We start from the raw sequence: 228,509 nt of genomic DNA, 5'->3' as shown, positions 1-228,509 counted from the left end.
TCCTGGCTGATCAGGCCGATCGGCGCATTGGTGGACACGCGCATCGCCATATAGGACAGGACGACGCGAATATGGTTGGAACCATAGCTGATCGGCACCTTCTCGCCATTCCAGCTGGTCGTGGGGCGGAATTTGACGCGGATGCGGGGAGAACCTGCCACCGGCCGCACGATGCGGATGAAGGCGACCGGCCGGTACATGCGGCCCTTGTGCCGGTGGCGCGGGCAGAAATCCAGAATCTCGATCGCATTGCCCTGCGCATCGCTCTGGCGCGTGACCAGGATGGGGGTGTTGCGGATATAATGTTGTTCGACCGCGACGCAATTTTCCAGCTCTATGGCCCAGAAGCCGCGCGATTGCGGATCGTCCCATGGCTTGTCGTCCAGCAGGGCGGAAAAGACCGGGTCGCCGTCCACACGCGGGACGCAGGCCCAGACCATGCGGCCCATGCGGTCGATCAACGCGGACGCCTGGCAATTGCCGACGGGCCAGAGGTCGAGCGTGCGCTCTGATCCGGCCAGGATGGATTCGCTTGCTGCTTGGATCGGTCTGCCCCCAATTTGTTGGTCACAAAAAAGGGCTCCGGAAATCTATCCGGCCGCCCCCTCCATCAGATAATGCCTGACGGCGGCAACCTGTTCCAAAGAGAATGACGCCAATGTCGGGCGCGGCGTGCCGACCAATATGCCGGCGCCGCCCAAATGCGCCGCTGCGGCAAAGCCTTCTTCATCGGTGACGTCGTCGCCGATGAAGACGGGGATGCCGCCGGCCATCGGCGCTTCTTGCATCAAAGCGGTTAGCGCGCTGCCCTTGTCCGCGCCGCCGGGGCGCAATTCGTAAAGCATCTTGCCATGTTGCAGCGCCAGCCCATGATCGCGCGCCAGCAGGTCGGCGAGCGCGCCCGCCGCTTCGCCCCAGATCGGCGCGCCACGGAAATGCAGGCCCACGCTGATGGATTTGCGTTCGACCAGCAGGCCCGGCTTGTCGGCGACGAAATCGTTGAAGGCGGCCTCCACCGCGTCGATCGCGGGCAGGCGGGGCGGGGCCTTCACGTCTTCACCGGGATGCGCGAATTCCAGCCCATGGGTGCCGGACATCAGGAAATCGCCAAAGCCCAGGTCACGCAACGTCGCAATCGACCGGCCGCTGACGATCGCCAGCCGCCCGTCCAGCCGGTCGCGCAGTCGCGTTAGCATGGACAGCAGTTCATCGTCGACATGGACGGCATCGGGCGTGTCGGCCAGCGGCACCAATGTCCCGTCGAAATCGAGGAACAGCGCCGCGCCGTCCAGCAGCGCAGTGGGAGGAGCGGGAAGGGCGATGGAGGTAAGAAGGGTATCGGTCACGCCTTTAAGAGTGGCGTGTCCGGACGAAACCGCAACCCCTCTTCTCGCAATCGCAGCAAATTCCTAATAGCGGCAGGTGCGGTCGCTGGCGCGGCTCTCGCTCCAGGGCGATGTCCATTGTACGCGATGCAGCGCCCGGAATGCCTGCATGATAGCGGCGATCAGTTGATCGATGCCATGGTTGGCATGTTCGCGGCCGTCATTCCACAGCCGGTCGTCATATTCGTCACGCATGATGCCGTCCTTTCCGAGGCGGGGGCGGACGTTGAACATCATGTCCGCGCTCTGGCTTTTGCCGGACCGGGTCCGGGTTCGCCAACAAAAGGCTGGACGCCCCAGATAAGCTCAGCTTATTGAATGGCCCCATGTCAACCCTACCGCCCCTGTCCGCCATTCGTGTGTTTGAAGCCGCAGCCCGGCTGGAAAATTTCACCGTCGCCGCGCAGGAACTGGGCATGACCCAGGCGGCGGTCAGCTATCAGGTGAAGCTATTGGAGGAGCGGCTGGGCATCAGCCTGTTCCAGCGCGTCGGGCGCAAGGTGATATTGACCGAAAAGGGACGGGAGATCGCGCCGATCCTGACCCGCGCCTTCGACCAGATGCGCGCCGGCTTTGCCGCCCTGACGCAGGATCATTCGGCGGTGCTGACGATCAGCTGCACCAACAGCTTTGCCCATCTGTGGCTGGCGCCCCGGATCGGCGCGTTTCAGATGCGCCATCCCCATCTGGCCGTGCGCATCCAGGCGAATGACACGATCGTCGATCTGGCCCGCGACGGCGTGGACCTCGCCATTCGCGGCGGCAAGGGGGAATGGCCGGGGCTGGAGGCGAAGCTGCTGACGCACAGCCGGCTTGTGCCCATGTGCAGCCCCGGCTGGCTCGCGCGCCATAGCCCCATCGCGGACGCCGGCGCCTTGCTCGCTTTGCCGCGTCTGTCGCCGGAGGACAGTTGGTGGCATGACTGGCTGACGGCTATGGGCGTGGAGGCGAGCGATAGGGGCGGGCCGCCCGCCATCGCGCTCGACAGCCAGGTGATGGAGGGGCGGGCGGCCATGGCCGGGCAGGGTATCGCCATCCTGACCCATCTGTTCTGGCGCGCGGAGGTGGAAGCGGGCCTGCTGGTCGAAGCCGTGCCATCCTATGTGCGCGACAAGGCAAGCTACTGGATCGTCTACCCGCCCCACGCCCGCAACACGCCCAAGGTGAAGGCCTTTCGCGACTGGATCAGCGCGGAATTCGCTGCCGAGATCGTCGCCGATCCGGATGGACGCTACTTGCCGCGTTGATGCGTCATGCGTATATTCATGCGCATATCTGATGCGGGAGTCGATTATGACCAAGCACGAACATATTGCCACGCGCAAGGCGACGAACCTGTCGCTGGACGTCGATCTTGTGGCCGATGCTAAGGCATTGGGCATCAACCTGTCGCGTGCCTGCGAAGAGGCGCTGCGCAAGGAAATCGCAGCGGAACGGGGGCGGCGCTGGCAAGAGGATAATAAGGAAGCGATCGCGGCCTGGAATGTTTGGGCCGAAAATAATGAGTTGCCGCTCGACAAATACCGGCAATTTTGATGGCGCGGTTCGGCGTATATCGTCTGCCGGATGACAGCTTGGTGCTCGACTGCCAAAGCGATTATGTCGATCATCTGGGAACCCGGCTGGTAGTCCCATTATTGCATCCAGGCACTATGCCCGCGGCTTTGCCCGCATTGCATCCTTGTTTTGACATAGATGGGGAGCGCCTGATGATGGCCACGCACTTGGCCGGCGCGGTACATTCTCGCCTGCTGAAAAATCCCGTGACCATGCTGCATCATCATCATGCCATCATGCGCGCAATCGACACCCTTCTGACCGGCTTCTGATCCTGCGCAATTCCCGTTTCCGTTCACCTTCCGTCCTGCTAAGCCGTCCGCAATGACCGACTATCGCGACCCGTTCGACGCCATCAAGGATCACCCGTTCGATGATGCGCTCCAGCAGCGCTATCTCGTCTATGCGCTATCGACCATCACGGCGCGATCGCTGCCGGATCTGCGCGATGGGCTGAAGCCGGTGCATCGGCGCCTGCTCTGGGCGATGCGCCTGCTCAAGATGGAGCCGGGCGGCGCGAACCCGGACATATTGGTCGCCAACCCCGCGCGAAACACCACCAGTTACAAGAAGTGCGCCCGCGTCGTCGGCGACGTCATCGGTAAATATCACCCGCATGGCGACGCGTCGGTCTATGACGCCATGGTGCGTCTGGCGCAGGACTTTTCGCTGCGTACGCCGCTGGTCGACGGGCAGGGCAATTTCGGCAATATCGACGGCGATAACGCAGCGGCGATGCGTTATACCGAAGCGCGCCTGACGCAGGCGGCCGCCGATCTCATGTCCGGGCTGGACGAAGGCACGGTCGATTTCCGCCCCACCTATAATGGCGAGGATGAGGAGCCGGAGGTTTTCCCCGGCCTCTTCCCCAATCTGCTCGCCAATGGCGCCACCGGCATCGCGGTCGGCATGGCGACCAGCATCCCGCCGCACAATGTCAGCGAACTGATCGATGCTGCCGGCCTGCTGATCGACAATCCCGATGCCGATCATGCCGCGCTGATGCAGATCGTGCGCGGGCCGGACTTTCCGACCGGCGGCGTGCTGGTCGATAATGCCGCGATCATATCCGAAGCCTATGCCACCGGGCGCGGCGCATTCCGCACCCGTGCGCGCTGGCACAAGGAAGAGGGCGGGCGCGGCACATGGATCGCGGTCGTCACCCATATTCCCTATCAGGTCCAGAAATCGAAGCTGATCGAGCAGATCGCCGCGCTTATCAATGATCGCAAGCTGCCGATCCTGGCTGATGTGCGCGACGAATCCGACACGGAAATCCGCATCGTCATCGAACCGCGCGCCCGCACCGTCGATCCGCAGATGTTGATGGACAGCCTGTTCCGGCTGACCGATCTGGAAAACCGCTTCCCGCTCAATCTCAACGTGCTCGACGCCAGCCGCACGCCGCGCGTGCTGGGCTTGAAGCCGCTGCTGATCGAATGGCTGAAGCATCAGATCGACGTGCTGGTCCGGCGGGCGCAGCACCGGCTGGAGAAGATCGCGGCGCGCCTCGACCTGCTCGAAGGCTATATCATCGCCTATCTCAACCTCGACCGGGTGATCGCCATCATCCGGACGGAGGATGAGCCCAAAGAGGTGATGATGGCCGAATTCAGCCTGAACGATCGTCAGGCCGAAGCCATATTGAACATGCGCCTCCGCTCCTTGCGCAAGCTGGAGGAGATGGAATTGCGGCGCGAACATGCCGATCTGGTCAAGGAAAAGGACGAGCTGGAAAAGCTGGTCGAAAGCCCGACCCGGCAGCGCACGCGCCTGAAGAAAGATCTGGCCGCGCTGCGCAAACGCTATGGTCCCGAAACCGATCTGGGCCGGCGCCGCACATTGGTGGAGGAAGCCGCCCCGGCGCGGGAAATCCCGCTGGAGGCGATGATCGAGCGCGAGCCGATCACCGTCATCCTGTCCGAACGCGGTTGGATCCGCGCGATGAGCGGCCATCGCGACCTCGCCGCCGCCGATACGCTCAAGTTCAAGGAAGGCGATGGGCCGCAATATGCCTTCCACGCCTACACCACCGACAAGCTGCTGATGGCGACCGCCACCGGGCGCATCTATACGCTGGCGTCGGACAAGCTGCCGGGCGGTCGTGGCTTTGGCGATCCGGTCCGATCGCTGGTCGATATGGATAATGAAGGGGCGATCGTCGCCTTCATGCCCGCGCGGGCGGGCACGGAGCTGCTGCTCGCCTCATCCGACGGGCGTGGCTTTATCGCGGCTGTGACGGACCTGATGGCCGAAACGCGCAAGGGCAAGCAGGTCGTGAACGTCCGCGCGGACGCGAAATTGAGCATCATCCGCCCGATCCCGGCCGAGGCGGACAGCGTCGCCGTGATCGGCGAGAACCGCAAACTGCTGGTCTTCGCCCTTACGGAAATGCCGAAGATGACGCGCGGGCAAGGGGTGCAGATGCAGCGCTATCGCGATGGCGGCCTGTCCGATGCGATCGCGTTCAAGCTGTCCGATGGTCTTAGCTGGACCATGGGCGGCGAGTCGGGTCGTACGCGTACGGAAAGCGACATGATGCCATGGAAGGTCGCCCGTGGCGCGGCCGGGCGCATGCCGCCGACGGGCTTCCCGCGCGACAATCGCTTCTGATTTCAGCTTTTTATCCTTTGGTCTGATTTCCTGCGGGTCTGCGTGTAGCGTTTCCCGAAAATTTACTCCTTCTGGATACAGCGGGGGCATGGAATCGACGTCAGTGCATAATTTGCCGGTCACGCAGACCAGCGGCACGCCCTTGGTGGGGGGTGATGACTCGCATCCTGACTGCGCCATCCATATTTCGGAATGGCTGGCTGCCCTGCCGCAGCTTGCAGCGATTTTTTCGTACGAAAACAGCGAAATACATTTCAAGCAGGGTAATGCCCGCTTCATCACCGTGTTTCGCTCCAGTCCAGAACGTGGCTATGTTCAGGAACGGGTCGCGAAGGAATGGCGGGAACGGGTCATTGGCTTCATTCAGTCGGGCCGCGATTCGGAAAGTTTCGAACTGCGCCGCGACGGCAAGCTCGGGCCGGAATATTTTATGTGTACGCTCGGCCGGCTGCCAGCCGCGCAAGGGCGTGCCGAACATTATCTCTTCACCGCGATCGACCGGACCAGCGAACGGACGATCGAAAAGAATTTGCGGCGTGAGCTGCTGTCCGACGGCCTGACCGCGCTGCCCAACCGCACCGGTTTTGGCGAGGAAATCGACGATCGGCTGGCCAATGGCTCCTGGTCCGATACATCGCAATTCGGCATCATCGCCATCGACCTCAGCCGTTTCAGCCGGGTGAATGAATCGCTGGGGCCTATGGCCGGCGACGAACTGCTGATCACGGTTGCCAAGCGGCTGAAATCCAGCCTCCGTCAAGGCGATGTGCTGGCCCGCATCGGCGGCAATGACTTTGCGATATTTGCGCGTCTTAACAATGGCTTGTCGGACGCTCTTCATATTGTTCAACGGATCAAGGAAGCACTCAGCTCGCCCATCCGCTTGAGCGACCTGCAAATCCGCGTCGATTGCGCGATCGGCTGTGCGCTGTCGCTCAATCTGGACGACGATCCGGATGATGTCGTGCGCAAGGCGCAGGCAGCGGTGAAGATCGCCAAGCGCACCGGCAAGGTCGAAATCTATCGCAACGGCGTGCTCAAGGAAGCGCAGCGTCGCTTCTCGATCGAAAGCCGTCTGCGCGATGCGCTGGCGCAGGGGGGGCTGACGCTCGCTTTCCAGCCGCTCATCCACCTCCAGACCGGCGAAATCACCGGGTTCGAGGCGCTGGCCCGCTGGAATGATGAAGAATTGGGCGACGTGTCCCCGGTGGAATTCATCGCCGTTGCGGAAGAAAGCGGCCTCATTACGCCGCTGGGCCGTTGGGCCGCCTATGAAGCGGCGCAGGCGCTGTCGCGCTGGGATGCCAAATTCGGTCAGGCCCTGCCGGTCGGCGTCAACGTCAACCTCTCACCCATCCAGATGGCGCGCGACGATGTCGCATCGATGTTCGAGGAGGCGCTGCGCTATGCCGGGATCGCGGGCAACCGCCTGACCGCCGAACTGACCGAAAGCGCGATCATCGCCGATCCGGACAAGGCGCGCAAATTGCTGGTGGCGCTCAAGGGGCTGCAGATGCCGATCGCGATGGATGATTTCGGCACCGGCTTCTCCAACCTCGCCAGCCTGCACAGCCTGCCGATCGATATCCTCAAGATCGACCGCAGCTTCGTGTCCACCATGTTGGAGGATCATGACAAGGCGGTGATCGTCCGCACGATCCTGTCGCTCGCCGAATCGCTGAACCTGAAGGTCACGGCCGAGGGGATCGAGACGCAGGCGCTGGCCCTGGCGCTTCAGCAAATGGGCTGCTGGCAGGGGCAGGGCTATCATTTCGCCCGGCCGATGGGCGAAAATGACGCGTTCGATTATTGGCGCGCCCGCTGGAATTTCGAGACGATCTGATCGGCGATCGCCGCGACGCGATCCGCATCGGGAAAATCCTCCGCCACCCATAGCGCCTGCACAGCCTGCAAGGCTTTGGCCACATCCGGCCCGGCCGGCAGGCCGCGCGCGATCAGCGCGCCGCCACCGATCGGCAAGGCCGGCGGCGTCCAGCCCGCCAGCGCGTCCAAGGCTGTCAAAGGCTGGTCGAAATCGAGCAGCAAGCGGTCGATCGCGCCCTCTACGCCCACCCGATAGGCCAGCGCGCGCGGCGTTTCCGTTGTCGCGGCGCTCGGTTCCAGCGCCACGACCAGCCGCTTGCGCGCCTTGTTCGACAATTTCAGCCGAGCGCCCACGCCATCGGCCAGCGCCGGGTCCGGTGGCAGCAAGGCCGCCAGACGGCGCAGGCCCGATCCGCCGATCCTACTTTCGGCCTCGCGCGCCATGAGCGCCTCGACCCGTGCCACGCCGTCCATATCCACTTCCGGCAAAACGGGGCGCAATATGCCGCCTTCGACCATCAACCGCAGCGCGTGGACGGGGGACGCGACGCCCAGTAATTTCAGCAATTCGTCCGCGATCCGCTCGCGCGACAAGGCCATCAGGCTGTTGGCGGCGGCAACGCACGCGTCGTACGCCTGACTGTCCAACTCGTTGTCGCCATAGCGCGCCAGGAAGCGGAAATAGCGCAGGATCCGCAAATGATCCTCGGCGATCCGCGCCGACGCCTCGCCGATGAAGCGCAGCCGCCGTGCCGCCAGATCAGCCAGCCCGCCGAAATAGTCGCTGATCTCACCGGTCAGCGGATCGGCATAAAGGGCGTTGATGGTGAAGTCGCGCCGCGCGGCATCCTCGCGCCAGTCGTCGGTATAGGCGATGGTCGCGCGCCGCCCGTCGGTGCTGACATCGCGGCGCAGCGTGGTGATCTCCACCGGGCCATCGGGCAGGATGGCAGTGATCGTGCCATGGTCGATGCCGGTCGGCACCGCCTTGATCCCGGCAGACTTCAGCCGATCGACCACATCATGCGGGTCGAGCGTCGTGGCGACATCCAGATCGTTGACCGGCAGGCCCAGCAGGCCGTCGCGCACTGCGCCGCCCACGAAGCGCGCCTTACCCTGTGCCACATCCAGCGCGGTCAGCAATCCGTCCAGGCCGGAACGGTGGCGCCAGTCGGCGTCAGACGGCAGGACGGTCATGGCCCAGCCTCCGCGACAAATTGGTCAGAATCGCCGCCGTGATGCCCCAGATACGCCGGCCCTCCCAGAAAATCTCGTAATAATGGCGCGTGACGCCCGCAAATTCCGCCTCCCGCCGCATCCGGTTGACCGGATCGAGCGCATAGGCCAGCGGCAGTTCGAACCAGTCCGCCACTTCGCTTTCCTGCGCGCGCAGCGGCAGATCGGGCGGAATGACACCCAATACCGGCACGATGTCGAAACCGGTAAAGGTGCTGTAGCGATCGGATATGCCCACCACCTGCACCTGATCGGGCGACAGGGCGATTTCTTCCTGCGCTTCCCGCAGCGCCCCGGCAATCTCGTCGGCATCGCCATCGTCCACGCGGCCGCCGGGAAAGGCGATCTGCCCTGCATGTTTGCGCAGCGTCGTCGCGCGCTCGGTCAGGATCAGTCCGGGTTCGGGCCGGTCGGTGATCGCCACCAGCACGGCGGCCGGCGCCAGCGCGATCTCACCCTGGATGCGCGGATCGCGCCTGTCGACCAGTGCGATGTCGGTCCGTTTGTGCCCGTCTTCCAAGGCTGCGCGCAGCCGCTGCGCCAGCGTCATGCGGCGCCGTCCAGCGGGAAGAAGGCGCCCTGGCTCCACAGGCCGACCCGTTCGCCCTCTTCGCTCAGCGCCAGGTTCATCAGTTCATAATAGACGCTGCGCCCGACCAGCGCCTCCAGCCCGCCGCGCACATGCAGATAGGGATGCGGCTCGTCCGGCGTTTCCCGCACGGTCAGTCCATGGTCCGGCCCGGCGGTGACGATATCCCCGCTGTTCAGGCGGAAGGCCAGGCTGCGCGTCCGCCCCTCGCCCTCGCTCTTCAGTTCGACCGCGACGAAGGGGGCGTCCTCCACTTCGATGTCCAACTTCTCGACCGGGGTGACCAGCACATGGCTGCCGTCCCGCTCGCGCCGCAGGATCGTGGAAAACAGCCGGACCATCGTTTCCCGCCCGATCGGCGACCCCTGATGATACCAGGTGCCGTCGCGCGCGATCCGCATCTCGCTGTCGCCGCAATGGTCGGGATTCCATTTCTCGACCGGAGGCAGGCGCTTTTCGGCGGCCAGCCGCGCAATATCGGCCAGCGAAAGGGTGGACAGGTCGGGCAGGGGTTCCATCGGCATGGGCCGGAGATAGGAGCCTGAGGCTCGCAGGCAAAGAGTTAATCAGGCTGCGACGGATATTCTGGGGCTGAGCATGCCCGTGCCGCCGACCGGACGGCCATCGACCGACAACGCCAGCAGCCGGCGTGGCTCGAACGGGCCGGGCGCGTCCCATCCGGCGGTGCCATCGGCGGCAAAGCCCCAGAAGCGGCCATAATATTCCGGATCGCCGATCATCATCAGCGGTTCGCAACCCATCGTCCGAGCAGCGGCGACCACCGCGTCCATCATCGCCCGGCCATGGCCGCCAAATTGATGCGCCGGCGCGACTGCGACCGGGCCGACCATGATCAGCGGCGTCTGCTGCCCATCCGCGTCCGTCAGCGCCACCGGCCAGCTTTGCAGCGACCCGATCAGCGCGCCGTCGGCATCCACCGTGGCGAAGGAGAGGGCGGGCAGCCAGGGCATGTCCTGACGGATGCGATAGGCGGTGCGGCCATGACGGTCCGGGCCGAACGCCGCGTCCAGCAGTTGCTCGATGGCTGCTTCGGGCTGACTGTTGAGGGGCACAATGTCTGACACGTCTTGCCGATCCGCCATCAATGGCGCATGGGGCAGCGCCGGAAGCGGGGCTTTAGCGCCCGCTTCGCAAAATGAAAGACTAAATAGGCCATGGCCCGCACCATCTTGTGGGGCGGACACGGCCTGGATGTGGCAAGGCTATGCAGACTGGATTTGACGATTTTCTGACGCTGGAGGTCAACGACCTGCATGTCGACGTGCTGACCGGCATTTATTCGGAGGAGACGCATCTCCCCCAGCCGCTGCGCATTTCCATTCGCGCGCGCCTGCGAATCGCCGATCATTATGAGCCGGAAACGCCGCTGACCGCGTCCAAAAACTATATGGACCTCAAGCATGCCGCATCGACCGCGCTGCCCGAAGGCGTGCATTTCACGCTGATCGAGGCGGTGGCCGATCATATCATCGACACCATCTTCCTTCAGGACGACAAGGTCAGCCACGTCGAAGTGAAGATCGTGAAGCTGGCGCTGAGCGAGCGGGGCGAGGAAATCGGCATCACCCTGGGGCGTGGGCGCAGGTAAGGCGGCGATCCCCGTTCGTTTCGAGCTAAATCGAGAAATCTGTCTCAACCAAAGCCCAACGATGTGAACATTCTGTTCCCCGGCGCAGGCCGGGGTCCAGTTCGGAGCGTAGGACTGGACCCCGGCCTGCGCCGGGGCACGATCCGAGAGGCAGTCGCAGCGCGCTTCGCCTTTACCCCTTCTTGATCAGCCCGATCTCGATCAACCGCTCGGTCAGATAATCATGCGCGCTGATCGGCGGATCGCGGCGCGGATTATCCTCGCTCACGCATTGCGGCAGGGCGTCGATCATGAAATCCGGGCGCAGGTGCAGGAAGAAGGGCATGGAATATCGCGAATGGCCGCGCCGTTCCGGCGGCGGGTTGACCACGCGGTGGCTGGTCGATGGCAGCAGATGGTTGGTCAGCCGCTGCAACATATCGCCGACATTGATCGCCAGCGCGCCGGGCGGCGGCACCACGGGCAGCCAGTTGCCGCCCCGATCCTTCAACTCCAGCCCGCCTTCTTCCGCGCCCAGCAACAGGGTGATGAGGTTGATATCCTCATGCGCGCCCGCGCGGATGCCCGGCGCCTGCGGCGACACCGGCGGATAGTGGAGCAGGCGCAGGATCGAATTGCCATTTTCGATCGGACCGTCGAACCAGCGTTCGGGCAGGCCCAGATAGAGCGCGATCGCCGACAGCAATTCCGCGCCCACCCGATCGAATTCGCGATAGAGTTTCGCGAAGACCGGCTCGAACTCCGGCATCTCGCTCGGCCATACATTGGGCGGCATCGTCTCGGCCAGCGGATCGCCTTCGGGCAGGTCGCGGCCGACATGCCAGAATTCCTTCAGGTCATTCTCGCTCGCGCCCTTGGCGATCTCGACGCCGAATGCGGTATAGCCGCGCTGACCGCCATTATATTTCGCATCATAGGCGCGCTTGGTTTCCACCGGCTGGTCGAAGAAGCGACGCGCCAGCGCCCAGCCATCATCGACCAGAGTCTGGTCCATGCCATGGTCCTTCACCATGGCAAAACCGAAGCGTTGGAAGGATTGGCCGAAGGCTGCGGCGAAATCCGCCTTGCTCATTTCCGCCATGGACAGGACAGGCACCTGATCCAGTACCGCTTGCGACACTTATTATCTCCAGTTTCGTTCAGATGGGGCCGTGTCTCATCCTATAGGCGCAGCCCGCGCATGACGCATCCTTGATCGCGCCGGGGCGCTGTTGCAAGGAGGCAGAATGAACTACTGGCTGATGAAATCGGAACCCGATGCCTTTTCCTATGACGATCTGGTCAAAAAGGGGAAGGCCGAATGGGATGGCGTGCGCAATCATGCGGCCCAGGGCCATATGAAGGCGATGCGCAAGGGCGATCTGGCTTTCTTCTATCACAGCAATATCGGGGTCGAGGCGGTCGGCATCATGACCATCGTGGAGGAAGCCGCGCCTGATAGCACGGACGATACGGGCAAGTGGATCGCGGTCCATGTCGCGCCGGTCGAACGGCTGGCCAGACCGGTGACGTTGAAGGTGATGAAGGCCGATTCGGCGCTCGCCGACATGGTCATGTTGCGGCAATCGCGCCTTTCGGTCGCGCCGCTGACGAAAGCCGAGTTCGATCATGTGGTAGCGCTATCAAAGGCTTAGTGCGCAAAATGGAATACGGTTGCACATGATGCAATCGGATCGTCATTTTTTGCGATTGTCGCTTTGACGCACTGCAACATAAGACGGTCTTCAACAGAACAAGAATATAAGAGGTGTTTGATCGGCATTCACAAGGAGTTTACCCATGCGAATGCTGTCCAAGTTCATTGTCGCCGGCGCCATCAGCGCCATTGCCGCCACCGCCGCTCAGGCTGAAGATGCCGCTGCCAAGCAGCGCTTCACCCACGAAGGCTACACCTATGTCTATCAGGTGAAGGACACCAAGACCGGCAAGGTGATTTCGGGTCGTCGTTTCCCCGACGCCGTCGCGTTCAACCTGGCCGTCAAGAATGGCAAGGTTTCGGGCGTGTCGGGCGGCCAGCAGGTTGCCTTCAAGGTTGAAGACGCGCGCGGCGCCGCTTCGGACGCTTCCGCCGACTGATCGGCAGGCTCTGCACAAAGTTAGGGACGGCATCCGACGGGATGCCGTCCCTTTTTTGTTGCCATTCAGCGGGGCCAGCCGCTGAAAGCCGGCGCGCGCTCCTGACACGCGCCGGCTTATGGCATCAACGGCAAGTACGCTTGCTGTCGATCGACTTGCCGAGCAGCGCGCCACCGGCCGCGCCCAGGATCGTACCGGTGGCGCGGTCGCCACGGGTATCGATCGCACGGCCGACCAGCGCACCGCCGACGCCGCCGACGATCAGGCCGGTCGTGCCGTTCGACTTGCGGCAATAGGTCCGGCCGTCGCGGCCGCGCCATTCCTTGTAGCGGTAATTTTTGCGGGCCTGGGCACCGTCGGTCGGGACGGCCATGGAAACCGGAATGGCCAGTGAAATGGCGGCCAGGGCGAGCAGGGCATTACGCATGATATTCTCCTCCGAACTGCGTGATTTGTCGCTTCAACCCATCTACATTGATCCAGGTTGCATGAACGTCAGGCAACAATTTAAGTGACTGTTTCCCAAGCAATAAAATTTGAGGCAAACGGATGCAAGGCGGCGACGAACAGGCAGGGCGGGCGTTGATCGAGGCGTTGGGCCTGATGCCACATCCCGAAGGCGGATGGTATCGGGAGACATGGCGCGCCACGGCCGCGCCGGGTGAGCGCGCTGCCGGCACCGCGATCCTGTTCCTGCTGGAGGCGCATCAGCGATCGCACTGGCATCGGGTCGATGCCGACGAACATTGGTTCTGGCACGCCGGCGCGCCGCTGATCCTGTCCGTCGCCGCGCCGGGCGAGGGCGCCCGCGACCTGCTGCTGGGGCCGGATGTTCTGGCCGGGCAGATGCCGCAAGGCTGGGTGCCCGCGCATCACTGGCAGGCATCGACGCCGCAGGGTGGCTGGACGCTGGTCAGTTGCACCGTGACGCCGGGCTTTGATTTTGCAGGCTTTTCGCTGGCGCCGCCGGGCTGGTCGCCGCCCGGCTGAAAACTTATCCACACTTATCCACAGCTTTCGATGGCCGCCTGTCAAAAATCTGACCGAATTCGCTTTGAACGACTCGGGTGCAGTGACACCATCGCTCTATCGGAACGGTGGAAACGGAGCGATCCAATTCCAGAAATCGCTGAGAAATCAGGGGTTTGAACCGTGAAGACAGTCCATCGGCAGGCAATATCCGCAAGGGTGGAGCCGGGCAGACGGACGGGATGCTTGAAGCCCTTGCCGGGTACGCGCGAAAGTGAACGTCGGGCAAGGAAAGCGAGCATTTGAGCCTCGATGGGCGGCTTTTGGCCAGAAGTCGGAGCAAAACCTGAGCGGCGCCTTCGTCCGAAGGATGACGCACAGGATCGGCGGGCCGATGATCGCATTTCTTCGTGAGACGCGGATCGCCTTGTCCATCTTCGAACATGCCGGTTTCGGCCGACGGTTCGAAAAATGTATGAGGAGCAGTCCGACGGAAGTGGGGACCGGCAGCGATGTCGGCCCCCATTTTGCGTTTGGCCCCATTTTGCATTTGCGCGCGCTACATCTGTAAAGGGATCTGGTGCAGATGCGATCGGCCGGACGGCGATCTGCTGGATTTGGATCTGCCCGAAATGGTGCCGGCTGAGGGGATCGAACCCCCGACCTTCGGTTTACAAAACCGCTGCACTACCGCTGTGCTAAGCCGGCCTACCGTTTCGGGTGCGACGCCCTTACTATCAGTTCACGCCAAAGGTCCAGCCCTCAGTGCGCGCTATTTGTGGCGTGAGTGCAGGTGGCGCCCATAAGGCCGGGCGTAACGCCGCCTGCCGCATCCAGGCGGCGGTCACGATCGCGTCCGCGCCATGATCGTCGGGCATCGCGCCGTCATAGGGCTGCGAGCCCAGCGCCAGCAACGCATCGTTCAGCGCCCGTTTGTCGCGCATCTTCGTCCGCCCCTTGGGCCGCCCGGCGGCGCGGGCGGCGATGCTGGTGTAGATTTCCACGACCAGCGATCCTGCGACCGGCAGTGGATCGAACGGCCACACCGGCACATGGGGCCGCACATGATGGAGCAGCCGCATGCCTGCGAAGCTGGCCTTGGCCACCTGCGCCGCGCCGATCGCGTCATAGACGGTGGACGGCTTGCCGCCGCCGCCCGCATTATACTGCGCCTCGCACGCGCGGTTGTGCATGTAATCGGCCTTCACGCCGTCCGCCTTGCCGAAATAGAAGTGGCGGCGATGGCTGACCTCCAACAGGCTCGCCGCACCGAGATCGACATCATCGCAGATCGCATCGACATAGGCCCAGAAGGCCGGCCCGTCCTGCGGGACCACATCGCCCGGCAGATAGGTTCCCCGCGCGACGAAGGGCGGCGCAAAGCTGAAGTCGAAGCCGAACAGGGTCGGCATTTCCCGCGCCGTCGCCATCAGCCAGTCCGCCACGCCCTGCCGCGACCAGACGCCGTTCGGCGCCGGGACCAGTTCCGGCACGGCGTCGCCGCCTTCGCACAGCGCCACGGCAATCCCCTTGTGCCGCGCCCCCTTCGCCCCGGACCAGTCGATCGCCGCGAACCGCGCGAAGCGGGGTGTCACTGGCCGCTACGCTCCGCCCGCAACCGGTCCCAATGGGCGATCCGCTCGGCAATCCGCGCCTCGAACCCGCGATCGGTGGGGGCGTAGAATGTCTGCGGCGTCATTTCCTCCGGCCAGTAATTGGCCCCGGAAAATCCCTCCGCCGCATCATGATCATATTGATAATTCTTGCCGTAGCCGACCTGCTTCATCAGCTTGGTCGGCGCGTTGACGATGTTCATCGGCGGCATCAGCGATCCGGTATCGCGCGCCGATTTGAACGACGCCTTCATCGCCACATAGCCCGCGTTGGATTTGGGCGCGGTCGCGCAATAGATGCAGGCCTGCACGATCGCCAGTTCTCCTTCCGGCGACCCCAGGAAATCATAGGCATCCTTCGCCGCCAGGCACTGCACGACTGCCTGCGGATCGGCGAGGCCGATATCCTCGGTCGCAAAGCGCACCAGCCGCCTCAGCACATAGAGCGGCTCTTCCCCCGCCGTCAGCATCCGCGCCAGATAATAGAGCGCCGCCTGAGGGTCCGACCCGCGCAGCGACTTATGCAGGGCGGAGATGAGGTTATAATGCCCCTCCCGATCCTTGTCATACACCGCGACCCGGCGGTGGAGCAGGGCGGACAGACCGGCCGAATCGAGCGGCTCTGGCAGGTCGATCGAATAGAGCGTCTCGACCTGATTGAGCAGAAAGCGCCCGTCGCCATCTGCGCTCGCCACCAGCGCCTCGCGCGCGGCGGCGTCTATCGGCACGGGCCGTCCGGTCAGCGCCTCGGCCCGGTCCAACAACTGTTCCAGCGCGGCGGCATCCAGTCGGCGCAGGATCAACACCTGCGCCCGCGACAGCAAGGCCGCGTTCAGCTCGAAGCTCGGATTTTCGGTGGTCGCCCCGACCAAAGTCACCGTGCCATCCTCGACGAAGGGCAGGAACCCGTCCTGCTGCGCCCGATTGAAGCGATGGATTTCGTCCACGAAAAGCAAGGTCTTTTCGCCGCGCCGGGCATGCTCCTTGGCGCTGGCGAACAGCTTCTTGAGATCCGCCACGCCCGAAAATACAGCGGATATCGGCGCGAACCGCATCCCGACCGCATCGGCCAACAGCCGCGCCGTCGTGGTCTTGCCGGTGCCGGGCGGCCCCCACAGGATGATGGAGGATAGCCGCCCCGCCGCCACCATGCGCCCGATCGCGCCGTCCGGCCCGGTCAGATGTTCCTGCCCCACCACATCGGCCAGGGTGCGCGGACGCAGCCGGTCGGCAAGGGGGGCGGCATCGGCCGGCGCATCGGCGCCGGGCATGTCATCGGGAGCGAAAAGGTCGGCCATTGCCACCGATATAGGCGATCGGACGAATTATGGAACCGGGCTGGATTTCGGCGCCAGGCCCTGTGCCCGCTGCCGAATGACGCGCAAATAGGTGTCGACCAATGCCTGGTTCACCTGATCCCAGCCATTATGCTCCGCCCGCGCCTGCGCGGCGGCGCCGGCGGCATGGCGCGCGTCCGCATCGATGCAATAGGCCTGCAACGCGTCGGCAAAGGCACTGATGGCGCCAGGACGGATCAACCGGCCGGTCACGCCTTCCGTCACCAAACTCTCGCTACCCGTCGCGCGCGCCGCCACCGTGGGCAGACCGCATGCCATCGCTTCCAGCGTCACATTGCCGAACGTCTCTGTCACCGACGGGTTGAACAACATATCCATGCCCGCCACCGCGCGGCCCAGATCCTGTCCCTTCTGGAAGCCGGTGAACACCGCGTTGGGCAGGCGGTTCTGGAACCATTCGCGCGCTGGGCCTTCGCCGACGACCAGCACCTTGTGCTGCACCTGCCGCGCGGTCAGCTGGTCGATCGTGTCGGAAAAGACGTCCAGCCCCTTTTCCATCACCAGCCGGCCGATAAAGCCGATCACCGGCGCGTCATCGCCTATGCCCAGCGACTGCCGCCATGCCATGTCGCGCCGGCCGGGGTTGAAGATTTCCCGGTCGATGCCGCGCGTCCAGATGCCGACATCATAATTCATCCGCTGATTGCGCAGCAGTTGTGCCATCGATTCGGACGGCGCGACGATCGCATCGCAGCGCCGATAGAAGCGGCGCAGGATGGATTCGATCAGCGGCTCCAGAAAGGCCAGCCCATAATAGCGTGGATAGGTTTCGAACCGCGTATGCACCGACGCGACCGTCGGCAGGTTGCGCGCCCGCGCCCAGCTGAGCGCGCGATGGCCCAGCGGATCGGGGCTGGACAGATGGACGATATTGGGCGCGAACGCCTTGAGGTCGCGGCGGACCTGCGCCGACATGCGATAAGGCACCCGATATTCCTTGCGCCCCGGCACCGGGAAGGAAGGGGTGCTGACCAGATCGCCGGCCGGATCGAAAGCGGGAGTGTCGGTGGTCGGCGAATAGACGCGCACCGACGCGCCCTGCTTCAGCAGATAGCCGACGAAGCGATTGAGCGCCTGGTTCGCACCATCGCGGACATAATTATAATTGCCGCTGAACAGGGCAACGCGCAGGCCGGTAGAATCCATCGGCGCGCCTTATATCAACCTGTAAAAAAACCCAAGGGAACCAGTTGGCTTTCCGGGAATTTTGCTCTTCGCTGACGACGAGTAACGGCCGGCGCAGCATGGACCCAAAAAAGGAGAGGATGCCCATGACCGAGACATTCCGTAAGGGAACGCGGGTCAAGTGGAATTGGGGGCAGGGCGTCGGCCGAGGGCGCATCGCGGAACGGTTCGACCGCCATGTGGAGCGGACGATCGAGGGTTCGCGCATCCGCCGCAACGGATCGACCCGCGACCCGGCCTTCCTGATCACCGCCGACAATGGGGGCGAAGTGCTGAAACTCCGCTCGGAACTGAGCGTCGGCTGATCCTTCGCGGAGGAGCGATCTGCTTAAAGGCCGCTCACCACAAACCGGCCATCGCCTGCCGCGTCCAACCATGGCAGGATAGGGCCATGACCACGCCCTTCATGACCATCGACGCGCTGCTGATCGGCAAGCCCATGCCTTTCCGTGGCCAGGATTATAGCGCGATCGCCAAGAAGCCGGTCGCAGGCCCGGTGCGCATCACATGGGAAGGGTTCGCCGACGACGCCGTCGCCGACCGCGTCCATCATGGCGGGCTGGACAAGGCGATCCATCTCTATCCGCAGGATCATTATGACTGGTGGCGGACACGCAAGCCCGACCAGAGCTTGCTCGACGCGCCCGGCGCCTTTGGCGAGAATATCGCCTCGCGCGGGCTTGTGGAAACCGACATCTGCCTGGGTGACCGCTTTTCGCTCGGCACCGCGATCGTGGAGGTCAGCCATGGCCGCCAGCCCTGCTGGAAGCTCGATCATCGCTTCGGCGCGCGCGACGTCATGGCGACCATCGTCAAGACGGCGCGCAGCGGCCTCTACCTCCGCGTCGTCCGCGAAGGGGAGGTGGAGGCCGGCACCAGCATGGACCTGCTGGACCGTCCCTTGCCCGACTGGCCTGTCGCCCGTGTCTTCCACCTGCTGATCGGCGGCGGACACAAGAGCGACCTGCAAGGCGTCCGAACCCTCGCCGACACCGCCGTGCTGGCCACCACCTGGCGCGAACGCGCCCGCAAGCTGGCGGGGTCGGGGACGGGCGGCTTTCGACCAGAAATTGCCGTTCTAGAGGCAGAAAGTCGTTCTGAATTTCGGTCATCCAGTAATCGCGGCAAGACAAGTTTAGTCGATTAGCGAGGGGCCTTGGGCAGAAGGAAAACCGCATGTTTGTATATCTCGTCGAACACGCCCGCGAAATAAACCCTGACGAGACCGATGTGAAGACAATTGGTATATATTCGAGTGAAGAGAAAGCCAAAGAAGCGATTGCGAGAATTTCCAAGCTTGTTGGATTTCGAGATCACATCGAAGGATTTACAGCAGACAAATATCAGATTGACGAGGATCATTGGGAGGAGGGGTTTCATACGGCATATACCCCGGCATAAAACCGACCGCAATGTAGGCTCCCTGTCCAGTGATTGTGGAAAACCGCTTTTGCGCCTGCAAGCGGACGGGCCACATTCCACCCCATTCGGCCATTCCTGTCCTACAGACCCTTGCCAGTGCTAGACTGCAGGCTGCTCGTTCGAACCGCTCACCCGCATAATAAAATTTCCAACTCGCGCATTAAAATGTCGAAGCAAGGGGAAATATGCGAAGTTAACCTCCGCAAATCCTATTCGGCCAACGGCGCCTCCACCCGGTCGCCATGGCTTTTGGGCGTCGATGTCACCAATATCTCCACCGGCGCGGCGCTCCGGTTCTGCGCCTGATGCGGCACACCCGGCGCGATCTCGATCCCCTGTCCGACGGTCAGCCGATGCGTCTGCCCAGCCGTTTCCATCGTCAATTCCCCCGCCAGCACATAGAAGAATTGCCGCGCCTTCTGATGATAATGTCGGACTTCGGCCGCGCCCGGCTGGATGCGTTCTTCTATCACCGACAGGTCGTCGCGCTTCACCAGATGCCAGCCGTCATTCACGCCGCCCCAGACATAATGTTCGGCCCCCTCCTTCTGGACGGGGGAGGGCAAGGGCGCGCTCGCGGCAGCGGCGATCAGGAGCAGGGCGTTCATGCCTGCTCCAACGAAGCGCTACCGCCGCCCCGCCATAGCGCTGGTATCGCCGCCGCCGCATCCCTATAGCTGGTTCATGGCATCGACCCCCAAAAGCAAAACACCCGCCCGCACCAAAGTCCGTCCCGCCGGTTTCCCGACCCGCGATCAGGTGGTGGAATTCATCACGACGTCGGACCAGCCCGCCGGCAAGCGCGAAATCGCCAAGGCGTTCGGCCTGAAAGGGCAGGAGAAGATCGCGCTCAAGGCGTTGTTGAAGGACATGGCGGACGAGGGGTTGATCGACCTTGGCCCGGCCCGCGCCTTCCACAAGATGGGCGGCGTGCCCAAGGTTACGGTGCTGCGCATCGTCGATGTGGACGACACGACCCTGATCGCCACACCCGAACGGTGGGAAGCCGAAGGCCAGCCCGCGCCCCGCCTGCGCGTCATCGAACGGGGCAAGCGCGGTGCGCTGACCATCGGCGACCGTATCCTTGCCCGCACGGAAGAGGCCGGTCGCGGCTGGGTCGCGCATCCGATGAAGAAACTTGCCAAGGCCAGCGAGGAATTGCTGGGCGTGGTGGAGGTAATGGCCGACGGCAAGTTGTGGCTGCGTCCGGTCGACAAGCGCATCCGCAAGGATACGTTGATCAGCGACGTCGGCACCGCCAAGCCCGGCGATCTGGTGCTGGCCGAACCCCATGGCCGCCCGCCGCGCATCTCGGCCCGCGTCACCGACATTCTGGGCGACCCCTTCGCCCCGCGCAGCTTCAGCCTGATCGCCATCCACAAACATGGCATTCCCCATGTTTTCCCGGATCGCGTGGAGGAGGAGGCGACCAAGGCGTCGGCCCTGCCGCTGCACGAGGAAAAGCGCGAGGATCTGCGCCATTTGCCGATCGTCGCGATCGACCCGTCCGACGCGCGCGACCATGACGATGCCGTCTGGGCGGCGCCTGACGAAGATGAAGGCAATACCGGCGGCTATAAGGCGATCGTCGCCATCGCCGATGTCAGCTACTATGTCCGGCCCGGCAGCGCGCTGGACAAGGAAGCCCGCAAGCGCGGTAACAGCGTCTATTTCCCCGATCAGGTCGTGCCGATGCTGCCGCACGAACTGTCGTCCGACATGTGTTCGCTGCGCGCCGGGCAGGACCGGGCGGCCATGGCCTGTCACCTCACCATCAATGCGCAGGGCAAGGTCACGGCCTGGCGCTTCACGCGCGCCGTGATCCGGGTTGCTGCGGTGCTGGCCTATGAAGATGCGCAGGCGGCGATCGACGGCACGAAGGATAATGATCTCCTCGAACCCGCGCTCAAGCCCCTCTGGGCTTGCTGGGCGCTGCTGCGCAAGGCGCGCGACGCGCGCGATCCTTTGGCGCTGGACCTGCCAGAACGGCGCGTGGTGCTGGACGAATTTGGCAAGATCGTCAGCGTCGCCGTGCGCGAACGGCTGGACGCGCATATGCTGATCGAGGATTATATGATCGCGGCCAATGTCGCGGCGGCCAAGGCGCTGGAGGCGAAGAAGGCGCCTGTCATGTATCGTGTCCATGAAACGCCGGGTCGCGAAAAGCTCGTTGCGCTCAAGGAATATCTGGCGACCTTCGACATCGATTTCGCGCTGGGGCAGGTGATCCGGCCTGCTACCTTCAACGCCCTGATCCGCAAGGTCGGGGAGTCGGAGGAGAAGGAGCAGATCATGACCCAGATCCTGCGCAGCCAGACCCAGGCCTATTACAGTCCGCAGAATATGGGGCATTTCGGCCTTGCGCTGGGCAGCTACGCCCATTTTACCTCGCCCATCCGCCGCTATGCCGACCTTCTGGTCCACCGCGCGCTTGTGGGCGCCTATGGCCTGGATCTTCCGGCGCCCAAGGACAAGGTGATCCCGGACCGCTCCTCCCTCAGCCAGGAGGATTATGAGAATATGGGCCGGGTCGGCGAAATGATTTCCGGCCATGAACGCCGCGCGATGGAGGCGGAGCGGGAGACGGTCGACCGCTATGTCGCCGCGTTCCTGTCCGCCCATGTCGGCGAAGTGGTGAAGGCACGCATCACCGGGGTTCAGAATTTCGGTTTCTTCGCCACGGTCGATGGGCTGGGTGGCGACGGGCTGGTCCCGGTGTCGACTATGGGCGCCGAGCATTTCTACTATGACGAAGCGGGCAAGGCGTTGCAGGGCGTGGACAGCGGCGATCGCTACACGGTCGGCCAGCGGCTGGAGTTGCGACTGGCGGAGGCGGACCCGATCAACGGATCGCTCCGTTTCGAACTACCCGACAATCCCGCGCCGCGCGGCGGCCCGATGAAGCGCGACCGCACCCGGCCGGGTGTCGTGCATCGCGGTCGCCCGAAGAATATCCGCCACATCGGCGCGAAACGGGGCAAGCATAAACGCTGACAAGATCCTCCCCTGTAAGGGGAGGTAGCGCGCGCGAAGCGCGTGACGGTGGGGTAGCTCGCTATTGAGAGGGTGATACCCCTCCGTCTGGTCTTCGACCAGCCAGCTCCCCTTGAAGGGGAGGATTGTCAGGGCGCGGGCGCTTTAACTCAACCGGTCGATCGCGTCGCTATCCAGCCCGCCCGGAATGATCATCAGCGGGCAGGGCAGCTTGCCGGCATCCGCGCCGGCAAAGTGCGTCACCAGCTTGCCCGGATTGCCGCTGGCCGCCGCGCCCAGCACCAGCGCGGCCACATCGTCCATTTCCTCCAGCGTGCCGCGCACCACGGCGACGGCATCGCCCTGACGCACGGTGATGCTGGGGCGGATGCCGGATTCGTCGGTCAGCGTGCCGGCCGCGCTCGTCACCAGCGCTTCGGCCCGTTGCAGCGCCTCATCCTCCATCGTCGCCTGCACGCCGCCCCACTGGACGAACTCCGCCGGCGGGATCAGTGCAAGAATGCGGACGGCGCCGCCCGTCTTGGCGGCGCGGCGCGCGGCGAAACGCAGCGCGGTTTCGGCTTCGGGCGATTCGTCCACGACGACCAGATATGTCCGCACTTCTTATCGTCCCCGCATGATATTTATGGCGCGATGTTTCCGTAAAACATCTCAACGAACCATAGCGGTAAAATGAAAGCCATAAAAGAGGGTCTGCCACGGCGTCACTTGACCAAAGCGGCGAATGGGTGAAAACACGGCGCCAACGACCAAAGCCGTAAAGCCAAGAAGAGGCCCGAAAGCATGAGCAAGACGATCCAGATGCCCGCTTTGTCCCCGACCATGGAGGAAGGGACGCTGGCCAAATGGCTGGTCAAGGAAGGCGACACCGTGTCGTCGGGCGACCTGCTCGCCGAAATCGAAACCGACAAGGCGACGATGGAATTCGAAGCCGTGGATGAAGGCGTGATCGCCAAGATCCTGGTGTCGGAAGGCAGCGAAGGCGTGAAGGTCGGCACCGTGATCGCCATCATCGCCGAAGAGGGCGAAGATGTCGCGACCGCCGCAGCCGGTGGTGGCAAGGCTGACGCTGCAGCGCCCAAGGCCGATCCGGCACCCGAAAAGGCCGAAAGCCCTGCGCCCAAGGCCGACCCCGTTCCTGCCAAGGCCGCCGCAGCGCCCAGCGTCGCATCGGGCGACCGCGTGAAGGCCAGCCCGCTCGCTCGCCGCCTCGCCGAAGCCAAGGGCATCGACCTTGCTAGCGTCAACGGCACCGGCACCAACGGCCGCATCGTGAAGGCGGACATCGAAGGCGCCAAGGCCGGCGCACCCGCCGCCGCGCCGACGGCCGCAGCGCCCGCCGCCGCCGCCGCCCCGGCCGCCGCAGCCCCCGCACCGGTAGCTGCCGCCGCGCAGGATTTCGGCATCCCGCACGAGGTCGTCAAGCTCAGCGGCATGCGCAAGACGATCGCGCGCCGCCTGACCGAATCCAAGCAGCAGGTGCCGCACATCTACCTGACCGTCGACATTCAGCTCGACAAGCTGCTGAAACTGCGCGGCGAGCTTAATGCCGGCCTGGAAAGCCGCAAGGTCAAGCTGTCGGTCAACGACCTGCTGATCAAGGCGCTGGGCGTCGCGCTGGAGCAGGTGCCCGAGTGCAACGTGCAGTTCGCCGGCGACCAGATGCTGCAATTCAAGCGCGCCGATATCAGCGTTGCCGTGTCGATCCCCGGTGGTCTGATCACCCCGATCGTCACGGACGCCGCCGGCAAGGGCGTCGCCTCCATCTCTACCGCGATGAAGGATCTGGCCAGCCGTGCCAAGGACGGCAAGCTGAAGCCGGAAGAATATCAGGGCGGGACCGCCTCGCTCTCCAACATGGGCATGTTCGGCATCAAGCAGTTCGAAGCTGTCATCAACCCGCCCCAGGCGATGATCATGGCGATCGGCGCGGGTGAGAAGCGTCCCTATATCGTCGATGACTCGGTCCAGATCGCGACCGTCATGTCGGCGACCGGCAGCTTCGATCACCGTGCCATCGACGGCGCCGATGGCGCCCGCCTGATGCAGGCGTTCAAGCAGTTGATCGAAAACCCGATCGGCCTGCTCGCCTGATGGCCTATGTCGACGAAACCCCGCCGGATATCAGTCCGGCGGTGCGGGTCATCGCCATGCCGACCGACACCAATCCCTATGGGGATATTTTTGGCGGCTGGTTGATGAGCGTCATGGACTCGGCGGCTGGCTCCGTCGCAGCCCGGCACAGCCATGGCCGCGCCGTGACCATCGCGGTGGAAGGGATGACCTTCCTCCGCCCGGTCGTGGTCGGCGATGAGCTGTCGGTCTTTGCGACGCTCAAGTCGGTCGGTCGCACGTCGATGAAAATCTATGTCGAGGCATGGCGCCGCGCGCGTCATGACGACCGTTCCTATCGCGTCACCCACGCGACCTTCAGCTTCGTGGCGATCGGAGAGGATCGCCAGCCCCGTTCCGTTCCGCCCCTGCCGACCGAAACCGGCGCGGCGAAGTAAGATTAGAGAGACTGATCATGGCTGATACTTATGATGTCATCGTTCTGGGCTCCGGCCCCGGCGGCTATGTGGCTGCCATCCGCGCCGCCCAACTGGGTCTGAAGACCGCGATCGTCGAGCGCGAAAATCTGGGCGGCATCTGCCTCAACTGGGGCTGCATCCCGACCAAGGCGCTGCTGCGTTCGGCGGAAATCTTCCACTATATGAGCCACGCCGGCGACTATGGCCTGAAGGCTGAGAAGATCAGCGCCGACATCGAAGCCGTCGTGAAGCGTTCGCGCGGCGTCGCCAAACAGCTTAATCAGGGCGTCACGCACCTGATGAAGAAGAACAAGATCGCCGTCCATATGGGCGACGGCAAGCTGACCGGCAAAGGCAAGCTGACCGTCACGAAGGACGGCAAGACCGAAGAGCTGACGGCCAAGAACATCATCGTCGCGACCGGCGCCCGCGCCCGCGACCTGCCCTTTGCGAAGGCGGACGGCAAGCGCGTGTGGACCTATCGCCACGCCATGACCCCGGCGGAAATGCCCAGCAAGCTGCTGGTCATCGGATCGGGCGCGATCGGCATCGAATTTGCCAGCTTCTACAATGACATGGGCGCAGACGTCACCGTCGTCGAAATGATGGACCGCGTCGTTCCCGTGGAAGACAAGGACGTGTCCGCGTTCCTCGAAAAGGCGCTCAAGAAGCAGGGCATGACCATCCTGACCGGCGCTGGCGTCGATAAGCTGGAAGTCGGCGCGAACGGCGTGAAGGCCGCGATCAAGGACAAGGACGGCAAGGTCGTTACCGGCGAATATAGCCATGTCATCGTCGCGATCGGCATCGTCCCCAACACCGAAAATATCGGTCTGGAAGAATTGGGCATCAAGACGGAACGGGGCCACATCGTCACCGATCCGACCTGCAAGACCAATGTGGACGGCATCTGGGCGATCGGCGACGTCACCGCGCCGCCATGGCTGGCGCACAAGGCAAGCCATGAAGGCGTGATCGTGGCCGAAGCGATTGCCGGCAAGCATCCCCACGCCATGGACGTCCGCAACATTCCGGGCTGCACCTATTGCCATCCGCAGATCGCCAGCGTCGGCCTGACCGAAGCCAAGGCGAAGGAAGCGGGCTATGAGGTGAAGGTCGGCATGTTCCCCTTCATCGGCAATGGCAAGGCGATCGCGCTGGGCGAGGCCGAAGGCTTCACTAAGACGGTGTTCGACGCCAAGACCGGCGAACTGCTGGGCGCGCACATGATCGGCGCGGAAGTCACGGAAATGATCCAGGGCTATACCATCGGCAAGACGCTGGAGACGACCGAGGCGGAACTGATGCACACCGTCTTCCCGCATCCGACCATTTCGGAATCGATGCATGAAAGCGTGCTCGCGGCCTATGGGCGTGCGATCCATATCTGATCGGTGGCCAGGAGCGATTTCAAGTCAGATGAAACATCTGACGGCTCGGAAATCGCGGCAAACGAGGATAATGAAAGGCGCGGGGGCTTTGGCTCTCGCGCTTTTTTGCGTTTTGGCGATCGCGCTCATGCAGCGCGCGGGTTGGCTCGACTGGCTGAATGTCGGACTGATGGAGCGGGCAGGGGCCGCGCGGGATAGCGCCGTGGGGCAGCATGTCACGCCGTGGATGCGCAGCGCCTCTGCCATCGGTGGAACGGCGGGTCGCCTGATATTGCTGGCCCTGTCGCTGGGCACTTTATTCTGGGTCGGACGGCGAAAAGGCGCCTGCTGGCTGGCGGCGATGATGGCCGGCGGGACGGCGCTGAACCTGATCCTCAAGCAGATTTTCGCCGCCCCACGCCCCGACCTGCTGCCGCATCTGGACAATGTTCACAGCTACAGCTTCCCCAGCGGCCATGCGGCGGGCAACATGATGTTCTTCGGCGCGCTGGCGATGCTGGTGGCGCACCGGAGTGGCTATGTCGCGGCCGCAGCGATGATCGCACTCATCGGCATCAGCCGTGTCTGGCTCGGCGTCCATTGGCCGAGCGACGTCACCGCCGGCTGGATCGAAGGGCTGGGCTGGCTGGCCTTTTGCCGCCTCTGGCTACCAGCGCGGCGAGGGTAGCAGGAGCGCGCGGCCGATGCTGTCATGTGGCGGCATGCCGTCGCTGGTGACGAAGCCGTGGATCCAGAAACTGTCGAACACCGTCGCCGCGGCGATTGCAGCCAGCAGGATCGCGGTAATGGCGAACAGTTTCTGCGCCCCGCGCATCGGCCCGGCGGGGGACGGCGCGATCAGCACCAACGGCAGGATCGGCAGGAAATAGCGCCCCTGCGTCCCCTGAATATAGTCCGCGCCCAGCGGCGTGCCGGTCAGATACATGGCCGTTTCGATCAACAGCGCGATACCCGCCGCCACCGCCAGCCACCATAGTCTCTGGCCCATGCCGAAACGCGCGCCGACCCCGTTGGCGACGCCGGCCCCCAGCATCAGCGCAGCCAGCGGATAGGCGACCAATGGCAGCAAGATCGCGTTCCAGCCGAACCGCCCGACGATCTGCAACGCATAGACCGGCGCCCGCTCGGTCACACTGCTGACAAGGATGCGGATATAGTTGATCGGATCATGCAGCACGATCTTGAGCTGCTCGCCGAGCGGCGCGGTCATCATCGTCTCGCCGGTCCGGCGCGACTGGATATGATAGAGCGCCTGGCTGCCGCCCGAATAATGCATCCATCCGACGAAGCCGAACGCGCCCAGCGCCATCGCGCCCAGGATCAGGCCCGGCCGCAGATCGCGGCGATGCTGTTGCCAGCGCAGCCCTGCGGCCATCAGCGGCAGGTAAACGCCCTTGCACAGCGCCAGCAACGGCCCGGTCACCAGCAGGGCAGCCGATCGCGCGGGCGTGGCGGTCATGAAGCCGGTGCGCAACGTCAGCGCCAGCCCCAGAAAGCCCAGCCCGTTGATCAGGGCATCGGGTGACAGCGATCCGGTCTGATAGGCAAAGGTCGGCAACAGCGCGGTCGCCAGCAGCGCATTGCGCCCGAAGGGCAGCAGGCGCAGTGCCGCGATCAGCAACAGCAGGCCGCTCAGCGCATTGACCAGCCGCCCGACATAGAAGGCGTTGATCCAGGGCAGGCCCATCGTCTTGCCCAGCATCAATCCCAATGCACCCGGCGCATAAAGGCTGGGCGCATAGCTGGCGACATTGGGGAAGTCGGCAAAGGCGGTCCCACTGCGCCCGGCGTCCGCCTGCGCACTGGCGGCGATCTGTGCGCGATCGAACCGGCGCAGGGTAGGGGGCACATCGGTCGGGAAATCGACGGCGTGAATGTCCAGCGCCGCGCGGGGCAGGTCGGTGCCGATCGCTTCGCCCTGCTGGCGGGTCAGCATATCGCCCTGCGCCAGCGCCAGCGCTTTCATATAATGCTGGTTTTCGTCCGGCGCCTGAAAGGGCGGAGTGATGACCGTAAAGAACAGGGTCGCGGCGCATAGCAGCGCCAGCAGCAATGTCTCGATCGGCGACCATGGTGCGGCGAAACTCATGTCCGCGCTGCCACCGCTCTGAAATTTGCTACGCTCGTTTCGCATTGCCTACCATATTCGTCGAAGGACGATGACGCCTGATGTCCCTATGGCAGGCTATGCGCGCGCAGGCTTAACATTTCGTCGGTATCGAAAATTTGCCGACGGAAATTTCAGGTGGAGGCTTTTATTCCTCCACCTCTTCCAACGCGACCGGTGGATGCAGGCGCAGCCGCGTAACCCGGCGACCATCGCTGGCGACGATCTCCAGCTTCCACCCGCTGGGACCATGATCGAGTATCTCGCCCGGCTCGGGCACGCGTCCGGCCAGTACGAAGGCCAGGCCGCCCAGCGTGTCGACATCTTCCTCGACTTCGCCCAGCTTTTCGTCGATTTCGTCCGCGACATCGTCCAACTCGGCGCGGGCGTCGGCGTCCCACAGGCCGCCATCGAGCGGCACCAGCATCGCTTCGGGCGCGTCGTCATGCTCATCTTCGACGTCGCCGACGATTTCCTCGACCAGATCTTCGAAGGTCAAAAGCCCTTCCGTGCCCGAATATTCGTCCAGCACGATGGCCAGATGCGTCCGCTTGGCGCGCATTTCCGCCAGCAGGTCGAGCGCGCCCATACTTTCAGGCACATAGAGCGGCTGACGGATCAGCGGTTCCAGCGTGTCGGGCACCGGCGATTTGCCGGCCAATATGGCGAAGGCATCGCGAATGTGGATCATGCCGACAATGGTATCGAGCGTCCCGCGATAGACCGGCACGCGGCTATGCCCGGCCTCGGCGAACAGGGCGGCGAGGTCGGCGAAACTCGCCTTCTCCTCGATCGCGATGATGTCCGCGCGGGGCACGGCGACGTCATCGACCGTATGTTCGGAAAAATGGAGCAGGTTGCGCACCATCTGCCGCTCGATCGCGGACAGGTCGCCCTTGGCCGGGGGGGCGCTATTCTCGTCCTGCTCGTCTTCATCATATTCGTCGAGCGCTTCTTCCAATTCCTTGCGGAGACTGGTTTCTTCGCCCTCGCCGAACAGGAGCGACTTGATGCCGCTCCATAAGCCGCCCTCGTTGCTACTGTCCCCTTCTTTCGAAGCGGTGCCGTCCTTCGGACTGCCGTCAGCCATAATGTCGCTCAATCCCCTGTCAGTGCGTGTCGAAACGGACAACGCGATATCAAACGCCCTCTCGATCCCCATAGGGATCGGCAAGGCCCATGCTCAGAAGCGCCGCAATCTCCAGCGCTTCCATCGCTTCGGCCTCATTGTCGTCCATATGGTCATATCCAAGCAAATGAAAAGTCCCGTGAACAATCAAATGCGTGGCATGATCGGCGACGGAAATGCCCTTTTCCGCCGCTTCGGCGACGCAAACACCCTCCGCCAGTACGATATCGCCCAACAATACTTCGCCATCGTCGGTATTGGCGGTGGCCTGAAGCAAATCATCCTGCACCATCGGAAAGGACAGGACGTTGGTCGGCTTGTCCTTGTCGCGATAGGCGCGGTTGAGGCTATGGACCTCCTCATCGGACGTCAGCTTGACTGCCACCTCATACAGCGTCTGGTCGGCCGCGAAGGCCGCGTAGGGGCTGTGCGCGATGGCGGTGGCCACGGCGCGCTGGGCAAGAAATTCCCAGTCGATACCGGGCCAGCCTTCTTCATGGAGGACGGCGACTTCAATCATGATATTTCTTTCCGTGGAATTCAGGCATCCGGCCCCTCATAGGCCTGCACGATCCGCCCGACGACCGGATGGCGCACGACGTCCGAGATGCCGAAGGGCACCATGGCGATGCCTTCGACCCCGTCCAGTCGCGCCACCGCATCGGCCAGACCCGATGTGCCAGGCTGTGGCAGATCGACCTGCTTGGGATCGCCGCAAATGACCATGCGGCTGCCTTCGCCGAAACGGGTGAGGAACATCTTCATCTGGGCGATGGTGGTGTTCTGGGCCTCGTCCAGCACGATGAAGGCATTGGCCAGCGTCCGCCCGCGCATGAAGGCCAGCGGCGCGATCTCGATCTCGCCGCTCGCGATTCGCCGTTCGACCTGTTCGGCCGGCAGCGTGTCGTGCAGCGCATCGTAGATCGGGCGGAGATAGGGATCGACCTTCTCCTTCATGTCGCCGGGCAGGAAGCCCAGCTTCTCGCCCGCTTCGACGGCCGGGCGCGACAGGATCAGCCGGTCGACGCTGCCGGTGATGAGTTGGCTCACGGCCTGCGCGACTGCCAGATAGGTCTTGCCGGTACCTGCCGGGCCAAGCGCGAAGATGATGTCGTTGCGGTTCAGCGCCTCCATATAGGTGACCTGGGTCGCGCTGCGCGGCACGATCGTCTTCTTGCGCGTGCGGATCATCACCTTGGGCGGTTCGGCGACATCGCTGCGGATAATGCCGTCCAGCGTCGGTTCGGATGACATGGCTATCACCGCCTCGACCGCGCCGGCGTCGATTTCCTGTCCTGCGACGATGCGGTTGTAGAGGCCGGTCATCACGTCGCGGGCGCGGGCGGCGGCATGGGCCTCACCCTCGATCTGCAACTTGTTGCCGCGCGCGGCGATATAGACGCCCAGCCGATTTTCGATCGCGACCAGATTTTGATCGTATTGGCCGAACAATGTGGTCAGCAGATGCGGTCGTTCGAAGACGACCTCCAGCCGTGCCCGTTCGGCAACATCTTCGCGATGGTGGTGGTTCGGTTTCTTGCCCATGGTCAGCCCCTTGTTCCGTCCGTCATGCTCGCCAGAGCGAGTATCCATCTTCCGCCGTTCGATCCTGGTGGACAGGGTCGGAGATGGGTTCCTGCAAGCGCGGGAACGACGGTGTTTTGGTTCAAGCGGCCTTCCTCCTGCTGATTTCGCCGGCCAGGCTGTTCGGGCCGGCGCTGATGATATCGACTTCAACCATGTCGCCGATGGTAAGATCCGGCGCAGTCACGACCACCGACTGGAGCCAGGGCGATTTGCCGATCAACTGACCGGGATAGCGGCCCTTGCGCTCCAGAAGAATGTCGGTCGTGCGCCCGACCGTGGCGGTGTTGAACTCTACCTGATGCCGATTGATGACGGCCTGAAGACGGGCGAGCCGATCGTCCATCACGGCCGCCGGGATCTGGTGATCCATATCGGCCGCCGGCGTGCCGGGGCGCGGGCTATATTTGAAGCTGTAGCATTGGGCGTAGCGAACCTGTTCGACGATCTTGAGCGTGTCCTCAAACTCCGCGTCCGTCTCGCCGGGGAAGCCGACGATGAAGTCGCCGGACAGGGCGATGTCCGGCCGCGCCGCCCGCACCCGATCGATGATGCGCAGATAGCTTTCGACGCTATGGCTGCGGTTCATGGCTTTCAATATGCGGTCGTTGCCCGACTGCACCGGCAGATGCAGGAAGGGCATCAGCTTGGGTTCGTCGCCATGGGCGGCGATCAAGCCGTCGCTCATGTCGTTGGGATGGCTGGTGGTATAACGGATGCGCTTCAGATCGTTGATCTTGGCCAGTTCGCGGGCCAGGCCGTCCATGCCCTGCATCCGGCCCTTGTCATCCTCGCCGGTCCAGGCGTTCACATTCTGGCCCAAGAGCGTGATTTCGCGCACCCCGCCATCGACCAGCGCCTTGGCCTCGTCGATGATCGCGCTCCAGCTGCGGCTGATTTCCGCGCCCCGCGTATAGGGCACCACGCAATAGGTGCAGAATTTGTCGCACCCTTCCATGATGGTCAGGAAAGCGGTGGGGCGCGCCTGCTTGGTGCGGACGGGCAGGGCGCCGAATTTCGAGGCCAGCGGCATGTCGGTGTCGACGGCTTCCTCGCCGCGGCCCACTTTGTCGATCAGGTCGGGCAGGCGATGATAGGCCTGCGGACCGACGACGATGTCGACAGTGCGGGCGCGGCGCTGGATCTCGCTGCCCTCGGCCTGCGCGACGCAGCCGGCGACGGCGATCATCGGGCGGCTGCCATCGTCGCGCACCATGCGTCCGATGTCGGAATAGACCTTGTCCACTGCCTTTTCGCGGATGTGGCAGGTGTTCAGGATGACCAGATCGGCGTCGGCGCCATCGGCCGCAGCGGTCATGCCGCGTGTGCCCAGCATCTCGGCCATGCGCTCGCCATCATAGACGTTCATCTGGCAGCCGAAGGATTTGACGTGGAAAGTCGCTGGAGTCTTTGGGGCGTCGGTACGATTCATCCTTGCCGCTATACAGGCGGAGGCGCGCAAGCGGAAGGGTGCTGATGCTTTGCCATGCTGGCAGCGATCCGTTCGCGCGCCATGGCGGCAATCACCTTGCGATCGGCGCAGTCCGCCGGGTCGAACGGCGCCAGAAAGCGCAGCGTAACGGTCATCGGTCCCTTGCGGCCCAAAATGCGTTTGGCGTTTGTCCCGGCGGCCTCATCCCCATACCAGGCGATGGCGGCGGTTTCGGGGCCATAATCGATATTCACCGGCTGGATCATCACCGCACGCGGCGGCGGTAGCAGTACAGCCAGAAGTGCCGGTTTGAACGGCAACAGCCGGCTGCCATCACTGGTCGTGCCTTCGGGGAAGAGCGCTACCGGCTGATGGCCCAGCAGCGCTGCGCGTAACGCATCCAGTTGCCCCGACAAAGCGCCACGCCGTTCGCGTGCGACGAACAATGTATGATTCTGCGCCGCCAGCCAGCCGATCACTGGCCAGCGCGCAACCCCGTCATGGGAAACGAAGGCGGTGCCGGTCGCGCCGCCCAAAGCCAATATGTCGATCCAGCTAACATGATTGGCGAGCAGGAACATGTCGCCGTCATGGGGCCGTCCCGCGATCCTGACGCGCGCGCCGACCGACCGGGCCGCGAGCGCCAGAAAGCGACGCGGCCAGGGAGAGGGGCGGCGCGCGATGCGCCATAGCAAATGGGGGAACAGGCAGATCAGCAGGCTGCCGGCCAGCGCCCCCAACCGCAACAGGCGACGGACGCTGGCCAAGGTCGGTCAGTTCTTGCGGTCGAGCGCGACGCCGTAGAGTTCCATGCGGTGATCGACCAGACGGAAGCCCAGCTTCTCGGCGATCAGTTTCTGCAACTGTTCCAGTTCCGGATCGACGAATTCGATGACGTTGCCCGTCTCGACATCGATCAGATGGTCATGGTGCGATTCCGGTGCCGCTTCGTAACGGGCGCGGCCGTCGCCAAAATCATGGCGATCCAGGATGCCGGCTTCTTCGAACAGGCGCACGGTGCGGTACACCGTCGCGATCGAGATGCCGGGGTCGATGGCGGCGGAACGCTTGTGCAGTTCCTCCACATCGGGATGATCAGTAGCGTCGCTCAGCACCTGCGCGATGACGCGGCGCTGTTCGGTGATGCGCAGCCCCTTTTCATGACACAGGGCTTCGACGTCGATTTTGCGGTTCATGCAGGCTCGCTTGATTGCTTTTGCGAAGGATGGGGCAGAGCCTAGCGGCTTTTCCCCAAACAGGAAAGGGGCGCGTCGGCGACGCGCCCCTTTGCACTAAATGGCTGCGCCCGAAGCGCCGATTACTTGGCGCGCGGCGTACGGCGGCGCTTGGTGCCCAGGCCGATCTTCTTCGCCAGAGTGCGGCGCTGTTCGGCATAATTGGGGGCGACCATCGGATAGTCGGCCGGCAGGCTCCACTTCGCGCGATAATCTTCCGGCGTCATCTGATAATGGGTCATCAGGTGGCGCTTGAGCATCTTGAGCTTCTTGCCGTCTTCCAGACAGATGATGTAATCCGGCTTGATCGACGAGCGTACCGAAACGGCGGGCTCCAGCTTCACTTCCGGTGCCGGCGCGGGCTGGCTGAGGCCGGCGAGCGCGGCATGCACATTCTGGATCAGCGAAGATACGTCGGAGACGGCAACGCTGTTGTTGGAGACGTGGGCAGCGACGATGTCCGACGTCAAAGTAATGAGCAGCTCGCTCTGGGCCGATTCGGTTTCCATTTTACCGTTTCCTACTAGGCTATATTGTTATGCGACCCGCCCGAGGAAATTGTTTCATGAGCGGTATATGCCCGCTAGACCTTGCCGGAGACTTTCGCAAGGGGATATTGTATCAAGCCATCATATCAATGCGAAAGCTGAGCGCATCGTGAAGTTGACCATCATTACCGCGATAGTAACCGGGGCGGCGATGTACATATTCGAAACCGGTTTTCTCGTATAGTTTTACAGCCTTATTGGTAGAACGCACTTCCAGGTTCATCGAAGTGATCCCCCGGCGGCGTGCCGTGCGCAAACTGTCGCGCAGCAGCGTTTCGCCTACGCCGCGTCCGCGCCATAGCGGATCGACGGCCAGCAGCAGCAATTCGCATTCGTCGAGCACGGATCGTACCAGCGCAAAACCCAATGGTGCGGCATCGATCCGTGCGATCGTCAGCCATGTGCCCGGCATGAGCATCACGCCCGACAATTGCGACAGCGTCCATGCCTCGCCATAGACCGGATCGAAGGCCTGGATCATGACGTCCATCGCGTCGCCCAGCGCGTTGCGATCGCCTTCGTCATAAGTGTCGAGTTGTACGGCCGGAATCATGACGCCGCGCGTTCCGCCATGGTCTTGGCATCCGCGCCGCGCCCGTAAATCGGGCTGGGCGGCAACGGCGTCAGTCCGGCGATCAATCCATAATCGGCCGCATCGGGATAAAGGCTGATCGCGCTGCCCTTGCCCCGCGCGGTTACCAGCGCTTCGGCGCCGGTGCCGTAGAAATTGGCATCGTCGAGCGTCGCCGCCAATTCTGCAATGGGCGTGGAGGCGATGGCGCTGGTCGGCTGCAAACCGTCGGCAGTAAAATATTGCCAGAACAACTCGCCATGGCCACCGGTGATGGTGACGGCGATCGGCCCGCCCGGATGGGTTTGTGCTGCCTTGGCCGCGATCAACGCCGGCGCGCCATAGCCATGCAGGGGTATCGACCAGGCGAGCGCCAGCGCGCGCGCCGCCGCGATGCCGATCCGCACACCGGTAAAGCTGCCCGGTCCCACATCCACCGCGATCGCATCTGCGCGGCCACCATCGGGCAACGCTGCGATGGCCGGCAGCAAGGCTTCGGCATGGCCGCGCCCGACGACTTCATGGAAACGACCGATCGGCGCTCCATTTTCCAGCAGCGCGACGGACAGGGCCTGGGTGGCGGTGTCGATCACCAGAAGGCGCAAACGAAACTCCCCTTACGCATCCACAGCATGTGGATTCGTCCTGCGGTTAGTCCATCCATCCGGATTTGCCAAATGTACGGCGACCCGACGCGCGCGATCAGACCGCGCGCACCTCTGTCACTTCGGGCACATAATGTTTGAGCAGTTGCTCGATGCCGTTCTTCAAAGTCGCGCTGGAAGAGGGGCAGCCGGAGCACGCACCCTGCATCTGCAGATAGACGGTGCCCTTGTCGAAGCCGCGATAGATGATGTCACCGCCGTCATTGGCCACGGCCGGGCGCACGCGCGTGTCGATCAGTTCGCGGATCTGCTCGACAATCTCGGCATCCTCCGGATCGTCGGAAAAACCGGCGTCGTCGGCCGGAACGCTGATGCCGGCGGCCGATCCCGGCGTGAACAGCGGCATGTTGGCCGAAAAATGTTCGAGCAACGTGGCAAGGATATCGGGCTTCACATCGGACCATTCGGCACCGGGCGCGATCGTCACCGATACGAAATGGCTGCCGAAGAACACGCCTGTAACGTCGCCCAGGCCAAACAGCGCATCCGCCAGCGGGGAGGCTTCCGCTTCTTCGGGCGTCGCGAAATCGCGCGTGCCGGCGCCCATGACCTCACGGCCGGGCAGGAATTTGATGGTCGCCGGATTGGGCGTCAGTTCGGTCTCGATCAGCATGGCCCCCATGTGGCGATGGTCGGGGCCAAGATCAAGCGTTTCGGAACTTCGCTGCCGGCCGGCGATTGAAGGGGAAACAGCCAAGGAGTTTGGACGATGACCGACGCAACCGAAATCAAGGACCGTTTCTGGGCGGAATTGTCGACCAGCCCCTTCCTGATGGTGGGGCTGAGCAACAGCGCGGAACATAGTCTGCCGATGACCGCGCAACTCGACCCCAAGGCCAATCATTGCTTCTGGTTCTATACGTCGCGCGACAATCGCCTGGCGCCAGGCGGCGGCGCCATGGCGCAATTTTCGGCGAAGGATCATAACCTTTTCGCCTGCATAGAAGGCACGTTGACGCCGGAAGCCGATCCGGCGGTGATCGATCGCTACTGGTCGAAGGAAGTGGAGGCCTGGTATCCGGGCGGCCGCAACGATCCCAATCTGCTGATGCTGCGCTTCGACCTTGGTACGGCGGAAATCTGGCGTTCCGATATGTCGCTGAAGGGCGTGTTCAAGATGCTGTTCGGCGGCGACGTGCGCGATGAGATGAAGGGCAAGCATGCCGAAGTGGCGCTCTGACGCCGAAAATTGATCGTAAGACATGGGCGGCCGTGGGTAAATCCGCGGCCGCTTGCTATTTGCCTGCAAATTCGCCATATGCGTCGCAGCGCAGCAGATGGGTCTTTCGGCCCCCTAGCGATTGGCAGCGTGATCGTCCGCAATCCCAAGTGACCACAAGGTCAGGCGAGGACCACGGACCGGCCAATGAGAGTCTGCGCCAAGCTTGAGGCTTCCCTTTTCACGCGGGTCGTTTCGTAACCCGCCTCGCGCCCTTCCTGCGTCCGCAGAGCAAGTTGGCGCATGGCCGACTTGTGAGTTTTCCAAATGCAATTCAACGAACTTGGTCTCGCAGAGCCCATCATGAAGGCGCTCGCCTCCAAAAATTACGTCACGCCGACCCCGATCCAGCAAAAGGCGATCCCCGTCCTGCTGGAAGGCCGCGATCTGTGCGGCATCGCCCAGACCGGCACCGGCAAGACGGCGGCCTTCGCGCTGCCCAGCCTCGACTATTTCGCCCGCAATGCGAAACCGACCCCGATCAAGGGCTGTCGCATGCTGGTGCTGGCCCCGACCCGCGAACTCGCCGCGCAGATCGCGCAGAGCTTCCGCGACTATGGCCGCTTCCTGAAACTGTCGGTCGAAACCGTGTTCGGCGGCGTGCCGATCGGCAAGCAGATCCGCGCCCTGTCGGCCGGTGTCGATATCGTCGTCGCCACGCCGGGCCGTCTGCTCGACCTGATCGACCAGCGCGCCTTCACCATCAAGGATACGGAAATCTTCGTCCTCGACGAAGCGGACCAGATGATGGACATGGGCTTCATCCATCCGCTCAAGCGCGTCGCCAAGATGTTGCCGCAGGACCGCCAGAACCTTTTCTTCTCGGCCACCATGCCCAAGGAAATCGAGGCGCTCGCCGCCCAGTTCCTGAACGATCCGGTCAAGGTCAGCGTCGCCCCGCAATCCACCACGGCCGAACGCGTGCGCCAGCAGGCCACCTTCGTCAATCAGGCGGAAAAGCAGGCGCTGCTCCACATCGTCCTCAAGAATGAGGATATCGACCGCGCGCTCATCTTCACCCGCACCAAGCATGGTGCCGATCGCGTCGTGCGCTTCCTGGAAGGCGCGGGCATCGACGCTTTCGCCATCCATGGCAACAAGAGCCAGGGCCAGCGCACCACCGCGCTCCAGGCCTTCCGTCAGGGCAAGGTGAAGCTGCTGGTCGCGACCGATATCGCTGCGCGCGGCATCGACGTGTCGGGTGTCAGCCACGTCATCAACTTCGAAATCCCCAACGTGCCCGAACAATATGTCCACCGCATCGGCCGCACCGCGCGCGCCGGGGCGGAGGGCGTCGCGATCAGCTTCGTGGCGGATGATGAACGGCCTTACCTGAAGGCGATCGAGCGCGCGACGCGCGTGAAGCTGGAAATCGAGCCGCTGCCTGAGAATTTCATGGAAGCGGTCCGCAACCTGCCCAAGCCGGCTGCGCCCAAGAAGGGACCGAGCCAGACGCCGCAGCAGCAAGCCCGTCGCGCCGACGGCCAGCGTCGTTATCAGGATGGTCAGAAGCAGCAGCGCGGCGCCCCCGACCGTGCGCATCGCACCGATGCCGAGGGCGGCGAGAAGAAGCCCTTCCGCGGCCGCTGCCGTGGTCGCGGCGGTGTCGGCACGCACAAGGGCGCGGTCCAGCGCACGGGCGCACCGCGCTGATATAAGCAATAGAAAAAAGGGGAGGGGCTGCAATGCGGCCTCTCCCCTTTTTGCGTGATGGTCGGAAAACTGACCCGCCAGCCATAACCCGTTCGCCCTGAGCGTGTCGCAGGGCCGCTCTTTCTTCCGGCATCGCAACAGGACCGGGCTTCGACAGGCTCAGCCCGAACGGGTGAGGCATGGCGCAGTCCCGCAAACCCGAATATGACCGCTTTGTCAGTGGTCATTCAGGAAAATGCCGTTAGGCTCTCTTGCCTATGCGCTTTTTCCCCCGCCGTTCGGCCGCTTCGCTCTCCGTCCTCGCCTTGCTTCTGTCGGGATCGCCTCTGGCGGCCCGGACCGGCGATGCACCCGCCACCGCAAAACAGATCGCACCCACCGGTCAGGCGCAGGTGCGGCCGTGGCTCTACGAAAATAGCGATGTGCCGATCGATCCGGCCTGGCGCTTCGGCACGCTGCCCAACGGGCTGCGTTATGCCGTCCGCCGCAACGGCGTGCCGCCGGGTCAGGTGTCGATGCGCCTGCGGGTCGATGCCGGTTCACTGATGGAGCAGCCCGATGAACTGGGGTACGCCCATTTCATCGAGCATCTTTCCATGCGCGGCTCGCGCCATGTGCCCGACGGCGAATCCAAGCGGATCTGGCAGCGGCTCGGCGTTACCTTCGGCAGCGACAGCAATGCCGCGACCACGCCGACCGGCACAACCTATGCGCTCGACCTGCCGCAGGCGACGCCGGCCAGCCTTGCCGAAAGCATGAAGATCATCGCCGGCATGATGACCGACCCCAACATCGTGGACAGCGCCGTCGATGCCGAGCGCGCCGTGGTCCTGGCGGAAAAGCGGGAGAGCGACGGCCCGCAAATGCGCATGTCCGACGCCAGCCGCCTGCATTTCTTCGCGGGCCAGGCGTTGGCCGACCATGCGCCGATCGGCACGGTGGCGACGCTGACGGCCGCGACCGCCGCGAAGGTGGAGGCCTTCCATCAGCGCTGGTACCGTCCGGAAAATACGGTGATCGCGATCGCGGGCGATATCGACCCGGCGCAGGCCGAACAGTTGATCAAGGATCATTTCGGCAGCTGGACCGTGCCCGGCAAGGGCGCGCCCTTGCCCGATTTCGGCACGCCCAACCCCAAGCTGCCGGCGACCCGCGTGGTCGTGGAACCGGGCGTGCCGCTCGGCCTGACGCTCGCCTGGCTGCGCCCCTGGACGGCGCATGCGGACACGATCCTTTATAATCAGGACAAGCTGACCGACATGCTGGCGCTGCAGATCATCAGCCGCCGGCTGGAGCAGGCCGCGCGCGGCGGGGGCAGCTTCCTGCAGGCAGGTGTGGACCAGCAGGATGTCAGCCGCTCCGTCGACGGCACCTTCATGACCATCATCCCGACCGGCGAAAATTGGGAGAAGGCACTGGCCGACGTCCGCGCCGTGGTGGAGGATGCGAAGGCCGCGCCGCCCAGCCAGGCCGAAATCGACCGCGAATATGCTCAGATGAATACGGCGCTTTCGATCCAGGTCGAAAATGCGGACACCGAACCGGGCGCCAAGCAGGCGAGCGATCTCGTCAGTGCCGTGGATATTCGCGAAACCACGGTCAGCCCGGACGCGGCCGTCGACATCTTCCGCGCGGGCAAGCCGGCCATGACGCCCGAGAAAATTCTCGATTCCACCCGCCGCCTGTTCTCGGCCGGCGTCTTCCGCGCGCTGCTGGTGACGGGCAAGATCCAGCCCGGCCTCGATGCTAAGCTGGCCGCCGCCGTCGCTGCGCCGGTGAAGGCGGCTACTAACGCGCGTCTGGCCGACAAGGCCGTCACGATGGACGACCTGCCCAAGCTTGGGCCGCCCGGTACCGTCGTATCGCGCACCCCGGTCGCGTTGCAGGGGATGGAAAGCATCACCTTCTCCAACGGCGTCAAGCTGACGCTTTTCGCCAATGATGCGGAAACCGAAAAGGTGCGTGTCAACGTCCGCTTCGGCCATGGCCAGCAGGCCTTCTCGCCCACGAAACCGGTGCCCAGCTGGGCCGCCGACTATGCGCTGGCGGCCAGCGGCATCGGTAAGCTGGGACAACGAGAACTGGACGACCTGACCAACGGTCGCCGCATGGGCATGGATTTCAACACGGACGACGATGCCTTCGAAATGCAGGTGGTGACGCGCCCGGCCGACTATAAGGATCAATTGCGTCTGTTCGCGACGAAACTGGCGGTTCCCGGCTGGGATCCTGCGCCGCTCGCGCGGGTGAAGACCGGCGCGGCCGTCGCCTATGACGCCATGTCGCGATCGCCGGACGCGGTGCTGGGCCGCGATCTCAACTGGCTGCTCCATGACAAGGATGTGCGTTTCCGCACGCCCTCGCGCGCCGAAATCGACGGGCTGACGCCCCAGGCCTTCCGCGCCACATGGGAGCCGATCCTGGCCTCCGGCCCGATCGAAGTGCAGATTTTCGGTCAGGTGAAGGCGGAGGAGGCGATCCAGGCGGTCGCGGCTACCTTCGGCGCGCTTCCCGCTCGCCCCGACGTTCCGGTTCCGGCTGCCAACAAGGCGATGCGCTTCCCCCCCCATGTCGAAAATCCGGTGGTCCTGCGACACAAGGGCGACAAGGAACAGGCGGCCGCCGTCATGGCCTGGCCGACCGCCGGCGGCTTCGACCTGCAAAAAGAAGGGCGCCAGCTCGAAATCCTGACGCAGATCTTTAACGATCGCCTCTTCGACAAGCTGCGATCGACGGAAGGGGCTGCCTATTCGCCCAGCGTCCAGAATAACTGGCCCTTCTCCTACGATAGCGGCGGCTATATCCTCGTCACCAGTCAGGTTCGGCCCGACCGCATCGCCTATTTCTACAGCGTGGTGAAGGATACGGCCGCCGACCTAGCCAAGACGCCGGTGAGCGACGATGAATTGCAGCGGGCGGTGGCGCCGATGCGCCAGCTGCTGATGCGGGCCAGCACCGGCAACGCCTTCTGGATGAACCAGATGGAGGGGGCGACCCATGACCCCCGCTATGTCGACGCGATGAAGAACATGTCGCAGGATATGTTGAGCGTGACGCCGGCCCAGTTGCAGGCGCTTGCCGCCAAATATCTGGTGCCGGGCAAAAGCTGGTCGGCCGTGGTCCTGCCGGAGGGCGCGGCGGCGCGCTGAGCATCAGGCGGCGCCGCGCCCGCGCATCAGGCGGGCTGCGGCGCTTCCATCAATTGTTCGTAGAGTCGGACATATTTCAGATGCAGGTCGCGAATGGTCGGATCGCTCGACCGGGCGGCAAGTTGGCGGTTCCTTTCCATCCGTGCCTTGAAATAGGCACGGTTGAAGGATGTCTCTATCTGCATGAAATACCTCCCGAAAACTTACCCGGATTAAATCCGCGCGGGGAAGGTAAGTTGCGACGGGACAGCAAGGGGTGCGGTGGATGGCCCCGGTGGCGCGACGGGAGGGCGCGCGGCATCATGCGCTGGGCGCAACCAACGTTGAGCTCTTCAACGCCGAGGCTTTGCTCGATAATTTCGGTTATTGAACGCCGCGCAGTGCCGCGACGATCATCTGTGCGGTTCGCCGGGCTGCCACTTCGGCGGACAGGCGAGGGCGCGATATGCTGCGATGACCAAGGCCGAAAAGACAGGCGAGCAGCATTTCCTCCGCCGCGTCCAGCGCCTCGCCCGACAGCCTGTCATTGGCTGCGCAGGCAAATGAGCGGATATAGACGCGAAAGCGCTGGCACATGGCGCCGATCGTATCGGCCACTTCGCCGTTGCGGAAACTTTCGGCCAATATGTCGAAGGACAGTGCTTCGTCCTTCTCGTCGATCGTCTGTATCAGCAATTGCTCGAAAGTCTGTTCGATGGTCAGTTCGCCGGAATCCAGCCTGACCTGAAGCGCGCCCATGTCTTTGCACCACTGGTCCGCATCATCGTGCACCAGTGCCTCGATGATATCTTCCTTGCTTTTGAACAGGCGATAGATTTGGCCGACCGACACCTGGGCTTCGCTGGCAAGCTCCGCCATAGATGTCTGGTGAAAGCCGTGGCTATCGAATAAGGTGCGCGCAGCCGCCAGAATACGAGCGTGACCGTTTTTTTCCTGCTGCACTGCAACCATAATTACCCTTTCGGCGTTTTTTGCCTCTTGAAATCGCATTGCCATGATCGTACCTGCCGGGCAAGCGGAATGAACGTTCATTCCTAATCTTCGATCCCTAAAAAAACGGATGTTAAGCGATGCAAAAGGGGACAATCATAGGATTGCTGGCGTGCGCGTCGGCTTTCGCACTCAGCGCCTGCGGCGAGCAGCAGCCTCCCGCGCCGCCGCCGCCTTCGGTCGGCGTGGTGACGCTCAAGACCGAGTCGGCGCCGCTGCTGAACGAGCTGCCGGGCCGCATCGTCGCGGTCGAAACGGCTGAGGTGCGGCCGCAGATCAGCGGCGTGATCCGCCGTCGTCTGTTCCAGGAAGGCGGCTTCGTTCGCGCCGGCCAACTCCTCTACGAAATCGACGACGCGCCTTATCGGGCCGCTCTGGCACAGGCGCAGGGTTCGCTCGCCAACGCGCAGGCAGCGATCCGCTCGACGGCATTGCAGGCGCAGCGCTACAAGGATCTGGTCGGCATCAATGCGGTGTCGAAGCAGGAATATGACAATGCAGATGCGTCCGCGCAGCAGGCGCGCGCCAATGTTGCAGCGCAGCGTGGCGCGCTTCAGGCGGCCCAGGTGAACCAGAATTTCACCCGCATCCGCGCGCCCATTTCGGGCCGGATCAGCCGCTCGCTCTTCACGCCGGGCGCGCTCGTTCAGGCGGGTCAGGCCGACGCGCTGACCACCATCCAGCGCACCGACACCGTCTATGTCGACGTTTCGCAATCGGCGGCCCAGATTATCGACCTCAAGCAGGCTATGAAGAAGGGCGGCATCAGCGAAGCACAGGGTGCCCGCATCCAGTTGATCCTGCCCAACGGCAGCGCCTACCCGATCGAGGGTCGGCTCCAATTTTCCGAAGTCACCGTCGACCCGACATCGGGCGCGGTGACGCTGCGCGCGACCTTCCCCAATCCGGACGGCCTGTTGCTGCCCGGCATGTATGCGCGCGCCAAGCTGATCGAAGGCGAACGGACCCAGGCGATCCTGGCACCGCAGCAGGGTATCAGCCGCGACGCGCGTGGCCGTGCGACCGCCATGGTCGTGGGTAAGGACAATAAGGTCGAAATGCGCCAGGTCACGGTCGATCGCGCCGTCGGCGACAAGTGGATCGTCACCGACGGTCTGAAGGCCGGCGACAAGCTGATCGTCGAAGGGCTGGTCAATCTGCGCCCCGGCACCGTGGTAAAGCCCGGCGCACCGCAGCAGGTCACCGCGCCTGAAGGCGGCGCGGCGGCGCAGGGCGCTGCCCCGGCCGACAAACAGGGTGGGGCGCACTAAGCCATGGCCCGCTATTTTATCGACAGACCCATCTTCGCATGGGTCATCGCCATCGTCATCATGTTGGCCGGCCTGCTCGCGCTCCGGTCGCTCCCCGTCGCGCAGTTCCCGGAAATTGCGCCGCCTGCGGTGACGATCCAGACCCTCTATCCCGGTGCCAACGCCCAGACGCTGGAAAGCACGACGACGCAGATCATCGAGCAGCAGCTCAAGGGCATCGACAATCTGCGCTATTTCTCGTCCACCAGCGACGGGTCTGGCAATCTCGCCATCACCCTGACCTTCGAGCAGGGCACGGATCCCGACATCGCGCAGGTTCAGGTCCAGAACAAGCTGTCGCAGGCCACGCCGCTGCTGCCGCAGGAAGTGCAGCAGCAGGGCTTGCGCGTCGGTAAATCGACGTCCAGCTTCCTGCTGATCATGGCCGTCTATTCCGATGATGGCATCCACGATCAGGAGGATGCGAGCGATTTCATCGCGTCCAACCTGCAAGATCCGCTCAGCCGTGTCACCGGCGTCGGCGATACCCAGCTGTTCGGTTCGCAATATGCGATGCGCATCTGGCTCGACCCCTATAAGATGGCCAATCTGGGTGTCAGCACCGGGGACGTCAAATCGGCGATCACGGCGCAGAACGCTCAGGTATCGGCCGGCCAGATCGGCGGTTCGCCCTCGATCAAGGGGCAGGCGCTCAACGCCACCGTCACGGCCCAGTCGCGCCTGCGCACGCCGGAAGAATTCCGCAATATCCGCGTGCGCAGCAACAGCGACGGTTCGGTCGTGCTGATGTCCGACGTCGCAAGGATCGAGCTGGGCGCCGAAATCTACGGTTTCGGTGTGAAGTTCAACGGTCATCCCGCTTCGGGCTTCGGCGTGAAGCTGGCACCGGGTGCCAATGCGCTCGACACGGTGGAGGCGGTGAAGAGCCGCGTCGATGAACTGTCGAAGAATTTCCCCAATTGGGTGAAATATGACTTCCCGGTCGACAACTCGACCTTCGTCAAGCTGTCGGTGGAACAGGTAATCCATACTCTGTTCGAAGCCGTGCTGCTGGTCTTCGTCGTCATGTTCCTGTTCCTTCAGAACTGGCGCGCGACGTTGATCCCGACCATCGCGGTTCCGGTCGTGCTGCTCGGATCGCTCGCGATCCTCAGCGTGGCGGGCTTCACCATCAACACGCTGACGCTGTTCGGCATGGTGCTGGCGATCGGCCTGCTGGTCGACGACGCGATCGTCGTGGTGGAAAATGTGGAACGCCTCATCCAGGATGAGGGGCTCAGTCCGCGCGAAGCGGCGCGCAAGTCGATGGACGAAATCAGCGGCGCGCTGATCGGTATCGGCCTCGTCCTGTCGGCGGTGTTCCTGCCCATGGCCTTCTTCGGTGGGTCCACGGGCGTCATCTTCCGCCAGTTCTCGATCACGATCGTTTCCTCGATGATCCTGTCGGTGCTGGTGGCGTTGATCCTGACGCCGGCCCTGTGCGCAACCATCCTGAAACCGGCGTCGCACGGTCATAGCTGGAACGGGCCGATCGGCTCGGTCTTCGGCCGCTTCTTCGACTGGTTCAACCGCACGTTCGACAAGGGCGTGGTGCGCTATGGCCGCGGTGTCGAAAAGGTCGAACGTCGCTGGGGCCGGACCATCCTGGTCTATGGCCTGATCGTGGTCGGCATGGCATTCGTCTTCCTGCGCCTGCCCAGCGGCTTCCTGCCTGATGAAGATCAGGGCATGATCATCAATCAGGTGTCCTTGCCCGCCGGTGCCACGCAGGAGGAAACCGAACGCACCCTGGCCAAGATGCGCGACCATTATCTCATCGATGAAAAGGCCAATGTGTCCGCCGTCTTCACCGTTGCCGGCTTCGGCTTCGTGGGTCAGGGACAGAATGTCGGTATCGTCTTCGCCCGCATGAAGGACTGGGAGCATCGCAAGGGCGCGGACAATCATGTCCCGGCCATCGCGCTGCGCGCCAACATGGCGTTCCAGAAGATCACGTCGGGCATGGCCTTCGCCTTCGTGCCGCCGGCGGTGCAGGAATTGGGCAATGCGTCCGGTTTCGACTTCCAGCTGCTCGATCAGGCCAATCTGGGCCATGAAAAGCTGCTGGAGGCACGCAACCAGCTGCTCGGCATGGCCATGGCAGACAAGCGCCTGGCACAGGTCCGCCCCAACGGCCTGGAAGATACACCCCAGCTCAAGCTGAACGTCGATCAGGCGGCGGCGGGCGCATTGGGCATCGCCCAGGCGGACGTCAACGACACGATCAGCACCAATTTGGGTGGTGCCTACATCAACGACTTCATCGACCGCGATCGCGTGAAGCGGGTTTATGTGCAGGCGGATGCGCCGTTCCGCATGACGCCCGATGCGGTCAGCGCCTATCATGTCCGTGGCAGCACGGGCACCATGGCGCCGCTGTCCGCCTTCTCCACGACCCAGTGGGTGCAGGGGCCGGCCCGTCTGGAGCGGTTCAACGGCGTTCCCGCGATGAACATTCAGGGTGCACCTGCCCCCGGCGTGTCGAGCGGTACCGCGATGAAGGCGATGGAAGAACATGCGGCCAAGCTGCCGGCCGGTATCGGCTTCAGCTGGAACGGCATTTCCTACGAAGAACAGACATCGGGCGGCCAGTCCTCCTACGTCTATGCGCTCTCGATGCTGATCGTCTTCCTCTGCCTGGCCGCGCTGTATGAAAGCTGGTCCGTGCCGATCGCGGTCATGCTGGTGGTGCCGTTGGGTGTGCTGGGTGCGGTGATCGCCGCGACGCTGGCAGGCCTCAACAACGACATCTACCTTCAGGTCGGCCTGATCACGACCATCGGTGTGTCGGCAAAGAACGCGATCCTGATCGTGGAATTTGCCGAGGAAAAGATGCGCGAAGGCCTGTCGCCGGCCAAGGCGGCACTGGAAGCGGGCAAGCTGCGTCTGCGGCCGATCCTGATGACCAGCTTCGCCTTCATCTTCGGCGTGCTGCCGCTGGCGGTATCGACCGGAGCGGGTGCAGGCGGTCAGAATGCGATCGGCTGGGCCGTTGTCGGCGGCATGTTGTCGGCGACGGTGCTGGCGATCTTCTTCGTCCCCGTCTTCTTCACCGTCGTAAAGCGGCTGTTCCGCGAACATAAGAACCATGAAGATGCGGCTGGCGAGACGGACACCCCGCACGCGCCGCAGGAGGCTTGAAGATGAAGCGCAACATGAAAGCGCTGGGCGCCGTCACCCTTTCGCTGGCGCTGGCCGCCTGCGACATGGCGCCCAAATATGTGCGGCCGGAACTCCCCGTTCCGGCCGGCACGCCCCAGGGTGACGCCTATGCCGCCAATGCCGGGGCAGGGGCGGCCATCGTCCCCGCCGATACGGCATGGCGCGATTTCTTCACCGACGCGCGGCTGGCACGCGTCATCGAAACCGCGCTCGCCAATAATCGCGACCTGCGCATCGCGCTCGCCAATGTCGAGCAGGCGCGGGCGCAATATAAGGTGCAGCGGGCAGACCTGCTCCCCACCGTGGCGGGTAGCGGTACGGCGACCTATTCGGAGCAGCCGCTCGTCCAGTTCGGTCAGAGCCAGCGGCTCAACACCGACGTCTATCAGGCGCAGCTGGGCATTTCCTCCTGGGAGATCGACCTGTTCGGCCGGGTGCGCAACCTGACCAAGGCCGCGCAGGAGCAATATTTCGCCAGTGTCGAAACCCGTAATGCGGCGCAGACGGCGCTGATCGCGGAAACGGCCAATGCCTGGCTCACCATGGCGGCGGATCAGGAACGGCTGCGGATTGCGATCGACACCGAAAAGGCGTTCGGCAAGACGCTGGAACTGAACAAGGCCCGCTTCGACAGGGGCATTGCTTCGGAACTGGAAGTGCGTCAGGCGCAGACCAGCTATGACGGCGCCCGGTCGGACATCGCGGCCGCGACGACGCTGGTGGCGCAGGACCAGAATGCGCTCAACCTGCTCGCCGGGACGACCGTGTCGGCGGCCGATCTGCCCAATTCGCTGGAGCAGAAGGACGCGACGCTGGACAATCTGCCGGCGAACATCTCGTCCGACGTGCTGCTGCGTCGGCCCGACATCGCGTCGGCCGAACATAATCTGCTCGGCGCCAACGCCAATATCGGCGCGGCACGGGCGGCCTTCTTCCCGACCATTTCGCTGACGGCGGCGCTCGGGACTGTCAGCCTCGGCCTGTCCGGCCTGTTCAAGTCGGGCAGCGATACCTGGTCGGTGGCCCCCGGCGCGACCCTGCCCATTTTCGACTTCGGCCGGAACAAGGGCAATCTGCGCTATGCCAGGGCGACCTATGACGCGATGCTCGCCACCTATGAAAAGAGCGTGCAGACCGGCTTCCGCGAAGTCGCCGACGCGCTCGCCCGTCGCGGCACGATGACGCAGCAGGTCGAAGCGCAGACGTCGCAGCGCGATAGTGCGCGGGTTGCCTACACCCTCTCGGAAGCCCGCTTCCGTGCCGGTGTGGACAGTTTCCTGACGACGCTCGATTCCCAGCGGTCGCTCTACGCCGCCGAACAGAGCCTGGTCGGTACGCGACTGACCCGTGCGACCAATATGGTCGAACTCTACCGGGCGATGGGTGGCGGCCTGAAATAAGCTGCTCACCGACTTTGAAAGCAAGCCGGGGGAAGCCCTGGCCTATAATCTCCGCTATCGGCCATAGGGCAGGTAGCGGAGATTTTCATATGGCCCTTGTCCAAACCCTCTTTCCCTCGCCGGTCGGCGCGCTGACCCTGGTCGCCAGCGATGCGGGACTGGTGGCGATCCTGTGGGAAGATGACGATCCCGCCCGCGTTCGCCTGACCGCGCGGGACGAGCGGCCGGATCACCCCATGCTGGCGCAGGCGGCGACGGAATTGACCGCCTATTTTGCCGGCGATTTGCAGATATTCACCGTGCCGCTCGATTTTCGCGGCACCGATTTTCAGAGGCAGGTCTGGGGGGCGCTCTGCACCATCCCCTTCGGCGAGACGCGCAGCTATGGCGCCATCGCCCGCGCGATCGGCCATCCCACCGCCAGCCGTGCCGTCGGCGCCGCCAATGGCCGCAACCCCATCTCGATCATCGCACCCTGCCACCGCGTCATCGGCACCAACGGCGCGCTCACCGGCTTTGCCGGCGGCGTGGAGGTGAAACGCTGGTTGCTCGATTTCGAGCAAAGCCGGATCGGTCTATTGTGAGGTTATGGTGCACCCAAGTGGATTCGAACCACTGGCCTTTGCCTTCGGAGGGCAACGCTCTATCCAGCTGAGCTATGGGTGCATGACGCTGGTCAGGAGGGGCGGGTAGCAAAGTCCTTGGCCCTGCGCCAGCGTCAAAATCACCTCAGCCCATCTTATTTCGCCGCCTTCTCCATCGGCTGGAACTTGCCGAGGCCACAACTGGCGCCCGGCTGCAATCCGGGACCATTGTTCCACAGCACGGTGATGATATCGACCGAGCAAAGCTGCGACAGGCTGGTCTTGTAAAGGAAGCGTTTCTCGAAGCCCAAGCTGGGGCAGCTGTTGGGAAGGCTGTTCCGATAGACCTTGTTGCCGTTCATGATGAAATCGATCGTGCGATCGTCGCGCACATTGGTCGACCGGATCGACTGGATGTGGACACAGTCGATGGCCGCGCCACTGGTCGGCACATAGGGATCGGGCTTGTCCTTGGCGAACGCGGGCAGGGCGATGCCGGCCAGCGCAGCGCACAGGGCAAATTTGGCAAAATGGACGGACATTGCTTCTCTCCTCATATCACGCCGAATCGACGGCGTGACGTGGCGCGATCCGTCATCTCTAACGCGTTTGTCATGAATGGCGTGAGAATGGCGGAGAGGCTTCAGGCCGCCTTGGCTGCGGAGACTTTCGGCGCGGGCGTCTTGGGCTTGAACCGGCACAGGTCGCTGACGATGCAGCGCCAGCATTCGGGCTTGCGCGCCTTGCACACATAGCGGCCATGCAGGATCAGCCAATGATGCGCGTCGCGGCGGAACGGGCCGGGCACCCGCTTCTCCAGCTTCTCCTCCACCGCCAGCACCGTCTTGCCCGGCGCCAGGCCGGTGCGGTTGCCCACGCGGAAGATATGCGTGTCGACCGCGAACGTCTCCTGCCCGAAGGCGGTGTTCACGACCACATTGGCGGTCTTGCGCCCGACGCCCGGCAGGGTGGTGAGCGTATCACGATCCTCCGGCACTTCGCCGCCGAAATCACGGACCAATATTGCCGACAGGCCGATCACATTCTTGGCCTTGGTATTAAACAGCCCGATCGTCTTGATGTGCTGCTTCAAACCCTCTTCGCCCAGATCGACCATCTGCTGCGGCGTGGTTACTTCGCGGAACAGCGCGCGGGTCGCCTTGTTCACCCCTACATCGGTCGCCTGCGCGGACAAAGTGACGGCAACCAGCAACTGATAGGGATTGCCATATTCCAGCTCCGTCACCGGCGCGGGATTGGCTTCGGCCAGACGGCTGAAGAAATCGAAGATCTGCGCCTTGTTCATGGGTTACAGGCCCAGCACGCCCTTCATATCGTACCGCCCAGCCGGTTGCCCGACCAGCCAGCGCGCCGCCTTCACCGCGCCGCGGGCGAAGATGGTGCGATTCTCGGCCCGATGGCCGATCTCGATCCGCTCGCCTTCGGTGGCGAAGATCACCTGATGGTCGCCCGCCACCGATCCGCCGCGCAGCGCAACGAAGCCGATATCGCCCGGCGTGCGCGCGCCGGTAATGCCGTCGCGGCCGCGATCGCTATGCTCGGCCAGCGGGATATGCCGACCGCGTGCCGCCGCTTCGCCCAGCATCAGTGCGGTGCCGGACGGCGCATCGACCTTGTGCCGGTGATGCATCTCGACAATCTCGATATCCCAATCGTCGCCCAGACCCGCCGCCGCCTTTTCCACCAGCGCCGCCAGCAGGTTGACGCCCAGCGACGTATTACCGGTCTGAAGCACCGGAATATGCACGGCCGCCTCATCGATCAGGGCATGATGCACCGGTTCCAGCCCGGTCGTGCCGATCACGATCGGCTTCTTCGCCGCGATACAGGCATCCAGATGCGCGGATAGAGCACCCGGCACGGAAAAGTCGATCAGCACCTCGCTCGCTTCCGCCAGCGCCAGCGTGTCGGCGGTCATGGCGATCCCCGGCGCGATCTCGCCCGCCGGATCGCGATCGGTGCCGCCTGCCAGCCCCAGGCCGCTATCGGCCGCGACCTGCGCGATCGCGCGTCCCATCCGGCCCGCTGCCCCGAAAATGCCGATCGTCGTCATGTCCCGCCTCATTCCCTATTCGTCAGGCCGTGGCCGATGCCAGAGCGGCGCGGCTTTGTCATCCCTGCGCCTTGGCGCGGCCGCGCTTGCGCTCTAATGCTCCTATCATGCGCAGCGACATCCACACTATCGTCATCCTAACCGGAGCGGGCATTTCCGCCGAATCCGGCCTCGCCACCTTTCGCGGGCCTGATGGTTTGTGGGAAGGGCACCGGGTGGAGGATGTCTGCACCCCGGAAGCGCTGGCGCGGGATGAGGCGCTGGTGCATCGCTTCTATGACGAGCGGCGCGCGAAATTGACGAAGGTGGCGCCCAATGCCGCGCATCAGGCGCTGGCCGCGCTCGACGCCGCCTGGCCCGGCGACCTGCTGATGGTGACGCAGAATGTGGACGACCTGCACGAACGGGCCGGAGCGAAGCGGCTGATCCACATGCACGGCGAACTCAAATCCGCCCTTTGCGCGGCCTGTGGCAAGGCAGTGCCGTGGGATGACGCGCTGCCGCCCGGCAGCATCTGCGATGGCTGCGGCAAGCCGCGCCTGCGCCCCGACATCGTCTTCTTCGGCGAAATGCCCTATGAAATGGACCGGATCGACGACGCCGTGCGCGACGCGGATCTGTTCGTGTCGATCGGCACGTCGGGCGCGGTCTATCCTGCCGCCGGCTTCGTCCAGACCGCGCGCCATGTCGGCGCCCGCACGCTGGAACTCAATCTCGATCCGTCGGCCGGCAGCATCTATTTCGATGAAACGCGGCTCGGCCCGGCCAGCGAACTGGTGCCCGATCTGGTGCGCGCGTTGCTGGCCTGATCCCGAAAGCCTCTCGCATTACCCGGCGCTTATAGTATAGCGCGGCCTTTCAACATCTCTGCGGAGCGACCAGTGATTACTGTCCAGCGGGTGGCCAAGGCCGCCGGCAAGCATCTGACCAAGACGGCGCTCACATTGCGCAAGGCTCTGGGCGCGCGCGCGACGCGCAGCTGCCCGGCCTGCGGCGGCGCAGTGGTCGGCTTCTTCCGCTATGGCGACAATGGCGAATGGGGTTGCCCGCAATGCGGCGCCTCGCCGCGCGAGCGGTTGATGAACTGGCTGATCCAGCAGGGCACGTTGACCGTGCCGACCGCCGGCGCGATCCTGCACATGGCCCCCAATGAAGGGAGCCTCGTCAGGCGCTTTTCCGCCGCTGCCGATTATGTCCCGGCGGACCTCGATCCCGCGCGCTACACCGTGCCGCACATGCACCGCGTCGACCTGATGGAATTGGCCGACAGCGACCGCTACGACCTTTTCTACGCCAGCCATGTGATGGAACATGTGCCCGACGACATGGCCGTGCTGCGCAACATCCATCGCGCGCTCAAGCCGGGCGGCGAAGCCTGGCTGATCGTGCCATTATGGGACAAGCCGACCGAAGACGGCAGCTTCGACATTCCTCCGCGTGAGCGGGAGCGCCGCTTTGGCCAGTGGGACCATGTGCGCCAATATGGCCCCGATTTCGCCGATCGCATCCGCGCCGCCGGGTTCGATCTGGAGGAAATAGACGCCGCGTCGATCGACGTCGCGACCCGCCATTTCCATGGGCTGGACGATCGGCTGTTCCGCGCGCGCAAGCCGGGCGGAGAGTCCGCACGGTGAGCCGCCTCGCGCGGCTGGAAGGTTCGGCCCGCTTCCTTGCACTGGTGAAGCTCGCCAATGTGGGGCTGGTGCTGATCTGGGGCTTCGCCGTCACCTTCGTGTTCGTGCGGGTGCTGCCGATCGGGGAGTTTCAAGCCTTCCTGCTGCTGGTCGCGTTCGGCAATTTCACGATTTCGGCGGAATTTGGCCTGACCAGCATCATTTATGCCCGATTGCGGCGGCATTGGCTGGGTGGGGAGGACGCGGCCCAGGATGGCGGTTTCCGGCTGGAAGAAATGGGCGTCCTGTTCCTGTTTCTCGGCCTGCTGGTCGTTGGAGCCACGGCGATCCTGATGATCGCGCTGGCGGGCGGCTGGCTTTCGACCGGCATGCCCTTGCTCTTCCTGCTCTTCTTCCTCTCCGCCTGCCTCAATCTGCCGGCCTTGCTGGCCAAGCGTGCGCTGGCGGCGGTGGACGGCAATTTTCTGTGGGAAGGACTGGATTGCGCTCGTCGCGTCGTGACGATCGGCCTGCTGCTTGCCATGCTGGCCGGCCTGGACCCGCGCCTGTCGGTTGCGCTGCAACTGATCGTCAGCATCGCCGTGATCGGCTATGCCATCGGTCATGTCCATCGCCGTCTTGGCATGACGAGGCGCCGCTGGCTGGCCTTTCGCGTCGGCGGCGGTCATGTCCGCGCCCATTATCTGCGCGATATCGGTGCCTCTGCGGCCTTCACCGTCTCCGATATCATCGCCTATAACGCGCCCTATTTCACGATCGCGCTCGCGACCAGCGATGCCAGGCCGATGCTGATATTCGACTTCTTCTTCAAAATGTCGCGTGCCCTGTCGATGCTGGTCCGCGCCACGGTGGAGGCCGCCCTGCCGCGCATCACCCGCGCCTTCCATGCCGGCGACACGGCCCGCCTGCGTCAGTTGCTCGGCCGTGCATTGGTGGCGGCTCTGCTGTTCGCCGTGGCGCTGTCCGCGCTCCTACTGCTGGCGGGCGACCGGTTGTTCGCCATATTGTTCGACGGCCGCGCCGTGATCGACCGGGCGGATATCCTGCTCATCATTCTCGCGCTAGCGGCGCTGACCCTGCTCAGCGTATCCGTCTATGTCCAGGCGGCGCTGGGGCGCTTCGGCGAATTGCTGGCCCGTTCGCTACCGTTCCTCGCCGGATCGCTGGCCAGCGCGCCGCTCGCTCTGCTGCTCTGGCCGGACCGGTTCGACCTCGCCTTCCTTGCGCTCTACGCCTTGACGCTGGCGGGTGTGGCCATGCTCCATCTTCTCTCCCTGCGCCGGTTGGTGCGGGCATGAAGGTCGCCATGGTCGATCCCTCGCTCTTCACCGGGCGCTATGACGACAGCCTGTGCGCGGCGCTGGCGGGGGAGGGCGCGGACGTCACCCTGCTCGGCCGCCCTATGCGCGACACCGACGCGATCGTGCCGCAGGACTACAGCTATCGCTCGCATTATTTCCGCCGCAGCGAAGCCTTGCGCACGCGATTGGGGGAAGGGCGCGCCTTCCGTCTCGCCAAGGCCGCGGAATATGGCCTGGCCTGCGCGCTGGGCGACATCGCACCGCTCACAAGGGCCGATATCGTCCATGTCCAATGGCTTCCGCTGGCGCCCGCCGACCGATTGCTGCTGAGCCGGCTGAAGGGGCGCACGGCGCTGGTCCACACGGTCCATAATGCGGACGCCTATCATGCCGACGCTGGCCTTCAGGGGCGCGGCTATCGTGCATTGCTCGATCTGTTCGATGCGCTGATCGTCCATGGCGACACCACCCGCGCGGCCTTGATGGGGCAGGGCGTCGATCCCGCCCGCATCCATGTGACCCCGCACCCGCCGATGCGCCTCGCCCCGGCCACGCCCGCCGACCTCGCCGCCATACCGGCACCAACGGTCCCGCGCCTGCTCTTCTTCGGCACGATCCGCCCCTATAAGGGCGTCGATCTGCTCATCGAGGCCTGCCTCCAGCTCTGGCGCGCCGGCCACGCTTTCGAACTCGTTCTGGCCGGCAAGCCCTTCATGGACGTCGCGCCATTGACTGATGCCGTTGCAAAGGCCGGTTTCGCCGACCGGCTTGTCACCGATTTCGGCTTCCTGACCGAGGCCCGGCTCGACGCGCATATGGCCCACGCTGACATGATCGTCTTCCCCTATCGCCACATCGATTCGAGCGGCGCTTTCCTGTCCGCGCTGCATCATGGCAAGGCGATGGTCACATCCGATGCCGGCATGTTCGGCCAGTTGCCGGACGGCGTCGTGGCCAAGGCGCGGGCGGGAAATGAACCCGCGCTGGCCCAAGCCCTCTTGCCGCTGATCGAAAGCGCGGCCATCAGGCACAGCCACGGGGCGCAGGCACGCGCCTATGGACAGGCAATGGGAAGTTGGAAGGATATGGCGGTGGCGACCATCGGCATTTATGAAACCGCACTGGCCGCGCGCGCATGAACCGCTATCTGCGCGAACTGGCCGACCGCAAGCTGGCCATGCGCCTGGCGCTGGCCGGGCGGGTTCATCAATATCCCGAAATTCAGGCGCTCAAGCGCTTCCTGTCGGCCTTCTCGGTCGACTGCCTGTTCGACGTCGGCGCCAATCGCGGCCAATATGCGACCATGCTGCGCAAGGATGCGGGCTATAAGGGGCTGATCCTCTCCTTCGAGCCGAACCCGGACGTGTTCGTCGAATTACAGAAAGCGGCCGCGTCCGATCGCAAATGGCTTGTATTCAACATGGCCCTGTCCGATTTCGACGGCAACGCCAGCTTCAACATCATGGCCGCCGACCAGTTCAGCTCGCTGAAAAAACCTTCGGGTGAACAGGACGCCATCTTCGCCGATCGCAACAAGGTGACGAAGACGGTGGAGATGCAGTGCCGCCGCCTCGACACGCTGCTTCCCGAACTGGTGGCGCAGCATGGCTTTGCGCGCCCTTTCCTCAAGATGGATACGCAGGGGCACGACCTGTCGGTGTGCGAAGGCGCGGGTGCGGTCCTGGCCGATATGCTCGGCATCCAGACGGAACTGGGCGTTCGCCCCATCTACGAAGGCGGCACCGGTTATCGCGCGATGATCGACTGGCTGGGCGATCGGGGCTTTGTCCCCTCCGCCTTCTTCGCCAATAACAAGGGGCATTTCCCCCTGCTGGTCGAAATGGACGGCATCTTCGTCAACCGGACGGTGGTCGGGGCTTGACCATGGGCGACACAGCCGGGTTCGTCAGCGCGCGCCGCCTGTTCCTGGCGGGAGCGATCGGCCTGGCCCTATGGCTTGGCGCGACCTTCCTTTGGCATGTCACCTATCGGCAGGGCGTCAGCTTGGCCGTCATCCTGCTGCTCGATCAGGATTTTCCTGCGCTGCTGGGATCGCTGTTGCTGCTCGCGCTCGCCGCGCCCTGGGCGGAAGGGAAGGGGTTTGCGCTCCCCCGGCCGACCGCGCGCATCGTGGTGCCGCTCATCGTCCTGCTGGGCATGGCGGCATGGGCCGGCCATTATGCGCTGTTTCAGGATTATGCGATCAGCCGGGACGAGGAAGTCGCCCGCTTCGCCGCCGCCTATATGCGCGAAGGCCTGTTTGCCCGCCCGATTCCGATGGAATGGGAACCCTATCGCCGCGCGATCATGCCGGAATTTTTCTCGCCCTTCGGCGCGGCGGATTATTGGACGGCGGCCTATCTGCCGGTGAACAGCGCGATCCAGGCGCTCTTCTGGCAATTGGGCGATCCCAATCTGGCCGGCCCTGCGCTGTTGATGGCGGGCCTGTTCGCGCTGTGGCGGGTGGCCCTGCATCTGATGCCCGATCGCCCGGATGCGGTGTGGGTGACGGTATTGCTCGGCGCGTCGTCCAGCCAGTTGTGGGTCACGGCCATGACGCCCTATGCCATGACCGGCCATTTCGCGCTCAACATGGTGTGGCTGGCGCTCGTCCTGCGCGGCGGGTTGGTCGGTCATTTGAGCGCCGGGGTGGTGGCGCTCATCGCCGCCGGCCTGCACCAATGGCATTTCCCGCCGATCTTCATCGCGCCCTTCATCCTGTGGATGCTGCTGGCGCGGCGTTGGACGGTCGCAGCCTTCCATGTGCTGACATTGGTGGCGATCGTCATCATCTGGGCGAAGGTTTGGCCGACATTTTTGATGCATGCGCTCGGCGCCCCGATCGACATCCGTCCCTCGGCCGGGGTCGCGGACAAGGTCGGCAGCCTGTTCGAACGTCTGGGCGATCGCTGGCAGCCGCTGGTCAACATCACCCGCTATGTCGCCTGGAACAATATATTGATGGTGCCGCTCGCCATGCTCGGCATCGCCGCCATGCGCTGGCGCGCGATGATCCGGGGGCAGGAAATCGCGCTGCCGCTGGCGATGGGCTGTATTGCCGGATGCCTGCTGGCACTGGCGCAGGGCTATGGCTGGGGCTTCCGCTACGCCCATGGTTTTATCGGCCCCTTCTGCCTGCTCGCCGGCCTTGGCTGGGCGCGTTTTCGGCCGCAGGGGGCGATGCGCCCGCTGCTGATCGGCATGGCCATCACCATTTTGGCGAGTGGCTATCTGGTCTGGCGCACCCATGCTTTCGTCGCGCCCTATGCCGCCAGCCATCGCCTGATCGATTCGAGCGAGGCGGACGTCGTGCTGGTCGATCCGCGCGGCGGGCTTTACGTGACCGACCTGGTGCGGGGCCGCAACGGCGTGCCGGGCAAGCCGATGGTCATGAACCTTGGCATGCTCTCGCTCGATCAGGTGGACGACCTCTGCAAATCCTATGTGGTGGAACTGTTCGACCGCGCCGAATTTCGTCCGCTTGGCGTGCCGCTTGCGCGCTGGAACCTTGGCCGGATGGATGCACTGCGCGCCCATATGAAGGAAGAGGGGTGCGATCGCCCGGTTCAGCCGCCGTTGCCCGAAAGCTTCGAGGATGCGTTCAACGCCGCCGACAACGCCATGTAATCGGCGGCCGCCATCCGTTCGGGGAAGCCCATAGGCTCCCAACTCCGTCATCGCGCTCTAATTTACCGCCAGCGCCTTGGCCACTTCGTCGCGATAGAGCAGCATCACCGACCCGTCCTCGCCATGAACGGCGCGGATCGGCAGGCTCAGTTGCAGGACGGACAGAAATTCCCGGCTGCCACCGATCGGGAAGCGCCCGCCGATGCGCAGGGCCGACACGCGGGAATCGCCGATCAGGATGGGCGCGGCGCGATAGCGGTTGAACTCGCCTGCGGCCTGCTCGACCGTCTCACCATCCAGTTCGACCATCTGCGCCCGCCATGCGGTGCGCTGATCCACCAGCTTGGGACCAAGGCGGGTAAGCGAAACGGTGCGCGGCTGGATCACCGCGCCGCCACCTGCCGCCACGGCATGGGGTTTGCCCTTGCTGCAATAGACGATGACCTTGCCCTTGGTCACGGTCAGTTCGACGATCGATGGCCGCATCCGCACGTTGAACGCCGTGTCCGACGAACGAATCACGGCGGATCGCGCTTCGACATCGAAGGGGCGCGCTTCATCGGCGCTGACGTCGAAGGAGGCTTCGCCCTTGAACAGGCGCACCTTGCGGCCATGCGCGGTGAAACGCACTTCGGCTTCGCTGTCGCTGTTGAGGTGCAGGACCGTTCCGTCGTCCAGCTTCACGTCGCGCAATTCGCCGATGGCGGTCTGGTAACGATCCACCCCGTTGAACGTGCGGATGGTGACGATCGCGGCGATGATGAAGAACAGGATCGCGATGGCGGCCGCGATCATGATGTTGCGCGACAGGCGGCGCTGCTGTTCTTCGCTGACGATCTCCGCCATGGGCGGCAAAGTGATATCGGCAGCGGCACTTTTCAGCCGCTCGGCAGCGTCCCACGCGGCCTCGGCGCGGGCGAAGGCGATGGCATGGCGCGGGTCGCTTTCGACCCAGTCGCAAATCTCCGCTTCGTCCTGCGGACTGGGATCGCTGTTAAGCCGGGCTAGCAGGCGCGCGGCTTGCGCCTCGATCGAGTCCCTGTCTGCGCTGTTCGAACCTGGTCCCGACGCCTGCACGCTCGAAGTCCGTTTCCTCACGTTCTGCCCAGGCCCGCATAACTATCGCGATGGCTTTGGCCAGATGTTTTTCAACAGTAGAAACGGATAGAGACATTTCCTCCGCTATTTCCAGCATCGATTTTTCATGGATGCGCCGCAAAATGAATACGCGGCGACATTGGGTCGGCAACGACTCGACGATGGCTTCCACCTGTCGCAGTGCCTCGCGGGCATGAAGCTGGGCCTCGATATTATTTTCGCCGCCCAGCAATTCCAGATCGGCGATGGTTTCGAAACTGACCACCTTGTTGCGGCGGGCGGTGTCGATGACGAGGTTGCGGGCGATGGTGAACAGATAGGCGCGGCCTGTCGTCACATTCTCCCAATTTTCCGTGGCATAGGCGCGGGCCAATACTTCCGCGACCATATCCTCCAACTCATGGGTCGACGGCAATATTCTGCGGAGGCGGCCACGAAGGGCGGCTTCCTGTGGCAGGATAACCGTCTTGAACCAGTCCAGTTTAGCGCGAACCCTATGCACGTTGACCCCCTTATTTTGTCAGCCGCGCCTCTCCAGCATTTCATTTTCTGTCTTCTTGATGACATATTTCAATCATGGATGCAGGGGCCTGTCCAGCCACGGAACAGTCATTTTCCGGCAAAAGACCAAAATGGTTCCCGCGATCGTAAATTAATTGTGGATATGTTGCGGCAAGCGCACACTTGTGTCGCGGCAATCCTTTGCCTTGCGCCCGCCCCGTCAGTCGGGCGGCGGCGGCAGTTCGGCGGGCGCGCTGTCGGGCTGGTCGTAATCCGGGCCGACCGGGCTGATTTCGTCCGGCTGGGTCATCGGTGTCTCGTCCGGCGTGCTGGGCACGGGCAGTTCGTCGGGCGATTGCGGCTCGATCCGGTCGGGCGGGGGAAGGCCGTCGGGATTATGATCCGGGCGGGTGGCCATGTCTGTCTCTCCTGTGTAACGCAATGGACCTACGTTCGGGCAGCAGGGCGGTTCCGCAAGGCTTTCCACTATAGCTTGCCTCTTACCGCGCTTTTCTCTATGCCGCGCCGACCGGCGACCGATGCGGGCGTGGCGAAACTGGTAGACGCGCCAGATTTAGGTTCTGGTATCGTATGATGTGGGGGTTCGAGTCCCTTCGCCCGCACCAGACGCCGCCTGCGGCGACGCCACCGAAATTCAGCTGAAGAAAGCGTTTGAGAGAAGAGATGCAGACTGTCGAGACGTTGAACGAGGGCCTGAAGCGCGCCTACACCGTAACCATCACGTCGAAGGACATCGACGCCCGTGTCGATAAGGAAGTGCTGGCAATCGCACCGCAAGTGCGCATGCCCGGCTTCCGCGCCGGCAAGGTGCCTGCCAACCTTGTAAAGAAGATGCATGGTGAATCGCTTCAGCGCGACGCCCTGAACAACAGCATCCAGGAAAGCATCCAGAAGCTGATCGCCGACCAGAAGCTGCGTCCCGCGATGCAGCCGTCGGTCGAACTGGACGAAGGCTTCGAATTCGGCAAGGACGCCGAAATCAAGGTCGCTCTGGAAGTGCTGCCCGAAATCGCGGCGCCCAGCGTCGATGGTCTGAAGCTGGAACGCCTGACCGTCGAAGTTGCCGACGCACAGGTCGATGAGGCCGCCGGCCGCATCGCCAGCCAGCAGGGCGCACTCGAAGAACATGCCGCCAGCCACAAGGCGAAGGACGGCGACACGCTGAAGATCGATTTCGTCGGCAAGGTCGACGGTGAAGCGTTCGAAGGCGGTTCGGCCGAAGGCGTGAACCTCAAGATCGGCGCCGGCCAGTTCATCCCCGGCTTCGAAGAGCAGCTGACCGGCGTCAAGAAGGGCGAAGAAAAGACGATCACCGTCACCTTCCCCGAAGATTATGGCGCCGAACATCTCGCCGGCAAGGAAGCGACGTTCGACATCACCGTCCAGTCGATCCTGAACGCCGACAAGCCCAAGGTCGACGAAGAGTTCGCCAAGTCGCTGGGTCTGGAAGGTCTGGACAAGCTCAAGGAGCTTCTGAAGGGCCAGATCGAGCAGGAACATAATGGCCTGACCCGCACCTATATGAAGCGCAAGCTGCTCGATCAGCTCGCCGCTTCGCACGACTTCGACGTGCCGCCCAGCATGGTGGAAGCCGAATTCGCCCAGATCTGGCAGCAGCTTCAGCATGAAGCGACCCATGAGGAAGATCCGGCCGCCGCGATCGCCGAAATGGAAGCGGAGAAGGACGATTATCGCGCCCTCGCCGTGCGTCGCGTTCGTCTCGGCCTGCTCCTGTCGGAAATCGGCCAGGCCAATGGCGTCGTCGTCAACGACCAGGAAATGAACCGCCTGATCATGCAGGCGGCGCAGCAGTACGGCCCGCAGGACCGCGAGCGCTTCGTCCAGTATGTCCGCCAGGATCCGATGGCCGCCGCCCAGCTGCGCGCCCCGCTTTATGAGGACAAGGTCGTCGACTTCCTGTTCGAAAAGGCGGAAGTCACCGACCGCGCCGTGACCAAGGAAGAGCTGGAAGCCGCGATCGAAGCCGAAGATGGCGACCTGAAGCCCCACGTCCATGGTCCCGACTGCGGTCATGACCATCATGACGAAAAGCCCAAGGCCAAGAAGGCTGCGCCCAAGAAGAAGGCCGAAGCCGAGGACGCACCTGCCGAAGCCGCTGCTGAAGAAGCACCGGTGAAGAAGGCCGCGCCCAAGAAGGCCGCCGCCAAGAAGGACGAAGCGGTCGCCGAGGAAGACGCCGCCGCCGAAGAGAAGCCCAAGAAGAAGGCTGCTCCCAAGAAGGCTGCCGCCAAGGCCGAATAAGCCCGCCTTTGCGATCATGAAGAGCGCCCGGCTTCCCCGCGAAGCCCGGGCGCTTTTCATTTCGCCCACGCTTTCCTTTCCGGGAATGGCATGGCAGACGAAATCTTAATCATGATGCGCCATGTCGAACCCAGCTAGATGGGGACATGGGAAGGCGATGAAGGAATATCCCGCGGTGAACAGTCAACCGGCCGTTGCGGCCCCGCGCGTCGCGGTGATCCTGCCCTGCTACAACGAAGCCGGCGCGATCGTGCAGACGGTGGAGGATTTTCGCCGCGCGCTGCCCGCCGCCGACATCTACGTGTTCGACAATAACAGCACGGACGGCAGCCGCGAACTGGCCGCCGGGGCAGGGGCCATCGTCCGGCGCGTGGGCCAGCAGGGCAAGGGCCATGTCGTGCGCCGCATGTTCGCCGACGTCGACGCCGACATCTACATCATGGCCGATGGCGACGCGACCTATGAGGCCGCCGCCGCCCCCCGCATGGTCGCCGCCATGCTGGAGGATAATCTGGACATGGTCGTGGGCGCCCGCAAGTCGGAGGTAGAGGAAGCCTATCGTCGCGGCCACCGCTTCGGCAATTGGGCGCTGACCAGCCTGCTCAAGCAATTGTTCGGCCGCAGCTTCACCGATATCCTCTCGGGCTATCGCGTCTTTTCCCGCCGCTTCGTCAAAAGCTTCCCGGTCCTGTCGGCCGGCTTCGAGATCGAGACGGAAATCAGCGTTCATGCGCTGGAACTCGCCATGCCCGTGTCGGAAGTGATGACCGCCTATGGCGCCCGCCCCGAAGGATCGGTCAGCAAGCTCAGCACCTATCGCGACGGATTTCGCATCCTGCGCACGATCATCACCCTGTACCGCATCGAACGGCCGATCCTGTTCTTCGGCATCATTGCGGGGCTGCTGGCGGCGCTGGCCCTCGGCCTTGCCGCGCCGCTGATCGTCACCTATCTCCACACCGGCCTGGTCCCGCGCTTCCCCACCGCGATCCTGGTCACCGGCGTGATGATCCTGGCGACGTTGTCGGCCATGTGCGGGCTTATCCTCGACACGGTCGTGCGCGGCCGTCGCGAAGTCCGCCGCCTTGCCTATCTCGCCTTCCGCGCGCCATCCGACTACGGCCGCCGCGACTGATCCTCACTCATGCCCTGAAGGTGGTGACGCCTTCCCCCTTGAACCATCCGCCTTTTGTGCCGATGTAGGGACTGGGCAAAAGCACCAGACTGAAAGAGCACAATGACCGATATCATGACCGATCCCATGGCCGCCCTGGTCCCCATCGTCATCGAACAGTCGAACCGCGGCGAACGCAGCTTCGACATTTTCTCGCGGCTGCTGCGTGAACGCATCATTTTCGTCACCGGCCAGGTCGAAGATCATATGGCGTCGCTGATCGTCGCCCAGCTCCTGTTCCTCGAATCGGAAAATCCGAAGAAGGACATCTGGATGTACATCAACTCGCCCGGCGGCGTGGTGACGGCTGGCATGGCGATCCACGACACGATGAAATATATCCGCCCGCAGGTCGGCACCGTCTGCATCGGTCAGGCCGCCTCGATGGGTAGCTTCCTGCTGGCCGCCGGTGAGCCGGGCAAGCGCATCGCGCTGTCCAACGCCCGCATCATGGTGCATCAGCCGTCCGGCGGCGCGCAGGGCATGGCGTCGGATATCGAGATCCAGGCCAAGGAAATCCTGCGTATTCGTCGCCGTCTGAACGACCTGTACGTCCAGTACACCGGCCAGACGCTGGAAGCGGTCGAAAAGGCGATGGATCGCGACACCTTCCTCGAAGCGGACGAAGCCAAGGCGTTCGGTCTGGTCGACGAAGTGTTTGATCGCCGCCCGGTGGCAGTCGATCCTAACGACGCTTAAAGACAATCTTTACCGCGACGCGTCACTTTCACCCCTTGTGGAACGGGCGCGCCGCGGTCTAGAATGGCCTTTGGACCAGAAAATCCCTCACCGAACGCGGTTCTGGTGACTGTAAACCGGGGGGGAAGAGAGAATGGCGAATGACTAAGCTTACCGGTTCGGATTCGAAAAGCACACTATACTGCTCCTTCTGCGGGAAGTCGCAGCATGAGGTGCGCAAGCTGATCGCAGGACCGACCGTGTTCATCTGCGACGAATGCGTGGAACTGTGCAACGACATCATCCGCGAGGAGACCAAGGGCGGTCTTGTCGGCAAGAAGGATGGCGGCGTGCCCACCCCGCAGGAAATCTGCGATGTGCTCGACGATTATGTGATCGGCCAGAACCGCGCCAAGCGTGTGCTGTCCGTCGCCGTCCACAATCATTACAAGCGCCTGAACCACGGCTCCAAGCCGGGCGAGGTGGAACTGGCCAAGTCGAACATCCTGCTCGTCGGCCCGACCGGCTGCGGCAAGACGCTGCTGGCGCAGACGCTGGCCAAAACGTTCGACGTGCCCTTCACCATGGCGGATGCGACCACGCTGACCGAAGCCGGCTATGTCGGTGAGGACGTGGAAAACATCATCCTCAAGCTGCTCCAGGCGTCCGACTATAATGTCGAAAAGGCGCAGCGCGGCATCGTCTATATCGACGAGATCGACAAGATCAGCCGCAAGGCCGAAAATCCCTCCATCACCCGCGACGTGTCGGGCGAAGGCGTGCAGCAGGCGCTGCTCAAGCTGATGGAAGGCACGACTGCTTCGGTTCCGCCGCAGGGTGGCCGCAAGCATCCGCAGCAGGAGTTTTTGCAGGTCGACACGACCAACATCCTGTTCATCTGCGGCGGCGCCTTTGCGGGCCTGGAAAAGATCATCGGCGACCGTCTGGAAGCCAAGTCGATCGGCTTTGGCGCCCATGTCGCCGCGCCGGAGGAGCGCCGGACCGGCGAACTGCTGCGTCAGAGCGAGCCGGAAGATTTGCTCAAATTCGGCCTGATCCCCGAATTTGTCGGCCGTCTGCCCGTCATCGCCACGCTGGAAGATCTGGACGTGACCGCTCTGGTCAAGATCCTGGTCGAGCCGAAGAATGCGCTGGTGAAGCAATATGGCAAGCTGTTCGACATGGAGAATGTCGAGCTCAGCTTCACCGACGATGCGCTGACCGCGATCGCGAAGAAGGCGATCGAGCGCAAGACCGGTGCGCGCGGGCTGCGGTCCATTCTTGAAGCGATCCTGCTGGACACGATGTTCGACCTGCCATCCATGCAGGGCGTCTGCGAAGTGGTGGTCGACAAGGATGTCGTCGCCGGGACCAAGGAACCGATTCGGGTTTTCAGCGAAAAGGAAAAGCGGGCCGAAGACGCGGCCTGATTTAACCCCTTTTTACCCGTATGAAATATGGGCCGGCGAGCGATCGCCGGCCCTTTTTCATTTTGGTTGCGTGCGCTGCACAAAAATTCCTGCCGCGTTGCAAAATTGCACCAGTGTCAAACTAGTCGGTTTGGCTGAGAAAATGTCATTAAACTTCAATAAATTACCATCAAAGGCGGGGCCTGCCAAAGCCTGAACGGGTGTGGCGGGGGAGGAATGTGACAGTCCTGCGGGTGCATTGTAACATAAATGCAATCGACGCATCACAGGGCCGTCGCCAGCAGCCGCCAAGAGCGGCGCCGGCTTGAAAGAGCAGACAGTTTAGGGGCGTGGCTCGCGCCACTCTTGAAAAGGGACAAGGGTCAAATGAAGAAATTTCTGATGGGCAGCGCCGCGATTATCGCGGTCGCCAGCCCCGCAATCGCATTCGCGCAGTCGACCGGTTCGGATGATTTCGATACCATCGTCGTAACCGGCGCAACCGTCAGCCAGGGCGTTGGCGGCGTGAAGATCCCCGACTCGCCCAAGGCGAAGGTCGTGCTGGGTCAGGAAATCATCCAGGCGCAGCGCCCCGGTCAGACGATCAACGAAATCATCAACCTGGTGCCGGGCGTCAGCTTCACCAACAACGATCCCTGGGGTTCGTCGGGCGGCAGCTTCACCATCCGTGGCTTCAGCTCGGACCGCATTTCGCAGACCTTCGACGGCATCCCGCTCAATGACTCGGGCAACTATGCGGTTTACACCAACCAGCAGGTTGACGCCGAACTGATCGAAAACGTCAACGTTAACCTGGGTTCGACCGACGTCGACAGCCCGACCGCTGCTGCGGTTGGCGGCACCGTCAACATCAAGACGCTGGAGCCGAGCGACGAGTATGGCGTTCTGGCCAGCGCCAGCTACGGCAACATCGCGGCCAGCGGCGCAGGCGATCGCCCCTATTTCCGCATGTTCGGCGTGGTCAACACCGGCGACCTGACCGGTCATGGCACCAAGGCTTGGTTCTCGGCATCGCGCCTGAAGAACGACGCTGCCTTCGCCAACTATGGCAAGGTGTACAAGCAGCAGTATAACGCCAAGATCTGGCAGGATCTGGGCGACAATGGCGACTTCATCTCGCTCGCCGCGCACTACAACCAGAACCGCAATAATTTTGGTGGTTCGCCGCTGCGCGCCAACGCCTTCACGGGCGACAAGGCTGGCCGCTTCTATAACATCGCTGGCGGCGCTCCTTGCACACGCATCACCCCGACCAGCGGCGTGGCTGACGTGGAACTGGCGTCGAACTATTGCGGCACCGATTTCGAACGTCGTTACAATCCGTCGAACACGGGCAATATCCGCCTTAATTCGAAGTACACGCTGACTGAGCGTCTGACTTTCTCGATCGACGGCGCTTATCAGTGGGTCAAGGCGAACGGCGGCGGCACCACCGTGGCGCGTGAGCAGTTCTTCACCACGGGCGGCTCGTTCACGGGCAACTATGGTGGCACCTTCTATTTCGGCCGCGACCTTAACGGCGACGGCGACACGCTCGATCGCGTCCTGGTTGCTCAACCCAGCCAGACCAACACCCGTCGTTGGGTCGGTATCGCTAACCTCGCCTATGAAATCAGCGATGCACACCGCGTCCGCTTGTCGTACAGCTACGACCGTGCGCGTCACCGTCAGACCGGATATGCTGGATTCCTTGACCGGAATGGCGAACCGTTCGACGTGTTCCCGATCAATGATCCGATCACCGATGCTGCTGGCAATGCTCTGCAAAAGCGTGATCGCAAGTCGATCGCCGAACTGAACCAGATTGCTGGTGAATATCGCGGTCAATTCTTCGAAGATCGTTTGTCCGTGCTGATCGGAGGCCGCTTGCCCTTCTTCAAGCGCGAACTGGATCAGAATTGCTTCACAACCAGCTCAGGCGGCTTTGTGGATTGCGTGCCGGAAAGCCAGCAGGCGGCATATATCGCGACCCGCGCCTACACCTTCAACCCGGTAACGGGTCGTGCGACGGGTTCGGCCGCACCGCAAGAGCGTAAGCTGAAGTACGACAAGTTCTTGCCGAACGTCGGTGCGACCTTCAAAATCACGCCGGAAATCAGCATTGCGGGCAGCTATGCGAAGAACCTCTCGGTGCCTAGCACCGACGCGCTCTACAATGCTTTCTACTTCCCGGCTGGCAGCGACGAAGCTTACCGCGTCCCTGAAACCTCGGACAGCTTCGACGCCAGCATCCGCTACACTTCGTCGAAGGTTCAGGCTGCGATCACCGGCTGGTACTCCAAGTACAAGAACCGCCTGGTCACTGCCTACGATATCGACGGCAACGGCACCGACACCAATCTGGGTCCGGTGAAGAAGTACGGCATCGACAGCAGCATCTCGTACAGCCCGATCAAGGAAGTGACGGCTTACCTGTTCGGCTCCTACATCAAGTCGGAAATCCAGAACGACGCGGTGACGGGCAGCTGCGCACTCGACAGCGACATCCAGCTGGCGGGCCTTTGCTACACCCAGAATGGCGTCAACTATCTGCGCACCGCCGGCAAGCGTGAACGTAGCGCTCCGAAGTATCTCTTCGGTGGTCGTCTGCAGGGTAATCTGGGTGACTTCACCTTGGGCGTTCAGGCCAAGAAGACCAGCTCGCGCTTCATGAACGACATCAACGGTGAAGTTCAGACCGCAACGACCAGCACGGGCTTGACGAAGATCATTGCACCTGGTGCGAAGTTCGGTGCCTACACCGTCGTCGATCTGGACCTGCGCTACTCGCTCGCCAGCCTCGGCATGGAAAAGGGCGCGATCCAGCTGAACGTCAGCAACCTGTTCGACAAATTCTACGTCGGCTCGTTCAGCGGCGGTCTGGACACGCTGGCCAGCTCGTCGTCGGCCTTCGTGAACTTCGGTTCGCCGCGCGCGATCAGCGCCTCGCTGATCATCGGCTTCTAAAAGTCGATCGATACCCAAAAACAGAAAAGGGCGGGGAGCAATCCCCGCCCTTTTTCCATGTCTGCCACCCGCTGTCCTATTCGCGCGACGCTGCCTATGATGGGCAGCGCCGCTTTCCGATAGGATCAGGCCGGCGTAACATCATGTCGAAATCTGCGGGAAATGTGCGAAGTTAAGCGGCGCCTCAGCGCAGGCAGCTATCCAGCCCGTCCCGCTGCACCACCCCGATCCGCGCTGCGATCGTATTGCCATAACGACGGGTAAAGCCGCTCGGCGCGACCGCCGCTCGCTTCTTGGGCAGCGGCAGGACGGCGGCGATCCGCCCGGCTTCGGCCCGGTTCATCTTGCCCGCGCCATGATGGAAATAGCGGATCGACCCGGCCTCCACGCCATAGGTGCCGATCCCCGTCTCCGCGACGTTCAGATAGACTTCCATGATCCGCTTCTTGCCCCAGATCGCCTCGATCAGGACCGTGAACCAGGCTTCCAGCCCCTTGCGCACGAAGCCGCCGCCCTGCCACAGGAAGACATTCTTCGCCGTCTGCTGACTGATGGTCGATCCGCCGCGAATGCGTCCGCCGCTGGCATTATGGATCGCGGCCTTGGCGATGGCATCCACGTCGAAGCCATGATGGGTGCAGAACTTCCCATCCTCGCCGGCGATCGCCGCGCGGGCCATGTCCGGATCGATATCGTCCAGGCTGGTCCAGTCCTTGGTAATGCCATTGGGATCGAACAGCATCGTCAGAGTCACCGGCGGCGGCACGAAGCGATAGATCGCCACCATGAACAGCGACAGGGCGATGAAACCAAGCAGGATCTTGACCGGGATCATGATCCAGCGGAAGCGGCGGCGGGGCGATGCGGAGGATGCTTTCATGCCCCCGTTGGTAGCGCGCCCGCCTTATCCGTTTCAAGCCGCCGCGAGCGTACCCCGCCGCTGATCGCGATTGATCAGCAGCACCAGTCCCGCCCCGATCAGGCAAAGGATCCCCGCGCCGATGAAAGCGGGCATATAGCTCGCCCAGACCGTCCGCGCCAAACCGCCGCCCAGCGCTGCGCTGGCCGCGCCCAGCTGATGCCCGGCGAAAATCCAGCCGAAGACGATATTCGTTCGCTCCGGTCCGAAACGCTGTGCCGTCAGCTTCACCGTCGGCGGTACCGTCGCGATCCAGTCGAGGCCATAGAAAACCGCGAAGAGCGACAGGCTGTAGAGCGAAAAGTCGCTGAACGGCAGATAGAGGAGGGAAAGGCCGCGCAGGCCATAATAGACGAACAACAGCCAGCGATTGTCGAACCGGTCGCTCAGCCAGCCCGATCCCAACGTGCCGAAAAAGTCGAAAAATCCCATCATCGCCAGCATCGACGCTGCGCCCACCGCCGCCAGCCCATAATCACCGCACATCGCGATGAAATGGGTCTGGATCAGGCCATTGGTGCTGGCGCCACAGACGAAGAAGGAAAAGAAAAGGATCCAGAAAGTCGACACCCGCGCCGCATCACGCAACACATGGATCGGCATGAGCAGCAGTGCGCCCAGACTGGCGGGCTGCGGCGGCACGGCCTGCACATCGCTTTCGCCATAGGGCGCCAAGCCCATGTCCGAAGGCCGGTCCCGCATCAGCAGGACCACGGCCACGCCCGCGACCACGATCGCCCCGCACACCAGAAGCAATGCCGCGCGCCAGCCATGCGCCGCCGTCAACCCCGCCAGCAGCGGCAGGAACGCCAGTTGCCCAGTCGCCGTGCTGGCCGACAGCAAGCCCATCACCAGCCCGCGCCGCTGCCCGAACCAGCGGGTCGCCACCGTCGCCCCCAGCACCATCGCCGTCATGCCGGTGCCAAGGCCGATCACCACGCCCCACAGCAGCACCAGTTGCCATAGCTGCGTCATGCCGAGCGACAACAGCAGGCCACCGATCACGATCGACAGCGAAATCAGCATCATCCGCCGCACCCCGAACCGGTTCATGAAGGCCGCCGCAAATGGCCCCATGCCGCCGAACAGCAGGAAACGGATGGCCAGCGCTCCGCTGATATCCGCGGCGCTCCAGCCGAATTCCTTCTGCAAGGGGATGATGAACACGCCCGGCGCTCCGACCGCGCCCGCGACCACCAACATGGTGAGGAAGGTCGCGCCGACCACGGCCCAGCCATAATGGATATTCCTTGCGGACAGGCGGCGTGCAATGGCGGTCGAGAACATCAACGTCCCCCTTCGGGCGATAATCGGACTGGCGTTAAATGATGAACATCATATATAAGGTCAAGAGGCCATTTGAGGAGCGCCGGATATGAAGGTCAGCCGCGATCAGGCTGCGCGCAATCGGGAGAAGGTGGTCGATGCCGCATCCCGCCTGTTCCGCGCACGCGGCGTGGATGGCGTCGGCATTGGGGAGGTCATGCGCGAATGCGGCCTCACCCATGGCGGATTCTACAACCAGTTCGGGTCGAAGGATGCGCTGGTCGCGGAAGCCTGCGCTGCTTCGCTCGCCAACAGCGCCACGCGCTGGCGAACCGTAGCGGCGGAAGCGAGGGAGGGTGACGCGCCCGCCGCCATCGCCGCCAATTATCTCAGCACCCGCAACCGCGACGCGCCCGAAACCGGCTGCGCCCTGATCGCGCTGGGGCCGGACGCCGCCCGGCGCGGTGGTGACCTGGCCGGCGCCTTCCGGCAGGGTTTCGAGGAACTCACCACCATATTGCAGCAGAGCGGACCGGAGTTGGATCGTCAGGACGCGCTGGCCCGTATGGCGCAAATGGTCGGCGCGATGGTGTTGGCGCGCGGTGTCGCCGATCCGGCCCTTTCCGACGAAATATTGGCGGCCGTCCGCCATAGGCTGGACGTGCCGGCATGAGCGATTGGCGCCCGATGCGTGTGGCGGACATTCCATCCGTCGCCGCCATTTCCGATGCGGTCCATGGCGACTATACCGAACAGGCGGCGGTCTATGCCAACCGCCTGCAACTTCATCCGCGCGGTTGCTGGCTGCTGGAGCGGGATGGCAAGGCGATAGGCTATCTGATCAGCCATCCCTGGGAAGGCACGCAACCGCCGGCATTGAACCAACTGATAGAAAAGCTGCCGGAGCCGGCCGATCATTATTATCTGCATGATCTCGCCCTGCTGCCCGATGCACGCGGTACCGGTGCGGCGCAGAGGGCGATAGGGATCGTGCAGGATCGGGCTGGAAAGGCCGGCGCACGGCGGATCGCGCTCACGGCCGTCAATGGCGCGGACGCCTTCTGGGGCCGCAACGGCTTCACTGCCATGGCCGCAGGCGGCACCTATGGTGGGGACAGTCTGGCGATGGAAAGGTTTCTCTGATCGGCGCTTCGATTAGAGCCAGCTATGCCCATCCGGTCCTGCGCAACCATGGGGCGGCATCTGGCCGACAAAGCGTGTCTGCATCTTATGGCAGCCCCAGTTACGCAGCGGCGCAGGCATATAGCCATTGAGCGCAATGCCGACTTCATCATAGGGGCTGTCGCCCAGCGCGACATAGGCGTACCAGCGACCGCCGAACATCATGGCGATACCGACCGAAAGAACGATGATAAGCCTCAGAATTTTCTGCATTTCTGTTCCAGGTTGAAAGGGAAGGGCAGATGCCACTGCCTCCGCGATCGCCATGGATCAAGCCCGTTAACCGCTTCCGGTCCACCGACCGCCGACAACAAAAAAGCCCCGGATCGCTCCGGGGCTTCTTCTGTCATTCTGTCCGACCGATCAGGCCAGCGCGAAGCGGGCCATCTTGCCCAGCTTGTCGCCGGCAATGCGCATCATCGCCTTTTGCAGCTTCTCGAAAGCGCGAACCTCGATCTGGCGTACGCGCTCGCGCGACACGCCATAGACCTGGCTCAGCTCTTCCAGCGTCTTGGGCTCTTCCGCCAGGCGACGTTCGGCCAGGATATGCTTTTCCCGATCATTGAGATCGGTCATCGCTTCGACCAGCATCTGGTGACGCTGCGTCTTTTCCTGTTCCTCGGCAACGCGCTCGTCCTGCAACGGGTCGGTGTCTTGCAACCAATCCTGCCACTGGCCTTCGCCATCTTCGCGCATCGGCACGTTGAGCGACGTATCGCCACCCATCGCCATGCGGCGGTTCATGGACACGACGTCATCTTCCGACACGCCCAGATCGGTCGCGATCTTGGTCACGTCTTCAGGGCGCAGGTCGCCATCCTCGAACGCTTCGATATTGTTCTTCATCCGGCGAAGGTTGAAGAACAGCTTCTTCTGCGATGCGGTGGTGCCCATTTTGACCAGCGACCAGCTGCGCAGGATGAATTCCTGGATCGAGGCGCGGATCCACCACATGGCGTAGGTCGCCAGGCGGAAGCCGCGTTCGGCCTCGAACTTCTTCACGCCCTGCATCAGGCCGATATTGCCTTCGGAAATCAGCTCGCTGACCGGCAGGCCATAGCCGCGATAGCCCATCGCGATCTTCGCCACCAGGCGCAGGTGCGACGTGACCAGCTGCGCAGCCGCATCCGGATCCTGATGCTCCTCATAACGCTTGGCGAGCATATATTCCTGCTCGGGCGTCAACAGGGGGAACTTCCGGATCTCGGAGAGATATCGGTTGAGGCTGGCTTCACCGCCCAGCGCCGGAACTGCGGGGACATTGCTCTTGGCCATGTCGTTACCTTTCCCTTTCATGCACGGCGGGACCCAGAAGAGGCGTCCTGCACCGTCGCAAACTTGTCAGAACCTATACGTGGAGCTGGCTTAACAGTTCCTGCATATCGCTAGGCAGTACACTTTGAAACAAAAGCCGTTCGCTCGTTACCGGATGTATGAACCCCAGGCTTTTGGCGTGCAATGCCTGCCTTTTGAAACCCAGCGTTTCCAGTATTGATTTGAAACCTTTTCTTTCTCTACCGTAAACCGGATCACCGATCAAGGGGTGCCCGATATGGTGCATATGCACGCGAACCTGGTGCGTACGGCCGGTTTCCAGCCGACATTCGACCATCGCCGCGCCCTGCAAACGCTCGACCATGCGATAATGGGTCACGGCATGTTTGCCCCGACCTTCCCGATGAACCGCCATCTTCTTTCGATCAGCGTCGGATCGGCCCACCCAGGCATCCACCGTGCCGGAAGCGGGAACCGGCACGCCATAGACGATCGCGGCATAGAGCCGGTCGATACTATGATCCTTGAACTGCCGGGCCAGTCCCTCATGCGCCTTGTCGGATTTGGCGACGACCAGCAGGCCGGACGTATCCTTGTCGATGCGATGGACGATGCCCGGCCTGGCGACCCCGCCGATGCCGGAGAGTTGCCCTTCGCAATGATGCAGCAGCGCATTGACCAGCGTCCCGTCCAGATTGCCGGCCGCCGGATGCACGACCAGCCCCGCCGGCTTGTCCACCACGATCAGGTCGGCATCTTCATGCACGATGGTCAGCGGAATATCCTGCGCCACCGTATCCAGCGGGACAGGGGCGGGCAGCGTGACGGTATAGGTCTGGCCAAGGGCGACTTTCATCGAAGCGTTGATCCTGGAGACTTGCGCGCAGAACACTTGCCCCTCGGCGATCAGGCCCTTGATCCGCTCGCGCGACAGGTCGGGCAACAGGTCCGCCAGTGCACGATCAAGCCGCAGCCCGTTCTGCGCCTCGCTGATAATTGCGTCTAAGATGGAAACCCCCGGAACCATTGGTTACGGATGTAGGAATGATTGTAGGAATTTCAAGATCGCTGTTGGAACAAATCGTGGCCCTGGCCGCAGCGGACCGGCACGAGGTGTGCGGCCTGCTGCTCGGCGGCACCGATCGGATAGAGGCGATCATCCCGGCCGCCAACGTCGCTGCCGATCCGGCCCGTCATTTCGAACTGGACCCGGCGGCCCTGATCGCTGCGCATCGCGCGGCCCGTTTGGGTGGTCCTGCGATCATCGGCCATTATCATTCCCATCCATCGGGCGTTGCCGCCCCTTCCGTAACCGACGCGGCCTGCGCAACGGCGGATGGAAGTTTATGGCTCATCGTCGGGGGTAGGGAGACCACTTTATGGCGTGCCGGGCCGGGTACGGCGGTTAACGTCCATTTTACCCAAATCCGTCTCGACAGTCGGTGACCGAAAGGCGGCAGGCCGGGCTTGCATCGCCGCGCCGTGCAGCGCATTAGCCGCATAAGCGCTTCCCTTCCTTCTAATCCGGCGACCCTGATCCGCATGACCCATCCGACCGACAGTATCGAATTTGCCAGCCTGCTTTGCTCGCGTCTGTGCCATGATTTGCTCAGCCCGGTCGGTGCGCTCAATAATGGGCTGGAGCTGATGGCGGACGAAACCGATCCGGAAATGCGCCAGCGTTGCCTGGACCTGCTGGCCGACAGCGCCAAGACGTCGGCGAACAAACTCAAATTCTTCCGTCTTGCGTTCGGCTCTGCCGGCGGTTTCGGCGATGCCGTTCCGCCGCATGAGGCGAAGGTCGCGATCGAGGGCATGTTCGCCACCGCCGGCCGGGTGAAGGTCGGCTGGCTGGTCGAAGAACAGATGCTCGACAAGCTGGCGGCCAAGATCCTGCTCAATCTGGCATTGATCGCCGGCGACGCATTGGTGCGGGGCGGACAGTTGGATATCGGCGCCGAAAAGCGGCCGGGCCTGACCGAAATCGTCGTGCGCGGCGAAGGGCCCAAGGTCGTGCTCGACCCGGACCTGCGTGGCGCACTGGCCGGCACCCTGCCGATCGAGGGTTTGGCATCTCGCACCGCTGCCGCCTGGATGATCCGTCAGATGGTGATCGAAAGCGGCGGCGAGATCGCCTTGTCGCCCCCCGGTGAGCCTGTGCTGCTCTTCGGCGCCTCGATCCCCGATCGCCGTCCGTAAAAGCCCGGAACGACTGTCCAACTCGCTGTCTCGTGCGCGCGGGTTTTAAACAGTCACGCCTTGCATCTCCGCGACCAGCAACGCCATCAATTCCGCGACGGGCAGTGCGCGTGCCAGTGGCGCGCCCTGTCCTGCCCATTGCGCGCCATAACCGCCTTCGCCAGTAGCCTTGGCCGCTTGATGTAGCGCCTTCCCGGCATCATAGGCGATCGGATAATCGGGGGAGGGAAGGCCCATCTGCATGCTCCATTCGGTAAAGCGATTGGCAAGACAGCGGGCCGGACGCCCGGATATGGCCCGCGTCAGCATGGTGCGATGCGCCGCCGGACTGAACAACGCAGCGCGATAAGACTCTTCGGCGCTGCTTTCCGGGCAACCGATGAAGGCCGTGCCCAATTGCGCCGCCACCGCGCCCAGATCGAGCGCGGCCCTGATGCCTCGTCCATCCATGATCCCGCCCGCCGCGATAACAGGCAGGCCGGCCTGCGCCACCAGCAAGCGAGTCAGCGGCAAGACCCCCAACTGCGCATCCGGCGCATCGGGATCGAACATGCCGCGATGGCCGCCAGCTTCTATCCCTTGCGCCACCACGGCGTCGATCCCGGCAGCCTTGGCCGCCAGCGCCTCGTCCAAATTCGTCGCGCTCGCGAGCAGCAGGCACCCCGCCGACTTCAGTGCAGCGATCCGATCCGCATCGGGCAGGCCGAAATGAAAACTGACAACCGCCGGCCGTGCCGCGACCAGCATCTGTAGCATCGCATCATCTTCGGCAAAGCTGCGATAGATTTCCCGCAGCGCTGTGGGTTGCGTCGCGCCGTAACGGGCAAAGACGGGCGCCAGCGCTTCCAGCCAACGCCTCTCGGTTTCAGGCTGCGGTCGGGCAGGGGCATGGACGAACAGATTGACGTTGAACGGCCGACCGGTCAGCGATCGCACGGCGTCGATCATCCCGCGCGCGCCATCCGCATCCACAGCGCCGACCCCGATCGACCCCAATCCCCCCGCCTCGCTCACGGCCGCTGCCATGGCGGGCGTCGATACGCCGGCCATCGGCGCCTGAATGATGGGGTGGGTGAGGCCAAGGCGATCGAGTGTCATGCTCCTTATGTGGGCGCGCCTGGCCCAAAGGAAAAGGCCCAGCCGCATCGCTGCGACCGGGCCTTCCCGAAAGTCAGGGCTGAAAGGATCAGCTGCTGTAATACATGTCGAATTCGACCGGCGAAGGCGCCATTTCCCAACGGTACACTTCGGGCCACTTCAGTTCGATATAGGATTCGATCTGGTCCTTGGTGAACACGTCGCCCTTCAGCAGGAAGTCGTGATCGGCTTCCAGGCTGTTGAGCGCTTCACGCAGCGACGCGCAAACGGTCGGCACCTGGCTCAGTTCTTCGGGCGGCAGATCGTACAGGTTCTTGTCCATCGCGGCACCCGGATGGATCTTGTTCTCGATCCCGTCGAGGCCCGCCATCAGCAGCGCCGAATAGCAGAGATAGGGGTTGGCCATCGCGTCGGGGAAACGGAACTCGACGCGCTTCGCCTTGGCACCCGCGCCATAGGGGATGCGGCACGATGCTGAACGGTTGCGGGCCGAATAGGCCAGCAGAACAGGGGCTTCAAAGCCCGGCACCAGACGCTTGTAGCTGTTGGTGGTCGGGTTGGTGAAGGCGTTCAGGGCCTTGGCATGCTTGATGACGCCACCGATGAAGTAGAGGCACATGTCCGACAGGCCGGCATAGCCTTCACCGGCGAACAGCGGCTTGCCACCGTCCCAGATCGAGATATGCGTGTGCATGCCCGAACCATTGTCTTGCGCGATCGGCTTGGGCATGAAGGTTGCCGACTTGCCATAGGCCTGGGCAACGTTCCACACGACATATTTATAGACCTGCATGCGGTCCGCGGTCTGAACCAGCGTGCCGAAGGTCAAGCCCAGTTCGTGCTGCGCAGCGGCGACTTCATGGTGATGCTTGTCGCAGGGGAGGCCCATTTCCAGCATGGTGCTGACCATTTCGGCGCGGATGTCGGTCGCGGGATCGACCGGCGCGACGGGGAAGTAACCACCCTTGGCGCGCGGACGGTGGCCCAGGTTGCCGCCTTCATATTCCTTGCCGGTGTTGGTCGGCAGTTCGATGTCGTCGATCTTGTAATAGCTCTGCGAATAGTCGTTTTCGAAACGCACATCGTCGAACATGAAGAATTCGGCTTCCGGGCCGACATAGACGGTGTCGCCGAAACCGGCCGACTTCACGAACGCTTCGGCGCGCTTGGCGGTCGAGCGCGGATCGCGGGTGTAGAGTTCGCCGGTGTCGGGTTCCACGATGTCGCAGATCAGGATCAGCATCGGGGTGGCGCTGAACGGGTCGACATAGACGGCGTCCAGATCGGGCTTCAGGATCATGTCCGATTCGTTGATCGTCTTCCAGCCCTCGATCGAGGAGCCGTCGAACATCAGACCCTGGGTCAGTTCATCCTCGCCCAGCACCGAAGCGACCATGGTCAGGTGCTGCCACTTGCCCTTGGGATCGGTGAAGCGGACATCGACCCATTCGATCTCCTTTTCTTCGATCATCTTCAGGATGTCTTTAGGCGTGTTAGCCATGTGAACTTGCCCTTCTTTTAAAATACCCCCCCGAAGGGGTAGGTTGATATGCGTTCGCCAACGCTCCTGGAGGTGTCCCCCCTTCAAGCCGGCGAAAACCCGTTGAAATCAGATGGCGTCGCTGTCCCGCTCGCCGGTGCGGATGCGCACGGCGCCTTCGATCGCCGAGATGAAGATCTTGCCGTCGCCGATCCGGCCGGTCTGCGCGGCCGAGCTGATCGCTTCGACCACCCGTTCGGCCAGCGCGTCGTCGACGACGACTTCCAGCTTCACCTTGGGCAGGAAATCGACGACATATTCGGCGCCGCGATAGAGTTCGGTATGGCCCTTCTGCCGGCCGAAACCCTTGGCTTCGGTTACCGTGATGCCGGACACGCCCACTTCGTGCAGGGCTTCCTTCACCTCGTCCAGCTTGAACGGCTTGATGATCGCTTCGATCTTTTTCATCACTCGTTATCCCAACCCATGACGCACGTTCCGGGTGCGGGCGCGACCCGCATCCATCTCTTCTTCAAGGAACGATCGTCATGCCCCCCAAAGGCAGGCGCCGTTCCCATTACCAATCAATTACCGTGCCAAATGGCGAATCGCTAGGAATGCTTTCGGCGATGCAGCAATCTTTGTCCATATTGCCCGTATTCTGGGCAATATCATGACGTCATGCCTGTTTTTTGGGCAGCAATCCGATGATCAAAGTGCATAAGGCGGGCAGTCGAAACCGGCCGGGCTTTTGGTGAAGATTTCACAGCCGGTTTCGGTGATGCCGATACTATGTTCGAACTGAGCGGACAGGGTACGATCGCGGGTCACGGCGGTCCAGCCATCGTCCAGCATCTTCACACCGGGCTTGCCGATGTTGATCATGGGTTCGATGGTGAAGAACATGCCGGGGCGCAATTCGGGACCGGTGCCGGGACGGCCGATATGCACGACCTCCGGACTGTCATGGAAGACCTGGCCCAGGCCATGGCCGCAAAAGTCGCGCACCACGCCATAACGATGCTTTTCGGCATGGCGCTGGATGACATAGCCGATATCGCCCAGATGATTGCCGGGCTTGGCCTGCTCGATCCCCAGCATCAGGCACTCATAAGTGACTTCGACCAACCGCCGCGCCTTGATCGGCGCATCGCCGACGATGAACATGCGACTGGTGTCGCCATGCCAGCCATCGACCAGCGGCGTGACGTCGATATTCAGGATATCGCCATCCTTGAGCTTATAGTCCCCCGGTATGCCATGGCAGATGACATTGTTGAGCGAGATGCAGCAGCTATGGGTGTAGCCGCGATAGCCCAACGTCGCCGGCACCCCGCCGCCATCCAGCGACATACGGCGGACGATGTCGTCCAGTTCGCCTGTGGTCACGCCCACCACGACATGCGGCACCAGCGCGTCCAATATCTCGGCGGCCAGCCGCCCGGCCTTGCGCATGCCGGCAAAGCCGGATTCGTCATAGAGCTTGATCGCGGTGGAGCGGGTGGTCGGCGTATCGGCCGTCATCGTCATATATTCGGTCATGGCCCATTTATAGGCGCACCGACCGGATAATGCGAGAGGGCGGCTAGGCAGGATCGGCGGGGCAGGCTATGGGCTGGCCATGGCCGATCCCACCCGCATCTGGACCGCTGCGCTGATTGTCATCGGCGACGAAATTCTCTCTGGCCGAACCCAGGACAAGAATGTGAGCCAGATTGCGGTCTGGCTTGGCGTTCAGGGCATCCGCATGCGCGAAGTGCGCGTGGTGCCCGACGACCAGGACGCGATAATCGAGGCGGTGAACACGCTGCGGGCGCGCAACGACTATCTCTTCACGACTGGCGGCATCGGCCCCACGCATGATGATATCACGGTCGATGCGATCGCGGCGGCGCTGGGCGTGGGCGTGGACATCCACGAAGGCGCGCGCGCGATCCTGTCGCGCTATTATGAAACGCGCGGTGGCCTGACCGAAGCGCGCCTGCGCATGGCGCGCGTGCCGGCCGGCGCCGACCTTATCGAAAACCGCATGTCGGGCGCGCCGGGAATCCGCCACGGCAATATCTTCATCATGGCCGGCGTGCCTTCCATCACCGCCGGCATGCTCGATAGCCTGACCGGCAAGCTGGAAGGCGGCCTGCCGCTTCAGTCGGCGACGATCGGTTGCTGGGTGGCGGAAAGCGAGATTGCCGATCTGCTGGCCGCCACTGAGCGCGCGCATGTGGGGTGCCAGATCGGCAGCTATCCTTTCTTCCGCGAAGGTCGCACGGGGGCCAACTTCGTGATTCGCTCGACCGATGCCGCGACGCTGGACGCCTGCACCGCCGACCTCAGCGCCGCGCTGGAGCGTGGCGGCTGGGCCGTAACGGCTGGCGGTATCTGATCGAGCCTTTTATTTGGTCGCGCTCGCCAGATAGGCGATGAGGTTGGCCCGATCGGCGGCATTGGGCAGGCCGGCAAAGGCCATGCGATTGCCCGGCACGAATCCGCTCGGCTTGGTCAGGAACGCGTCCAGGCTTTTGGCGTCCCATCGGATCTTCGCTTTCTGCATCGCCGGGGAATAGGCGAACCCAGCCGTTGTCCCGGATGTTCGGCCGAATAGGCCAGCGAGCGAAGGCCCGATCTTCTTCGGTCCCGGCTTTACATCATGGCACAGGGCGCACCGCGCGAACACGCTCTTTCCCTTGGCCGCGTCACCGGTCTGCGCCATTGCGGGCATGGCAGTGCCGCAAAGGGCCGTCAGGATGAAAATTCTGGAAACGGATGCAACGGAAACCATCAAGCCTACCCCTAATCTCTTATCGCGCGGCGAGGGCTTCATCCGTCTGCCGCGATGCCGCTTTATGGCGGCGTGTCTGAATGGAGGTTTAAGCGGCTGGAGATCAACCGCATATTCCAACCGCCGGTCACAAAAAGAACGGTCCAGTTTCAATGGTGCGACGATCGGAAAGGGTGGTGGACACACTTGGGCTCGAACCAAGGACCCGCTGATTAAGAGTCAGCTGCTCTACCAACTGAGCTATGTGTCCATGCTGGGGCAACTATGCGCTCCGGCGTGGCGGGCTGTTAGCAGTCGCTTGCGATTCTGCAAACAGTAAATTGCTTTGTGACAGAATTTTTTCACGTCGCACTGATTTAGCGCCAGTTTCCCGTACCCGCACGGCGCTTTCCTGCACGGTCGATCGCCATGATGATGCCCACGCACAACATCACGGTCAGCATGGACGATCCGCCATAGGACATGAAGGGCAGGGGGATGCCGACCACCGGCGCCAGACCCATGACCATCATCAGGTTGATGGCGACATAGAAGAAGACTGTTGTGGTCAGGCCTGCCGCCGCCATGCGTGCAAACTTATCCTGCGTCCGCATGGATACCCGGATGCCCCAGCGGAACAGCAGCATGAAGGCCAGGATCAGCAATGTGCCGCCCAGCAGACCCCATTCCTCCGCCATGGTCGCGAAGACGAAGTCGGTATGGCCTTCGGGCAGATAGTCCAGATGGCTTTGCGAGCCTTTCAGAAAACCCTTGCCCCAGATACCGCCCGAACCGATCGCGATCTTCGACTGGCTGATATGATAGCCGGCACCCAGCGGATCGCTCTCGGGATCGAGGAAGATCAGCACGCGGTTCTTCTGATAGTCGTGCAGGAAGCTGAAGGCGATCGGCACCAACGCCGCGCCCGCCAGCCCCGTGCCGACGAACAGGCGCATCGGCAGGCCGGCCAGGAACATGACGGTCACGCCGCCTGCCGCAATCATGGTGGCGGTGCCGAGGTCGGGCTGTACCAGCACCAGCATGAACGGCACGCCGATCAGCACCAGCGCCGGCCAGATCGCATTCCAGCGCCGTATCTCACCCACGGGCAGCATCGCATAGAAGCGCGCGACCGTCAGCACGATGATAGGCTTCATGAACTCGGACGGCTGCAATTGCATGAAGCCAAGGTTGATCCAGCGCTGGCTGCCGCCCGCAACGCCGCCGATCAATTCCACCAAAAACAGCGCGACCAGCACCGCGCCATAAGCGGGAAAGGCGAAGCGGGCGAAGATTTCGACGGGAATGCGGCTGAGCGCCAGTGCCATGCCGGAAAATATGCAGAAGCGCACCGCCTGATTGACGGCCCATGGGAAGATGCTGCCGCTCGCCGCGCTGTAGAGGACGACCGTGCCGAAACCGGCGATCACCAGCAGCAGCGCCAATATACGCCACGGAAATTCGGTGAGGGGCTTTGGAACGATGCTCATGGCGCGACCGGGCTGTTGGCGGCCGGTGGAACATCATCCTCCTCCGCCGGGGAGGGGGGAGCCGAGGATGGCGCTGCTGGCGCAGATGCGTTGCCGCTGGCGGCATTCATCCCATTGTCCGCGGGCGGCGGTACTTCGCCCTTCTCGATCGCCTTGGCTATGCGGAAAGACGCCATCTGTCGCGCCTGCCGCTCGGTCGGCGTGCCGCCCCAGCCTTTCTCCAGCGTTTCCAGCTTCTCCATCGCCTTGGCCGGATCGAACAGATAGGACAGCGTATCGCTGGCGATCATCGGCGCGTCCTCATTGCGGATCATATGGCCGCCATGCTCGATGATGCAGGCGATGGCATAGCGCGGATTGTCGAACGGCGCGAAACCCTGAAACAGGGCATGATCGCGCAGCTTGAACGCCAACGAGCTGTTGCCACGCACGCCGCCGGCGCGCTCCGCCATGGTGATGCGGCGGACCTGTGCGGTGCCGGTCTTGCCGGCGATCATCACGCCTGGAATGGAACTGCGCGCCGCGCCGCCGGTGCCGCCGCCATTGACCACCGCATTCATGGCATCGCGGATGACGACCAGATGCTCCTCGCTCGCCCCGACCGACGCCGGATCGGGCCGGGGGGCACCGAAGATGAAATTCGGCATCAGCTGCCTGCCGGTCGCCAGCCGCGCCGCCATCACGGCCATCTGTAGCGGGTTGATGAGCATATAGCCCTGACCGATGGTGGCATTCACCGTGTCGTAGACTTGCCATTTCTGGTTATATTTCCGTTCCTTCCATGCCGGATCTGGCACGGTGCCATAACTTTGGCTGGGGAAGGGCAGGTCGAATTTCTGGCCCATGCCGACGCGTCGCGCCATGCTGGCGATCCGGTCCATGCCGATACGCTGGGCCATCTGATAGAAATAGATGTCGCAGCTTTGGGCGATCGCACCGCGCATGTTGAGCGGTCCATGGCCACGCCGTTTGTGGCAATGGAACAGCGTGTTGCCGACGCGAATGGCGCCGGGGCAATTGATCGTTTCCTGCGGGCCGATCCCCGCCTCCAGCAGCGCCAGCGCCACCATGGGCTTCACCGTCGAACCGGGCGGATACAGCCCTTGCAACGTCTTGTTGCGCAGGGGGACATGATCGTCCTTCGACAGCATCTCATATTCCAGATGGCTGATACCATCGGAGAAGCTGTTCGGATCGAAGCTGGGCATGGACGCCAGCGCCAGTACGTCGCCATTGTGGCAGTCGATCACCACCACCGACCCGCTCTGGGTGGCCAGACGCCGTCCGGCAAATTCCTGCAGGCCCGCATCGATCGTCAATTTGATCGTGCGCCCCGGCGTGTCGGTGCGGGTCGTCAATTCCTGGACGATCTTGCCGCGCGCCGTCACCTCGACCCGCTTGGCGCCGGGCTTGCCGGTCAGATGGCGATCGAACGCCTTTTCCAGCCCGTCCTTGCCGACCTTGAAGCCCGGCGTGATCAGCAGCGGATCGCGCCGCGCTTTATAATCTTCCGCCGTCGCCGGGCCGACATAGCCCAGCAAATGGCCGACCGTCGCACCGGCCGGATAATGACGCGAGAAGCCCTGGCTCGGTGCGACGCCCGGCAAGTCGGGCAGGCGCACGCTGATCGCGGCATATTGATCGTAGGTCAGCTTGTCGGCGACCTGCACCGGGCGGAAACCGGCGGATTTTTCCAGATCCTCGCGAATGCGATCGACATCGTCCGGCTCCAGCTTGAGCAACTGGGCCAGATGGGTAATCGTCGCCTCCGCATCCACGATGCGCTGCGGGATCAGGTCGACTCGGAAATCTGTGCGATTATTCGCCAGCGGTCGCCCGTTACGGTCGATGATCCAACCCCGGCGCGGCGGTATCAGCGTCAGGTTGACGCGATTGCTCTCCGACAGCAGGCTGTATTTCTCATTCTGGACGACGCTGATCCAGGCCATGCGCCCGACCAGCACGGCGCCGATCGCCCCCTGCAATCCCCCCACCACCATCGCGCGGCGCGAGAAGGTGAAGGATTGGGTGGCTTCGGTGACGATCTTGCGCTTGGGGAACGGGAATTTCATGCCATCACGCGCCAGCGGTCGATCCACGCACATTGGCGGACGATGAAAGGAAACAGCAATATCGTCCAGACCATTTGCGGCGCGACCAGGAAAAGCGTGACATTACCTCCACCTGTGATCCGTGCGAAAAACAAACCACCGGAGATGCAGAAGATAATGGCGAGCGTCGCAATTAGCCAGTCCTGACGATAGCCGCGCCAAACCATCCGCTGTTCGATCGCATCGATGCCGATCAGCGCCACCGTCCACAGGAACATGGCCGACCCGACCGGTTGACCGCTCATGACATCGTCGAACAGGCCGAGCGGCAGGCCGATCCAGGCGCGCCACAGGTCCGGCCGCAACAACCGCCAGGCCAGCAGCAGCAGGAGGCCGAAGGGCGGCATGATCGGTGATTGGGCGATGACGGGCAATGCCGTGAGGAAGGAGCCCAGCATCACGGTGATGACCGGGGTGCCCGCCAGCCGGAAGCGGGAAGGATGCCGCCCCAGCCGTGGTACATGGTACAGATGCGGATCGATCATGGCTGGGCGACGTTGCCGGCCGCAGGTTCATCCGCCACGCCGGGTGCCGCCGGACCAGTGCGGGTCACCGCATCTTCGAAGGCGCGCTCGACCACCACCGCATCGACGCGGGCGGGGTTCGCCAGCGGCACCGCATAAGCGATTTCGCCCTGCGCGCGAACAACGACTGCGACAGGTATATTGGGTTGATAGACGCCGCCGATGCCGGACGTCACCAGCAGGTCGCCGGGCTTGAACGGGTTGCGGCCGGCCGTCAGCGCGCGGACCTCCACCGATCCGTCGCCAAGGCCGGTCGAAATGGCAGGAATGCTGTCATTGGCGCGGCGAACCGGCACGATATTGCTCGTGTCCGTAATCAACAGCACTTCGGAACTGTTGGGCGTGGTGATGTGGATGCGGCCGATCAACCCTTCGGGCGCGCGCACCGGCATGCCGGGTCGAACGCCCTGCCACCGCCCGGCGTTGAGCCGCGCGAAGCGACGCGCGCTGGTCGCGGACGAAGCGATCAGGCGTGCGGTCAGCACCTCGCTGGCATCGGAATCGACCAACCTGAGCAACTTCTTCAGCCGCACATTTTCCTGCGCGACGGCCTTCGCCTCGATGATGCGGTTGCGGTCCGCCTCGACCTGCCGGCGCAGCGCGACATTCTGCGACCCGGCGCGCCAATAGGCGGCCAGCACTTCGTCCACCGACCCGACGCCGCTCACCATACCCTTCAGGGTGTTGGACACGGGACGACTGACTTCGGACGTGGCAATGCGAATGGCGGCGAAGCCGGTGGGGTCGAAAATCGCGACCACCACCAACAGCAAACCAATGGTCGCACCGACCACCGCCACGACATAGCTGGCGAACAGGCTATATTGCGCCTTCCGGTTGATACCGGGGCGTCGGCTGGCTGGCCGCGCCATCTAATCGTCCTTTTCGATCAGGCGGTTTGCAGCACGCCCCGGAAGATCGGGTCTTCCATAGCGCGGCCGGTGCCAATGGCCACGCAGGTCAGCGGGTCTTCCGCGATGGTGACGGGCAGGCCCGTTTCGTCGCGCAGCTCATCATCCAGCCCCTTGAGCAGCGCGCCGCCGCCGGTCAGAACGATGCCCTGATCGACGATATCGGCGGCCAGTTCAGGCGCGGTGTTTTCCAGTGCGATCCGGACACCTTCGACGATGGTGCTGATCGGCTCGGCCAGCGCATCGGCGATCTGGCCCTGATTGATGCTGATTTCCTTGGGAACGCCGTTCACCAGGTCGCGACCCTTGATGTGGATCGTTTCGCCCACGCCGTCTTCGGGCGGCTGGGCGACGCCGAACTGCTTCTTGATCCGTTCGGCCGTGGCTTCGCCGATCAGCAGATTGTGATGGCGACGCACGAAGGACACGATCGCTTCGTCCATCTTGTCGCCGCCGACGCGGACCGACGTGGTGTAAGCGAGGCCACGCAGCGAGAGCACCGCGACTTCGGTCGTGCCGCCGCCGATGTCGACGACCATAGAACCGATCGGCTCGGTCACGGGCATGTCGGCGCCGATCGCGGCGGCCATCGGTTCTTCGATCAGGAACACCTGGCTGGCGCCGGCATTGCTGGCGGCGTCGCGGATGGCGCGGCGTTCGACGCTGGTCGAACCCGATGGCACGCAGATCACGATCTCAGGCGCGCGCCAGGGGCTGTGCTTGCCGCCATGCACCTTGGTGATGAAATGCTTGATCATCTGTTCGGCGACATCGATGTCGGCGATCACGCCGTCGCGCAGCGGGCGAATGGCTTCGATGGAATCCGGGGTCTTGCCCATCATCAGCTTGGCATCGACGCCCACGGCCTTCACCCGCTTCACGCCGTTCAGCGTCTCGACCGCCACCACCGACGGTTCGTTCAGCACGATGCCGCGACCGCGCACATACACCACCGTATTGGCGGTGCCGAGGTCGATGGCCATATCCTGCGAGGAGAATTTGAAGAGACGCGAGAAGATCGACATGCCTTATCCTGTATCGCCCGCCGTCCCCGCGACGCGACAAGGGGACCGGTCGGAAAGCTGTTTCTGCTCCTGCCGTTAACCTCAGCTTCCTTGCGCTTTGCAGTGCAAAAAATTTCAGGTCGCGGCTCGCGGAAAGCGCTCGCTTGGGCTAGTCCCTAATCAATGTCAATACGCCGTCTACCCGAACATCTGGTCAATCGTATCGCTGCCGGTGAAGTGGTCGAAAGACCCGCCAGCGCGCTGAAAGAGATCGTCGAAAACGCTTTGGACGCTGGCGCGACTCGCATCGCGATCCGCCTGTCCCATGGCGGGCTGGACCGGATCGAGGTCAGCGATGACGGCTGCGGCATGGATTCGGCCGACATGGCGCTGGCGTTGGAGCGTCATGCCACGTCGAAACTGCCCGACGATGCCATTGAAAATGTGGCGACTTTGGGTTTCCGGGGGGAGGCGCTCCCCTCCATCGCCAGCGTTGCGCGCCTGTCGATCGACAGCCGGCCGCGTGGCGCCGATGGCTGGAACCGCACCGTGGACAATGGGCAACTGGTATCCGAGGGACCGGCGGCACTTCCGCCCGGCACCCGCGTCACGGTCGAGCAACTGTTCGGCAAGGTGCCGGCGCGGCGCAAATTCCTGCGCACGGCCAAGGCCGAATATGCCGCCTGCATCGACATCGTCCGCCGTCTCGCAATGGCACATCCCTCGGTCGCTTTTTCGGTCGAGCATGATGGCCGCCGCGTGCTGGGCGTGCAGGGGGGCGAAGCGCGGGAGGAGCGGGTGGCCGCGCTGACCGACCGGGCGCTGGCCGACAATCATGTCATCGTCAGCCTAGAGCGGGAAGGGGTGCAACTGTCCGGCGTCGCCTCGCTGCCCACATACAATCGGGGCGTGGGCGATCATCAATATCTGTTCGTCAATGGCCGCCCGGTGCGCGACCGGTTGCTGATCGGCGCGTTGCGAGGCGCCTATGCCGATATGCTGGCGCGCGATCGCCATCCGGTAGTCGCCCTGTTCCTGGATGTCCCGCCGCTGGAAGTGGACGTCAACGTCCATCCCGCCAAGACCGAAGTGCGCTTTCGCGACCCGGCGCTGATCCGTGGCATGATCGTGTCCGGCCTGCGCCGTGCGCTGGATGCCGAAGGCTTCCGGGCTGTCCAGAATGCCGACCCCGCAGCCTTGTCCGCCTGGAAGCCGGAGCCGATTTCGCCGACGCCGATCGGGTCGATGCCGATCTTCGAGGCGGCGGGCGCTGTGCCGCCTCCCAGCTATAATCAGTTCACCCCATCCGCCGCCTTCGCCGATCGCCGAAGCTCGTTCATCACGCCTCCGCCGCAGGCCCGCGCCGAACCCGCCGCTGCGCCTGCCCCGGAAGGTCGCAGTTTCCCGCTCGGCGTCGCGCGCGGACAGGTGGCGCGCACCTATATCGTCGCGGAAGCCGAGGATGGCCTCGTCATCGTCGACCAGCATGCCGCGCATGAAAGGCTGACGCTGGAGCGGATGCGCCGCGCGATGGAGGGGCAGGGTGTAGCGTCCCAGGCTTTGCTGCTGCCCGAAGTGGTCGAACTGGAGGAAACCGCCTGCGACCGGCTGGAGGCGCGGATCGCCGAACTCAAGGAATTCGGCCTCGACCTCGAACGGTTCGGTCCTTCGGCCATGCTGGTTCGGTCCGTCCCAGCGATGTTGGGCCAGGCTGATGTGCAAGGCATGGTCACGGATCTGGCCGACGATCTGGCGGCCTATGACAGCGCCTTGTCATTGAAGGAACGGCTGGATCTGGTCGCCGCGACCATGGCCTGCCACGGCTCGGTCCGCGCTGGCCGGGTGCTGAGCGTCGCGGAAATGAACGCGCTGCTGCGGGAGATGGAAGTCACACCCCGGTCCGGCCAGTGCAATCATGGCCGCCCGACCTGGGTGAAGCTGGGCCATGGCGATATCGAGAAGCTGTTCGGGCGAAAATAGCTCGGTTCAGGCTGGCCGGGTCCGCCACATGGCGATCGGGATCATGGTCAGGACCGGTTTGTCGTCCTGATTGAAAATCGTCACCTTGTTGCGGACGATCCCCATTTCCGGGCGGCTTTGCGACGCTTTCTTGTCGATCACCTCGCTCCGCCCGCGCAGCGTGTCGCCGGGGCGGACGGGACGGAGCCAGCGTAGTTCGTCCACGCCCATCGCGCCTAGGCTGGCCGCCTGACGGCCCGGATGCGCCTGCATTTCGGCGACGAACATCTTCATGAACAAAGCCGCCGTATGCCAGCCACTAGCGGAGATCGTGCCGAAATGGGTGGTCGCGGCGGCTTCATCCGACAAGTGGAAGGGTTGCGGATCGAATTCGGCAGCGAAGGCGACCGTTTCATCGCGCGAGACGGTGAGCGGCCCGAAATCGAAACCATCGCCGATCGCGAGATCCTCGAAATAGACAATGTCTTCCATGCTCATCCGTCTCCGCTTACAACGGATGAGTTTCTAGGCCTGCTTTCCGTTTACGTCAATGTCAGGCGATGCTGATCGACGGTTGGCCACGCGGTACCGTCAGACTGGCGCGGGTACTGATCGCACCGCCCGGCTCCGACACCTGATCCATTACGCGGAAGCGCGTCGTCCACGCGTCCGGCGTAACCTCGCACACCAGATAGCCGCGCTGGTCGTTGATGAATTTCAGCTCCGGGCTGTTCTTCATCATGATCTCGCTGCCCGGGCGCACATCCGATCCGTCGCCGCCCGAGGAGATGGAGGTCGACACGAATTCTACCGCGACAGGCTTGCCATCGCTTTCCAGCAGGCCGGCGAAATTCTGATGCTCGTCGCCTGTCAGCACGACGACATTGTCGAGCCCACGCATCTTGCCCAGCAAACGGTTACGCTGCGCCGCATAGGCGGCCCAGGTGTCGATATTGTAGATTTTCTGCGTTTCGTCGGCATAGCGGCGCCGGTCGAGTGACATCATCATCACCTGCTGCGCGACGCAGTTCCACTTGGCCTGCCCGCGCGTCAGATTGCGGACCAGCCAGCTTTCCTCTTCCGGCGACACGACCTGCGCCTTGGGATCGTCGATATCCTTGCAATAAGGCTTGAACCCGTCGCCGCATGGCTGGTCCGTGCGGAAGGAGCGGGTGTCGAGAAAGTCGATCGAGAGCAGGTCGCCATAGCGCGCCTCCCGATACATGTCGGTGATGATGCCATTGCGCGGGATCATCGCCACGCGCACGGGCATATATTCATACCAGGCCTGCAAACCGGCCTGACGACGCAGGCGGAAGATTTCCGGCGGCGCCTCGCCCTTGCCGTCGAAATCGCCTACCCAATTATTCTGGACTTCATGATCGTCGAAGGTCGGGAACCATGTGTGGCGCGCGCGCGCCGCCTGCAAATCATAGTCGCTCAGATATTGGGCATAGCGTAGTCGATAGTCGGCGACGTCGATACAATCCTGTCCGATATGCTGGCGCACCTGCGGCGCGGGCAGGCCATCCTTGTCATAATTCGGCCCACGTTTCTTATATTCGTAGATGAAGTCGCCATAATGATAGACGAAGGCCAGATCATCCTCGCGCGCCAGATGGCGATAGGCGGTGAACAGCCCATCCTCATAATTCTGGCACCCCGCGACGCCGAATTTCAGCGCCTTGGGGCTGGCCGATGCCAACGGCAAGGTTCGCGCCCGGCCGCGCGACGACTGGTCGCCGCCCAGCGCGAACCGATACCAATAGGGGCGATCGGGTTCCAGGCCCGCGACCTCGACATGGACGCTATGGCCCAGTTCGGGCCGAGCGATCGCTTCGCCCGATGCGACGATGGTCTTGAACCGGTCGTCGCTGGCCACTTCCCATTTTACCGGCAGCGGCACGGTGGGCATCCCGCCATACGGCTCGAAGGGCTTGGGCGCCAGTTTGGTCCAGATGACGAAACCGTCCGGTGCCGGGTCACCCGACGTCACGCCCAAAGAAAAGGGGTAGCCGGCGAACCAGCTTTGCGCCTTCACGATGGCGGGCACACCTGCCAGCGGGGTGACGGTGGCAGCAGACAATATCTGGCGACGGGTCAGCATGGGGGCAATCCTCAGCGGGCGAGAAGGCCGGACAGGGCAGCGGCATCGCCATCCGACGCGCGCGGCGTTACTCCGATCAGGCGGGCGAGCAGCGGATAGACATCGACGTTGGCAAAGCCGTTGGCCGGCGTCTTCGCACCCTTGGCAAAAGCCGGGCCGTTGGCGATGAACAGCGCCTGCATTTCGGGCGCGCGATCGTCCCAGCCATGATTGCCGCCGGTCACGTCGCCCTTGGGCTTGCTCGGCTGGATTTCCCAACCGGTGTCGGCCAGGCAGAAATAGGGCGGGATGCGGCGGTGCGTACCATAATGGAAGCGCGCCGGTATCTCGCCTTTGCGCCAACATTGCATATGTGGCGTCGCCTTGAGCAGCGCAGCCTCCAGCGCCTTTTCATGACCCGCTGTGGCGGCCAGGCTGGCATAGGGGCCGCTTTCGACGATGCGGTAGTCGGCCGGGTTGGCGACCGTGTCGAGCGGAATGATCCGATCCGCCGAACGTGCCGCCATGCCATGGTCCGCCAGTATGATCAGATTGGCTGGCTGGCCCATCGCCCTCAATCCCGCGACCAGTTCGCCGATATGCGCGTCCACCTCCGCAATGGCCTGCGTCGTTTCCGGCGCATCCGGCCCCTTCACATGGCCCGCCGTATCGACCGTGTCGAAATAAAGCGTGACGAAGCGCGGGCGGATGGCGTCCGGGCGGCGCAGCACGTCCAGCACCATGTTGACGCGCTGGGTGCCGCCGATCTGCTGATTGAACTGCGCCCAGTCCTGCGGCCGCGCGCCCCCATGGATCGCACGAGGCCATTCCTTGTCCTGCGTGCCGCCCCATGGCACGTTGGATCCGGGCCAGAACATGGTCGCGGTGCGCACGCCGGCCTTTTCCGCCGTCACCCAGATCGGTTCGACATCGTTCCACCAGAAGGGATCGTCGCTCGCCATGGTGAATTTCTCGTCCGGGCGCGCGGCATCTTCCATGTTGTTGGCGACGATGCCGTTGCGGTCGGGCCGATCACCCGTGACGATCGCCCAATGATTGGGGAAGGTCTTGGTGGGGAAGGACGGCCGCATCGGCGCCTCGACCCCGCTGCTCGCCAGCGCCGCCAGATTGGGCGTGACCCCGCGTTGCAGATAGTCCGCGCGGAACCCGTCGATGGATACCAATATGGTAACAGGTACGCGCTGCTCCGCCTGCGCGGCGGGGGCCGGGCGCTCCGTCGAGGCGACGGTGGTGCAACCGCTCAGGGCGGCAAGGGCGAGCAGGGCAGGGGCGAGGGTGCGGGATAACATGGCGACTCTTCGGATTTTGTTCGGATCAAAATCGCTTAGCAGCCATGCCATGACGGTAAAGTGACGTTTTGGTAGGCTTTTATGTCAGCACGTTGCGCAGTACCATCCAGGCCTGCCGTTTCGCCGCGCGCGACAGGCTGGCATAGGCGCCGCTGGAGGATGGCAGGTCGATCAACTTCAGCGCAAGCCGATCCCCCAATTGCCGCCTGCCATGCAGGCTGGCCGTCTTCCCGTTGAAGCCGATACCCCGCAACGCCGGGAGCCGTTCCACGAACAGTCCAAGATCGCGCAATTCCGCGCCCTTGATGCTGCTGTCCAGGCTGCCGGGCCGCTCCGCGCTCTCGATCACGTCCCACAGGCCGACGCCGATCGCGCGCAGGCGTTTCAGCCGCATCGCATAGGGCTGGCCGCGCAGATCCTCTTCCAGCACATCGCCCAGCAAGTCCCAGAAGGCATTGCCGCGATGGGCATAATATTCGCCCTGCTTGATCGACGCGTCACCGGGCAGGCTGCCCAGGATCAACAATCGCGTATCGGCGTCGACGCTGGGCGGAAAGGCGGCCTTGCGCTGCGCAGGCATTTGACCAAGGCGCAGCGCCATGGGCGATCAGACGTTGAAGCGGAACAGCATGATGTCGCCGTCCTGCGTCACATATTCCTTGCCTTCAGACCGCCATTTGCCGGCTTCCTTCGCGCCGGCTTCGCCGTTGAACTGGACATAATCCGCATAGGCCATGGTTTCGGCGCGGATGAAGCCCTTTTCGAAATCGGTGTGGATCGCGCCGGCGGCCTGCGGCGCCTTGCTGCCCTTGGCGACGGTCCAGGCGCGGGCTTCCTTCGGCCCGACGGTGAAGAAGGTGATGAGGCCGAGCAGTTCATAACCGGCACGGATGATGCGGGCGAGGCCAGCTTCGGTCAGGCCCAGCGCTTCGAGATATTCGGCGCGTTCCTCGATCGGCATCGTGACCAGTTCGGCTTCGATCGCGGCGGACACGATCACCGCCTTGGCATTTTCCGCCGCAGCCTTTTCGAACACGCGGGCCGAATGGGCGTTGCCGCTCGATGCGCTGTCTTCTTCGACATTGCAGACATAGAGGACAGGCTTCGCGGTCAGCAACTGCGCTTGCGCGAAGAGGCGTTCTTCCTCGACGTCGCGCGGCACGGTCAGGCGCGCGGGCTTGCCGTCGCGCAGCAGGTCTAGCGCCTGGCCCAGCACGGCGGCGGCCGCCTTGGCTTCCTTATCGCCCTGCGCCGCCTTCTTGGCGAGGTTGGGAACGCGCTTTTCCAGGCTTTCCAGATCCGCGAGCATCAGCTCGGTTTCGACCGTCTCGGCGTCGGCGATGGGATCGACCTTGCCTTCGACATGGGTGATGTCGCCATCTTCGAAACAGCGCAGGACGTGGACGATCGCATCCGTTTCGCGGATGTTCGCCAGGAACTGGTTGCCCAGCCCTTCACCCTTGGACGCGCCGCGCACCAGCCCGGCAATATCGACGAAGCTCAACTGCGTTTCGATGATCTTCGCGCTGCCGCCGATCTTTGCGATGGTATCCAGCCGGTCGTCGGGCACGGCGACCCGGCCCTCATTAGGCTCGATCGTGCAAAAGGGATAGTTGGCCGCCTGCGCCGCCTGCGTTTCGGTCAGCGCATTGAACAGGGTGGACTTGCCCACATTGGGGAGGCCGACGATACCGCAACGAAAACCCATTTGACTGCCTTACAAGATCGGAAAGAAGGATTGGCGCGCCGATAGCGCTTTGTGCGTAGAAAGGCCAGCCTTTGGGGAACAGTCAAAGGCGGGTGGGACAAAAGGCGCAATTGATAAGCGCGGTGCCGATACGACATGGGGATGATGTCAGGAGACGATATGGAACAGAGTAGCGAAACCCACTGGATCGACCAAAATGGTCGCGCGTGGAAGAAACGTCCGGCGCATGAAACGGGCGTGATGGGCCGGTGCCCACGCTGTGGCGAGGGGCATATCTTCACCGGTTTCCTGACGGTGCGCGATCATTGCGAGGTCTGCGGCCTCGACTATAGTTTCGCCGATCCCGCCGATGGCCCCGCCGTGTTCGTGCAGCTTTTCGCCTGCGTGCCCGGCGTTGTCTTCATCATCATGTTGGAAATATTGGCGCGGCCTCCGCTCTGGGTACATCTGGCCGTGGGTATTCCGGTGCTGATCCTGACGGCGATCCTGCCGCTGCGCCCGATCAAGGGCTGGCTGATCGCGGCCCAGTTCACCACCCGCGCGCAGGAGGCCGGCACCGCTGCGCTCTGGGCGAAGCTGCATGGCCACGAACCGCGTCCCTAATTGCTGCGGTTTACCTTGATTTCGAACAATTTCGGCCAATTCTTGCCGGTAATGAAGACGCGGTCCTTGTCCGCATCATAGGCGATGCCGTTGGCGACCGCTTCGCTGTCGGTCACGCCGGCGGCCTTGCGCAGGGGCGCGACGTCGATCCAGTCGATCACGGCGCCGGTCGCGGGGTCTATCCGTGCGATGCGGGTATCGTACCAGATATTCGCCCAGATTTCGCCGCGAACATATTCCAGTTCGTTCAGCCGATCGACGGCGCGCCCGTTCCAGGTCACGGTGATGCGGCGCTGCTCGGCCAGGCTGTCGGGATCGAGGAAGCGCAACTGGGCGGTGCCGTCGCTCATGATGAGGCTGCGGCCATCCTGCGTCAGCCCCCAGCCTTCCCCTTCATAACGAAAATCCGAAACGGGCGTGAAGTCTTTCAGATTCCAGACGAACCCTCTGCGATGCCGCCAGGTCAGGCTGACCAGCCGACCCTTCCAATTGACGATGCCTTCGCCGAAATAGGGCGGCTCTATGATGCGGCTTTGCAGGACTTTCCCGGTCTTGAGCGCAACCTTGCGCACCTCCGACTGCCCCTCCAAACCCGTACTCTCATAGAGGTCGCCATCCAGATAGAAGAGCCCCTCGGTAAAGGCCTGGGCATCATGGGGATAGGTTTTGACCAGCGTCCAGCGCGTGTCGGCGGCGGCCGGCGCACTCAGGGTGAAAGCGCAGAGCAGCGCCAGCAGGGCGCGCTTCATTCGGCAGCCTGACTTTCGATCGCGGTCGCGAGCCATGCAGGCAGGGCGGCGGGGTCGATCGATTCCACACGATGCAGTTCGATCGACAGGCCAAGGTCGGGCAGGGCAGCGCGCTGGCGCTTTTCGTCGGCCTGCGCCAGCGGCACGGCGATCAGCCGCCGGTTCACCTTGTTGCGATAATGCATACGGGCGGTATTCTCCTGACCCACATAGCATCCCTTGTCATAATCGACGCCCTGCAATTCTTCCGCATTGGTTTCCAGCCAGAGCGTCTGGTCCTGCCCCAGTTCGCCCGCCCCCTCGAATATGCCGAGTGACAGGCGATGGGCACGGAATGCAGCGGAAGCGTCTCCGGCATCGGCTGGCGCAAGCCAACGATGGCCAAGCGCGGGAAGGCGCGGGTCGAATGGCCGGTCGGCCGCATCGGTCGCCCAATGCACAGCCAGATCGTCAACACGGGCGATCACCACCTTGCGGCGCAGGCGATAGAGGGTCAGGCGCTTGGCGAGTATATCGGCCTGCGCCGCTTCGCAGTCGATCAGCACGTCATCGCCATCCGCCCACAGGAAGAAATCGAACAAGGCCTTGCCCTGCGGCGTCAGCAGCGCGGTCCAGCGGGGTTCGCCCTCCGCCAGTTTCAGCACATCGCGGGTCAATAGTCCCTGGAGGAAGGGCTTGGCCTCTTCCCCGGAAATTCTCAGGATTGCGCGGTCGGTCAGGGTGGTGCCAGTCATGGCCCCTAAGTAGGACCGCCGCGCGCCTAAGCCAAGCCTTATGCCGTCGCCATTCTGTTGCGCCGTGCGGTGGCGATACCGTCGCTGGCAAAGAGGATCAGGCCGACCCAGATCAGGCCGAAACTGGCCATCTGGCCACCGCTCAGCTTTTCGCCGAACAGCAGAACGCCGCTCAGAAACTGAAGCGTGGGGGCAAGATATTGCATCAGGCCCAGCGTCGACATTGGCAGGCGCTGCGCGGCGATGGCGAACAACACCAGCGGTACGGTGGTTACGGCGCCAGAGATGATCAGCAGCGCCGTGGTCGGCACATCCTGACCAAAGCCGGTGCCGCCATGGCTGAGTTCCCAGAGCAGATAGGCGATGGCGAGCGGGGTCAGCAGCGTGGTTTCGACGCCCAGACCGGTCATCGGTGCGACCGGCGTCAGCTTGCGCAGCAGGGCGTAGAAAGCGAAGCTGAACGCCAGCGACAGGCTGATCCACAAGGTCGTCAACGCCGAAGCGGCCAGGATGGCGACTCCGATCGAGGCAACGGCGATCGCCAGCATCTGCGGCCGGCGCAGCTTTTCCTTGAGGACCAGCACGCCCAGCACGACATTGACCAACGGGTTGAGGAAATAGCCCAGGCTCGCTGCGACGATATGGCCTTCATTGACGGCCCAGACATAGGTCACCCAGTTGATGCCGATCATGATCGCCGAACCCGCCAGCGGCAGGACCAGCTTTCGGTCGCGCAGCGCGGCGACAAAGGTCGGCAACCCCTTGCGCACCGCGAGGATGCCCAGGATCAGCAGCAGCGACCAAAGGATGCGCTGCGTCACGATCTCCACCGGATCGACATGGTGCAACAGGCGGAAGAAGAGCGGCAGCAGACCCCATAGGCCATAGCAACCCAGTGCCGCCAGCAACCCCTTGCGCGCTTCGGGATGTTCCTGTGTCAGAAGATGCCTCCGCCCAGGAAGAGCCGCAACGCGCCAAAGGCCGCAACGATCAGGCAGAAATTCTGGCCGCCCTTCTTCGACGACATCAGGCCGATGAAGGCGCCGAACAGGGCCAGTGGGATCAGGATCCAGTTGAGCGCCCCCAAGAACGGAAACACCGCCGGGATCATGAGGACAAGGGTGACAAGGCCGATAAAGCCTGACAGCATATTGAGCATGGGCCGACCATGGCCGTTCATCTGTCCCAGAGCAAGACAGTGGGACAAGGCCAGTCGATCCTGGCTGGCCACCTGCGCAAAAAAATCGGCAGATTCACCAATAGTCCTAACGCAATATTAACCTTTGCTCTTCAGGACTTGTTTACGAAGGAGTGAAGGATGGCGCGTTTCCGGTCTGTTGGCATGATATCCCTGGTTCTGGCGCTCGCCGCCTGTGGCAAGGGGGACAAGGATGCCAATCTTGCGTCGCTCGACGCGCAACTGACCGACAATGCGACCGATCCGGCGCTGAAAGGCGCATTGGCCGATCCGATCGTGGTCGATCCGCAACTGGTGGGCCAGTCCAACCGCAATGCGGTGCGGACGGCCGACAAGCCTGCCAATGGGGCGGTGCCGGTCCTGAGTGGTGAGGCTGGCGCGGCGCAGGCGCAGGCGGTCAAGCTGGCGGGCGGCAAGCTGCTGAGCGCGCCGGCCGCGACGCAGGGCGAAGCATTGGCCTCTACCGTGACGTTGGGCGCGGTCGCGCGGGAGGGCGCGGGCAAGGGCAATTGCGCCAAGAAACTGAATTACGGCACGCAATGGGCGCAACGCATGCCCGAACCCTTCACCCTTTACCCCGGCGCGCAACTGACCGAGGCGGCTGGCGCGCAGGCGGACGGCTGCACATTGCGGGCAGCGAGTTTCGTGACCGCCGTGCCGCGACAGGGCGTGATGGATTATTATTACACGCTGGCGCGCCGTGCCGGCTATGATGGCGAGCACAAGATTTTGGGCGGCGACCATGTGCTGGGCGGTACGCGCGGCGCCGATGGCAGCGCCTATTTCATCCTGTTCACAGACGCACCGGGCGGCAAGACCAGCGTGGACATCATCGCGGACAACGGGCGGTAAGGCGGTTTTGCGACAGCGAGTTGGACAGGTGTTTCGGATTGCACGGCTTTAACATGCTGTAATGGCTTTGATTTTTTCGGGTCTCTGATAACGCCGCCATGCATTTTACCTATTTGCCTTTGTTGTCAAAGGCTTATTGTAAAATCCTTCAGTGCCGAAAGAACAAAGTGACCGACGCGACATGGTTGACGCGTGTGTTGCCGGAGCGCTGATTTACCAGCTGGTTGAGGTAGCCCACCTCCAGCGTCGATGCGCCCGGCAGGCCGATTTTCGCGCCGGCGAAGCTGCGTAGCTGGTCGAAGCCGCTGCGCGCGCCCCAATCCGTGTCGTTGAGGGCCGCGAACCCTTCCGCATAGACCAAAGCGTTCACGGCATCGCTGCCCGGCTTGAGCGGCTTTTCGTACCGCAGCATTTCGCGCAGGCGCCATCCCATATCGTCGCCGTTCGAGCGCCAACGCTGCTCCAGACGGGTGCGAGACGAGAGTTCGCCGCCCCAAGGCTTGCCCAGCGTCCAGCTCAATTGCTGGAAACTGCGCTCCTCATTGATATCCTTGCCGCCCTCGATCGGCACGACGACATGGGCATAGCCCTGATAGACGGTCATGGTGGGCGAGAGTTTCCAGCCCAGCGCGCCGCGAAACAGCGACTGGTCGACGCGCGACATGCCATCGCCGATCCGCGGCTGGATTTCCGCGAAATAGACCAGTTCGTCCTTGATTGATCCCATCGCGGTCAGGTTGAGCCAGAATTGCTCGTCTTCGCTGGTCGCCGCGCCGGCGGGGCTCGAAAGGAGGGCGAGGCAGGCGGAAAAGCAGGCAGCAAGGCGGCGCATGATGGTCCTTGGGACAGGAGAAAGTGCCTGTCCCCATAATGCGCGCGCATTGCTATCCCGTTTCCCGGCTGTGAGTTTGTGTCCAGCGCAAGCCTGCTTTGCGGATCAGGTAATGACGCTGGGCTTGTCCATGCCGGTGTAGCCGGCGATATCGGCGACATCCTGCGCAGCGGCGATCAGCGGCGCAAGGGCGTCGCCCGTCTCCAGCCCCAGATCGCCATCCGGTCCGACATAGCGTTCGATATAGACACGCAGCGTCGCGCCCTCCGTGCCCGTGCCGGAAAGGCGGAACACGACGCGCGATCCATCCTCGAACAAGATGCGCACGCCCTGATTGCGGCTGACCGACTGATCGGTCGGGTCGGTATAGGCGAAATCGTCGGCGCTCTTCACCGTACCGCCGCTATTGCCGGTGCCGGGCAGGGTAGCGAGCGCTCCGCGCAGCGCCGCCATCAGCGCGTCAGCCTTGTCCTTAGCGATCGCTTCATAATCGTGGCGGGCATAGTAGTTGCGGCCATAGGTGGCCCAATGATCGGCCATGATCGCAGCAACGCTCTGCTGCCGCACGGCCAGAATGTTGAGCCAGAGCAGAACGGCCCAGATGCCATCCTTTTCGCGCACATGGTCGGACCCGGTGCCCGCGCTTTCCTCACCGCAGATGGTCGCCATGCCGGCGTCCAGAAGGTTGCCGAAGAATTTCCAGCCGGTCGGCGTTTCATAGAGCGGCGCGCCCAGCTTTTCCGCGACCCGGTCGGCTGCGCCGCTGGTCGGCATGGAGCGCGCGATGCCCTTGAGCCCAGCCTTATAGCCCGGCGCCAGATGGGCGTTGGCGGCCAGCACGGCGAGCGAATCCGACGGCGTCACATAGCTGTGCCGGCCTATGATGAGGTTGCGGTCGCCGTCGCCGTCCGACGCTGCGCCGAAATCTGGCGCGTCGGCGGCCATCATCCGGTCGTATAATTGCTTGGCGTGGACCAGATTGGGGTCGGGATGGTGATGGCCGAAATCGGGCAGCGGGGTACCGTTCATCACCGTACCGGCGGGTGCGCCCAGGCGACGCTCGAAAATCTCCGCCGCATAGGGGCCGGTGACCGCGCTCATGCTGTCGAAGGCGAGGGTGAAGCCGCCGGCGATCTGCGCGCGGATGGCGGCAAAATCGAACAGACTTTCCATCAGGTCGGCATAAGCGGTGACGGGATCGACCACTTCGACGGTCATGGCGCCCAACTGGCTGGTGCCGATCAGGTCGATATCGACATCGGCGGCTTCCAGGATTTTGTAGCTGTCGATGACCAGCGATCGCGCGGCGATGGCGTCCGTCACCTTTTCCGGTGCCGGACCGCCATTGCCGATATTATATTTGATGCCGAAATCCTCGTCCGGGCCGCCGGGATTGTGGCTGGCCGACAGGACGAGGCCGCCAAAGGCGCCGGCAGAGCGGATGAGGTGCGAGGCGGCGGGGGTGGACAGGATGCCGCCCTGACCCACGATAACGCGACCAAAGCCGTTGGCGGCAGCCATCTTGATGACGATCTGGATGACTTCGCGGTTGAGGTAGCGTCCGTCGCCGCCCACCACCAGCGTCTGGCCGGCAAAGTCCTCAAGACTGTCGAACACCGACTGGACGAAATTTTCCGCATAATGGGGCTGCTGGAAGATGCGGACCTTCTTGCGCAGGCCGGACGTGCCAGGCTTCTGGTCATTGAACGGCGTCGTCGAAACAGTCTGAATCACCCAAAATCCCCTGAACTGCATTTCAGGCGCCTTATGGCCCGGTAATGTTGCACTGCGCAATCCAGTTGCGACATCCTGGCAGGGTGATGTCAGTCTGTATCGAGCGACATGCATAGCAGGGTGTTCCCCGGCGAAGGCCGGGGCCCAGTTTCAGCGTCTCATCTGGACCCCGGCCTTCGCCGGGGAACGCCGTGATTGGTCCGTTGAGCCATTGTCATGGCGGTTGGGTAAAGATGTTCTGGCCGTTCAATCCGCCAGGCGACGGGCGATCTCGTTCATGAAGCGGACGTCGTCATTCCTGGTCAGCCATTCGGCTTCGGCACTGGTCGCGCCCAGCATGTCGGCCAGCGCGTCCATTTCGCTCTTGGCGTAATTGCCCAGCACATAGCCATGGACCTTGTCCTTATGTCCCGGATGGCCGATGCCGATCCGCACCCGGCGAAAATCATTGCCGATATGCGCGTCGGTGGACCGCAGCCCGTTGTGCCCGGCATTGCCGCCGCCGCGCTTCACCTTCACCTTCATGGGCACGAGGTCGAGTTCGTCGTGGAAGACGGTGACGTCCTGCGGCGTCAGCTTGTAGAAGCGCATCGCTTCGCCGATCGAACGGCCGCTTTCGTTCATGAAGGTGGCGGGTTTGAGCAGGATGATTTTCTCGGTGCCGATCCGACCTTCCTGAACCCAGCCCTGGAACTGCTTCTTGGGGGGGGAGAAGCGATGCATGTCCGCGATCAGGTCCGCGACCATGAAGCCGACATTGTGCCGGTGCATCGCATATTGCTGTCCCGGATTGCCCAGGCCCGCCCAGATCTGCATCGAAATCCTCCAGAAAAGCAAAACCCCGCCCGAGCCTGGCTCGAACGGGATTTCGCAAATAGCTTAAAGCTGGAAAAGGCTTATTCGCCTTCCGCTTCGGCCTCAGCTTCGCCTTCGGCGCTCTTGAGAGCCGAAGGAGCAACGACGGTCGCGATGCTGAAATCGGTGTCGGCATGCAGGGCCGTGGTGCCCTTGGGCAGGGTCACCGCGCTGATGTGCAGCGAATCGCCGACTTCCAGGCCGGTCAGGTCGACCACCACTTCGTCGGGAATGTTGGCGGCATCGACGACCAGTTCGATGTCATGCGCCACGACGTTGAGCACGCCGCCCTTCTTCAGGCCCGGCGATGCGTCTTCATTTTCGAAGCGCACCGGCACATGGACGTGAACGGTGGCATGTTCCGAAACGCGCAGGAAATCGGCGTGCAGCGGACGGTCGGTGACGGGGTGGAAGGCCACGTCCTTGGCGAGCGTGCGGACGGTCTTGCCGCCGACTTCGACCATGATGACCGAATTGAAGAAGTGGCCGGTGCCGAGCTGCTTGTTGAGGAGCTTTTCCTCGACATGGATCGACAGGGGTTCTTCGTTCATTCCATAGATGACGGCGGGTACGCGGCCCTCACGGCGGAGGGCGCGGGAGGCTCCCTTGCCTGCCCGATCGCGTGCCTCGGCCGACAGCGTAAGCTGCTCGCTCATTGCGTGTCTCCAAAAGCAAAATTGATGTACTTTCCCGCCACGCCTCCAGGGATGACCATCGCGGGAAGGCGGCCCTTTAGCAGGAAATGGCGGAAAGGCAAGGGGTGGGGGCTGACGAGTGGTGCGTCAGTTCGTATCATGAAGACGGGCGCACGCCGCAGCGGCTTGGTCTTTTGTGAATCCTACCACTACACAGTCTTTGACGCAGCGGTTATAGGGCGAGTCATACATATGCTTTGCCATCAGGATCGCCAAACCAACGACGATGATGGTGGCCGATACAATGTAGAAGTTCTTCATACAGTACCCACCCGATCTTAGAGGCTTCATCTGGACTGTCGCCTGCGCGCGTGGAGTAAGATCACTGCACCCGCGTGATCGTGTACCCCTGCGCCTTCAGCAATTCGATCAGATTTTCGCGCCCGGTCAAATGCCCCGCACCCACCGCGATGAAGGGGCGGCCCTTCATCGGCTCGATCGCCTTCACCCAATCGCGATTGCGGGCGACCAGTATCGCTTCCTCGACCATCGGGTCGGGCTGCTCGCCGACCTTGTCTTCCTTGGCGATCGCCTCCATGTCGCCCTTCGACCAGGCGGTCAGGATGCGGTCGTACAGCGCCTTCATACCCTTGGCCTCATGCACGGTTTGCACCAGCAAAGCCGATTGCGCGCTTTCGGGCAGCGTGTCGAACGCCGCAAACTGGCGCTCCACCGTCTCAAGCCCGCCGATCGGCTTTTTGGCTTTCTTGTACGTCTCGATCAGCACCGGCTCGACGCCGTCGCTCTGGCTGACGCCCAGGCCCTGCTGGCTGGCGGCGGACAGCAGCATCGCGGCAGCCCAGCTTTCATAGCCGGACAGCAACTGGCTGTTCGTACCGCCATCGGCCATCGCCTTGCTCAGCGCCGCCTTCTCGCCATCGGGCACCCGCTTTTCCAGCGGCGGCAAGCCGGGGCTGCGGCCCATTTTCTCGAACAGGCCCAGCGTCTTCTGCTCGTCCTGCAAATCGGCCGCTTCCAATATCAGCCGGTCGGACGCGCCCATCGCCTCCTTGATCGCCGGTGTATCCCACGCGACGCCCTTGGGCAGGACATGGATGGTGCCGAACAGCCAGCCGTTCAGCTCGCCGCGCTGCACCTGCCACAGGGCAGGGCCGCCCTCGACCTTAGCCACCGGCTTGCTGTCCTGACCGCAAGCCGCGACCAATGTTAGAGCAAATAGCGCCAGCAGGCGGGTCGCGATGCGCATCATGGCTTGACCTTCTTTATCCGCTTGGCCTGGACGCCCAGCGCCTTGAGCTGTTCCTGCACGCTGCCCTTGCCGGCCAGATGGCCCGCGCCGACCGCCACGAAGACGGTACCCGGCTGCTCCAGCCGCGCCTTGATCCACATGGCCCAATTGGCGTTGCGCCCGGTCAGCAGCACCTGTGCCAGTTCCGGCGTGGCCTCCAGCGACTCGTTCATCGATGCGGCCAGCTTGTCGGGCTGCCCCGCCTGCCAATAGCGCAGCAGGTCGCCAAATTCCTTTTCCATGTCCGGCAGGCCGTCGACCGTTGCATTCAGGAACTGCAATTGCTGCTCCATCGGCAGGCTGGCGAAGAAGCCGACCTGCTGCTCCACCGTCTCCAGCGCATCCACCTTCTTGCCCGCGCCGGTGGCGGCGCTGCGCAATATCTTCTCCGCGCCCAGGTCATTCTTGTAGCCCAGCTTCTCCAGCGGCGCGACCGACAGGGCCATGCCGCTCATCCACGGGTTGAACATATCGAATGCCTGCCAGGGCAGGCCGTTCGCGTCCATCGCCGCCTGATATTTCGTCCGCGCGTCCGGCGTCAGTCGATCCGACAGCTTCACCCCGTCCTTCGCCATCGCCAGCCCAGCCATGGTCGCAGCGATCGCATTGGGATCGTCCGGCTCGATAATCTCCAGCACCAGCGTATCGGCCCGGTCGAAAGCGCGCTTCACGTCGCCATGGAACCAGTCGATATCGGGCTTCATCACATGGACGGTGCCGAACAGATAGATGGTCGTGTCATCATCCTTCACCTGCCACAGGGCAGGGGTCGCGGTTTCAGCCGTGCGGGCCTGCGCGACGCCGCCGATCATCAGCAGCGCGGCACTGAACGCACGGAACAGGGTGGGGAGCATCTTCATGCGTCCTTCAATGGGGAGCATGCGGCGTCAGGGCAAGCCGCTTAACCCTGTTTCCCGCCGCTTTTCCTTGACCATGGCCATGCCATGCGCCAAGGCGCGCGACATTCTAGATAGCAATTTTTGAGGACTATCCGTGGCCGAAGGCAAAGTGCTTTCCTTCCAGGACTTGATCCTGACCCTGCATGCCTATTGGGGGAAGCAGGGATGCGTCATCCTTCAGCCGCTCGACATGGAAGTCGGCGCGGGCACCTTCCACCCCGCGACCACGCTGCGCGCGCTGGGGCCGAACGCGTGGAACGCCGCCTATGTGCAGCCCAGCCGCCGCCCGACCGATGGCCGCTATGGCGAAAATCCCAACCGGCTTCAGCATTATTACCAATATCAGGTGATCATGAAGCCGTCCCCGGCGAACCTTCAGGAACTCTATCTGGGTTCGCTGGTGGAAATCGGCATCGATCCGCTGGTCCACGACATCCGCTTCGTCGAGGATGACTGGGAAAGCCCGACGCTGGGCGCTTGGGGCCTGGGCTGGGAAGTGTGGTGCGACGGCATGGAAGTCACCCAGTTCACCTATTTCCAGCAGATGGGCGGCTATGACTGCAAGCCGGTCGCGGGTGAACTGACCTACGGGCTTGAGCGGCTGGCCATGTATATTCAGGGCGTCGACAGCGTCTATGACCTCAAGTTCAACGATGCGGGCGTCACCTATGGCGACGTGTTCCTTGAAAATGAGAAGCAGATGTCGAAATGGAATTTCGAGGTTGCCGACACGGAGAAGCTGTTCCGCTGGTTTAAGGATTGCCGCGCGGAATATGACCAGTGCATCGAAAATGGCGTGCCGCTCGCCGCGTTCGAACAGGCGATCAAGGCCAGCCACACCTTCAACCTGCTTCAGGCGCGCGGCGTGATCTCCGTCCAGGAACGTGCCAGCTATATGGGGCAGGTGCGTGACATGGCGAAGGGTAGCTGCGAAAAGTGGATGGAAGTGAACGGGTGGGCCGCGTGATGACCAAGTTTAGATCCGTCATCCCAGCGAAGGCTGGGATCTCAGGCGATGTGGCGCTCCGTTCGATTGCGGCCCCAGCCTTCGCTGGGGCTTCGGAGGAAATCGCATGACCGATTTCCTCCTCGAAATCCGCTGCGAAGAGATTCCGGCGCGCATGCAGTTGAAGGCTTCCGACGATCTTGCCCGCCTCTTCACTGAGGAACTGGCGAAGGCCGGCTTGAAGCCCGCGTCGATCGACAGTTTCGTGACGCCGCGCCGCCTTGCCCTGATCGCGCGCGACTTGCCGCTGGAAACGGCGGCCGTCAGCGAAGAGTTCAAAGGCCCGCGCACCAGCGCCCCGGCACAGGCGCTGGACGGCTTCCTGCGCAAGACCGGCCTTCGCCAAGACCAGTTGGAAGATCGCGACGGCGTCTATTTCGCCGTCGTGAACAAGCCCGGCCGCGCGACCAAGGACGTTCTGGCCGAAGCTGTCCCCGCCGTCATCCGCGCCTTCCCCTGGCCCAAGTCGATGCGCTGGGGCGCGGCCAGCCAGACGACTGAAAGCCTGCGCTGGGTCCGGCCGCTCAAAGGCATCGTCGCGATCCTGGGCGAAGATCTGGTCGATATCGCGGTGGAGGATGTGCGGTCTGGCTATGCCACGCTTGGCCATCGCTTCCATCATGCCGGTGAAATCACCATCGGCGGCGCGGACGATTATGTCGAAAAGCTGCGCGCCTGCCATGTGATCGTCAGCCATCAGGAACGGCAGGCGATCATCTCGACGAAGGCCGACGAAGCCGCCGCCGCGCATGGCTATAGCGTGATCGAGGACAAGGGCCTGATCGCGGAAAATGCGGGGCTGACCGAATGGCCGGTGCCGCTGCTGGGCGATTTCGACCCGGCCTTCCTTGAGGTGCCGCCTGAAGTCATTCAGCTAACCCTTCGGATCAACCAGAAATATTTCGTGCTGCGCGATGCTTCGGGCAAGTTGGCCCCGGCCTTCATCTGCACCGCCAATATCGAGGCGAAGGATGGCGGCGTGGCGATTATCGCCGGCAACCGCAAGGTGCTGGCCGCCCGCTTGAGCGACGCCCGCTTCTTCTGGGAGCAGGACCGCAAGACGAAGCTGGCGGATCATGCGCAGAAGCTGGAACGCATCACCTTTCACGAAAAGCTGGGCACCGTCGCCGACAAGGTGGAGCGGGTCGCCAAGCTGGCCCGCTGGCTGGTGGAAGAGGGGATCGTCGGTGCCAGTGCTCCTGCGAAAGCAGGAGCCCAGGGCGACGAAGCGCAATCTGGCCATGGGCTCCTGCCTTCGCAGGAGCACAAGGAAGAGTTGGCCGACCTCGCCGAACGGGCCGCCCGCCTGGCCAAGGCGGACCTCGTCACCGAAATGGTCGGCGAATTCCCCGAATTGCAGGGCGTGATGGGCGGCTATTATGCCCGCGCCGAAGGCCTGCCCGATGCGGTGGCCGACGCGATCCGCGACCATTACAAGCCGGTCGGGCAGGGTGATGATGTGCCGACTGCGCCGGTGACGGTGGCGGTGAGTTTGGCGGATAAGCTAGATACGCTGCTGTGGTTTTTCATGCGAGAAATGCAGCCTTCCGGCTCTCGTGATCCCTTTGCGTTGCGCCGAGCGGCGCTCGCTGTGATAGCCCTACTTACCAAGAGCAACCTGCGCCTAAATCTGCGGATGCTGACAACCAGAATCATTGCTGCAATGGGGGTGATTGAAAATAATCAGCGATCAAGTGATCGAGCCGCACGCGATGAAGTGATCTTAAAAGGAAGCCATATTCCTAAGCACATCCACGAAGATGGGGATGTTATGGCTGCATTTCGCAGTAGCCAAGCTGCTGTTGATGAATACATCGCGTTAGAATTTCCAACTGGATCGGCTTCCCTCAAGGACCGATTCTCCGGATTTGAAGTCCAATTCCTCGACTTCTTCGCCGACCGCCTCAAGGTTCAGCAGAAGGAAGCGGGCGTTCGGCACGACCTGATCGACGCGGTGTTTGCGCTGGGCGGCGAGGATGATCTCGTCCGTCTGCTCGCCCGTGTGAAGGCGCTTCAGTCCTTCGTCGCGACCGACGACGGCACCAATCTGCTCGCTGGGTACAAGCGCGCCGCCAATATCCTCAAGAAGGAAGGCGTCGAGACGGCCGAAGCGATTTCGCTGTCCTACACGCCCGAACAGGCCGAAGCTGACCTGCTCGCCGCGCTCGACGTGGCGGAGCCGCAAGCGGCGCAGGCTGTTGCGGCCGAGGATTTCGAGGGTGCCATGGCCGCGCTTGCCACGCTTCGCGCGCCGATCGACGCCTTCTTTGAAAGCGTCACGGTCAACGACGCCGATCCGGCGAAGCGCACGACTCGCCTCGCGCTGCTGGCGCGGGTGCGTGCTGCGGTGCACAACGTGGCGGACTTTTCGAAAATTACGGGATAAGGAAATTAAATTCCGAAATGAATGGGAAATATGCGAAGTTAAGCGCGTTATCTCCTATTCTATTCTATCTTAAATCGCTATTTGCGACATTATTATTGCATCGCACAACACGGCAATCAGTGCAGGGAGAGCCGGATCTATGGTTACGACGGAAGAGGCCATCATGAACAGCACCGCGACCCGCTATGTCTATCGTTTCGGCGGCGGCGTGGACGATGGCGGTCAGGGCGACCGCAATCTGCTGGGCGGCAAGGGCGCCAATCTGGACGGCATGGCGGCGATCGGCCTGCCGGTGCCGCCGGGCTTCACCATCACGACGGACATGTGCACCCGCTATTATGTGGACGGTGGCAAATATCCCGAAAGCCTGAACGCCGAAGTCGCCAATGGCATCGCGCATATCGAGGGCATCACCGGCAAGCGTTTCGGCGATGCCGCCGATCCGCTGCTGGTATCGGTCCGTTCGGGTGCGCGCGCGTCGATGCCCGGCATGATGGACACCGTCCTCAACCTCGGCCTCAACGACGAAACCGTGATCGGCCTGGCCAACACGTCGGGTGACGAGCGTTTCGCCTGGGACAGCTATCGCCGTTTCATCCAGATGTATTCGGACGTCGTGCTGGAACTGGACCATGGCGCGTTCGAGGAAGCGCTCGAAATCGCCAAGGAAGATAATGGCTATACGCTCGATACCGAGCTGACCGCCGACGATTGGAAAACGCTGGTCGCCGAATATAAGGCGCTCGTCCAGAAGCTGTGGAACAAGCCTTTCCCGCAGGATGTGCATGACCAGCTGTGGGGCGCGATTTCCGCCGTGTTCGGCTCCTGGCAGTCGGAGCGCGCGAAGGTCTATCGCCGTCTCAACAACATCCCCGGCGAATGGGGCACCGCCGTCAACGTGCAGGCGATGGTGTTCGGCAATATGGGCGAAACCTCCGCCACCGGCGTCGCCTTCACGCGCGATCCGTCGACCGGCGAGAACGCCTATTATGGCGAATATCTGATCAACGCGCAGGGTGAGGATGTCGTCGCCGGCATCCGTACCCCGCAATATCTGACGCTGGCCGCGCGCGAGCGGGCAGGGGCCAAGCCGCTGTCGATGGAAGAGGCGATGCCGGAAACTTATGCCGAACTGGCAGGGGTCTTCGAAATCCTCGAAACCCATTATCGCGACATGCAGGACATCGAATTCACGGTGCAGCAGGGCAAGCTGTGGATGCTGCAAACCCGTTCGGGCAAGCGCACCGCCAAGGCCGCGCTGAAGATGGCCGTGGACATGGCGCATGAGGGCCTGATCACGGAAGAAGAAGCCGTCGCCCGCGTCGATCCCGCCGCGCTCGACCAGCTGCTTCACCCGACCCTCGATCCCAGCGCGCCGCGCGATGTGCTGACCAAGGGCCTGCCGGCCTCGCCGGGCGCCGCATCGGGCCTGATCGTGTTCGACGCCGACACTGCCGAGCGCCGCGCCGAACTGGGCGACGCCGTCATCCTCGTCCGTGTCGAAACCTCGCCGGAAGATATTCACGGCATGCACGCGGCCAAGGGCATCCTGACCGCGCGTGGCGGCATGACCAGCCACGCCGCCGTCGTGGCGCGTGGCATGGGTCGTCCCTGCGTCTCGGGCGCTGGCGGCATTTCGATCGACGGCAAGACCAAGATCCTGCGCGTGGGCGGTCGTGAATTGAAGGAAGGGGACATCCTGACCATCGACGGGTCGACTGGCGAAGTGATGGCTGGCGAAGTGCCGACCGTGCAGCCCGAACTGGCCGGTGATTTCGGCACGCTGATGGTGTGGGCGGATAAGGTTCGTCGCCTCAAGGTGCGCGCCAACGCGGAAACGCCGCAGGATTGCAAGGTCGCGCGCGAATTCGGCGCGGAAGGCGTGGGCCTGTGCCGTACCGAACATATGTTCTTCGACGCGGCGCGCATCACCGCCGTCCGCGAAATGATCCTGGCCGACAGCGAGAAGGGCCGCCGCGTGGCGCTCGACAAGCTGCTGCCCGAACAGCGGGACGATTTCGCGCAGATCTTCATGGTGATGGCGGGCCTGCCGGTCACCATCCGCCTGCTCGATCCGCCGCTGCACGAATTCCTGCCGCATGGCGAAGCGGAGTTCGAGGAAGTGGCCAAGGGCGCTGGCGTCAGCGTCGACACGCTCAAGCGTCGCGCCGCCGAGCTGCATGAATTCAACCCGATGCTGGGTCATCGCGGTTGCCGCCTGGGCGTGACCTATCCCGAAATCTACGAGATGCAGGCCCGCGCCATCTTCGAAGCGGCGCTGATCGTGAAGGCGCGGGGCGGCGAAGCGCCGATCCCGGAAATCATGATCCCGCTGGTCGCCACGCGCAAGGAGCTGGAGCTGATGAAGGCGATCGTCGATCGCGTCGCAGCCGAAGTGTTCGAAGAACAGGGCAACAGCGTCGACTATCTGGTCGGCACCATGATCGAACTGCCGCGGGCGGCGTTGAAGGCGGGTGAGATCGCCGAAGTGGGCGAATTCTTCTCCTTCGGTACCAATGATCTGACGCAGACGACGATCGGTATCAGCCGCGACGATGCCGGCCGGTTCCTGACGCAATATGTGGACAAGGGCATCTTCGCCCGCGATCCCTTCGTCAGCATCGATGTCGAGGGCGTGGGCGAACTGATCGAACTGGCGGCGGAACGGGGTCGCAAGACCCGTCCTGGCATCAAGCTCGGCATCTGCGGCGAGCATGGTGGCGATCCGGCCTCGATCGCTTTCTGTGAGCAGACCGGCCTCGATTATGTCTCGGCATCGCCCTACCGCGTGCCGATCGCCCGATTGGCGGCGGCGCAGGCCGCTCTCGCGAAGAAGTGATATGAAAAGGGCGGGGCATCAAACCCCGCCCTTTTTCTTTGTGGCTATGCGCGTTTAGCCGAACAGGCCGCGTTTGCGGCCATGCGCGAGATCATCGGCCTGCTTGCGCCAATTCTCATGGGTGATGGTGCCAGGCTTCAGGCCCAGACGCGCCTCCAGCGTCGCTTCCTGCTCGGCATTGAGCGCGGCGATCTGGCCATAGCGATGATAACCGGCCTCGTTCAGGGCAACCTCCTGCGCCTGGCTGACCCCGCTGATCCGGCTCAGATCGTCGCGGCCATGCACCGCGCCCGCAACCGCCGTGGCGGTGCCAGCGCCGATCGGCCCGGTCGACTGCCGCTCCAACTCCGCGATGCGGGCATTGGAAGCCTCGATCCGCGCGTCGCGATCCTTGATCGCCTGGCGATGGGCAATCTGCTCGTCACGCCACAGTCGACGATATTTACCGCGACCGCTCATCATCAGGCCCAGCAGCCAGCCGATCACCAGTGCAATCAGCAGCAGCGCCGCCTCGTTCAGATTAAAGCTCATCATCGAATCCTCCTGACCGCATCAACGAAAAACGGCGGTTAAAAGTTGCCGGGCCATAAAAGTGCAAGAAAGGGAAAAAAGGGGCTTGCCCAATCTGCTAAGCGCTTCTATCTGCGCCTCTCCAACGCACCCGTAGCTCAGCTGGATAGAGCATCAGACTACGAATCTGAGGGTCGGACGTTCGAATCGTTCCGGGTGCACCATTGGAAACATCGTGATAGGTTTTGGCTTCAAGCCTTTGCCTTTGCATAGAAAAGTGCACCCGTAGCTCAGCTGGATAGAGCATCAGACTACGAATCTGAGGGTCGGACGTTCGAATCGTTCCGGGTGCACCATTCTCCCTACGGTGAGGAAAAGTCAGGCGGCGAAAGCCGCCTTTTTCTTTGCCCTCACGCCATGGCCAGCGCGACCATGGCGTCGATATCGACATGCGTTTCGAGCAGCGCGGAAACCTCATCCAGCGCATCCTCGACCGACTGGTCATAGTCCGCACCGGTCGATTGACCGCCCAGCCGCTGCAACAATGCATCGCGCAGGGCGGTACTGCCCAGCAGGCCATGGACATAGCTGCCCATCACGCGCCCGTCGCGACTGATCGCGCCATCCGGCCGTGCGCCATCAAGCAGCGCGAAGGGCCGCTCGCAGTCGGGACCGACAGTGGCGCCCATATGCATTTCATAGCCGCCAAAATCGGCATCCAGCGCGCGGCCCCGCACCTGCTCCAGCGTCTTGCCGGCCGACAGGCGTGTGTCCACGTCGAGCAGGCCCAGGCCCGCGATCGATCCCGCCGGCCCCTCCAGCCCATCGGGGTCGGCGATGGTCCGCCCCAGCATCTGGTATCCGCCACACAGGCCCAGCACGGCCCCACCGCGCCGATGATGGGCGCGAATGTCGATGTCCCATCCTTGCGCCACCAGCGCGCGCATATCGGCGATGGTCGCCTTCGATCCCGGCAGGATCACGAGCGCCGCGTCGCCGGGAATGGCCTGACCGGGGCCGATCATGCGCAGGTCGATGCCCGGCTCCAGCTTGAGCGGATCGAGATCGTCGAAATTGGAAATGCGCGGCAGCACCGGGCAGGCGACGACCAGTGGTGCGGCAGAGGAGAATATCCGCCGCTCCAGCACAACCGCATCCTCGCTGGGCAGGCGGGCAACGGCGTTCAGCCATGGTACCACGCCAAAGCCGCGCCAGCCCGACAGCGCCTCGATCTGGCGATAGCCATCCTCGAACAGGGCAGGGTCGCCACGGAATTTGTTGATCAGAAAACCTTGGATCATGGCCGCATCGTCCGGGTCGATCACCGCGCGGGTGCCGACCACCGCTGCGATCACGCCGCCACGGTCGATATCGCCCACCAGAATGACGGGAACGTTGGCAGCGCGGGCGAAGCCCATATTGGCGATGTCGCCGCCGCGCAGGTTGATTTCGGCCGGCGACCCGGCACCTTCGACAACGACGATGTCGCACTGGCCCCGCAACCGGTCGTAGCTTTCCAATACGGCGCCCAGCAACTGTCCCCGCGCGCTGCGGAAATTGCCGGAGCCCAGCGCCCCGCGCACCTGGCCATGGACGATCAATTGCGATGTGCGATCGGCCTGCGGCTTCAGCAGCACCGGGTTCATGTCCGTATGCGGCGCCACGCCGCAGGCGATGGCCTGCAAGGCCTGCGCCCGGCCGATCTCGCCCCCGTCGCTGGTGACGGCGGCATTGTTAGACATATTTTGCGGCTTGAACGGACGTACCCGATAGCCCCGGCGCAGCAGCGCGCGGCATAGCCCCGCCACCAGCACCGATTTGCCGACGTCCGATCCGGTTCCCTGCAACATGATAGCGCCCATGCAACGCTCCTGAAGGCGGAGCGACGCGAAGGCAAGGGAATCAGGCGACGATGGACGCCATGCCGCACCGGCGCTGATGCACACGTACCTCTGCCGATCCCACGCGGACGCCCAATGTCGCGGTGACGCTGTTGATGATGCCGTCCAGCAGGGGCGCCGTGGTGCCCACCAGGGCGCCCACGAGAGGGCTGAGTGGGCTGTTGCTGACGGTCAGGCCCAGTAACGACACCTGAAGCTGCGTCTGCCCCGCCAGGCTGGCGGCTATCCCCTGGGTCAGATCCTGCGTGCCGACGGTCTTGGCCTGTTGCGCGCCTATCTCTGCTGGGGAAAAATGGACATTGTGGGTTTGCGTGCCGCCCAGGGCGATATTGGCATAGCCGGTGACGCGGGTGCCCAATGCCTGCGCCAGCACGGTGGCGCGCGGGCTGGCCGGCACGGAGAAATTGGTCAGCGCGTTCATATCGATATCGCCCAGGGCGGCCACTCCCACCGATGGCGTAACCGCGAGCGTGACGCCGCCCGTTTCTCCGCATTGGATATCGGACAGACGCGCTTCTGCGGCGGCCAGTTCGATATAGAGCGGGATACGCACCGATGCGATGCCCGACAGGGCGGTGGCAACGGTGCTTTCCAGATAGAGGCGCGTCTGCGCCGTGCGCAACACCACGTCGCGCTTGGCGGTGATGCTCATCAATGGGGATCTGGCCTGCCCTTCGCCCGTCACCAGCATCAGCCTGGTGCTGGTCAGGCCCGGTACGGCGATGCGCAGGTCCATCGGGATCGTAGTGCCGGACGGCGGGCTGAGGAGCATGCGCAACATGGAGAAGGCGTCGAGCACCACGCTGGGCTGGCCACTGGCATTGGCGGCGCCGCGCATGGGGCCAAGATCGATAATGTCGCTCAGCCGCACGGACCGGCACGGTATGCGGCCCGCCAGCGCCAGCAGCGTGTGGGTGGCAGCACTGTTGCCTGCGCTGTCCGCCATCGCACCCAGCAGATCTGCCAGAGGAATGTCCCGATCGAACAGCGCGCCATAGGCTTCGCCATTTCGCCCGGTTCGCGCGCGTAGCGCATCGGCAAAACCCAACAGGTCCAGGTCGGCGCTGACCAGCCCATTATAATCCATCACCGACAGATTGAGCTCGGTTCCGGTCAGGTTGGACAGCAGCATGTTGGGCAAGCCGTCGCTCAGCGAGGCGAGGCCTGTGCCAAGCGAGAAGGCTGCGGCATCGCTCCGGGCCGCGGTCGCCCGCGCGCTCAGGTCTATGCCATCGCGTCCAACCAGCAACCGGCCGAAGAAAAGCGGTGTGCGTCTGCGCAGTTCGACCCGCATCGCGCCGCCGGTCGGATCGTTGGCGCGGAACCGCTGCTCCACCGGTACGGTTGGGTCGGCGGCATAGCTGCCGGTGTCGAGCGTAGCCAGAGCGATGCCGTTGACGCCGCTCTGGTCGATCAGCTGTTCAGCGGCGGAGCGCCCGCCATCGGCGGCGGCTAGCGCCGCTGCATCCGCCACGCCCTGCAATTGGCGACGGGCGAGATAGACGGACCCAAGATCGACCGCGACGGTCGCAGCTCCCGCCAGCATGAACAGCGATCCGGCCAGGATCAGCGTAACGCCCCCGCGCCGGTCCCGCGTGAGCGCGCGATGGAAGGGCACGCGGATCATTGGCTGTTGATCCGCACGACCGCGCTACGCTCCAGCGTGGCGCCGGGCAAGGGAAGCGGCATGGCGGCGAAGAGCGGGGCATTGGCCAGATTGTAACGCAGCGTCACCCGGTAATAGCCGCTATTTTCCCCCGTGCTGACGCCGATCGTCTGGGCAGCGGGCGCGGGGAAGGCGGCGCGGGCGGCAATGATGCTCTGGTCGACCAGGGTGCGGCGCTCATTGGTGGTCAGCCCGGCCACTGAGGCACGGGCGGCGTCATTGGCCGCCTGTTGCAGGCTATGGGCCGTTATGAACCAGCTGCCATAGCCCAATATGCCCATTAGCAGCAGGATCAGAACCGGCAGGACGAAAGCTGCCTCGATCAGGCTGCTGCCGGCCTGATGGCGGATAAGCCGGATAAGCAGCCGGCATGGTCGGGCAAGGATGCTATCGCAGGTCATGAAAGCCATGTTAGCGCGCATGGTTCAAGATCCTGTTTGCCGACCATCCGTCGCGATTGACGGATTTTACACAGGCTTTGGCATGGATATCGGGACGGAAACGGGCGATTTCGCGCAAATCTTGTGCTGGGCGGATGCGCTCTGTCCGATATGGACGTTGTTGGCGGCAAATCAGGGCATGCTATACGAGGTGACGACGATCACCGCACCCTCCGTTCCGTAAATGCCATGCAGGCGCGCGATGGCGGCATCTACGGGCGCGAGGGCCCCTTCATTGGTCAGCAACTGGGTGGCAAAGCGCATGTCGCCTTCGCCCCGCAACACCCGCTCCAGCCGTTCGCGGAACAGCGGGCGGGCGGGCAGTTCGACCAGATCGGCGATCGGCACATCGGCCAGGCGATCGGCAGCAAGGCCTACCATCGCGCAGAAGCTGTCGTTCACCACCTCGATGAAGCCGCGCATCGACACACGGACATAGCCTACGCCGCCATGTACGCCCATGGCTTTGAGTATCGCCGATTTGACGTCGGCCAACGGATGGCGCTGCATGTCGGCAGTAATGTCCCGCAGCAACAGAGCGACGCCACCGGCAAAGGGGAAGGTCTGCACATGCAGCCACACATCATCGCGAAAGGGGGAGGGGATATCGGCCGCGCTGGCTTCTCCGGAGGACAGGCTGTGGCGGATATGCGCTTCCGTCAGCGATCCGGCCAGTTCGGGAAAGGCGTTCCATAAGGACTGCCCGTCCAGATCGCGGTCCCAACGCTTGGCCATGGCCAGCGCCACGCCATTTACATAAGTGATGGCGAGGTCCGGCCCGCACAGGACCAGCCCCTGATGCATGCGCGCCGCCAGTTCGAAGGTACGATCGGGGGCCGGCGCTTCGTCATCCCCCACCGCCATCGTCCGAAACCGGTCCAGCCCCATGAAGACATGGGTTTCGCGGCCATGATGCGTCACCATCACCGGCTCACGCGATCCGACTTCCCGCCAATGGGCGAAGTTGCGCACCAGTTCGGCGGCGGGCACGCTGCGCCTGCGACGATCATCCAGCATGTCACTTTCCCTCCATGAACCCAACGGAGGGAGGATAGTGCAGATCGGGCGGATCGGATCGCGCAGTTCGATCCGTTATGGAAGAAGCCGGCGATTACAGCGGATGATTACAGGCCGCGCTGATAGTCCAGCGCATCGATGATCTTGCCCCCGGCCATGAAGACCGCGCCCGAACAGGCGAGCGCCAGCAGGTGGCCGCCGGTGCCCGGATATTGTTGCATATAGACATGCCCACGCTCGGCCGCGCCCAGCGCCAGCGCATAGATGACCAGAAACGCCTCGAACTTGGTCTTGATGGTGAAGAGGCTCTTGATCCGTTCCATATCATCCCGTCCGGCTTGCCCTGCCGTCAGGGAGACAAGTCGCCCGACAGCTGCAAATGGTCAACAAGAGTTAACCATGATTGTTCGATCCGGGCAATCAGCCGCGTGTCGCCCAAATCCTGGGGTTCGATGGATAATGGCCAATATTGGGACACGATCTGCGCAATATCATCCAGGCGCGCTTCGTCCACCAGGAAGCGGGGATCGATGTCGGCGGGGTCGGCCACCACGCGCAATCGCAGGCAGGCGGGGCCGCCGCCATTGGCCATGGATTGGCGCACGTCGACAGGCACCAGCCGGCGGATCGAGCCATTGCCGGCGATCATCTGTTCCAGCCATTGCCAAACCGCCGGCGTCTCCTGCGCTTCGGTCGGCAGGATCAGCGCCATGCCGTCGCCGTCGGGCAGGGTGACGAGTTGCGCGTTGAACAGATAGGATTTGATCGCATCGCTCAGGCTGACCGCGCTGGCCGGTACCTCGACGATCTCGACACAGGGCAGGGCGGCGCGCAGGTCGGCGTAGAAGGTCGCCTTGTCGGCAAAGGCCTGCTCATGGGCGAAGAGTACATGCTCGTTGGCCACGGCCACGACATCATTGTGGAAGGCCCCTGCGGCGATCGCTGCTTCCGATTGCTCGACGAACAAAGTGCGGGCGGGGTCCAGACCATGGTTGCGGGCGATCGCCTTGCTCGCTTCGACATGCTGCCGCGCGGGGAAGGCACCGCCCGCACGGCCATAGACGAAGACTTCCACGCCAGCCTCGCCATGGCTCTGCGCCAGTCGCATATGGTTGGCCGCGCCCTCGTCGCCGAAGGGCGCCGGGACCGGATCATGCACGGCGAAGGCCCGGCTGTCGGAAAAGGCGATGCGCAATTGTGCCAGCGTCTGGGGCCATTCATGGCTGCGATGCGGCATGGTGACGAGGTTGGCGACGGTCAGGTGCGTGCGCCCATCCGCCGTGTCGCTAGCTGGCGAGATGGTCGCGGCGTTGGCCGCCCACATGGAGGAGGCGGACATGGCCGCCGCCCGGATATGCGGTTCCGCATTGCCGACATCCGTGCCCAGCTTCGTCAGCCAGGCGACGTCGGGCCGCCATTGCGGCAGGAAGATGCCCTGCGTCAGGCCGAGGCGGATATTGCCGCGCATCTTCTCCAGCCCCTGAAGCGCCGCCGCGCGCGGGTGCGACACGCCGCCGGCGTTGCGCGCGGAGGCAAGGTTGCCAAGGCTCAGGCCCGCATAGTTATGGCTGGGACCGATGATCCCGTCGAAATTGATTTCCCGGACGCTCATGCCCGGCCCGCCATGGTGAAGGACGCGCCGAGATCGAGGCCAAGTCGTGCTGCGCTGGCCGCGTCGAGCGATATGTCGCCCTTGTCGTCCTGCTGCACGAAACCCCATGTACAACGATAATCGGCCAGTCGGCCGGTCGCGATCAGCATCTTGTCCCCGCCCTTGTCATGGGTGGCGGACAAAGTGACGTCGCGCGCGCCGGCGATCGTCCGCAACTGGTCGATCTGCCCCACCATGGTCGGACCGCCATCGAAAATGTCGACATAGCCCGCATTGTCGAAGCCCTCCGTCTCCAGCATCCGCATCGCCGCGCGGCCGTTGGGGTGGGGCAGGCCGATGACGGCGCGGGCGCTGTCGGTCAGCATGGCGGTGTAGATCGGCGTCTTGGGCATCAGGTCGGCGATGAACTGATTGCCGTTCACCGCATTGAATTCGTCCGCTTCCTGGAAATTCATGCCGAAAAAGCGCCCGGCCAGACCGTCCCAGAAGGGCGATCCGCCCGCCTCGTCGATCACGCCGCGCAATTCGGCCAGCACCTTGTCGCCGAAGCGGCTGCGATGCGCGCGGATGTAGAGATAGCGGCTGCGCGCCAGCAGCAGGCCCAGCCCCTCGGCCCGCTCGCGCGGATGCAGGAACAGGCCGCCGACCTCCGCCGATCCTTCCAGATCGGTGGTGAGCGAGAGCATCTGCGCGCGGAAGGTGCGGCCCAATTCCCGGCTATGCTGGGTCAGCACGCCGAGACGATAGCTGTAGAAGGGCCAGCTTTGCCCGACGGTGGAGAATATCTGGCAGGTACCGCGCACCTGCCCCGTCTCGACATTTTCCAGCACCATGACGATCAGTTCGTCCTCAATGCCATCGCCTTCGCGCGCCAATGCCTTTTCGGTACGCTCCAGCTTGTTGGCCAGCGACGTGCGGTCGGGCGGCAGGTTGGTGAAGCCACCGCCGGTCAGCTTGGCCATTTCATAAAGCGTTTGCAGATCGTCCGCGCGCGCGATGCGCATGATGAAGCTCAAGCGGTCATCCCCTCTGTCTGATTATGTCCTGGTATGAATTGCCCCTGTGCGATCCGCCATAGGGCCAGCGCCGACAATTGCGCCCGTTCGGGCAGGCTGTCGGTCAGCAGAAATTCGGCATCGCTATGGATACTGCCGCCGCGCACGCCCATCGTGTCGACCACAGGCACACCGCACGCCGCGATGTTATTACCGTCGCACACGCCGCCCGTATCGCGCCAGCCGATGCTGAGGCCCAGATCCGCGCCGCATTGACGGACCAGTCCGAACAATGCCTGCGCCTTGCCGTCCATCGGCTTGGGCGGGCGGCCGAAGCTGCCATGCAAATGCAGGCTGACGTCATGGTCGCGGGCGACATCGGCCATGGCCCGGTCGATCAGCGCGCGGGCGGCGATTTCGTCCGCCGGCGTCCGGGGCCGGAAATTGACCCGCAGCACCGCGTGGTCGGGCACGACATTGTTCGGGCCGCCGCCGTCGATCTTCGCCGGGTTGCAGGAAAAACCGCTGCTTTTGCTACCCGCCTTCAAGCGCAGCGCCAGATCGGCGGCGGCGAGCAGGGCATTGCGCCCATCATCGGGATTGCGGCCGGCATGGGCGCTGAGGCCCGTAACGATGATCGAGAAATTGCCGCTCCCTGCGCGCGCGCCGGCCAGCGTCCCGTCGGGCAGGGCCGACGGTTCATAGGTGAAGGCCGCCAGCTTACCCGCCGCCGCCGTCCGCAGCAGCGCGGCAGAAGACGCGCTGCCCACTTCCTCGTCGCTATTGATGATGACGTCATAGCCCAGCGTCGGCACCGCCTCCGATCCCTCGATCGCGGTCAGCGCCGCCAGCATGACGGCGATGCCACCCTTCATATCGGCGACACCGGGACCATTGAGGATGCCCGGCTCCAGCCAGCGCTGGTCCTGAAACGGATGATCGACGGGAAAGACCGTGTCCATATGCCCGGTCAGCAGCAGCCGGATCGGCGCATTTGGGCGAACCGACAGGTGAAGGTGCCGGCCGTGGGCGATCGGTTGAACGCGTCCGTCAGGCGCAACATTATCGACCGGCGCCGGGTCGATCAGGCGCAGGTCGCCGGGCAGTATTGAAAAGGCGTCGGCCAGCACATCCGCCATCCGGGCAAGCCCATCCAGATTGCGCGATCCGCTGTTGATCGCGGCCCAGGCCTGCGTCTGCGCCAGCATCGGCGCGGCCGCCGCGCGATCGAGCAATAGCCGTTCCTGCGATGAAAAATCCCTCATCCGCCCTGATCTATCAGAGCGTTGGGCCGGCCTCCACCCCCGCAACAAAATTGCGTGGTTCAGAAATCATAGGTCAGGGTCAAGCGGCTCAGCGTGTCGAGGTCGCGCGATGTCAGCAACGTCTCGGATTCATATTGGATATTGTAGGAAAAGGCCGCCGACAGCCGCGTACTCACCTTGGTTTCGACCGATGATAAGGCGTTGAGCGTATAGACGTCGCTCTCCGCATAGCCCGACGCGGTCTGCTTGAACGTCACCGTCGGCGTTGCCCGCCACGCCAGCGCCATCGATCCGCGGACGCCCAATTTGGTTTCCCGATCGCCGATCATATATTTGGCATGACGCACCGAAGGACCGATATCGGCCGACAGATCGACCGGCTTGCTGACGATCAGCTTGTACCCGACACCGACCGAAGCGGTGTAACGTTCGTCATAGCCGATCGACGTATCGCGCTCGAACTGGGCCAGCCCATAGGCGAAGCCGCGCGGATCGAACTCGTAGCGCGGCTCATAGCCGGCGAAATAGCGTTCGCGCGATGTCACGCCGTTGGCGCGGCGATAGTCTGCAGCGGCAGTCAGCTTGTGCGACCATTGCAGGCCGGCGCGGGTGGCCGTGGCCGATGCGCTGATACCCAATTCGCTCGTGGAGCCGGTGGAACGGAAGCCGCCAGCCTCGATCCGGCCGGTCCATAGCTCGTTGAAGCGTGCCTCGCGAATCACCGTGTCATGCGTGGCCTTGGTCCGTTCTTTCCAGCTATTGACCATGCGCTGGATTTCGTCGGCCGATGCCGGATTGGTCTGCTTGGCGATCTTCGACACGGTGGCGATGTCGGTTTCGTTGCCGTTGGCGATCGCCGCTTCCATCATCTCGCGCACGGCGGGTGGCAGCAGGGCCGATTCGGCTGCCTGCGCGGCGGCAGGCAGGGCAGCGATCAGCAACGACAAGGGGATCAGACGGGCATGCATAGGCCCGTCATAGACAAGCGACAGCAGATTTTAAGCCCCCAAAACGCTCATCCGGTCAGATAAGCGCCCGGAACTCCTGCAATATGTCGCGATACAGCTTGCGCTTAAACGGCACGATCAGCTCCGGCAGCGTATCGGGCGCAGTCCAGCGCCATTCCCGAAATTCAGGATGCTTGGTCTGGATATCGATGTCACTGTCCTTGCCGATAAAGCGGGCCAGGAACCAAAATTGGCGTTGGCCGCGATATTTGCCGCCCCACAGCTTGCCGACCAGCTCAGGCGGCAGATCGTAGAAATGCTCGTCCTTGGCCGTGGCGATGATCTCGACCAGTTCGCTGCGGATGCCGGTTTCCTCTTCCAACTCGCGCAAAGCGGCGGCTTTCGCTTCCTCGCCTTCGTCGATGCCGCCCTGCGGCATTTGCCACGCCTCGACCACATTATCGAGCCGCTGCCCCACGAACACCTTGCCATCCGTGTTGACGAGCATGATTCCGACGCACGGCCGGTATCCCAATTCCTGATCGTTCGGCATCGAAGCCATGATTTCCCCAAACAAATATTGTGACGGCGTCTTTCCATCCCCTGAAAGGCCGCCATCGCCGAACATCGGCGTCTTCGCCAGAATAAGCGGGGTGAGGCCCCGCGTCCATCGGCCGAATCATCATCCTGCCGATTTGCGACCGATCGATGCCACCATAACGAAGGCAATATGCCCCAATGGTCGCTTGGAACCGCACGCCATGGCGCGCATTGGCTTGGGCATGTCCAAACCCGTCCTGCTCTGGCTCCGCCAGGATCTTCGCCTGTCCGATCAGGCTGCACTGGCAGCCGCCGCCGCTGAAGGGCCGGTCATACCCGTCTATATATTGGACGATGAAAGCCCACGCCAATGGGCGATGGGCGGCGCGGCGCGATGGTGGCTGCACCATAGTCTGAGCCGGCTGGACGAAAGCCTGCGGGACAAGGGGTCGCGCCTGATCCTGCGGCGCGGCAAGAGCGTGGATGTGCTAGCGGCGCTGGCGAAGGAAGTGGGCGCATCGCGGATCCATGCGCTGCATCATTATGAGCCATGGTGGCGCAATGCCGAAAAGGCGGTCGCCAAGCTGCTGGACCTGTGCCTGCATGACGGCGGCCTGTTGCTTCCGCCCGGCGCAGTGCGGACGGGGGCGGGGGGCATGTATCGCATCTACACGCCCTTTGCCCGCGCGGTGATGGAGCATATGCCGCCACCGCCGCCCCATCCCGCGCCGGCCCATATAGAAGCGCCGACGCAATGGCCCAAGAGCGAGTCGCTGGAGAGTTGGGCGTTGCTGCCGACCAAGCCGGATTGGGCGACCGGTTTTGCGAAGGACTGGACGCCGGGGGAAACGGGCGCGCGCGCCAATGTCGCGAATTTTCTCGATGAAGCGGGCGACTATCCGACCGCCAGAAACCTGCCTTCGGTTGAGGGCACGTCGCGTCTGTCCGCGCATCTTCACTTCGGCGAAGTGTCGCCTGCCTATGTCTGGCACCGTGTCGAAAGTTCAGGGCATGATGCAGCAATCTTTCTTAAAGAGCTGATCTGGCGGGATTATGCCCATCTCCAGATTTGTGAATTGCCCACCTATGGATCGGCCAATGCCCGGACCGATTTCGATCGGCTGAACTGGCGCGACCTGCGGGAAGCGGGGGCGGACTTCACGGCCTGGAAGACGGGACGGACGGGCTATCCGATCGTAGATGCGGGTATGCGGCAGCTTTGGACGACGGGATGGATGCATAACCGTGTGCGCATGATTGCCGCCAGCTTCCTGATCAAGCATCTGCTGATCGACTGGCGCCATGGCGCGCGCTGGTTCTGGGATACGCTGGTCGATGCCGATTATGCCAATAACAGCGTCAATTGGCAGTGGGTGGCGGGCAGCGGCGTGGACGCCAATCTCTTCACCCGCATCATGGCGCCGCTGACCCAGTCGGACAAGTTTGACGCAGCCGACTATATTCGCGAATGGGTGCCCGAATTGAGCGACCTGTCCGATGCGGTGATCCATGATCCCGACGCCCATGGCGCGCGCCCGCCCAGCTATCCCGCCAAGATCATCGGCCATCGCGAAGGGCGTGAGCGTGCGCTGGAGGCCTATCGCCGTAGCAAGGGGTGATTGCAGCGGCGCCCGGCTTGCGGCAGGATTGGCGTCATGAATGCAACCGACCCCCGGCGCGGCAGGCGCGCGCTGTCCGTGCGACGTCCGCCGCGATCGGGCAGGCCAAAAAAATTGTCGCGTCTGATGGCGCCTCTCTTTCACCGGTTGCTCGATCGAATCGATTTGGGATTGGAAGAAGGCGCTCTGGAAGCCTCTTTGCCCGACGGTACGCGCCGCCTGTTGGGCGGCCGGGCGCCAGGACCGCAATGCGAGGTCGACCTGCAAAGCTGGCGCGCCCTGGTGCGGCTGGCCATCGGTGGATCGGCTGGCTGGTATCGCGCCTGGGCCGCAGGGGAGTGGGACAGCCCCGACCCCGTCCCGCTCTTCGCCCTGTTCATGCGCAATGCCGTGACCTTGGGGCGGGCGGCCCGTCCGCGCGGACCGGGGCGCTGGATCGGGCGGCTGGCGCACTGGGCACGACGCAACAGCCGTGTCGGATCGCGGCACAATATCGCCTATCATTATGATCTGGGGAATGATTTCTACAGCCTGTGGCTTGACAAAAATATGCACTATTCTAGCGCCTTGTTTATCGATCCTGATGACCATGATGAAGAGTTCGAGCAGGCCCAGCGACGCAAGGTTGACGCGATCCTAGACCGGATCGACCTGCACGATGGCGCATCATTGCTGGAAATCGGCTGCGGCTGGGGTGGGCTGGCGGAGCAGGCGATGGAGCATAGCGGCATCGCCTATAGTGGGCTGACCCTTTCCACCGAGCAGGCCGACTATGCCCGCGACCGATTGGGATCGGGCGCGCAGATATGGCTGACCGACTATCGGGACGCGCAGGGCCAATATGATGCCATCGCCAGCGTGGAAATGGTGGAGGCGGTAGGAGAGCGCTACTGGCCCGACTATGTCGCCGCCGTCGATCGCCTGCTGAAACCCGGCGGCAAGGCAGCGATCCAATATATATTGATCGACGACGCGATTTTCGAATCCTATGCGCGCGGCGCGGACTTCATCCAGACCTATATCTTTCCCGGCGGCATGCTGATGTCAGAAAGCCGCTTTCGCGCACTGGCGGAGAAGGCCGGGCTGGAATGGCGCGACGTTCATCGCTTCGGCCTCGACTATGCCGAAACACTGCGTCGCTGGCGGGTGCAATTCGACCGGGCGATCGACGATGGCCAGCTACCCGCCAGTTTCGACCAGCATTTCGTGGCTTTGTGGCGCTATTATCTGATGTATTGCGAAGGCGGCTTTCGCGGTGGCGGGATCGACGTGGCACAAGTGACGCTGGTCAAGCCCGCCTGATCGATCAGCCCTCGACGCGTATGCGATGCCCGGTCGGCGCGTCAGACGTCACCAGGTCGAGGATCGCCTGCCCGACCACTTCCGGCCCCTTCAGGCTCGCGGGATCTTCGCCGGGGAAGGCACGGGCGCGCATCGCGGTGCGGGTCGCGCCGGGATCGACGATATGGGTGCGGATAGCGGAGATATTTTTCACCTCCTCGCCATAGGCGCCGACCAGAGTTTCCAGCGCCGCCTTCGACGCGCCATAGGCACCCCAATAGGCGCGCGGCGTTGCGACGGAGGAGGTCAGCGCCACCACTCGAGCATCGCCGCTGGCCCGCAACATGGTGTCGAACGCGGCGATCAACGCCTGCGGTGCGGCGATGTTCAAGGTGAGCAGGCGGGCAAATTCCTTGGCATCGATCGCCGGCACCGCCGCCAAAGACCCAAGGGTCGCGGCATTCAGCACCAATATATCGAGCGCGCGCCAGCGGCCACCTATGGCCTGCGCCAAACGCCCGATACTCTCGCCATCGGCCAGGTCGAGCGGCGCGATCGTCGCGCTGCCGCCGGCCTGATGGATGCGATCCTCCACTTCCTCCAGCCCGCCGCTGGTCCGGGCGGTCAGCACGACATGCGCACCGGCAGCGGCCAGCACCTCCGCCGTGGCGGCGCCGATCCCCCGGCTCGCGCCAGTGACGAGAGCCAGTTTGCCGGAAAGCGGAAGGTTGGAAGTAGACATGGAAATCCGTTCGTCCTGAGGAGGGCCTGAGTTTGGCGAAGACCCGTATCGAGGGATCCTTCGATACGCCACTTCGACTTCGCTCAGTGGCTACTCAGGACGAACGGGGATTTATGCTTGTCAGACGACGCGTTCGGCCAGCAGTTCCAACTGGTTGGTCACCACCGCATCATCCTGATCGGTCAGTTTGGTGGGATAGTCGCCGGTGAAACAGGCATCGCAATATTGCGGGCGGATGTCCGCGCGCTTGGCTTCGCCCAGCGCTTTGTACAGGCCGTCGATCGAGATGAAGGACAGGCTGTCGGCGTGGATGAAATCCTGCATGCCGCCCACGTCCAGCTTGTGCGCCAGCAGCTTCGTCCGCTCCGGCGTATCGACGCCATAGAAGCAGCTATGCTTGGTCGGCGGCGACGCGATGCGCATATGCACTTCGGCCGCGCCCGCTTCGCGCATCATCTGCACGATCTTGAGCGACGTCGTACCGCGCACGATCGAATCGTCGATCAGCACGATCTTCTTGCCTTGGATCAGCGCGCGATTGGCGTTGTGCTTCAGCTTCACGCCCAGATGGCGGACCTTGTCGCCCGGCTGGATGAAGGTGCGGCCGATATAGTGCGAGCGGATGATGCCCAGTTCGAACGGAATGCCCGACTGCTGGGCATAGCCGATCGCCGCCGGCACGCCGCTATCCGGCACCGGAATGACATAATCGGCCTCGACCGGATTTTCGATCGCCAACTGCGCGCCGATCGCCTTGCGGACCGAATAGACGCTGGAATTGTCGATGATCGAATCGGGCCGGCTGAAATAGACATGCTCGAAAATGCAGGGACGGGCATGCGTCTCACCGAACGGACGGTGCGAGCGGATATTGCCGTCATTGGTGACGATCACCAATTCGCCCGGATCGATGGTGCGGACATAATCGGCACCGACCACGTCCAGCGCCACGGTTTCCGACGCGAAAATCGTCGAATCGCCCAGCTTGCCCATCACCAGCGGACGGATGCCCAGCGGGTCGCGGCAGGCGATCATGCCTTCGGGCGTCATCACGATCAGCGAATAGGCGCCCTCGACCTGCTTCAATGCGTCGATGAACTTGTCGAGCAACGTGCGATAGCTGGAGGTCGCCACCAGATGGATGATGACTTCGGTATCGGACGTCGACTGGAAGATGGAGCCGCGGCGAATCAGTTCGCGGCGCACCTTCATCGCGTTGGAGATATTGCCATTATGGGCAATGGCGAACCCACCGCTGTTCAATTCCGCATAGAGCGGCTGAACGTTGCGCAGCGACGTTTCACCGGTGGTCGAATAGCGCACATGGCCGCAGGCGGTATCGCCCGGCAGGCCACGAATCACTTCGTCCCGGTCGAAATTGCCCGCCACATGGCCCATCGCCCGGTGGGTATGGAAATCATGCCCGTCCCAGCTGGTGATGCCTGCGGCTTCCTGCCCGCGATGTTGCAGAGCGTGAAGGCCGAGCGCGACCATGGCAGACGCCGTTTCCGCACCGGAAACGCCGAAAATGCCACATTCCTCGCGCAACTTGTCGTCGTCGAAGGGGTTTGTCGTAAACATGGGTGTGAGCGGTTCCATAGCCGTTCCTGACAACCCCAAGATGCGACCGGGGTTGTCTCTTGTGCGCGCATATAGTCACTCTCGCGCCGTTTGTCGCCCTCCTGTAACAAAAAAGCGTGGCAGGCTGTGGCAACGCTGCGTTTCGGCGGTCGGTCTATCGGCAAAATGCCCTACTGGCGCTGTTCCGCTTGCCCGGCTACAGACTCGATCCTGATGCATCGTTTCGCCAATCCTGCCCGCTTTTTGAAGATTGCACGTCCGCTGACGGGATGGCTCTTCTGGTCCGGTCTGCTGCTGCTGCTCGTCGGCGCTGCTTGCGGCCTGTTCGTGACACCGGCTGATTATCTTCAGGGGCAGACGGTCCGGATACTCTATATACATGTACCTGCCGCCTGGCTGGGGATGGGCGGCTGGACCGGCATCGCCATCGCGGCGCTGATGCAACTGGTCTGGCGTCATCCGCTGGCGGCCGTCGCTGGCCGCGCGATCGCCGCGCCGGGTGCGCTGTTCACCGCCATCTGCCTGATGACCGGCTCCATCTGGGGCCGTCCGACATGGGGTACTTGGTGGGAATGGGACGGGCGGATGACGTCGATGCTGGTCCTTTTCTTCCTTTATCTCGGCTATATCGCGCTCGCCAATGCCAGCGCGCGGCAGGGGCAGCAGGGCGGGGTCAGCAACGTTACGGCGATCTTCGGGCTGGTCGGCGCGGTCAACATTCCGATCATCAACCGATCGGTCGTGTGGTGGAACAGCCTTCACCAGGGGCCATCGATCACGCTGCGCGGGTCCAGCATCGATGGGTCGCTGCTCTGGCCGCTGGGCTTGACATTATTGGGTTTCAGCCTGCTCTTCGGCGCCATCGTGCTGATGCGTATGCGGGCGATACTGGCAGAAAATAAGGTCGAGGCGCGCATGCAGCGCCTGGCAAGAGGGTAGGATGATGAACCAATGGGCTTTCGTGATTGCCGCCTATGCGGTGACGCTAGCCGGCACCGCGCTCGTCAGTCTGGTAAGCTGGCGTTCCATGCGCAGTGCGGAGCGCCGCGCCGATCAACTGTCGAATCGCGGGTGAAGGCGCGATCATGAAGGCCAAGCATCAACGGCTGATCCTCGCGCTGGCGGCGCTGGTGGCGCTGGTCGGCGCCGGCTTGCTCGCGGCCTCCGCCTTGAAGGATGAGGCTGCCTATTTCTATGCGCCGGCTGACGTAAAGACCAAGGGTGCCGAACCCGGCAAGGCGATCCGCCTGGGCGGCATGGTGGTCAAGGGCAGCCTGAAGCGCGCGGCCGACGGCATCACCATCCATTTCGACGTCACCGACGGCAAGGCGACCGTGCCCGCCACCTTCAGCGGCATCGCGCCCGACCTGTTCAAGGAAGGCAGCGGCGTCGTGGCGGAGGGGGCATTCGATGCGAAGGGCACCTTCATCGCCACCAACCTGCTCGCCAAGCATGACGAACGCTACATGCCCCGCGAATTGGAAGGCATGACCTATAATGAGACGACGCATGAGATGAAGGCGGACAAGTGACGATGGGTTTTCCTCCTCACCGTCATCCCGGCAAAGGCTGGGATATCAATGCCTTCCTGATGGCATGCCCGGAGAAGAAGGATGTCAGCCTTCGCTGGCGTGACGAAGATGTAGATGGGGTGCGCGCATGATCGCCGAAATCGGCCTCGCCGCGCTCTGGTTCGCCGCTGCTCTCGCGCTGTTACAATTGGTTCTGGCCTTTGCTGGCCTGAAGGGCGGCAAGCCCGAACTGCTCGGCGCCGTACGGCCCGCCGCGGTGACGCAGGGCATCCTGACCGCCATCGCCTTCGCCGCGCTGATCACCCTGTTCATGCGGTCGGATATGTCCGTGCTGCTGGTCGCCACCAACAGCCATTCGATGAAGCCCTGGCTTTATAAATTCGCCGGCACCTGGGGCAATCATGAAGGCTCGATGCTGCTGTGGGTCACGGTCATGGGTGTGGCGGGCGCCGCCGTCGCCCTGTTCGAGCGCGCCCTGAAACGTGACGCGCATATGGCGACGCTGGGCGGGCAGGCCGCTATTTCGCTCGGTTTCTACGCCTTCCTCCTTTTCTCCTCCAACCCCTTCGCGCGCATCGCACAGCCGCCAGCGGACGGGCAGGGGCTGAACCCGCTGTTGCAGGATCCCGGTTTGGCCTTCCATCCGCCGACCCTTTATCTGGGCTATGTCGGCCTGTCGGTCGCCTTCTCCTTCGCCATCGGTGCTTTGCTGACGCGGCAGGTGGACGCCGCCTTCGCCCGCGCGATGCGGCCATGGGTGCTTGCGGCGTGGGTATTGCTGACGCTGGGCATCACGGCGGGCAGCTATTGGGCCTATTATGAGCTGGGCTGGGGTGGCTGGTGGTTTTGGGATCCGGTCGAAAACGCCTCGCTCATGCCCTGGCTGGCGGCGACGGCTCTGCTTCATAGCGTTACCGTGCTGGCGACGCGCGACGCACTGCGGGCCTGGACGATCATGCTGGCAGTGGTGGCTTTCTCCATGTCGATGGTCGGCACCTTCCTGGTCCGGTCGGGCATCTTGACCAGCGTTCATGCCTTCGCCGTCGATCCGCAGCGCGGCAGCTTCATCCTGGCGCTGCTCGCTCTCTATATCGGCGGCGCGCTGGCGCTGTTCGGCTGGCGGATCGGGTCGGTGCGCGAAGGCGCGCCGTTTGAACTGGTCAGCCGCGAAACCATGCTGGTTGTCAACAATCTGCTGCTCACGGTCATATTGGGCCTCGTGCTGATCGGCACCCTCTATCCGCTGATGACGGAGGCGTTCGGTCACAAGGTTTCGGTGGGGGCACCCTATTTCGACCGGATCGCCGGGCCGATCGCGCTGGCGCTGATGGTCGCCATGGCGGCAGGGCCGCTGACCCGCTGGCGAAAGGACAAGGCGGGCGTTGTTGGAAAACGTTTGCTGGTGCCGCTCGCCATAGCGTTTGTGGTGTCCATCTCGCTGTCTCTTTTCGCCTGGGGTCGCATCGGCATCCTGCCCTTCCTGGGTTTGGTTATCGCAGTTGCGGTCGGCGTCGCGAGCCTCGCTCCGCTGTGGAAGCGCAAGCTGTTGCGCACCCCACTCTTCACCTATGGCATGGTCGTCGCGCATCTGGGCTGCGCCGTCAGCTTGGCCGGCATGGCCTGCGACTCCGCCTTTACGGTCGAAAAACTTGTGGCGGCACGACCGGGCGACATGATCCAGACCGCCGGTTGGTCGATCCGTTTCCGTCAGATCACGCCGATCGCCGGCGACAACTGGACCGCGCTTCAGGCGGATATGGATGCCGGTCGGGGCGGCAGTTCGGTCGTCATCCGGCCGCAGTCGCGCTTCTTCGCCTCACCGCCGACCACGACCAGCGAAGCGGCATTGCTGACTCGATGGGACGGGCAGCTTTATGTCGTGCTGGGTGAGGAAGTGGAGGGCGGCCGCTGGCAGTTGCGCATCTGGTGGAAGCCCTTCGTCACGCTGATCTGGCTGGGCGGCATCATGATTGCACTCGGCGGCGCGCTGGCGCTGGTCGGACGGGAGCGGCGTGGCTGGGTGATGAAATGGCGGCCCCACAACCACAATATGACGACAGAGGGCGTCGAGGCATGAGGAAGCTGCTGATCTGGCTGCCGCTCGTCCTGTTCCTCGCCTTTGTCGGGCTTTTCGCCACTGGCCTGTTCAAGCCGGACGACCGCGTGATCCATTCCCGGCTGGTGGGGCAACCGCTGCCGGCCTTCACCCTGCCGGCGGCGGCCAGCGATCGGCCTGCGCTCGCCAGCGCCCAGTTTGTCACGGGCAAGCCACGCCTGCTCAACATCTTCGCCAGCTGGTGTGTGCCCTGTGCCGCCGAAGCGCCGCAACTGATGGCACTCAAGCAGGCCGGTGTGGAGATAGACGCGATCGCCATTCGCGACGCCCGGCCGGACGTCGATGGCTTCCTCCAGCGCTATGGCAATCCATACGCCCGGATCGGCCTGGATGCCCGCAGCGCGGTGCAGATGGCGCTCGGTTCGTCGGGCGTGCCGGAAACCTTCGTGATCGATGGCAAGGGGCGGATCGCTTACCAGCATATCGGGGATATTCGCGCGGACGATGTGCCGATGATCCTAGACCGGTTGAAGGACGCGCAATGAAGCTGATCCTTGCTCTTTTGTGCGCGCTGCTCGCGGTGCCAGCCGCAGCGCAGACCGCGCTGCCGCCTGCGCCCTGGGCCGACCGACAGATTCCCGACGCTGCGCAGGAGCGCAAGGCGAAGGCGCTGATGGAAACCATCCGCTGCCTCACCTGCCAAAGCCAGTCGATCGCCGATTCGGGCGCCAGCATGGCCGGCGACATGCGATCGCAGATCCGCGAGCGCATCATGGCCGGCGAGCAGCCCGAGTCGATCCGTAGCTGGCTGATCGCCCGCTATGGCGACTGGGTCAGTTATGAACCCACCGCCGCGCCGATCCTGTGGCCGTTATGGGCTGCGCCGGTCCTGCTGCTCGGACTGGGACTGCTGCTCTTGCGCGGGCGGATCAAGCGGAGGACGCGCGCATGACCGGCTGGTTTCTTGCCTTTGGTCTGGCGGCCATCGCCTTCCTTGCGCTGCTGTTGATCGGCCGCATTCCGCGATCGACTCGCGAAATCAGTGCGGCTGCGCTGCTGCTGGGCCTTGCCGGTTACGCCTGGCAGGGCAATCCGGGACTGGCGGGCGCACCGCGTCTCGCCAAGGACGCGGCCGGCGAGAAGTTCGACGAAAGTCTGGCGGAGCGGCGGCGCGGTCTGGCCGAGCGATTCGGTCCTGCGGCGCAGTGGATGATGCTGTCCGACGGGCTGGCGCGGCAGGGCAAGACCAAGGAAGCGGCCAATGTCTTGCTGTCGGGCCTGCGCGCCGCGCCAGACGATGCCAATCTGTGGCTGGGTTTGGGCAATGCGCTGATCGCCCACGCCGATGGCGTCGTATCCCCTGGCGCCGATTTCGCCTATCGCCGCGCATTGGCGCTTGATCCCGAAGGCCCGGCGCCGCGTTATTTCTACGGACTTGCCCTGGTTCGCAACGGCCAGTTGCAGGCGGCACGCGACCTGTGGAAGCCATTGGCGGACAGCGCGCCGGCGGGCAGCCAGGTGAAGGCGGAACTCGACGCCAGCATCGCGCGTATCGACGCCATGCTTGCAGCGGGCGCGCCGCCGTCCCAATGATGCAGTGCAGCGTCCGCATTGCGTGCTCCACAGAGCCGTGATAGGGCGCGGCGGTTTACAGGGGTCGTGCGGGCTATTCCGCCATGCGCCCCCTATTGGGTGTCGATACGAGCATGATCCTTCATGGCTGACCTCCTTCCCAACACCGCTCCGGCTTCCGACGAGGAAGAGGGCGGTCATGGACATGCGCGGCAGAAAGCGACGGTAAAACTGGTAGTCGGGGCGATCGGCATCGTCTTCGGCGATATCGGTACCAGTCCGCTTTATGCCTTTCGCGAAACCTTCCACGGCCATCATCACCTGACGCTGGACGCCGACCATATATTGGGCGTCATCAGCCTGATGTTCTGGTCGATGATGCTGGTGGTGACGCTGAAATATGTCAGCATCATCATGCGCGCCGATAACAAGGGCGAGGGCGGCAGCCTGGCGCTGCTGGCGCTGATCAACGGGCAGACGAAGACGCAGCGCTGGTCGCGCGGCATCGTATTGCTGGGCGTATTTGCGACGGCGCTTTTCTATGGCGACTCGATGATCACCCCGGCCGTGTCGGTGCTGTCGGCGGTCGAGGGCCTGACCGTCTATAATCCAGCACTGGCACCGGCGATTTTGCCGGTGGCGATCGTCATCCTGCTCGGCCTGTTCTGGATACAGGGGCTGGGCACCAACCGGGTCGCGGCCTTCTTTGGCCCGATCATGCTGACCTATTTCATCACGATTGCGGCGCTGGGCGTGATTTCGATCATGAAGACGCCGGGTATCCTCTATGCCTTCAATCCCTATTGGGCAGTGATGTTCTTCGTCACCGATCCGCTGCCGGCTTTCCTGGCGCTGGGGTCTGTGGTGCTGGCCGTAACCGGGGCCGAGGCGCTCTATGCCGATATGGGGCATTTCGGTCGCAATCCGATCCGCGTGTCCTGGCTCGCCTTCGTGCTGCCGGCGCTGATGCTCAACTATATGGGGCAGGGCGCGCTGCTGTTCCGCGAAGGCGCGGCCGCGCTGCACAGCCCCTTCTACAATCTCGCCCCGCAATGGGGCCAGTTGCCGCTGATCGTGCTGGCGACGCTGGCCGCGATCATCGCGAGCCAGGCGGTGATATCCGGTGCCTTCTCCGTCACGCAGCAGGCGATCCAGCTGGGTTTCATGCCCCGCTTGCGGATCGAACATACCAGCGCGTCGACCGCGGGTCAGATCTACATTCCCCTGATCAACTGGGGTTTGATGGTCATGGTCATCCTGCTGGTGCTGGTGTTCCAGACATCGTCCAACCTGACCGCTGCCTATGGCATTGCCGTTACCGGGGCGATGTTCATCGACAATGTGCTGCTGACGGTGGTGCTGTACCGCCTGTGGCATTGGAAATGGTATTATGCCGCGCCGGTGCTCGGCATTTTCTATCTGGTCGACGGCGCCTATCTGGCGGCGAACCTGACCAAGGTGCCGGACGGCGGCTGGTTCCCGCTGCTGATCGGCTTCATCGTCTTCACGCTGCTGACGACCTGGTCGCGCGGTCGCCGGCTGGTGCAGGACCGGTTGCGCGAAGCGGCCATGCCGATCCCGGTCTTCGTGGCCTCCGCCGCCAACAGCGCAGTACGCGTGCCCGGCACGGCCGTGTTCATGACCTCCACGCCCGATGGCGTTCCCCATGCGCTGCTGCATAATTTGAAGCATAACAAGGTACTGCACGAACGGGTGATCCTGCTGACGGTGAAGATCAGGGACGTGCCGGTGGTCGAGGATGACGGCCGCTGCAAGCTGGAGGATCTGGGCCGGGGCTTTTTCCGCATGGTCCTGCAATATGGCTTCATGCAGGAGCCGGACGTGCCGGCCGCGCTCAAGAACGTCACCGGGTGCGGTCAGGCGTTCAAGATGATGGACACCAGCTTTTTCCTGGCGCGCCAGACGTTGCTCCCCTCGGCCAAGCCGGGCATGCCGTTGTGGCGGGAGAAAATCTTCGCCTGGATGCTGCGCAACGCGGAAAGCGCGATGGAGTTTTTCCGCCTGCCGACCAACCGGGTCGTGGAATTGGGCAGTCAGGTCGAAATCTGATTTTCATATCTGGAAGTTCACACCGTCCTGAGTGGAACGATAATGAGCGATCGTTTCCAGATAGGACAGCAAAATAGGGCGCGACCGGATGGCCGCGCCCTTTCCAATTTCCGATCGAAGCCGGATCAGGCGGCGTCGCGGTCCTTGTTGATGTCGACCAGCTGACCGCCATTGACGGCGATCTTCTTGGGCTTCATCGCTTCGGGCACTTCGCGCACGAGTTCGATAGTCAGAAGGCCATCGGCCAGGTCGGCCTTTTCGACTCGCACGAAATCGGCGAGTTCGAAGCGGCGCTCGAAGCTGCGGTTCGCGATGCCGACATGAAGGAATTTGGAGCGATCCGCAGAGGAGGCGTCATCCTTTCGCCCGATCACCTGGAGCAGGTTCTGCTGAGCGGTAATGTCGATCTCGTCGGGGCGGAAGCCGGCGATGGCCAGCGTCACGCGATACCGGTCTTCCGACAGTCGCTCGATATTGAAGGGCGGATAATTGTCGCCTTGCGCCAACCGGGCATTATTTTCGATCAGGTCGAACAGACGATCGAAACCCACGGTGGAGCGGCGATAGGGGGTGAGGTCGAAACCACGCATAATCATAATCTCCCAAAGGGCAGATGAACGTGCCGGACCCAATCATTGGCATCCGACGATAGGATGTCCGGCCCCATGTGGCGGCTGGACAGACATGGATATGGTCTTGGCGTTCCGGCTTTCAAGAGCAGGGCGATGTTGGAAAATGCCGTCTTAACTTCGTACATTTCCCGCAGGTGTCGACATTAAGTTGCGCGCGCCCGTTCCTATCGAAAAGGTCGCGCATTTTTACATGGCGGCGTCGGATCGAACAGAAAGATGCAAGAAAAGAGCGGGATAGGACAGGGTAAATAAAAAGCACCCGGATCATGCTTTCATGATCCGGGTGCTTAATGGACGATTGCTCGTCTCCCCCTTGGCCTGCCTCAACCGCTTCTTAGCCCCCTAAGCTCGAAGCGGGATGCAGTATCCCTGAACCACGGCCTTTTACCTGTGCTTCCGAAGCCTTGCTATGACTGGCGCAGCCCGCTGTCACGGGCAAAATCAGGCTGGTGTGATTTTCGGTTCGTCCCTGTGGCGGCAATGCAACAATCGGGCAATGCTTGCCGTTATGTCGGCTGATCCCTAGACCCTCATCCATATCACTATCGAAGGGCCGTTCGCGCCACATGATTCTATCCCGTTACGAACGCATGATCGCCAAACGCTACCTGCTGCCGGGCAAGGGCGAAGGCTTCATCTTCCTCGTCGCCGGCATCAGCCTGGTCGCGGTCATGCTGGGTGTCGCCGCGCTCATCATCGTCATGAGCGTCATGAACGGCTTTCGCGCCGAGCTGTTCGACAAGATCGTCGGCCTCAATGGCCATGCCGTGGTGCAGGGCTATGGCGGGCGGCTGCCGGATTGGCAGTCGGTGTTGAAGGAAACGAAGGCGACGCCGGGCGTCACCAAGGCGACACCTATGATCGACCAGCCCTTGGGTGCCATCTACCAAGGGCGGTTTGAGTTCGCGTTGGTGCGTGGCATGTCTGTCGATGATATCCGTTCCAGTTCGACACTGAGCAAGAATGTGAAGGTCGGCACCCTGAACGCTTTGAAGCCGGACAGCGGCAATGTGGCGATCGGATCGAGATTGGCGGAAAATCTGGGCCTTCAGGTCGGGGATACGATCACCATCTTCAATCCATCGGGCCGGACGACGCCTTTTGGCACGGTGCCACGCCAGATCGGCTATCGGGTTGCTGCGATCGTCGAGATTGGCGTCTACGACTATGACAAAGCCTTGGTCGTGATGCCTATCCAGGATGCGCAGACTTTGCTGCTGATGGGTGATGCCGTCGGCATGATCGAGGTCGAGACGGTCGATGCGGACCGAGTGGGCCAGATATTGGAACCGCTGGCCGGTAAGGTCGCCGGGCGGGCCGTCATCACCGACTGGCGTCAGATGAATTCGTCGCTGTTCGAGGCATTGGCCGTGGAACGGGTCGCTATGTTCGTCGTCCTGTCGATCATCGTACTAGTCGCGGTATTCAACATCCTGTCGTCGTTGATCATGCTGGTGCGCGCCAAGACGCGGGACATCGCCATCCTTCGGACCATGGGCGCGAGCCGTGCGGGATTGGTGCGTATCTTCATGACGGTGGGCGTAACTATTGGTACGCTGGGCACGGCGGCCGGCATATTGCTGGGCTTCACCTTCCTCTTCTTCCGCCAGAGCGTCGTGAATTTCGTCCAACTTGTGACCGGTCAGAATTTATGGGATCCCTCGATCCGCTTTTTGACAGACCTGCCGTCCAAGGCTGACCCGGTGGAGATTACGATCATCTGCATCATGGCATTGGTGTTCAGTTTCCTTGCCACGCTATATCCGGCTTTCAAGGCCGCCAATACCGATCCCGTGCAGGTGCTGCGTTATGAATGATATCCTTAAAGTAACCGGCCTAGCCCGCAGTTTCACCCAAGGCGGTGTGACGATAGAGGTGCTGCGCAGCATCGACCTGAACGTCGGGCCGGGTGAGATCGTGGCGCTGCTGGGGCCATCGGGGTCCGGCAAATCGACGTTGCTACAGGCGGTCGGCCTGCTGGAAGGCGGGTTCGACGGGTCGATCCGCATCGCTGGCGAAGAAGCGGCCAAGCTGGACAATGACGGGCGGACGCGGTTGCGCCGCGACGCGCTCGGCTTCGTCTATCAATTCCACCATCTGCTGCCCGATTTCAACGCGACAGAGAATGTCATCCTGCCGCAGGTGATCCGCGACAAGGATATGGAAAGCGCCAAGGCGCGGGCGGAGTCGCTGCTGACGTCGCTGGGGCTGGGCCATCGACTGGACCATCGGCCAAGCCAATTGTCGGGCGGCGAGCAGCAGCGCGTCGCCGTGGCGCGGGCGCTCGCCAACCGCCCCGCGCTGGTGCTGGCGGACGAGCCGACCGGCAATCTGGACGAGCGAACGGCCGATGTCGTGCTGGCCGAGTTCCTGCGGTTGGTGCGCGAAGAGGGATCGGCCGCTCTGGTGGCGACCCATAATGAGCGGCTGGCACAGAAGATGGACCGGGTGGTCCGGCTGCATGCCGGGGTGCTGGAAGGCGCCTAGGGCATTTTGAAGCCAGCTGGCACGGCGGATAGTGAGGATGATCCGATCGGATCATATTCTATGCCGCCGCCGTCGCACCATCTCTGACATTGGCGACCAGCACGCGGTCGCGACCTTCCGCCTTTGCGCGCAGCAAGGCAGCGTCGGCGGTCTGAAGCAGGCGGTCGGCACGGCCATGGTCCGGGAAGGTCGCAAGGCCGAAGCTGGCGGTAATCGCCCCCAGTTCCCGCCCGCGATGTTCGACCCGCAGATCCCGAATGCGATGCTGAATCTGAATGGTGCGGCCGAGCGCCTGGTCGAGTCTGAAACCGGGCATCAAAATCACGAATTCCTCGCCCCCCAAGCGGAAGGCATGGCCATTTTCCCGCAAGGCATCCGCCAACACCTTGCCGACCGCGCGCAATACGGCGTCGCCGGCATCATGGCCGAAACTGTCGTTGAACCGCTTGAAATGGTCGATGTCGATCATCAGGCAGGTGAGCGGTGAAAGATTGCGTTCGGCTTCGTTGACCAGCGTTTGCAGCATGATGTCGAATTGACGGCGATTGGGCAGTCCGGTCAGGACATCGGCCATCGCCATGTCGCGCAGCACATCGCGCAGGCGCAGATTGGCGAGGGCAAGGCCGATATTTTCGGCCAGCATCTCCAGATATTTGCCGGTACGCTCCAGATGGCTGGCATTGGCGCGCACCGGCTCTTCATAATAAAGCATGCCGATGCTTTCGCCCTGCGCCGCGAGCGGGATGCAGATCGTGCTGATCGCACCGGTGGCATCCAGATGGTCGCAGGGAATATCCACCATCTCGCCGATCGGCCGATGCGTCTGGCCACGGCGCAACGCCCAGCAGGCGGAGGGAGCAAATTCCTTGCGCGAGTAAGCGGGGGCGAGCCAGTCGCAGGCCTGTGTCATGGCGTTGCGGCGGGCGTCGTGAATATAGAGGCGGCCGGGGAAATCCGGCGCGATTTCGGGGGCGAAGCGGCGGACCACCTCCACCAGATCATGCACGCTGTCGCAGCCCTGCAAACGCTGGGTCAGGCGGGACAACAGGTCGCGCATGGTGCGGTCGGTGTCGCGTTCCTGCTCCAGACGCTGCCGTTCCAGGCCGTTTTCGCGGAAGATGCGGATGGCCTGCGCCATGTCCCCAATCTCGTCCACATGGGCGCTGTCGGGCGGGATCGCATCCCAATCCTGCGCGGCCAGACGGGTGACGACGTCGCTCAGGCTGACGACCGGACGCAGGATGCGTTGTTTCAGGACGAAATAGAGGACGCACAGGAAGAGCAGGGCGGTGATGCCCAGCATGACTTCCGACATGGTGCGCCATTGACGGGCGGTGTCGGTTGCGCGCGACACGGCATGGTCGGTACGCTGATCCAGCATATATTGGAATTTGCCGACCTGCGCGGCGACGCGGTCCAGTTCACGGCCATATTCGTCGCCGAACAAGATGGTGCGGCCGGTCTTGTCGTCGCCCGCCTGAGCGGCGCGGATCGCGGCGTCCTGCTCGTCCGTCAGCGCGTCGGACCAATGCAGCGCCTGACCTAATGCAGCAAGTTCGCTTTCATTGGCGCCGGCATCGCGCAGATGGGCGACGCGCTGCTTGACCGACTTCAGCGCGCCCTTCTCACGACGATAGGCGATCAGATGGCTGAGATCGCCACTGATGATGAAGCCGCGCGCCTGTTCGGTCAGGCGATAGACATCCTCCTCCAACGTGGCGGTGGCCTGGTCGAAGGTGGCGCGTTGGGCGACGGCGGCGCGTTCGCGTTCTTCGGCGCCCGATGCCATCAACATGGTGGCGCCAGACGCCAAAGTCAGGGCGACGGTGGCTCCATAGGCCCAGTTGGTGATGGTAGACAGACGCATGATGCGAGCGACGGTAGCAGGGACAGGTTGGCAATCCGTTAAGGATGTTGGCCGTCGGGCAGGTCGGCCGACCGCTTTACCCACAGATTTCGTGGTGAGGGGGGTGGGCCGAATCGCGCGGCATCCCTAGATTGGGGGCATGCCCCATGCTCCTTTCGTTCCGCTGCGCGTTTTTTCCTCCTTCACCATGCTGGAAGGGGCGATCGACCCCAAGAAGATCGCCAAGCAAGCGAAAGCTTTGGGCTTTCCGGCGGCGGCGATCACGGACCGGAACGGGCTTTATGGCTCGATGGCCTTTTCCGACGGGTGCAAGGATGAGGGCGTGCAGCCGATCATCGGCGCGATGCTGGGGATATTACGGCCGGGCCGCCCGGCCAATGCGCCGCCGGTGCATGACTGGATCGCGCTTTATGCGCAGGATGCGGGCGGATACGACAATATCTGCGCGCTGGTGTCGATGGCGCATCTGGACCGGCCGGTCGAAGACGTGCCGCATGTGACGATCAAGGCGCTGGAGGGGCGGACCGACGGCGTCATCGCGTTGACGGCGGGCGGCGAAGGCGCGCTGGCGCGGTTGTTCGCCGAAGATCAGCCGGACGCGGCGGTCGCTTATGTCGAGCGGCTTGAAGCGCTGTTCCCGGATCGGCTCTATATCGAGATTTGCCGCCGGCTGGACCCCACCGAGGGCAGAGCCGAGCCACAACTGCTCGAAATGGCCTATGATCGCGATCTGCCATTGGTCGCGACCAATCCGACCTGCTTTGCCGAGCCGCATTTCCATGAGGCGCATGACGTGATGCTGTGTATCGCGGACAGCGCCTATGTCGAGACGCCCGACCGCCGCACAAGCTCGCCCGACGCCTGGATGAAACCGGTGGGCGAGATGAAGCGCCTGTTCGAGGATCTGCCCGAGGCGCTGGCCAACACGCTGGTCGTCGCGCAACGCTGCGCCATTGCCGCGCCCAAGCGCAAGCCGATCCTGCCCAGCCTTGCGGGCGATATCGAGGGCGAAAGCATCATGCTGCGCGATCAGGCGACGGCGGGGCTGGAGGCGCGACTGGCCAAGGCCGGGATCATCGGGGATGAGGCGCGCAAGCCCTATTTCGATCGGCTGAAATTCGAGACGGACATCATCATCCAGATGGGTTTTCCCGGTTACTTCCTGATCGTGGCCGACTTCATCAAGTGGGCGAAGGACCATGATATTCCGGTGGGTCCGGGTCGTGGATCGGGCGCGGGGTCGCTGGTCGCCTGGGCGCTGACCATCACCGATCTTGATCCGTTGCAGCTTGGCTTGCTGTTCGAACGCTTCCTGAACCCGGAACGCGTGTCGATGCCCGACTTCGACATCGATTTCTGCGAAACGCGGCGCGGCGAGGTGATCCGTTACGTTCAGCAGAAATATGGTGCGGACCATGTGGCGCAGATCATTACCTTCGGTAAGCTGAAGGCGCGCGCCGTGTTGAAGGACACGGGCCGCGTGTTGCAGATGAGCTATGGGCAGGTCGATCGGCTTGCCAAGCTGGTGCCCAATCATCCGACCGATCCGTGGACGCTGGAACGATCGCTGAACGGCGTCAGCGAGTTTCGCGCGGAATATGACAATGACAATCAGGTCAAGCGCCTGATCGATTATGCGATGAAGCTGGAGGGCTTCCCGCGCCACAGTTCCACCCATGCGGCGGGCGTGGTGATCGGCGATCGGCCGTTGCAGCAATTGGTGCCGCTTTATCGCGACCCGCGATCGGACATGCCGGTGACGCAGTTCGACATGAAATATGTCGAGGGCGCCGGGCTGGTGAAATTCGACTTTCTGGGTCTGAAGACCCTGTCGGTGTTGCAGAAGGCGGTGCAATTGCTGGCGGCGCGGGGCGTGCATGTCGACCTCGACACGCTCGCCTGGGATGACGAGGCGGTGTACGAGCTGCTCCAGCGCGGCGACACGGTCGGCGTGTTCCAGCTGGAATCTGAAGGCATGCGCAAGACGCTGGCGGCCGTGCGTCCGACCAATTTCGGCGACATCATCGCGCTGGTGTCGCTCTACCGCCCTGGCCCGATGGACAATATTCCGATGTTCGGTCGCCGCAAGAATGGCGCGGAAGAGATTGAATATCCGCACATTCTTCTGAAGCCGATCCTGGAAGAGACGTATGGCATCTTCGTTTATCAGGAACAGGTGATGCAGGCCGCGCAGATCCTGGCGGGCTATAGCCTGGGTGACGCCGACCTTCTGCGCCGCGCCATGGGCAAGAAGGTGAAGGCGGAGATGGACGCGCAGCGGTCCCGCTTCGTGGACGGTTGTGCGCGCAGCGACATCAAGCCGGCTAAAGCGAACGAGTTGTTCGATTTGATCGACAAGTTTGCGGGCTATGGTTTCAACAAATCGCACGCGGCGGCCTATGCCTTGCTCGCTTATCAGACGGCGTGGTTGAAGGCGCATTATCCGGCGGAATTCTATGCCGGATCGATGGCATTCGATATCCATCTGACCGAAAAACTGACGGTGTTCGTCGACGATATGCGGCGCATGGGACTGACCTGCCTGGCGCCGGATCTGAACCGCAGCGAGGCGGACTTTACCGTCGAGGCGGTGCCTTGTGAAGGCGAGGATAAGAGGCTGGGCTTTGCCGTGCGCTATGCGCTGGGCGGGCTGAAGGGCGTGGGCGAAAAGGCGATGGAGCAGCTGGTCGCCGAACGTGCGGCGACCGGGCCATTCAAGTCGCTCGATGATTTCGCCGACCGGATCGAGCCGCGTCTGCTGAACCGGCGGCAGTTGGAAAGCCTGGCGGCGGCGGGGGCTTTCGATGGCATCCATGAAGACCGTGCTGGCGTGCATGCGGCGGCGGAAACCATCTTGTCGGTCGCATCGAGCAATGCGCAGGCGCGCGAAAGCGGACAGGGCGGTCTATTCGGCGACGTCGAGACACCCCATGCCGATGTGCGCATTCCGCCGCATCAGGCTTGGACCGTGGCGGATCGCATGGCGCAGGAGAAGGAGGCGTTCGGCTTCTATTTCTCCGCCCATCCGGTGGACCGGTACAAGCATCTGGCCGATGCGCGGGGCGCCAAAAGCTATGGCCTGATCTGCCAGTCGCCCATGCCCGCGCCCAATGCCGAAGGGCGGTCGATGACGATCATGGCCGCAATGGTCGAGGATGTACGCTGGCGCGAGACGAAGCGGGGCGCGCGCTATGCAAACGCCACCTTCTCTGACCAGAGCGGGCAGTTTCAGGCGAGTTGCTTCGATGAAGAGGCGTGCAAGGCAATCGAGGAATTGTCGAAGGACGGCGATTGCGCGCTGTTGATCGTGGAACTGGACCGGTTGCCGGGCGAAGAGACACCGCGCGTCACCGTGCGGGGCGCCGAGCCATTCCGCGCGATCGCGAGCGCATCGCGAATGGAGCTGACGGTCGATATCGACACGGTACAGGCGGTCGAGGCGCTGGCGGCCTTGCTGGCCGGGGCCGGAGGCGGGCGCAGCGAAGTATTTTTGCGGGCGCCCGTAGGCGACGGACAGGCTGCGAAGCTGTTTCTGGGCGATCATTACAGCCTGGGCGCGGATCAGGTGGATGCGATCGCGACGATCAGGGGGCTGACGGTCCACAGGTTCGAGCGCATGGATGTGAAGGCGGATGGCTACCGCACCAAGATGCGGCGGATGGCCATGCGGTTGGCGGGGTAGGGACAGAGGCAGGTTTCGACCAGATGCGGCCGTGTTCCCCCTCCCGTTTGCGGGAGGGGGCTGGGGGGGTGGGCTGGATATCGCGATTGCCCACCCCGCTGCGACTAACGCACTGCGCGCGCAAGTCTCGCTGCCCCTCCCGCAAGCGGGAGGGGAATGGGAAAGCCTAAAACAAGCGCATCTGGGCGCCTTCGGGTGGGCGGAAGAGGTCGGTGCGCAGGATCAGGCGTTCGGCGCCGAGGCCAGCGCGCTTGCGAGCCTTGAGGAAGCGAGTGCGGATGAGGTCGGCCCAGACGCCTTGACCACGCATGCGGGTGCCGAAATTCGGATCATTGTCCCGCCCGCCGCGCAGCTCGCGGATGATGGCCATCACCTTGCCCGCGCGATCGGGATAATGGGCCTCCAGCCAGGCGCGGAAGAGCGGGGCGACTTCGTTCGGCAGCCGGACGGGGATATAGGTGACTTCGCGCGCGCCTGCCTGTGCGACGCGGGCGACCAGCGCTTCGATCTCATGGTCGGTGATGGCGGGGATGATGGGCGAAATGCTGGCGGTGACGGGGATGCCCGCTTCGGCCAGTTGGCGGATCGCATCGACCCGGCGCAGCGGATGCGGCGCGCGGGGCTCCAACGTGCGAGCGATGGCCGGGTCCAGGCTGGTGACGGATAGCACGACCGCGACCAGCCCGTCGCGCGCCAGATCGGCAAGCAGGTCTATGTCGCGCAATATCCGGTCGGACTTGGTGGTGATGTAGGTCGGGTGACGGGTTTCGACCATGATCTCCAATATGGAGCGGGTGATGCCCCAATCCTTTTCGATCGGCTGATAAGGGTCGGTGTTGGTGCCCATGGCGATCGAGGCCACGACATAGTTTTTCTTCGACAATTCGGCGCGCAGCAGTTTGGCGGCGTCGGGCTTGGCGAATAATTTGGTTTCGAAATCCAGGCCGGGCGACAGGTCGTGATAGGCGTGCGACGGTCGGGCGAAGCAATATATGCAGCCATGTTCGCAGCCGCGATAGGCGTTGATCGACTGGCTGAAGCCAATATCGGGGGACTGGTTGCGGGTCAGGATCGTGCGGGGATGTTCGACCGTGACCTGCGTTCGGGTGCGGGTGAGCGGACCGTCAATGTCGCCGATCGCGTCCAGCCAATCGCCGTCCGCCTCCCGCTGCGGCAAGTTGAAGCGGCGGCTGTCGCCTTTCAGTGTTGCGCCCCTGCCTTTCTCGATCGCCATAGCCGATTGGAACATATCGAGAACAATATGTCAATTGAGACTGCGAGTGAGACAGGTGAAACGATGTCCAGTTATTAATTTGTTAGCTAACTAATTCAATGATGGCATTAAAATCGACCTTATGAAATATCCTTCGATACGCCATTTCGACTTCGCTCAACGGCTACTCAGGACGAACGGGACAATGCTATTATAGCCTTATCGCTCGGTCAGGCGGGGCATGAGTTCCACGAAATTGCAGGGGCGGAAACGGCTGTCCAACTGGGTGATCAGGATGCCGTCCCACGCGTCCTTCACGGCGCCAGTCGATCCGGGCAGCGCGAAGATGTAGGTGCCGCGCGCGACACAAGCGGTGGCGCGGGACTGGATGGTGGAGGTGCCGATGCTCTGGAAACTCAGCCAGCGGAACAGTTCGCCGAAACCGGGGATTTCCTTGTCCTGCACCTGGGCCAAGGCTTCGGGCGTGACGTCGCGGCCGGTGACGCCAGTGCCGCCGGTGGTGAGAATGACGTCGATGTCCGGATCGTCGATCCAGTCGTGGAGGCGCGCGACGATGGCGGATTTGTCGTCGCGCTCGATATAGCGGGCGGCCAGAATGTGCCCCGCGCTTTCCAGCCGTTCGACCAGCGTGTCGCCGGAGCGATCCTCGGCCAGGCCGCGCGTATCCGACACGGTCAGCACGGCGATGCGAACCGGAATGAAAGTCCGGCTCTCGTCGATCGGCATCAGTCCGAGCCGCCGCCCATGGAACTGCGACCGTCGGCTTTGCTGAGGCGTACCAGCTTCACCCCCTTGGCATTGGGGAAGGTCGGCCACATGCCCTGCGCCATGCCGGTCAGGCAATCGGCGCTGCCCTTCGCCTGGATCTGATACATCCAGTAGTTGCGCATGACGATGTTCACATAAGCGCGGGTTTCATAATAAGGCAGCGATTCCATGAAGAGCAGCGGATCGCCCTTGTCATGGACCTGCGTGTTCCAGCGATCGACCGGCAGCGGGCCGGCGTTGTACGCGGCCATCACCTTAGGCAGCAGGCCGCCGGTCGCGCTCATGTCGCGCAGCGATTCCAGATAGCGCTGGCCATATTCCATGTTGGTCGACGGCACGAACAATTGCGCCGCGTTGGTGAGGCCGACATCGCCCGCCGTGCCGGGACGCACCTGCATCAGGCCGCGCGCACCCGCGCTGCTGACGACGTCGGAGCGGAAGCCGGATTCCTGTAACGTATGGGCGTAGATGAGCGAGGGATCGACGCGCCAGCCACCATCGGGGCGCCAGTCGGGCGCGGGGAAGCGGGCGAAGCTGTCGGGCTGTTTGCCGGCGGGACCATTATGGGCGAGCCAGAGCTGGGTGGCGGGCAGGTTCAGCGCGCTGGCGAGGCGGAGCAGGGCATCATATTGATCGCTGCCGCCGATCTTCGCCTGATATCGGATGAGTTCGTCAGCCCGGCCATTGTCGCCGATCGCGGACAGGGCGATGGCGGCGCGGGCATTGGGGCTGCTCTTGAGCTTCTGCCATTCCAGAGCGCCGAAGCGGCTGCCGACCGGCGCGCCGCCCAAGGGCAGGCCAAGCGATTCGCGGGCGAGCAAGCCGTAGAAGGTTTCGTCGGAGCGGGCGGCCTGCTTCAGATAAGTGGCGACCTTTTCCGCTTCGCCGCAGACCATATAGGCGCGCGAGGCCCAATAGGCGCCGGCCGATCGCATGTCGGCGTCACCCGCCAAAGCGGCGACATTGGCAAAGGCGGGGGCGGCGGCGCGGCAATCATTCTGGCGCCATGCTGCAAGGCCCGTGGTCCAGTGCGCCTGTACGGTCCAATCGCCGCCGGTGCGGGTTTCCAGCGCGCGCGCGGCCATGCGGCGGGCGTTGGTATCGTCATTTTCGATATAATAGGCCCAGGCGACGCGCTGGCGCACTTCGGTCAGGCCTTCATTGGTCAGGCCCGCTTCGCCGGTACCCAGCAGCCCTTCGGCACCGATCGGATCGTCATTCTTGACATAGGTCTGGATCTGGCCGGCGAGCGCCTGCGCGGCGACGTCAGCCTTTACGGCGGCGACATATTGACGGCGAGGGGCAGCGCCTAGCCATACCATCTTCTGGATCTGCGGCAGGGTGGGCAGGATGGTCGCGCCGCGCCGTTGCGCCAGACGGGAAAGCTGATCGGCCTTGGGCAGCCAGGCGGCCTTGTTGATGAGGTCGAGCAGGTCGAACAGTTCGACCTTGGGCGAACCCTTGGCCAGATAGAGTTCGGACAGGGCCAGCGGACGAACGGCGTCCTGGCTGTCCAGCGTGGCGATCATCGCCGTCGCATCGGTCCAGTGCTGAGACTGGATCGCGGTGAAGATGGCACGATAACGGGCCTTGTCGCCGTCGCTCAATTGGAGGGGGGAGGCGTCGGCGGAAAGGGTCGTCGGCAGGACCGGGGTGGTTTCGGCCTTGACAGGCAGCGTGGCGGCAAGGCCCATCGCGATAAGGGCAAGGCGGGATATTTGGGTCGCGGCGCGAATCACGGACGGGCTTCCTCGATCAGGCTTTGTAATATGCGCCAACATTCCGCCTTGGCCGCGAGCTGGGTCAGCAGCAGCCGGGGGTGGAATGTGGCAATGGCGGGCACAATGCCGCCATCATGGTTAAAGTCGTGTAAACCGCCGACCGCCGCGCCGTTACCGGTCGGGAGCAACGCACGGATCGTCCGATCGCCCAGCAACAACAGGCGCCGGGGCTGGGCCAACGCGACATGGGTGCGCATCCGCTCGGCGGCGGCGGCGAGATCCGATGCCTCCACCATGCCGCCGGGGGGGCGAGCGGTAAAAAGAGAGGCGAGGTGGATGACACCACGGTCGAGGCCGATGGCGCGCAACATCGCGTCGAACAGCAGGCCGGCGCGATCGGCCAGCAGGCGGCCTTCGGAAAGGTCGGCGGGATCGGGCAGGTCGGTGACGACCATCAGCGCGGCCTGCGCTTTGCCGACCGGCGCGATCTGTGTGCCGGACCAGCGCCGTTCGGGCTGCGCGGGATCCGTGGCAAGCCAATCAAGGAACGATTCGAGCGTTCGGGGCTTATCCACCACAGAGGCTGAAAAAACGGCTTCATTCGCGGCCGCAGGGCGCGCCGGCGCCGGACGCAACCAATTGACGGGCGCTTCCGTTACGGCACCGTCCACACCGGCCAGTTGCCACCATGCCAGATAGGCATCGGCGCAAACTGCCGCATCATCCTGCAATAAACCCCGCATCACAATCAGCTAGGGCCAGAGGTTGACGATCGGGTCAAGGTGCTTCATCGCCTTGGGTGGTAAACTGTTGGACTAATGCGGCGATCGGAAAAGACGGGGTGCAGCCCGCCGACGTCGACATGGAGGGATGAATGAGCGAACGGGAATCGATGCCCTATGACATCGTCATCGTCGGTGGAGGGCCGGCGGGACTGTCAGCGGCGATCAGGCTGAAGCAACTGGCGGACAAGGCCGGTCAGGAACTGGCCGTGTGCGTGCTGGAAAAGGGGTCGGAAATCGGCGCCCATATCCTGTCCGGCGCGGTGATCGATCCCAGGGCGCTCGACGAATTGCTGCCGGAATGGCGGGAGCAGGGCTGTTCGTTGGCGGACGTGCCGGTGACGGACAACCAGCATTGGTTCCTGACCAAGACCGGCAAGATCGCGATGCCGCACATCATGACGCCGGGATGGATGCACAATAAGGGCACCTATACCGGATCGCTGGGCAACCTTTGCCGCTGGCTCGCGGAACAGGCCGAGGGGCTGGGCGTCGAAATTTTCCCCGGCTTCGCGGCGGCGGAAATCCTCTATAATGAGGATGGCAGCGTTAAGGGTGTGGCCACCGGCGACATGGGCATCGACCGGGAAGGCAATCGCAAGGGCGATTATCAGCCGGGCCTGGAACTGCATGCCAAATATACCTTCTTCGCCGAAGGCGCGCGCGGCCACCTGACCAAGATATTGAAGCGCCAGTTCGCGCTGGACGCGGACAGCGAGCCGCAGGTCTATGGCCTGGGCATGAAGGAATTGTGGGATATCGACCCCGCCAAGCATCAGCCGGGGCTGGTGATCCATTCGCAGGGCTGGCCGCTGACGGACGCCTATGGCGGCGGGTTCCTCTATCATCAGGCCAATGGGCAGGTGGCGTTGGGCTTCGTCGTCGGGCTGGGATACCGCAACCCGCACCTCTATCCGTTCGAAGAGTTCCAGCGCTGGAAGCAGCATCCTGAAATTCGCAAGTTTCTGGAGGGCGGGCGCCGCGTTTCCTACGGCGCGCGGGCGATCAACGAGGGCGGCTGGCAGTCCATTCCCAAGCTGGTCTTCCCCGGCGGCGCACTGATCGGTTGTTCGGCGGGCTTCGTCAACGTGCCGCGGATCAAGGGCACGCATACGGCGATGAAGTCGGGCATGCTGGCGGCCGAGGCGGCGTTCGAGGCGATCCAGAATGAGCGCGCTCGCGACGTGCTGGACGATTATGAACTGCGCCTGCGCTCCAGCTGGATCGCGACCGAATTGCAGCTGGTGAAGAATGCCGAGCCGCTGCTCAGCAAGTTCGGCGGCACGATCGGCACGGTGCTGGCGGGCATCGACATGTGGATGCGTACGCTCAAGATCGGCCTGCCCTTCACGATGAAGCACAAGCCGGACAATGAGAAGATCTGGCCCAAGGACTCCTGCGCGAAGATCGACTATCCCAAGCCCGATGGGGTGGTGAGTTTCGATCGTCTGTCGTCCGTCTTCCTGTCGAACACCAATCATGAGGAAGACCAGCCGGTCCATTTGCAGCTGAAGGATCCCACGATCCCGATCAGCTACAATCTGCCCCTTTATGACGAACCGGCGCAACGCTACTGCCCCGCCGGCGTCTATGAAGTGGTCGGTCAGGAAGAGGGGCTTGCCCGTTTCCAGATCAACGCGCAGAATTGCGTCCATTGCAAGACGTGCGACATCAAGGATCCGACCCAGAATATCAATTGGGTCGTCCCGGAAGGTGGCGGAGGGCCGAACTATCCCAATATGTAAGCGCCTGATCCTTTTGTCCCTATTGGCGACCCCGGCCGTTGCCGGGGCGTCGGTCGAACCTGACGGTGCGCTCCATTCTTATGTGCGGGCGCGCATGGCGGATGGCGATGGCGCGCTGACGCTGGCGGTGGCCAGCTATCGCGAGGCGCTGAAGCAGGATCCGGCGCGGATCGAGATTGCGCGCCGGTCTTATGCCCAGGCGATGGAGAGCGGCGATCGGTTGCTGGCGCGGCAGTCGGCAGCGCTGCTGGATGCGGCGGGCGCTTTGCCGCGCGACGGCACACTGTTGCGGATCGGCGATGCGCTGACGGTCAAGGATTGGGCCGGCGCCCGGACGATGACCGACCGAATGGTGGAGGAAGGCAATTTCGCCTTTCTGGCGCCGATCATCCGCAGCTGGATTTCGCTGGGCGAAGGCCAATATGCGCCGCCGGTGATCGACGGCAAGGACCGGTTCGCAGCGCTGGGGCTGCGCTATGCCGACGAACATATCGCGTTTCAGGCGCTGGCTCGGCGCGATCTGGCGGTGGCGATGCCGGCGGCCCGCAAGGCGTTGGCGATACGTAGCGGCGATGGAGCCACGTTACGGCTGGCCCTGGCCGGGCAGTTGGCGGCGCGCGGTGCCCGGACGGAGGCGCTGATGCTGCTGCCGGTCGGCGGCGCCAATTTCGCGCGGGCGCGCGCGGATATCGAAAAGGGTAAGTTGCCCAAGGCGTTGCGTAGCGCGGCGACGCCGGCGCAGGGTTTTGCCCGGCTGTTGTCGCGACTGGCGGTCGATGTGTCATCCGATGCGAGCGCATCGCCCCTTGGCCTGAGGCTGGCTCGGATCGCGACCTTTGCCGATCCCGATGGCGCCGACGTCCATTTGGTCGCCGCGCGGCTGTTGACCGCGCAGGATCACGCGGCGGGCGGCGCAGCCGAAGCGGGCAAGGTGCCGGCGAGCGACTGGTATGGCGCGTTGGCGCAGGCGGAACTGATCGACGCTTTGGCGGCGGCCGGCGACATGGACGGCGCTTTGGCACTGGCACGGGCGCAGGCGGCGGAACCGGGCGCTGAGCCGGAGCGGCAGGTACGGCTGGGCCGGTTGCTGTCTCAGAAGCAGGATTTCGATGGCGCGGCGGCGGCCTTCCATGCGGCGCAGGCCGGCTTCGCCCCGGACCAGATGCCCTGGACATTGCTGCTGTTCGAGGGCAGCGCGCTGGAACAGGGCAAGAGATGGGATGAGGCGCGCGCCGTGCTGGAGCGGGCGGCGGCGATGGCGCCGAACGAGCCGGTGATCCTCAATTACCTCGGCTACGCGCAGATCGAGCGTCGGCAGAATGTTGAGGCGGCGCTGGCATTGCTGAAGAAGGCGAGCGCGCTGAAGCCGCAGGATGCCTCCATCACCGATTCGCTGGGTTGGGCGCAGTTCGTGACCGGCAATGTGCGTGAAGCCGTGCCGGTGCTGGAGCGGGCGGCGGCGGCGGCCCCTACCGACAGCACGATCAACGAGCATCTTGGCGATGCGCTGTGGGTGGCGGGGCGCCGCTATGAAGCGCGCTATGCCTGGGCCGCCGCGTCCGTTTTTGCCGAGGGCGATGTCGCGGAACGGCTGGCGGCGAAGCGCAAAGAGGGGATGAAGCCCGAATATGCCGCACCCTGATACGGCACCCGACGCGAATGCGTCGATCAAACCCGCTACCGAGATCGCTTATGCCAAGGTCAATGTCGCGCTGCATGTGCGGGCGCGGCGCGACGATGGCTATCATGCACTGGAAAGCCTGTTCGTCTTTGCCGATCATGGCGACGATCTGAGCGGGATCGCGACGGATGATGGGGCGATCGACCTGACGATCGACGGTCCGTTCGGCAGGGCGCTGGATGCGGGCGCGGACAATCTGGTGGTGCGGGCGGCTCGGGCGTTGCAGAGCTTTCTGGGCGAGCAGCGTGGAGCGGCGATCCGGTTGACGAAGAATTTGCCGGTGGCGTCCGGCATTGGCGGTGGATCGGCGGATGCTGCCGCGACCTTGCGGCTGCTGGTACGATTGTGGGAGGTGCGGATCGATGCGGCGGAACTGGCCGGACTGGCGCTGGACCTTGGGTCAGATGTGCCCGCCTGCGTCGCGAGCGTGACGCAGATGGTGAAAGGGCGCGGCGAGCATCTGACGCGCCATGCGGTCGTGGGGCTGGAAGGGCTGCCGATGCTGTTGGTCAATCCGGGTGTCGGGGTATCGACCGCGCAGGTCTTTGCCGGTTGGGATCGGGTCGATCGCGGGACGCTCGACGCCGACAGTCTGGACGCGCTGTGCGCGGATGGCCGCAACGATCTGGAGGCGCCTGCGCTGGCCGTGGCGCCGGTGATTGGCGATGTGCTGGCCATGCTGGCGGCGCAAAAGGATGTGCTGCTGGCGCGCATGTCTGGATCGGGCGCGACCTGCTTCGCATTGTTTCGCAACGATATGGCAATGGCGATGGCCGCGCGGGCAGTGGCAGACGCGCATGGAGATTGGTGGACGATGGAAACGCGGATCAAATGTGCATGACGCAAGCCTATGAGCAGATTGACGGCGGCGGCCTGGACCTGCTGATCGTCGCGGACCATGCGTCCGCCCATGTGCCGGCGGATATCGACCTGGGGATCGACCCGGCGTTGCTGCATGAGCATATTGCGGTCGATATCGGCGTGGCGGCGGTCAGCCGGTCGCTGGCCAAACAACTCGGTGCGACGGCGATATTGGGTGGCGTGTCGCGGCTGGTGATCGACCTCAATCGCGAAGAGGATGCGCCCGGCCTGTTGCCGGTGATGAGCGACGGCCATGCGATCCCCGGCAATCGCCACGCCGACCTGAACGACCGGATGATGCGCTTTCATCACCCCTATCATCATCGGGTGGCGCAATTGCTGGACGCGATGACCTCTCCCTTCATCCTGTCGGTGCATAGTTTTACGCCCAAATTGGCGAGCGACCCGGATCAACAGCGGCCATGGGATATCGGCGTGCTGTATAATCAGGATGATCGCGCGGCGCGCATCGCGATCCCATTGCTGGAAGCGGCGGGGCTGAAGGTCGGCGATCAGCTGCCCTATGCCGGGACATTGCTCAACGCGACGATGAACCGCCATGCGGAGGCCAATGGCATCCCCTATCTGGGCGTGGAGATGCGGCAGGATCTGGTCGGTGATGCAGAGGGTCAGGCGCGTTTTGCGGCGATATTGGGACCGGTGGCGCTGGCTTGCAGGAGTGCATTGGCATGAGGCGGATCGGCTGCGCGCTGGTGGTGCTGGCGGCTTTGGCTGGCTGTGGCGAGCAGGCGCCGTCATCGCCGCCCGATCAAGCTGGCGTGGCAGCAGAGGCCGGGCCGGTGGATGATGGCAAAGCGGATTGCGCGCTGGGCGGATCGCAGGAGTGGGCGCATGACTGTGTGGTCGAACGGGGTGGCAAGATGCTGACGCTGCGCCATCCCGACGGCGGGTTTCGGCGCTTTCATGTGCTGGACGACGGGCGCGGGCTGGAGGCGGCGGATGGCGCGGAGGCGGCGAAGCTGACGATATTGGACGACAAGCGGATCGAGGTCGTGGCCGGGGGTGACCGCTATCGACTGCCGGCGCAGATCGGTGCGGCTGACGGAAAGTGAAGGGCGGGCCGATCCTGACGGCGGCGCAGATGCGCGCGGCGGAACAGGCGGCCTTCGATACCGGCGTCGATGATTATGGATTGATGGAGACGGCCGGCGCGGCGGCGGCAGAGATTATCTGGCGCGCGGGGCATCGACGCGATGCGCTGATATTGTGCGGGCCGGGCAATAATGGCGGCGACGGTTTTGTGATCGGGCGGCTGCTGCGCGACCGGGGCGTGGCGGTGCGGATCGCGGCGTTGGGGGATAGCCGTACCGCTTCTAGCCGGCGCGCGCGGGCCGCGTGGGATGGGCCAGTCGAGGATGTTATGACCGCCGCGCCGGCGGGGCAATTGATCGATGCGCTGTTCGGCACCGGGCTGACGCGCGGACTGGATGAAGCGATGGCGGCACGGCTGTGCCAGCTGAGCGAAGCGGCGACGATCAGCCATGCGATCGACCTGCCGAGCGGGGTGGATAGCGATAGCGGCGCCTTGCTTTCGGTTGTGCCGCGCTTTGATATCTGCGTCGCCCTGGGCGCGTACAAGCCCGCCCATCTGTTGCAGCCGGCGGCGGCGCATATGGGGCGACTGGTGCTGGCGGACATCGGGATCGCTGTGCCGACCGAAGTGCATCATTTGGGCGCACCTGCATTGTGCGCGCCGGGAGCGAATGCCCATAAATATACGCGCGGATTGGTAGCCGTGGTGGCCGGTGAGATGGTGGGCGCCGCCTGCCTGTCGGCCGAAGCGGCCGCGCGATCGGGTGCAGGCTATGTACGATTGATCGCCGACGTGGCGGTTCCGGTACTGAGCCATGCGATCGTGCGGAGCGCCTCGCTGGATTTGGATCGCGCCAAGGCGGTGCTGGTTGGGCCTGGATTGGGGCGTGATGATGCAGCCTGGGACAGACTTGCCGTTGTGACCAAGGCAGGCGGGCCGTTCGTCGCCGATGCTGACGCCCTTTGGCTGTTTGCAGAAAAGGGTTTTGGCGATCTGTCGCGACCGGCCATCATGACGCCGCATGAGGGCGAGTTTAACCGGCTTTTCGGGGATCTGCCGGGCAGCAAGATCGATCGGGCGCTGGCGGCGGCGCGGTCGTGCGGATCGGTGGTGGTCTATAAGGGCGCGGATAGCGTGGTCGCTGCGCCCGATGGCAGGGCGGCGGTGGCGAGCGGTGCGTCGCCCTGGCTTTCGACGGCGGGCACCGGCGATGTGCTGGCGGGACTGGCGGCCGGACGGCTGGCGGTGACCGGCGATCCGTTCCGCGCGGCCTGCGAGGCGGTATGGCTGCATGGCGATGCAGCGCGGCGGGCTGGGCCGGCTTTCGTCGCGGATGATTTGCTTGCCACGCTGCCAGCGGCTATCGCCGCGCGATTGTGATAGATTATGATCCAGATAGCATCATCCGCATCGCCGCCAAGGGCGACGGCATCACGGCCGACGGCCGCCATTTCCCGCGGACCGCGCCGGGCGACCGGATAGCGTCGGACGGCAGCATCGTCTTCGGCGTGCATCATGTCGAGCCGCCCTGCCGCCATTTCCCGGCCTGTGGCGGGTGCCAGGTCCAGCAGCTGGATGAGGAAAGCTACGCCGATTTCGTGACGGGGCGGGTCGTGGGGGCGCTGGCGGGGCAGGGTTTGACGCCGAATACCGTGCTGCCGCCCCATATCTCCCCACCTATGACGCGGCGGCGCGCGTCGTTGCGCGCGGCGCGGGCCGGCAATCGCGTCACCATCGGCTTTGCCGAAGAGGGCAGCCACAAGCTGATCGACCTGGATATGTGTTCGGTGTTGGACCCGGCGCTGTTTGCGCTGCTGATACCGCTGCGCGGGCTGCTGGGGACGATCCTGCCGGACAAGCGCGCGGCGCATGTGCGCATGTCGCTCACCGACCAGGGCGTCGACCTGCTGCTGGAGGGGGTGAAGGTGCAGGGGCTTAGCGCGGACGAAGGGCTGGGCGATTTTGCGCGGCGTCATGCGTTGGCGCGCCTGACCATCGACGAGGGGGACGGGCCGCAAACGCGCTGGGAGCCGGAGGCGGTGACAGTCAGTTTCGGTGGCGTCTCGGTCGGCTTTCCCCCCTTCTCCTTCCTGCAAGCCACGCCCGATGGCGAGGCGGCGCTGGTCGGCGCGGTGCGCGATGCACTGCCGGAAACGGGCGCGATCGCAGACCTGTTCGCCGGGCTTGGTACATTCGCACTGGCGCTGGGCGAGGGCCGCCCGGTTTATGCAGGGGAAGGCGCCCGCGATGCGATATTGGCGCTCAAGCAGGCCGGTGCGCGAGTGCAGCGGCGAATGGTGGCGGATCATCGCGACCTGTTCCGCCGGCCGCTAACGCCACAGGAATTGAACCGCTTTGCCGCCGTGATACTCGATCCGCCGCGTGCGGGTGCGAAGGAGCAGGTGCTGCAACTGGCGGCGTCCACCGTGCCGACGATCGCCTATGTGTCGTGCAATCCAGCAAGCTTCGCGCGCGATGCGGTGCATCTGACGACGGCGGGCTATCGATTGGAAAGCGTCAAGCCCGTGGGGCAATTCCGCTGGACCACCCATGTCGAACTGGTGGGTATTTTTCGCAGATAAGAAAAATCCCTCGCCGCTTGGGGGGAAGCGGCGAGGGATGGCTATCCTCTCCTGAAGAAAGCTGTCGCCAGCTTAGCCCAGTTTGATGACGTTCGCGCGACGGCGGGCCGGCACGACTTCGGTGTAGAGGCTTGCCATCGGCTCATCCTCCACCTCGATCGTGGCTTCCGACGTGAAGCCGTTGAAGCCGGTGCGCATCGCCGCGCCATAAGCGCCGAGCATGCCGATTTCGATATAGTCGCCGACCTTCACGTCCGACGGGAGCATGAAGGGACCAACCATATGGTCCATGTCGTCGCAGGTCGGGCCGTAGAAGGAGAAACCGGTCAGTTCCTCTTCGCTTTCGTCTTCGCGCAGCAGAGCCACAGGAAAACGCCAGCCGATATGCGCAGCATCGAACAACGCGCCATAGGCACCGTCGGTGATGTACAGTTCGCTGCCACGGCGGCGTTCGACGCGCACGATGATCGAGCTATATTCAGCCGAGAGCGCACGGCCGGGTTCGCACCACAGTTCCGACGAATAGCTGACCGGCAGGCTTTCGAAGCCACGGTGGATCGCCTCAAAGTAATTTTCGAGCGCGACCGGTTCCATGCCCGGATAGATGGACGGGAAGCCGCCGCCGACATCGATGATATCGACCGTAACGGCTGCGTCCACGATCGCGGCGCGTACGCGCTCGATCGCATCGCTGTAGGCCTGCGGGCTCATCGCCTGGCTGCCGACATGGAAGCAGATGCCGAGCGCATCGGCGGCCTGACGGGTAGCCATCAGCAGTTCGCGGGTTTCGCCCAGTTCGGCGCCGAATTTGGACGCGAGGCTGAGTTCCGAATGTTCGGACGAAACGCGCAGACGAACGCACAATTCCAGATCGGTCGCATCGCCGGTGGCGCGCATGATCTTTTCCAACTCGTCGATCGTGTCGAGCGAGAAGGTGCGCACGCCATAGTCATGGTAGGCCTGTGCAATCGCTTCCTCGGCCTTGACCGGGTGCATGAAGCACAGCTTGACGCCTTCCTCACCAGCCAGCGTCTCGGCGACCAAGCGCACTTCGGCGATCGAGGCCACGTCGAAATGCGTGATGCCCGATGCGAACAGCGTGCGGATCAGATCGGGAGACGGGTTCGCCTTGACCGCATAGAGCGAGCGACCCGGAAACTTCTCCGTAAAGAAGCGGGCGGCCCGAGCGGCGGCTTCGGGGCGAATCAGCGTTACCGGTGCTGCCGGTTTGAGGGCGGTTGCTACCCCCAGCGCGCTAGGATGCTTGTGCAATTCAAGGGACCTCCAGTGTAGTTCAGGGCGAAAAGCTGCCTTGCGGTGGAAGTCCCATGGGGCAGCGGACGGTCCGTATATGCGGCAGTGTCCCCCCTGTAAAGCGCGCATCTCAAATTTGTTGCGCGCCCTGCCATGAACCGTGCCGAAGCTTGGGCGAGGTGTTGAAAAGAAAGGAAATTTCCGTCGGGCGGAAGATGCTTTCCGCCCGATTAACGCACGCCATCAGGCGTCCGACCGATCAAAATCAGGATAGCCGAGTCTTAAAATCGTCATATGAAAAGGACCGGATTTCCGTGAGTTGATCGGATTCGGAATTCCAGAGCCAGATGGACGGTAAAGGCACGCCGTTGAAGGTGTTGGTCTTCACCATCGAATAATGGGCCTGATCGAGAAAGGCGATGCGCGCGCCGGGCTCCGCGCCGCCCGGGACGCGATAATCGCCGATGATATCACCGGCGAGGCAGGATGGGCCACCGAGCCGGGTCACGGCGCCTTCCTCCGGCTCATGCAGCATGGCGGGGCGATAGGGGGCCTCGATCACGTCGGGCATGTGGCAGGTGGCGCTGATATCGGTGATGGCGACCGGCATGCCATTGTCGATGACGTCGAGAATTTCGCCGATCAATATGCCGGCGTCCAGCGCCATCGCCTCGCCCGGCTCGATATAGAGGGTGAGGCCGGTCTGCGCCTTGATCCGCTGGAGGAAGGCGACGAGGTCGTCGACCTGATAATCGGCGCGAGTGACATGGTGGCCGCCGCCGAAATTGAGCCATTTCAGGCCCCCGACATGGGGCATGACATAAGGTTCGATCGCTGCCCAGGTGCGCTCGAGCGGGCCAAGATCCTGTTCGCACAGATTGTGGACATGCAGGCCGTCCACGCCGACCAGATGCTCCGCACGTAACTGGTCGATCGGGAAGCCGAGGCGGCTATGCGGTTGCGACGGGTCATATTTGGGCACTTCCCCCTCCGGATTGAGGGGGTTGAGGCGCAGGCCGATGTCGAAGACGCGACCGTCGGCGCGGGCGGCGTCGATCACGGGCTTGAGGCGCGCGATCTGGCCGGGGCTGTTGAAGATGACATGGTCGGAAATCTTGAGGATTTCGGCCAGGTCCGCAGGCTTGTAGGCGGCGCAATAGGTGGCGACTTCGCCCTTATACTCCTCGCGGCCGAGGCGCGCTTCATAGATGCCCGATGCGCAGACGCCGTCGAGATATTCGCCCAGCACCCCGCCGAGCGACCACATGGAAAAGGCCTTGAGCGCGCCCAGCACCTTGATGCCCGCGCGGTCGCCTATGTCGCGCAGGACGGCGAGGTTGCGGCGCACCGCGGCCTCATCCACCACGAAGGCGGGGGATGGGACGCGGTACAGGTCGAAATGGGCAAAGGCGGCGGGATCGCCGGCGCGGGTTTCCATGGGTCGTTCCACTCCAGATGCTCCACCGTCGCCCCGGACCTGATCCGGGGTCCCGCTGCCTTAGCAACGGTGGAGAAGAAGCGGGACCCCGGCTCAAGGCCGGGGTGACGTTCATTCGTGCGGCAAGGCCGAATTAGAAAGCCAGCGGCGCGTCCAGTTCCTTCACCTGCCAGGGCAGGCCGTGCTTGTTCAGCATGTCCATGAAGGGATCGGGGTCGAACTGTTCGATGTTGAACACGCCGTCACCCTTCCACGCGCCGGTCAGCATCATGGCCGCGCCGATCATCGCCGGGACGCCGGTGGTGTAGCTGACCGCCTGATTGCCGGTTTCGGCATAGGCGTCTTCATGGTCGCAGACCTGATAGATATAGACGGTCTTGTCCTGACCATCCTTCTGACCCGTGGCGATATCGCCGATATTGGTCTTGCCCTTGGTGGTCGAACCCAGGCTCGACGGTTCGGGCAGCACGGCCTTCAGGAACTGCAGCGGGATGATTTCCTGCCCGTTATAGATAACCGGGTCGATGCGGGTCATGCCGACATTCTGGAGAACCTCCAGATGCTTCAGGTACGCGTCGCCGAAGGTCATCCAGAAGCGGATGCGCTGGATTTCGGGATAGTGGGTGGCGAGGCTTTCCAGCTCCTCATGATACATGAGGTACATGTTCTTTTCGCCGACCTGATCGAAGTCGAACACCTGCTTGTGGCTGAGGGCCGGGCCTTCGACCCATGCGCCGTTCGCCCAGTGACGCGAGGGCGCGGTCACTTCGCGGATGTTGATTTCCGGGTTGAAGTTGGTGGCGAAATGCTGGCCATGGTCGCCGCCATTGCAATCCAGAATGTCGAGCGTGTCGATCCGGTCGAGCAGATGCTTCTTGATATAGGAGGCGAAGACGCTGGTGACGCCGGGGTCGAAGCCCGAACCCAGCAGCGCCATGATGCCCGCTTCCTTGAAGCGGTCCTGATAGGCCCATTGCCAGCTATATTCGAACTTGGCGGTGTCGCGCGGTTCGTAATTGGCGGTGTCGAGATAGTCGGTCTTGGTCGCGAGGCACGCGTCCATGATCGCCAGATCCTGATAGGGAAGGGCGAGGTTCACGACCAGCTTAGGCTGCACCTTTTCGATCAGCGCGATCGTCTCTTCGACATTGTCGGCATCGACCTGTGCCACGTCGATGGTGACGCCGGTGCGTGCCTTGACCGATTCGGCCACTTTTTCGCAGCTGATGAGGCGGCGGCTGGCGAGCGTAATATGGCTGAAAATATCAGCGTTCATGGCCATCTTGTGGACTGCGACGGAACCGACGCCGCCTGCGCCGATGACAAGAACCTTGCTCACTAATATTGCTCCATGGCTATGGTCGCGCCGGTCGCGCGAAAGCGCCCATATAGGAGGCTCGAATGACAGCGCAAAGTCAGAGTTGGTTTGGTTTCAAAAAGCCGCTGCTGGCGGGGTTGGCCTTGGCGGCGATGCTGGGCGCTGGGCCGAGCGCTTTCGCCGCCGATGCGACGCCCAGGGCGCAGGCCACGAAGGGCGAGGTGAAGCTGACCTTCGCGCCGCCACTGGACCAGCCGATGCGCTACGAAGTATCGACGCTGCGCAGCCGGGGTGGGCAGGAACAGCAAGGGATCGTGGAGCAGGTGATGCGCTTTCGCCGGGATGGCGAGGGCTATGTGCTGCGCATCGAACTGATGAAGGGGACACTGCCGGGGCTGACCGAGTTCAGCCTGTCGGTCGGCGATCCCAAGATGCCGCCATCGCTGCGCCCGTTCATGGAACCGATGGAATATGATGTCGGTGCCGATGGCGAAGTGCTGCGGATGCGGGACTGGGATGCGCTGAAGGGCAAGATCGGCGCGGGCATGAAGGATATGGTTGCGCTGATCGAACCGGACGAGGCGAAACGCGCGCCGGCCGCTGCGATGATCGAGAAGATGGCGGCGGGGTTCCAGCAACTGTCACCCGAGCAGGCGGCGCAGCTGTTCCTGAAACCCTGGGCGACCTTTCTGGGGCTGGGGCGCAATCCGCGTGAGCCGGGCGAATGGTATGAGGCGGACATCGAACTGGACACCGGCATCTTTCCGATGCCGCTGCCCGCGACCAGCCGCATGCGCCTGACGCGCCCGGCGGCGGCGTTCCATTGGGAACAGCATACCCAGATGGACCCGAAAGCCGCGGGCGAGGCGATCACATCCTATCTGGAGACGATGATCCGCGCGAGTGGCGACAAGGCGCCCGAGGGCAAGATCGCGGAAATGCGCAAGGCGCTGGGCGACATCAGGATCAACGATGTGCTGGAGGCGGATATCGATCCGGCGACCGGCATGGTGATCGAGGGGAGCTATATAAGGTCGATCGAGGCCGGCGGGCAAAAGGGTGGCAATGGCGCGCGGGTGAAGCGGTTGGATTGAGGGAGGAAGGGGGCGACGATGAATTTGCCGTCATGCCGGGGTCGCTCCATGACCCCGCCTCTTCTTTCAAGCCTGATGTTAAAAAGCATCGGGCGCAGCGTGTTCGTTTTTTAGAAATTCAGCTGCTTTGAACGCATAACGCTCCCTAAAAGCGCGCTCCGTCCACCTTCTGGATTGTCAGGGCGTCGATATCGACCGAGGGCACGCAGCGCAGGTTTATGGCGCGCATGTCGCCTTGGGGGGATTTGCCGAGTGCAAAGGCTTCCGTGCCGCAGCTCCTGCAGAATTGATGCGTAATGGCGTGCTTGTAGAAGAGATAGTCGGTGAGGTGATCCGCTCCGCTTTCCAGCGTGAACTGGTCCGTCGGCACGAAGGCCAGGACGAAGCCCTTGCGGCTGCAATGAGAGCAGTTGCAGCTCATGGCCTCGGTCGGGGCATCGGCCGCGACGCTGAACGTCACCGCGCCACAGTGACAGCTTCCTTCATAGGCCATATCCGTTCTCCCTTTGATCCCATCATGCGTCAGCTGACCAGTTTCTTCAAGCCCGCCACCGTATCGGCCTCCGCTGCTGGCTTGTCCTTGCGAATGCGGGCGATGCGGGGAAAGCGCATGGCGAGGCCGGATTTATGGCGCTTGCTGTCGTGGATGCTGTCGAAGGCGACTTCCAGCACCAGCGTCTTTTCCACTTCGCGTACCGGCCCGAAGCGGGCGACCGTATTCTGGCGGACGAAGCGGTCCAGCCATTTCAGTTCCTCGTCGGTGAAACCGCTATAGGCCTTGCCCACCGGCAGCAATTCGCCATCCTCCGTCCAGCAGCCGAACGTATAATCCGAATAGAAGGAGGAGCGTTTGCCATGACCGCGCTGGGCATACATCATCACGCAGTCGGCGGTCAGCGGATCGCGTTTCCATTTATACCAGAGTGCCGCCTTGCGCCCGGCGACATAGGGGCTGTCGCGGCGCTTGAGCATGACGCCCTCGATCGCGGCATCGCGCGCGCCGGCGCGGATGTCGGCGAGAGCCTCGAAATCGGGGGCGTCGATGACCGACGAAATGTCGAAGCGATCGGATGACAGCTGCGGCATATAGGCTTCCAGCCGGGCGCGGCGCTGTTCCCATGGCATAGCGCGCAGGTCTTCGTCGCCTTCGATCAACAGATCATAGAGGCGGACAAAGGCGGGATAGTCGGCCATCATCTTTGCGGTGACGGATTTGCGGCCGAGGCGTTGTTGCAGGGCGTTGAAGCTGGCCGCCTCTCCCCCCTGCATGTCGCCACGCACGAGCAGTTCGCCGTCCAGGACGGCATGGCCGGCGAAGGCCTCCGCAATTTCGGGGAAACTGCCGCTGATATCGTCGCCTGCGCGGCTGTAGAGGCGGGTTTCGGTGCCGGTGCCGACGATCTGGATACGGATGCCGTCCCATTTCCATTCGGCGGCATAGTCTTGGAGATCGACGCTGTCGGCCTCCAGCGGGTGGGCCAGCATGAAGGGGCGGAAATAGGGCGTGCCTTCGGGATCCGGGCGGGCGGTGCGACCTTCCGCCCAGTCGAACAGGGCCGCGTAGGGCGGCGACAAAGCGTGCCAGACCTGTTCGACATCATCAACGTCGAGGTCAAAAGCCTGCGCGAAACCAGTCTTGGCCAAGCGGGCGGATATGCCGACGCGCAAGCCCCCGGTCGCGAGTTTCAGCAGCGCGAAACGGCCGGAGGAGTCCAGATGATCCATCATCTGCGCCAGCATATCCGGCGCGGCGGCGCGGCTGACGCCATGAAGGCGGTCTATGACAGCAGACAGGCTGAGCGAGCCATCGTCCAGTTCGGCCGGCTGATCCTCCCGTTTGGGCCAGAGCAGGGCGACGGTTTCGGCGAGATCGCCGACATAGTCGCGGGACATTTCATAAAGTATCGGATCGGTGCGGGCGCGGATCATGTCGCCGATGGCGGAGGATTTCACCGCCTTCAGGTCCAGATTGCCGGTCAGCGCCGCCAGTGCCCAGCCCCGGTCGGGATCGGGCGCGGCGCGCATATAGGCGGCGATCAGACCCAGCTTGGCATTGCGGGACCGGGTGTAGACGAGGGCGTCGAGCAGTTGGGAAAAGGCGCGCATGCCCTAGTTCCGTTCGCTTCGAACGGCGGTCGTCAACTTATCCATCACCCTTCATCCTCATCTTCGCGGCCGACCAGCGCCAGTGCGCGGGCACGGATCTGATGGGTCATGCACCAATGGAGCAGCGCTTCTTCCCGGCCGTGGGTGATCCAGGTTTCGGTCGGTGCGACTTCGCGGATGGTGTCGGTCAGTTCGTCCCAGTCGGCATGATCGGATATGACCAGCGGCAGTTCTACATTCTTCTGCCGCGCGCGCTGTCGTACCCGCATCCAGCCGGACGCCATGGCGGTGATGGGGTCCGGCAGACGGCGGCTCCAGCGATCGTTGAGGGCGGAGGGGGGGGAGACGATGATGTGTCCGCGCATATCCTTGGCCGCAACGCCGGTTGCAGGGCGCAGTTCGCCCATGTCGATGCCGAAATCCTCATAAAGCGCGCACATGCGTTCCATCGCGCCGTGAATATAGATGGGGTCACGATGACCCCGCGCGCGCAGTTCGCAGATGACCCGCTGCGCCTTCCCCAGCGCATAGGCCCCGACCAGCACGCAGCGATCCGGATTGGCGTGGAGCGCGACCAGCAGCCGGTCCATTTCGCTGCCCGTATCTGGATGGCGGAAGACAGGCAGGCCGAACGTCGCTTCTGTCACGAAAATGTCGCAGGGCACCGGCTCGAAGGCTTTGCAGGTCGGGTCCGGGCGACGCTTGTAATCGCCAGTGACGACGACTCGCTCGCCGGCATGGTCCAGCACGATCTGCGCAGAGCCCAGCACATGGCCGGCGGGGACATAACGGATGGTCACGCCGCCCATGCGAACCTCCTCCCCATAATCGACCGCCGTGCCGCTGGCCGTGCCATAGCGCAGCGCCATGATCGCCAGCGTCTCGCGCGTGGCCCAGACATGGCCGTGGCCGCCGCGGGCATGATCGGCATGGCCGTGCGTCACCAGAGCCCGTTCCTGTGGCAGGGACGGGTCGATCCATGCATCGGCTGGGCGGACATAGATGCCGGTCGGGTGCGGTTCGATCCAATGGGCCATAGGTGCAGAAGATGGGATGAGGCGTCCGGGTTCCGCAAGGGGCGTCATCGTCGCGTCATCACTTGGTCATGCAGGCGACACGCCATTGCCCTATCGGCGGCCGAACGACACGGCAAAGTAGGATTGCAGCCATGACCGCAGCCGCCCATGATAAAATCACCAACGCGGTGCATCGCCATCGCCACCTGTCGAAGCAGGGCCTGTTGGAACGCGCCTTTACCTTCGCCTTTCGCGGCCTTGTCTATGCGCAGATATGGGAAGATCCGGCCGTCGATATGGAAGCGCTGGCGATTACGCCCGACAGCCATGTGGTGACGATCGCGTCGGGCGGCTGCAACGTCCTGTCCTATCTGACCGCCGATCCGGCGAAGATCACGGCGGTCGACCTCAATACCGCGCATATCGCACTCAACAAGCTGAAGCTGGCGGCGGCGCGGACGCTGCCCGATCATGCCGCCTTCCACCGTTTCTTCGCGCAGGCCGACAACAAGGCGAATGTAGCCGCCTATAAGAGCGTGGTCGCCCCGCATCTGGACGAAGCGACGCGGCGCTATTGGGAAGGGCGCGACCTGATCGGTCGCCGTCGCATCGGCGGTTTTGCGCGCGGCATCTACAAGCATGGACTGCTGGGTCGCTTCATCGGTGCGGCCCATCTGCTGGCGCGGGTGCATGGCATCAATCCCAAGCGGATGCTGGACGCGCGCAGCCGCGAGGAACAGGTCGAGATTTTCGAGCGCGAACTGGCGCCGATCTTCGACAAGGGGTTCGTGCGGTGGCTGACCAGCCAGCCGGCCTCGCTCTTTGGCCTGGGCATCCCGCCCGCGCAGTTCGAGGCGCTGGCGGGCGATGATCGGATGGACAATGTGCTGAAGGCGCGGCTGAAGAAGCTGGCCTGCGACTTCGACATGAAGGACAATTATTTCGCGGTACAGGCATTCGGCCGTGGCTATGCAGGGGGCGAGGGGCCGCTGCCGCCCTATTTGCAGGCGACGAACCATGATGCTGTGCGCGCGCGGGCCGAGCGGGTCGACGTGCGGCACATCAATTTCACCGACTTCCTCGCCAGCCAGCCGGATGCGTCGTGCGACCGCTACATCCTGCTCGACGCGCAGGATTGGATGGACGACGATCAGTTGAACGCGCTGTGGGCGCAGATCACGCGGACCGCGAAGCCGGGTGCGCGCGTGCTGTTCCGTACCGCCGGCGAACCCAGCATATTGCCGGGCCGGGTGGTCGATGATGTGCTGAACCGCTGGGAGTATCGAGCGGAAGCGTCGCTCGATTACACCGCGCGCGACCGGTCGGCCATTTATGGCGGCGTCCATCTCTATGTGCTGAAAGGCGCGTGATGAGCGGCCATAGCCAGTTGATGGACGGGGTCTATCGTTACCAGCGGCACTTTTACGACCTGACGCGCAAATATTATCTGCTGGGCCGCGACGGTCTGATCGCCGATCTGGACGTACCGGCCGGCGGCGCGGTGCTGGAGATTGGCTGTGGCACCGGGCGCAACCTGATCGCCGTGGGCAAGGCTTGGCCGCAGGCACGGCTCTGTGGCGTCGATATCAGCGAAGCGATGCTGGACACGGCGCGGGCGTCGGTGGCCAAAACAGGCATGGGCGACCGGGTGATGCTGGCGCAAGGCGATGCCTGCGGTTTCGATGCGCAGGCGCTCTTTGGCCGCGCGACGTTCGAGCGGGTGTTCATCAGCTATGCGCTGTCGATGATCCCGGAATGGGAAATGGCTCTGGCGCAGGCGGCGCGGTGCGTGGCGCCGGGCGGCAAACTGGAAATCGTCGACTTCGGGCAGCAGGAGGCTTTGCCTGCGCTGTGGAAGCGGGCGCTGTTCGGGTGGCTGGGCAAGTTTCACGTATCGCCGCGCCGGGAATTGGCGCCCGCGATCGAACGGCTGGCACAGGATATGGGTGGGTTCCCGCATAGCCGGACGCTCTATCGCGGCTATGCCGTGCGGGGTGGGTTGATCCGGGTTTGAGGTCTATCAGTTTGAAGAGGGCGACGGGAATGCGTCTGTCGCTATCATGGTTCCAGCTTATCGCTTCGCCAGGGAATCCGGCCAGAACCCACATCCGTTCGTCCTGAGCTTGTCGAAGGACGCGCTCCGCGGATAGAATGTGGCATGGCATTCCATGCTTATCTTCTTCGGTGCGGCGACGGGTCTTTTTACGCGGGCCATACAGAGGATTTGGAAACGCGCGTCGCTCAACATCAGCAAGGTTTGATCCCCGGATATATTATTGCGCGCAGGCCGGTGGTTCTGGTCTGGACAGAATCTCTCGGGACGCGGGATGAGGCACTGGCTGCTGAACGCAGGATCAAGGGATGGAGCCGCGCCAAGAAACAAGCCTTGATCGATGGCGATTGGGGGCGATTGAAATTGCTCGCTCGCAATCGGCAGGATTAATAAGGCTAGGTTAGAGCGCACCCTTCGACAGGCTCAGGACGAACGGAAGTTGGGCAGGGAAAGTCCAGCTCTCCCGCCAACTTACGCCGCCTGACGCGCCGTTTTTTCCAGTTCCAGACGATCCCAGATTTCCGCCAGCGCCGACACCAGGTCGCGCATCATCTCTTCGGTGTGTGCGGGGCCGGGGGTGAAGCGCAGGCGCTCCGTGCCGCGGGGGACCGTGGGGTAGTTGATCGGCTGCACATAGGCGCCATATTCAGCCAGCAAAATGTCGCTGATCCGCTTGGCCTTCACCGGGTCGCCCACCATGAGCGGCACGATATGCGTGACCGAGTCCATCACCGGCAGGCTGGCGTCGCGCATCAACTGCTTGAGCTTGGCGGCGGAGGCTTGCTGACCTTCACGCTCTTCGCTCGACGCCTTGAGGTGACGCACGCTCGCCAGAACGCCGGCGACCAGCACCGGAGACAGCGAGGTGGTGAAGATGAAGCCCGGCGCATAGCTGCGGATCACGTCGATGATCATCTGGTCGGCCGCGATATAGCCGCCCATGACACCGAACGCCTTGCCCAGCGTGCCTTCGATGATGGTCAGGCGGTCGGCGACATCGTCGCGTTCCGAAATGCCGCCGCCGCGCGCACCGTACATGCCCACGGCATGGACTTCGTCGAGATAGGTGAGGGCGTTATATTCGTCGGCGAGATCGCAGATCGCAGCGATGGGCGCGACGTCGCCGTCCATCGAATAGACGCTTTCGAAGGCGATCAGCTTGGGCGCTTCGGGGTCTTCGGCCGCCAGCAATTCACGCAGATGATCGACGTCATTGTGACGGAAGACGCGCTTTTCGCAGCCCGAATTGCGGATGCCCGCAATCATCGAGGCATGGTTCAGTTCGTCCGAGAAGATGATGCAGCCGGGCAGCAGCTTGGCGAGCGTGGAGAGAGTCGCTTCGTTCGAGACATAGCCCGAGGTGAAGAGCAGGGCGCCTTCCTTGCCATGCAGATCGGCCAGTTCGCCTTCCAGATCGATATGATAATGGGTGTTGCCGCCGATATTGCGGGTGCCGCCGGAGCCGGCGCCGACATCGTGCAGCGCTTCCTCCATGGCGGCGACGACCTTGGGATGCTGACCCATGGCGAGATAGTCGTTGGAACACCAGACGGTGATGGGCTTGGGCCCGTTATGGCCGTGGAAGCAGCGGGCGTTGGGATAGGCCCCGCGATTGCGCAGGATGTCGATGAACACGCGATAGCGACCTTCTTCATGGAGCCGGTCGATCGCCTGCGAAAAGATGTGCTTGTAGTTCACTACGCTTCTTCCCGTTTCATTCGCGCGCGTCATTTTTATCGCTGCGCCATCCTCTGCCGATGCCGCATTTAACCGCGCATTCCCGTCATTACCAGCGATAACCGCTCGCAACTTTAGGGGGAAATACCTATCAGACTGATCGAACCCTTTGGCCATTGGACAAAAGGCCCATGGCTTTTCAAAGCGCGTCGATGCGATCGAGACCATAGCTGGCGAGCGTCGGGCGTAAGGCTTCCTGCTTTTCATCGACACGGGTGAAGACCGCTATGCCGGGCGCTGGCGCGTCGGGCCAGGGCTGGCCTTGGGTCAGATATTGGATGCGCCGGGCGATGCCTTCGCCGCCATGGACGAAGCCCATGGGGTGGGGTGCGGCGGCGGCCAGTTCCTGTTCGACCAAAGGGAAATGGGTGCAGGCCAGCACGACCATGTCCATCCGGTCGCCGCCCGGCTGGTCGATGAGGCCATGGAGCGCATCGCGGGCGACCTGCGGGTCGAGCGGTTCGCCACGCAGCTTCGCTTCGGCCAGTTGCACCAGCGCAGCCGAGCCATGGCGCAGCACGGTACAGTCCGCGCCATGTTCGGCCGCGAGGCGATCGACATAGGGCTGGCGCACGGTGGCGTCGGTGCCGAGCACGCCGAAGACCCGGCTTTTGGAGAGCAGGGCGGCGGGTTTGATCGCCGGAACGGTGCCGACGACGGGTATATCGAGCGCGGCGCGGACATGCTGGAGCGCGATGGTGGACGCCGTGTTGCAGGCGATGACGGCGAGGCGCGGGCGATAGCGTTCCACCAGCCGGCCGAGAAGCGCGGGCACGCGCGCGGCGATTTCCGCCTCGCTCTTCGTACCATAGGGGAAGCCAGCACTGTCGGCGGCATAGACGATCCGGGCAGTGGGCAACGCCGCGCGGGCAGGGGCCAGGATGGATAGCCCCCCTACGCCGGAATCGAAGAAGAGGATGGGAGCGTCTGGTGCGACCGTCATGGCTGGCTGTGTCGCTTCATGGACGCGGAGTGTCAACGCCCTGCGCTTGCAAATGACCCGCCCGACTGCCACTTCGCCGATCCATATCAGGGAGATGATGATGGCCGAACGCAGCATGAAGCAGAAGATGATCGCGGGGGAACCCTATCATGCCAATGATGCGGAGATCATCGCGGACCAGCTAGCGGCTGCGGAATGGATGCAGCGGTTCAACGCGACCCTGCCACCCGAGCGGGAGGCGCTACTGCGCGAGCGGCTGGGCAAGCTGGGCGCGGGATCGACCATCAGGCCGCCTTTCCATTGCGATTATGGCTTCAATATCTTTCTGGGCGATGGCGTGTTCCTGAACTTCAACTGCGTCATCCTGGACGTGGTGGAAGTCACGATCGGCAATGGCACGCAGATCGGCACAGGCGTACAGATATTGACCGCCGACCATCCGCGCGATCCCGCGGCGCGCGCCACCGGGATCGAATGGGGCCGGCCGATCCGCATCGGGCGCAATGTGTGGATCGGAGGCGGGGCGATCATCCTGCCGGGCGTGTCCATTGGCGACGATGCGCTCATCGGTGCCGGTAGCGTCGTGACGCGCGAAGTGCCTGCGGGTGCAACGGTGGTCGGCAATCCGGCGCGGGTGCGTTAAGCGCATCCTAACCCCATTGCTCCGCGCGTCTGTCACGCTATGGTCGCGTGCAACATTTACTGGCGAATTGCATGACACCTCCCTGGCTTCTTCCCGCTTTAGTGCTCGTGCTGGGCTATCTGCTCGGCTCCATCCCCTTTGGCCTGATCCTGACCCGTGTCACCGGTGCCGGCGACCTGCGGCAGATCGGGTCGGGCAATATCGGCGCGACCAATGTGCTGCGCACCGGGCGCAAGGGGCTGGCGGCAGCGACCTTGCTGCTGGACCTGCTCAAGGGCGCGGCGGCGGTGCTGATCGGCGCCTGGCTGGTCGATGGTGGCGGACCCATGGCAGGCGCCATGGCTTTTATCGGCCATTGCTATCCCGTGTGGCTGCGCTTTGCCGGGGGCAAGGGCGTGGCGACGATGATGGGCGTGGTGACGGCGATGTTCTGGCCGGCTGGCTGCATCTTCGCCGCGGTTTGGCTGGCGGCACTGTTCGGGACCAAATGGTCGTCGGTCGGCGGCATGGCGGCGGCGATCAGTGCGCCGATCGCCATGTGGGCGTTCGGGCGGATCGACCTGGTGCCGGTCGCCCTCGCGCTTGCGCTGATCGTGCTGTGGCGCCACCGCGCCAATATCGGCCGGCTGATGAAGGGTGAGGAGCCCAAGATCGGCACTTCCAAAGGCGCCGCCACCGAATGAGTGAGCGGGAGCGGTTCGACCGGCTGCGGCTCATCCGCTCCCCCCGGATCGGTCCGGTCAGCTATCGACAATTGCTCGCCCGCTTCGGTACGGCAACCGAAGCGCTGCGCGCCATTCCCGATCTGGCGGCGCGCGGCGGCGGGCGGGCAACCGTGGCCGATGCCGGCACGGTGGAAAAGGAAATCGCGCAAAGCCGCGCGCTGGGCGCCCGCTATCTGCTGATGGGCGACGCCGATTATCCCGCGCTGCTGGAGGCGTTCGACGGGGCACCGCCGGCGCTGATCCTGCGCGGCGATGCGGCGCTGGCCGCCGGGCAGTGCATCGCCATCGTCGGCGCGCGCAATGCGTCGGCCGCCGCCTGCCGCTTCGCCCGCAGCCTGGCGCAGGATCTGGGGCAGCGCGGTGCGATCACCGTGTCCGGGCTGGCGCGCGGCATCGATACGGAGGCGCATCGCGGGTCGATCGACAGCGGGACGATCGCGGTGATCGCATGCGGCATCGACATCGCCTTCCCGCCGGAAAATGCCGCGCTTCAGGAACAGATCGCCGGACAGGGACTGGTCGTGACCGAGCATCCACCCGGTACCCAGCCATTGGCCCGCCATTTCCCGGCGCGCAATCGCATCATCGCGGGACTAGCGCTGGGTACGGTGGTGGTGGAGGCGGCGCCGAAATCCGGTTCGCTCATCACCGCACGACTGGCGGCCGAGGCCGGGCGAGAGGTGATGGCCGTGCCGGGATCCCCGCTCGATCCGCGCGCGCAGGGATGCAACCAGTTGATCCGCGACGGCGCGATCCTGATCCAGAATGCCGCCGACATATTGGAAGCGGTGGGCAGCATCGACCCGCGCATGGTGCGGCAGGAGAGTTTCGACTTTATCGGGCAACCGGTGTCGAGCGATGTAGCCGAACAGGAGCGAGCGACGGTGATCGGCCTGCTGGGATCCGCGCCGGTGCCGATCGACGAAGTCATCCGCCTGTCCGGCCTGTCGCCGGCCGTGGTGCAGACGGTGCTGCTGGAACTGGAATTGGCGGGGCGGACCGACCGTCATTCAGGAGGAAAGATATCCCTGTCATGAGCGATGCTGTACAACGTCTGGATATTGGCGCGACATTGTCGGCCGCCATGGTGGCGATAACCGACAATATCGGTCGCTATGGCGCCATGGCGCTGGTGATGGCGGCACTGGGCGGCGCAGTGGACACCTATGCGCCGCGGGCCGGCAACATGATCGGCAATGTCGCGCTGTTCTTCCTGTCGGTGCTGGCGGTTTTCCACACGTTGCAGGCTCGGTTGCCTGGCGTCGCGATCAGGCCGCGTTTCGGTGCGGCTTTCGGTTTCAGCCTGCTTACCAACCTGGCCGTCATCTTCGGGTTGCTCCTGCTGATCGTGCCGGGGCTGATGCTGCTGGCTCGCTGGGCGGTCGGCCTGCCGGCCCTGCTGCGCGAGGATCTGAGCGTATCGGAGGCGATGGGGCGCAGCAGCCAGCTGACGCAGGGCAACCGCTGGCGGATATTGGGGCTGGGTCTACTGATCTGGACACCGTTCCTGATCGTCATGATCCTGGTCGGTGGGCTGATATCCGTCATGATTGGCGACCAAAGTCTGGATTCGCTGCCGTTCAACATGCTCGTCAACCTGATGGCGGCCGGCGCGACGATCCTGAGCGGCATATGCTGGACTCTGGCCTATCTGACGCTGTCGGGTGACGCGGACGAGAGCGCGCTGGCCGATATCTTTGCCTGAGGCGGGAATAGCGTCCGGTAATGACTGGGTTGACGCGCCCCGCCACCACCCTACAGACTCGCGCGTGTACGTGAGAGATTTCCAAGCCGGGGCCTGAATGCAACTTGTCATCGTCGAATCGCCCGCCAAGGCGAAGACCATCGAGAAATATCTGGGCGGCGATTTCCACGTCCTCGCCAGCTACGGTCATATTCGCGACCTGCCCGCCAAGGACGGGTCGGTGGACCCGGACGACGGTTTTGCCATGTCGTGGGAAAATTATGGCGACAAGGGCAAGCAGCTGAAAGCCATTGCCGACGCGTCCAAGAAGGCGACGCGATTGATCCTGGCGACTGACCCTGATCGCGAAGGGGAAGCGATCAGCTGGCATGTGCAGGAAGTGCTGCGCGCCAAGAAGGCGCTGCCGTCGGTCGTGGAGCGGGTGACGTTCAACGCCATTACCAAGGCCGCAGTGCTGGACGCGATGGCCAAGCCCCGCGCGCTGGACGAAGATCTGATCGACGCGTACCGCGCGCGCCGCGCGCTCGACTATCTGGTGGGCTTCACCCTGTCGCCGGTGCTGTGGCGCAAACTGCCTGGCGCGAAGTCGGCCGGTCGTGTGCAATCGGTCGCTTTGCGGCTGGTGGTGGAGCGCGAGCGTGAGATCGAGAGCTTTACCCCGCAGGAATATTGGTCGGTCGCGGCCGAGATGGAGCAGGGCGGGCAGGGCTTCACCGCGCGCCTCGTCCGCTGGAAGGGCGAGAAGATCGAGCGCCTGACCATCGGCAAGGAAGGCGACGCCATGGCGGCCAAGGCCGATGTGGAAGCCGGGCGCTTTACCGTCGACAAGGTCGAGACGAAGCCGGTCAGCCGCAATCCTCCTGCGCCGTTCACGACGTCGACCTTGCAGCAGGAAGCTGCGCGCAAGCTGGGTTTCTCCGCCAGCCACACGATGCGGATCGCGCAGCAGCTGTATGAAGACGGCGCGATCACTTACATGCGTACCGACGGCGTGCAGATGGACGGCAGCGCCATTTCCGCCGCGCGCAAGGCTATCGCGGAACGCTATGACGGCGGTTACCTGCCCGAAAAGCCGCGCCAGTATCAGACCAAGGCGAAGAATGCGCAGGAAGCGCATGAGGCCATCCGTCCGACCGAGTTCAACCGCGACAAGGTGGGCAGCGGCGATCATGCGCGGCTGTACGACCTGATCTTCAAGCGGGCGCTGGCGAGCCAGATGGCGTCCGCGCGGCTGGAACGCACGACGATCGATCTGGTCGAACAGACCGGCCAGCATGCGCTGCGCGCCACCGGACAGGTGGTGATCTTCCCCGGCTTCCTCGCCCTGTACGAGGAAGGTCGCGACGACAGCGATGACGACGACAGCAAGCTGCTGCCGCGCATGAGCGAGGGAGATGCGCCGGCCAAGAAGAAGGTCACGGCCGATCAGCATTTCACCCAGCCACCGCCGCGCTATTCCGAAGCGTCGCTAGTCAAGCGCCTGGAAGAATTGGGGATCGGGCGTCCGTCCACCTATGCGTCGACGCTTCAGGTGCTGAAAGACCGCGACTATGTGCGGATCGAGAAGAACCGCTTCTTCGCCGAGGAAAGCGGACGGCTGGTGACGGCGTTTCTGGAACGCTTCTTCGAACGCTATGTGTCCTATGATTTCACGGCGGGGCTGGAAGACGAGCTGGACGATATTTCCGGCGGCCGTGCCCAGTGGCAGGCCGTGCTGGAAGCCTTCTGGCGCGATTTCAAGCCTAAGACGGCCGAGATCATGGAGCAGAAGCCGTCCGACATCACGGCGGAGCTGGACAAGTTTCTGGAGCCGATGCTGTTTCCGCCCAAGGCAGACGGCAGCAATCCGCGTGCCTGCCCGCTGTGCGCGGATGGGCAATTGTCGCTGCGTGGCGGTCGGTTCGGTGCGTTCATTGCCTGCTCCAACTATCCGGAGTGCAAATATACCCGCAAATTCGGTCAGCCGGGCGGCAGCGAAGGTGCGGATAGCGGACCGGAGGTGCTGGGCCAGCATCCCGAAACGGGGCAGGATATCGTCAGGAAGTCCGGCCGCTTCGGCCCCTATATCGAAATGGGAGAGGGCAAGGAGGCCAAGCGTGGCTCCATTCCCAAGGATCTGCCCGATGGCGAGATGACGCTGGACTGGGCGGTCAAGCTGTTGAGCCTGCCGCGTGAGGTCGGCCTGCATCCGGAGACGGGCAAGCCGATCGTGGCCAATATCGGGCGCTTTGGCCCCTATCTGCTGCATGACGGCAAATATGGGCGTCTGGCGAATACGGCCGAGATTTTCGAGGTCGGCATGAACAGCGCCGTCGTCAAGCTGGCCGAAGCGGCGAACCGGGGCGGCCGGTCGAGCGGCGGGCGCGAGCCGCTGAAGATACTGGGCGCGCATCCGCGTACCGAGGCCGAGATCAAGCTGATGGAAGGCCGTTATGGCGCCTACGTCACCGATGGCACGACCAATGCGACGCTGCCCAAGACGGTGGACAAGGACCAGCTGACGCTGGAGGAAGCGGCGCAGTTGATCGACGCGCGCGCCGCAGCGGCACCGGCGAAGAAGGGCAAGAAGGCCCCAGCCAAAAAGAAGGCCGCGCCCAAAAAGGATGCGGCTGAGAAGAAGCCCGCGGCCAAGAAGCCTGCTGCCAAGAAGGCACCGGCTAAGAAGAAAGCTGCGCCGGCCGAAACGGCCGAATAAGCAATCCGCTCAGGCGGCGCGGCGCACCTGGTTGCGACCGCCCGTCTTGGCGGCATACATTGCGAGGTCGGCCAGATGCAGGCTGGCCTCGATCGGCTGGGCCGGATCGGACGCGCTCAGACCGATGCTGGCGGTGACGCGGACCGTGCCGCCCGTGGGCGCGCGGACCCGCAGCGACTGGATCGATATGCGCACGAGCTCGGCCCGTCGCTCTGCCTGATCCTCGTTACAGTCGATCAGGCAGGCGGCAAATTCCTCGCCGCCCAGCCGTCCGCACAGGTCGGTCGGGCGCAGAGCATCGGCGATGGCACGGGCCACGTCATGCAGCACTGCATCGCCGGTCTGATGGCCATGATCGTCGTTGAAGCGTTTGAAATGATCGATGTCGATCAGCAGATACCAATTGTCAGGTTGCCGATGGACCTGCCCCGCCCGGTTCAAGAAGGCGTTGCGGCTCAGCAGGCCGGTCAGCCCGTCAATGTCGGCCAGCCGCGCCAGCTCGGCCACGCGCAATTCCAGTTCCTGACGCAACCGGCGATTTTCTTCACCCTGGCGGACGAGCAGCACGCAGACCGGGGTCGATATGCTGCCCGAGCAGAAAATGCCGACGCCGAAATAGCGTAACGGGATGAACATGCCGGGGATGGCCGACACGATGGCCATGATGATGATCGTCCCGAAAACGGAGACGCCGACGGCAAAGACGATTTTCTGCTTCGGACCCATGCAACGGGGCCGTAACGAGATAAGGTAAAGGATGGATTTACCTTATCTCGCCTGTCGTCATTCGACCCAGTCCAATCCGATATCGCGATAGATGCCGCGATCATCCTCCCAATCTTCCTTCACCTTGACGTGGAGGTAGAGGTGAACCTTCACGCCCAGCAGATTGGCCAGTTCGGCGCGGGCCTTCGACCCGATTTCCTTCAGCCGTTGCCCGCCCTTGCCCAGCACGATCGCGCGCTGGGTCGGGCGGCCGACCAGTATCTGCTGGTGGATTTCGACCGAACCGTCGTCGCGCTCCTTATACTGCTCGGTATCGACGGCGGCGGCATAGGGGAGTTCGGCGTGCAACTGATGATAGAGTTGTTCGCGGGTAATTTCGGCCGCCAGCATGCGGTCGGTGGCGTCCGACACCTGATCCTCGGGGAAGTGCCACGGACCTTCCGGCATGGCGTTCGCAAAGGCGGTCTTGAGTTCGGGCAGGCCGTCGCCGGTCCCGGCGGACACGAAATAGATTTCGTCGAAGCCCAATTGATCGTTCAGCTTTTGCGTGTGGACCAGCAGCCGTTCCTTGGTGGCGATATCCACCTTGTTGATGATCAGCCATTTGCGTTCGGTGCGATGCTTGAGCGCTTCGATGATCGGCTCCAGCTTGGGGCCAAGGCCCGCCTTGCCGTCGATGACCATCGCGATCAGGTCCGCGCCCTGCGCGCCGCCCCAGGCGGCCTGCACCATGGCGCGGTCCAGCCGGCGCTTGGGCGCGAAGACGCCGGGCGTATCGACCAGCACCAACTGGGCATCGCCCTCGATCGCGACGCCCATCACGCGGGTGCGGGTGGTCTGCGCCTTGGGACTGGTGATCGCCACCTTCTGCCCAACAAGCGCATTCACCAGCGTGGACTTGCCCGCATTGGGCGCGCCGACGATGGCAATGACGCCGCAGCGCTGGGATGACTGCACTTCAGAACTTTCCAAATTAAACTCCGTTCGCCTATCGCGAGCTCGTCATCCCGACGACAGCCGGGATCCCGGGTCAAGCCCGGGATGACGATGATGTTGTAGGCCTTTTATGCTTTGAGAGGAAGCTGGACCTAACCCGCCAGTTTTTCCAGCAGGGCCTTGGCCGCTGCCGTTTCCGCTTCCTGCTTGGATCCACCCGTCGCCACCGCTTCGCCCGCGCCCTTGATCGAGACGGTCACGGTGAAGCGCAGGGCATGGTGCGGCCCGGATCGGTCGGTCAGCACATATTCGGGCGGCTTGCGCTTGTTGGCGGCGGCCCATTCCTGAAGATAGGATTTGGGGTGGCGCGGCGCGCTGGTCTGGGTATCGACCCGGTCGCCCCACAAGCGGCGAACCAAAGCGCGCGCTTCCTCCAGCCCGCCTTCCAGATAAAGCGCGCCGATCAGCGCCTCCATCACGTCACCCAGCACATTGTCGCTGTCGGCGGCACCATCGTCGCGCGCCTGCTTGCCCAGCACCAGATGGATGGGGACGCCGGCGGTGCGCGCGACTTCGGCGCAGGTTTCGCCCGACACCAGCGCGTTGAAACGGCGCGACAGCTTGCCTTCGGGTTCGTCGGTGAACCGGTCGAACAGCCATTCGCCGATCAGCAAGCCCAGGATCCGGTCGCCCAGAAATTCCAGCCGCTCATAATTGACCGCCTTGGCGCTGCCATGGGTCAACGCCTGTTCGAATCGCGTAGGGTTGGTCGGTGCGCGGCCGATCAGGGCCTTCAGCCAGGATGCAGTGTCAGGCTTGCTCAAAAGCCTTCCCCGATCCGGCTCCACCGCGCGGCGGTGAACCAGGTCCAGGGCAGCAGCCAGTTGGCGCTACCGTCGGTCGAGAAAACGGAAATTACCGCCTTGCCCACCAGATTTTCTTCGGGGACGAGGCCGATGCCGCCGCCTTCGACCGCCGGGAAGCGGCTGTCGGCGCTGCGATCGCGATTGTCGCCCATCATGAAGAGGTGGCCTTGGGGCACCAGCACGGTGTCGCGATCGTCAGCCGCGCCGTCGGGCAGCAGGTCGAGGACATTGTAGCTTTTCCCGCCGGGCAGCGTCTCGCGGAACTGCGGATAGCGGCATTGTTTGCCGCTATCGGGGGCCGCTTCCTCGAAATCGGGGCGATAGCAGGGGGAGGGCGCGCCTTCTTTCGTCGCGGCATCGACCATGTTTGGCGTGACCGGGATGACGAGGTCGGCGACCTTCTGCTTGGGGATGGCCTGTCCGTTCAGATAGACGGTCCCGCCGCGCACCGCGATCATGTCACCGGGCAGGCCGATCACGCGCTTGATATAGTCGTTCTTCTGCGTCGGTGGCGCCTTGAACACCACCACGTCGCCACGCTCCGGCGTGGACGCCAGGATGCGGCCGGGGATCAGCGGAATGCTGAACGGCAGCGAATAGCGCGAATAGCCATAGGGCCATTTGGCCACCAGCAGATAGTCGCCGATCAGCAGGCGCGGCTGCATGGATTCCGACGGAATGTTGAACGGCGAAATGATGAAGCTGCGCAGGATGAAGACGAACAGCCCGAGCTTGGCGAGAAACCAGAGAAAGTCCCGCGTTTCCGATTTGGCAGTCATGGAATGTCGTCTGGTCCCTTACATGAGCCGATAAAGCGGCCGAGGCGGCTTGTGGAGCCTGTTACAGGACGCGTCAAGCGGTCCTTGCCGATGCAAAGCGCGCCGCTTTGGGCTAAGCATAGCGGGAATCGACCGGTGCAGCGTCGATATCGACCAACGTCATAGAGGAAATTGCATGACCAGCCCTGCACAGCCGAGTTCTTTGGCCGCCATCGCGGCGCTGCCCAAAGCCGACCTCAAATCCATTTTCACCACCGATGCCGATCGCCTGTCCAAGCTGGTGCTGAGCCAGGGACCGATCCGGTTCGACTGGTCGAAGACCCATCTGACCGACGATCTGCTGGCCGGTTTCCTTGGCTTGGCGCAGGAGCAGGATTTTGCCGGATGGCGCGACGCGCTGTTCGCCGGGCAGGCTGTCAACAACAGCGAAGGCCGCGCCGCCGAACATCCCGCCGAACGCGGCGAGGGCAATGCCGACAGCGTCGCCCATGCCAAGATGCTGCATCAGCGGATGCGCGGCCTGGTCGACGCGATCGAGGCGGGCGCGCTGGGCGAAGTCCGCCATATCCTGCATATCGGCATCGGCGGATCCGCGCTTGGCCCCAAGCTGATCGTCGATGCGCTGGACGGCGATGGCGTGCGCTATGACGTGGCGATCGTGTCCAATGTGGATGGCACCGCGCTGGAGCGGGCGCTGGAAGGGTTCGATCCGCACACGACCCTGATCGCGATCGCATCCAAAACCTTCACCACCAGTGAGACGATGCTGAACGCGGCGAGCGCGATCAACTGGATGGTCGAGGCCGGCGTGGACGACCCCTATGGCAAGGTGATCGCACTGACTGCCGCGCCGGAAAAGGCGATGGAATGGGGCGTGGACGAAACACGCATCCTGCCCTTTGCCGAAAGCGTGGGCGGGCGTTATTCGCTCTGGTCGTCCATCGGCTTCCCGGCTGCGATGGCGCTGGGCTGGGACGCGTTCGAAAGCCTGCTGGAAGGTGCGGCGGCGATGGATCGCCATTTCCGCCTGTCTCCGCTGGCCCAGAATGCGCCGCTGATCGCCGCCTTCGTCGATCAATATTATGCACGGGTGGAAGGCTATCAGACCCGCGCGCTGTTCGCTTATGATGAGCGGCTGGCGCTGCTGCCCTCCTATCTCCAGCAGTTGGAGATGGAGAGCAACGGCAAGAGCGTGACCCGCGACAATCAGCCGGTCGTGGGACCGACCGCGCCGATCACTTGGGGCGGGGTGGGCACCGACGCGCAGCATGCGGTGTTCCAACTGCTGCATCAGGGTACGGTGATTTCTCCGGTCGAGTTTATTGCCTCGATCGAACCGGGCCATGTGCTGGACCCGGCGCATCACCGCGCGCTGCTGGTCAACTGCTTCGCGCAGGGCGCGGCGTTGCTGCGCGGCAAGGAGAATGCGGACGATCCGGCGCGCGCCTATCCCGGCAACCGGCCATCGACCACCATCCTGCTGGACGATGTGACCCCCGAAGCGCTGGGCGCGCTGATCGCTTTCTATGAGCATCGCACCTTCGCCAATGCCGTGTTGATGGGGATCAATCCCTTCGACCAGTTTGGCGTGGAACTGGGCAAGGAAATCGCCAAGTCGATCGAGGCCAACGGACCGACCGGCTTCGACCCGTCGACCATGGCGCTGATCGAGTTGGCGCTGAACGGCGAGTAACCAACACGGCCGTTCGTTTCGAGCGAAGTCGGGAAACGCCAGTGCAGCGCTTCCGTTTCTCGACACGCTCGAAACGAACGGGGGTAGTGAAAGCAATGGGAAGAAGATTCCCATTTGTAACTAGCGCCTACACCCGCCATATCCCGCCTCGATAAGCGGAGGCCAAGCATGAGCGGATATGATTTCGACCTTTTCGTCATCGGTGCAGGATCGGGTGGCGTGCGCGCTTCCCGCGTCGCGGCGGCGCATGGCGCGAAGGTTGCGGTGGCCGAGGAATTTCGGGTTGGCGGCACCTGCGTCATTCGCGGCTGCGTGCCCAAGAAGCTGCTCATCTACGGCGCGCATTTCGCCGAGGATCTGAAGGACGCCCGCCGGTTCGGCTGGGACGTGCCCGAATGCGGGTTCGAATGGACCACCTTGCGCGACAATGTGCTGGCCGATGTCGATCGGCTGGAGGGGCTGTATGGCAATACGCTGAGCAGCCATAAGGTCGAAGTGATCCGCGAGCGCGCGACCATCACCGGACCGCATGGCATCAAGCTGGCCAGCGGGCGCGAGGTGACGGCCAAGGTGATCCTGGTGGCGACCGGCGCCTGGCCGATCGTCCCCGATCTGGACGGCGCCGAACATGGCATCACCAGTAACGAAGTGTTCCATCTGGACGAATGCCCCCAGCGGATCGTGATCGTGGGCGGCGGCTATATCGCCAATGAATTTGCCGGCATCTTCCACCAGTTCGGCAGCCATGTCACGATGATCAATCGCGGCAGCGACCTGCTGCGCGGCTATGACGAGCAGATCCGCGACCGGCTGCTCCAGATCAGCATGACGAAGGGAATCAATTTCCGCTTCAACGCGAAGATGGAGCGGATCGAGAAGAAGGAAGACGGGACGCTGTGCGTTCATATCGAAGGCGGCGATCCGGTGACGGCCGATGTCGTGCTGTTCGCTACGGGCCGCAAGCCGCATGTCGATGGGCTGGGGCTGGAGACGGCCGGGGTCGAGTTGACCGAGAAGGGCGCGATCAAGGTCGACGATTATAGCCAAACGAGCTGCGAGAGCATCTATGCCGTGGGCGACGTCACCGACCGGCTGCAACTGACGCCGGTGGCGATCCGGGAAGGTCACGCCTTTGCCGATACCGTGTTCGGCGACAATAAGCGCAAGGTGGACTATAGCTGCGTGCCGTCGGCCGTGTTCAGCCATCCGCCGCTGGCCGGCGTGGGCCTGACCGAGGCGCAGGCTAAGAACCAATATGGCACGGTGAAGGTCTATACATCCGATTTCCGGCCGATGAAGAATGTGCTGGCCGGGCGTCAGGAACGGGCGCTTTACAAGATGATCGTGGATGCGACGACCAACAAGGTTGTCGGGCTGCACATGATCGGGCCGGACGCGCCGGAGATTTTGCAGGCCGCCGCGATCGCGGTGAAGGCAGGCCTGACCAAACAGGATTTCGACGACACCGTCGCGCTGCACCCCAGCATGGCGGAAGAGTTGGTGCTTCTCAAATAGCATCCGTTCGCTTCGAGCTTGTCGAGAAGCGGGAAGCACTGCGCTGGTGGTTCTCGACAAGCTCGAACTGAACGGATGTGAGGGGTTAGGCGGTGGCCACAAATGTCACCACCAGCGCGTCGCGCCAGGCTGGCGCGTCTGGATCGACGGGATGAATTTCCGTGACGCCGTGCAGGATGCGGTGATCGTCGATCAGCATCGTGTCGGCCGGATCCGTTAGTGTGAATTCCCCCAGCGCCGTGCCGTCGGGCGCACCGATGCGAGTAACGCCCTCGCGGACATTGCGGCGCTCCACCAGCATGACCAGCACATGGTCCACGCCGTCGCGGTGCATGCCTTCGGGCGTCGGGCGCCCCTGTTCGTCCGGCTTCGCTTCGATCCGGAACTGGTGCATTTCGACATGCCAATTGCCCTTGGCGGCCGGGTCGAAACTGTCGGCACAGAAGGCGAAGATGGCCCGGAGAACGGGACTGTCGATCGTGTCGTCCGCGACCGGATCGAACCAGCGCTGTACGTCGCCGTTCAGCGGATTATAGTCGCGGCTCTGATAATGGGGCTGATGCGGCTTGCGCGTGAAGCGCCCCTGTTCCAGCGCGAAGGCGGCATGGCGGCGGCGGCGGTAGCGTCCACCATCGGCCATGTAGAGATCCGGACCAAGAGCGTTCCAGCTTTGCGCGAAGGCCGCCCAGTCCGGTTCGGCAATGTCCAGCCTGTCGAACATCGTCGCGCCGGACAGGCGGGCATAGCCCTCGCTCAGCAGGGCGTCTTCGATATGGGAAAGGCTGTCCGTGTCGCTCATCATATACCTCTAATGGAGGCATGAGACGAGCGACAGGGCCAGTTACCACAAGGCGGATCGTCACTGCTCCATTCGTGCTGAGTAGGGGCTGAGCTTGTCGAAGACCCATATCGAAACACTGATCTTTCGATACGCCATTTCGATTTCGCTCAGTGCCTGTCCTGAGCGCCTGCCTTGGCAGGCAGTCGAAGGAGCTACTCAGGACGAACGGCAATAGCGTGGTTCAGGCGATCGTCGGCACCATGCCGCCTTCGACCCGGACGGCCGCGCCGTTGGTGGCCGCAGCGAGCGGGCTGGCGAGATAGGCGACCATCGCGCCGACCTCATCCGCCTCGATCAGGCGCTTGATGAGCGAGAGCGGGCGCAGCTTCGTGAAGAATTCCGCTTCGCGCTCGGCTTCCGGCGCGTCCTTGTTTTCCACCACGGAGCGAATGAAATCGACGATCCCTTCCGACCGGGTCGGGCCGGGCAGGACGGAATTGACCGTGACGCCGGTGCCGCGCGTATGTTCGGCAAGGCCGCGCGAGATGGACAGTTGCGCCGACTTGGTCATGCCATAATGGATCATCTCGGCCGGGGGCAGCAGGCCGCTTTCGCTGGCGATGAAGAGGATGCGACCCCAATTGTTTTCCAGCATCCTGGGGAAATAATGGCGGGAAAGGCGGGCGCCGCTCACCACATTGACTTCGAACAGACGATGCCAGTCTTCGTCGGTGATATCGGCGAAATCCTTGGCTTCGTAAATGCCCAGATTGTTGACGAGGATGTCGGTCGCGGGGGCGGCGGCAATCAACGCGGCTGCGCCTTCGGCCGTGGCGGGATCGGCCAAGACCGCGTTGACGGGCAGGCCGATATCGGCGGCGGCGGCGTCCAGCTTGGCTTGGGTTCGCCCGGTGATGGTGACGGCAACGCCTTCCTGCGCGAGGCGCCTGGCGATGGCGAGGCCGATGCCGGCGGTCGATCCGGTGACGATGGCGGTTTTGCCGGTGAGTTTCAGGTCCATGAGCTTTTCCCTTTCGAATGAGACAGCGAGTTGGACAGGTAGATAGATATTTGCCTATTGATGATTAGAGGGAATGACATCACTTCAGAAGTGAATTGAAATCATGGATAATCGGTTCGGCGACGTCGAAACTTTCCTGATGGTGGCGGGTGAGGGCAGCTTTGCCGCTGCAGCCAAGGCATTACGCCTGACCCCGTCGGCGGTCAGCCGGTCGATCGCGCGCCTGGAGCAACGACTGGGCGTGGCACTAGTGCGGCGGACCACCCGGTCGCTGGCGCTGACGCGGGAAGGCCAGGTCTATCGCGACCGGATGACCGCGATATTCGGCGATATCCATGACGCCGAAAGCAGCCTGCATATGGAGGGCGAAGGGCCGCGCGGGCTGCTGCGGATCAACGCTTCGCCCTCGTTCGGCATGGAGTGTCTGATCCCGATCCTGCCGCGGTTCGGCGAACGTCATCCGGCGGTAGACGTGGACCTGACGCTGACGGACGATATCATCGACCTGGTCGAGGAGCGGGCGGACATCGCCATCCGCATCGGGCCGCTGCGCGACACCAGCCTGCGCGCCAAGAAGCTGGGGCACAGCCGCATGCTACTGGTCGCAAGTCCCGATTATCTGGCGCGACGGGGGACGCCGGCGACCCCCGACGATCTGGAGGCGCATGATTGCCTGCGCTTCAGTTTCCGCCGGTCGGTGGACAGTTGGCCGTTCCGGGTGAAGGGGAAATTGGTGCAGCGGCCGGCGCAGGGGCGCTTCTTCGGGAATTCGGGCGAGGTGGTGCGGCACATGGCGGTCGCGGGCGCGGGGATTGCGCGACATGGCCGTTTCCACGTCGCGCGCGACCTGCGCGAGGGGCGGCTGGTCGAGGTGCTGGCCGATTATAATGCTGGCGACGGCGAGGATATCCACGCCCTCTACGCCGCGGAGGATCGCGCCGCGGCGCGGGTGCGGGTTTTTCTGGATTTCCTGGATGAGGCGATGGTCATCGATGGATAGACATTTCTCCTTGTCCTGCCTCTGCGCATCATACAGTCTTCCAATAGACTGATGGAGTGATGCAGATGATCGGCCTTTTGCTTTTCTTACAGTTTCCCAGCGATATTGTCGTGACGGGACAACGTTTGAGGGAAGTCCAGGCTGAATGCGCAAAAGGTGGCTGCACACCGTTGCGCGATGCGCAGGCCACGATCGCGCTGGCAGAGGTCGATTTCCGCGATGGGGCGTATCTGGCTGCCAAGAAGCTGTTGGCGGCGGCGGCGGCGAGAAACAAGCGGCATGCCGCCGAAGCGCCCCGCGCCGTTGCGGCCATTTATGAAGCCTATGCTACCGTCGCCCTGCACGATGGCGACAGGAATAACTATCAACGTGCGGTGCGTAATCAGGTGCAGACGCTACGCAATTATTTGCCCGCTGACGATGTGGCGAACATTAGCGCATCGACGGCTTTGGGCGATATGTGGATGAAGATCGACAATTATCGGCAGGCTGAGATTACCTTTCGTGGTGTGGAGACATCCTCATTGACGGCTGGGCAGGACCGTACCGCCATGCTGGCTGGGATGAAACGGATATGGCTGCTCAATGCCATGGGGCGTAATCAGGAGGTCGCGGCCAAACTGGCTGAACTGGAAAGACGGCCATTGGCGCAGCAACCCGGTTTCAGGACCGCTTTACAAGTGCTTCGCCTACGAATTGCGGCCCGCAAGGCGGATGGAAAGGAAATCGACAAGATGTTGGCCGCGATCGGCCCACAAGGCCCGGAACCTGTCCTGATCCTCTCTCCGACCTATGAGAAGAGTGTGACAGAAGCGGTGAACGCAATCGCGGGCAAGTTCGATCTGACGACTGCGGTACAGAGAACGGGATCCGATTTCGATCCCACCGCATGGGCGGACATCGGCTTTTGGATCCGGCCTGACGGGCAAACGGACGATGTCGAGATTTTGCGAGGTTCCACAAACGCGCAATGGGCAGCGCCGGCGCTGGCGCAGGTTGCGGCGCGTCGATACTCCTCGGTAGTCGATGAATCCGGGGCAGGCCAAGGGCGATATCGTGTCGAACGTTTTACGCGCCGGAGTGCCTATTCGCAGGGTAATGGAAGCCTGATTCGCCGCCGTTATGCCATCGGCGGCTATGAAGTGCTGGACCTGACCGGCCCGCCTGCCGCTCTGCCGAAAGACGAGGCCGCGCCGGATGCTTCTCACCCGATCCAGTAAGGCACGATCTGGCGATTGTCCGGGTCGACATGGATGGGGCGGTCGGCCGGCGGGAAGGCGCGCTGGTCACAGCTTTGGCGGGGGCACAGGCGGCAAGTGATGCCGATCGGGGTCGCTGCGCCTTCCTCCGCCAGATGCAGGCCATCGGCATAGACGAAGTTGGCGGCATGGGCGACTTCGCAGCCCAGCACCACGGCATAGCGGCGCGGGGTGCGCTTGTAGCTGCCCGAGGGTTTCACCAACCCCTTGGCCATGGACACATAGCGCACGCCGTCGGGCGTTTCGCCGAGCTGGACGTTGATGCGGTCGGGGACGGCCACTGCCTCATGAACGTTCCAGAGCGGGCAGGCGCCGCCGAAGCGGGCGAATTGCAGGCGGGTGGCGCTGTGGCGCTTGGTGATGTTACCGGCCATGTCGACGCGACAGAAAAAGAAGGGGATGCCCCGCAGGCCGGGCCGTTGCAGCGTGGAGAGGCGATGGCAGGCCTGTTCGAAGCTGACGCCGAAAGTCCGGGCGATCCGATCGATATCGTGGCGCATCGTCCGCGCCGCTTCGCGAAAGGCGGCATAGGGCAGCAGCAGCGCGCCCGCCGCATAATTGCCAAGGCCGATCGCCAGCAATCGGTCGGCGCCGGGAACCGGCAGGGCGGCTTTCTTCACCACGTCGGCGATCACCGCCTGCCCCTCCAGCATCATCAATTGATGGGCGAGCATGAACTTGCGGCTTTCGGTCGGCAGCGCCGCGTTGATGAACAGCTTGCGTTCCGCCGGGCGATAGGCCCGCAGCGCGCTGTCGGGGGTATCGGCGATCAACGTCTCGATGCCATGGCGACGGGCCAGCGCCTCCACCAGCATGCCTTCGTCCAGCACCTGCCCCTGGGTGAAGCTTTCCGCCATCTCCTCGGCCAGGCAGTCGAGCGCGTGGACATAGTTGCCGGCCTCATGGAACCAGTCGCGGGCGGCTTCCCATGGAAGGCGGGCCTGCACCTCATGATCGTTGGCGATCGCCTCCTCGATCATGTTGATGCGTTCGTTGGCACGCATATGCGCATTGTAGAGATCGACATAGCGCGCCGCGAATTCGGGGAATTGCAGGTGCAGTTTCTCGATCCGCTCCGGCTCCATCTGGTTCCCCGGCAGTTCGGGATGGCCCAGCGCATAGGTGAAGGCGCCTAGGAGCTGCTCCTCCTCCCGGCTATCGAAACTGGCCCAGTCGGTGGGGAAGGCGCTGGCGAGCGCGGCCTTGACCTTGGCAGTCAGGGGACGATCGTCATTTTCCATCTGCGAAAGATAGGATACGGATATGCCCAGTGCCTGCGCCATCGTCGCCTGGTCCATCCGATGGTCCAGACGAAGCTGGCGCAGGCGAGGACCTGCGAAGATGCGGTTGCCGCGTGCCATATAGTCTTCCCTGCCTGCGCGTTCGATTACTGGACCCCGGCCTTCGCCGGAGTCCGGAACGGCGCTGAACTCCGTTCCTAATTTGCGAAGTCGCGATTTGCAAATTAGCAAATTTACATTTGCGAACTGGGCTTGGGGCTGGGTAGGGGAAGGGCAAGGCGGCCGCTGCCGCACATGGGAGAGATGTAGGAATGTCGAAGCTCGCCATCATCGAACAGCTGGAAGCCAAGCGGGAGGCTGCGCGCCTTGGCGGCGGACAGCGGCGGATCGACGCCCAGCACGGAAAGGGCAAGCTGACCGCGCGGGAGCGGTTGGACGTGCTGCTGGACGAGGACAGCTTCGAAGAGCTGGACATGTATGTCGAGCATAATTGCGTCGATTTCGACATGAATGCGCAGCATATTCCGGGCGACGGGGTCGTCACCGGATCGGGCACGATCAACGGCCGGCTGGTGTTCGTGTTCAGCCAGGATTTCACCGTCTATGGCGGCGCGGTGTCGGAACGGCACGCGATGAAGATCTGCAAGATCATGGATATGGCGCTGAAGGTCGGCGCGCCGGTCATCGGCCTGAATGACAGCGGCGGCGCGCGCATTCAGGAAGGCGTCGCGTCGCTGGCGGGCTATGCCGAGATTTTCCAGCGCAATGTGCTGGCCAGCGGCGTGGTGCCGCAGATCAGCGTCATCATGGGGCCATGCGCGGGCGGGGCGGTCTATTCACCCGCCATGACCGACTTCATCTTCATGGTGAAGGACAGCAGCTTCATGTTCGTGACCGGGCCGGATGTGGTCAAGACGGTGACGAACGAAGTCGTCACGCAGGAGGAACTGGGCGGCGCGGTGACGCATACGACCAAGTCCGGCGTGGCGGACGTGGCGTTCGAAAATGATATCGAGGCTTTGCTGGCGACCCGCGATTTCGTGGACTTCCTGCCCGCGTCCAACAAAGAGCCGGTGCCCGAACGGCCGAGCGCGGACCCGTGGGACCGGATCGAACCGAGCCTGGACACGCTGATCCCGGCCAATGCCAACCAGCCCTATGATATGCACGAACTGATCCGCAAGGTGGTGGACGAGGGCGATTTCTTCGAAGTGCAGCCCGCCCATGCCGGGAATATCCTGTGCGGCTTCGGCCGGGTCGAGGGCAAGACGGTGGGCATCATCGCCAACCAGCCGATGGTGCTGGCAGGGGTGCTGGACATTAATTCGTCCAAGAAGGCGGGGCGGTTCGTGCGCTTCTGCGACGCGTTCGAGATACCGATCGTGACCTTCGTGGACGTGCCGGGCTTCCTGCCGGGGACGGCGCAGGAACATAGCGGCATCATCAAGCATGGCGCGAAACTGCTGTTCGCCTATGCCGAAGCGACCGTGCCCAAAATCACCGTCATCACGCGCAAGGCCTATGGCGGCGCCTATGACGTCATGAGTTCAAAGCATCTGCGCGGCGATTTGAACTATGCCTGGCCGACCGCGGAAATCGCGGTAATGGGCGCGAAGGGCGCGGTGGAGATCATTTTCCGGGGCAAGACGGCGGACGAGATCGCCGAGAAGACCAAGGAATATGAGGACCGCTTCGCCAACCCGTTCGTCGCGGCGAGCAAGGGCTTCATCGACGAGGTGATCCAGCCGCATTCGACGCGGAAGCGGATTGCGCTGGGCCTGCGCAAGCTCAAGAACAAAGCGCTGGAGAACCCGTGGAAGAAGCATGACAATATTCCGCTTTGAGCAATGACGTCATCCCCGTGAAGACGGGGATCCATCTCCAGACCTCACCCTTGGAGATGGCTTGGGAGATGGATTCCCGCCTGCGCGGGAATGACGAGGATAGGATGAAGTGATGAAACTCGGCCGTCTCAACCATATCGGGATCGCGACGCCTTCGCTGGAGGCGAGCCTTGCCTATTATCGCGACGTGATGGGCGCGGCGATCGTGCATGAACCGTTCGACCTGCCCGCGCAGGGGGTGAAGGTGTGTTTCGTCGATACGCCGGGTGAAAATGGCACCCATGGCACGCAGATCGAGCTGATCGAGCCGCTGGGCGAAAACTCGCCCATCCATGGCTTCATCGCCAAGAACCCGGCCGGTGGACAGCACCATATGTGCTACGAAGTGCCGGACATTCATGCAGCCAAGGCCTGGTTCGAGAAGTTGGGCAAGAGGGTGCTGGGCGAACCGCGTATCGGTGCGCATGGCACGCCAATCTTTTTCGTGCACCCCAGGGATATGAACGGGGTGCTGACCGAGATCATGGAAACGCTGAAAGAGGCGCACTGAATTTCGTCACCCCGGACTTGATCCGGGGCCCGCTGTTTTCGTCCCGCTCGCAGAAGAAGCGGGATGCCGGATCAAGTCTGGCATGACGAATGGGTAGGATGATAGTTATGACCGACAAGCCGACATTGGACCAGTGGGCCGCCGCTGCCGCCAAGGAAGTGAAGGGCAAGGATCTGAACTGGGATACCCCCGAAGGTATTCAGGTGAAGCCGCTCTATACGGCCGAGGATGTGACCGTCGATCCGGGCCTGCCGGGCTTCGCGCCGTTCACGCGGGGCGTGCGCGCCTCCATGTATGCGGGGCGGCCATGGACCGTGCGGCAATATGCGGGCTTTTCGACGGCGGAGGAATCCAACGCATTCTATCGCCGCAATCTGGCGGCCGGGCAGAAAGGGCTGTCCGTCGCGTTCGACCTGGCCACCCATCGCGGTTATGACAGCGACCATCCCCGCGTGACGGGCGACGTGGGCAAGGCGGGCGTGGCGATCGACACGATCGAGGATATGAAGATCCTGTTCGACGGCATTCCGCTCGACAAGATGTCGGTCAGCATGACCATGAACGGCGCGATCATCCCGGTGCTGGCCTTCTTCATCGTCGCGGGCGAGGAACAGGGGGTCGATCGCAAGCTGCTCGACGGGACGGTCCAGAACGACATTCTCAAGGAGTTCATGGTCCGCAACACCTATATCTACCCGCCCGAACCCTCCATGCGGATCATCAGCGACATTTTCGGCTATACGTCGCGGGAAATGCCCAAGTTCAACAGCATCTCCATTTCCGGCTATCATATGCAGGAAGCGGGCGCGACGCAGGTGCAGGAACTGGCCTTCACCATCGCCGACGGCATCGAATATGCGCGCTATGGCATGGCAAGCGGGCTGGACATCGACAATTTTGCCGGGCGGTTGAGCTTCTTTTTTGCGATCGGCATGAATTTCTTCATGGAGATCGCCAAGCTGCGCGCCGCCCGCGTGCTGTGGCACCGCGCCATGACCAAGCTGGGCGCTCAGAGCGAGCGCAGCAAGATGCTGCGCACCCATTGCCAGACCAGCGGCGTATCGCTGACCGAGCAGGATCCGTATAACAACGTCATGCGCACCACGATCGAGGCGATGGCCGCGATGCTTGGGGGCACGCAGTCGCTGCACACCAATGCCCTGGACGAGGCGATCGCGCTGCCGACGGATTTTTCCGCCCGGATTGCGCGCAACACCCAGATCGTCATTCAGGAAGAGACGGGCATGTGCAATGTCGTCGATCCGCTGGGTGGCAGTTACTATGTAGAGAGCCTGACGCAGCAACTGGTGGACGCCGCGCAGGAGATTATCGACCGGGTCGAAAGCGAAGGCGGCATGGCGAAGGCCGTGGCGGCGGGATGGCCCAAGGCGATGATCGAAACGGCAGCAGCAGCGCGGCAGGCGCGGGTCGATCGCGCCGAAGACGTGATCGTGGGCGTCAACAAATATCGGCTGGCGAACGAGGATTTGCTGGAAACACTGGATATCGACAATGCCAAGGTGCGCGAGGCGCAGATCGCCCGCATCAACCGGGTCAAGGCGGAGCGTGACGAGGAAAAGTGTCAGGCCGCGTTGCAGGCGCTGCGCGATGCCGCCGCCGCGCCGCAATCGATCGAGACAAACCTTCTGGCTCATGCGGTGGAAGCGGCGCGCGCCCGCGCCACGCTGGGCGAAATCTCCTCCGCCATGGAGGATAGTTTCCAGCGCTACGGCACGCAGCCGACGCCGGTGAAGGGCGTCTATGCGGCGCCCTATGCCGGCGACAGTCGCTGGCAACAGGTTCTCGACGGCGTGCAGGCCGTCGAACGGCGCCTCGGTCGTAAACCCAAATTGCTCGTCGCAAAAATGGGACAGGATGGCCACGACCGGGGCGCCAACATCATCGCATCGGCCTTTGGCGATCTGGGGTTCGACGTCGTGTCCGGCCCCTTGTTCCAGACGCCCGAGGAAACGGTGGTGCTGGCGCTGGACAGCGGCGTCGATGTAGTGGGCGCGTCCAGCCTTGCGGCGGGGCACAAAACCTTGATCCCCGAACTCATCAATCGGCTGCGGGAAAAGGGGCGCACCGACATCAAGGTGATCGCCGGTGGCGTCATCCCGCCGCAGGATTACGACTATCTTCGTGACGCCGGGGTTCAGGGCATTTATGGGCCGGGTTCCAACGTCGTGGAGTGCGCTGCCGATGTGCTGCGCCTGCTCGGCCACAATATGCCCCCTGCCGGGCTGGAGGAAGCTGCTTGACCCGTAATTCTGCCTTTTGTGTCGTCGATGGATCGTTTATAGATTTCGTCAGACAATCGGAGGATGCCCATGTTTGACGCTCGCAACGACTGGACCCGTGAGGAAATCGCGGCGCTGTTCGATCTGCCCTTCAACGATCTGATGTTCGAAGCGCAATCGATCCACCGCAACAATTTCCCGCGCAACGAAGTGCAACTGTCCACCTTGTTGTCGATCAAGACCGGCGGTTGTCCGGAGGATTGCGGCTATTGCAATCAGTCGGCGTCGGCGGAAAGCGGCCTGAAAGCCGAAAAGCTGATGAGTGTGCAGGCCGTGATGCAGGCAGCAGCGCAGGCCAAGGACGCGGGCTCCTCGCGTTTCTGCATGGGCGCGGCCTGGCGCAACCCCAAGGAGCGCGACATGCCCGCCATCGTCCAGATGGTGAAGGGCGTGCGCCAGATGGGCATGGAAACCTGCATGACTTTGGGTATGCTGGACGAAAAGCAGGCCAAGACATTGGCCGATGCGGGCCTCGATTATTACAACCATAATATCGACACCTCGCCCGAACATTATGAGAAGGTCATCACCACCCGGACGTTTGACGATCGCTTGGTGACGCTGGAAAATGTCCGCAATTCGGGCATCAACGTGTGCAGCGGCGGGATCGTCGGCATGGGCGAAACGCGCGAGGATCGCGTCGGCTTCCTGCACGCGCTGGCCGTGCTGCCGGCCCATCCGCAGAGCGTACCGATCAACGCGCTGGTCCCGGTCAAGGGCACGGTGCTGGGCAATATGCTGGCCGACACGCCGCTCGCCAAGATCGACGAGATCGAATTCGTGCGCACGGTCGCGGTAGCGCGGATCGTGATGCCGGAAAGTATGGTGCGGTTGTCGGCCGGGCGCGAGAGCATGTCGGATAGCTGCCAGGCGCTCTGCTTCATGGCGGGCGCGAACAGCATCTTCACCGGCGACAAGCTGCTGACCACGGCCAATGCGGGCGACAATGCGGATGCCGCGCTCTTCGCGAAGCTGGGCGTCGTGCCGATGCAGGCCGAAGTGAAGGTCGAGATGGAAGCGGCCGAGTGAAATCAGCGCTCCCCTTCGTCACCATGGACTTGATCCGGGGCCCCGCTTCTTCTCTGCCGTCGCGCGAAAAGACAGCGGGATGCCGGATAAAGTCCGGCATGACGGGGTGGGGTGGGGCGCCGGAGGGATGATCCATTATGCCTCCCTCCGTCATGCTGGTCTTGGTTCAGCATCCATCGCGTCTCCGGGCGCGATGCGACGTGTGGAGGAATGAACCCTGAAACAAGTTCAGGGTGACGATTGGAAATAGAAAGGCTGACGGGCGTCGAGAAATGTCGCCCGCACGCCCGATAGGATAGGACTGGGACAGGAATTATAATGGCAATCACCAAGATCCTGATCGCGAACCGTGGCGAAATTGCGTGCCGGGTCATGCGGACGGCCAAGAAAATGGGCATCAAGACCGTCGCGGTCTATTCCGATGCCGATGCGCGGGCGCCCCATGTTTTGATGGCCGACGAGGCTGTGCATATCGGCCCTTCGCCCGCCGCCCAATCCTATCTGATCGCCGACAAGATCATCGACGCCTGCAAGCAGACCGGCGCCGATGCGGTACATCCGGGCTACGGCTTCCTCTCCGAGCGGGAGAGCTTTCGCAAGGCGCTGGACGCGGAGGGGATCATCTTCGTGGGGCCGCCCGCCAACGCGATCGCCGCGATGGGTGACAAGATCGAGTCCAAGAAGCTGGCATTGGAAGCGGGCGTCAACGTCGTGCCGGGCTATGTTGGCGTGATCGACGATACCGAACATGCCGTAAAGATCTCCAATGAGATCGGCTATCCCGTGATGATGAAGGCGTCGGCGGGCGGCGGCGGCAAGGGGATGCGCCTCGCCTATAGCGAACAGGATGTCCGCGAAGGCTTTGAGGCGACCAAGCGCGAGGGGCTGAACAGCTTCGGCGACGACCGCGTCTTCATCGAGAAGTTCATCGAAAGCCCGCGCCATATCGAAATTCAGGTGCTGGGCGACCAGCATGGCAATATCGTCTATCTCAACGAACGCGAATGTTCGATCCAGCGCCGCCACCAGAAGGTGGTAGAGGAAGCGCCGTCCCCCTTCGTGTCGCCCGAAATGCGCAGGAAGATGGGCGAACAATGCGTCGCTCTGGCGCGGGCAGTCGGCTATTTCAGCGCCGGCACGGTCGAACTTATCGTCAGCGGTGAGGACAAGACCGGGGACGGCTTCTACTTCCTGGAAATGAACACCCGGTTGCAGGTGGAGCATCCCGTCACCGAGGAAATCACCGGCGTCGATCTGGTCGAACAGATGATCCGCGTGGCCAATGGCGAGGCGCTTTCGTTCGGGCAGGCTGACGTCAAAATCAACGGCTGGTCGATCGAAAACCGCGTCTATGCCGAAGATCCCTATCGGGGCTTCCTGCCGTCGACCGGTCGCCTGATCCGCTATAACCCGCCCGAAACCGGGAAGGATGACAATGGCGCGCTGATCCGTGTCGATGACGGCGTGGAAGAGGGGGGCGAAGTCTCCATCTTCTACGATCCGATGATCGCCAAGCTCATCACCTGGGCGCCAACCCGCCTCGAAGCCATCGACAAGCAGATCGAGGCGCTCGACAAGTTTGAGATTGAAGGGCCGGGCCACAATATCGATTTCGTGTCCGCGCTGATGCAGCATGAGCGGTTCCGGTCGGGCAATATCACCACCGGCTTCATCGCGGAGGAATATCCCGACGGGTTCCAGGGCGCCCCTGCTTCGGCCGAACTGCTGGTGAGGCTGTCGGCGATCGGCGCCTTTGCCGCCATGGCGCAAGCCGACAGGGCACGCCGGATCGACGGACAATTGGGCAAGCGCCTCGCGCCGCCGACCGGCTGGCAGGTGAAGATCGGGGACACCATCCATGATGTCGTAATCGACGGCGACGAGGTGACGGTCGATGGTCAGGCCATCGACATGGCGCTGGAATATACGCCCGGCGACCGTTTGATCGAAGCGGAGTTTGGCGCGGAGGATCTGGCGGTGCGGATCGCGCCGGTGCGATCCGGCTTCGTGCTGACGGCGCATGGGGCGAGCCATCGCCTGCGCATCCTGTCTGCCCATGCCGCGCCGCATGCGCAGCATATGATCGAAAAGATCCCGCCGGACCTGTCGCGCTACCTGATCTGCCCGATGCCCGGCTTGCTCGTCGCGCTGCATGTGGCGGAGGGCGACAAGGTCGAAGCCGGCCAGCCGCTGGCGGTGATCGAAGCGATGAAGATGGAAAATATCCTGCGCGCGCAAAAGACGGGCGTGGTGAAGAGCGTGTCGGCGGCGCAGGGCGAAAGCCTGCCGGTGGACGCCATCATCCTTGAAATGGAATAATCGCCTTATTGCGAAATTCTCGCAATAGCCTTGTCTTTCCGCATTTCGCCGCCATGGTGGAATGCGGAAAGCGAGGGCAGAATGACGCAAAGCATAACCGCACCATCGGCCACCATGAATGCGGTCGGATGGACCGGCGCCAATGGTGATGTCTGGGCGCTGGAGTGGGAGCGGACCGACCGCAGCTTCATCGCCCTGTCGGCGGAACTCGACCGGACCATAAGCGACGCCATGGCGGGCAGGTCGGCTGCGGTGGCCGATGTGGGATGCGGCGCGGGCGGAACCGCGCTGGCGGCGGCGCGCGCCAATGCGAACGCGCAGCTTACAGGCATCGATATTTCACCGGCACTGATTGCAGTCGCGCAGGCACGGGCGGCCGCCGCCCCCAATGTCCGCTTCATCGTGGCGCCGGTGGAACAAGCCATCGATGATGCCGGGCCGTTCGACCTGATCGTCTCGCGCCATGGCGTGATGTTCTTCGACGATCCGGCGGATGCCTTCACCCGATTGCGCGCGGCGACGCGACCGGGCGGGCGATTGATCTTTTCCTGCTTCCGCGCCGCACCGCTCAATGGCTGGGCGCGCGACATGATGACCGCCGTCGGCGAAACGCCGCCCGTAAAAGCAGGCTACATCCCCGGTCCCTTCGCCTTCGCCGATGAGGCTTTCGTGCGCGATCTGCTCGCCCATGCAGGATGGTCGGATATCGAGGCGCACCCGGTCGATTTCCCCTATCGCGCCGGCGGCGGTGACGATCCGGTGGCCGATGCCGTCAGCTTCTTCAGCCGGATCGGACCGGCCGCGCGGGCGCTCAAGCTGGCCGATCCGGCGGACCGCGCTTCGATCCTCGAACGCGTGGCCACACTATGCCGCGCGCGATTGCAGGATGGCCATGTGGACTTTCCGGCCGCGGCCTGGATATGGTCGGCGCGCAATCCATATTGAGGGCCGCCCGATGCACCTGTCCCATGATCCCGCCGCGCCGGTGAGCGACATGATCGGCTTCGACGATTTCCTGAAGGTCGACATAAGGGTCGGCACGATCATCTCGGCCGATCCCTTTCCGGAGGCGCGCAAGCCGGCCTACAAACTGCTCATCGATTTCGGCCCGGCGATCGGCCAGAAACGATCGAGCGCACAAATTACCGAAAATCATGCGCTGCAGGATCTGCCGGGGCGGCAGATTGCCGCCGTCGTCAACTTCCCCCCGCGCCAGATCGGCAAGTTCATGTCGCAGGTTCTGACATTGGGCTTCGCCGACGAGGTCGGCGCCGTCACCCTCTTCGCGCCCGACAAGCCGGTGCCGAACGGAGCGCGATTGTTCTGACGGGAAGGCCTGTCCTATCGCCATCCTTCCTGCGATAAAGGCGCGGCCGGGTAGAGGCGATGATGGACATAAGATTTCCTACTCCCGCATGATAATGTCAGGAATTGCGGGAAATGTGCGAAGTTAAGGGGGCGGGATGACGGCGGCGGTGGGCGATACATATGTGATGGATGCGAAGCGGGACCGGCTGGTCATCACCGCGTCCGCGCTGGGCACCGTGTTCGAATGGTATGATTTCTATATCTATGGCGTGCTGGCGCCGATCATCGGGCGGACCTTCTTTCCGACCGACAATCCGACCGTCGAACTGCTCTACACGCTGGCGGGCTTTGCGATCGGCTTTGCGTTTCGGCCGATCGGGGCGGTGCTGTTCGGCTATCTGGGCGATCGGCTGGGGCGGAAATATACATTTCTGGCGACCATCATCCTGATGGGCCTGGCGACGGCGGGCGTAGGACTGACACCGGCGGCGGCCAGCATCGGCGTGGCGGCGCCGATCATCCTCATCGCGCTGCGGATCGCGCAGGGGCTGGCACTGGGCGGCGAATATGGCGGCGCGGCGATCTATGTCGCGGAACATGCCCCGCCGGGCAAGCGCGGCTTCTATACCAGCTTCATCCAGGCCGGTGTGATCGGCGGATTTATCCTGTCGCTGATCGTCGTGGTCGGCACGCAAGCGATCGTGGGGCAGGCGGTGTGGGACGCATGGGGATGGCGTATCCCCTTCATCTTCTCGCTCGCGCTGCTGGCGATTTCTTTGTGGATGCGATTGATGCTGCGCGAAAGCCCGGTGTTCCTGGCGATGAAGAAGGCGGGGACGCAGGCCAAGAACCCAATTCTGGAAGCCTTTACCGCGCCGGGCAACAAGAAACGGATGTTCGTCGCGATGATCGGCATCGCGGCGGGCTTTACCGTCATCGCCTATACGGTGATGTTTCAGGCGCTCTATTTCCTGCAAAACGGCCTGCATGTCGCGGCGGGTGTGGCGCAATTGCTGGTCGGCGGCAGCGCCTTCATCGGCATGGGGGCCTTCATCTTCTTCGGCTGGCTGTCGGACAGGATCGGGCGCAAGAAGCCGATCGTGATCGGCTATGCGCTGGTGCTGCTGCTGGCATTGCCGCTCTATCAGTTCATGGGCGCGACCGCCAATCCGGGGCTGGTGCAGGCATCGGAGCGGGCGCCGGTGGTGGTGAGCGGTCCCGATTGCCGTTTCGACCCCTTCGCCAAGATACAGCCGACCGCCTGCGGCAAGTTGCTCGACCATTTTTCCAAGCGCGGCATTCCCTATGACAAGCGGGAGGGCGCGGTGCCGGCGGTGGCGATCGGCGGCACCGCGGTGGCGGATCTGAGCAGTGACGGGCTGGACGCGGCGCTGAAGCGGCAGGGCTATGATTTCGGCGCGGTGACGCCCGACTGGCCCCGCGCAATGATGGTCTTTGCCGCGTTGCTGCTGCTCTGGACATTGTCGGGCGCGACCTATGGGCCGGTCGCGGCCTTGCTGTCGGAATATTTTCCGGCGCGCATCCGCTATTCGTCGCTATCCATCCCCTACCATATCGGCACTGGCTATTTCGGCGGTTTCCTGCCGCTGGTCAGCCAATATATCGTCGCGCGAACGGGCAATCCCTATGCCGGATTGTGGTACACGCTGGCGATCGTCGCGCTGGCGCTGGTCACCTGTCTGGTGGCTTTGCCGGAAACGAAGGATCGGTCGCTCGACGCATAAGGGATTGAAACGGATGCCACGCGGAGTCGCTAAACGGGATCTGCCGACGAAGACCTGCCCGGTGTGCCAGCGCCCCTTTGCCTGGCGGAAGAAGTGGGAACGTGACTGGGACAATGTCGTCTATTGTTCCGACCGCTGCCGGAGCGCCGGCAAAAAGGGCTGATAAACAAAAAAGCCGCCGCTCCCTTTTGGAGCGGCGGCTTTTTTGCCGGTTCAATATGAGATCAGCGTTCGATGCAGAGCGCCACGCCCATGCCGCCACCGATGCAGAGCGTGGCAAGGCCCTTCTTCGCGTCGCGCTTGGCCATTTCGTAGAGCAGGGTGGTCAGCACGCGTGCGCCCGACGCGCCGATCGGGTGACCGATGGCGATCGCGCCGCCATTGACGTTCACCTTTTCGGGATCGAAGCCCAGTTCCTTGCCCACGGACAGCGCCTGCGCGGCGAAGGCTTCATTGGCTTCGATCAGGTCGAGATCGGCGACCGACCAGCCGGCCTTCGCCAATGCCTTGCGGGTGGCCGGGGCCGGGCCGATGCCCATGATCGAGGGATCGACGCCGGCAGTGGCGAAACCGGCGAGACGGCCCAGGATGGTCACACCGCGCTTGGCGGCATCGTCGGCCGTCATCAGCACCAGCGCGGCGGCGCCGTCGTTCAGGCCGCTGGCATTGCCGGCGGTGACGGTGCCGTCCTTCTTGAAGGCGGGCTTGAGCTTTTCCATCGCTTCGATCGTGGCGCCATCGCGAATATATTCGTCATTCTCGACAATGGTGTCGCCCTTGCGGCCCTTGACCGTGACGGCGGCGATTTCATCCTTGAAGCGACCCGATGCGCGGGCGGCCGACGCCTTGTTCTGGCTGCCGACGGCGAAGGCGTCCTGCTCTTCGCGGGTGATCTGATATTTTTCGGCCAGATTTTCGGCGGTGATGCCCATATGATAGCCGTTGAAAGCGTCGGTCAGGCCGTCCTGGATCATCGTATCGACCAGGCTGAGATTGCCCATCTTCTGCCCGGCGCGCAGGAATTGCGCATGGGGGCTGAGCGACATATTTTCCTGACCGCCCGCAACCATGATGCTGGCGTCGCCATTGGCGATCGCCTGAGCCGCGAGCGCGACGGCGCGCAGGCCCGAACCGCACACCTGGTTGATGGCGAAGGCGGTGCGATCGACCGGGATGCCGGCGGCGACGGCGGCCTGGCGCGCGGGGTTCTGGCCCAAGCCGGCAGTCAGCACATGGCCCAGAATGACTTCATCCACTTCATCGGGGGCGATGCCCGCCTGCTCCAGCGCGGCGATGATCGCGGTCTGACCCAGCACATGCGCGGGGGTCGTTGCATAGGCACCCAGAAAGCTACCGACAGGCGTGCGCTTGGCGGCGGTAATGACGATGTCTGACAAAGTCCTGATCCTCTTTGGTGGTGAATATGTTTTCGCAGGTGCGATAGCATCATGCGCCGTGGCTGGAAAGCCAAAGGGACAGGGGTTCCCACAGCATTTCGCGGGCGCGGCCACCCACCACCATGCCGACATGGCCAAGCGAGAAACGGCGCTCTTCGCGCAAGCGAGGGCCGGCTGCGGCGGGGACGATGCGATCGGTCGTGGAGACGATGGACAGGGTCGGGCAGGCAAGCGCGGCGGGATCGACGGTCTGCCCGTCGATCTGCCAGCGCCCGGTGCCGCTGAGATTGCCGGCGTAAAATTCGTCGAACAGGTCGCGGCCGGCCGCGAAGGTCAGGGGCGCGCCGCCATTGGCCCAATCTTCCACGGCCAGGAAGGCACGTTCCGCATCCGATCCCGGCGCTGCATCGGCAAAGGCGGCATATTTGCGGATGGTCCGCACCGGGTCCATCGCCCAGAAGCCTGATTGCATCACCTCCATCGGCACATAGCCGATCCGTTCGCACATCGGTCTTGCGCCGCGCCACAGGCCGGCGATCAGGTCGAGATCATCCGACGCGAAGGCATCGAAATGCCACGGGGCCGCTATGGTAGCGACGGCGGGAAAGGATTGCAGCGCTGCGGCACCGAGCGCCAGGCTGCCGCCAAGGCAATAGCCGACCAGGATCGGCGGGCGGGGCAGGCCCGCAAGCAGGGGCAGGAGCCTGTCCGTTACATGGCCATCCAGGCCGAGCATCGCGTCCTGCGCAGATGGTGTGCCCCAGTCCAGCAGATAGGCATCATGTCCTGCTGCACCCATGTGGCGCAGCAAGGATCGACTTTCCGACAGGTCCAACACCTGCGGCGGGTTGATGAGCGACGGTATGAAAACCACCGGATTACGGTCACTTGCCGCGCCATATTGCAGCAAACGGGCCGGCCCGGCCGTGGCGACGCAGCGGGCCTGTGGCGGGGCGGGCGGGCGCATTGCGTCCTGATATTTGCGCAACCCCTGGAAGGCCCGGCGCCGAAGGTCCGGATCATTCTCCGTTTCGCGCCATAAAATATTGAGAAAAAGGGGTAAAGGCCGCGGCCCATGTTGCGGTGCGGCATCGGCCTGTGCTAATGCGAGATGGTCAGGTGTGGGAGAGGAATCCATGGCCAAGTCCAAGACCGCTAATGAATCAGAACCGGTCGTCATCAAGAAGTACGCCAACAGGCGGCTCTATAATACCGAAACTTCGAGTTATATCACGTTGGACCTTCTGTCGCAGATGACGCGCGAGGGGCGCGAATTCGTGGTCGTGGACGCCAAGACCGGCGAGGACATCACCCATAATGTCCTGACCCAGATCATCATGGAAGAAGAACAGCGTGGCAAGAATATGCTGCCTGTCAATTTCCTGCGCCAGTTGATCGCCATGTATGGCGATTCCATGCAGTCGATGGTGCCGCAATATCTGGAAGCGTCGATGGACGCTTTCCGCAAGAACCAGCAGCAGTTTCAGGAAGCGATGAAGGGTGCGTTCGGCGGCGGTCCGCTGGCCGACATCGCCAAGCGCAACCTGCAGATGTTCGAAGCCGCTGCCAGCGCATTTGGCAATGGGGTGCCGGGGATGCCTAATGTTCCGGGCGTGACGCCCGCTGCTTCTGCACCGACCCCGGCTGCGGCCGAGGAAAGCAAGGATGAGGAAATCAGCGACCTCAAGGCGCAATTGGCGGCGCTCAATGCCAAGATCGACAAGCTGACCTGAACCGATGGCCAAGGCGGATCGACTGGAGCGGCTCGACGTCCGCCGTATCGAAGTGGAAGCGGAGTATCGCGATGCCTTGATCGCGGCGCTCCGCGTCACGGCAGCGGGGCGGTGGGGCCTGTTCGATCATCAGAAGGACAAGGCCGCCCGCGCCCGCACGGCGCCGGTCATCGCCTCGCTGGAGGAACTGGCGGACGAGATTGGTGCCATGCGCGACACGTTGGGGCTGGAGCCTTTTGCGCTGCATCAGGATTTCATGGCGGTTCGCGGGCCGGCCGCCGCCGATGCCGTCGGCGAACCCAAGCAGGCCAAGATCTGGCTGGAGCAGTTGGGCGCGGACGCCTGAACCCGCATCATCGCGCCCTTGTGGGGGTCGACATATATGGCGCGTCTGGCCTATGGCGCGCCATTCTTCTTTTCGTTCTAGCCAAGGTCCGCATCCCGTGAAGCACGCCCTCAACGTCACCCGCGAACAGGATTTCGCCGCCTGGTATCAGGCCGTCATCACCGAAGCCGATATGGCCGAGGAAAGCGGCGTACGCGGCTGCATGGTCATTCGTCCCTGGGGCTATGGCATCTGGGAGCGTATCCAGAAATTGCTGGATGAGCAGATCAAGGCGACCGGCCATGAAAACTGCTATTTCCCGCTGTTCATCCCGCTGTCTTACTTCGAGAAGGAAGCCGAGCATGTCGACGGCTTCGCCAAGGAAATGGCGGTCGTCACCCATCATCGCCTGATCCAGAAGGACGGCAAGATGGTGCCCGATCCCGAAGCGAAGCTGGAAGAGCCGCTGGTCGTGCGGCCGACGTCGGAAACGGTGATCGGCGCGGCGTTCAGCCGTTGGGTGCAAAGCTGGCGCGACCTGCCGGTGCTGATCAATCAGTGGGCCAATGTCGTGCGCTGGGAAATGCGCACCCGCATGTTCCTGCGCACCGCCGAATTCCTGTGGCAGGAAGGGCATACCGCCCACGCCACCGTCGAAGAGGCGATGGAAGAAACGCTCAAGATGCTGGAAGTCTATCGCGCCTTTGCCGAGGATTGCGTGGGCCTGCCGGTCGTTGCGGGCGAAAAGCCGGAGAATGAGCGCTTCCCCGGCGCGGTGGCGACCTATTCGATCGAAGCGATGATGCAGGACGGCAAGGCGTTGCAGGCCGGCACCTCGCATTTCCTGGGCACGACCTTCTCTTCGGCGCAGAATATCAAGTTCCAGAATGCCGAAGGCCAGCAGGAACTGGCGCAGACGACCAGTTGGGGCGTGTCCACCCGCATGATCGGCGGCCTGATCATGGTCCATGGCGATGATGATGGACTGCGCGTGCCGCCGCGCGTGGCGCCCTATCAGATCGTCGTCGTGCCGATGCTGCGCGACAATGACGAAGATGCCGCGATCGTCGATTATTGCACCGATCTGGTGAACCAACTGAACGGGCTGGACATATTCCGCGAGCCAGTGCGCGCGCTGCTCGACAAGCGGCCGGCCAAGGCGGCGACCAAGCGCTGGGGCTGGGTCAAGAAGGGCGCACCGATCGTGATCGAGGTCGGCGGGCGCGATGTGGCGGGCGGCAATGTGTCGGTCATCCGCCGCGATCGCCTGTATCGCGAGGATGGCAAGCTCAACAGCCAGATCGTAGCCAAGGGTGATTTCGTTGGCAGCGCGGCCGCAACGCTTGAGGATATTCAGGCGTCGCTGTTCGCCGATGCCAAGGCGCGGCTGGACGGCAGCATCGACACGTCGATCGGCGATCTCGATGCGCTCAAGGCCTATTTCAACGCGTCGAAAAAGCCGGGCTGGGCGCTGGTCCAATGGTCCAAGCCGACTGGCGAAGGGCTGGAGAAGGTCGTGCAATGGCTGAAGGGCGAAAAGCTGACCCTGCGCAACGTGCCGCTGGATGCGCAGGCGGCGGACGGTGCGTGCATCTTCACCGGTGAAAAGGCGGTGGAGCGCGTTCTGGTGGGGCGCTCTTATTAAACCAGACATTCCCCGGTCCAGGCCGGGGAACAGCTGAAACGGCAGAACTGGACCCCGGCCTGTGCCGGGGAACAGTCAGTTACAGCACATATTTGCTCAGGTCGGTGTCGTGCGCGACGGCCGACAGTTGCTTTTCGACATAGGCCTGATCGATTACCAGCGTTTCGCCGCGACGATCCTCCGCTTCGAAGCTGACATCTTCCAGCAGCTTTTCCATCACCGTCTGGAGGCGGCGAGCGCCGATATTCTCGATCTCGCTGTTCACGTCGGCGGCGATCTTCGCGACGGCGCGGATGCCTTCGGGCGTGAGGTCGATCGTCACTTCCTCCGTTGCCAGCAGCGCGCGATATTGCGCAACAAGGCTGGCCTTGGTGTCGGAGAGGATCGCGACGAAATCTTCCTCCGTCAGCGCCTTGAGTTCCACGCGGATCGGCAGGCGGCCCTGGAGTTCGGGCAGCAGATCGCTGGGCTTGGCGACATGGAAGGCGCCCGACGCGATGAACAGGATATGGTCGGTTTTCAGCGGACCATATTTGGTCGAAACGGTCGTGCCCTCGATCAGCGGCAGCAGGTCGCGTTGCACGCCTTCGCGGCTCACCGAACCGCCGCGCACGTCACTGACCGCGATCTTGTCGATCTCGTCCAGGAAGACGATGCCATTCTGCTCGGCACTGGTGATGGCGACGCGGGCGACATCGTCCTGATCCAGGCGCTTGTCCTGTTCTTCCTCGACCAGCTTGTCCCAGGCTTCGGCCACACGCATCTTGCGGCGCTTCTTCTGGGTCTGGCCGAACGCCTTGGACATCATGTCGCTGATGTTGATCATGCCGACCTGACCGCCCATGCCGGGAATTTCCATCGGCATGGAGGGGGTGTCGGCGACCTCCACCTCGACCTCCACATCGTTCATCTGATCGTTCTCGATCTTCTGGCGGAAGGAGAGGCGGGTGGCTTCGCTCGCTTCCTTGCCGGTCAGCGCGTCGAGCAGGCGAGCCATGGCGGCTTCGGACGCGGCTTCGCGCACCGCTTCGCGACGGCGGTCCTTTTCAAGGCGCACCGCTTCCTCGACCAGATCGCGGACGATCTGTTCGACGTCGCGGCCGACATAGCCGACTTCGGTGAATTTGGTGGCTTCCACCTTCACGAAGGGGGCGTCGGCGAGTTTGGCCAGGCGACGGCTGATCTCCGTCTTGCCGCAGCCCGTCGGCCCGATCATCAGGATATTCTTGGGCGTCACCTCGTCCCGCAAATCGGCAGGCAGGTGCTGGCGGCGCCAGCGGTTGCGCAGGGCAACCGCGACGGCGCGTTTGGCGTCATGCTGGCCGATGATATGCGCGTCCAGCGCGGCGACGATGGCTTTGGGGGTCAGATTGTCGTTCATGGTCTTTTCTTGAAATTTCAGTTCGCGCTGTCGAGCGTTTCGATGGTGAGCTGGTCATTGGTATAGACGCAGATGTCGGCGGCTACGCCCATGGCCTTGCGGGCGAGGGTTTCGGCATCTTCCTCATATTCCACCAGCGCGCGGGCAGCGGCGAGGGCGAAATTGCCTCCCGATCCGATGGCGGCGACTCCGCCCAGTGGCTCCAGCACATCGCCATTGCCAGTCAGGATCAGGGTGACGTCCTTGTCCGCGACGATCATCATCGCTTCCAGATTGCGCAGATATTTGTCGGTGCGCCAGTCCTTGGCCAGTTCCACGGCGGCGCGCATCAACTGGCCGTTATGGCGTTCCAGCTTGGCTTCCAATCGCTCGAACAAGGTGAAAGCGTCGGCGGTCGCACCTGCAAAGCCGCCGATGACGCTGCCGTCATGCAGCCGGCGGACCTTGCGGGCGTTGGGCTTCATCACCGTCTGGCCCATGGAAACCTGACCGTCGCCCGCGACGACGACCTTTCCATTCTTGCGGACGGACATGATGGTGGTGCCATGCCAGACCGGCATGGAGGCGCTGCGTTGGTCGTTCATGGGCCGGCATATGGGACGCTGCGCCGCCCTGTGCAAGTCACGCCGCGCGTAACGGCGAAGCGTGTCGTTTCGGCGACAATATTCTTACAATATGGTCAGGAACAAAAGTCGATCAATTGACATTGTGCAGTGCACAAACAATGATGAGCCAACTTATTCGAAAGCGAGAACAGGTGATGTCTCTCAAGGCCAGAGCACAGGAAAAGGTCGAACGAGCCGGGATTTCCAATTACTCGTTCGATCAGGATGTGCTGGTCATGTGCGGCGTGCGCTACACGATCGAAGCGTGCGAATGTGGCGAACCCGATTGCGATGGCGTTCGCCTGAACAAAAACATGGCCCTGATGGGCCGCGCGCTTCAATAAGGTCGAAGGAGGCCGACGCCTCCTTAATGAATGGCGTCCTTCCCGGCGCGACCCACCGATTCGATATCCCGGCCGACACCCTGAACCGTATTGCACGCGGCAAGCGCCGAAAGCAGCAGGCTGCCGATCAGCAGGGCGATAGTTTGACGCATAGATAGACAGTCCACTTTTTAAAATTGAACGCCGATTATAGGCACCGACAGGGCAAAGGCGAAAGCATTTTGCATCAAATCGCCCGCAGCATGTTGACAGGCTGCGCGCCCGATGCCAAAGGCCGCCTCCTCCTTACAGGGGGCGCGTAGCTCAGCGGTAGAGCACACCCTTCACACGGGTGGGGTCACAGGTTCAATCCCTGTCGCGCCCACCATCCTCGACAAGAGGATGGCAGGACAGTTTATTTCCCGGCATTGATCTTTTCTTGTTCGTCGCGCTAAGCCGTCGGCATCAAGCGGTGCGTTTTCGCGCCGGCCGGAAAGGATCATCATGCCCCCCTATCTGAAATGCGGCGCTGCGCTTGGCGTGCTGCTGCTTTCCCCGACCATCGTAGCGCAAGCGCAGGAAAAGCTGACGCTGGAGCGCGTCTTTGCCAGCCCCGACCTGGCCGGGCCGCAGCCCCGCGCGTTGAAATTGTCACCCGACGGATCGCTGGTCACGTTGCTGAAACCGCGCGCGGATGAGAAAGAGCGGCTCGACCTTTGGGCGATCGACAGCAAGACCGGCGCGGAACGCATGCTGGTCGATTCGAAGAAGACCGGCAGCGGCGCGGCTTTGAGCGAAGCCGAAAAGATGCAGCGGGAACGCGATCGCAGCGTCGCGGGTAGCACGGGCATCACCAGCTATGACTGGGCGCCGGACGGCAAGAGCCTGTTGGTGCCGGTCGATGGCGACCTCTATCTGGCCGGCCTGGATGGCAAGGTCACGCGCCTGACCGATACGCCCGATGGCGAACTGAATGGCGTGGTCAGCCCCAAGGGCGGTTTTGTGTCCTTCGTGCGGGACGGCAATCTCTTTACCCAGCCGATCGGCGGGCAGGAACGGCAGTTGACGCAGGGCGCCAGCGACACGTTAAGCTGGGGCGTGGCGGAATTCGTCGCGCAGGAGGAAATGGATCGGCGCACCGGTTACTGGTGGTCGCCCGACGACAGCCGCATCGCCGTCGCCCGCGTCGATGAAAGCCCGGTCGGCATCGTCACCCGGACCGCGATCGGCGGCGAGGGGACGAAAGTCTATCAGCAGCGCTATCCCGCAGCCGGCACGCCCAATGCCATCGTCGACCTGTTCGTGATGAAGCCGGACGGATCGGAACAGGTGCAGGTGGATATGGGCACGGACAAGGATATCTACCTCGCCCGCGTCGATTGGTCGAAGGATGGCAAGACGCTCTACGTCCAGCGTGAGAGCCGGGATCAGAAGCGGTTGGACCTGCTGGCGGTCGATCCGGCTACGGGCAAGGCGAAGGTGGCGCTGAGCGAAAGCGCGAAAAGCTGGATCAACCTGTCGAACAATTTCCATGCGCTGGGCGACGGCAGTTTCCTGTGGTGGTCGGAAAAAAGCGGCCATGGCCATCTTTATCGCGTCAATGGCGCCAAGTGGACGGCGCTGACCAGCGGCAATTGGGAAGTGCGCGATGTGGTGGGCGTGGATGAGGCCAAGGGCCTGGTCTATTTCACCGGCAATCGTGAGACGCCGCTGGAGCAGCAGCTTTATGTGACGTCACTCGGCAAGGCGGGGCAGGCGCGGGCGCTGACCGCCAATGGCTGGTGGAATGACGCCGTGATGGACGGCGCCGCCAGCAAGATCGTGGTGACGCGCCAGAATGTGGACCAGCCCAAGCAGGTCTATCTGGCCGACAGCAGCGGCAAGCAATTGCAATGGTTGTCGCAAAATGCGCTGACGGGCAGCCATCCCTATGCGCCCTATGTCGCCGATCATGTAAAGACCACCTTCGGCACCGTGAAGGCCGCCGATGGATCGACGCTCTATACCAAGATCATGACGCCAAAGATGGAGCCGGGAAAACGCTATCCTGTCTTCATGATCCACTATGGCGGTCCCAATGGCGGGCGGCAGGTGACCAACACATGGTCGGGCGCGCTGAACCAATATCTGGTGGATCGCGGCTGGATCGTCTTCGCCATCGACAATCGCGGCACGCCCGATCGCGGCAAGGCATTCGAGGATCAGCTGTATCGCGCCATGGGCACTGTGGAGGTGGACGATCAGTTGAAGGGCGTGGAATGGCTGAAGGCGCAGCCCTTCGTCGATCCCAAGCGGATCGCCACCTATGGCTGGTCCTATGGCGGCTATATGTCGCTCAAGCTGTTGGAGAAGGCGCCGGGCGTGTTTGCCGCCGCCGTATCCGGTGCGCCAGTGACGAAGTGGGAACTGTACGACACCCATTATACCGAACGCTATCTGGGCAAGCCGCAGGACAAGCCCAGCGCCTATCCGGCGTCGGGTGCCGTGGATGAGGCGGTGAAGATCAAGGATCCGATGCTGCTGATCCACGGCATGTCGGACGACAATGTGGTGTTCGACAATGCCACCGCGCTGATGGCGAAGATGCAGGGCGCGGCGGTGCCGTTCCAGATGATGGCCTATCCAGGCCAGACCCATCGCGTCGGCGGGCCGGGCATCAGCGTGCACCTGTGGAAGACGATCGAGCATTTCCTGGCGCAGGAAGCAGGTGGGCCACCGTTGAAATGACGCACTATCGAAATTAAATTGCGCTGTTGAAGGGCTTTGCAGCAGCAAAGCCCTTCTTTCTGGACAAATGCGGCCACATCGCTATGGCGCGCACTCCGCAATGATGCGTTGAAATGGAGACTTTAGTCATGGGTTACAGGGTCGTCGTCGTAGGTGCCACCGGTAATGTGGGCCGCGAGATGCTGACCATTCTCGCCGAGCGCGAGTTCCCTATTGACGAGATTGCGGCGGTTGCATCGTCGCGGTCCACCGGCACCGATGTCGATTTCGGTGAGACGGGCAAGGTACTCAAATGCAAAAATATTGAACATTTCGACTTCACCGGATGGGACATCGCCCTGTTCGCCGCGGGCAGCGGCCCGACGGCCGAATATGCGCCCAAGGCGGCGGCGGCGGGTTGCGTCGTGATCGACAACAGCTCGCTTTACCGCATGGATCCGGACGTTCCGCTGATCGTGCCGGAAGTGAACCCGGACGCGATCGACGGCTATACGAAGAAGAACATCATCGCCAACCCCAACTGCTCGACCGCGCAGATGGTCGTGGCATTGAAGCCGCTGCATGACGCCGCGAAGATCAAGCGCGTGGTCGTGTCGACCTATCAGTCGGTGTCGGGCGCGGGCAAGGCGGGCATGGACGAGCTGTTCGAACAGAGCCGCAACATCTTCGTCGGCGATCCGGCCGAGCCCAAGAAGTTCACCAAGCAGATCGCCTTCAACGTGATCCCCCATATCGACGTTTTCCTGGACGATGGTTCGACCAAGGAAGAATGGAAGATGGTCGCGGAAACCAAGAAGATCCTCGATCCCAAGGTGAAGGTCACGGCGACCTGCGTGCGCGTGCCCGTGTTCGTCGGCCATTCGGAATCGATCAATATCGAGTTCGAAAATGAGATTTCGGCCAAGGAAGCGCAGGACATCCTGCGTGAAGCGCCGGGCATCATGCTGGTCGATAAGCGCGAAGACGGCGGTTACATCACGCCGATCGAATGCGTGGGCGATTTCGCGACCTTCATCAGCCGCGTGCGCGAAGATTCGACGATCGAAAACGGCATCAACCTGTGGTGCGTCAGCGACAATCTGCGCAAGGGTGCGGCGCTGAACGCTGTGCAGATCGCCGAACTGCTGGGCCGTCGTCACCTCAAGAAGGGCTGAGGCCTTGCTACGTTGATACGATTGAAGAGTTCAATCATGCTGTTCCCCGGCGAAGGCCGGGATCCAGTTGATTGCGCGGAACTGGACCCCGGCCTTTGCCGGGGAACAGTAGAAAATCAGTTCCTGTCGATGCTTCGTTCCATAGGGAATCTATGATTTCCAGCCCTGTCACGATGTGGAAGGCCATTCCGATCGCGCAGCGCCGGATGATCGTGATGTTGCTGGCCGCCATCGGCGCGGCCAATATCGCGCAGCCCTTTCCCGATCTCGCCCCGCTCCAGCATGGACCGACGGTCGCTCTGACCCTGGCCGCGCCATGGCTGTTGCGGCGCTGGCCGCTTTCTACATCCGCTGCCGCCTGCATCTGGCTCTTCCTGCTGCTGCACACTTTGGGTGCGCGCTGGATCTACAGCTATGTGCCCTATGATGATTGGGCGCGGACGGTGAGCGCGCATAATCTCTCCAGCCTCTTCGGCACGACGCGCAACGGTTATGACCGGCTGGTGCATTTTTCCTTCGGTGCGTTGCTGACGCTGCCGGTGGCGGAATTTGCGCGGCGGCATGGCGGGCTGTCATGGGGATGGAGCCTGTGTTTCGCCTTTGCCGCCATCGGCCTTGGCAGCGCGCTGTACGAGATATTCGAATGGCTGCTCACCATCATGGCGGCCGGCGAAACGGCCGATTATTATAACGGGCAGCAAGGCGACGTCTGGGACGCGCAGAAGGATATGGCCGCTGCGCAGGTCGGGAGCGCATTGGCGCTCATCGCGCTCTTGCGCCGCCGGGGATGACGCCATATCGGCAAGGCAAGCCCGACCATAAGGAATAGCCTGCGATGACCGACCTCAAGATCGAACGCCATGATATTGAGGGCCGGGACGGGTTGCCGATCGCGGTGCATGTGGTCGGAGAGGGCCGAGACCTCGTCCTGATCCACGGCTACTTCTCCAATGCCTTCACCAACTGGGTCCGCTATGGCCATGCCGCCAAGTTGGTGGAGGCGGGGTTCCGCCTGATCCTGCCGGACCTGCGCGGCCATGGCGAAAGCGCCAAACCGCATGACGCTGCCGCTTATCCGGCCGACGCGCTGACCGACGACAATCTGGCGCTGGTCGAGCAGATGGGGCTGACCGATTATGATCTGGGCGGCTATTCGCTGGGCGCACGCACGACCGTGCGTATGCTGGCGCGCGGGGCGACGCCGCGCCGCGTGATCCTGGCCGGTATGGGGTTGCGCGGCCTGGTCAAGACGCTCGACAAGGGTGGCTATTACAAGAATGTGCTGACCAACCTCGGCACGTTCGAGCGCGGCACGTCGGAATGGATGACCGAGGCGTTTCTGAAGACGACCAAGGGCGATCCGGTGGCCATGCTGCATATCCTCAACACCTTCGTCGATACCGATGAAGCGACGATTGCAGGTTTCCAGCAGCCGGCCGAGGTCATTTGCGGCGCGGACGATCAGGATAACGGCATCGCGCAGGAACTGGTCGATGTGCTGCCCAACGGCCGCTATGTCGAGATACCGGGCAACCATATGAACGCCGTGACCCGCAAGGAACTGGGTCAGGCGATGGTCGATTTCCTGACCGCTTGACTGTATCGCTCTGCCAAGTCAGTTTCCCCTCATAAACCTATAGGGGACACTCATGAAAATCGCTATTTCCATGGCCGCGCTTGCGGCCGCCCTCGTTGTATCGCCGGTGCTGGCGCAGCAGGCGCCCGCCGCTGCTACGCCGACTGCGGCCGAAGCGGACGCCTTCCTGACCAAGGCTGAGAAGGCCCTGTTCGACCAGTCCATCGTCAGCGGCCGGGCGGCGTGGATCAACGCCACCTATATCACCGACGATACCGACGCGATCGCTTCCTATTTCGGCGCGATCGACACCAGACAGCGCGTCGATTACGCGCTGGAGGCCGCGAAATATGCGACAGCGCCGGGCCTGTCGGAGGAAACCAAGCGCCGGCTGACCCTGCTGCGCACCGCACTGACTCTGCCTGCGCCGACGACGCCGGGGGCAGCGGAAGAACTCAACGACCTCGCGACCAAGCTCCAGTCAGCCTATGGCAAGGGCAAGGGCACGCTCAAGGGCCAGCCGATCAATGGCAGCGATATCGAAGAGCAGATGGGGGAAAACCGCAACCCTGAAGAATTGAAGGAAATGTGGGTCAGCTGGCACGACAATGTCGGCGCGCCGATGCGGCAGGATTACGCCAAGCTGGTGGACATCGCCAATGCCGGGGCCAAGGAATTGGGCTTTGCCGATACCGGCGCGATGTGGCGGTCCAAATATGACATGCCGGCCGATGATTTCGCCAAGCTGACCGACAAGATCTGGGCGGAGGTCAAGCCGCTTTACGACGATCTCCATTGCTATACCCGTACCAAGTTGAACGAGAAATATGGCGATGCGGTACAGGCCAAGACCGGCCCGATCCGCGCCGACCTGCTCGGCAATATGTGGGCGCAGGAATGGGGCAATATCTATGATGTCGTGGCGCCGGCGGGGGCGGGCGATCTGGGCTTCGACACCACCGACCTGCTCAAGACCAAGGGCTATGACCCGGTCAAGATGGTGAAAGCGGGAGAGGGCTTCTACAGCTCGCTGGGCTTCGAGGCCCTGCCGCAGACCTTCTGGGATCGCTCGCAAATCACCAAGCCGCGCGACCGGGAAGTCATCTGCCATGCGTCGGCTTGGGATCTGGACAACAAGAACGACATTCGCATCAAGATGTGCACGAAGGTGAATGGCGACGATTTCGTCACCATCCATCATGAACTGGGCCATAATTATTATCAGCGCGCCTATCAGATCCAGAAGCCGCTTTATCTGGACGGTGCGAATGATGGCTTCCACGAAGCGATCGGCGATTTCGTCGCCCTGTCGATCACGCCCGATTATCTGGTGAAGATCGGCCTGCTGGACCAAGCAAAGGTGCCCGGCGCGGACAAGGATCTGGGCCTGCTGTTGCGTCAGGCGATGGACAAGGTCGCCTTCCTGCCGTTCGGCCTGCTGATCGACAAATGGCGCTGGGGCGTGTTCGACGGGTCGATTCCGCAGAGCCAGTATGAGAAGAGCTGGACCGACCTGCGCCGCCAATATCAGGGCATCGTTCCGCCCGTGTCCCGCGATGAAACGAAGTTCGATGCCGGCGGCAAATATCATATACCCGGCAACACGCCTTATACCCGCTACTTCCTGGCGCGGGTGCTGCAATTCCAATTTTATGAAGCCGCATGCAAGCAGGCGGGATGGAAGGGGCCGCTCCACCGCTGTTCCTTCTATGGAAACAAGGCCGTAGGCGCGAAACTTGATGCGATGTTGAAGATGGGCGCCTCAAAGCCCTGGCCCGACGCGTTGCAGGCCTTTACCGGCAGCCGCGAAATGTCCGGCAAGGCATTGGTCAATTATTTCGCACCACTGCAGAAGTGGTTGGTTCAACAGAATAAAGGCAAGTCTTGCGGCTGGTAAGTCGGTGTAAAGATTGATAAGCGGCTGGCGCATGAACGCGCCAGCCATTCTTCTTGCCCTGCTCTTTGGTACGGCGACCGTCATGACGATCGCACTGGCTGTGGCCTGGTCCCATTTCGGGCGGCAGAAACATGTGCTGACTTGGACCGCATCCTATGCGGTGGGCACGTTGCAATGGATGGCCAATGCCGGCGGCTTCTTCCTGAAAAGCCCTTTCTGGTTCATTATTACTGGTATTGGCCTCATCATCAGTGGATCGCTGCTGGCGATCGGCGTGCGCCAACGATCGGGCAAGCCGTTGCGTCTGGCCGGCTTTGCCGTGCCGGCTGCGATCGTGATAGCGGCAATGGCTTTCGCCATCGGGCCGGTCGGCAGCCAGATCATGCAGGGCTTCATCATCCCGGCTTATGTCGGCGCTTTGCTGGCCGTGAGCGCCTTCTCGCTATGGCCCAAAGATCGGCGCTTTACGCCGCCCGAACTGGCTTTCTGCGCTGCGCTGCTGGCTTTCGTCGTCGTGCAGCTGGCGCTGGCGGGGTCGGCCACGCTGATCCGGGGGCCGGAGGCCGGCAAGGATATCTATCGGCTGATCTTCAGCATCTTCATGCCGACCATCTATGTGGCCACCGCCGTCACTGCCGTGCTGGTGGTGGCGGGCGACCTGGCGCTGCAATTGCGCACGCAGATGCGGCACGATCCGCTGACCCAGGTGCTCAATCGTCGGGGGCTGGACGAAGCAGCGGCCCAGGCGATCGCGCAGGCGCGGCGCCACAAGCGACCGCTGGCGCTGGTGGTGTGCGATCTGGATGGGTTCAAGGGGCTGAATGATGGCCATGGCCATATTGCCGGCGATCAGGCTCTGCGCGGCTTCGCTCGCCTGTTGGTAAGTGCGGTGCGGCGCGGTGACGTGGTCGGGCGCATGGGTGGCGACGAGTTCGGCCTGTTGCTGCTGGACAGCGCAGCCACCGCTGCGGCCGAAGTGATGGAGCGTGTGCGCGCCGAGGTTGCCCATCTGGCGCTGCCCGGCGTGCCTGTTACCGGGCTGCGCGCCAGTTTTGGCGTGGCCGAACTGGTGCCGACCGATCAGCAATTGGAAGACATGTTCGCCCGTGCCGATGCGGCCCTCTACACCGCCAAGAAGGACGGCAAGGACCGCATCGCCATCTGGAGCGAAGCTGCTTAGAGCCACCGATCCGATTGCATCGGATCAGCAGCTCTAAATTCTTGGTTAGCCGCGCTTTCTGAGTCGGCAGCCGATTTCGGCCGCCTGGAAAACGCTTTAACGAAAAGGCGGCTCGTTGAAGGCGCGCAGCTTGCGGCTGTGCAGCTTCGCCCCTTCTTCCCGCAGCAATTCGCAGGTCATGAGGCCCACGCGCAGATGGCTCGCGATGGCTTCTTCATAGAAGCGGTTCGCCTGACCGGGCAGCTTCAATTCGCCATGGATCGGCTTGTCCGACACGCAAAGTAGCGTGCCGTAAGGCACGCGGAAGCGATAGCCCTGCGCCGCGATGGTCGCCGACTCCATGTCGATGCCGACCGCGCGCGACAGGCTGAAGCGAAGGGCCGAACTGGAATAGCGCAATTCCCAATTGCGATCGTCGGTGGTGACGACCGTGCCGGTGCGCAGGCGGCGCTTGAAATCCTCCGGATCGCCCTTGCCCAGCACCGCTTCGGCGGCCTGTGCCATGGCGACCTGTACTTCGGCGATCGCGGGCACCGGGATTTCCGGCGGCAGCATTTCGTCCAGCACATGATCGTCGCGCAGATAGGCGTGCGCCAGTACATAGTCGCCGATCCGCTGGCTGGGGCGCAGGCCGCCGCAATGGCCGATCATCAGCCAGGCTTCGGGACGGACGACCGCCAGATGGTCGCAGATCGTCTTGGCATTGGACGGGCCGACGCCGATATTGACCAAGGTAATGCCGCTGCGGTCGGGCGCGATCAGATGATAGGCGGGCATCTGATGCCGGCGCCACGCGCTATCGGCGATCATGCGGGCAGGATCGGCGGTTTCTGGCGTGACGTATACGCCGCCGGCGCCGGACAAGGCAGTATAACGGCTGCCTTCGCGCTGTAGCTCGTCGCAGGCCCAGGCGACGAATTCATCGACATAGCGGTGATAGTTGGTGAACAATATGTAGCGCTGCACATGTTCGGCAGGGGTGCCGGTATAGTGCTTCAACCGCGCGAGGGAGAAGTCGGTGCGCAGCCCGTCGAACAGCGCCAGCGGACGGTCGCCATCGACGTCCGGCATGAACAGGCCGTCCGCGATCTCGTCACCGATCTCGGCCAATTCGGTGGCCGGGAAATAGCGGGCCAATTCGGTCGGCGGCGTGCCGTCCAGCGCGCTCATGTCCAAACCGTCGAGCACATAAGGGAAGGGGATTTGCTGATCGCTCAGCCCCGTTTCGACCTCTACGCCATAGTCGCGGACCAGCAGGTCGATCTGTTCGGCCAGATAGTCGGCGAACATCGCCGGGCGGGTGACGGTGGTGACATAGCGGCCCGGCTTCGACAGGCGCGCGAAGGAGCGGCCCGGTGGCGGCGCGTCACTGTCGCCATGATAGATGATCCGCAATTCGGGATAGCAATAGCGCCGGTCGGCCTTCGCCTCGAGCGGCGGAACGCTGCCGTCGCGGGCATAGGCCCGCATCGCTTCCCGCAGAGTTTCGATAGATGTCTGATAGATATGGTCGAGCTGTGCGACCGCCTTGCTGCCGATGCTTTGTGTCATCGCCTCCTGTTACCGTCTTTGCGTGACGGAAGGAAGACGTCGCGTGCAAATCGGGCGGCGGATTTCCGATCCGCCGCCCGATCCGTAAACAATCAGAGCTGTTCGAGCAGGTAATCGGCCGAGGAAACCTTGAAATCACCCGGCGCTTCTACGTTCAGTTCCTCAACCACACCGTCTTTGACGATCATCGAGAAACGCTGGCCGCGCGTGCCCAGGCCGAATTTGCTGCCGTCCATCGTCAGGCCCACCGCCTGCGCGAAATCGGCATTGCCGTCGGCCAGCATCGTAACCTTGCCATCGGCGCCGGCCGACTTGCCCCACGCGCCCATGACGAAGGCGTCGTTGACGGCGGTGCAAGCGATTTCGTCTACGCCCTTTGCCTTCAAGGCTTCGCTCTTGTCGATGAAGCCGGGCAGATGCTTGGCCGAGCAAGTCGGGGTGAAGGCGCCAGGCACCGAGAAGATCGCAACGGTCTTGCCCGCGAAATAGTCTTCGGACGGCACGGCTTCGGGGCCGTTTTCGGTCATCTTGGTGAAAGTGGTGCTGGGAAGGCGATCGCCCTTGGAAATGGTCATGGTCTTGTCTCCTGGCCTTGTGACGGGCGGGAGGTCGGCGCTGGGGGCTTTTCTGTCAAGGGATGCGCCCATGAATATGTCGTGCCGCCCCAATGCTGCGACGCGCGTCCTTGGCAAGCTCATGCGGCCCTCTATATTCGAAGCATGACTGAAACGCGCTTCTATGGCGGGCATTTCCTGCTCGCTCTGCCCGGCATGGCCGACACACGCTTCGACCATTCGGTGGTGGCGCTATGCGTGCATGACGAGAATGGCGCGCTGGGCATCGCCGTGGGCGAGGAGATGGAGGGCGTATCCTTCCGCGAACTGCTGGAAAGCTTCGATATCGACGGCAGCCAGGTGCCGGACGTGCCCGTGCTGCGCGGTGGCCCGGTCGAGCCACGTCGCGGATTCGTCCTCCATTCGCTCGATTGGGGCGGGCAGGACATGGTGCAGGTCGGCGACCGCTGGGGCTTGTCCGGTTCGCTCGACATATTGAAAGCCATTGCGGAGGGGCGGGGACCGAGCCGCTACCTGGTGGCGCTGGGCTATGCCGGCTGGGGGGCAGGGCAGCTGGAGCAGGAAATGACCGGGGAAAGCTGGTTCCTGGCCGATGGCGATCCCGACCTGCTGTTCGACATTCCCACCCGGCGCAAATGGGCCGCCGCCTACGCCGCCGCCGGGGTGGATGCCTCCCACCTCGTATCGGGCGCCGGTTCGGCATAAGCCACATAAAGAAATCTTTATATGAGTTGCCATGCGCGCTGGCCATTGGTAAGGCGCTTTCCATCGCCTCGCCCGGCATGACGCTGGCAAGGCCTAATCTTTAGCTGACGGAGATACGATCGTGGCCACTGCACCCGCCACCCAGGCGCAGGATTATGTGATCGCCGACATCGCCCTTGCCGCCTTTGGCCGCAAGGAAATCGAGATCGCGGAAACCGAAATGCCCGGCCTGATGGCCCTGCGCGCCGAATTCGGTGCGTCGCAGCCGCTCAAGGGCGCGCGCATCACCGGTTCGCTGCACATGACGATCCAGACCGCCGTGCTGATCGAAACGCTGACCGCGCTGGGCGCACAGGTCCGCTGGGCAACCTGCAACATTTATTCCACGCAGGATCATGCCGCCGCCGCGATCGCCGCGTCGGGCGTGCCGGTCTTCGCGATCAAGGGCGAAACCCTCCAGGAATATTGGGACTATGTCGAGCGCATCTTCGACTGGCACAATGACGACAGCGGCGTGTGCAACCTGATCCTGGACGATGGCGGTGACGCCACCATGTTCGCCCTGTGGGGGGCGCGCGTCGAGGCGGGCGAAGAGCTGTTCACGCCGTCGAACGAAGAAGAGGAAATCTTCGTCGCCGTGCTGAAGCGCGTGCTGAAGGAACGCCCCGGCTTCCTGACCAAGACCGTCCAGTCGATCAAGGGCGTGTCGGAAGAAACCACCACCGGCGTGCATCGCCTGTATGAACTGTCGAAGAAGGGCAAGCTGCCTTTCCCCGCGATCAACGTGAACGACAGCGTCACCAAGTCGAAGTTCGACAACCTCTATGGCTGCAAGGAATCGCTGGTCGACGCGATCCGTCGCGGCACCGACGTCATGCTGGCCGGCAAGGTCGCCTGCGTCGCCGGCTTCGGTGACGTCGGCAAGGGTTCGGCCGCGTCGCTGCGCAATGGCGGCGCCCGCGTGCTGGTAACCGAAGTCGATCCGATCTGCGCGTTGCAGGCCGCAATGGAAGGCTATGAAGTCGTGACGATGGAAGACGCCGCACCGCGCGCCGACATCTTCGTCACCGCGACCGGCAACGAAGGCGTCCTGACCGTCGATCATATGCGCGCGATGAAGAATATGGCGATCGTGTCGAACATCGGCCATTTCGACAGCGAAATCGAAATCGCTGGCCTGTCCAACATGAAGTGGACCGAAATCAAGCCGCAGGTCGACGAAGTCGAATTCCCCGATGGCAAGAAGATCATCGTCCTGTCGAAGGGCCGTCTGGTCAATCTGGGCAACGCGACGGGCCACCCCAGCTTCGTGATGTCGGCCAGCTTCACCAACCAGACGCTGGCGCAGATCGAACTGTGGACCAAGAGCGAAACCTACGGCAACGACGTCTATGTCCTGCCCAAGCATCTGGACGAAAAGGTCGCCGCGCTGCATCTGGAAAAGCTGGGCGTGAAGCTGACCCAGCTCAGCCAGCGTCAGGCCGACTATATCGGCGTGCCGGTGGAAGGCCCCTTCAAGCCGGACCATTATCGCTACTAAGCGAACGCTGTCAGGTAAAAGGAAATGGGGGAGGCGGCAACGCCTCCCTTTTTTCTTGTCCGCTTGACTTGGCCATGGCGCCGTTCTGGTTTAGGCCCGGTCGGCTTATGAACAGGGACAGGCAGGCTAGGGCGCGCAAGGGGCGGATGTCATGACGACATTGTCGCCCTATGCCGCGATCATCTTCGGCGTGGTGCTGGCCGGATGGCTGGGCGCGGCGGTCTGGGCGCTGCTCAGCGGACAGCGGATGCGCCGTGAAGGGACGCAGGCGCAGGGCAAGCTGGATCGGCTGACGACCTTGCTGGCGTCGGCCCCCGCCGCGCCGATCATCATCCATCCCGACGGCCGGCTGGAAGCGGCCGACCGCCTCGCCAAATGGCTGGGCAAGCCGCGTGTGCCGACCTTCGCCTCCGAACTGACCGCCCCCGATGGCGGGCTGGAGCCGGAAGATGCGATCGTGCTGGCGCAGGAGATCGCTTCGGCCCAGCGGGCGGGGAAGAGCTTCTCCCTCCCGGTGCGCGGCCATGGCTCGTCACGCCTGCTGTTGGTGCGCGGCGCCCCCGCCGGGCCGGGCATCGCGGCGAGCGGTGGCGTCATCCTGTGGATTTTCGACGCGACCGACAGCCAGGCCGAAATCCAGTCTCTGCGCGGCCATGTCGAGCAATTGCGCGACGCACTGGAGGCTTTGGCGGGACTGGTCGAGGCTGCGCCCTTCCCGATGTGGCATCGCACGCCGGACCTGCGCCTCAGCCTGGTCAACAGCGCCTATGTGCGCGCGGTCGATGCGTCGGGCGCGGCCGATGTCATCGCCCATGGCACCGAACTGGTCGAAACGGTGGCGGGCCTGACACCCGAGGCCGCCGCCGCCGATGCGATCGCCCGCGACGAGCCGATCGAGCGCATGGTGCCCGCCACGATCGACGGTGAACGGCGCACGATGCGAGTCGTGGACGTGCCGTTGGGGCCGGCCGGCGTGGCGGGCTATGCGGTCGACCAGCATGAACTGGAACAGGCGCGGACCGAGCATCGGCGACTGGAAACGGCGCAGCGCGACCTGCTCGATCGTCTGTCGGCCGGCGTGGCGCGCTTTGGTCCGGACCGGGCGCTGCGCTTCTGGAACCAGCCCTTCATCAGCCTGTTCGGCCTGCGCCAGGACGCGCTGACCGATGCGCCTTTGTTCGAGCGCGTGCTGGACCAGATGCGCGACGCGCGCCGTATTCCCGAACATCGCGATTTCCCGGCTTGGCGGACCGAAAGGCGGCAATGGTTCCTGTCGCCCAACCCGCTGGAGGAAAACTGGCTGTTGCAGGACGGCACGCATCTGCGCGTCTATGCGCAGCCGCTGCCCGATGGCGGCCTGTTGCTGATTTTCGAGGATCGCACCGAGCAGGTGCAATTGTCGAGCGCGCGCGACACGCTGCTCCGGGTGCGGACCGCGACGTTCGACAATCTGTTCGAATCGATCGGCGTCTTCTCGTCGGACGGCAAGTTGCAGATGTGGAACAGCCGGTTCCGCACCATCTGGGGCGCGAGCGAGGATCTGCTCGCCGGTCATCCGCGCATCGACGATCTGATGCGCGCGGTCCAATCAAAACTGGCCAAGCCGCAGCAGGCCAATCTGGTACGTGAACTTGTGCGCGCCGCCACGGTCGAGCGCAAACAGCGCATCGGTCATGTCGGTTTTGCCGATGGGCGCATCTTCGAATTCGCCGCCATTCCGTTGCCGGACGGCAACGCGCTTTTCACGATGCTGGACGTGACCGACAGCCGCCGCGTCGAGCAGGTGCTGCGCGACCGGAACGAGGCGCTGGAGCAGGCGGACAAGGTCAAGACCGCCTTCGTCACCAATATGAGCTATGAATTGCGCACCCCGCTGACCACCATTTCCGGTTTCGCCGAGATGATGAGCGCGGGCTATGCAGGCGAGTTGAGCGTGCCGGCACAGGGCTATGTCGATGGCATACTGCAAAGCACGGCGCGCCTGTCGATGCTGATCGACAATGTGCTGGACCTGACACAGGGGGAGGTCGGCACGCTGCCGATCGAACATGCGCGGGTCGATCTGGCCAAGGTGGTGCAGGACAGCGCCAGCCGGATGACGATGGACGCCACCGCCAAGGGCATAGAGATCGAGATCGCGTTGAAGGAGAGCCTGGGCGCGGTGCAGGGCGATGCGCGCCGGATAGGTCAGGCGATCGACCATCTGCTGGAAAATGCGATCCGCTATTGCGGCAAGGGTGCGCGCATCCTGCTGCATGGTGACGGCACAAGCGAAAAGGCGCGCATCGTCGTGTCAGACAATGGTCCCGGTATTGCCGCGCCGCAGCAGACCGCCATCTTCGATCCCGCTGCCCGCGCAGGGCAGGCGCGCAATGGTGGCAGGGCCGGTATCGGCCTCCCACTCGCGCGGCAACTGGCGGAGGCACATGACGGCACGTTGCAACTGGTGTCGGAAGCCGGGCAGGGCACCATGGTGGTGATCGAATTGCCCCGTGGCTGAGATAGTGATGGAGTTGAGCGGTGAGGCTGCGATGCTGGATCTGGGTCGGCGGATTGCGATCCATGCCCGGATCGGCGACGTCATCGCGTTGGAAGGCGGGCTTGGCGCGGGCAAGACGACGCTGGCGCGCGGCATATTGGAAGCCTTGGGTCTGGAGGGCGAAGCGCCCAGTCCCAGCTTCGCCATCGTCCAGCCCTATGACGTGCCGGACGTGCGCCTGCCGGTCGCGCATGTCGATCTCTATCGGCTGGATGCGCCGGAAGAGGCCGAGGAATTGGCGCTGGGCGACTATCTGATGGACAGTCTGCTCATCATCGAATGGCCCGACCGGCTGGGCGATGGGCTTTGGGGCCATGCCCTGCGCCTTAACATCGACTTTACGGAAGATAACGCGCGGCGCTTGACAGCGGACGTGCCGGACGCTTGGACGGATCGATGGTCACAGATATGATCCCCCCCGCCACCGCGCCCGCCTTCCTCGCCGACGCGGGATGGGATGGGGCCGCCATCGTCCCGCTCGCCGGCGACGCATCCTTCCGCCGCTATTTCCGCGTGCTGGACGGCGGCCGCCGCGCCGTGCTGATGGACGCGCCGCCGCCCCATGAAGATCCGCGCCCCTTCATCGCCATCGCCGAACATCTGCTGGCCGACGGTTTCGCCGCGCCGCGGATATTGGCGCGCGACCTGACGCAAGGGTTGGTGCTGATCGAGGATTTCGGCGACCTGCGCGTCAAGGAACATCTGGACGAGGCGCCTGACGCCGAACTGGCCGTCTATGCCCGCGCGATCGACCTGCTGGGTGACCTGCACACATTGCCCGCCGCCGATGTGCCGCCCTATGACCGGGCCGTCTATCAGCGCGAGGCCGGGCTGCTGACCGAATGGTATTGCCCGGCGATCGGCATTGACGTCGATGCAGACGGCTATGCCCGCGCCTGGGACGCGGTGCTGCCGATCGTGGAACAGTCGGCCAGCCCCACCGTGACGGTGCTGCGCGATTATCATGCCGAAAATATCATGTTGATCGACGGGCCGGCCTCCCATGGCCTGGGCCTGCTCGACTTCCAGGATGCGCTGGCCGGCCACCCGGCCTATGATCTGGTGTCGCTGTTGCAGGATGCCCGACGCGACGTGCCAATCGACGTCGAAGCCGCGATGCTCGCCCATTACAAGACTGTCGCCAATCCGCCGGCCGATTTCGACGCCGCCTATGCGGTGCTGGGTGCGCAGCGCAATGCCAAGATCATCGGCATTTTCACGCGCCTGTGGAAACGCGATGGCAAGCCGCGTTACCTGTCTTACCTGCCGCGTATGTGGAGCCTGCTGGAGCGCGACCTCCAGCATCCGGCCCTGGCGCCCGTCGCCAACTGGTTCGCCGCCAATATTCCCGCCGACAAGCGCCATGCTGCGCTCGAGGAGCATATTCCCGCATGATCGACACCGCCATGCTGATGGCCGCCGGGCTGGGCAAGCGCATGCGTCCGCTGACAGCGACCCGGCCCAAGCCGCTGGTCAAGGTCGCGGGCAAGCCGCTGATGGACCATGCGCTGGACCGGCTGGAGGCGGGCGGCATCAGGAAGGTAGTGGTGAACGTCCATTATCTGGCCGACACGGTCGAGGCGCATTTGAAAGCGCGCAAATGCGGGTTGGATTTCGCCGTGTCGGACGAGCGGGCCAAGCTGCTGGAAACCGGTGGCGGGCTGATCAAGGCAAAGCCGCTGCTGGGCGACGCGCCGTTCATCTGCGCCAATAGCGACAATTTGTGGATCGACGGGCCGCAGGAAACGCTGGGCATGATGCAGCGTATCTGGAACCCGGACAAGATGGACGCGCTGCTGCTGCTAGTGCCGCTGGCGCGGGCGAACTGTCACAAGGGGCCGGGCGATTTCCATATGGACCCGACCGGCCGGTTGACCCGGCGCAAGACCGCCCATGTCGCGCCGTTCGTCTTTACCGGCGTGCAGATCATGACGCCATCGCTGCTGATCGATCCGCCGGCGGATGTCTTTTCCACCAACATCTTCTGGAACCGCGCGATCGAGGCGGGCCGTCTTTACGGCGTGTCGCATCAGGGCCTTTGGTTCGATGTCGGCACGCCGCAGGCCATTCCCGTCGTGGAGTCGATGCTCGCTCATGGGTGAGCGCAGCCAACCCGCTTTGTTCACCATCCCCGCGCATCGCGCCTTTGCCGATGCGCTGGTAGCGGGCCTGCTGGCGCAGCATCGCGGCGATCCGATGGCGCTGGCGCAGGGCATGGTGCTGCTGCCCAACAACCGGGCGATCCGTGCCGTCAGCGACGCCTTCGTGCGCCAGTCAAACGGCGGTCTGCTGTTGCCGCGCCTAGTCGCGATCGGCGATCCGGAGCTTGGGGAACAGGTCGGCGGCGCGCTCGATCCACTGGGTGAGGAAGACGCGGTGCCGCCCGCGATCGCACCGATGCGCCGGCAGATGATCCTGGCGCGGATGGTACAGGCGGCCAAGCCAGACATCGATGCGGGCCAGGCATTGCTGCTGGGGCAGGCGTTGGGCGCCGTGCTGGATCAGATGCAGGTGGAGCGAGTGCCGCTGAGCGCGCTGCACAAGCTGCAACTGTCCGACGAACTGTCGAAACATTGGCAGACGTCGTTGACCATGTTCGAAATTTTGATCGCGCAGTGGCCGATGGAACTGGCCCGGACCGGTTGCATCGACTTGGCCGATCGCCGGAACCGGCTGTTCGATCGGCTGACGGTGCGCTGGGGTGCGCATCCGCCTGCCGGCTTCGTGGCGGCGGCGGGCATCGCCTCCACCGCGCCCGCTGTCGCTGCATTGCTCCGCCGGATCGGCATGATGGCGAACGGCATGGTCGTGTTCGCCGGCCTCGACCAGCATATGGATGAGGAAGCATGGCAGGCTATCGGTCCGTTCGACGCCGATCCCGTCACCGGTCGCGCGCCGTCCGGCCATGAAAGCCATCCCCAATATGCGCTGAAGCGCCTGCTCGACGCCATGAGCGCAACGCGCGAGGATGTCGCCAACTGGCGCTGGGGCAGCGAGCATGATGCCCGTGCGGTGCGCAGCCGCAATATCTCCAACGCGATGCTCCCACCCCGGCTGACCAGTCGGTGGCGCGACCTGAAGACCGCCGACCGATCTCTGAGCGGCGTGGAAGCACTGGAAGTCGCGACACCGGGCGAGGAGGCGCAGGCGATCGCCATCGCCCTGCGCGAGGCTCTGGAAACGCCCGAACGCACTGCTGCGCTGGTGACGCCCGACCGGCAACTGGCGACGCGCGTGTCCGCTCATCTGCGCCGCTGGGGCATAGCGGCCGACGATTCCGCCGGTCAGCCTCTCTCGCGCCTGCTCCCCGGTACACTGCTGATCACCATGGCGGAGGCGGTCGCGGAACGCTTCGCGCCGGTGCCGCTGCTGACGCTACTGAAACATCCGCTGGTCATGCGTGGCGAAGGACGGCTTGGCTGGCTGGAAGGCGTACGCGCGCTCGACCTGCTGCTGCGCGGACCGCGGCCGCAGGCAGGGCTGCACGGCATCGACCTGCTGCTGCTCCCACGCCCGGACGACCGCCAGCGGGTGCTGCGCGAGGCGGTACGGGAGTGGTGGCCGCAGGCCCGCGCCCTGCTGGAGCCGTTGGAAAGCGGCTTTGACCGGGCCATCGACCTTGGCGAGCAACTGGCGGCCTTGCGCGAGCAGGCCGGGGCATTGTCAGGCGATGCCGTCTGGTCCGGCCATCAGGGTCACGCCGCCGCCGACCTGTTCGCCGAAATGGAGGCTGCCGCGCCCGAAGGCCCGCGCCAGGCCGATCCGCGCGCCTTGCCAGTGCTGCTGGACCATATGCTGGGCGGCGTATCGGTGCGCCCGCCACAGGGCGGCCATCCGCGCATCAGCATATTGGGCCTGATCGAAGCGCAGTTGATGCAGGCCGACCTCATGATCCTGGGCGGCCTGAACGAAGGCACATGGCCGGGCCTGCCGTCGCCCGACCCATGGCTGGCGCCGCGCATTCGGCGCGAACTGGGGTTGCCGGGGCTGGAAATGCGGATCGGCCTTGCCGCGCATGATTTCGCCAGCGCACTCGGCGCGCCGCATGTCCTTATCACCCGCGCGCGGCGGGGGAGCGGCGGGCCGGCGGTTGCTTCACGCTTCTGGTTGCGCCTGAAGGCCATGGCCGGACCGCAATGGAAATCGGCGCAGCGCTACGCGATGCTGGCGCAGGCGATGGATGCGCCCGGCGCGCATCGCCCTGCCGAACGCCCAGCGCCTGCACCGCCCTCTTCCGTGCGACCGAACCTCATTCCGGTCACCGATGTCGATCGGCTGAAGGCTGACCCGTTCGCCTTCTACGCCAAGCGGGTGTTGCGCCTGGCCCGGCTTGATCCGGTCGATGCCGATGCCGGTCCGGCCTGGCGTGGCACGGCGGTCCACGACATTCTCCAGCGCTGGGCGGAAGCCGGAACGCTGGACCCCGCCGATCTGGAAGAGCGCGCACGCGCCATGTTCGACCAGCCGGACGTCCACCCGCTGCTCAAGGCCCTGTGGCAGCCCCGGTTGATCGAAGCGATCCGCTGGATCGCGGCCGAAGTGGTGAAGGACAAGGCGGAAGGCCGCACCATCCTGGCGGTCGAGCGGGAAGGGCGAGCCGACATTGCCGGCGTGACGCTGATGGGCAAGGCCGACCGGATCGATCGCCTCGCCGATGGGCGCATCGGCATCATCGATTACAAGACCGGCAAGCCGCCCAGCGCGCGGCAGGTGAAGGCCGGCTTTTCCCTGCAATTGGGGTTGCTGGGCATCATCGCCGAGATGGGCGGATTCGATGGGTTGGGATCGCAACCCAAGGCCGGCGATTTCGAATATTGGTCGCTGGCCAAGAAGGGCGACCAGTTCGGCTATCGCGAACGTCCGGTCGATCCGCTGGGCAAGCGTGACAAGATCGTCACCGACCAGTTCACCGCCCACGCCCATGAGCATTTCGAGGAACTGGCCAACGCCTTCCTGCTGGGCACCGCGCCTTTCCGGGCGGAGATCAACCCCGAAGTCGCCAATTATGGCGATTATGACCAGCTGATGCGGCTGGAGGAATGGTATGGCCGCGACGATGGCTAAGACGCGCGCGCTTCAGAAATTGCTGGGCGATCAGGCGCGGGCCGCCGCGCCCGACGCGCATGTGTGGCTGTCGGCATCGGCCGGCACGGGCAAGACCCATGTGCTGACCGCCCGCGTCTTCCGCCTGCTACTGCAAGGCGTGAGGCCGGAAAATATCCTGTGCCTGACCTTCACCAAGGCGGGCGCCGCGGAAATGGCGGACCGCATCCATGACCGACTGGCGGCATGGGTGCAGATGGATGGCCCCGCGCTGGCGGGTGACCTGATCGCACTGGGTGAAGATCATGGGCCGGAGCAGCAGGAACAGGCCCGGCGCCTCTTCGCCGAAGTGCTGGAATCCACCGGCGGCGGCCTCCGCATCCAGACCATTCACGGCTTTTGCCAGCAATTGCTGACCGCTTTTCCGCTGGAAGCCGAACTGACGCCGGGCTTTCGCCCGCTCGACCAGCGCGAACAGTCCGGGTTGGCCCGGCAGACGCTGGCGGACATGGTGGTGCAGGCGCATGATCTGGGCGATGATGCGCTGATCGGCGCGTTGCAGGCGATCAGCCTGCGGCTGGGCGAGGGCGGCGCGGAACAGTTTCTGCTGCGCTGCGCGGCCAAGGGCGATGCGCTGGACGAACTGCCCGACGCGATCGGGCCATGGCTGGCGGCCGAACTGGAATTGCCCGATGGCGATATCGATCAATGGCTTGGCGACCAATGTTCCGATGCGATGTTCGATGTGCGGACGCTGGACGGGATCGTGCGGGCCAATGTGAATTGGGGCAAGGGACGCGGGCTGGAGCGGTGCGATCGCATCGCGGCCTGGCGGGCGCTGGACCCGGCGGGTCGGGCTGCGACGCTCATCGACCTGCACCGCGCCTGGGCCAAGGCGGACGGCGACCTGATCGATGCCAAGGGGTGGGTGCCACCGGTCGACGGCTATATCGAGATGGCGGCGCGGCTGCATGAGCGCAGCGGCGCGCTGATCGCGATGAAGCTGCGCGCCGACTATGCCGCCTTGTTGGCGCAGGCATTGCATGCCGGTCGCGCCTATGCCCGTGCCTACACGCAGGGCAAGCGACTGGCGGGCGCGGTCGATTTCGACGATCTGATCGCGCGCACCGCATCGCTGCTGGAACAGCCGGGCATTGCGGAATGGATACGCTATAAACTGGACCAGCGGATCGACCATATCTTGGTGGACGAAGCGCAGGACACCAATGCCGCGCAATGGCGGATCGTCCGCACCCTTGCCGAAGAGTTTTTCGCAACCGAATGGGAGCCGGGGGAGAAGGTCCGCACCATCTTCACCGTGGGCGATTTCAAACAGGCAATCTTCGGTTTTCAGGGCACCAGCCCGGCCAATTTCGAAGCCGCCCGCCTGCTGTTCAACCGGGATGCAGACCAGTCGGGGCATGAATTTTTCAACCTCTCGCTGGACCAAAGTTTCCGATCGACGCCCGCCGTGCTGGACGTGGTGGATCGCACCATCGCCACGCTAACTGCCCAGAAGCTGGGCATGGCGCCGAGCGAGGTCCGCCACATCAGCGCCAACCGTCATCCCGGCGAAGTGCAACTCTGGAAGCCCGTCGTCGCTGGCCTGTCCGAGGATGCGGAGGGTGAAGAAGATTGGGCCGCCGATCAGGAACGAACGTTGGCGACCAAGATCGCCCGCCAGATCCGCCAATGGATCGACGACGGGCTGATGCTGGAAAGCCGGGGTCGGCCGGTTCGCGCGGGCGACATCATGATCCTGGTGCGGCGGCGTAGCGAGCTGGCACGCCTGATCGTCGCGCGTCTCTATGAGGAGAAGGTCGCCGTCGCAGGCATCGACCGGTTGCGGCTGAACAGCCCGTTGGCGGTGCGCGACCTGCTGGCGGCGCTGCGCTTTGCGGTGCAGCCGGAGGATGAACTGAACCTCGCCGCACTGCTGGTGTCGCCACTGATCGGCTGGACCCAGGACGAGTTGATGACGCGCCTGATCGGCCGCAAGGGCGGACTGTGGCGGCATTTGCGAGAGACGCGGGACGAGGTTCTGCTGCAACCGCTGCGCGACCTGTTGGCGATGGCGGATTTCTCGACCCCCTATCGCTATCTGGAGGCGATCCTGTCCGGGCCGATGAACGGCCGCCGTCGCCTGATCCAGCGGCTAGGAACCGAAGCGGCCGACCCGATCGAGGAATTGCTGAACGCCGCGCTCGCCTTCGAAAGCGACGACCACCCATCGCTTCAGCGGTTCATCGACTGGTTCGACCGGGGCGAGGTGGACATCGTTCGCGATGCGGCGGCGCAGGGGGACATGCTACGCCTGCTGACCGTCCATGGTGCCAAGGGGTTGCAGGCACCGATCGTGATCCTGGCCGACGCCTGCCTGGACCCGGACGCCGGCAACCGCGCGGACTCGCTGGTGTGGAACGGCCTGCCGATCCTGGCCCCGCGCAAGCCCGAGCGGCAGGGGCCGATCGGCGACGTCGCCGAAGCCGCCGCGCAGGTGGAGCGGGAGGAGCATTGGCGCCTGCTTTATGTCGCGCTGACCCGTGCGGAAGAGCGGCTGATCGTCGCTGGATCGCTCGGCCCCCGTGCCAAGGGGGAGGTGAAGCCGGAAAGCTGGTACGCAGCGGTCGAGGGCGCGATGATCTCGCTCGGCGCGCAATGGGATGCCGACCCGCTCTGGGGCGCGACCCGACGCTGGCGTGGCACGGAAGTGCTGCCGCCCAAGGCTCCGGAGGCTGAAAGCGCGATCGAAGCGGTCACGCTGGATCAGCCGACTTGGCTGCGTCAGCCCGCCCCGGCCGAATCGCGGCCACCCCGGCCGCTCGCGCCGTCAGCTCCGGTCGAGGACGACGTGCCCTATCCGCCGCCGACCCTCGCGATGCGCGCAGCGGCGGAGCGGGGCCGCTGGCTCCATGCCTTGTTCGAACGGTTGCCTGACATTGCATCTGATCGTCGGCGCGACGCAGCGGATCGCTGGCTGATGCAGCTGGGCGTCACCGACGCGGCGCAGCGGCATGACGTCATCGACCAGGCACTCCGCGTGATCGAAGCGCCGGACTTTGCTGCGCTGTTCGGGCCGGATGCGCTGGCCGAAGCGCCGATCGCTGCCGTGGTGGGCGAAGCGGTCATCGCCGGCACGGTCGACCGGCTGTGCATCGGTCCCGATCGCATCCAGATCGCCGATTTCAAGACCGGCCGGGTCGCGCCGCTGACGCTGGCGGACGTCCCGATCCCGCACATCCGGCAAATGGCCGCCTATGTCGCGGCGCTGGAGGTGATCTTTCCCGATCGCACGATCGAGGCTGGACTGCTCTACACCAGCGCGCCCCGGCTGATCGTCATACCACCCGCAGCGCTGGCGGCGCACAAGCCGGGCCTCGCGCCGCTCGCGGCGCACAAGCCCGACTATGTGCCCGCGCAGGAGAATTTGCCGCTCTGACCCGTTGAGCCGGATGCGCGCTCACCCTAGATAGGCTTCAAGTAAAGGAGACACTCATGGCCACCAAGGCAGTTACCGACCTCAGCTTCAAGGACGACGTTATCAATGCGGACAAGCCCGTGCTTGTCGATTTCTGGGCCGAATGGTGCGGCCCGTGCAAGATGATCGGCCCGGCCCTGGAGGAAATCTCCGAAGAGCTGGCCGACAAGGTCATCATCGCAAAGATCAATATCGACGAAAATCCCGACGCGCCGGGCCAATATGGCGTGCGCGGCATCCCGACGATGATCCTGTTCAAGAATGGCGAAGCGGCCGCGACCAAGGTCGGCGCCGCGCCCAAGAGCGCGCTCAAGGGCTGGATCGAAAGCGTCCTGTAAGCGGTAACGCGTGCGGGCCTATGTCAGCGGGATCATCACCGACTGGGCATAGGCCGGCCGCCCGCGCAGCCGGTCGTACCAGGCGCGCACATGCGGCACATCGGGCCGCTCCATATCCAGCGTGAAGAATGTGTGGGCGTAGACGCCCATGGGCACATCCGCGACACCGAAAGAGACACCCGAAAGCCACGGCTGCACCGCCAGCGTGCGGTCCAATATCCGCATCGCCGCGCCGGATGCCGCCGCCGATGCCGCCAATAGCTGTCCATCTCGCTGTTCGGGCGCGCGCCGCACCAGTTGCAGGAAAGCGTCGCGCTGCGCATCTGCAAACGCGAATTGCCAGTCCATCCACTTGTCGCCCTGCGCCCGTTCCGCCGGATTGGCCGGCCATAGGGCAGGGGCGTAACGCGCCGCCAGATAGCGCAGGATCGCATTGGATTCCCACAAGGTGACGTCGCCATCCTCGATCGTGGGGATCAACGCATTGGGGTTTTTCGCCAGATAGTCAGCGTTCATGCCGAACGCGCCGCCCACATCATGGCGGGCATAGGGCAGGCCGATTTCGTCGGCGAACCAGGCGACCTTCTTCACATTATGCGAGTTCAACCGGCCCCAGATCGTCAGCATGACATTTCCTTCTATCCGAACAGCGTCGCCGCCGCCTGATCCCATAGGCGCGGCGAGGATGCCCCCATCAACCCGCGCCGCAAGTCGCCCACTATATAAGGCGTCCCGTCGGTGCGCTGGCAGCAACCGCCTGCCTCATTGACGAACAGCGTGCCCGCGGCATGATCCCAAGGCAAAGTCCGCGCAAAAACCGACACGTCATTCTGCCCCAGCACCAGCCGTGGATATTGTTCGGCGGCGCAACGGGGAATATCCACCAGCGTGAAGCTGCCCTGCGACCGGCGCTGAATGTCGGCGCGCTCATCCTCCGGCATGAAATAGACGGCCAGCGCTGCGATCGGC

General features: G+C 63.4%; 214 protein-coding genes, 7 tRNA genes and 1 pseudogene (2 of these 222 cut by a window edge). 112 read left to right on the top strand and 110 right to left on the bottom strand.

Annotated elements, in window-relative coordinates; translation table 11 throughout:
• The 3 genes from F4U94_RS06050 to F4U94_RS24310 all read right to left on the bottom strand — a co-directional run.
• Positions 1–521 carry the 5' portion of a glycoside hydrolase family 15 protein gene (locus tag F4U94_RS06050; RefSeq protein ID WP_269462539.1) on the bottom strand. Its footprint begins 1,285 nt before the window's first position, so the window shows 521 of its 1,806 coding nt (coding positions 1–521); its start codon is at positions 519–521; the stop codon falls past the left edge of the window.
• Positions 522–590: 69 nt separating this feature from the next.
• A complete protein-coding gene (gene otsB, locus F4U94_RS06045; protein ID WP_172598759.1) occupies positions 591–1,346 on the bottom strand; it encodes a trehalose-phosphatase in 756 nt (251 codons plus the stop codon).
• A gap of 63 nt (positions 1,347–1,409) precedes the next feature.
• The gene (locus tag F4U94_RS24310; RefSeq protein WP_170271908.1) at positions 1,410–1,580 is read right to left on the bottom strand and encodes a hypothetical protein; all 171 of its coding nucleotides are present in this window, start codon (positions 1,578–1,580) and stop codon (positions 1,410–1,412) included.
• A gap of 131 nt (positions 1,581–1,711) precedes the next feature.
• On the opposite strand from F4U94_RS24310, the gene F4U94_RS06040 reads away from it, so the two are divergent.
• The 5 genes from F4U94_RS06040 (at position 1,712) to F4U94_RS06020 (ending at position 7,398) form a co-directional block, all read left to right on the top strand.
• On the top strand, positions 1,712–2,632 hold the full coding sequence (locus tag F4U94_RS06040) for a LysR substrate-binding domain-containing protein (RefSeq protein WP_120249954.1): 921 nt from the start codon (positions 1,712–1,714) through the stop codon (positions 2,630–2,632).
• 46 nt (positions 2,633–2,678) lie between these two features.
• Positions 2,679–2,921 carry a type II toxin-antitoxin system CcdA family antitoxin gene (locus F4U94_RS06035; protein ID WP_120249955.1) on the top strand — a complete coding sequence of 81 codons (243 nt, stop codon included), beginning with the start codon at positions 2,679–2,681 and terminating at the stop codon, positions 2,919–2,921.
• Entirely contained in the window at positions 2,921–3,214 is a 294-nt protein-coding gene (locus F4U94_RS06030) for a CcdB family protein (RefSeq protein WP_120249956.1), read from the top strand. The genes F4U94_RS06035 and F4U94_RS06030 overlap by 1 nt, the downstream gene beginning before the upstream one ends.
• A 52-nt stretch (positions 3,215–3,266) precedes the next feature.
• Positions 3,267–5,555, top strand: coding sequence for a DNA topoisomerase IV subunit A (gene parC, locus F4U94_RS06025; protein WP_120249957.1), 2,289 nt, complete (start codon positions 3,267–3,269; stop codon positions 5,553–5,555).
• Between the two features lie 88 nt (positions 5,556–5,643).
• Complete coding sequence (locus F4U94_RS06020; RefSeq protein ID WP_120249958.1) at positions 5,644–7,398, top strand: putative bifunctional diguanylate cyclase/phosphodiesterase; 1,755 nt, start codon at positions 5,644–5,646, stop codon at positions 7,396–7,398.
• Here the strand turns inward: F4U94_RS06020 and F4U94_RS06015 are convergent.
• Genes F4U94_RS06015 through F4U94_RS06000 form a run of 4 tightly spaced genes read right to left on the bottom strand, consistent with a single transcriptional unit; the run spans position 7,362 to position 10,307 of the window.
• Entirely contained in the window at positions 7,362–8,576 is a 1,215-nt protein-coding gene (locus tag F4U94_RS06015) for a CCA tRNA nucleotidyltransferase (RefSeq protein WP_120249959.1), read from the bottom strand. The genes F4U94_RS06020 and F4U94_RS06015 overlap by 37 nt on opposite strands.
• Entirely contained in the window at positions 8,557–9,165 is a 609-nt protein-coding gene (locus F4U94_RS06010; protein WP_120249960.1) for a CoA pyrophosphatase, read from the bottom strand. The genes F4U94_RS06015 and F4U94_RS06010 overlap by 20 nt, the downstream gene beginning before the upstream one ends.
• On the bottom strand, positions 9,162–9,728 hold the full coding sequence (locus F4U94_RS06005) for a DUF1285 domain-containing protein (protein WP_120249961.1): 567 nt from the start codon (positions 9,726–9,728) through the stop codon (positions 9,162–9,164). Before F4U94_RS06005 ends, F4U94_RS06010 begins: the two co-directional genes overlap by 4 nt.
• 42 nt (positions 9,729–9,770) lie before the next feature.
• Positions 9,771–10,307: a GNAT family N-acetyltransferase gene (locus F4U94_RS06000; protein ID WP_172598761.1), complete on the bottom strand. Its 537-nt coding sequence runs from the start codon at positions 10,305–10,307 to the stop codon at positions 9,771–9,773.
• Positions 10,308–10,429: 122 nt separating this feature from the next.
• Here F4U94_RS06000 and F4U94_RS05995 point away from each other — a divergent pair, with 122 nt between their 5' ends.
• Positions 10,430–10,813 carry a dihydroneopterin aldolase gene (locus F4U94_RS05995; RefSeq protein ID WP_120249962.1) on the top strand — a complete coding sequence of 128 codons (384 nt, stop codon included), beginning with the start codon at positions 10,430–10,432 and terminating at the stop codon, positions 10,811–10,813.
• Between the two features lie 172 nt (positions 10,814–10,985).
• On the opposite strand, the gene F4U94_RS05990 is transcribed toward F4U94_RS05995, so the two are convergent.
• Positions 10,986–11,933 (bottom strand): isopenicillin N synthase family dioxygenase, encoded by a 948-nt coding sequence (locus tag F4U94_RS05990; protein WP_120249963.1) that lies wholly within the window; start codon positions 11,931–11,933, stop codon positions 10,986–10,988.
• A 106-nt stretch (positions 11,934–12,039) separates the two neighbouring features.
• Between F4U94_RS05990 and F4U94_RS05985 the strand changes: the two genes are divergently transcribed.
• Together F4U94_RS05985 and F4U94_RS05980 are read left to right on the top strand one after the other, a co-directional pair.
• Positions 12,040–12,447, top strand: a complete 408-nt coding sequence (locus F4U94_RS05985; RefSeq protein ID WP_120249964.1) for an EVE domain-containing protein — start codon at positions 12,040–12,042, stop codon at positions 12,445–12,447.
• Positions 12,448–12,598: 151 nt separating this feature from the next.
• Positions 12,599–12,889: a hypothetical protein gene (locus tag F4U94_RS05980; protein WP_120249965.1), complete on the top strand. Its 291-nt coding sequence runs from the start codon at positions 12,599–12,601 to the stop codon at positions 12,887–12,889.
• A 124-nt stretch (positions 12,890–13,013) separates the two neighbouring features.
• Here F4U94_RS05980 and F4U94_RS05975 read toward each other — a convergent pair whose 3' ends face one another.
• On the bottom strand, positions 13,014–13,316 hold the full coding sequence (locus tag F4U94_RS05975) for a glycine zipper 2TM domain-containing protein (protein WP_150411868.1): 303 nt from the start codon (positions 13,314–13,316) through the stop codon (positions 13,014–13,016).
• A gap of 122 nt (positions 13,317–13,438) precedes the next feature.
• Between F4U94_RS05975 and F4U94_RS05970 the strand changes: the two genes are divergently transcribed.
• Positions 13,439–13,879, top strand: a complete 441-nt coding sequence (locus F4U94_RS05970; RefSeq protein ID WP_120249967.1) for a cupin domain-containing protein — start codon at positions 13,439–13,441, stop codon at positions 13,877–13,879.
• Between the two features lie 612 nt (positions 13,880–14,491).
• Here F4U94_RS05970 and F4U94_RS05965 read toward each other — a convergent pair.
• The 4 genes from F4U94_RS05965 to F4U94_RS05950 form a co-directional block, all read right to left on the bottom strand.
• A tRNA-Thr gene (locus F4U94_RS05965) sits at positions 14,492–14,566 on the bottom strand.
• 29 nt (positions 14,567–14,595) lie between these two features.
• Positions 14,596–15,453 (bottom strand): hypothetical protein, encoded by an 858-nt coding sequence (locus F4U94_RS05960; RefSeq protein ID WP_120249968.1) that lies wholly within the window; start codon positions 15,451–15,453, stop codon positions 14,596–14,598.
• Positions 15,450–16,769, bottom strand: coding sequence for a replication-associated recombination protein A (locus F4U94_RS05955; protein ID WP_120249969.1), 1,320 nt, complete (start codon positions 16,767–16,769; stop codon positions 15,450–15,452). Before F4U94_RS05955 ends, F4U94_RS05960 begins: the two co-directional genes overlap by 4 nt.
• A gap of 27 nt (positions 16,770–16,796) precedes the next feature.
• Positions 16,797–17,975, bottom strand: coding sequence for a glycosyltransferase family 4 protein (locus tag F4U94_RS05950; RefSeq protein WP_120249970.1), 1,179 nt, complete (start codon positions 17,973–17,975; stop codon positions 16,797–16,799).
• Between the two features lie 125 nt (positions 17,976–18,100).
• Here F4U94_RS05950 and F4U94_RS05945 point away from each other — a divergent pair, with 125 nt between their 5' ends.
• From F4U94_RS05945 to F4U94_RS05935, 3 genes and pseudogenes are all read left to right on the top strand, one after another.
• Entirely contained in the window at positions 18,101–18,319 is a 219-nt protein-coding gene (locus tag F4U94_RS05945) for a hypervirulence associated TUDOR domain-containing protein (RefSeq protein ID WP_120252040.1), read from the top strand.
• A gap of 86 nt (positions 18,320–18,405) precedes the next feature.
• A pseudogene (locus F4U94_RS05940) lies at positions 18,406–19,053 on the top strand (MOSC domain-containing protein); the annotation flags it as partial.
• 137 nt (positions 19,054–19,190) lie between these two features.
• Positions 19,191–19,415 (top strand): DUF7336 domain-containing protein, encoded by a 225-nt coding sequence (locus F4U94_RS05935; RefSeq protein ID WP_120249972.1) that lies wholly within the window; start codon positions 19,191–19,193, stop codon positions 19,413–19,415.
• A 230-nt stretch (positions 19,416–19,645) separates the two neighbouring features.
• On the opposite strand, the gene F4U94_RS05930 is transcribed toward F4U94_RS05935, so the two are convergent.
• Entirely contained in the window at positions 19,646–20,044 is a 399-nt protein-coding gene (locus F4U94_RS05930; protein WP_120249973.1) for a cupin domain-containing protein, read from the bottom strand.
• 76 nt (positions 20,045–20,120) lie between these two features.
• Between F4U94_RS05930 and rnr the strand changes: the two genes are divergently transcribed.
• Positions 20,121–22,430, top strand: a complete 2,310-nt coding sequence (gene rnr, locus F4U94_RS05925) for a ribonuclease R (protein ID WP_120252041.1) — start codon at positions 20,121–20,123, stop codon at positions 22,428–22,430.
• 144 nt (positions 22,431–22,574) lie between these two features.
• Here the strand turns inward: rnr and F4U94_RS05920 are convergent, their stop codons facing one another.
• A complete protein-coding gene (locus tag F4U94_RS05920; RefSeq protein WP_120249974.1) occupies positions 22,575–23,030 on the bottom strand; it encodes a universal stress protein in 456 nt (151 codons plus the stop codon).
• A gap of 183 nt (positions 23,031–23,213) precedes the next feature.
• Between F4U94_RS05920 and F4U94_RS05915 the strand changes: the two genes are divergently transcribed.
• The 4 genes from F4U94_RS05915 to F4U94_RS05900 are packed head-to-tail and all read left to right on the top strand — an operon-like array spanning position 23,214 to position 27,019.
• Positions 23,214–24,524 carry a pyruvate dehydrogenase complex dihydrolipoamide acetyltransferase gene (locus F4U94_RS05915; protein WP_120249975.1) on the top strand — a complete coding sequence of 437 codons (1,311 nt, stop codon included), beginning with the start codon at positions 23,214–23,216 and terminating at the stop codon, positions 24,522–24,524.
• On the top strand, positions 24,524–24,940 hold the full coding sequence (locus tag F4U94_RS05910; RefSeq protein ID WP_120249976.1) for an acyl-CoA thioesterase: 417 nt from the start codon (positions 24,524–24,526) through the stop codon (positions 24,938–24,940). The genes F4U94_RS05915 and F4U94_RS05910 overlap by 1 nt, the downstream gene beginning before the upstream one ends.
• Positions 24,941–24,957: 17 nt before the next feature.
• Positions 24,958–26,352: a dihydrolipoyl dehydrogenase gene (gene lpdA / locus F4U94_RS05905; RefSeq protein WP_150411867.1), complete on the top strand. Its 1,395-nt coding sequence runs from the start codon at positions 24,958–24,960 to the stop codon at positions 26,350–26,352.
• On the top strand, positions 26,330–27,019 hold the full coding sequence (locus tag F4U94_RS05900; protein ID WP_427773081.1) for a phosphatase PAP2 family protein: 690 nt from the start codon (positions 26,330–26,332) through the stop codon (positions 27,017–27,019). Before lpdA ends, F4U94_RS05900 begins: the two co-directional genes overlap by 23 nt.
• On the opposite strand, the gene F4U94_RS05895 is transcribed toward F4U94_RS05900, so the two are convergent.
• The 11 genes from F4U94_RS05895 to F4U94_RS05845 form a co-directional block, all read right to left on the bottom strand.
• Complete coding sequence (locus F4U94_RS05895; protein ID WP_120249979.1) at positions 26,999–28,486, bottom strand: DUF2142 domain-containing protein; 1,488 nt, start codon at positions 28,484–28,486, stop codon at positions 26,999–27,001. The two genes, F4U94_RS05900 and F4U94_RS05895, sit on opposite strands and share 21 nt — an antisense overlap.
• 121 nt (positions 28,487–28,607) lie before the next feature.
• Entirely contained in the window at positions 28,608–29,549 is a 942-nt protein-coding gene (locus F4U94_RS05890; protein ID WP_120249980.1) for a hemolysin family protein, read from the bottom strand.
• Positions 29,550–29,598: 49 nt separating this feature from the next.
• On the bottom strand, positions 29,599–30,108 hold the full coding sequence (gene ybeY / locus F4U94_RS05885; protein ID WP_120249981.1) for an rRNA maturation RNase YbeY: 510 nt from the start codon (positions 30,106–30,108) through the stop codon (positions 29,599–29,601).
• A 20-nt stretch (positions 30,109–30,128) separates the two neighbouring features.
• A complete protein-coding gene (locus tag F4U94_RS05880) occupies positions 30,129–31,133 on the bottom strand; it encodes a PhoH family protein (protein ID WP_120252042.1) in 1,005 nt (334 codons plus the stop codon).
• 121 nt (positions 31,134–31,254) lie between these two features.
• Positions 31,255–32,604: a tRNA (N6-isopentenyl adenosine(37)-C2)-methylthiotransferase MiaB gene (miaB, locus tag F4U94_RS05875; RefSeq protein ID WP_120249982.1), complete on the bottom strand. Its 1,350-nt coding sequence runs from the start codon at positions 32,602–32,604 to the stop codon at positions 31,255–31,257.
• Positions 32,605–32,612: 8 nt separating this feature from the next.
• Entirely contained in the window at positions 32,613–33,371 is a 759-nt protein-coding gene (locus F4U94_RS05870; protein WP_120249983.1) for a lysophospholipid acyltransferase family protein, read from the bottom strand.
• 6 nt (positions 33,372–33,377) lie between these two features.
• Entirely contained in the window at positions 33,378–33,800 is a 423-nt protein-coding gene (locus F4U94_RS05865; protein WP_120249984.1) for a Fur family transcriptional regulator, read from the bottom strand.
• A 122-nt stretch (positions 33,801–33,922) separates the two neighbouring features.
• A complete protein-coding gene (locus tag F4U94_RS05860; protein WP_120249985.1) occupies positions 33,923–34,348 on the bottom strand; it encodes a Ros/MucR family transcriptional regulator in 426 nt (141 codons plus the stop codon).
• A 112-nt stretch (positions 34,349–34,460) separates the two neighbouring features.
• A complete protein-coding gene (locus tag F4U94_RS05855; RefSeq protein ID WP_120249986.1) occupies positions 34,461–34,940 on the bottom strand; it encodes a GNAT family N-acetyltransferase in 480 nt (159 codons plus the stop codon).
• Complete coding sequence (gene tsaB, locus F4U94_RS05850; RefSeq protein WP_120249987.1) at positions 34,937–35,563, bottom strand: tRNA (adenosine(37)-N6)-threonylcarbamoyltransferase complex dimerization subunit type 1 TsaB; 627 nt, start codon at positions 35,561–35,563, stop codon at positions 34,937–34,939. Before tsaB ends, F4U94_RS05855 begins: the two co-directional genes overlap by 4 nt.
• Positions 35,564–35,660: 97 nt before the next feature.
• Positions 35,661–36,236, bottom strand: coding sequence for a NifU family protein (locus F4U94_RS05845; RefSeq protein ID WP_120249988.1), 576 nt, complete (start codon positions 36,234–36,236; stop codon positions 35,661–35,663).
• A 96-nt stretch (positions 36,237–36,332) separates the two neighbouring features.
• Between F4U94_RS05845 and F4U94_RS05840 the strand changes: the two genes are divergently transcribed.
• From F4U94_RS05840 to F4U94_RS05830, 3 genes are all read left to right on the top strand, one after another.
• On the top strand, positions 36,333–36,803 hold the full coding sequence (locus F4U94_RS05840) for a pyridoxamine 5'-phosphate oxidase family protein (RefSeq protein ID WP_120249989.1): 471 nt from the start codon (positions 36,333–36,335) through the stop codon (positions 36,801–36,803).
• A 306-nt stretch (positions 36,804–37,109) separates the two neighbouring features.
• Entirely contained in the window at positions 37,110–38,495 is a 1,386-nt protein-coding gene (locus F4U94_RS05835; RefSeq protein WP_120249990.1) for a DEAD/DEAH box helicase, read from the top strand.
• Positions 38,496–38,752: 257 nt separating this feature from the next.
• The gene (locus tag F4U94_RS05830; RefSeq protein WP_150411866.1) at positions 38,753–41,644 is read left to right on the top strand and encodes a M16 family metallopeptidase; all 2,892 of its coding nucleotides are present in this window, start codon (positions 38,753–38,755) and stop codon (positions 41,642–41,644) included.
• Between the two features lie 26 nt (positions 41,645–41,670).
• Here the strand turns inward: F4U94_RS05830 and F4U94_RS24305 are convergent, their stop codons facing one another.
• Positions 41,671–41,829, bottom strand: coding sequence for a hypothetical protein (locus F4U94_RS24305; RefSeq protein ID WP_170267500.1), 159 nt, complete (start codon positions 41,827–41,829; stop codon positions 41,671–41,673).
• 178 nt (positions 41,830–42,007) lie between these two features.
• Positions 42,008–42,595: a TetR/AcrR family transcriptional regulator gene (locus F4U94_RS05825; protein ID WP_120249991.1), complete on the bottom strand. Its 588-nt coding sequence runs from the start codon at positions 42,593–42,595 to the stop codon at positions 42,008–42,010.
• A 119-nt stretch (positions 42,596–42,714) separates the two neighbouring features.
• On the opposite strand from F4U94_RS05825, the gene F4U94_RS05820 reads away from it, so the two are divergent.
• The 4 genes from F4U94_RS05820 to F4U94_RS05805 all read left to right on the top strand — a co-directional run bounded on the left by F4U94_RS05820 (position 42,715) and on the right by F4U94_RS05805 (position 49,090).
• A complete protein-coding gene (locus F4U94_RS05820) occupies positions 42,715–43,905 on the top strand; it encodes an efflux RND transporter periplasmic adaptor subunit (protein ID WP_120249992.1) in 1,191 nt (396 codons plus the stop codon).
• A 3-nt stretch (positions 43,906–43,908) separates the two neighbouring features.
• Complete coding sequence (locus F4U94_RS05815; RefSeq protein ID WP_120249993.1) at positions 43,909–47,085, top strand: efflux RND transporter permease subunit; 3,177 nt, start codon at positions 43,909–43,911, stop codon at positions 47,083–47,085.
• A gap of 2 nt (positions 47,086–47,087) precedes the next feature.
• Positions 47,088–48,506 carry an efflux transporter outer membrane subunit gene (locus F4U94_RS05810; RefSeq protein WP_120249994.1) on the top strand — a complete coding sequence of 473 codons (1,419 nt, stop codon included), beginning with the start codon at positions 47,088–47,090 and terminating at the stop codon, positions 48,504–48,506.
• Between the two features lie 89 nt (positions 48,507–48,595).
• Positions 48,596–49,090 carry a methylated-DNA--[protein]-cysteine S-methyltransferase gene (locus F4U94_RS05805; protein ID WP_120249995.1) on the top strand — a complete coding sequence of 165 codons (495 nt, stop codon included), beginning with the start codon at positions 48,596–48,598 and terminating at the stop codon, positions 49,088–49,090.
• A gap of 5 nt (positions 49,091–49,095) precedes the next feature.
• On the opposite strand, the gene F4U94_RS05800 is transcribed toward F4U94_RS05805, so the two are convergent.
• From F4U94_RS05800 to dapB, 4 genes are all read right to left on the bottom strand, one after another.
• Positions 49,096–49,172, bottom strand: a tRNA-Arg gene (locus F4U94_RS05800).
• 73 nt (positions 49,173–49,245) lie between these two features.
• Complete coding sequence (locus tag F4U94_RS05795) at positions 49,246–49,632, bottom strand: hypothetical protein (protein WP_120249996.1); 387 nt, start codon at positions 49,630–49,632, stop codon at positions 49,246–49,248.
• 101 nt (positions 49,633–49,733) lie between these two features.
• A complete protein-coding gene (gene nth, locus F4U94_RS05790; RefSeq protein WP_120249997.1) occupies positions 49,734–50,396 on the bottom strand; it encodes an endonuclease III in 663 nt (220 codons plus the stop codon).
• A gap of 3 nt (positions 50,397–50,399) precedes the next feature.
• On the bottom strand, positions 50,400–51,164 hold the full coding sequence (gene dapB / locus F4U94_RS05785) for a 4-hydroxy-tetrahydrodipicolinate reductase (protein ID WP_120252043.1): 765 nt from the start codon (positions 51,162–51,164) through the stop codon (positions 50,400–50,402).
• 107 nt (positions 51,165–51,271) lie between these two features.
• On the opposite strand from dapB, the gene F4U94_RS05780 reads away from it, so the two are divergent.
• The 6 genes from F4U94_RS05780 to F4U94_RS05755 all read left to right on the top strand — a co-directional run bounded on the left by F4U94_RS05780 (position 51,272) and on the right by F4U94_RS05755 (position 57,726).
• Entirely contained in the window at positions 51,272–51,973 is a 702-nt protein-coding gene (locus tag F4U94_RS05780) for an NAD-dependent deacylase (protein ID WP_120249998.1), read from the top strand.
• A 72-nt stretch (positions 51,974–52,045) separates the two neighbouring features.
• Positions 52,046–52,798: a class I SAM-dependent methyltransferase gene (locus F4U94_RS05775; RefSeq protein WP_120249999.1), complete on the top strand. Its 753-nt coding sequence runs from the start codon at positions 52,046–52,048 to the stop codon at positions 52,796–52,798.
• Positions 52,795–54,096 carry a hypothetical protein gene (locus tag F4U94_RS05770; protein WP_172598762.1) on the top strand — a complete coding sequence of 434 codons (1,302 nt, stop codon included), beginning with the start codon at positions 52,795–52,797 and terminating at the stop codon, positions 54,094–54,096. Before F4U94_RS05775 ends, F4U94_RS05770 begins: the two co-directional genes overlap by 4 nt.
• A complete protein-coding gene (locus tag F4U94_RS05765) occupies positions 54,093–55,238 on the top strand; it encodes a glycosyltransferase family 4 protein (protein ID WP_120250000.1) in 1,146 nt (381 codons plus the stop codon). Before F4U94_RS05770 ends, F4U94_RS05765 begins: the two co-directional genes overlap by 4 nt.
• Positions 55,235–55,981, top strand: a complete 747-nt coding sequence (locus F4U94_RS05760; protein ID WP_120250001.1) for an FkbM family methyltransferase — start codon at positions 55,235–55,237, stop codon at positions 55,979–55,981. Before F4U94_RS05765 ends, F4U94_RS05760 begins: the two co-directional genes overlap by 4 nt.
• A 2-nt stretch (positions 55,982–55,983) precedes the next feature.
• Entirely contained in the window at positions 55,984–57,726 is a 1,743-nt protein-coding gene (locus F4U94_RS05755) for an MFS transporter (protein WP_120250002.1), read from the top strand.
• 57 nt (positions 57,727–57,783) lie between these two features.
• Here F4U94_RS05755 and F4U94_RS05750 read toward each other — a convergent pair whose 3' ends face one another.
• From F4U94_RS05750 to F4U94_RS05740, 3 genes are all read right to left on the bottom strand, one after another.
• Positions 57,784–58,803 carry a FecR family protein gene (locus tag F4U94_RS05750; protein ID WP_150411865.1) on the bottom strand — a complete coding sequence of 340 codons (1,020 nt, stop codon included), beginning with the start codon at positions 58,801–58,803 and terminating at the stop codon, positions 57,784–57,786.
• Complete coding sequence (locus F4U94_RS05745) at positions 58,721–59,326, bottom strand: sigma-70 family RNA polymerase sigma factor (RefSeq protein WP_150411864.1); 606 nt, start codon at positions 59,324–59,326, stop codon at positions 58,721–58,723. The genes F4U94_RS05750 and F4U94_RS05745 overlap by 83 nt, the downstream gene beginning before the upstream one ends.
• Positions 59,327–59,545: 219 nt before the next feature.
• Positions 59,546–59,743, bottom strand: coding sequence for a hypothetical protein (locus F4U94_RS05740; protein WP_120250005.1), 198 nt, complete (start codon positions 59,741–59,743; stop codon positions 59,546–59,548).
• 123 nt (positions 59,744–59,866) lie between these two features.
• Here F4U94_RS05740 and F4U94_RS05735 point away from each other — a divergent pair.
• From F4U94_RS05735 to F4U94_RS05710, 6 genes are all read left to right on the top strand, one after another.
• Positions 59,867–59,951, top strand: a tRNA-Leu gene (locus tag F4U94_RS05735).
• 58 nt (positions 59,952–60,009) lie between these two features.
• Entirely contained in the window at positions 60,010–61,608 is a 1,599-nt protein-coding gene (tig, locus tag F4U94_RS05730; RefSeq protein ID WP_150411863.1) for a trigger factor, read from the top strand.
• A gap of 157 nt (positions 61,609–61,765) precedes the next feature.
• Complete coding sequence (locus F4U94_RS05725) at positions 61,766–62,743, top strand: glycosyltransferase family 2 protein (protein ID WP_120250007.1); 978 nt, start codon at positions 61,766–61,768, stop codon at positions 62,741–62,743.
• Between the two features lie 102 nt (positions 62,744–62,845).
• Positions 62,846–63,481: an ATP-dependent Clp endopeptidase proteolytic subunit ClpP gene (clpP, locus tag F4U94_RS05720; RefSeq protein WP_120250008.1), complete on the top strand. Its 636-nt coding sequence runs from the start codon at positions 62,846–62,848 to the stop codon at positions 63,479–63,481.
• Positions 63,482–63,621: 140 nt separating this feature from the next.
• On the top strand, positions 63,622–64,890 hold the full coding sequence (gene clpX, locus F4U94_RS05715; RefSeq protein ID WP_120250009.1) for an ATP-dependent Clp protease ATP-binding subunit ClpX: 1,269 nt from the start codon (positions 63,622–63,624) through the stop codon (positions 64,888–64,890).
• A gap of 366 nt (positions 64,891–65,256) precedes the next feature.
• A complete protein-coding gene (locus F4U94_RS05710) occupies positions 65,257–67,836 on the top strand; it encodes a TonB-dependent receptor (RefSeq protein WP_150411874.1) in 2,580 nt (859 codons plus the stop codon).
• A 184-nt stretch (positions 67,837–68,020) separates the two neighbouring features.
• Here the strand turns inward: F4U94_RS05710 and mtgA are convergent, their stop codons facing one another.
• Both mtgA and F4U94_RS05700 read right to left on the bottom strand, forming a co-directional pair.
• Positions 68,021–68,716 carry a monofunctional biosynthetic peptidoglycan transglycosylase gene (gene mtgA / locus F4U94_RS05705; protein WP_120250011.1) on the bottom strand — a complete coding sequence of 232 codons (696 nt, stop codon included), beginning with the start codon at positions 68,714–68,716 and terminating at the stop codon, positions 68,021–68,023.
• Positions 68,717–68,749: 33 nt separating this feature from the next.
• Positions 68,750–70,042: an MFS transporter gene (locus F4U94_RS05700; RefSeq protein WP_120250012.1), complete on the bottom strand. Its 1,293-nt coding sequence runs from the start codon at positions 70,040–70,042 to the stop codon at positions 68,750–68,752.
• A gap of 88 nt (positions 70,043–70,130) precedes the next feature.
• Here F4U94_RS05700 and F4U94_RS05695 point away from each other — a divergent pair, with 88 nt between their 5' ends.
• Positions 70,131–70,694 (top strand): TetR/AcrR family transcriptional regulator, encoded by a 564-nt coding sequence (locus tag F4U94_RS05695; protein ID WP_120250013.1) that lies wholly within the window; start codon positions 70,131–70,133, stop codon positions 70,692–70,694.
• On the top strand, positions 70,691–71,164 hold the full coding sequence (locus tag F4U94_RS05690) for a GNAT family N-acetyltransferase (RefSeq protein ID WP_120250014.1): 474 nt from the start codon (positions 70,691–70,693) through the stop codon (positions 71,162–71,164). The genes F4U94_RS05695 and F4U94_RS05690 overlap by 4 nt, the downstream gene beginning before the upstream one ends.
• A 12-nt stretch (positions 71,165–71,176) precedes the next feature.
• Here the strand turns inward: F4U94_RS05690 and F4U94_RS05685 are convergent, their stop codons facing one another.
• From F4U94_RS05685 to F4U94_RS05675, 3 genes are all read right to left on the bottom strand, one after another.
• Positions 71,177–71,416, bottom strand: a complete 240-nt coding sequence (locus F4U94_RS05685; protein ID WP_120250015.1) for a hypothetical protein — start codon at positions 71,414–71,416, stop codon at positions 71,177–71,179.
• 150 nt (positions 71,417–71,566) lie between these two features.
• Positions 71,567–72,478 (bottom strand): RNA polymerase sigma factor RpoH, encoded by a 912-nt coding sequence (rpoH, locus tag F4U94_RS05680; protein ID WP_120250016.1) that lies wholly within the window; start codon positions 72,476–72,478, stop codon positions 71,567–71,569.
• A 73-nt stretch (positions 72,479–72,551) separates the two neighbouring features.
• Positions 72,552–73,505 (bottom strand): RluA family pseudouridine synthase, encoded by a 954-nt coding sequence (locus F4U94_RS05675; RefSeq protein ID WP_120250017.1) that lies wholly within the window; start codon positions 73,503–73,505, stop codon positions 72,552–72,554.
• 17 nt (positions 73,506–73,522) lie between these two features.
• Between F4U94_RS05675 and F4U94_RS05670 the strand changes: the two genes are divergently transcribed.
• Together F4U94_RS05670 and F4U94_RS05665 are read left to right on the top strand one after the other, a co-directional pair.
• Complete coding sequence (locus F4U94_RS05670) at positions 73,523–73,924, top strand: M67 family metallopeptidase (RefSeq protein WP_120250018.1); 402 nt, start codon at positions 73,523–73,525, stop codon at positions 73,922–73,924.
• A 96-nt stretch (positions 73,925–74,020) separates the two neighbouring features.
• Positions 74,021–74,677 carry a histidine phosphotransferase family protein gene (locus tag F4U94_RS05665; protein WP_120250019.1) on the top strand — a complete coding sequence of 219 codons (657 nt, stop codon included), beginning with the start codon at positions 74,021–74,023 and terminating at the stop codon, positions 74,675–74,677.
• 45 nt (positions 74,678–74,722) lie between these two features.
• Here the strand turns inward: F4U94_RS05665 and F4U94_RS05660 are convergent, their stop codons facing one another.
• The 4 genes from F4U94_RS05660 to map form a co-directional block, all read right to left on the bottom strand.
• Positions 74,723–75,775 (bottom strand): NAD(P)H-dependent flavin oxidoreductase, encoded by a 1,053-nt coding sequence (locus tag F4U94_RS05660; RefSeq protein ID WP_120250020.1) that lies wholly within the window; start codon positions 75,773–75,775, stop codon positions 74,723–74,725.
• An 88-nt stretch (positions 75,776–75,863) separates the two neighbouring features.
• Positions 75,864–77,276 (bottom strand): type I glutamate--ammonia ligase, encoded by a 1,413-nt coding sequence (glnA, locus tag F4U94_RS05655; protein WP_120250021.1) that lies wholly within the window; start codon positions 77,274–77,276, stop codon positions 75,864–75,866.
• Positions 77,277–77,384: 108 nt separating this feature from the next.
• Positions 77,385–77,723, bottom strand: a complete 339-nt coding sequence (locus F4U94_RS05650; protein ID WP_120250022.1) for a P-II family nitrogen regulator — start codon at positions 77,721–77,723, stop codon at positions 77,385–77,387.
• 243 nt (positions 77,724–77,966) lie between these two features.
• Positions 77,967–78,797, bottom strand: coding sequence for a type I methionyl aminopeptidase (gene map / locus F4U94_RS05645; RefSeq protein WP_120250023.1), 831 nt, complete (start codon positions 78,795–78,797; stop codon positions 77,967–77,969).
• 79 nt (positions 78,798–78,876) lie between these two features.
• On the opposite strand from map, the gene F4U94_RS05640 reads away from it, so the two are divergent.
• Positions 78,877–79,638, top strand: coding sequence for a competence/damage-inducible protein A (locus F4U94_RS05640; RefSeq protein WP_120250024.1), 762 nt, complete (start codon positions 78,877–78,879; stop codon positions 79,636–79,638).
• A 9-nt stretch (positions 79,639–79,647) separates the two neighbouring features.
• Here the strand turns inward: F4U94_RS05640 and F4U94_RS05635 are convergent, their stop codons facing one another.
• The 7 genes from F4U94_RS05635 to F4U94_RS05605 form a co-directional block, all read right to left on the bottom strand.
• The gene (locus tag F4U94_RS05635; protein ID WP_120250025.1) at positions 79,648–80,034 is read right to left on the bottom strand and encodes a c-type cytochrome; all 387 of its coding nucleotides are present in this window, start codon (positions 80,032–80,034) and stop codon (positions 79,648–79,650) included.
• Between the two features lie 174 nt (positions 80,035–80,208).
• Positions 80,209–80,284, bottom strand: a tRNA-Lys gene (locus F4U94_RS05630).
• Between the two features lie 106 nt (positions 80,285–80,390).
• Positions 80,391–81,503: a rod shape-determining protein RodA gene (gene rodA / locus F4U94_RS05625; RefSeq protein ID WP_120250026.1), complete on the bottom strand. Its 1,113-nt coding sequence runs from the start codon at positions 81,501–81,503 to the stop codon at positions 80,391–80,393.
• On the bottom strand, positions 81,500–83,575 hold the full coding sequence (gene mrdA / locus F4U94_RS05620; RefSeq protein ID WP_120252045.1) for a penicillin-binding protein 2: 2,076 nt from the start codon (positions 83,573–83,575) through the stop codon (positions 81,500–81,502). The genes rodA and mrdA overlap by 4 nt, the downstream gene beginning before the upstream one ends.
• Positions 83,572–84,099, bottom strand: a complete 528-nt coding sequence (gene mreD, locus F4U94_RS05615; RefSeq protein WP_120250027.1) for a rod shape-determining protein MreD — start codon at positions 84,097–84,099, stop codon at positions 83,572–83,574. Before mreD ends, mrdA begins: the two co-directional genes overlap by 4 nt.
• Positions 84,096–85,010, bottom strand: coding sequence for a rod shape-determining protein MreC (mreC, locus tag F4U94_RS05610; protein WP_120250028.1), 915 nt, complete (start codon positions 85,008–85,010; stop codon positions 84,096–84,098). The genes mreD and mreC overlap by 4 nt, the downstream gene beginning before the upstream one ends.
• 17 nt (positions 85,011–85,027) lie before the next feature.
• Positions 85,028–86,074 (bottom strand): rod shape-determining protein, encoded by a 1,047-nt coding sequence (locus F4U94_RS05605; protein ID WP_024019606.1) that lies wholly within the window; start codon positions 86,072–86,074, stop codon positions 85,028–85,030.
• Positions 86,075–86,236: 162 nt separating this feature from the next.
• Here F4U94_RS05605 and mutL point away from each other — a divergent pair, with 162 nt between their 5' ends.
• Entirely contained in the window at positions 86,237–88,033 is a 1,797-nt protein-coding gene (gene mutL / locus F4U94_RS05600) for a DNA mismatch repair endonuclease MutL (RefSeq protein ID WP_150411862.1), read from the top strand.
• A 6-nt stretch (positions 88,034–88,039) separates the two neighbouring features.
• Here mutL and F4U94_RS05595 read toward each other — a convergent pair whose 3' ends face one another.
• From F4U94_RS05595 to ychF, 5 genes are all read right to left on the bottom strand, one after another.
• On the bottom strand, positions 88,040–88,504 hold the full coding sequence (locus F4U94_RS05595; protein ID WP_120252046.1) for a MaoC family dehydratase: 465 nt from the start codon (positions 88,502–88,504) through the stop codon (positions 88,040–88,042).
• A 61-nt stretch (positions 88,505–88,565) separates the two neighbouring features.
• On the bottom strand, positions 88,566–90,119 hold the full coding sequence (locus F4U94_RS05590) for an alkaline phosphatase D family protein (protein WP_120250030.1): 1,554 nt from the start codon (positions 90,117–90,119) through the stop codon (positions 88,566–88,568).
• An 11-nt stretch (positions 90,120–90,130) separates the two neighbouring features.
• Complete coding sequence (locus tag F4U94_RS05585; protein WP_120252047.1) at positions 90,131–91,408, bottom strand: alkaline phosphatase family protein; 1,278 nt, start codon at positions 91,406–91,408, stop codon at positions 90,131–90,133.
• 79 nt (positions 91,409–91,487) lie between these two features.
• Positions 91,488–92,009 (bottom strand): DNA-deoxyinosine glycosylase, encoded by a 522-nt coding sequence (locus F4U94_RS05580; protein ID WP_120250031.1) that lies wholly within the window; start codon positions 92,007–92,009, stop codon positions 91,488–91,490.
• Between the two features lie 6 nt (positions 92,010–92,015).
• The gene (gene ychF, locus F4U94_RS05575; RefSeq protein ID WP_120250032.1) at positions 92,016–93,116 is read right to left on the bottom strand and encodes a redox-regulated ATPase YchF; all 1,101 of its coding nucleotides are present in this window, start codon (positions 93,114–93,116) and stop codon (positions 92,016–92,018) included.
• Positions 93,117–93,275: 159 nt separating this feature from the next.
• Between ychF and F4U94_RS05570 the strand changes: the two genes are divergently transcribed.
• Entirely contained in the window at positions 93,276–93,719 is a 444-nt protein-coding gene (locus tag F4U94_RS05570; RefSeq protein ID WP_120250033.1) for a DUF983 domain-containing protein, read from the top strand.
• On the opposite strand, the gene F4U94_RS05565 is transcribed toward F4U94_RS05570, so the two are convergent.
• The 4 genes from F4U94_RS05565 to F4U94_RS05550 are packed head-to-tail and all read right to left on the bottom strand — an operon-like array spanning position 93,716 to position 96,361.
• The gene (locus F4U94_RS05565) at positions 93,716–94,468 is read right to left on the bottom strand and encodes a glutaminyl-peptide cyclotransferase (protein WP_120250034.1); all 753 of its coding nucleotides are present in this window, start codon (positions 94,466–94,468) and stop codon (positions 93,716–93,718) included. The two genes, F4U94_RS05570 and F4U94_RS05565, sit on opposite strands and share 4 nt — an antisense overlap.
• Positions 94,465–95,202 carry a CAF17-like 4Fe-4S cluster assembly/insertion protein YgfZ gene (ygfZ, locus tag F4U94_RS05560; protein ID WP_120250035.1) on the bottom strand — a complete coding sequence of 246 codons (738 nt, stop codon included), beginning with the start codon at positions 95,200–95,202 and terminating at the stop codon, positions 94,465–94,467. Before ygfZ ends, F4U94_RS05565 begins: the two co-directional genes overlap by 4 nt.
• A gap of 38 nt (positions 95,203–95,240) precedes the next feature.
• Positions 95,241–96,110 carry an EamA family transporter RarD gene (rarD, locus tag F4U94_RS05555; protein ID WP_282957467.1) on the bottom strand — a complete coding sequence of 290 codons (870 nt, stop codon included), beginning with the start codon at positions 96,108–96,110 and terminating at the stop codon, positions 95,241–95,243.
• Positions 96,111–96,139: 29 nt separating this feature from the next.
• On the bottom strand, positions 96,140–96,361 hold the full coding sequence (locus F4U94_RS05550; protein WP_120252048.1) for a hypothetical protein: 222 nt from the start codon (positions 96,359–96,361) through the stop codon (positions 96,140–96,142).
• Between the two features lie 159 nt (positions 96,362–96,520).
• Between F4U94_RS05550 and F4U94_RS05545 the strand changes: the two genes are divergently transcribed.
• The gene (locus tag F4U94_RS05545; RefSeq protein ID WP_120250037.1) at positions 96,521–97,252 is read left to right on the top strand and encodes a hypothetical protein; all 732 of its coding nucleotides are present in this window, start codon (positions 96,521–96,523) and stop codon (positions 97,250–97,252) included.
• A gap of 148 nt (positions 97,253–97,400) precedes the next feature.
• Here F4U94_RS05545 and F4U94_RS05540 read toward each other — a convergent pair whose 3' ends face one another.
• The 7 genes from F4U94_RS05540 to F4U94_RS05515 all read right to left on the bottom strand — a co-directional run bounded on the left by F4U94_RS05540 (position 97,401) and on the right by F4U94_RS05515 (position 103,477).
• A complete protein-coding gene (locus F4U94_RS05540; protein ID WP_120250038.1) occupies positions 97,401–98,084 on the bottom strand; it encodes a DUF2490 domain-containing protein in 684 nt (227 codons plus the stop codon).
• 105 nt (positions 98,085–98,189) lie between these two features.
• Positions 98,190–99,818 carry an alpha-D-glucose phosphate-specific phosphoglucomutase gene (locus F4U94_RS05535; RefSeq protein ID WP_120252049.1) on the bottom strand — a complete coding sequence of 543 codons (1,629 nt, stop codon included), beginning with the start codon at positions 99,816–99,818 and terminating at the stop codon, positions 98,190–98,192.
• Between the two features lie 246 nt (positions 99,819–100,064).
• Positions 100,065–100,634: an aminoacyl-tRNA hydrolase gene (gene pth / locus F4U94_RS05530; protein ID WP_150411860.1), complete on the bottom strand. Its 570-nt coding sequence runs from the start codon at positions 100,632–100,634 to the stop codon at positions 100,065–100,067.
• 80 nt (positions 100,635–100,714) lie between these two features.
• Positions 100,715–101,329: a 50S ribosomal protein L25/general stress protein Ctc gene (locus F4U94_RS05525; protein WP_120250039.1), complete on the bottom strand. Its 615-nt coding sequence runs from the start codon at positions 101,327–101,329 to the stop codon at positions 100,715–100,717.
• 126 nt (positions 101,330–101,455) lie between these two features.
• Complete coding sequence (locus F4U94_RS24300; protein ID WP_170271907.1) at positions 101,456–101,629, bottom strand: hypothetical protein; 174 nt, start codon at positions 101,627–101,629, stop codon at positions 101,456–101,458.
• Between the two features lie 61 nt (positions 101,630–101,690).
• Complete coding sequence (locus F4U94_RS05520) at positions 101,691–102,575, bottom strand: TraB/GumN family protein (RefSeq protein WP_120250040.1); 885 nt, start codon at positions 102,573–102,575, stop codon at positions 101,691–101,693.
• Positions 102,575–103,477 carry a TraB/GumN family protein gene (locus F4U94_RS05515; protein WP_120250041.1) on the bottom strand — a complete coding sequence of 301 codons (903 nt, stop codon included), beginning with the start codon at positions 103,475–103,477 and terminating at the stop codon, positions 102,575–102,577. Before F4U94_RS05515 ends, F4U94_RS05520 begins: the two co-directional genes overlap by 1 nt.
• 133 nt (positions 103,478–103,610) lie before the next feature.
• Here F4U94_RS05515 and F4U94_RS05510 point away from each other — a divergent pair, with 133 nt between their 5' ends.
• The 3 genes from F4U94_RS05510 (at position 103,611) to ppdK (ending at position 109,747) form a co-directional block, all read left to right on the top strand.
• A complete protein-coding gene (locus F4U94_RS05510; protein WP_120250042.1) occupies positions 103,611–104,483 on the top strand; it encodes a glycine--tRNA ligase subunit alpha in 873 nt (290 codons plus the stop codon).
• Positions 104,484–104,589: 106 nt separating this feature from the next.
• Positions 104,590–106,908: a glycine--tRNA ligase subunit beta gene (gene glyS, locus F4U94_RS05505; RefSeq protein ID WP_120250043.1), complete on the top strand. Its 2,319-nt coding sequence runs from the start codon at positions 104,590–104,592 to the stop codon at positions 106,906–106,908.
• 139 nt (positions 106,909–107,047) lie between these two features.
• Positions 107,048–109,747 (top strand): pyruvate, phosphate dikinase, encoded by a 2,700-nt coding sequence (ppdK, locus tag F4U94_RS05500; protein WP_120250044.1) that lies wholly within the window; start codon positions 107,048–107,050, stop codon positions 109,745–109,747.
• A 54-nt stretch (positions 109,748–109,801) separates the two neighbouring features.
• Here ppdK and F4U94_RS05495 read toward each other — a convergent pair whose 3' ends face one another.
• The gene (locus F4U94_RS05495) at positions 109,802–110,278 is read right to left on the bottom strand and encodes a hypothetical protein (RefSeq protein WP_120252050.1); all 477 of its coding nucleotides are present in this window, start codon (positions 110,276–110,278) and stop codon (positions 109,802–109,804) included.
• A 126-nt stretch (positions 110,279–110,404) separates the two neighbouring features.
• Between F4U94_RS05495 and F4U94_RS05490 the strand changes: the two genes are divergently transcribed.
• A tRNA-Arg gene (locus F4U94_RS05490) sits at positions 110,405–110,481 on the top strand.
• 55 nt (positions 110,482–110,536) lie between these two features.
• Positions 110,537–110,613: transfer RNA gene (locus F4U94_RS05485), tRNA-Arg, on the top strand.
• A 54-nt stretch (positions 110,614–110,667) separates the two neighbouring features.
• Here the strand turns inward: F4U94_RS05485 and F4U94_RS05480 are convergent.
• The 10 genes from F4U94_RS05480 to F4U94_RS05435 all read right to left on the bottom strand — a co-directional run bounded on the left by F4U94_RS05480 (position 110,668) and on the right by F4U94_RS05435 (position 120,662).
• Positions 110,668–112,119, bottom strand: a complete 1,452-nt coding sequence (locus F4U94_RS05480; RefSeq protein ID WP_120250045.1) for a cobyric acid synthase — start codon at positions 112,117–112,119, stop codon at positions 110,668–110,670.
• A 40-nt stretch (positions 112,120–112,159) separates the two neighbouring features.
• Positions 112,160–113,785, bottom strand: a complete 1,626-nt coding sequence (locus tag F4U94_RS05475; protein WP_120250046.1) for a pilus assembly protein TadG-related protein — start codon at positions 113,783–113,785, stop codon at positions 112,160–112,162.
• Complete coding sequence (locus F4U94_RS05470; protein WP_249042031.1) at positions 113,782–114,246, bottom strand: TadE/TadG family type IV pilus assembly protein; 465 nt, start codon at positions 114,244–114,246, stop codon at positions 113,782–113,784. The genes F4U94_RS05475 and F4U94_RS05470 overlap by 4 nt, the downstream gene beginning before the upstream one ends.
• A gap of 150 nt (positions 114,247–114,396) precedes the next feature.
• Complete coding sequence (locus F4U94_RS05465; RefSeq protein ID WP_150411859.1) at positions 114,397–115,281, bottom strand: PAS domain-containing protein; 885 nt, start codon at positions 115,279–115,281, stop codon at positions 114,397–114,399.
• Between the two features lie 107 nt (positions 115,282–115,388).
• Complete coding sequence (locus tag F4U94_RS05460) at positions 115,389–115,604, bottom strand: hypothetical protein (protein WP_120250048.1); 216 nt, start codon at positions 115,602–115,604, stop codon at positions 115,389–115,391.
• Between the two features lie 26 nt (positions 115,605–115,630).
• Positions 115,631–116,893 (bottom strand): N-succinylarginine dihydrolase, encoded by a 1,263-nt coding sequence (locus F4U94_RS05455; RefSeq protein WP_120250049.1) that lies wholly within the window; start codon positions 116,891–116,893, stop codon positions 115,631–115,633.
• Complete coding sequence (locus tag F4U94_RS05450; RefSeq protein ID WP_172598764.1) at positions 116,890–117,909, bottom strand: arginine N-succinyltransferase; 1,020 nt, start codon at positions 117,907–117,909, stop codon at positions 116,890–116,892. Before F4U94_RS05450 ends, F4U94_RS05455 begins: the two co-directional genes overlap by 4 nt.
• The gene (locus F4U94_RS05445; protein ID WP_120250050.1) at positions 117,906–119,153 is read right to left on the bottom strand and encodes a hydrolase; all 1,248 of its coding nucleotides are present in this window, start codon (positions 119,151–119,153) and stop codon (positions 117,906–117,908) included. Before F4U94_RS05445 ends, F4U94_RS05450 begins: the two co-directional genes overlap by 4 nt.
• Positions 119,154–119,212: 59 nt before the next feature.
• On the bottom strand, positions 119,213–120,121 hold the full coding sequence (locus F4U94_RS05440) for a DUF481 domain-containing protein (RefSeq protein ID WP_120250051.1): 909 nt from the start codon (positions 120,119–120,121) through the stop codon (positions 119,213–119,215).
• Between the two features lie 55 nt (positions 120,122–120,176).
• A complete protein-coding gene (locus tag F4U94_RS05435) occupies positions 120,177–120,662 on the bottom strand; it encodes an RNA pyrophosphohydrolase (RefSeq protein ID WP_120252053.1) in 486 nt (161 codons plus the stop codon).
• A gap of 220 nt (positions 120,663–120,882) precedes the next feature.
• Here F4U94_RS05435 and F4U94_RS05430 point away from each other — a divergent pair, with 220 nt between their 5' ends.
• The gene (locus tag F4U94_RS05430) at positions 120,883–122,259 is read left to right on the top strand and encodes a cryptochrome/photolyase family protein (protein WP_120252054.1); all 1,377 of its coding nucleotides are present in this window, start codon (positions 120,883–120,885) and stop codon (positions 122,257–122,259) included.
• Between the two features lie 36 nt (positions 122,260–122,295).
• Positions 122,296–123,561 (top strand): SAM-dependent methyltransferase, encoded by a 1,266-nt coding sequence (locus F4U94_RS05425; RefSeq protein ID WP_120250052.1) that lies wholly within the window; start codon positions 122,296–122,298, stop codon positions 123,559–123,561.
• Positions 123,562–123,565: 4 nt separating this feature from the next.
• On the opposite strand, the gene F4U94_RS05420 is transcribed toward F4U94_RS05425, so the two are convergent.
• The gene (locus F4U94_RS05420) at positions 123,566–124,282 is read right to left on the bottom strand and encodes an SDR family NAD(P)-dependent oxidoreductase (protein ID WP_120250053.1); all 717 of its coding nucleotides are present in this window, start codon (positions 124,280–124,282) and stop codon (positions 123,566–123,568) included.
• A gap of 120 nt (positions 124,283–124,402) precedes the next feature.
• On the bottom strand, positions 124,403–125,863 hold the full coding sequence (gene purF / locus F4U94_RS05415; RefSeq protein WP_232015937.1) for an amidophosphoribosyltransferase: 1,461 nt from the start codon (positions 125,861–125,863) through the stop codon (positions 124,403–124,405).
• A 213-nt stretch (positions 125,864–126,076) separates the two neighbouring features.
• Here purF and ccmC point away from each other — a divergent pair, with 213 nt between their 5' ends.
• The 9 genes from ccmC (at position 126,077) to F4U94_RS05380 (ending at position 133,093) form a co-directional block, all read left to right on the top strand.
• Positions 126,077–126,802 carry a heme ABC transporter permease CcmC gene (gene ccmC / locus F4U94_RS05410; protein ID WP_120250055.1) on the top strand — a complete coding sequence of 242 codons (726 nt, stop codon included), beginning with the start codon at positions 126,077–126,079 and terminating at the stop codon, positions 126,800–126,802.
• A gap of 1 nt (position 126,803) precedes the next feature.
• Complete coding sequence (locus F4U94_RS25335) at positions 126,804–126,938, top strand: hypothetical protein (RefSeq protein ID WP_269462544.1); 135 nt, start codon at positions 126,804–126,806, stop codon at positions 126,936–126,938.
• Between the two features lie 10 nt (positions 126,939–126,948).
• Positions 126,949–127,395 (top strand): cytochrome c maturation protein CcmE, encoded by a 447-nt coding sequence (ccmE, locus tag F4U94_RS05405; protein ID WP_120250056.1) that lies wholly within the window; start codon positions 126,949–126,951, stop codon positions 127,393–127,395.
• The gene (locus F4U94_RS25330; RefSeq protein WP_269462530.1) at positions 127,392–127,526 is read left to right on the top strand and encodes a hypothetical protein; all 135 of its coding nucleotides are present in this window, start codon (positions 127,392–127,394) and stop codon (positions 127,524–127,526) included. Before ccmE ends, F4U94_RS25330 begins: the two co-directional genes overlap by 4 nt.
• Positions 127,523–129,472, top strand: a complete 1,950-nt coding sequence (locus tag F4U94_RS05400; RefSeq protein ID WP_120250057.1) for a heme lyase CcmF/NrfE family subunit — start codon at positions 127,523–127,525, stop codon at positions 129,470–129,472. The genes F4U94_RS25330 and F4U94_RS05400 overlap by 4 nt, the downstream gene beginning before the upstream one ends.
• Positions 129,469–129,996 (top strand): redoxin family protein, encoded by a 528-nt coding sequence (locus tag F4U94_RS05395; protein WP_120250058.1) that lies wholly within the window; start codon positions 129,469–129,471, stop codon positions 129,994–129,996. Before F4U94_RS05400 ends, F4U94_RS05395 begins: the two co-directional genes overlap by 4 nt.
• Positions 129,993–130,403 carry a cytochrome c-type biogenesis protein gene (locus tag F4U94_RS05390; RefSeq protein WP_120250059.1) on the top strand — a complete coding sequence of 137 codons (411 nt, stop codon included), beginning with the start codon at positions 129,993–129,995 and terminating at the stop codon, positions 130,401–130,403. Before F4U94_RS05395 ends, F4U94_RS05390 begins: the two co-directional genes overlap by 4 nt.
• Positions 130,400–131,044: a tetratricopeptide repeat protein gene (locus F4U94_RS05385; protein WP_120250060.1), complete on the top strand. Its 645-nt coding sequence runs from the start codon at positions 130,400–130,402 to the stop codon at positions 131,042–131,044. Before F4U94_RS05390 ends, F4U94_RS05385 begins: the two co-directional genes overlap by 4 nt.
• A 123-nt stretch (positions 131,045–131,167) precedes the next feature.
• Positions 131,168–133,093: a potassium transporter Kup gene (locus F4U94_RS05380; RefSeq protein WP_120250061.1), complete on the top strand. Its 1,926-nt coding sequence runs from the start codon at positions 131,168–131,170 to the stop codon at positions 133,091–133,093.
• Positions 133,094–133,218: 125 nt separating this feature from the next.
• Here F4U94_RS05380 and F4U94_RS05375 read toward each other — a convergent pair whose 3' ends face one another.
• On the bottom strand, positions 133,219–133,683 hold the full coding sequence (locus tag F4U94_RS05375; RefSeq protein ID WP_120250062.1) for an Hsp20 family protein: 465 nt from the start codon (positions 133,681–133,683) through the stop codon (positions 133,219–133,221).
• 608 nt (positions 133,684–134,291) lie between these two features.
• Between F4U94_RS05375 and F4U94_RS05370 the strand changes: the two genes are divergently transcribed.
• Together F4U94_RS05370 and F4U94_RS05365 are read left to right on the top strand one after the other, a co-directional pair.
• Entirely contained in the window at positions 134,292–135,542 is a 1,251-nt protein-coding gene (locus F4U94_RS05370) for a lipoprotein-releasing ABC transporter permease subunit (protein ID WP_120250063.1), read from the top strand.
• Positions 135,535–136,212 (top strand): ABC transporter ATP-binding protein, encoded by a 678-nt coding sequence (locus tag F4U94_RS05365; protein WP_120250064.1) that lies wholly within the window; start codon positions 135,535–135,537, stop codon positions 136,210–136,212. Before F4U94_RS05370 ends, F4U94_RS05365 begins: the two co-directional genes overlap by 8 nt.
• Before the next feature lie 58 nt (positions 136,213–136,270).
• On the opposite strand, the gene F4U94_RS05360 is transcribed toward F4U94_RS05365, so the two are convergent.
• Positions 136,271–138,079 (bottom strand): diguanylate cyclase, encoded by a 1,809-nt coding sequence (locus F4U94_RS05360; RefSeq protein ID WP_120250065.1) that lies wholly within the window; start codon positions 138,077–138,079, stop codon positions 136,271–136,273.
• Positions 138,080–138,218: 139 nt separating this feature from the next.
• Here F4U94_RS05360 and dnaE point away from each other — a divergent pair, with 139 nt between their 5' ends.
• Positions 138,219–141,761, top strand: coding sequence for a DNA polymerase III subunit alpha (gene dnaE, locus F4U94_RS05355; RefSeq protein WP_120250066.1), 3,543 nt, complete (start codon positions 138,219–138,221; stop codon positions 141,759–141,761).
• A 166-nt stretch (positions 141,762–141,927) separates the two neighbouring features.
• Here the strand turns inward: dnaE and F4U94_RS05350 are convergent, their stop codons facing one another.
• The 4 genes from F4U94_RS05350 to F4U94_RS05335 form a co-directional block, all read right to left on the bottom strand.
• Complete coding sequence (locus F4U94_RS05350) at positions 141,928–142,995, bottom strand: PA0069 family radical SAM protein (RefSeq protein ID WP_120250067.1); 1,068 nt, start codon at positions 142,993–142,995, stop codon at positions 141,928–141,930.
• 198 nt (positions 142,996–143,193) lie between these two features.
• Complete coding sequence (moaB, locus tag F4U94_RS05345) at positions 143,194–143,721, bottom strand: molybdenum cofactor biosynthesis protein B (RefSeq protein ID WP_120250068.1); 528 nt, start codon at positions 143,719–143,721, stop codon at positions 143,194–143,196.
• Positions 143,721–145,502: a lytic transglycosylase domain-containing protein gene (locus F4U94_RS05340; RefSeq protein WP_120250069.1), complete on the bottom strand. Its 1,782-nt coding sequence runs from the start codon at positions 145,500–145,502 to the stop codon at positions 143,721–143,723. Before F4U94_RS05340 ends, moaB begins: the two co-directional genes overlap by 1 nt.
• Positions 145,499–146,227, bottom strand: a complete 729-nt coding sequence (locus F4U94_RS05335) for a uracil-DNA glycosylase family protein (protein WP_150411873.1) — start codon at positions 146,225–146,227, stop codon at positions 145,499–145,501. Before F4U94_RS05335 ends, F4U94_RS05340 begins: the two co-directional genes overlap by 4 nt.
• A 131-nt stretch (positions 146,228–146,358) precedes the next feature.
• Between F4U94_RS05335 and F4U94_RS05330 the strand changes: the two genes are divergently transcribed.
• From F4U94_RS05330 to F4U94_RS05300, 7 genes are all read left to right on the top strand, one after another.
• A complete protein-coding gene (locus F4U94_RS05330) occupies positions 146,359–148,011 on the top strand; it encodes an electron transfer flavoprotein-ubiquinone oxidoreductase (RefSeq protein WP_120250070.1) in 1,653 nt (550 codons plus the stop codon).
• Positions 148,012–148,105: 94 nt separating this feature from the next.
• Positions 148,106–149,653, top strand: coding sequence for a tetratricopeptide repeat protein (locus tag F4U94_RS05325; RefSeq protein WP_170271909.1), 1,548 nt, complete (start codon positions 148,106–148,108; stop codon positions 149,651–149,653).
• Positions 149,640–150,533: a 4-(cytidine 5'-diphospho)-2-C-methyl-D-erythritol kinase gene (locus F4U94_RS05320; RefSeq protein ID WP_120250072.1), complete on the top strand. Its 894-nt coding sequence runs from the start codon at positions 149,640–149,642 to the stop codon at positions 150,531–150,533. Before F4U94_RS05325 ends, F4U94_RS05320 begins: the two co-directional genes overlap by 14 nt.
• Entirely contained in the window at positions 150,530–151,246 is a 717-nt protein-coding gene (locus F4U94_RS05315; protein ID WP_120250073.1) for an N-formylglutamate amidohydrolase, read from the top strand. Before F4U94_RS05320 ends, F4U94_RS05315 begins: the two co-directional genes overlap by 4 nt.
• Positions 151,243–151,626, top strand: coding sequence for a hypothetical protein (locus F4U94_RS05310; RefSeq protein ID WP_232015943.1), 384 nt, complete (start codon positions 151,243–151,245; stop codon positions 151,624–151,626). Before F4U94_RS05315 ends, F4U94_RS05310 begins: the two co-directional genes overlap by 4 nt.
• Positions 151,623–152,987, top strand: coding sequence for an NAD(P)H-hydrate dehydratase (locus tag F4U94_RS05305; protein ID WP_232015944.1), 1,365 nt, complete (start codon positions 151,623–151,625; stop codon positions 152,985–152,987). Before F4U94_RS05310 ends, F4U94_RS05305 begins: the two co-directional genes overlap by 4 nt.
• Positions 152,984–154,189 (top strand): class I SAM-dependent RNA methyltransferase, encoded by a 1,206-nt coding sequence (locus F4U94_RS05300; protein WP_120250074.1) that lies wholly within the window; start codon positions 152,984–152,986, stop codon positions 154,187–154,189. The genes F4U94_RS05305 and F4U94_RS05300 overlap by 4 nt, the downstream gene beginning before the upstream one ends.
• Positions 154,190–154,261: 72 nt before the next feature.
• Here F4U94_RS05300 and F4U94_RS05295 read toward each other — a convergent pair whose 3' ends face one another.
• The 3 genes from F4U94_RS05295 to F4U94_RS05285 form a co-directional block, all read right to left on the bottom strand.
• Positions 154,262–155,461 carry a type III PLP-dependent enzyme gene (locus tag F4U94_RS05295; protein WP_120250075.1) on the bottom strand — a complete coding sequence of 400 codons (1,200 nt, stop codon included), beginning with the start codon at positions 155,459–155,461 and terminating at the stop codon, positions 154,262–154,264.
• Positions 155,462–155,708: 247 nt separating this feature from the next.
• Positions 155,709–156,881, bottom strand: coding sequence for a carboxynorspermidine decarboxylase (locus F4U94_RS05290; RefSeq protein WP_120250076.1), 1,173 nt, complete (start codon positions 156,879–156,881; stop codon positions 155,709–155,711).
• Positions 156,882–157,014: 133 nt separating this feature from the next.
• Positions 157,015–158,220 (bottom strand): saccharopine dehydrogenase family protein, encoded by a 1,206-nt coding sequence (locus F4U94_RS05285; protein ID WP_120250077.1) that lies wholly within the window; start codon positions 158,218–158,220, stop codon positions 157,015–157,017.
• Between the two features lie 62 nt (positions 158,221–158,282).
• Between F4U94_RS05285 and F4U94_RS05280 the strand changes: the two genes are divergently transcribed.
• Positions 158,283–159,293, top strand: a complete 1,011-nt coding sequence (locus F4U94_RS05280; protein WP_120250078.1) for a hypothetical protein — start codon at positions 158,283–158,285, stop codon at positions 159,291–159,293.
• A gap of 145 nt (positions 159,294–159,438) precedes the next feature.
• On the opposite strand, the gene F4U94_RS05275 is transcribed toward F4U94_RS05280, so the two are convergent.
• Genes F4U94_RS05275 through F4U94_RS05265 form a run of 3 tightly spaced genes read right to left on the bottom strand, consistent with a single transcriptional unit; the run spans position 159,439 to position 162,436 of the window.
• Positions 159,439–159,786 (bottom strand): GFA family protein, encoded by a 348-nt coding sequence (locus F4U94_RS05275; protein WP_120250079.1) that lies wholly within the window; start codon positions 159,784–159,786, stop codon positions 159,439–159,441.
• A 29-nt stretch (positions 159,787–159,815) separates the two neighbouring features.
• Complete coding sequence (locus F4U94_RS05270) at positions 159,816–161,399, bottom strand: cisplatin damage response ATP-dependent DNA ligase (protein ID WP_120250080.1); 1,584 nt, start codon at positions 161,397–161,399, stop codon at positions 159,816–159,818.
• 44 nt (positions 161,400–161,443) lie between these two features.
• A complete protein-coding gene (locus tag F4U94_RS05265) occupies positions 161,444–162,436 on the bottom strand; it encodes a ligase-associated DNA damage response exonuclease (RefSeq protein WP_120250081.1) in 993 nt (330 codons plus the stop codon).
• A 131-nt stretch (positions 162,437–162,567) separates the two neighbouring features.
• Here F4U94_RS05265 and F4U94_RS05260 point away from each other — a divergent pair, with 131 nt between their 5' ends.
• From F4U94_RS05260 to F4U94_RS05250, 3 genes are all read left to right on the top strand, one after another.
• A complete protein-coding gene (locus tag F4U94_RS05260) occupies positions 162,568–163,785 on the top strand; it encodes a BtaA family protein (RefSeq protein ID WP_120250082.1) in 1,218 nt (405 codons plus the stop codon).
• Positions 163,785–164,429, top strand: a complete 645-nt coding sequence (locus tag F4U94_RS05255) for a class I SAM-dependent methyltransferase (protein WP_120250083.1) — start codon at positions 163,785–163,787, stop codon at positions 164,427–164,429. Before F4U94_RS05260 ends, F4U94_RS05255 begins: the two co-directional genes overlap by 1 nt.
• Before the next feature lie 144 nt (positions 164,430–164,573).
• Positions 164,574–164,858, top strand: a complete 285-nt coding sequence (locus tag F4U94_RS05250; RefSeq protein WP_120250084.1) for a GIY-YIG nuclease family protein — start codon at positions 164,574–164,576, stop codon at positions 164,856–164,858.
• 81 nt (positions 164,859–164,939) lie between these two features.
• Here F4U94_RS05250 and hemA read toward each other — a convergent pair whose 3' ends face one another.
• Together hemA and murI are read right to left on the bottom strand one after the other, a co-directional pair.
• The gene (gene hemA, locus F4U94_RS05245; RefSeq protein WP_120252057.1) at positions 164,940–166,166 is read right to left on the bottom strand and encodes a 5-aminolevulinate synthase; all 1,227 of its coding nucleotides are present in this window, start codon (positions 166,164–166,166) and stop codon (positions 164,940–164,942) included.
• 178 nt (positions 166,167–166,344) lie between these two features.
• Positions 166,345–167,148: a glutamate racemase gene (gene murI, locus F4U94_RS05240; RefSeq protein ID WP_120250085.1), complete on the bottom strand. Its 804-nt coding sequence runs from the start codon at positions 167,146–167,148 to the stop codon at positions 166,345–166,347.
• A gap of 100 nt (positions 167,149–167,248) precedes the next feature.
• Here murI and F4U94_RS05235 point away from each other — a divergent pair, with 100 nt between their 5' ends.
• From F4U94_RS05235 to topA, 5 genes are all read left to right on the top strand, one after another.
• Entirely contained in the window at positions 167,249–167,791 is a 543-nt protein-coding gene (locus F4U94_RS05235; protein WP_197716447.1) for a sugar O-acetyltransferase, read from the top strand.
• 71 nt (positions 167,792–167,862) lie between these two features.
• The gene (plsY, locus tag F4U94_RS05230) at positions 167,863–168,474 is read left to right on the top strand and encodes a glycerol-3-phosphate 1-O-acyltransferase PlsY (RefSeq protein ID WP_120250086.1); all 612 of its coding nucleotides are present in this window, start codon (positions 167,863–167,865) and stop codon (positions 168,472–168,474) included.
• A complete protein-coding gene (dprA, locus tag F4U94_RS05225) occupies positions 168,471–169,553 on the top strand; it encodes a DNA-processing protein DprA (RefSeq protein WP_120250087.1) in 1,083 nt (360 codons plus the stop codon). The genes plsY and dprA overlap by 4 nt, the downstream gene beginning before the upstream one ends.
• Complete coding sequence (locus F4U94_RS05220; protein WP_120250088.1) at positions 169,550–170,221, top strand: glycerophosphoryl diester phosphodiesterase membrane domain-containing protein; 672 nt, start codon at positions 169,550–169,552, stop codon at positions 170,219–170,221. The genes dprA and F4U94_RS05220 overlap by 4 nt, the downstream gene beginning before the upstream one ends.
• A 97-nt stretch (positions 170,222–170,318) precedes the next feature.
• Positions 170,319–172,916: a type I DNA topoisomerase gene (gene topA / locus F4U94_RS05215; protein ID WP_120250089.1), complete on the top strand. Its 2,598-nt coding sequence runs from the start codon at positions 170,319–170,321 to the stop codon at positions 172,914–172,916.
• A 9-nt stretch (positions 172,917–172,925) separates the two neighbouring features.
• Here the strand turns inward: topA and F4U94_RS05210 are convergent, their stop codons facing one another.
• From F4U94_RS05210 to lepB, 4 genes are all read right to left on the bottom strand, one after another.
• A complete protein-coding gene (locus F4U94_RS05210) occupies positions 172,926–173,642 on the bottom strand; it encodes a GGDEF domain-containing protein (RefSeq protein WP_120250090.1) in 717 nt (238 codons plus the stop codon).
• A gap of 57 nt (positions 173,643–173,699) precedes the next feature.
• The gene (era, locus tag F4U94_RS05205) at positions 173,700–174,614 is read right to left on the bottom strand and encodes a GTPase Era (RefSeq protein WP_150411858.1); all 915 of its coding nucleotides are present in this window, start codon (positions 174,612–174,614) and stop codon (positions 173,700–173,702) included.
• A 116-nt stretch (positions 174,615–174,730) separates the two neighbouring features.
• Positions 174,731–175,402, bottom strand: coding sequence for a ribonuclease III (gene rnc, locus F4U94_RS05200; protein WP_120250091.1), 672 nt, complete (start codon positions 175,400–175,402; stop codon positions 174,731–174,733).
• Positions 175,399–176,223, bottom strand: a complete 825-nt coding sequence (lepB, locus tag F4U94_RS05195) for a signal peptidase I (RefSeq protein ID WP_120250092.1) — start codon at positions 176,221–176,223, stop codon at positions 175,399–175,401. The genes rnc and lepB overlap by 4 nt, the downstream gene beginning before the upstream one ends.
• 175 nt (positions 176,224–176,398) lie before the next feature.
• Between lepB and pgi the strand changes: the two genes are divergently transcribed.
• Together pgi and gor are read left to right on the top strand one after the other, a co-directional pair.
• Entirely contained in the window at positions 176,399–177,916 is a 1,518-nt protein-coding gene (gene pgi, locus F4U94_RS05190; RefSeq protein ID WP_120250093.1) for a glucose-6-phosphate isomerase, read from the top strand.
• Between the two features lie 168 nt (positions 177,917–178,084).
• The gene (gene gor / locus F4U94_RS05185; protein ID WP_120250094.1) at positions 178,085–179,431 is read left to right on the top strand and encodes a glutathione-disulfide reductase; all 1,347 of its coding nucleotides are present in this window, start codon (positions 178,085–178,087) and stop codon (positions 179,429–179,431) included.
• Between the two features lie 85 nt (positions 179,432–179,516).
• Here the strand turns inward: gor and F4U94_RS05180 are convergent, their stop codons facing one another.
• Both F4U94_RS05180 and F4U94_RS05175 read right to left on the bottom strand, forming a co-directional pair.
• Positions 179,517–180,230, bottom strand: a complete 714-nt coding sequence (locus F4U94_RS05180; RefSeq protein WP_120252059.1) for a 2OG-Fe dioxygenase family protein — start codon at positions 180,228–180,230, stop codon at positions 179,517–179,519.
• 223 nt (positions 180,231–180,453) lie between these two features.
• A complete protein-coding gene (locus F4U94_RS05175) occupies positions 180,454–181,233 on the bottom strand; it encodes an SDR family NAD(P)-dependent oxidoreductase (protein WP_120250095.1) in 780 nt (259 codons plus the stop codon).
• Positions 181,234–181,336: 103 nt separating this feature from the next.
• Here F4U94_RS05175 and F4U94_RS05170 point away from each other — a divergent pair, with 103 nt between their 5' ends.
• Positions 181,337–182,233, top strand: a complete 897-nt coding sequence (locus tag F4U94_RS05170; RefSeq protein ID WP_150411857.1) for a LysR family transcriptional regulator — start codon at positions 181,337–181,339, stop codon at positions 182,231–182,233.
• 65 nt (positions 182,234–182,298) lie between these two features.
• Positions 182,299–183,453, top strand: coding sequence for a hypothetical protein (locus tag F4U94_RS05165; RefSeq protein ID WP_120252060.1), 1,155 nt, complete (start codon positions 182,299–182,301; stop codon positions 183,451–183,453).
• On the opposite strand, the gene F4U94_RS05160 is transcribed toward F4U94_RS05165, so the two are convergent.
• On the bottom strand, positions 183,438–184,853 hold the full coding sequence (locus F4U94_RS05160) for a helix-turn-helix domain-containing protein (RefSeq protein ID WP_120250096.1): 1,416 nt from the start codon (positions 184,851–184,853) through the stop codon (positions 183,438–183,440). The two genes, F4U94_RS05165 and F4U94_RS05160, sit on opposite strands and share 16 nt — an antisense overlap.
• Positions 184,854–185,044: 191 nt before the next feature.
• Here F4U94_RS05160 and F4U94_RS05155 point away from each other — a divergent pair, with 191 nt between their 5' ends.
• The 9 genes from F4U94_RS05155 (at position 185,045) to F4U94_RS05115 (ending at position 195,991) form a co-directional block, all read left to right on the top strand.
• Positions 185,045–186,577 carry an acyl-CoA carboxylase subunit beta gene (locus F4U94_RS05155; protein WP_150411856.1) on the top strand — a complete coding sequence of 511 codons (1,533 nt, stop codon included), beginning with the start codon at positions 185,045–185,047 and terminating at the stop codon, positions 186,575–186,577.
• A gap of 112 nt (positions 186,578–186,689) precedes the next feature.
• Entirely contained in the window at positions 186,690–187,127 is a 438-nt protein-coding gene (gene mce, locus F4U94_RS05150; RefSeq protein WP_120250098.1) for a methylmalonyl-CoA epimerase, read from the top strand.
• Positions 187,128–187,234: 107 nt separating this feature from the next.
• Positions 187,235–189,388: a methylmalonyl-CoA mutase gene (gene scpA, locus F4U94_RS05145; protein WP_120250099.1), complete on the top strand. Its 2,154-nt coding sequence runs from the start codon at positions 187,235–187,237 to the stop codon at positions 189,386–189,388.
• Between the two features lie 69 nt (positions 189,389–189,457).
• Positions 189,458–190,456, top strand: a complete 999-nt coding sequence (gene bioB / locus F4U94_RS05140; RefSeq protein ID WP_232015947.1) for a biotin synthase BioB — start codon at positions 189,458–189,460, stop codon at positions 190,454–190,456.
• A 318-nt stretch (positions 190,457–190,774) separates the two neighbouring features.
• A complete protein-coding gene (locus tag F4U94_RS05135) occupies positions 190,775–192,775 on the top strand; it encodes an acetyl-CoA carboxylase biotin carboxylase subunit (RefSeq protein ID WP_120250101.1) in 2,001 nt (666 codons plus the stop codon).
• Positions 192,776–192,856: 81 nt separating this feature from the next.
• The gene (locus tag F4U94_RS05130; RefSeq protein WP_120250102.1) at positions 192,857–193,720 is read left to right on the top strand and encodes a class I SAM-dependent methyltransferase; all 864 of its coding nucleotides are present in this window, start codon (positions 192,857–192,859) and stop codon (positions 193,718–193,720) included.
• A gap of 10 nt (positions 193,721–193,730) precedes the next feature.
• Positions 193,731–194,102 (top strand): tRNA-binding protein, encoded by a 372-nt coding sequence (locus tag F4U94_RS05125; protein WP_120250103.1) that lies wholly within the window; start codon positions 193,731–193,733, stop codon positions 194,100–194,102.
• Between the two features lie 136 nt (positions 194,103–194,238).
• Complete coding sequence (locus F4U94_RS05120) at positions 194,239–195,828, top strand: MFS transporter (protein WP_120250104.1); 1,590 nt, start codon at positions 194,239–194,241, stop codon at positions 195,826–195,828.
• Between the two features lie 13 nt (positions 195,829–195,841).
• Complete coding sequence (locus tag F4U94_RS05115) at positions 195,842–195,991, top strand: DUF2256 domain-containing protein (RefSeq protein WP_120250105.1); 150 nt, start codon at positions 195,842–195,844, stop codon at positions 195,989–195,991.
• Between the two features lie 61 nt (positions 195,992–196,052).
• Here the strand turns inward: F4U94_RS05115 and F4U94_RS05110 are convergent, their stop codons facing one another.
• Positions 196,053–197,225, bottom strand: a complete 1,173-nt coding sequence (locus tag F4U94_RS05110; protein ID WP_120250106.1) for an acetyl-CoA C-acetyltransferase — start codon at positions 197,223–197,225, stop codon at positions 196,053–196,055.
• A 49-nt stretch (positions 197,226–197,274) separates the two neighbouring features.
• On the bottom strand, positions 197,275–198,363 hold the full coding sequence (locus tag F4U94_RS05105; protein WP_120250107.1) for an alpha/beta hydrolase: 1,089 nt from the start codon (positions 198,361–198,363) through the stop codon (positions 197,275–197,277).
• On the opposite strand from F4U94_RS05105, the gene phaR reads away from it, so the two are divergent.
• The 3 genes from phaR to proS all read left to right on the top strand — a co-directional run bounded on the left by phaR (position 198,362) and on the right by proS (position 200,928).
• Positions 198,362–198,958 (top strand): polyhydroxyalkanoate synthesis repressor PhaR, encoded by a 597-nt coding sequence (phaR, locus tag F4U94_RS05100; RefSeq protein WP_120250108.1) that lies wholly within the window; start codon positions 198,362–198,364, stop codon positions 198,956–198,958. The two genes, F4U94_RS05105 and phaR, sit on opposite strands and share 2 nt — an antisense overlap.
• Before the next feature lie 4 nt (positions 198,959–198,962).
• Positions 198,963–199,304, top strand: a complete 342-nt coding sequence (locus tag F4U94_RS05095; protein WP_120250109.1) for a hypothetical protein — start codon at positions 198,963–198,965, stop codon at positions 199,302–199,304.
• A 97-nt stretch (positions 199,305–199,401) separates the two neighbouring features.
• Complete coding sequence (proS, locus tag F4U94_RS05090; protein ID WP_120250110.1) at positions 199,402–200,928, top strand: proline--tRNA ligase; 1,527 nt, start codon at positions 199,402–199,404, stop codon at positions 200,926–200,928.
• Between the two features lie 79 nt (positions 200,929–201,007).
• On the opposite strand, the gene hslU is transcribed toward proS, so the two are convergent.
• Both hslU and hslV read right to left on the bottom strand, forming a co-directional pair.
• Positions 201,008–202,309 carry an ATP-dependent protease ATPase subunit HslU gene (gene hslU, locus F4U94_RS05085; protein WP_120250111.1) on the bottom strand — a complete coding sequence of 434 codons (1,302 nt, stop codon included), beginning with the start codon at positions 202,307–202,309 and terminating at the stop codon, positions 201,008–201,010.
• A 17-nt stretch (positions 202,310–202,326) separates the two neighbouring features.
• A complete protein-coding gene (hslV, locus tag F4U94_RS05080; protein ID WP_120250112.1) occupies positions 202,327–202,893 on the bottom strand; it encodes an ATP-dependent protease subunit HslV in 567 nt (188 codons plus the stop codon).
• A 176-nt stretch (positions 202,894–203,069) separates the two neighbouring features.
• Here hslV and F4U94_RS05075 point away from each other — a divergent pair, with 176 nt between their 5' ends.
• Positions 203,070–203,258 (top strand): hypothetical protein, encoded by a 189-nt coding sequence (locus F4U94_RS05075; protein ID WP_120250113.1) that lies wholly within the window; start codon positions 203,070–203,072, stop codon positions 203,256–203,258.
• Between the two features lie 23 nt (positions 203,259–203,281).
• Here the strand turns inward: F4U94_RS05075 and F4U94_RS05070 are convergent, their stop codons facing one another.
• A complete protein-coding gene (locus F4U94_RS05070) occupies positions 203,282–203,410 on the bottom strand; it encodes an entericidin A/B family lipoprotein (protein WP_120250114.1) in 129 nt (42 codons plus the stop codon).
• Positions 203,411–203,550: 140 nt separating this feature from the next.
• Here F4U94_RS05070 and F4U94_RS05065 point away from each other — a divergent pair.
• The 7 genes from F4U94_RS05065 (at position 203,551) to F4U94_RS05035 (ending at position 211,771) form a co-directional block, all read left to right on the top strand.
• A tRNA-Val gene (locus tag F4U94_RS05065) sits at positions 203,551–203,625 on the top strand.
• A 116-nt stretch (positions 203,626–203,741) separates the two neighbouring features.
• Entirely contained in the window at positions 203,742–205,964 is a 2,223-nt protein-coding gene (locus F4U94_RS05060) for a S9 family peptidase (RefSeq protein ID WP_120250115.1), read from the top strand.
• Between the two features lie 128 nt (positions 205,965–206,092).
• Complete coding sequence (locus tag F4U94_RS05055; protein ID WP_120250116.1) at positions 206,093–207,118, top strand: aspartate-semialdehyde dehydrogenase; 1,026 nt, start codon at positions 206,093–206,095, stop codon at positions 207,116–207,118.
• 152 nt (positions 207,119–207,270) lie between these two features.
• Positions 207,271–207,909: a DUF2238 domain-containing protein gene (locus F4U94_RS05050; protein ID WP_120250117.1), complete on the top strand. Its 639-nt coding sequence runs from the start codon at positions 207,271–207,273 to the stop codon at positions 207,907–207,909.
• A 44-nt stretch (positions 207,910–207,953) separates the two neighbouring features.
• Entirely contained in the window at positions 207,954–208,715 is a 762-nt protein-coding gene (locus F4U94_RS05045) for an alpha/beta fold hydrolase (protein ID WP_120250118.1), read from the top strand.
• 52 nt (positions 208,716–208,767) lie between these two features.
• Positions 208,768–210,591: a M2 family metallopeptidase gene (locus F4U94_RS05040; protein WP_120250119.1), complete on the top strand. Its 1,824-nt coding sequence runs from the start codon at positions 208,768–208,770 to the stop codon at positions 210,589–210,591.
• 31 nt (positions 210,592–210,622) lie between these two features.
• The gene (locus F4U94_RS05035; RefSeq protein ID WP_120250120.1) at positions 210,623–211,771 is read left to right on the top strand and encodes a GGDEF domain-containing protein; all 1,149 of its coding nucleotides are present in this window, start codon (positions 210,623–210,625) and stop codon (positions 211,769–211,771) included.
• Positions 211,772–211,867: 96 nt separating this feature from the next.
• Here the strand turns inward: F4U94_RS05035 and F4U94_RS05030 are convergent, their stop codons facing one another.
• Together F4U94_RS05030 and F4U94_RS05025 are read right to left on the bottom strand one after the other, a co-directional pair.
• Complete coding sequence (locus tag F4U94_RS05030; protein ID WP_120250121.1) at positions 211,868–213,322, bottom strand: AMP nucleosidase; 1,455 nt, start codon at positions 213,320–213,322, stop codon at positions 211,868–211,870.
• A 92-nt stretch (positions 213,323–213,414) separates the two neighbouring features.
• Entirely contained in the window at positions 213,415–213,897 is a 483-nt protein-coding gene (locus F4U94_RS05025) for a peroxiredoxin (protein ID WP_120250122.1), read from the bottom strand.
• Between the two features lie 144 nt (positions 213,898–214,041).
• Here F4U94_RS05025 and F4U94_RS05020 point away from each other — a divergent pair, with 144 nt between their 5' ends.
• From F4U94_RS05020 to trxA, 9 genes are all read left to right on the top strand, one after another.
• On the top strand, positions 214,042–214,602 hold the full coding sequence (locus tag F4U94_RS05020) for a YqgE/AlgH family protein (RefSeq protein ID WP_120250123.1): 561 nt from the start codon (positions 214,042–214,044) through the stop codon (positions 214,600–214,602).
• A gap of 121 nt (positions 214,603–214,723) precedes the next feature.
• Positions 214,724–216,142, top strand: coding sequence for an adenosylhomocysteinase (ahcY, locus tag F4U94_RS05015; protein WP_120250124.1), 1,419 nt, complete (start codon positions 214,724–214,726; stop codon positions 216,140–216,142).
• Positions 216,143–216,293: 151 nt separating this feature from the next.
• Entirely contained in the window at positions 216,294–218,642 is a 2,349-nt protein-coding gene (locus F4U94_RS05010) for a sensor histidine kinase (RefSeq protein WP_120250125.1), read from the top strand.
• Positions 218,643–218,649: 7 nt separating this feature from the next.
• Positions 218,650–219,093 (top strand): tRNA (adenosine(37)-N6)-threonylcarbamoyltransferase complex ATPase subunit type 1 TsaE, encoded by a 444-nt coding sequence (tsaE, locus tag F4U94_RS05005; RefSeq protein WP_425505060.1) that lies wholly within the window; start codon positions 218,650–218,652, stop codon positions 219,091–219,093.
• Positions 219,090–220,076, top strand: coding sequence for an aminoglycoside phosphotransferase family protein (locus F4U94_RS05000; protein WP_120250127.1), 987 nt, complete (start codon positions 219,090–219,092; stop codon positions 220,074–220,076). Before tsaE ends, F4U94_RS05000 begins: the two co-directional genes overlap by 4 nt.
• Positions 220,073–220,783: a nucleotidyltransferase family protein gene (locus tag F4U94_RS04995; protein WP_120250128.1), complete on the top strand. Its 711-nt coding sequence runs from the start codon at positions 220,073–220,075 to the stop codon at positions 220,781–220,783. The genes F4U94_RS05000 and F4U94_RS04995 overlap by 4 nt, the downstream gene beginning before the upstream one ends.
• Entirely contained in the window at positions 220,776–223,745 is a 2,970-nt protein-coding gene (gene addB / locus F4U94_RS04990; protein ID WP_120250129.1) for a double-strand break repair protein AddB, read from the top strand. The genes F4U94_RS04995 and addB overlap by 8 nt, the downstream gene beginning before the upstream one ends.
• Entirely contained in the window at positions 223,726–227,163 is a 3,438-nt protein-coding gene (gene addA, locus F4U94_RS04985) for a double-strand break repair helicase AddA (protein ID WP_150411855.1), read from the top strand. Before addB ends, addA begins: the two co-directional genes overlap by 20 nt.
• 56 nt (positions 227,164–227,219) lie before the next feature.
• Positions 227,220–227,540, top strand: coding sequence for a thioredoxin (gene trxA / locus F4U94_RS04980; RefSeq protein WP_120250131.1), 321 nt, complete (start codon positions 227,220–227,222; stop codon positions 227,538–227,540).
• An 18-nt stretch (positions 227,541–227,558) separates the two neighbouring features.
• On the opposite strand, the gene F4U94_RS04975 is transcribed toward trxA, so the two are convergent.
• Together F4U94_RS04975 and F4U94_RS04970 are read right to left on the bottom strand one after the other, a co-directional pair.
• Complete coding sequence (locus F4U94_RS04975) at positions 227,559–228,167, bottom strand: glutathione S-transferase family protein (protein WP_120250132.1); 609 nt, start codon at positions 228,165–228,167, stop codon at positions 227,559–227,561.
• A gap of 11 nt (positions 228,168–228,178) precedes the next feature.
• Positions 228,179–228,509, bottom strand: partial view of an inositol monophosphatase family protein gene (locus F4U94_RS04970; protein ID WP_427772082.1) — the final stretch only. It continues 464 nt past the right edge of the window; only the last 331 of its 795 coding nucleotides appear in the window; the start codon falls outside the window, past its right edge; the stop codon is at positions 228,179–228,181.

Origin of the sequence: Sphingobium limneticum, from assembly GCF_008710155.1 — a bacterium.
Taxonomy (GTDB): Bacteria; Pseudomonadota; Alphaproteobacteria; order Sphingomonadales; family Sphingomonadaceae; genus Sphingobium; species Sphingobium limneticum.
Note: the sequence above shows the minus strand (reverse complement) of the source record. Positions and strands in the feature narration are given on the sequence as shown.

Bases quoted from the DNA above. Each gene is read 5' to 3' on its own strand.
- F4U94_RS06035 (WP_120249955.1), top strand. From the start codon at position 2,679: ATGACCAAGCACGAACATATTGCCACGCGCAAGGCGACGAACCTGTCG.
- F4U94_RS05270 (WP_120250080.1), bottom strand. From the start codon at position 161,399: ATGCGCGCCTTTTCCCAACTGCTCGACGCCCTCGTCTACACCCGGTCC.
- F4U94_RS05210 (WP_120250090.1), bottom strand. From the start codon at position 173,642: ATGGGTCCGAAGCAGAAAATCGTCTTTGCCGTCGGCGTCTCCGTTTTC.
- ygfZ (WP_120250035.1), bottom strand. From the start codon at position 95,202: ATGACTGGCACCACCCTGACCGACCGCGCAATCCTGAGAATTTCCGGG.
- glyS (WP_120250043.1), top strand. From the start codon at position 104,590: ATGACCGATTTCCTCCTCGAAATCCGCTGCGAAGAGATTCCGGCGCGC.
- F4U94_RS05235 (WP_197716447.1), top strand. From the start codon at position 167,249: ATGGCCGAACGCAGCATGAAGCAGAAGATGATCGCGGGGGAACCCTAT.
- F4U94_RS05420 (WP_120250053.1), bottom strand. From the start codon at position 124,282: ATGTCTACTTCCAACCTTCCGCTTTCCGGCAAACTGGCTCTCGTCACT.
- F4U94_RS05390 (WP_120250059.1), top strand. From the start codon at position 129,993: ATGAAGCTGATCCTTGCTCTTTTGTGCGCGCTGCTCGCGGTGCCAGCC.
- F4U94_RS05995 (WP_120249962.1), top strand. From the start codon at position 10,430: ATGCAGACTGGATTTGACGATTTTCTGACGCTGGAGGTCAACGACCTG.
- F4U94_RS05350 (WP_120250067.1), bottom strand. From the start codon at position 142,995: ATGGCGATCGAGAAAGGCAGGGGCGCAACACTGAAAGGCGACAGCCGC.
- F4U94_RS05360 (WP_120250065.1), bottom strand. From the start codon at position 138,079: ATGCGTCTGTCTACCATCACCAACTGGGCCTATGGAGCCACCGTCGCC.
- F4U94_RS05985 (WP_120249964.1), top strand. From the start codon at position 12,040: ATGAACTACTGGCTGATGAAATCGGAACCCGATGCCTTTTCCTATGAC.
- pth (WP_150411860.1), bottom strand. From the start codon at position 100,634: ATGCAGATCTGGGCGGGCCTGGGCAATCCGGGACAGCAATATGCGATG.
- F4U94_RS05375 (WP_120250062.1), bottom strand. From the start codon at position 133,683: ATGCGTGGTTTCGACCTCACCCCCTATCGCCGCTCCACCGTGGGTTTC.
- F4U94_RS05370 (WP_120250063.1), top strand. From the start codon at position 134,292: ATGATTCTATCCCGTTACGAACGCATGATCGCCAAACGCTACCTGCTG.
- F4U94_RS05865 (WP_120249984.1), bottom strand. From the start codon at position 33,800: ATGAACCGCAAAATCGACGTCGAAGCCCTGTGTCATGAAAAGGGGCTG.
- F4U94_RS05125 (WP_120250103.1), top strand. From the start codon at position 193,731: ATGCACCTGTCCCATGATCCCGCCGCGCCGGTGAGCGACATGATCGGC.
- F4U94_RS06005 (WP_120249961.1), bottom strand. From the start codon at position 9,728: ATGCCGATGGAACCCCTGCCCGACCTGTCCACCCTTTCGCTGGCCGAT.
- dapB (WP_120252043.1), bottom strand. From the start codon at position 51,164: ATGACGACGATCGGCATTTTCGGGGCAGCGGGCCGGATGGGACGCGCG.
- F4U94_RS05430 (WP_120252054.1), top strand. From the start codon at position 120,883: ATGTCCAAACCCGTCCTGCTCTGGCTCCGCCAGGATCTTCGCCTGTCC.
- F4U94_RS05835 (WP_120249990.1), top strand. From the start codon at position 37,110: ATGCAATTCAACGAACTTGGTCTCGCAGAGCCCATCATGAAGGCGCTC.
- F4U94_RS06020 (WP_120249958.1), top strand. From the start codon at position 5,644: ATGGAATCGACGTCAGTGCATAATTTGCCGGTCACGCAGACCAGCGGC.
- glnA (WP_120250021.1), bottom strand. From the start codon at position 77,276: ATGGCTAACACGCCTAAAGACATCCTGAAGATGATCGAAGAAAAGGAG.
- F4U94_RS05330 (WP_120250070.1), top strand. From the start codon at position 146,359: ATGAGCGAACGGGAATCGATGCCCTATGACATCGTCATCGTCGGTGGA.
- F4U94_RS05595 (WP_120252046.1), bottom strand. From the start codon at position 88,504: ATGGAAGACATTGTCTATTTCGAGGATCTCGCGATCGGCGATGGTTTC.
- F4U94_RS05525 (WP_120250039.1), bottom strand. From the start codon at position 101,329: ATGAGCGAGCAGCTTACGCTGTCGGCCGAGGCACGCGATCGGGCAGGC.
- F4U94_RS05025 (WP_120250122.1), bottom strand. From the start codon at position 213,897: ATGACCATTTCCAAGGGCGATCGCCTTCCCAGCACCACTTTCACCAAG.
- F4U94_RS05445 (WP_120250050.1), bottom strand. From the start codon at position 119,153: ATGAGGGATTTTTCATCGCAGGAACGGCTATTGCTCGATCGCGCGGCG.
- F4U94_RS05000 (WP_120250127.1), top strand. From the start codon at position 219,090: ATGATCCCCCCCGCCACCGCGCCCGCCTTCCTCGCCGACGCGGGATGG.
- F4U94_RS05395 (WP_120250058.1), top strand. From the start codon at position 129,469: ATGAGGAAGCTGCTGATCTGGCTGCCGCTCGTCCTGTTCCTCGCCTTT.
- F4U94_RS05020 (WP_120250123.1), top strand. From the start codon at position 214,042: ATGACTGAAACGCGCTTCTATGGCGGGCATTTCCTGCTCGCTCTGCCC.
- F4U94_RS05040 (WP_120250119.1), top strand. From the start codon at position 208,768: ATGAAAATCGCTATTTCCATGGCCGCGCTTGCGGCCGCCCTCGTTGTA.
- dprA (WP_120250087.1), top strand. From the start codon at position 168,471: ATGAGTGAGCGGGAGCGGTTCGACCGGCTGCGGCTCATCCGCTCCCCC.
- F4U94_RS05695 (WP_120250013.1), top strand. From the start codon at position 70,131: ATGAAGGTCAGCCGCGATCAGGCTGCGCGCAATCGGGAGAAGGTGGTC.
- F4U94_RS05495 (WP_120252050.1), bottom strand. From the start codon at position 110,278: ATGAGCTTTAATCTGAACGAGGCGGCGCTGCTGCTGATTGCACTGGTG.
- lpdA (WP_150411867.1), top strand. From the start codon at position 24,958: ATGGCTGATACTTATGATGTCATCGTTCTGGGCTCCGGCCCCGGCGGC.
- F4U94_RS05545 (WP_120250037.1), top strand. From the start codon at position 96,521: ATGGCGCGTTTCCGGTCTGTTGGCATGATATCCCTGGTTCTGGCGCTC.
- F4U94_RS05840 (WP_120249989.1), top strand. From the start codon at position 36,333: ATGACCGACGCAACCGAAATCAAGGACCGTTTCTGGGCGGAATTGTCG.
- phaR (WP_120250108.1), top strand. From the start codon at position 198,362: ATGGCCAAGTCCAAGACCGCTAATGAATCAGAACCGGTCGTCATCAAG.
- F4U94_RS05635 (WP_120250025.1), bottom strand. From the start codon at position 80,034: ATGGTTTCCGTTGCATCCGTTTCCAGAATTTTCATCCTGACGGCCCTT.
- F4U94_RS05780 (WP_120249998.1), top strand. From the start codon at position 51,272: ATGCGCAGCGACATCCACACTATCGTCATCCTAACCGGAGCGGGCATT.
- F4U94_RS05725 (WP_120250007.1), top strand. From the start codon at position 61,766: ATGAAGGAATATCCCGCGGTGAACAGTCAACCGGCCGTTGCGGCCCCG.
- F4U94_RS05520 (WP_120250040.1), bottom strand. From the start codon at position 102,575: ATGCGCATCGCGACCCGCCTGCTGGCGCTATTTGCTCTAACATTGGTC.
- F4U94_RS05465 (WP_150411859.1), bottom strand. From the start codon at position 115,281: ATGCTGGATGATCGTCGCAGGCGCAGCGTGCCCGCCGCCGAACTGGTG.
- F4U94_RS05310 (WP_232015943.1), top strand. From the start codon at position 151,243: ATGAGGCGGATCGGCTGCGCGCTGGTGGTGCTGGCGGCTTTGGCTGGC.
- lepB (WP_120250092.1), bottom strand. From the start codon at position 176,223: ATGACTGCCAAATCGGAAACGCGGGACTTTCTCTGGTTTCTCGCCAAG.
- hslU (WP_120250111.1), bottom strand. From the start codon at position 202,309: ATGAACGACAATCTGACCCCCAAAGCCATCGTCGCCGCGCTGGACGCG.
- F4U94_RS05710 (WP_150411874.1), top strand. From the start codon at position 65,257: ATGAAGAAATTTCTGATGGGCAGCGCCGCGATTATCGCGGTCGCCAGC.
- F4U94_RS05975 (WP_150411868.1), bottom strand. From the start codon at position 13,316: ATGCGTAATGCCCTGCTCGCCCTGGCCGCCATTTCACTGGCCATTCCG.
- F4U94_RS05650 (WP_120250022.1), bottom strand. From the start codon at position 77,723: ATGAAAAAGATCGAAGCGATCATCAAGCCGTTCAAGCTGGACGAGGTG.
- F4U94_RS05900 (WP_427773081.1), top strand. From the start codon at position 26,330: ATGGGCGTGCGATCCATATCTGATCGGTGGCCAGGAGCGATTTCAAGT.
- mrdA (WP_120252045.1), bottom strand. From the start codon at position 83,575: ATGAAATTCCCGTTCCCCAAGCGCAAGATCGTCACCGAAGCCACCCAA.
- F4U94_RS05105 (WP_120250107.1), bottom strand. From the start codon at position 198,363: ATGGATTCCTCTCCCACACCTGACCATCTCGCATTAGCACAGGCCGAT.
- purF (WP_232015937.1), bottom strand. From the start codon at position 125,863: ATGTTTACGACAAACCCCTTCGACGACGACAAGTTGCGCGAGGAATGT.
- F4U94_RS05160 (WP_120250096.1), bottom strand. From the start codon at position 184,853: ATGGCACGCGGCAACCGCATCTTCGCAGGTCCTCGCCTGCGCCAGCTT.
- plsY (WP_120250086.1), top strand. From the start codon at position 167,863: ATGACACCTCCCTGGCTTCTTCCCGCTTTAGTGCTCGTGCTGGGCTAT.
- F4U94_RS05115 (WP_120250105.1), top strand. From the start codon at position 195,842: ATGCCACGCGGAGTCGCTAAACGGGATCTGCCGACGAAGACCTGCCCG.
- F4U94_RS05130 (WP_120250102.1), top strand. From the start codon at position 192,857: ATGACGCAAAGCATAACCGCACCATCGGCCACCATGAATGCGGTCGGA.
- F4U94_RS05480 (WP_120250045.1), bottom strand. From the start codon at position 112,119: ATGGGCGCTATCATGTTGCAGGGAACCGGATCGGACGTCGGCAAATCG.
- rodA (WP_120250026.1), bottom strand. From the start codon at position 81,503: ATGAGCATCGTTCCAAAGCCCCTCACCGAATTTCCGTGGCGTATATTG.
- mutL (WP_150411862.1), top strand. From the start codon at position 86,237: ATGTCAATACGCCGTCTACCCGAACATCTGGTCAATCGTATCGCTGCC.
- F4U94_RS05675 (WP_120250017.1), bottom strand. From the start codon at position 73,505: ATGGTTCCGGGGGTTTCCATCTTAGACGCAATTATCAGCGAGGCGCAG.
- addA (WP_150411855.1), top strand. From the start codon at position 223,726: ATGGCCGCGACGATGGCTAAGACGCGCGCGCTTCAGAAATTGCTGGGC.
- topA (WP_120250089.1), top strand. From the start codon at position 170,319: ATGCAACTTGTCATCGTCGAATCGCCCGCCAAGGCGAAGACCATCGAG.
- ppdK (WP_120250044.1), top strand. From the start codon at position 107,048: ATGGTTACGACGGAAGAGGCCATCATGAACAGCACCGCGACCCGCTAT.
- F4U94_RS05275 (WP_120250079.1), bottom strand. From the start codon at position 159,786: ATGGCCTATGAAGGAAGCTGTCACTGTGGCGCGGTGACGTTCAGCGTC.
- F4U94_RS05580 (WP_120250031.1), bottom strand. From the start codon at position 92,009: ATGGCGCTGCGCCTTGGTCAAATGCCTGCGCAGCGCAAGGCCGCCTTT.
- F4U94_RS24300 (WP_170271907.1), bottom strand. From the start codon at position 101,629: ATGAAGAACTTCTACATTGTATCGGCCACCATCATCGTCGTTGGTTTG.
- pgi (WP_120250093.1), top strand. From the start codon at position 176,399: ATGACCAGCCCTGCACAGCCGAGTTCTTTGGCCGCCATCGCGGCGCTG.
- murI (WP_120250085.1), bottom strand. From the start codon at position 167,148: ATGACGGTCGCACCAGACGCTCCCATCCTCTTCTTCGATTCCGGCGTA.
- moaB (WP_120250068.1), bottom strand. From the start codon at position 143,721: ATGCCGATCGACGAGAGCCGGACTTTCATTCCGGTTCGCATCGCCGTG.
- F4U94_RS05820 (WP_120249992.1), top strand. From the start codon at position 42,715: ATGCAAAAGGGGACAATCATAGGATTGCTGGCGTGCGCGTCGGCTTTC.
- F4U94_RS05260 (WP_120250082.1), top strand. From the start codon at position 162,568: ATGACCGCAGCCGCCCATGATAAAATCACCAACGCGGTGCATCGCCAT.
- F4U94_RS05440 (WP_120250051.1), bottom strand. From the start codon at position 120,121: ATGCATGCCCGTCTGATCCCCTTGTCGTTGCTGATCGCTGCCCTGCCT.
- F4U94_RS05855 (WP_120249986.1), bottom strand. From the start codon at position 34,940: ATGATTCCGGCCGTACAACTCGACACTTATGACGAAGGCGATCGCAAC.
- gor (WP_120250094.1), top strand. From the start codon at position 178,085: ATGAGCGGATATGATTTCGACCTTTTCGTCATCGGTGCAGGATCGGGT.
- F4U94_RS05590 (WP_120250030.1), bottom strand. From the start codon at position 90,119: ATGCTGACCCGTCGCCAGATATTGTCTGCTGCCACCGTCACCCCGCTG.
- F4U94_RS05945 (WP_120252040.1), top strand. From the start codon at position 18,101: ATGACCGAGACATTCCGTAAGGGAACGCGGGTCAAGTGGAATTGGGGG.
- F4U94_RS24305 (WP_170267500.1), bottom strand. From the start codon at position 41,829: ATGCAGATAGAGACATCCTTCAACCGTGCCTATTTCAAGGCACGGATG.
- F4U94_RS05475 (WP_120250046.1), bottom strand. From the start codon at position 113,785: ATGATCCGCGTGCCCTTCCATCGCGCGCTCACGCGGGACCGGCGCGGG.
- F4U94_RS05665 (WP_120250019.1), top strand. From the start codon at position 74,021: ATGACCCATCCGACCGACAGTATCGAATTTGCCAGCCTGCTTTGCTCG.
- F4U94_RS05315 (WP_120250073.1), top strand. From the start codon at position 150,530: ATGACGCAAGCCTATGAGCAGATTGACGGCGGCGGCCTGGACCTGCTG.
- F4U94_RS06030 (WP_120249956.1), top strand. From the start codon at position 2,921: ATGGCGCGGTTCGGCGTATATCGTCTGCCGGATGACAGCTTGGTGCTC.
- F4U94_RS06000 (WP_172598761.1), bottom strand. From the start codon at position 10,307: ATGGCGGATCGGCAAGACGTGTCAGACATTGTGCCCCTCAACAGTCAG.
- F4U94_RS05265 (WP_120250081.1), bottom strand. From the start codon at position 162,436: ATGGCCCATTGGATCGAACCGCACCCGACCGGCATCTATGTCCGCCCA.
- F4U94_RS05825 (WP_120249991.1), bottom strand. From the start codon at position 42,595: ATGGTTGCAGTGCAGCAGGAAAAAAACGGTCACGCTCGTATTCTGGCG.
- F4U94_RS05605 (WP_024019606.1), bottom strand. From the start codon at position 86,074: ATGTCGATCTTCTCGCGTCTCTTCAAATTCTCCTCGCAGGATATGGCC.
- F4U94_RS05170 (WP_150411857.1), top strand. From the start codon at position 181,337: ATGGATAATCGGTTCGGCGACGTCGAAACTTTCCTGATGGTGGCGGGT.
- F4U94_RS05670 (WP_120250018.1), top strand. From the start codon at position 73,523: ATGATTGTAGGAATTTCAAGATCGCTGTTGGAACAAATCGTGGCCCTG.
- F4U94_RS05325 (WP_170271909.1), top strand. From the start codon at position 148,106: ATGGCGGATGGCGATGGCGCGCTGACGCTGGCGGTGGCCAGCTATCGC.
- F4U94_RS05335 (WP_150411873.1), bottom strand. From the start codon at position 146,227: ATGCGGGGTTTATTGCAGGATGATGCGGCAGTTTGCGCCGATGCCTAT.
- ccmC (WP_120250055.1), top strand. From the start codon at position 126,077: ATGCATCGTTTCGCCAATCCTGCCCGCTTTTTGAAGATTGCACGTCCG.
- F4U94_RS05400 (WP_120250057.1), top strand. From the start codon at position 127,523: ATGATCGCCGAAATCGGCCTCGCCGCGCTCTGGTTCGCCGCTGCTCTC.
- F4U94_RS05045 (WP_120250118.1), top strand. From the start codon at position 207,954: ATGACCGACCTCAAGATCGAACGCCATGATATTGAGGGCCGGGACGGG.
- trxA (WP_120250131.1), top strand. From the start codon at position 227,220: ATGGCCACCAAGGCAGTTACCGACCTCAGCTTCAAGGACGACGTTATC.
- F4U94_RS05250 (WP_120250084.1), top strand. From the start codon at position 164,574: ATGGCATTCCATGCTTATCTTCTTCGGTGCGGCGACGGGTCTTTTTAC.
- F4U94_RS05640 (WP_120250024.1), top strand. From the start codon at position 78,877: ATGGCCGATCCCACCCGCATCTGGACCGCTGCGCTGATTGTCATCGGC.
- rpoH (WP_120250016.1), bottom strand. From the start codon at position 72,478: ATGGCCAAGAGCAATGTCCCCGCAGTTCCGGCGCTGGGCGGTGAAGCC.
- F4U94_RS05585 (WP_120252047.1), bottom strand. From the start codon at position 91,408: ATGTTATCCCGCACCCTCGCCCCTGCCCTGCTCGCCCTTGCCGCCCTG.
- F4U94_RS06040 (WP_120249954.1), top strand. From the start codon at position 1,712: ATGTCAACCCTACCGCCCCTGTCCGCCATTCGTGTGTTTGAAGCCGCA.
- F4U94_RS05165 (WP_120252060.1), top strand. From the start codon at position 182,299: ATGATCGGCCTTTTGCTTTTCTTACAGTTTCCCAGCGATATTGTCGTG.
- F4U94_RS06010 (WP_120249960.1), bottom strand. From the start codon at position 9,165: ATGACGCTGGCGCAGCGGCTGCGCGCAGCCTTGGAAGACGGGCACAAA.
- F4U94_RS05055 (WP_120250116.1), top strand. From the start codon at position 206,093: ATGGGTTACAGGGTCGTCGTCGTAGGTGCCACCGGTAATGTGGGCCGC.
- F4U94_RS05120 (WP_120250104.1), top strand. From the start codon at position 194,239: ATGACGGCGGCGGTGGGCGATACATATGTGATGGATGCGAAGCGGGAC.
- F4U94_RS05980 (WP_120249965.1), top strand. From the start codon at position 12,599: ATGCTGTCCAAGTTCATTGTCGCCGGCGCCATCAGCGCCATTGCCGCC.
- F4U94_RS05660 (WP_120250020.1), bottom strand. From the start codon at position 75,775: ATGACACTCGATCGCCTTGGCCTCACCCACCCCATCATTCAGGCGCCG.
- dnaE (WP_120250066.1), top strand. From the start codon at position 138,219: ATGCCCCATGCTCCTTTCGTTCCGCTGCGCGTTTTTTCCTCCTTCACC.
- F4U94_RS05765 (WP_120250000.1), top strand. From the start codon at position 54,093: ATGAAGGTCGCCATGGTCGATCCCTCGCTCTTCACCGGGCGCTATGAC.
- F4U94_RS05035 (WP_120250120.1), top strand. From the start codon at position 210,623: ATGAACGCGCCAGCCATTCTTCTTGCCCTGCTCTTTGGTACGGCGACC.
- map (WP_120250023.1), bottom strand. From the start codon at position 78,797: ATGACCGAATATATGACGATGACGGCCGATACGCCGACCACCCGCTCC.
- F4U94_RS05280 (WP_120250078.1), top strand. From the start codon at position 158,283: ATGACAGCGCAAAGTCAGAGTTGGTTTGGTTTCAAAAAGCCGCTGCTG.
- bioB (WP_232015947.1), top strand. From the start codon at position 189,458: ATGTTTGACGCTCGCAACGACTGGACCCGTGAGGAAATCGCGGCGCTG.
- F4U94_RS05070 (WP_120250114.1), bottom strand. From the start codon at position 203,410: ATGCGTCAAACTATCGCCCTGCTGATCGGCAGCCTGCTGCTTTCGGCG.
- F4U94_RS05010 (WP_120250125.1), top strand. From the start codon at position 216,294: ATGACGACATTGTCGCCCTATGCCGCGATCATCTTCGGCGTGGTGCTG.
- F4U94_RS05930 (WP_120249973.1), bottom strand. From the start codon at position 20,044: ATGAACGCCCTGCTCCTGATCGCCGCTGCCGCGAGCGCGCCCTTGCCC.
- rnr (WP_120252041.1), top strand. From the start codon at position 20,121: ATGGCATCGACCCCCAAAAGCAAAACACCCGCCCGCACCAAAGTCCGT.
- F4U94_RS05895 (WP_120249979.1), bottom strand. From the start codon at position 28,486: ATGCGAAACGAGCGTAGCAAATTTCAGAGCGGTGGCAGCGCGGACATG.
- F4U94_RS04995 (WP_120250128.1), top strand. From the start codon at position 220,073: ATGATCGACACCGCCATGCTGATGGCCGCCGGGCTGGGCAAGCGCATG.
- F4U94_RS05690 (WP_120250014.1), top strand. From the start codon at position 70,691: ATGAGCGATTGGCGCCCGATGCGTGTGGCGGACATTCCATCCGTCGCC.
- F4U94_RS05700 (WP_120250012.1), bottom strand. From the start codon at position 70,042: ATGTTCTCGACCGCCATTGCACGCCGCCTGTCCGCAAGGAATATCCAT.
- F4U94_RS05685 (WP_120250015.1), bottom strand. From the start codon at position 71,416: ATGCAGAAAATTCTGAGGCTTATCATCGTTCTTTCGGTCGGTATCGCC.
- tig (WP_150411863.1), top strand. From the start codon at position 60,010: ATGCAGACTGTCGAGACGTTGAACGAGGGCCTGAAGCGCGCCTACACC.
- parC (WP_120249957.1), top strand. From the start codon at position 3,267: ATGACCGACTATCGCGACCCGTTCGACGCCATCAAGGATCACCCGTTC.
- F4U94_RS05075 (WP_120250113.1), top strand. From the start codon at position 203,070: ATGTCTCTCAAGGCCAGAGCACAGGAAAAGGTCGAACGAGCCGGGATT.
- ccmE (WP_120250056.1), top strand. From the start codon at position 126,949: ATGAAGGCCAAGCATCAACGGCTGATCCTCGCGCTGGCGGCGCTGGTG.
- F4U94_RS05755 (WP_120250002.1), top strand. From the start codon at position 55,984: ATGGGCGACACAGCCGGGTTCGTCAGCGCGCGCCGCCTGTTCCTGGCG.
- F4U94_RS05830 (WP_150411866.1), top strand. From the start codon at position 38,753: ATGCGCTTTTTCCCCCGCCGTTCGGCCGCTTCGCTCTCCGTCCTCGCC.
- F4U94_RS05860 (WP_120249985.1), bottom strand. From the start codon at position 34,348: ATGGAAACCGAATCGGCCCAGAGCGAGCTGCTCATTACTTTGACGTCG.
- F4U94_RS05565 (WP_120250034.1), bottom strand. From the start codon at position 94,468: ATGAAGCGCGCCCTGCTGGCGCTGCTCTGCGCTTTCACCCTGAGTGCG.
- mreC (WP_120250028.1), bottom strand. From the start codon at position 85,010: ATGGCGCGGCCAGCCAGCCGACGCCCCGGTATCAACCGGAAGGCGCAA.
- F4U94_RS05435 (WP_120252053.1), bottom strand. From the start codon at position 120,662: ATGGCTTCGATGCCGAACGATCAGGAATTGGGATACCGGCCGTGCGTC.
- mreD (WP_120250027.1), bottom strand. From the start codon at position 84,099: ATGATCGATCCGCATCTGTACCATGTACCACGGCTGGGGCGGCATCCT.
- tsaE (WP_425505060.1), top strand. From the start codon at position 218,650: ATGGAGTTGAGCGGTGAGGCTGCGATGCTGGATCTGGGTCGGCGGATT.
- F4U94_RS05460 (WP_120250048.1), bottom strand. From the start codon at position 115,604: ATGGAACGGATCAAGAGCCTCTTCACCATCAAGACCAAGTTCGAGGCG.
- F4U94_RS05050 (WP_120250117.1), top strand. From the start codon at position 207,271: ATGATTTCCAGCCCTGTCACGATGTGGAAGGCCATTCCGATCGCGCAG.
- clpX (WP_120250009.1), top strand. From the start codon at position 63,622: ATGACTAAGCTTACCGGTTCGGATTCGAAAAGCACACTATACTGCTCC.
- nth (WP_120249997.1), bottom strand. From the start codon at position 50,396: ATGAACAAGGCGCAGATCTTCGATTTCTTCAGCCGTCTGGCCGAAGCC.
- F4U94_RS05365 (WP_120250064.1), top strand. From the start codon at position 135,535: ATGAATGATATCCTTAAAGTAACCGGCCTAGCCCGCAGTTTCACCCAA.
- F4U94_RS05810 (WP_120249994.1), top strand. From the start codon at position 47,088: ATGAAGCGCAACATGAAAGCGCTGGGCGCCGTCACCCTTTCGCTGGCG.
- ybeY (WP_120249981.1), bottom strand. From the start codon at position 30,108: ATGATTGAAGTCGCCGTCCTCCATGAAGAAGGCTGGCCCGGTATCGAC.
- miaB (WP_120249982.1), bottom strand. From the start codon at position 32,604: ATGAATCGTACCGACGCCCCAAAGACTCCAGCGACTTTCCACGTCAAA.
- addB (WP_120250129.1), top strand. From the start codon at position 220,776: ATGGGTGAGCGCAGCCAACCCGCTTTGTTCACCATCCCCGCGCATCGC.
- F4U94_RS05970 (WP_120249967.1), top strand. From the start codon at position 13,439: ATGCAAGGCGGCGACGAACAGGCAGGGCGGGCGTTGATCGAGGCGTTG.
- F4U94_RS05320 (WP_120250072.1), top strand. From the start codon at position 149,640: ATGCCGCACCCTGATACGGCACCCGACGCGAATGCGTCGATCAAACCC.
- F4U94_RS05935 (WP_120249972.1), top strand. From the start codon at position 19,191: ATGTTTGTATATCTCGTCGAACACGCCCGCGAAATAAACCCTGACGAG.
- ychF (WP_120250032.1), bottom strand. From the start codon at position 93,116: ATGGGTTTTCGTTGCGGTATCGTCGGCCTCCCCAATGTGGGCAAGTCC.
- F4U94_RS05455 (WP_120250049.1), bottom strand. From the start codon at position 116,893: ATGAGCGTCCGGGAAATCAATTTCGACGGGATCATCGGTCCCAGCCAT.
- F4U94_RS24310 (WP_170271908.1), bottom strand. From the start codon at position 1,580: ATGCGTGACGAATATGACGACCGGCTGTGGAATGACGGCCGCGAACAT.
- F4U94_RS05910 (WP_120249976.1), top strand. From the start codon at position 24,524: ATGGCCTATGTCGACGAAACCCCGCCGGATATCAGTCCGGCGGTGCGG.
- F4U94_RS05220 (WP_120250088.1), top strand. From the start codon at position 169,550: ATGAGCGATGCTGTACAACGTCTGGATATTGGCGCGACATTGTCGGCC.
- F4U94_RS05425 (WP_120250052.1), top strand. From the start codon at position 122,296: ATGAATGCAACCGACCCCCGGCGCGGCAGGCGCGCGCTGTCCGTGCGA.
- F4U94_RS05570 (WP_120250033.1), top strand. From the start codon at position 93,276: ATGGAACAGAGTAGCGAAACCCACTGGATCGACCAAAATGGTCGCGCG.
- clpP (WP_120250008.1), top strand. From the start codon at position 62,846: ATGACCGATATCATGACCGATCCCATGGCCGCCCTGGTCCCCATCGTC.
- F4U94_RS25335 (WP_269462544.1), top strand. From the start codon at position 126,804: ATGATGAACCAATGGGCTTTCGTGATTGCCGCCTATGCGGTGACGCTA.
- F4U94_RS05515 (WP_120250041.1), bottom strand. From the start codon at position 103,477: ATGAAGATGCTCCCCACCCTGTTCCGTGCGTTCAGTGCCGCGCTGCTG.
- mtgA (WP_120250011.1), bottom strand. From the start codon at position 68,716: ATGAAAGCATCCTCCGCATCGCCCCGCCGCCGCTTCCGCTGGATCATG.
- F4U94_RS05060 (WP_120250115.1), top strand. From the start codon at position 203,742: ATGCCCCCCTATCTGAAATGCGGCGCTGCGCTTGGCGTGCTGCTGCTT.
- hslV (WP_120250112.1), bottom strand. From the start codon at position 202,893: ATGAACGACCAACGCAGCGCCTCCATGCCGGTCTGGCATGGCACCACC.
- F4U94_RS05180 (WP_120252059.1), bottom strand. From the start codon at position 180,230: ATGAGCGACACGGACAGCCTTTCCCATATCGAAGACGCCCTGCTGAGC.
- F4U94_RS05550 (WP_120252048.1), bottom strand. From the start codon at position 96,361: ATGCTCAATATGCTGTCAGGCTTTATCGGCCTTGTCACCCTTGTCCTC.
- F4U94_RS05030 (WP_120250121.1), bottom strand. From the start codon at position 213,322: ATGACACAAAGCATCGGCAGCAAGGCGGTCGCACAGCTCGACCATATC.
- F4U94_RS05890 (WP_120249980.1), bottom strand. From the start codon at position 29,549: ATGGCTGACGGCAGTCCGAAGGACGGCACCGCTTCGAAAGAAGGGGAC.
- F4U94_RS05095 (WP_120250109.1), top strand. From the start codon at position 198,963: ATGGCCAAGGCGGATCGACTGGAGCGGCTCGACGTCCGCCGTATCGAA.
- F4U94_RS05540 (WP_120250038.1), bottom strand. From the start codon at position 98,084: ATGCGCCGCCTTGCTGCCTGCTTTTCCGCCTGCCTCGCCCTCCTTTCG.
- scpA (WP_120250099.1), top strand. From the start codon at position 187,235: ATGACCGACAAGCCGACATTGGACCAGTGGGCCGCCGCTGCCGCCAAG.
- F4U94_RS05380 (WP_120250061.1), top strand. From the start codon at position 131,168: ATGGCTGACCTCCTTCCCAACACCGCTCCGGCTTCCGACGAGGAAGAG.
- F4U94_RS05255 (WP_120250083.1), top strand. From the start codon at position 163,785: ATGAGCGGCCATAGCCAGTTGATGGACGGGGTCTATCGTTACCAGCGG.
- F4U94_RS05955 (WP_120249969.1), bottom strand. From the start codon at position 16,769: ATGGCCGACCTTTTCGCTCCCGATGACATGCCCGGCGCCGATGCGCCG.
- F4U94_RS05950 (WP_120249970.1), bottom strand. From the start codon at position 17,975: ATGGATTCTACCGGCCTGCGCGTTGCCCTGTTCAGCGGCAATTATAAT.
- F4U94_RS05740 (WP_120250005.1), bottom strand. From the start codon at position 59,743: ATGGCCACCCGCCCGGATCATAATCCCGACGGCCTTCCCCCGCCCGAC.
- F4U94_RS05175 (WP_120250095.1), bottom strand. From the start codon at position 181,233: ATGGACCTGAAACTCACCGGCAAAACCGCCATCGTCACCGGATCGACC.
- F4U94_RS05815 (WP_120249993.1), top strand. From the start codon at position 43,909: ATGGCCCGCTATTTTATCGACAGACCCATCTTCGCATGGGTCATCGCC.
- F4U94_RS05915 (WP_120249975.1), top strand. From the start codon at position 23,214: ATGAGCAAGACGATCCAGATGCCCGCTTTGTCCCCGACCATGGAGGAA.
- F4U94_RS04975 (WP_120250132.1), bottom strand. From the start codon at position 228,167: ATGCTGACGATCTGGGGCCGGTTGAACTCGCATAATGTGAAGAAGGTC.
- F4U94_RS06015 (WP_120249959.1), bottom strand. From the start codon at position 8,576: ATGACCGTCCTGCCGTCTGACGCCGACTGGCGCCACCGTTCCGGCCTG.
- F4U94_RS05385 (WP_120250060.1), top strand. From the start codon at position 130,400: ATGACCGGCTGGTTTCTTGCCTTTGGTCTGGCGGCCATCGCCTTCCTT.
- F4U94_RS05135 (WP_120250101.1), top strand. From the start codon at position 190,775: ATGGCAATCACCAAGATCCTGATCGCGAACCGTGGCGAAATTGCGTGC.
- F4U94_RS05845 (WP_120249988.1), bottom strand. From the start codon at position 36,236: ATGCTGATCGAGACCGAACTGACGCCCAATCCGGCGACCATCAAATTC.
- F4U94_RS05470 (WP_249042031.1), bottom strand. From the start codon at position 114,246: ATGCGCGCTAACATGGCTTTCATGACCTGCGATAGCATCCTTGCCCGA.
- F4U94_RS05155 (WP_150411856.1), top strand. From the start codon at position 185,045: ATGTCGAAGCTCGCCATCATCGAACAGCTGGAAGCCAAGCGGGAGGCT.
- F4U94_RS05880 (WP_120252042.1), bottom strand. From the start codon at position 31,133: ATGGGCAAGAAACCGAACCACCACCATCGCGAAGATGTTGCCGAACGG.
- F4U94_RS05795 (WP_120249996.1), bottom strand. From the start codon at position 49,632: ATGTCCGTCCATTTTGCCAAATTTGCCCTGTGCGCTGCGCTGGCCGGC.
- F4U94_RS05760 (WP_120250001.1), top strand. From the start codon at position 55,235: ATGAACCGCTATCTGCGCGAACTGGCCGACCGCAAGCTGGCCATGCGC.
- F4U94_RS05290 (WP_120250076.1), bottom strand. From the start codon at position 156,881: ATGGAAACCCGCGCCGGCGATCCCGCCGCCTTTGCCCATTTCGACCTG.
- F4U94_RS05805 (WP_120249995.1), top strand. From the start codon at position 48,596: ATGGCCCTTGTCCAAACCCTCTTTCCCTCGCCGGTCGGCGCGCTGACC.
- mce (WP_120250098.1), top strand. From the start codon at position 186,690: ATGAAACTCGGCCGTCTCAACCATATCGGGATCGCGACGCCTTCGCTG.